Here is a 230,686-nt window from a genome sequence, read left to right as displayed (position 1 = left end):
ACCTGCGGGATCTCTCGTTCGTCGCGCAGCGCACAGGGATTGCGGCGGCCTTTGCCTTCGAACTGAGCGATGCGGGCAATCCGCTCTGCCGCCAGCTCAATGTCGAAAACATCTATATCACATCGCCTAAGCACACCTCGCCGAACTATTTCACCTGCGGATTCAGCGTGGTCAACGCCTGGGAACCGCGTTTCTGCAATATCGATATCCGCAAGCAGGGTGAATACGCCGATCCGACCATCTACCCCGTCTACGGGATCCATCTCGAAGACTGCGTGGGCCCGCTGGTCGAGGACAGCCACATCAACAAGGTTCAGACCGGCATCTACCACGGCCGCCGCGAGTCCCGCGCCGGTGGCGGGATGATCGTCAACACCTATCTCGTCGGCTGCAACCGGTCGCTCGAGCTGCAGTGGGTCAACGTCGGCGACGGCTGGGAAAAACCGCAGTTCCACGTCGACAACTGCCACTTCAACTACTACGAGTACGGCGTCCACGCCGTCGGCGTGCGCCAGATGCACCTGAGCCACATCCTCTTTTACTGCAGCGAGCGCGACGGCAGCCAATGGTTCGATGACGGTTCGACCCCCGCCCCCGGCCATCCCACCGATGTGAATCTCGAATACGCCTCCAACATCACCATCGACCACTGTCAGTTCGTCGAACCGTCGAGTCCGAACCGCCGGGCCATTGCGATCTCGCCGAACAGCGCCTATGTGCTGATCGACGGCAACCACTTCAACATGGAGGGCACGGCCGTCTTCAACGAAAGCGACGAAGGCATCGCCTGCATCAACAGCATGTTCGGGGGCACGCACGACTTCACCGGGGGCGGGGCGTGGCTGACCCGGTACACCAACGCCGGGGACGGATCGATGACCACCGACGATCTGAACTGATCATGAAACCTTTGCTCCATCGTGCGGTGTTCGCGGCGGCGCTGATTTTCTGGGGCGCGGCAGCCGCCGATGCCGCGCTGCGGCTGGGGGGAGACTGGGAAGACGCCCGCTTCGTCCTCGACTGGAATTCGACGCCGAGCACCCCCTACCTGATTTATCACTCCTCGGATCTGACCGGGGGCTGGCAACTGTACAGCTATGCGTTCGGGGACGCGGACACCAACCGTACGGTGCGCTCCTTCGCCCCAGTCGGCCCGGGGGCCCGGCCGATGTTCCTCCGGGTCATGCAGGGAGGCGATCTGCTGGCCGTGGACAATTTTTCTCGTGCCGACAGCGCCGTCGTCGAGGCGGGTCATCACGTCAACCGCTACACGGCGAACCCCTACACGGAATACGATGACGACACGGGATCGGAGATGCGGGTCGAGGGGGCCGATCTCATCTTTGATCTGGCGGGGCTGGATGCGAATTCGGCAACGCTCGTCTCCGAGGGCGGCCCCCTGACGAACATGGCGTTCGCACGGCGGATCGACCTCACCGCCATCCTCAAACCCTGGGATCCCACTCCACCGGCGGGTGCCTTCTGGGGCGTCGGGCTCACGTACGGCGGCGAGGACGCCTGGCCGGCCGCGCCGGTCGCGCTCGAACTCGAAGGGGACGGGACCGCGCGATTCTTCGTCAACGGAACCCTCACGGCCTCGAACCGGCTGGCCGGAGCCGACCCCCGGTTCGTGACGCTTTCTTTTGACGGGGCGTCGCGCGAGGCTTCGATCTTCGTCGACGGCCGCCGGATCTTTCACGCCGACGGCCTCGCATTCGATCCCGCCCAACCCCCGCAGCTCGTCATGCACGCCTTCAAACCCGACGGCGCCGAATCGGCCTCGTTCGTGGTGGACCGCTATCTCACCTCGTCACATCTCACCGGCGAACAGCGTGTCGTCGCACGCATGTCGGTATTCAATCCGATCTATTACGGCGCCGATCCCTCCGGGGTTCAAAACTGCGTGCCCGCCTTTCGTGATATGCTCGACCGGCTCGGCACCCTGCGCCACGCCTCGATCTGGATTCCGCCCGGGTCCTATCGGCTCGCCGAGCCGCTGATCGTGCCCGCCTCCGGCAACACCTCGCAATACGGGCTGATGATCCGCGGCGCCGGACCCGGCGTCACGCGCTTTCTGGTCGACAACCCCGACGGCGGATTGAAGTTCGAGGGCACTTCGATTTCATGGATGCAGCTCACGGTGCGCGATTTTTCCATCGTCGCCCGACGCCCGGGCATTGCGTACGGGTTTGAAATGTGGATTCCGAACACGGGGGTCACGCAAAACCGAAACCTCAACGTGATCAACGTCCATGCCGGGCCGGAAGAACCCGGCGACGGAACCTATTTCGATACGGCCTTCCAGGCGGTGCACTGCTGGTATCCGAAGTTCGAAAACATCATGGTGTGGGGAAACGGGAATGCGTCGAACGACACCTGGGACTGCGGGACGGGGTTGAAGATGGTCGACTGCTACAACCCGCTGGTGGAGAGTTCGACTTTTCACGGGGTGCAGACCGGGATCGTCTACGCCGCGATCAACAAGCATCCCGAAGACGGCAAGGTGCGCGCCTCGCGGATGACCCACTGCCGGACGGGCGTCCTGATCGACATTGCCGATGTGGAGGACGGCGGGTGGGAAGAGCCGGCGTTTCATATAAACAATAACGACTTCCTCACGCGCGATTACGGGATCTACGTCAACGGCATGCGCCAGCTCTTCTTCAGTCACAACGTCTTTCACTGCGCCGACGCGCAGGGCAGCGCCTACCTCGGCACGGGGACGGCGCGGGCGTTTCGTCCGACCGACATCCATCTCGAATACGGATCCACGGCGATCATCGATCACAACTTCTTCGCGGGTCCCGCGAACACCAACCGCATCGGCGTTCGCGTCCGTCCCGACTTCGAGTACGTGAGTATCCTCGGCAACCAGTTCGCGATGGAGGGCACCGCGGTAAAGGACGACGCGCCCGGGACGGTATTCCCGAAGGACAACCTCTACGGCGACCGATTCGGGATCAGCGATGATCTCGTGCGTTACGAGGGTCCGGATGGGATCGGCGACCTTCAGGACGGAGGATTCGAGGCGGACTTCCCCGACCCCGACGGCAACCGGTTCGAATACGGGCCTTCCGGCGTACCGTGGCATTTCAGCGGCGGGGCGGGGTATTCCGAAAAAAACACGGCCTTCACCTCGGGCAACCCCGATCCTCCGCAGGGCGACCAGGTCCTGTTCCTGCAGAACACGAGTGAGGCCTCGCAGTACGTTCTTCTCGAAGCGGGAACCTGTACCGTTTCCCTGTACGCCGCCCAGCGCACGAATCACGGCGATCCGACCCAGCAGGTCTCCGTGTTGCTTGGGGCCCTGAATGGAGGGACCTTCCAGCCCGGTGCGAGCGGGGGCTACGAATCCTTTGAGGCCGAGTTCGATCTTCCCGCCCCCGGCGTCTACGAACTGATCGTTCGGGGCATCGACGGGGCGGGCGATTCGACCGTGTTCGTCGACGACGTCCGTGTGGTTCAACCCTGAATCCTGAATCCGGATCGACGTCGACGCGATCCCCCGGGCCTATTCCCCCGCCACGCGGCGCCGGTTGGCGGGCATTCCCGATGGGGCTTGAGGTTCATGGGCTCCGCCTACCTGACCGGGAGGCCAGCCGGACGCGGGTCATGCGCTCACGCAGGCCGCCCTCTTTAATGAAGTCCTGTTCAAGGCGCTGGATCTGGCGACCCAACAGATAACTCGTGACCTTGATGAGCCCCATGATGGCATTGGCGCGAATGGCGGGATCGGCATGTTCAACCGCCCTCCGAAAGGTCTCGTAGTCGGCCCCGGGGGTCCGGTTCAACTCCTGCAACCGCTTCACATAAGGGTGGTCTTTCGGCCACTCCTCAAGTCCACGTGTCCGCAGAAAATCGCGATAATCGGTCAGCAGTTCTTCGAGGCTTGCCCGCGCCACATTGGTCAGCTTCACCTCCATTTCCTTCGAGGTTCCGGAGGCCATACTGGCTTCGACGATATTCTGCTTTCCCGAGCGGGCGGCCTGCACCATCTGATCGATGGTGCGGTCGCGGCGGTCGAAGTACACTGCGCAGAACTTGACGGTGGCGTCATAGACAATTTCGGACTTCTGGAAGGTCAGGAGATCTTTGTAGCCGCCATGCGAGGGAATGAAGTGCTCGTTCATGTAGCCACCTCCAGAAAAGGGACTCAAGGGGCCAAAGGGACATCAGGCCTTTGTCGCCGGCGTCCCTTTTGTGCCTTGAAACGGCCCGGCCTCTCACAAGGTGTCATAGGTTGACGTCTTCGTACAGCGCACGAGGACAGGAGCCCTGGTTTTTTTGAGGCGGACGGCCGCCGACCCTGACGTCGCACTGCCTTTAGTCGGTCGGATCAAAGAGACCGAAGGCCCGACGCCGGATCCACTCCGTGGTGACGCCGCGAAAATCCTCGATGTGCGCCAGGGCGCCCTGCGCGTGGACCAGCTCGTGAGGGTTCGCGGCACCGGTGACGGCGACATAGGGCACTCCGGCCGCTTCGGCGCTGCGGAATCCGGATACGGAATCCTCGAACGCCACGCACTGCCCGGGAGGAAGTTCGAGCCGCCGCGCCGCCTCGAGATAGAGATCGGGGGCCGGTTTACCTTCGGGCACCCGGGTATAGTCGAGGCAGCCCCGGAAGGTCTCCTCGATCTCCAGCGCCTGCAACACAAACGCCGCGTTGGCGGGCGGTGAATTGGTGACCGCCATTACGGGAACATCCTCCCGCGCGAGATCGGCGATCAGGTCGAGCAATCCGGGCAGCGGCGCGACATGCGGCCGGTAGAGTTCGCGATAGAGCGCCTCCTTCTCCTCGACCACGGCGTCGATCGCCTCGCGGGAGGTGCGTTCGGGAAAGAGCTGCGGCACGAGGACCTCGTTGCTGCGCGAGTGCATGTGATGACGATAGTACTCCGCCGTAATCGGCACCCCGTGGCGGCGGCCCAGCTCGATCCACGCCGCCTCGTGATAGGCGGCGTTGTCGACCATGGTGCCGTCCACATCGAAAACCGCGGCCCAGTTCTTCGGTGTTTTATCCGGCGCGTTCATTACGCGGTCGCCCTCCGGTAGGGTATATAGAGCAGTATTAACACCACCGCGGCGAGCGCCGCACACGATTTTCCAAACCACGGCCCGTGCTCCAGGTAGAGCGTCGAAGGCGGATCCGTCACCGGTAGCACCGCAGTCGTCAGAAATCCGGGACGGTCTTCCTCGCCCTCCGGCGACCGCAGCAGCGCGTGGATACGCCCGAAGCGGTCGATCGCTCCCGTCACGCCGGTGTTCGAGCAGCGCACCAGCGGGACGCGCGTCTCCACGGCCCGGAAGACGCTGTGGGCGAGGTGCTGGCGTGAAGCGGCGGTGCCTTCGAACCAGCCGTCGTTGGTCTGATTCACGAGCCAGCGCGCCCCGGCCCGCACCGCGGCGCGCGACAGATCCGGAAAGACGTCCTCGAAGCAGATGAGCACGGAAAACGGCGGTACCTCGCCGGCCCCGCGAAAGACCACGGTCTTCGAACCGGGACTGAAATCCGACTCGTTGGGACTCAGGGCGCGCAGGAACGGCAGGTACTTCTCCAGCGGGACATATTCCCCGAACACGACCAGGTGTTTCTTGTCGTACTTCGCCCGTTCAGCCCCGGTACGGTCAAAGAGGATCGAGCTGTTGTAATAGACCGGTCTGCCGCCCTTCCATTCGAGGTCCATGCTGCCGGCGAGCAGCGGCACGCCGTTGGTCGTGATCTCCGAGATGAAGGATCGGCTGCGCGGGCTCCGGCGCGCGAAATCCGGCAGCGCGGTCTCCGGCCAGATCAGGAGATCGGGTTCGGCCCCGCGCAGCGCGGCGACCGAGAGACTCTTCAGCCGGCGGTAGATGGTCTCGACGTGCGGTGCCGTCCACTCCCGGACCTGCGGAATCGCCGGCTGGACGAGCGCGACCCGCACCGGGTCCCCGGACGGAGAGGCGCGCATCACGCCGCGCCATCCGAATCCGAACGCCGCGGCCATGAGCAGGAACCCGGCGGCGAGTTCCACGTGCGGACGCGTCCGCCGCGCGCCGTTCCGGGCGTAATGGAGCACGGTGGCGGCCACGCCGCCGTTCACCCACACCGCGAGGGCCGAGAGCGCGGGGACGCCGCCCCAGGCGGCGATCTGGATCAGGGGCACCTGCGCATACTGGCTTACGCCCAGCGCGTTCCAGGGAAAACCCGTGAACATCACGCCGCGCGCGTATTCCGCTCCCGCCCAGGCCGCAGCGCCGAGCGCCATCACCGCGAGATTGGCCGCCGCGGACGGGCGGGGACGCACCCTGTAGAACAGCGCGAGAACCGCCGTGAAGGGCAGCGTATAGAGGGCGCACACCGCGGACAGTATGATCGTCCCCGGCACCGTCACCCGGTTCAGCCACGACAGTGAAATGAGGAAGAACACCAGCGCGGAAATCCATCCGGCCCAGAGAATGCGCGCCGGGGTCTCCCGCGCGCAGACCAGCCAGAGCGGCACGAGCGCCACCCATGCGGCCGCGGGAAGCGCAAAGGGCGGGAAGGCGGCCGCGAGCAGAACGCCGCTGCCGACGGCACCGCCCCAGAAACACAGGCACCGGCCGAATCCGGCCGGCGCGACTCGCCTCCCGCTCATCGTCATCCGTTCCTTCAGACTCCCCGCGTGCCGCGGGTTAAAGATCCACGCCCCACACCACCGGCATGGCCCGCCAGCCCCGGCGGCACGACTCCCGGTGCAGCACGTCCCGCAGATACGTCAGCATCTCGCAGCGGAAGGCCTGCGTTCCGCGCCTGCCGTAGCCGAGGACCCGGGCCAGTTTCCTGAATCCGTCCACGCCCAGCATCAGCCTGCCGCGACGCGCACTCCAGAGCGGACCGGCGCGCTCGATGACCGCCCCCGCCGCGCGCCGGACCATCAGTTCGTGCGCTTCCTCCGGACGCACCCGCATGCGGCCGAGGTCAAGGACCCATCCCGCCTCACTGCCCCGGGACGTCCAGCGCGCGGGGCGAAGCATACCGGAGAGGAGCAGCGGCCACAGCGAAGCCGGACACTCCTCGGCATCCAGCAGTTCGATCCACAGGTCCACCGGCTCGCAGGCCCCGCTCTTCAACACGTCCAGCGCCTCGTCGCGACAGCCCACGCTATACAGGGCGCGGGCCGCGGGCAGGACCCGGCGGCCGCTCAGCGAAGCCTCCATACCGTAACGCCGACGGAAGGCGTCCAGCCCCGCCATCGCGTCACAGACGCGCCCGCAGCCGGGGTCCAGACCCAGACCGAGCGCCGTGTCTTCGCCCGGGATCGCGGGGGCCGGTTCCGATTGGGAGCGGGAATTCGTCATGATTATTCAAGCATGCGCTCGACTTCGCTCATGAACTGGTTCACATCTCGAAAACGCCGGTACACCGAAGCAAAACGCACATACGCCACGGCGTCAAGCCTGCCGAGGCGCATCATGACCTTCTCGCCCACCGCCGTGCTGGGCACTTCGTTTTCATACTCGGCTTCGATCTCGTTCAGGATGGCATCGACGATGCCGTTGATCCGGGGAACGCTGATATGCCTCTTCTGGCAGGCGACCTTGATGCTCTGAAACATCTTGTCGCGATCCAGCGCTTCGCGCCGTCCGTCGCGCTTGACGACCTGGAGCTTAGCCTTCAGCACTTCCTCGTACGTGGTGAAGCGGTGGCCGCAGCTCAGGCACTCCCGCCGGCGCCGGATCGCGGCGCCCTCGCGCGCCTCCCGGCTGTCGATCACCTTGTCGTCTTTTTCACTGCATCGGGGACAACGCATGACACCGCCCTCCTGCCCTTCCGGAACGAACGCGCAGACGCGCGCGGTCCCGGTTTCAATGCATCTCCGAATGCGGCTCCCATAAACAACCGTCCCGTCCGGCTGGCTTCACAGCCGCCGGACAGGACGGTACTCGCCGGTCGTACCGGCTTCAGGCATCCTCACACCCGATTATTTTCCGGAGGATGACTTTTTGCGGCTCGTCTTCTTGCGGGCCGGACTCTTCTTGCGGGAAGAAGTTTTTTTGGAGGAACTTTTCTTCCGGGAAGCCGGCTTCTTCTTCGCCGAAGATTTCTTTTTAGCCGCCGGCTTCTTCTTCGCCGAAGACTTCTTTTTCGCGGCCGGTTTTTTCTTCGCGGAAGACTTCTTCGCCGTCTTCTTGCTCGTGCTCTTCTTGCGCGAAGCGGACTTCTTCGCAGTCGGCTTCTTCCGGGAGGTCTTCTTCGCGGGGCTCTTCTTGCGAGCGGCGCTCTTCTTCCGGCTCGCCGACTTCTTGCTGGCCGCGGGCTTCTTGCTGCTGCTCTTCTTCGCGGTCTTCTTCCGCGAAGCGGGGCGCTTGCGCGCCGCGGACTTCTTCGTCGTCTTGCGGTTCGAGGCGCTTTTCTTGCGCGCCGTTCGCTTGGTTGCCATCCGTGCGTCTCCTCGTTGCGTTCCGGATTTCCGGCCTCGTCCCCTTGAACGTTCAGGGCCGGGCCCCTTTGTAAGACCGCCCACATAGGGCTGCGTCTGAATCGCTTATAGAATTAACGCCCCGGTTATGCAATCGTGATTATCAATTTTTTTATTGCATTTGCATCGTCATCACATTCCGCACCCGCGTTATCAGACCCGGCGCATCAACGGCTCAGCAATCCCTCGATGATCAGTTCGGTCGCCTGGTCCTCGGTCAAGCCGCGCGCGAGAAGCGTTTCGAGCTGCCGGGAATCCACGCTTCCGATGGCCGCCTCGTGCGTGATGTGTGCGCCGGGATGATGCACTTCCACGACGGGAACCGCGGACGCCACGGCGTGGTCCTGCACGATCTCTTTACAGTCGACATGACCCCTCGCACCGGGCGCGTGCGCGGTCAGCGTGTTTTCGATCCGGGCGCGCGCGTTCTCGCGCAGCGCCACATGCGAAGTGAGTGCGCCGGAGGCGTGCGCACCGCGCAGATGACCGACTTCGTTGATCCGCACACAGTCGTCGCCGCGCCCGCTGATGCGCGCGAGCATGTCGAGCACCGCATGCGCTTCGCATTCCGCCTCGTAGTCGATATCCATTTTCCCGACGCGACCGCGGATGAGTTCGAACTCGGTCTTGAAACTACCGCCTTCGCGCACGGCTACGCGCGCGTGCGGCACGACGTTCACCCCGCCCTCCGGCCCGTGCACGTGGCGCTCGAAGTAGGCGTACTCGGCCCCCGGCCCCACCTCGATGTCGGCTTCCATCAGGTGCTGCACGTTCACCGCGTTGGGGAAGGTGCAGTGCGCGAGGATGTTCACGGACGCGTCCGCACCGATCTTCATGTCGAGGTCGATCTTCTGCAGTCCCTCTTCGGGGAGCATGCCGAAACACATATGCACCGGCGGTTCGATACGCACACCTTCGTCGACGCGGATGACCGCCGCGATACCGTCGTCGCGCTCGTCCACGTCCACGTTCAAGCCCGCAATACGGTGCGCGCCGATCACGCGGTTCCCGTGCACTTCCAGCCGGGCCGTACCGGGACCGAATTCGGCGGGGTCGTGCCGTATCGACTGGTACAGCGCGGCGAGTACGTCGCGGTCACTCACGGCGCCCCCCTTCTCCGAGCGATGGGCGGTTGGGATGGTTGCAGGGAATGCATCGACCCTCGAAGTAGGGTCGGATTTTATCGACCGGCCCGCGGTCGATCAGCCGGCCGCAGCACATCAGCATCGCGTCCCCGGCGTGCTTGAGGACTTCGGCGCTGTGCGTGATCAGAATCACCGTGGCCCCGGCGCGCTTGAGGTTTTTCAGGGCCTTGAAGATGTAGTTCAGCGCTTCGACATCGATCCCCGAATCGGGTTCGTCCATCAGGACGATGCGCGGTTCCATGGCGAGGATCGAGGCGAGTTCGATCCGCTTGCGCTCGCCGCCGCTGAGCGACGGATCGACCGCGCGGTCGAGATAGCTGCGGGGGTCCAGGCCCACCTCTTCGAGCACGGCGCGCAGCCGTCCTTCGCCGGGGTCTTTCGCTCCGGCGGCAATAAAGCGTTCGACGCGCAATCCCTCGAAGCGGGCGGGTTCCTGCCAGGCGAGCGTCATCCCTCTGCGCGCGCGTTCATCCGGTCCGGTCCCGCGCAGCGAGGTACCGTCGAGCAGGATGTCGCCCTCGTGTCCACGATACCCCCGCAGCCCCATCAGCGTATTGGCAAGGGTCGTCTTGCCCGCACCGTTGGGGCCGACCAGAGCGTGAATGCAGCCCTCGTGGAAATCGACCGAGAGACCGTCGAGCAGACGGCTTTCGCCGAGCTGCAGCGACAGGTCTCTCGTCTCCAGAACGGGCGGCGTCATTGCGCGGACTCGATCGCCTGCTTCAGTTCGGCTTCCTGCTTCACGCCCACGAACTGCTGGGCGACCTCGCCGTCCTTGAAGACGATCAGCGTCGGGATGCTGCGCACGCCGTACCGCGCCGCAATCTCCGGGCCCTCATCGACGTTGACCTTGGCGAGGGTCACCTCGTCGCCGACCTTGTCCGCGAGCGACTCCAGAATCGGCGTCTGCATTTTGCAGGGGCCGCACCAGGGCGCCCAGAAATCCACGAGCGCAACCCCGCTGTTCACCGCCTGGTCGAAATTTTCCCCGTTGAGATCCTTGATGCCTTCGCTCATTGTATCCTCCTGTTCATGTCTTGCGGTTATCTTCCGTGTCTATCGGCGCAGAAACGCCGTAAATCCGTGTTCGTCTTCGGCCACGGGGCCGCCCATCACTTTGGCGATGGTACCACCGAACATGCGCCCCACCAAACCGACGTTCATCGCGGAAACGTACACCTCCCCGTCCGGCTGCTCGTACACGGCGATGCTGCAGGGCATCATGACCGCCACGCGCCTCGCCTCCGGTTCGCTGAGGATCTCCGCGGCATAGTCGGGCCGGCAGGCCTTGATGACCCGCACGGGACGCACGCCCGTCTTGCCCTGTTTTTCGAGCGACTGCTCGATGTTCATGATCCGCTGCACGGTCCATCCGCCCTTCTCGTAGTTCGAGACCAGCGTCTCGACCGTCTTCTCGAGGCCGTAGGGGCTGCGGTGTGTCAGGATCATCATCCCCGGCATCATCATCCAGCCGAGCGCCGCCGTGGCCGCCGCTCCGGCGATCAAACCGATCAACAGACTCTTCCAGTTCTTCATGGGGTCCTCCTTGTTTACGGGAACTCAGGGTTCATTCAGGGTTCAAACGCATCTCAGAAACTGTACCGCAGCGCGGCGTACAGGTTGCTGTTGCGCTCGAAGCGCCCGAAAAAGGTGTGGTCGTCTTCGCCGAGAAAGAGATTGCCGCCGGCTTCGATCTTCCACTGATCGGTCAGGTCCCAGCCCGCGTACGGCCGCGCGTAGAGGTCGTGGTCCGTGGGCGACCAGTAGGTGAACAGCGACAGTTCCACGGTCTGCCGCATCAGCAGTTTCGTGAGCCGTACGGTTGCGACGTGACGGTCCTCTTCGCGCGCGGCGGCGCCTGCGGGCAGCGCAGAGAGATAGTCCTCATGATCCTGCATCCACTCCACGTAATACTGCAGACCCACGGTGAAGTCGCTGGCGACGGATTTCAGGTCGCGTTCGTATCCCGCGAGCACGCGCCACTCGCTGTTATTGACCCGCGGGTCGTCGCCGCCGCGGTCCTCCTTCGAGTCGTAGTAGCCGGTTTCAAAGTTGCCGATCCCGCCCGCCAGGGGCCCGCGCACGCTCGCGCCCCACACCGCCAGCCGCGGGAAGGTCATCCGTCCGTCGGGTCGCTGCCCGCCGGGACTCTTCCAGTATCCGTCGTAGCCGTAGAGGGCCGTCTCGTACCTCCCGAACATGCGGTGCAGGCGGAAGGCGATCTCGTCGTTATCCAGCCACTCGTCCGGCGCCACGGCATCCATCACCGCGTCTTCGCCCGCGGGCGGATCGAGTACCGAAACGCGCTGTCCGTCGATGTAGCGGTCGTGGTCGAACTTCGGGGTGTAGACCAAATCCACGTTCACCACCGGGTTGAACCACGAGGCCTTGACCGCATCGGACGGGGCCTTGAGATACTCCTCGTCGCGTCCGATGAAATACGAACGCCAGTCCTTCGGGAAGTTGTCGTTGATGAACAGCATGTCGCCGGTGCCCCACGTCAGCACCTGCCGCCCGATCTTGAGGTCGAGGTCGGAGCGCGGCGACCAGAGCACGTTCGCCTCGCGCAGGTCGATCCATCCCTCGCCGCGGTCGAGTTCCACTCCGACTTCCTCCGCAGCCTCATCGTAGAGGAAGTCGGCGACGACATTGAATCCGACGTCGGGCAGGCGTTTCGAGGCCGCGAGCTGCAGGCGGGTCTCGCCGAGGATCAGGTCCTCCGCGGTGTGCGGATCGTTCTGCAGCCGGCTGCCGATGCGGGTCTCCCAGAACCCGTACCACTCGAACGGCAGCTTGAACGGTTTATCCGGCCCGCCCCCGTCTTCCGGCTCGGCTGCCGGGGCCGGCTGGCCGCCGCTACTCAGGCCGGAGGGCAGTGCGGGCTCTTCGGCACGGCCTTCGTTCCCTCCCCCCCCGAGGCCCGGGGGCAATGCGGGTTCCTCCGCCCGCGTGCAGAGCGCGAGCAGCATCCCGCCGAGGGCGGCCCGGGCCGCCACACGCAGGCCCGCGGACCGGTTCGACTTGCAGGTAGGGCTGTGTTTCATGGGAACCTGTACTGCTTTCGGGTTATCGCAGATACTCGATCGGCGCCTTCCGGAGGTAGCGCTCGGTGAAGATGTCGTCGGGCAGGCCGACGTCATACCGCACCCCGCTGTACTCGGCCGTGGTGTGTCCGCCGAGGCGCTCGTCGCTCATGCGCGCCCTGACGACCGTGGGGTGGCCGTCGATCGTCTCGACCGACTCCGCCGTGTACGTGCGGTAGACCTCGTCGCGGTCGTCGTAATACTTCGACTGCACCACGAGGAACGACTCCCGGTGAATCCACGTCTTGTAGTAGGCGAACTCGACCTGCTTCGGTTCTTTCGGATCGTGCCGGAGCACGTAGTAGTTCTCCGTCGTCTCCACCAGCTCATGCGTGTCTTCCGCAGCGGTGCGCCCGGAGACGTCCTCGTAGAAAAAGTGGGTGCCCACGAAGCTCGTGCGCTCTTCCGAGGACGCGATGCGCTTGACCAGATCGAGATCCGGCAGGTAGAGCCAGCGGTCGTCGTCGCGGTCGAGCGCGGTATGTTTCCACACCATGAAGACCGTCTTGCGGACGTCGGCGGGGCGGCGGAAGTAGGCGTAGTAACGCTGGTCGCCGAGAAACGAGTCGTCGGCGTCTTTCTCCCCTGCGGGCACCATGTCCTTGCGCAGGATGATCAGCTCGCGCAGCCGCTCCCTCCCCTGCTTGTCCACGATCGTCATCGACACCCGGGCGCGTCCGTCGTCGCCCTGGTAGTAGTTCGCGCGCTGCGCGCGTTCCACGATTTCATCCGCGCTCAGGTCGGCGGCCGCGGCCGCGGCCGCGAAACAGAACACCGCCGCCGTCATAATCAGGTTTGTTTTCATGGTTCCCTCTCCTCGTTTGTGGCCGACTGTTTCAGGTCGTCTTCCGTTCCCCCGTGCCCGGGAACCGGGACCTCTTCGGTACACCGTTCGGTCCGGCTGATCCAGTAACACGCCTGGGCCAGGATGAGCACGATCACCAGGCTCACCCACGTCGTCGCGGTCCATCCTCCTTTCAGGAAGCGGGCCAGGTTGATGACCACGACAGCGAGCACCGCCAGGCTGGTGACGAAGCAGGTGCCGCAGTGGCAAGCCATCATTGACTTCCGTGTACGCGGGAAGAGCAGCCGCTCGAGCAGCGTGATCAGCGCCGGCAGGATCAGCAGCGACGCGAGGCCCGCGGTCAGCAGGATCGCGGCGATGAACACACCGACGGTCTTATAGGGCACGAGCGGAGCCGCGAGCAGCGGCAGGAAGCCGACGCCGATCACGATGGCATTGCGCGTGATCGCCCGTGCGGGCTCTCCGAAGACCGGCCCCGCCGTATCCGCCCAGGATCCGTGTTCGAGATAGATTGCGCGGCTGCGCGAAAGAAAGTGGATCGCGTAGTCGACCGCCAGTCCGAGGCTGAGCGCGGAGAGCACCGCGACCGGCATGTCGTAGTCCTTGCCGATCAGCCCGATCGCCCCGTAGATGAGCGCGATGGTCACCGTCAGCGGCACCATCGAAAGCAGCCCCCACAGTGCGGAGCGGTAGAGGATGGTCATCATGAGGAACACGATCAGGAAGGACCCCAGGAAGGCCTGCAGCATGCCCGAGACCATCCGGTCCTGCCAGACGACGTTGATATGGGTAAGGCCGAACCAGCGGTGGCGGAGACGGACCGACCCGGGGCCGTCGTGTTCCTTCATGAAGGCGTCGACCGCGTGCACGACTTTTTCCATATCACGATTATCGCCGCTCCTGAGCTGCAGCCAGAGCACCGACGTCCGGTAGTCGGGGGTCACGAAGTGCCAGAGGTCCTGCGGACGGTGGCTGTTCTGATACTGCAGGAGCGTCTGGGCCACGCCGCCGGAGGAATCCGGAAGGCGGTAATCTTCTTCGCGGCCGGACTGCAGTTCGCGGTAGACGGTCTTGACGATGGTCGAGAGCGAATTGACTTCGCCGACGATACCCGTGTCCAGAAGGTGCGCCTTGAGCCGGTCTATGAACGCCAGCACCTCGGGCTGTTTGAAGACCTGGTCGCGGCCGCGCTCTTTGGCGAGAAACGAGAGGGCCGCGTCCCAGGCCTCCATCTGCGCTTCGGGTGCGCCGAAGAGCTGTTCGTCGGCGTGCTTTTCGAGGCGGTCCAGGAGCTGGGCGCGAGGCTGCGTCGCCTCCGGCCCGACGGACGCCCTGCGCGCGAGTTCCTCGAAGACCTTCTCCGACTGCGGAATGTCTTTCAGGGAGGCCCCCTTCTCGCGGAGCCGCTCCTGCAGACCGGCGGCGTAGTCGGCGGTCGTGCCGGCGGCCTCTCCGGGTTCGAGCGTGAGGTAGGCCATGTAGGTGCCGCCGAAATGCTCGTTGAGCACGCGGTCGGCGACGCGTATGGGGTGGGCACGATTAAACCAGCGGATCGGGTTGTCGTTGATCCGTATCTGCGAGATGCCGTAGACGGCCACGGCACTCAGCACGACGACGCCGGCGAGGACGGGTTTCGCGTAGCGGAACGTGGCCCGCCCGGTCTTCCGCAGTACGCGGGAGAGCGCGCCCTGATGCTCCTGCTCGCCGTGATGGACCGCGCCGAAGTTTTCCAGCGAGGAGGGCTTCAGGAACATGATGTAGGCCGGAATAAAGGTGATCGTCCAGAGCCAGGCCATCAGCACGCCGAACGAGACGAAGATGCCGAAGACCTGCACGGGCGGGATCGGGACCAGCGCCAGCGAGCCGAATCCGACCGCCGTGGTGATGGAGGTGTAGAGCATCGGCACGAACAGCGAATCCATGACGCGCGTGATGGTCGTCTCGCGGTCGCGTGTCTCCTGGTAGCGGTCGAAGAACTCGGAGAGGATATGCACCGCGTCGAGCACCGCGATCGGCATGATGAACACGGGAATCATCGAACTCATGATATGGACCGTGTTGCCCGTGGCCACCAGCAGTCCCATGGTCATGATCACGCAGACGACCGCGACGATCATCGGCGAGATGATCAGCGTGATTTTGCGGAAGAAAAACCACATCAGCAGAAAAATGATCAGCATGGCCAGCGGCGCGGAGATCGCCATCTGTTTGAACATCTCCACGCCGAAGACATCCTCGGCGACGGGCAGACCGGTGATGTGATACTGCTCCGGGCCGTCGAACGTCGCGATCTTCTCCTGCAGCGCGTCGTAGACCCGGCTGCTCATATCCTTCGAGGTCAGCGGCAGGTAGAGCGCCACGGCCTTACCGTCGGACGAGAGCAGCGTACCGTTGAGGAAAGGGATATCCTGCGCGCGCTCCCGGATCGCACGCGCCTCTTCGCGCGTGGCGGGCGGCTCCTGCATGAGCCACTCAAAGCGCACGACACCCGGCTGCTCACCCTGTTCGATGTTGTCGACCGTGGAGGGTGCGATGATATCGATCGGGACGACGCCGACGGTTTCGTTCGTGGCATCACCGGCGGGCCATCTCAGGCCTTTGGCGTACTCCGTCAGTTCGTACACGCGCCGGAGCGAATCCGGATTGAACACCCCGTCGGGATCCTGTTCGTTGACGACGCCGACCACGACCATATCGTTGAGCGACATGGTCTCCTTCATCCGGTCGTGGTAGACCCGCACCTCCGCGTCTTTCGGCAGCATGTTCTCCGGATCGGTATCGACCTTCAGCGGAGCAAGCCCCGTAAACTGTTCCGGCCACAGCGTCGGCAGCGCCGCCAGCAGGGCCAGCAGCAGCGCGAGCTTGACCATCAGGAGCGTCACCGCGCGCGGGTGACGGGTGCAGAACCGTGCGATGAGGCCTCCGGGATTATTCTTCATCTTCGTCCCTCCGCTTTCCCTTCATGGCAGCATGGCCTTCCGGCCGGCTGAACTGGAGGCAGATGCAGTCCAGGATCGACAGGACGCGCTCGTCCGCGATCAGGTACCACATCTCGCGCCCCCGCCGCTCGGATTCGACCAGCCCCAGCATCTTCATCTGGCGCAGGTGGTGCGAGATGACCGCCTGCGGGAACCCCGTTTCACGAACCAGCTGATACACCGGCGCCTCTTTATCCAGTTCGAGCACCCGCATGATTTTCAGGCGCTGAGGATGGGCGAGCATGCGCAGCATGCGCGCCGCCCGCTCCAGGCATTCGGGGGTCAGGTGCCCCGCTCCGATACATGTCTCGCCTCGTTTCATGGCGCCCTTATATATTTAGCTATCTACATATGTCAATACCAAGATAATAAAAATCTGCGGGATTTTTGGTCCTGCGCATATTTTTGGTTATTCGAGGATTTTTATGGTGAGCGGGGGCAAGTCCGCTCGCGTCACATCGTACTCGTACTCAGCGAAGCGGTACTCGTACTCGAATTCCTTGAATCGAGGGATGGGATCGCGCCTTCGGCGCTCCGAGTACGCGTACGAGTAAGAGTACGAATTATGTTCACCCCCTCAACCGACCTTCATGTGAAGGTAGGGACGGACCTCCGGGCCGTCCGCAAGACCGGCGCGCTCGGAGATCGCGCCCTACCCGGAAACCGCAAAGATGAATGAGAAGAGCACAGGCAAAAAGATCGTGCGCTCTCTCTTACGTTCGTAGTAGGCCCGCAGGTCCGCGCAGCGGACAAGGGCCGTTATCTTCACGCGCCTGGCCTGCCGGGGGCAGGCTTGCGGCGCTACTACGAACGTTTGGCGTCTCCCATCCCGACCCCGGCATCCTCTGTGACCGCTGTGGTGAATCCCATGCTCTCCCCACGATAGAGATGATTACGCAGTGTCGCGCTCCCTCTGACCTCCCGCATTCCACGTTCCACTCCGGCCGCGACGCCGGCAGCAGTTCTCATTATGGCCGCATTCCGACCGCGGACGGCGTGGCAGCCGTCCCTCCCGAGTCGATATCCGACGCATTTTCGGGCACTGGGAGGGTCGGGTGCCACCCCGACCGAAAAGGGTGAAGCCATAATGAGAATCGCTGCGACGCCGGTTTTCATCCTTCATGTCGCGCCCCGCACCCGCTAGTATACGGCGGTTATGATGTGCAGCCGGTTCATCTTTACGCTTGGTGCCGCCGCGGGGCTGGTGTTCTCGGCGTGTGCGGATCCGGACCCCGCTGTTCTTCGAGTGCAGACCAGCATCCCCCCGCTCAAGACTTTCGTGGAGCGGGTCGGCGGGGATGGCGTCGAGGCGGCGACGGTGCTGCGCGCCGGGGAGAGTCCGGCGGTCTACCGCCCGCGACCGCGCGAGGTGGCGGCCCTGCTCAAGGCCGATCTGTTTTTCCGGGTGGGTGTGCCGTTCGAAGACGCGCTGCTGCCGAGAATCCGCACCGCCCGCGGCGGCCCCGAGGTTGTGGATCTGCGGCGCGGACTGAAGCTCCGCCGCATGCCGGAGGCCCACCGGCACGACGGACACGATCAACACTCCCATGATCACGGCCGCTCCGATCCCCACGTCTGGCTCGACCCGGACCGTGTGCGGATCATGGCGCGGACCATACGCGACACTCTGATCCGGCGCGATCCCGGCCGCGAGAAGGAGTATCGCCGGCGGTGCGATCTCTTTATCGACGAGCTGGACCGGCTGGACGAGCGCATCGGGACGATGCTCGCCCCGTATGAGGGCCGCACGTTTTATGTGGTCCATCCGAGTTTCGGATACTTCGCCGAGGCCTACGAACTCGAACAGGCCGCGATTGAGCCCGGCGGCAAGGCACCCGGTCCCGCTCATCTGAGGTCCTGGATCCGGCGGGCGCGGGAGGAGCGCATCGGCGCCGTACTGGTCCAGCCCCAGTTCCCGCAGAACGCCGCACGCGCGATCGCGGAAGAGGCGGGAGCCCGCCTGATCGAGGTCGATCCGCTCGACCCCGACTACGGCCGGAACCTGCTCCGCATGGCGGAGAGCCTGAAAGAGGCGCTGGAATGAGCGATGCGGCTCCATCCGCACCCCCGGCCGTCAGCCTGAACGGCGTCGGCTTCGAATACGGAAACACGCCCGTGGTGCAGGACGCCACCTTCGACATCGAATCCGGCGCGTTCGTGTGCATGATCGGGCCCAACGGCGGCGGCAAGACTACGCTGCTCAGGCTGATGCTCGGGTTGAACCGTCCGGCCAGGGGAACGGTGCGCATCCTGGGCCGGCCGCCGGGACGGGTGCGGCGAAGCATCGGCTACATGCCGCAGCACCTTCAGTACGACCGCGCGTTTCCGGTGACCGTGCGGGACGTCGTGCGGATGGGGCTGATCGGCTGCCGCGGCCGCGGCGGCGCGCGTGTACGCGAGGCGCTGGAGACGGCCGGACTGTACGATCGTGCCGACACCCCCTTTCACCGGCTCTCCGGCGGGCAGCGTCAGCGTGTGCTGATCGCCCGCGCGCTGGTTTCCGGACCGCAGCTGCTGTTGCTCGACGAACCCACGGCCAACGTCGACCCCGCGGCGGAGGAGCATCTCTTTGATCTGCTCACGCGGCTGAACCGGCGCATGACGATCGTGGTCGTATCGCACGACCTGGGGTTCGTCTCCTCGGCGATCGACTACTGCATCTGCGTCAACCGCCGGGTCTTCACGCACCCGACCCGCGAGATCACCGGCGAAAAGATTGAAGAGCTTTACGGCGGGCGCCTCTCCGCCGTGCGCCACGAGCAAACCCGCACCTTTCCCGGAGGCGGATGATGGAGACGTGGATCGACATCCTCACCGCGCCGGACACCGCTTTTTTACGGCGGGCGCTCTGGGCCGGCCTGCTGGCCGCGCCGGCCTTCGGCGTCACCGGCTCGTACGTGGTCGCGCGCCGGCTGAGCGGCATGGCCGGTTCCATCGCCCACTGCATTCTCGGCGGCATCGGGCTCGCGCTCTTCCTGCAGGCCCGGGAGATCGCACCGTGGTTCACTCCCGCCGTCGGTTCACTCGTTTCAGCGCTGGCCGCGGCGCTGATCCTGGGGGTCGTCAGCCTGCGGTCGCGCGAGCGCGAGGACACGGTCATCGGCGCGCTGTGGGCGCTGGGGATGTCGGCCGGTCTGCTCTTCATCGCGCACACCCCCGGTTATATCGATCCGATGCGTTACCTCTTCGGCGACATCCTCATGGTCTCCCCGAACCAGCTGCGCGGCATCGCCGCGCTGGATGGGATCATCCTGCTCCCGGCCGTCCTGCTTTACCCGCGGTTTCTGGCCGTGTGTTTCGATGAGGAGTTCGCGCGGGTCAGGGGGCTGAAGGTGGAGGGATACTATCTGCTGCTGCTCGCGCTGGCGGCGCTGACGATCGTGCAGCTCGTGCAGGTGGTGGGCATCGTCATGGTGATCGCGCTGCTCACGGTCCCGGCCGCCACGGCGGGATTCTTCGTCACCCGCCTCTGGCAGATGATGCTCGGAGCGACGCTTTACTGCGGCGCGGCGGTGGTGGCGGGACTCCTGCTCGCGTACCGTCTGAACTGGCCGGCGGGCCCCGCCATCATTTTGACCGCGGGCACGGTCTACCTGGCTCTGCTCGCGGTACGATCTTTAACCGGAAATCAGAAATAAGGGAGTGCGAAGATGAGCGAACGGGACGTGGTCATCGGCTTTGACCTCGGGGCGACCAAGATGCGCGCCGTGGCGCTTGACCGGAAGTTCCAGCCGCTGGGAAAGAAGAAGCGCAAGACGAAGGCGCACCTCAGCGAGTCTGAAGGGCTGGAGCGGATGGAGGAGACGGTGAGGGATGCGCTCGACGACGCCGACTGCTCCTCCGGCGACCTCAGCGCGATCGGGTTCGGCATCCCCGGACCGGTGGACCTCGAGAAGGGCGCACTGCCCGAAGCGCCCAATATGGGCTGGAAATCGCTGCCCCTGCGGGATTATTTCAGCGAGCGCTTCGGCGTGGATGTCACCGTGCTCAACGACGTCGACGCGGGGCTGTTCGGGGAGGTCCGGTTCGGGGCGGCGCGCGGCGCCCGCTGCGCGCTGGGCATTTTTCCCGGCACCGGCATCGGCGGCGCCTGCGTGATGGAAGACCGGATCGTGCGCGGCGGACGCTTCTCCTGTTTCGAGATCGGCCATATGAAGGTAATGCCCGGCGGTCCGCTGTGCGGTTGCGGGGCCCGGGGATGCCTCGAAAGCGTGGCCAGCCGGCTGGTCATCTCGGCCCAGGCGGCGGCCGCGGCTCATCGCGGTGACGCGCCGTGGCTGGCGGAGGAGGTCGGAACCGACCTGGCGCAGATCCGCAGCGGCGCGCTGAGCCGATCGATCCAAAACGGCGACACCGCGGTGGAGGCTATCGTGCGCGACGCCGCGCGTCATATCGGCCGCGCCGCCGGCAACGTAATCAACCTGATCGCCCCGGACGTGGTCGTGCTCGGCGGCGGCCTGGTGGAAGCGATTCCTGAAATCTTCCGCGAAGAGATCGAGGAAACGGCGCGGCGGAACTGCATGCCGGCCTTCCGGGACAGCTTCGAGGTGAACGTCGCCGAACTCGGCGATGACGCGGCGGTGATGGGCGCCGCCGCGTGGGCGTGGGAGCGGGAGTGAGACCCGTTTCATCCGTTATGTTCACGGGGGTGTATTTCAAAAGAAGAGGTGAACATAATTCGTACTCGTACGCGTACTCGTACGCGTACTCGGAGCGCCGAAGGCGCGATCCCATCCGTGTCATCGGTAATCCGTGGTCGAAAACACAGGAAAGGTCTCTCGCAAAGGCGCCGGGATCGCAAAGATGAATGAGAAGAGCACAGGCAAAGAGATCGTGCGCGCTCTCTTACGTTCGTAGTAGGCCCGCAGACCCGCGAAGCGGGGCCAGGGCCGTTATCTTTCACGCGCCTGGCCTGCGGGGGCAGGCTTGCGGCGCTACTACGAACGATCGATTCCCGGGCGCTGATCCCGGCGTGGGCCAGGGCGCGGAACTGGATCCGCTCAGAAGCGGAGGTCTGCGCGGGCCAGCCTCGCGGCCAGCTCCTGCAGCACCCGCTCATCGTCCTGATCGCCGGCTGATTCGAACGTGGCGGAGAACCGCAGGTACGGTCCGGCCTCGTCCCAGGGCACGGTCGACACGGAATGCTCGCGCAGGAGGTGCAGCGAGGCCTCTTCGGCGTTGCTGAAGGTCACCTTCCCCGCCGCCTTCGGGGCCGGCACGTAGAGGTAGAAGGTTCCGCCGGGCATCCGGGCGTCGAAACCCGCGACGTTCAGCAGCTCCACCATGCGCCGGAGCCGTTTTTCGTAGTGGTCGCGTATGGACTCCGCGAGGCCGGGATCGGCCAGTCCCGCGCACCCGGCCTGCTGGATCGCCTTGAACTGGCCGGAATCGCTGTGATCTTTCACGGTCGCCAGCGCCCGGACCGCCCAGGAGGGTCCGGCGAAGAAACCCAGCCGCCAGCCGGTCATATTGTAGCTCTTGCTCAGCGAGTGCATTTCCAGGGCGCATTCCTTCCCGCCGGGGCGGGCGAGAATGGAGCGCGGGGCGCCGTCGTAGGTCAGCGTGGCGTAGGCCGCGTCCTGCACGATCAGGATGCCGTGCCTGTCCGCGAAGCGGATCAGCCGGTCGAAAAACTCGTCGGTGGCCGTGGCTCCGGTCGGATTATTGGGGTAGTTCACGTAGAACAGTTTGGCGCGGTCCGCGGTTTCCGGATCGATGGCGTCCAGGTCGGGGCAGAACCCCTGATCGCGGTGCAGCGGGAGCGCCACCGGTTCTCCGCCCATGTAGCGCGTATGGGTGGCGATGACGGGATAGCCCGGTACCGTGTGAAGCACCGCGTCGCCGGGATTCACGAACGCGAGCGGGAGCATGGCGAGGGCGGGTTTCAGGCCGACGCAATGATTCACCTCCGCCGCCGGATCGATCTCCGCTCCGAACACGGTCCGCATCCAGTCGGCGGCCGCCTGTTTGAACGGCTTGGGGCCGTTGTCCGCATACCCGCGGTTTTCCGGCAGGTCCACAGCGCGCTTGAGTTCCTCCCTGACGGGGGCGGGCGCCATGCGGTCGGGCTCGCCGACCCCGAAGTCGAGCAGCTCGGTGTCGGGCCGCCGTTCACGCGCCTCCGCCTTGGCCTGTTTGATCTTGCCGAACTTGTAGACCGCCCCCGGGCGGCCGAAATCGGCGCCGCCGATACGCCGGGCATAGAGCTGTTCCGGATTCAACATGATGGCGCACTCCTCTGGTTGGGAAAAAGCGAAGAGCGGAGTGTCGCGGGAGGTGCGGGGCGCTGTCAAGAAGAAGGAACCGACCTCAGTCCTCGATAATCTCGCCCTGGTGGCGAACGATTTCCGCGTCGACCATATAGATCACGTCTTCGGCGATATTGGTGGCGTGATCGCCGATCCGTTCGAGTCGGCGCACGACGGAGATGAGCTGGAGATAGACCTCGCGGTGCTCGAAATCGTCGTCCATCTTATCCGACAGTCGCCGCGACATCCGGCTGCGCATTTCGTCGATCCGGTCGTCATCGGACAGCACCTCGCGGGCGAGGTCGCTGTCGAGGTTGATGAGTGCGTCGAGGCTTTTCTTGAGGATCGCCTTCACGTGATCGCCCATCTCGGAGAGGTTGAGCGGCAGCTCGGTTTTCGGGAGGCTGCTGAGCCGTTTCCCGCTCTTGGCGATATTCACCGCCAGGTCGCCGATACGCTCCAGGTCGCTGTTCATTTTGAGCACGGCGATAATGTAGCGCAGGTCGATCGCCACGGGCTGGTAGAGCGCGAGCGCCTTCAGGCACTCTTCTTCGACCTCCACTTCCATCTCATCGATGCGGTGATCGCTGTCGATGACTTCGACCGCGACTTCGGCGTTGGTTTCCTCGACCGCCTTTACGGCCCGGCCCACGTTTTCATCGACGCGCGCGCTGAGCGTGAACACGAGCTTGCGCAGCCTGGAGAGTTCTTTATCGAAGTGAAGCGACATCGTCTCTTGTCTTTCCGCCGGCTCAACCGAATCGTCCCGTAATGTAATCTTCCGTCTGTTTCTCGCGCGGGTTGGTGAACATGGTCCGGGTCCGGCCGAATTCCACCAGCACACCCTCGTAGAGAAAAGCCGTACAGTCGGAGACGCGGCCGGCCTGCTGCATATTGTGCGTAACGATGGTGATAGTATACTGCCCCCGCAGCTCGCCGATCAAGTCCTCGATTTTCGTAGTCGCCTTGGGATCGAGTGCGGAGGTCGGTTCGTCCATCAGCAGGATCTCGGGGCGCACGGCGAGCGCGCGGGCGATGCAGAGGCGCTGCTGCTGCCCTCCGGAGAGTCCCATGGCGTTATCCTCCAGCCGGTCCTTGACTTCGTCCCACAGCGCGGCCTGCCGGAGACTGGTCTCCACGATCTCCTCCAGTTCGCGGCGTTTCTTCTGCCCCTGCAGGCGCGGGCCGTAGGCGACGTTGTCGAAGATGGATTTCGGGAACACGTTCGGCTTCTGGAACACCATGCCGATGCGGGTGCGCAGGACGACCACATCGATGCGCGGGTCGTAGATGTTCCGCCCGTCGAATTCGAGTTCCCCGCCGGTGGTGCAGCGGGGAATGAGATCGTTCATCCTGTTCATCGCGCGCAGCAGGGTGCTCTTGCCGCACCCGCTGGGGCCGATGATCGCGGTGACCAGTCCCTCGGGCACATCGAAGGTGACTTTTTTGACCGCCTCGAACGCGCCGTAATAGACCGAGAATTCACGGGCACGGATATGCGGACCGGGTGAAGCCATCCCCGCCGGCTCCCGGCGCCCCTCCTGCGGGGCGGTCGGCTGCGACGCCTGTGCGGACCCGGCCGATGAATGCGGACGGTTTTCCGCGGCGGGGGCCGCGGTCTCCCGCGGATCGTTCGTTTCGCTGTTCATAGTCATTCTGTTTCCGGTTTTCGGGCCGGGGCCCGGGTTAACCCTTCAGTCGGGACGAGATACGCGCGCGGATGGCGATCGCTGTAATGTTCAGAATCAGCACGATGGCGACAAGAGTAAAGACCATCCCGTACTGGACGTGCCGGATCTGGTCGACCGCTTCGTGTTCCGTGGCGAGGTTGTAGATATTCCACGGAAGCGCGGGCGTGGGCTGGGAAAAGGCGTCGAAAAGCTGGAGCGGCTCGCCCATGCTGACCGCCGCGGTAAAGATGATGGGCGCCGTTTCACCGGCCGCGCGCCCCATACTGATCACCACCCCGGTCAGGATCCCCGGCAGGGCGGCGGGAAGAATGACGGTGCAGATCGTGTGCCAGCGCCCGGCCCCCAGGCTCAGCGCGGCCTCCTTGTAGGCGGCGGGGACCGCCAGGATGGCCTCTTCCGAGGCGCGGATCACGGTGGGCAGGATCATCAGCGCCAGCGTGAGCGAACCGGCGAGCACGCTCTTGGTCTGGGTCACCTGCAGCGTGTTCAGGAAAAAGGCGAGACCGAAAAGGCCGAACACGATGCTCGGGACGCCGGCCAGCGTGCTTATGCAGGTGCGGATGAGGTTGATCACGCGGCCCGGGCGAGCGTATTCGCACAGATAAATCGCGGCGATGATTCCCATCGGCATGGCGAACAGCATGGCGCCGAGGGTGAGGTAGAGGGTGCCCAGCACTTCCGGCCCGATCCCCCCGAAGAAGTGGGAGTCGATGGAACGGTCGGTGAGAAACCGCCAGTAGAAGGTCCAGCCGGGCTGGAGCATCGCCTCGAAATGCTCCTCGAGATACGGGAAGAGCGGTTCCAGCCGGGTACCCGCGAAGTGTTCGCCCCGGGGCGTGTGGGTCCGGATCAGCGCGCCCCCGGGGTTATCGGGATCGGGGACCCAGCGCTCCTCGTGCATGGCCTCGAAAAGGTGAGTCCTGGCCTGGTCGAGGCGGGTGGCGCCGTACTTTTTGCGGACCAGCACGGGGGCCTTGTCCTCGGGATCCGGACCGATCAGGTGATGCACGGCCTCTTCCAGCTCGCGGAAGGAGCGACGGTACTCGCTGCGCAGCTCGCGCGATTCATCCATGGCGGCCTCGAATTCCCGGAGGTGCCGGAAGACCGGGCGCCTCGCCTCGCGCACGGCCTGCATCTCACGCTCGAAGCGCGAGGAATCGCCGCGCTCGAAATTTTCGAGCAGGAAGCGGCGGTGTTCGATCGTCCCGCGGAACACGTACGCGCTGATGCCGCGGCCGATGATCGGCCCGAGCACGAACAGCAGGAACAGGCCCATGACGAGGATCGAGAACAATCCCACGCCGGAAAAGGCCCGGTCCATGATGCGTCTGGAATCCCGCTTCATATTACGACCCGCTCAATTTTCGGCGTTGACGGTTGACGACCCACTGGCTGAGGAGATTCATCACGAACGAGATCACCAGCAGCGCCAGCGCGAGCGTGAAGAGCACATGAAAGCGCATCGTCCCCCGCGCGGCCTCGCCCATATCGCCGGCAATGCTGGCGGTGATCGTCCGCACCGGTTCGAGGAAGTCGTACCACGGGGCGGGGATTTTGGCCGTATTGCCCGAAGCCATCCACACGACCATCGTCTCCCCGATCACGCGCATGATCCCGAGGATCACGGCGGCCACGATGCCGCTCATCGCCGCGGGGATGATGGTGCGGCACAGCGTTTCCGCGCGCGTCGCCCCGAGTGCGTAGCTCCCTTCGCGCAACTCGCGCCCGGTCGCCTGCAGTGCGTCCTCGGCCACGCTCACGATCGTGGGCAGCGCCATCATGCCGAGAATGAACGACACGTTGAGCGCGTTGGTGCCGGAGGTGACCTCCAGGCCGGACAGGGCGGAACCGGCCCAGGCGAGGAGTCCCAGTCCGGCGACGCCGAAAATCGAGGTCAGCACGGTGCGCCGGGTGCCCCGGTTTTTACCCGGAACACGGTCCGCCAGCACATCGCCGAGCACCAGCGCGCCGAGCAGCGCCACAGGCAGAAACACGATCCAGCACAGGAGCGCGAGCAGGGGGCCGCCCTGTTCCTGGAGGATGGGGGCGAAGACCACGAGCGCGAAAAAACCGAAGGCCACGGAGGGGATGGCGGCCAGGATCTCGATGACCGGCTTGACGTACTGGCGGACGACGAAGGGAAGCACATCGCTCAGGCACACGGCGGCGGCGATCCCCAGCGGGACGGCCACCACGACCGAGCCGAGCGTGACCATCGCACTGCCGAAGAAAATCGCCTGCGCGCCGTAGCTGGGCTGCTCCTCGGAAGAGGGATACCATTCGCCCGAACCGAAAAATTCAGCGAGCCCCTGCTGGCGTATGAACGGCCACGCATCCCGGGCGATGTAGTAGAAGATGAACAGCACGGCCAGCATCGAGAGGGAGGTGACGAGAAAAAGGAATCCTTCTCCGACCGCCCGGCCGAGGCGCTGTATCCGGCTGGCCCGGCGGCTCATCGTCAGATCGCGCTGCGCACTTTTGTGTACTGCCATCCTCGATTCCCCATGCCCGTCGCGGGGGGCATACGCGAGGCGCGGCGCCGGAACGCCGCGCCTCTTTTTTTTCATAACTCCATCCCGCCCTTACGCCGGCGCATCAGTAGGAAGTCACCGGCACAAAGCCGAGATCCTCCACAATCTCCTGGCCTTCGGATGAGAGGTAGATGGTGACGAATCGGTAGAGCGCCGAGCCCAGTTCCGGATAGCCGTCCGTATACATGAACAGCGGGCGCGCCACCGGGTAATCGCCCGTCTTGATCGCCCGCGGCGTCGGTTCCACCCCGTCGATCGTCAGCGCGCGCACGCCCTCGACGAATCCGAGCCCCACGTAGCCGATCGCGGCAGGCGTCGATTCCACCCGCGAGCGCATCTGCCCGTTGGATCCGACCACCTCGGCGCCCGACATGATCTTCTTATCGCCCATGACCAGCTTTTCGAAACTCTCGAACGTGCCGCTGTTGGTATCGCGGGTAATCACCACGATCGGACGCGCCGGGCCGCCCAGTTCGCTCCAGTTGCGGATCCGGCCGAGATAGATGTCGCGGATCTGCTCCATCGAAAGCTCCTGCACGGGATTGCTCAGATGGGTGACCAGGGCGATGCCGTCGAGCGCCACCACATGCGGCACCGGCAGGACATCGTTTTCCACGGCATGTTTGAATTCTACGGGTTTCATGGCGCGCGACATATCGGCGATGTCGCAATTCCCGGCGACCATCGACTTGGCGCCGTTCCCGCTCCCGCTCTCGCTCACGGTGACGTTGATGTCGGGATTGGCCGCCATGAAATACGTCGCGAACGCTTTCGCAATCGGCCCCACCGTCGAAGACCCGTCGATGACCACCTTCTCCGTATCCTGACCGCACGCGAACATCGCAGAAGTGAGAACGGCGACCGCCAGCATCGTTTTTCTTGTCATTAAACTCATGAGGTGCTTTGTACTCCTGTTTTGTTAGTCCTGTGTTAGCGCTTGCACATAAACTGCGGGCGCCCCGGACCGGAGACCGAAACGTAGGGAAAAGCGGTGCGCGGTGCAACCCGTTTTGCCGGTTGCGCTCCGCCCCGGCTCAATTCACTGCGGCGTCACCTCCTTCCCTGCTCTGCAGGGGAAAGCGAAGCCTGAAGGTACTGCCCTCGCCGGGTGAACTCTCCACTTCCACATGCCCTTCGTGGACCTGCATAATATGTTTCACGATCGCGAGCCCCAGGCCCGTTCCGCCCATTTTGCGGCTCCGGTTCTTGTCCACCCGGTAAAACCGCTCGAACAGGCGGTCGAGATGATGCCGGTCTATACCCTGGCCCTGGTCGCTCACTTCGATCCTGGCCTCGCCGGAGTGTTGAGCGGCACGCACCCTGACCTGTCCGCCGGGCTCGCTGTATTTCACCGCGTTGTCGAGGAGATTGACGACCGCCTGCTCGATCAGGTGCGGATTGGCCACCGCCGAAAAATCGTGCGGGCAATCGATGACGATTTTCATCCGGCGGTCGCGCGCGCGCGTCTCGCACAGGTGGCGCGCATCTTCGAGCAGGGGCAGGATACGGCAGCTCTCGAAACTCAATTCGCCGCGCTCCGATGCGTCGTCCACTTGCGAAAGCGTCAGCAGGTCGGTGATGATCGCCTCCAGCCGCCGGGCCTGCCGGGCGATGATGTCCAGAAAACGCTTCTGTTCGCCATGGTCCCCCGCCCCGCTGTCGCTCAACATCTCGACGAACCCCTTGATGGAGGTGACCGGCGTCTTGAGTTCGTGGGATACGTTCGCCACGAAGTCCCGCCGTATCTGTTCGAGCAGACGCAGGCGGGTCACGTCGTGCAGCACGACGAGCACGCCGGCGTCGGGGACGTTGTGTTCGTTCGACAGCAGGCGCACGCCGTACACATGAAAGTGCCGGTCCCGCTCCCCGTACACGGTCATGTCGCCCTCGCGCGGCATGACGGATGCGAACATTTCGCTTATGAAATCCTGCAGATTGGCGTAGCGGATCGCCTCCTGCACACTGCGCCCCCTCGCCTCGCCCGGATGCACCCGCAGCATCTCGCCCGCCGCGCGATTCATCTTGATGATGCTCTCGTTCCGGTCGATGGCGATCACGCCCTCCGCCATATTGGACAGGACCGATTCGAGTTCGTGCTGCTGCTGGCGGATGGTGTTGAGGTTTTCATTCAGCCGTTCCGCCATCCAGTTCATCGACTGGGCCAGCTGTCCGATCTCTTCGATTTCGGGCACGGGGACCTTGCGCTCGAAATCGCCGCGCGCATACCGCTCGGCGGCCAGACGCATCGCCTCGAGCGGGCGGCTGATCCGGCGGGCCATGACGACGCCCACGACCATGGCCACGACGCCCACGGCCAGCCCCGCGAGCAGGATACGGCCGGCCATGGTATCGAGCGTGTTGCGGATGTCCGTGACGGGTCGCGCCACGCGCACCGCTCCGATCACCTCGCCGTTCGGGTTCGCCACCGGCACCGCCACGAAGAAGAGATTGCGGCCCTGGCGGTGATCGTAGCGGGTCTGCGCCCCGCGTTTGCCCTGCAGCGCCTCCCGCAGCTCCGGCCGGGCGCTGAGTCCCTCGCCGGAGGGCATTCCTCCCGTGGAACTCGCGACGAGCCGCCCCTCGGAATCCACCACCGTGATCCGGGCGCTCAGGAGTTCCGCGGTCGTCCGGCAGAGCGCGTCCAGTGCCTCCCGCTCGTCGCGTATCAGCTCGGTCCGCGCACGCTCGGCAACCGCCTCCGCGCGCGCCTCGAGCGTGGTTTTCAGTTCCCGGAAATAGACCGACTGTGCGGAGTAATACGTATAGCCGGTCAGGACCAGCAGCGAGCAGAGCAATACCAGCCAGTAACTCGGAACGAGTTTCCAGAAAAGCTTTCGGCGGGACATCGCGGAGGCGCCCCCTTCAGTCCGTGAAACGATAGCCGACGCCCCGCACCGTTTCAATGTATTTACCGGCCCGTCCCAGCTTCTTACGCAGGCCGACAATCTGGACATCCACCGAGCGTTCCGTCACCGGGTAGTCCTCCCCGTGCACCGCGTCCACGATCTGGTAGCGGGTGAACACCCAGCCGGGGCGCCGGGCGAGAAAATGAAGCACGCGGAATTCCGAATAGGTCAGTTCCACCGTATTTCCGTCCAGCGTGACCTCATGCCGGCCGGGATGTATGACGAGGTCGCGGACGCGGAGAACGTCCTCTTCCGAGGTCGTCTCTTCGAGTTCGCGTCTGCGCAGGACGGCCTTGATCCGGGCCATCAGCACCCGCGGGCTGAACGGCTTGGTGATGTAATCGTCGGCGCCGATTTCCAGACCGGTCACGATGTCCGATTCCTCCCCGCGGGCCGTCAGCATGACCACGGGGATGTCGGCGGTCTCGGAACCGGATTTGAGCTGCCGGCATACCTCGATCCCGTCCAGACCGGGCAGCATGAGATCCAGTATGATCAGGTCCGGCTTGCGCTTCCCGACCGACTTCAGCGCCTCTTCTCCCGTCGCGGCCGTCCCCACTTCATACCCGTTGCGCGCGAGATTGAACCTCACGAGTTCGAGTATGTCCTCCTCATCCTCTACCGCCAGCAGATACTCTTTCGCCATCGCACGCACCTCGATTCGCCTCGTCCCCATCGAACGTCGAACGCCAGATTGAATATTAAACGCTTCCGCTTTGTTAGTATATCATTTGTATAATGTTAGGAGCGGGACGGATAAGGCTCCCTTTCAGGGCGACGGCGGTCCGGAACCGGTACAGCGGGGACGGACGCAGGGTGTCCGGGGCGACCTGTGGCGCCCCGGTTTCGAGTTCGACGGCCACAACCACCGCGGAGGCTTCCTTCCCTGCGGCGCGGCGGCAGGAGAACCGCATTCCGGTTATCCCTCCGGCGAGTACCTGCTGCTCCCAGCCTTCGGCGCTCGGACACGCCGCCGCGCGGTCATAACAGCGCAGACCCCACGGGCGCTGCGCGGCTTTGTCCCAGGCGCAGGCGTCGGCGGCATCGCGCCGGACGGCGCGTTTGAGCACTCGCCTGCTTCCGCCGCCGCTGAGCGGCGACCGGCAGGTGTCCAGGTAGTAGCAGACCTCGGCGATTCCCCGCCTTGAGGGTCGGGCCGCGAAGGACGCCGTCGCGAGGTAGAGGCGGTCTCCCGTCATTCCGTCGCCGACCCGATCCGCGGCCCGGATCAGGCATGCGCCCGGGCGTCCCGGCGCGACCGCACACCGGAGGTCGCGGCGCAGGATATCGAGCGCCGCCCGGACCTCGGCGGTCCTTCTCGTCTCGGCCACCCCGCGATCCCAGACCTTCAGGGCCACGCCCGTAATCCTCGTTACGGCGGCCGCGAGTACGCCGAGCACCGCCATGGCGGTCAGCAGTTCGACCAGCGTGAATCCGCGCCGCACCCTGCCCTCTCTTCCTCCGCGTCTCATGATCTTCACGATCCCTCGCGCAACAGCGCCGTACGGAACCGGTACACGCGTCCGTCCCGCACCACCACGAGTTCGACATCCCTGACCGAGGCTCCCCGGGGCTGAAGAAACAGGTGGCAGCGGATTTCCGTCTGCGCGCCGGTCTGCGCCGGCCCGCCCGCCGGAACCGCGTCCCGGGGCGCGCGATAGCGCCGATCCGAGATCTCCGCTCCCGCCGGACTCCGCCAGCCCGCCTCCAGGCGATCCCACCCGCCCGCCATCGCCTCGGCACGCAGTGAAGCCAAGACCTCCTGCGCGAATCGCGTCGCCCGGAACGAATCCGAAGCCGTCCCGGCGGCGTTGATGCCGAAGACCAGCACGGAGAGCAGCGCCGTAAAACCGGTGCCCGTCACGAAAAGGGCCAGCGTCAGTTCGATCAGCGTGCACCCGGTCCCTCCGTTCGGGCGACCTCCGCCGCTGCAATGATTCCCGTACGCGGCGTTCACGTTTCGTCCTCCCGGGGGCGGTACACTTCCGCCGTTCCGGTCGCCCGGCGGATCCGTATAAAGCCGCGCCCCCTCCCTGCGGCGCGGCCGGCGCGGATATAGATCCGCGCGTCGAAATCCGGATGAGCAAGCCGACCGCGCCGGTCGAAGATCAGGCAGGGAACCCGCTCGCGGTCGAGTCCCGGGACCGCGCACCGCGCCGGATACCCGAACACCGAACCGGTCCGCGTCCGGCCCTCGGCATCGTCGGTCACATCAAAACGGACCCGGGGCGGCAGGGGCCGCCATCCGGTAACCGCCCTCTCCGCCGCGGATTCGGCCTCTCCTTTGAACACGCTCCACCGGTCCTCCCCGCGGTCGGAGCCGGGCGCGAGAACGAGAAAGGCGCAGCAGCGGCCGTTGATGGCGGTGCGCCGGGCCAGGTTCAGCCCGGCACGCAGTTCCGCCAGCGCGGCGCCCACGCTGCGCGAGGCGGTCCACGAGGGAAAAACCGGCAGCGCCATATACACCAGGACGCTCAGGATCAGCAGCACGCAGAGCACTTCCGGGAGCGTGAAGCCGAGAATCCGTTCCCCGGACTTCCCGGCAGGACCGGATCGCTGATGTACGCAGTCGATATGCGCGGATGACCTGCGGGTGTGGGTGTCCCGTACTGAATTCATGGATTTCCGACCCGGTTACGAAGTTTCCGGTGACTTCATGAAGGCGGACCTTCAGGAGAGGAAAACGCAGAGCACTTCCGGAAGCGCGGACGGAGTCGACCCTGCTCAGGCGCCCGCCGCGGCACTGCGGGTCTGCTGTCTGAGCCGCTTCAGTTTACCCGACAGCGCGGCGCGCTTGACCGGCGAAATGCGGTCGACCAGCAGCACGCCGTTGAGATGGTCGATCTCGTGCTGTGCCGCCCGGGCGACGAGTCCCTTCAGGGCGAGACTGCAGGGTTCACCGTCCGTATCCGCATAGCTCACGGTGACTTCGTACGCGCGGTCCACCGGGGCGTAGATCTCGGGAAAGCTCAGGCAACCCTCCTCCGCGCGCACCGTGTCCTCTCCCGAGCCGGTAATGACGGGATTGACCAGTACGAGCGGCATGGTCACGTCCGGGTTCTCGCGGCGGCCGTCGTCCGGGTTCCGGTCGGCTTCCGCGGGGACGTCGATCACGCACACCGCGCGCGTATCGCCGATCTGCTCCGCCGCCAGACCGACGCCGCTGCTGGCATGCATCGACTCGATGAGATCCTCGACCAGTCCGCGCAGCTCTTCGTCGAACCGCTCCACGTTCACGGCCTTGCACCTCAGCACCGGATCTCCGAATGTACGTATCCCGCGGGTCATTTCTTCCGTCCGTTTGGATCAAGCGCTTATTATGCCCTCCCGCATCGCCTCGCCCAATCTTTTTCTCGTTCATAATTTCCTTGTCCACACGTATGAGGTCTCTACGATGGACAATCTTTTGCATGCCAACCCCCAGCGGAGGACACCATACGATGAGCAACGGCGATCAACTCAATCTGGACGATCTTCAGGTAGATCGCGAAAATCTGTACCGCGAAGAGACCCTGACGGACCGCAAGGTGGCCCAGATACGGCGCATGGTGCCGGTTCGGGCTGACGGCAGCGACGACCCGGACCGCACGGTGATCTTTTCCGGGCAGACCCACATCATGCTGCCCGGCGGACCGATGCCGGTGCAGTTCGAACTCGACGCCGACAATCTTGAAGACGCGATCGCGAAGTTTCCGGAGGCGACCAAAAAGGCCGTGGACGACATGGTCGAACGCGTACAGCAGATGCAGCGCGAGGAATCTAAAAGGATTGTGACTCCCGGCGACCTCGGCGGAGGCGCGGGGGGGCCCGGCGGCATGCGCGGCGGCCAGGACAACAACCTGATCATGTAAGGATAAGGAATAAACGATGAAGATTACCGTGAACGGGGAGACCGTCGGCGACGAGGTCTTCCAGCGCGAGGTTCAGCAGGTCCGCCAGCAGAACCCCGACGAACAGGACGAGGCCGTCCGCGAACGGGCGAAGCAGAACATTGTCGAGTGGACCCTGATCCGACAGCAGGCGCGCGAAGAGGTCGAGTCCGTACCCGCGAAGGAAATCGATGCCGAGTTCGACAAGCTGGTCGAACGGCACGGCGGTCGCGACCAGTTCTTTCAGCGTTTCAATCTGACCGGCAGCGACGAGTCCCGGGTCAAGAGCGACCTTGAGCAGAATCTGAAGGTACAGAAATTCCTCGAGCAGCTCAGCGCGGATGTCGCGCAACCCGACGAGGATCAGATCCGCTCCTACTACGAGGAGCACAAGGACCGCTTCACGGCGCCGCCCGAAGTACACGCCGCTCACATCGTGTGTCAGCCGGACCGTGCGAACCCGGAAAAGACGTTCAACGAGATGCTGGACGTGCGCCGGCAGCTGCGCGAGGGCGCGGATTTCGCGTCGATGGCCGACACGCATTCCTCCTGCGAAGATGCGGGGGGCGATCTGGGTTATTTTGCACGCGGGAAAATGGTGCCGGAATTCGAGACCGTGGTTTTTTCCATGGAGGCGGGCGAGATTTCACCGATCTTTCAGACGCAGTTCGGCTGGCACATCGCCACGGTGCACGACCGGAAAGCGCCGCGTCAAATGGAGTTTGACGAAGTCCGCGACCGGATCACCGAGTCGCTGCTGCACGACCGCAAGAACGACGCGATCGGCGAATGGGTGGACGCCCGCAAAGGCGAAGCGGACATCCGGGTGGAAGAGGACGAAAAACCGGAAGACTGAAGCGGTTGCGTTCAGTCCAGCCGGACGTAGATATTATCGTTGTCGTACACGTTCCGCCCCCGGCCGTTCGGGCCCATCCATGTTCCTGACGCCTTCCCCTGCACCCGGCTCACCCCCGAACCCGCTTTACTCCCGGCCCCGCTCCCGCTCGAGGGCCTTCCTGCGGGTTTCGATTCGTTCGAGCTCTTGTTCGAGTTCCATATCCTCCTGCAGCCGCAGCAGTTCCTCCTCCGCCGCGTCTCTCCGGAACCGACGGTCGCGGCGTATCAGCTGGCGGCGTGTGAGCGTGGCGCTGTCGTGTATCCCCTGATACTCGCGGCCCGGTTCCGGCTCCTGGATCCCCACCTTGACGAAGATAATGTTTTCCGTCTGCGTCGTTTTCTTCTCGGTGCTGCGGAACAGGAATTTTCCGAGCACGGGTATATCCCCGAGAAGCGGGATTTTATTCACGGTATCATTGGCGAGTTCTTCCGTGAGTCCGCCGATGACCGCCGTCCGGCCGTTGCCGAGAATAAAGGTGGTCTCCACCTTCTTCTCCCGGATGACGGGAAATTCGTTGCCGATTTCCTCACCCACACTGATTACCCGCCGCTCGTCCACGAGTTCGCGGGAGATGGTCGGCACGATCTGGACGGTGATATTGCTCTCCGTATTGATCGTGGGCGTCACATCAAGCTCGATGCCGTAAATAAAGAATCCCTCGGGCGTGGCCTGGTTGAAGGCCATCTTGGTCGAAGTCGCCACCGGGTTGCCCTCATCGTCGAAGGTGGTCTCCACCTCGAGATTCGGCTCCTTGGTCACGACCCGGATATTGGCCTGTTGACCGTTCCCCACGACCAGGCGCGGACTGGAAACCTGCTTCACATCCGATCGCTGCCGCAGGGCGTTCAGCAGTACATTCAGATCTCCGGGCGCGAGCGTGGCAACCCGGGTCTGATCCAGATCGATAAACTCGTTCAGATCGCGCTGTTCGAACTGCGGGGACCCCAGATCGACATCGAGACCGGCCAGCCCGTCGTTGCCTTCGCCGGAGCCCTCCCAGTCGATGCCCAGCTGATCGCTGGAGACATCCTCGAGTTCAAAGATATTCGCCTCGACAAAAACCTGTTCGCGCGGACGGTCGACCGCCTTCACCACGGCCTCTATATCCTCCATGACCGTCGCATCACCCTGCACCACAATCGTGTTGCCTTCGGGATAGGTGTAGACTTTGTCCTTCCCGGCCAGGCCTTCGAGGACTTTCTTGACGCTTTCGGTGTTCGCGTGGCTCAGGCTGAAGACCCGAACCGGTTCGGGCTCGGGCGCATCCGCGGGACGCTGGCGGATGGTGTAGATCTCCGTACCCGGAACCTTCTGGTGCAGTTCGAGATTATAGGAGGAGAGGATGGTTTCCAGCGCGGGTTTCCAGGGCACCTCGTCAAGATTGACGGTCACCGGTTTGCGCACCTCCTCCAGTTCGGGAACAATAATGTTCACGCCGGAAAGGCGGCTGAAAATGTTGATCGCTTTCTCCAGTTCCACTTTCTCGAGCTGCACGCTGATCAGCTCCGAGGCTTCCGCGCCCAGGCCCGCCATGCGTAGGACGTCTTCGCCGTCAGGCGATATTTCCATCTCCGCAGCACTTCCCGGCGTCCCCTCCGCACTCGCCGCCGATGAGACCTTTTCCGCGGCGCCGACGCGCCCCGTCTCCTGCCGCGCATCTTTCCGGGCAGCCGACGCCTGGCCTCCGTCCGTCTCATCCTGAGCGGCCTCGACCCCTTTTTCGAGCGCGGTCGCCGATTCATCCACGGCAGCCCCGGTTGCGCACGCCAGACCCGCCGTCATGCTCAGCAGGATTATCCACCTTATTGTTTTCACGCCCGCAGCTCCTCCCGCGGCCGAAGCCGCTTATTCCTTACCCTTCTCCGATTCCCGTTTCTCCACCCGCTCGCGCACAAATCGTATCGATCCATCTTCGTCGATCTTCCCCAGCCTCCACACATAGCGCTTGGCGCCCATCGTTACGCTGACCTGTTCTCCGGGTTCCACGACCCTTCCCTCAATGATCGCCAGCATCCGGTCGCCGCGCCAGCTCACCCCGTCGATCCGCACCAGTTTGAGCGCCGATCGCCATCCGCGTGGCTCGCCCTGCCCGCCTTGCTCTCCCGCCTGCGGAGGGCGTGGCAGCGATTCCGGCCAGAAGCCTTTCGGCCAGAAGGGATCGCGCAGGACGGACCCGACCACCTCCGCCCCCCCTCCGCTCGCGGTGGGGTCGGCGAGCGCCGCTCCCACCACCGCCGCAGCCAGCACCAGACCATAAGGTTTCAGCGCGTTCATGATTTCTCTCTCTCGGGCGGCACGGCCCACTGCAGTTCCAACCGTATGCTGTGGTGGACAGGATCGTCCGCGTTTTTGATTTCGAGCACGGAACACCGGACCAGCGGATTCTCGTCCTGCATGAGCGCCAGCCAGTCCACAAGCCCGTGATATCCGGCCCTTGCGATAATGCGCACGCCATAGGGGACGAGCAGAGGATGTTCCGCATCATCGCCCCCGTTTTTACCTCTGTTCAGCCCCGGCGTGACCAGGGGGTCAACTGACGCAATCTCGACGGCGGCGGACCGGGCGTGACGGTGGACAAATGAGGTCACCCTTGAAAAACGCTCGTCGCGGGGCGGAATCATCTTTTCCGTTTTTCCGAATTGTTCACGCAGGTCGGAGAGGGTTTGTTTCATCGCGGGGAGTCGCGACATCTTGATTCTGGCGTCTTCGATCTTTTTTTCGAGTTCCTTGGCCTCGTGGGACACGTTCCGCAACGTGGTAATCCCGTGCTTGATGCCCGTAAACACGCCAAAGAGTATGCCCCCGGTCACCAGGCCGGCCAGGAAGACATATTGTTTCTGCTCTTTGGTCAGTTCGCCCCATCTCATGGCGGTGCCCCCTCCCCGGCCGGCGCGGCCGAAGTGATCCCGGCGGCGTCTTGCCCCTTCATGCCGCTTCCTTTACCGATCACAGCGAAACGGCGAACGGGGGGCGAGTCCGCTCCGCCGTCCGAACCCCGATGCATCGAGACCAGGCGAAGATCTTCGAAAAGGCGACCGAAGCAGTCCTGGGAGGAAAGCCGGGCGCGCCAGTCGATAACAGCTGACTCGGCCCCTTCCCCGTAGGCGAGCCCTTCCAGGGTAAAGGTCCATGATCCGAGCCCCGGCTCGAACGGTCCGCTTCGGGCAATTCCGAGTTTTGTAAATCGGATCGAGGCCGGTACGGTCCGCTGGATCTCAATCAGTATTTCGCTCGCGGGCGGTGCCATTTGCCTCCATCGCTCGGCCTCGGCCTCCCGCCTACGCAGGGTGGCGATCTCCTGCCGAACCCGCTCATATTTCTCCATATCCTTATGAATTTTCTCCGAATACGCCCGGTCCGGCCCGATGCCCCGCTTGACGACAATGAAAGACACCGCATGATATGTGAGGATCATCGCGAACAGCAGCAGCGGGGTGAGGATCGCAGCGACAATCAAGAACCTCGGGCTGACCGGCCCCTGATACCGTACCTCCCCCTTGTGTATGAAGTTGACCCGCATGGCACTCATAAGGCCTCCAGCACCCCGATAGCTGCACCGACCGCCGCGGCGAAACGGTTTTCCTGCCCCTGCAGCGTATCGTCCAGCGCCCCCCCGTCCACCGTCAGGGCCTCGAAGGGGTGCCATCCTTCGGGGGTGATGCCCATGGCGGACTGAAGCGCTTCATGCCAGCGAGGGAACGCCGAGCCCCCCCCCAGTATAAAGACCCGCCTCAGGCGGCATCGGTGCTGCCGCTCAAGGTAATCACGGGAGAGCGTGACCTGACGCAGCACAGGGGTGAACACTTGCTCCATGAGCCCCCCCACGTCTACCGACCCGCCCCGGAGGATGCTCCGGACCAGAGGTTCCTCGACTCCGAGTTCGGTGCGCACCAGTTCCCGAAGACGGGCCATGCCCGTATTTATCTTGCCCACCACCCGGAGAGAGCCCCCTTCAAAAAACGCGTACCACACACTGGACTCGCCCACCTCCACGTGCAACACCCCGCCGGCCTGATTCAACACATCCCCGCAGCAGAAACGAAAAGCCGTCAGCGTGGCGAGGCCCGAGATCTCCACGGCCAGCGGCGCAGGCGGCCCCGAGGGAAAACGGCACAGCACCCGCTGCACGTCCTCTTCGGCCATGGCCGCCGCGAGGTACGTCGATTCCTGCCGTCCGCGACCCTTATCTATCAGGGCCGATCCCACGCGGAAAGACTCGTCCACGCTCAGCATGGTGCGGATGCGATCTTCGGGCATGGCCTCTTCCGCACCGGCCATTCTCAGCACCCGCGCGCTCCCGCGAGCCGAGCTGCAGGCAAGTGCCGCGTAGTTGGAGCGCAGTGATTTCGGGATGTTCAGCTGCCGATCCTGCGCGGCAAATTCCGACTCGCTGCTCATCTCTGCGCGATCCAGCACGTATCCGCCGCGCAGGCGGTGCAACCGCACCATCTTGATGCCTGAAGAGGAGAAATCGACTCCAGCCGCCTCGGAAAGATGTCTGCCGCCCGATCCCTTTTTCCATTTCAGCTTCAAGCGGCCTTCCCCCCGTGTCTGCGTGCCCGCATCCAGCGAAGACCCCCCGCGATGATCGCGGCCAGCCCCGCCAGCAGGGCCATGATTCTCCATCCGCGTGCCGACGATCCATTCCCGGCGTCTTCCGCAGTCTGCGGGGAACGCGGCCCGCCCCCGTTGCGGGCGGCGGACGCCGATGCGTTCCACGGCGGACGGGAAAGCTGATCCAACTTCTTCTCTCTCTGCTCTCTCAGGAGGGTTTCCTCGTGTTCGCGGCGATAGCTGAAGTCCTCGATTTTCTTTTCCCTCCACTCCAGATGCGCCTCGGGGTCGTGTTGCCCCTCCCTGGGAGGGAGAAAGGCGCATGTCAGCAAGAGTACGGCACAGCCGGAGCCTATCACGATCACATTTCCGCGCAAGCCTGCGTTCACGGCGCCACCTCCCTCCAACTGACCAGTTCGGGGTAGTTAAGACCCCTCGGCAGGTACGAGTTGAAATCGGTCCCGTCGCGACTGGCGTGACCGAGGCGGATATCCCAGTTGATGTAGATTCGCCCGTTGGGAATCAGGCACTCGTCCCGGCAGGTCATGCTGCCGTTGAGTTCGCAGTTGCTGCTGAACCGGCCCGCCGTAAGATGGTTATTGAAAATGGCCGCATCCAACCGCCCGATATAGCGGTCGGGATTGAGCGACTTGAAATCGTCGTCCGAGAGACTCGACTCGAAATAGGCTCGCGGGACCCCGTTGCTGGGATTGTCCGAATCGAGTTTTTCGCCAAAATCCTCCGTGTAATCACCGTCGAACCAGTAGTTCGTGCCGTCGTACGACGTGCAGAATCCTATGTCCGCATCGGTAGCATCGGTAATGTAGGGCTGTGTGAAGGGGGGCCGCATGTACTGCTGGATCCAGCCGGCGCTGAAATCCGAGCGCGTGTAGTCCCCGTAAATTACGCATCCCTTGGCCGCCAGGCCGAGAAAATCCTTGCCCCGGTTGAGCACGGCCGTCGTCTCGGGGTCGGAGTCCGGCTTAACCCATTCCGGCGGGTCGGCATATTCGACTTCATTGATCACGTGGATGTTGCGACCCGCGTAAATGGTGCCCTGACCCGTGACCGTACCGCCGATAATCAGGTCGCCCTCCACGACGACGGCGCCATTGATCTCGATCGGATTGGAGGGTGTGCCCTGCAGCACAAGACAACCGTCGTCCGCGGTGGCGTAGTCGTTGGTATTGAATCCCGGCCCGTCGTAAACCGCGTCCACGAGCACGTTGGTCCCCTGTTCAATGGTCCCGCCCGAGAGTTGCGCGTAATTGGTGTATAGGCTCAGGTCACCCAGATACGGCATCGGGATCTCCTCCGCACCGCTGTAGATTGACTGATCCTGCGAGTCGTACCCCATGGGCCACGCATCCGTGGCGGACGAGGAAGGATACCGTGTAGGGCGCGCCTGGTCCGGCGCGTGGTTCCAGTAGTAGGCCTGGTCCCAGATCTGATAGTTTTGCTGGACATAGGTCTGGCCCACCGCGTAGCAGTCGCCGTTGAGGACAAGGCCCGTCGAGCGAAGTTCCATGTCCCGGTTCGAGCGCAGCCCCCCGTTCACCACGCAATTCACCCCGTAAAACCACCCGTGATTATTCAGGAAGTACGCGAAGTCGAAGATTCGGGATTTTGTCATCCCGTAGCGGAGGGTCTCCTGCACCGCACGCGTGACTCTGCCATTCGAGGCCTCCGCGCGCAGCGTGATCTCGACGTAGCGCGTGCCGTCGTCGGGCGTGGGCGTGACGACCGAGTAGGGTTCGTTCAGAAACTCGACCGATCCGGTATAGACCCCGTATCCCATGGGATTGGGTATGTCGTATTTGAACGCCGAAGGCGAGCCGATCCATTCATCGGATCCGGACGTAAACCAGTTAAAGGAGATCAGAACATGGTTCTGGTTGATATAGTAGTCGCGAAAATTCTCGTACACGCCTTCCTTCACCTCTTCGAGCATCGACTGAGCCGCCAGCAGGCACTGGTCGCTCTCCTGGAAGCGACGCGCAACCTGCACGCTGTTGATTCCGGAAACAGCGATCGCCGCCGCGGCAATCGAAATCACGAACAGCAGCAGCAGCACCGCCGCCAGTACGAATCCACCTTGTTCTGAAGACCGCTCAGTTTTCATTGATCAGCATCGTCCTGATTTCCTGCCGGTTTGAAAACCGCTTGCCGCCCTCGTCGTAATAGACTTCGTAGCGGAGCCTCACCTCACGGCCGTTCACGACCGTGTTGTCCATGCCGCTGACCCGCAGAGGCTGGTCGAGACCGTATATCCAGTCATCGTACCCGCCGACCCACCACGCCAGCGAACCGCTCTGGTCCAGCAGGTACAAAAAGCTGCCATCGTAGGAATAGATGCCGTAATGGTCGTTGTCCGGGGCGCGGTATCCAAGGTTGTACATGCTGCCACTGCCCTCGGTGACCGTAACGTTGGTCGTCGCCGATCTGAGGCCGTCGCCGCCGAAGGCGCGCCCCCGCAAAATGCGTTCGCGGGTAAATTTCGCCTGGCGCGCGAGGTGCCACGCGCCGGCGGCATCGCGCCACAATCGAAAGGAGTCGGCGAGCAGCACGGAGACCGTGGCCAACACCATGATTCCGATAGCAAAGGCAATCGTCACCTCCATCACGGTGAATCCGGCACGGCTTCCGCCGCGGCATCCGCTTTTACCTGCGTTCATAAATACCCCCGTCCCAGCGGGTCACTCCAGTCGCTCGCCGGGATAGCGGAGCACGCGAAACTCCGCCGCCGGCACCCCCGCAAGGGCCGAACGCCCCGCCATGTCGCGCGGGGCCCAGACCTGGACTACAATTTCGCGGTGATCCGTATGCGGCAGAATGCGCACGCGCACCCACCCGTTTGTCGAAAAACTGCTGTACTCCGGGGTGCGGATGTCCGAATCCTGCAGCGATTCGTAAGATTCCTGATAGACTTCCCACAGTCGGTCGAAGGCGATCCCCTGCGCGTCGAGGCGCCCGCGGGAAACGGTCAGTGAACGGTAGGCCGTAATCATGGCCCCCGCAAAGATGGCGACCACCGTGCCGATCAGCCCAATCGACACCATGACCTCCACCAGTGTAAAGCCGCCGTTTTTTCGTGTGCTCGGGTACATGGTGCCTGAATAGTGAGCAAATCCCGTTCCAGCTTCGAGAAAAATTCCCGGAACAGCATCCCGCCCGCGCTTGTCAAGACCTTCCGGCGCACCCATTATGGGCGCACCCGGACGAAAACCATGTATCGAACATTCTTTCAACTGGATGAAGAGCCTTTCAACGTGACGCCCGACCCGCGTTTTCTCTACGCCTCCGCCGCGCACCGCCGGGCGCTCGATCTGCTCCGGTACGGGATCGAGTCGCGCAAGGGATTCATGACGCTGACCGGCGAGGTCGGTTGCGGCAAGACCACGGTCTGCCGGGCCGTGCTCGACCGCCTGCCGGAGGGCACGCATTCGGCGCTGATCCTCAATCCCGCGCTCACCGAAACCCAGATCATCCGCGCCATCCTCTCCGACCTGGGCCTCCCTCCGCGCGGGCGCGACCGGCTGACCTGCATCGAGCAGCTCAACGGGTTTCTGCTCGAATGCCTCGACCGCGGCGAGAATGCGGCGGTGATCATCGATGAATCCCAGGACCTCTCCACGGCCGCGATGGAGCAGGTGCGCCTGCTCTCGAATCTGGAAACGGACCGGCACAAGCTGATGCAGATTATTCTCGCGGGCCAGCCGGAGCTGCGCGAACGCCTCCTGCAACCGGAACTGCGGCAGCTGCGGCAGCGCATCATGCTCGCCTGCGAGCTGACGACCCTCCCGCCGGGAGAGGTTCCCGCCTACATCAACCACCGCCTCCGCACGGCCGGAGCCCCTCCGGAGGTCCGCTTCCACCCGCAGGCGGAAGCGCTCGTCTCGGAGTACGGCGAAGGCGTGCCGCGCCGGATCAATACGCTGTGCGACCGCGCGATGCTGGCCGCCTACGTGCGCGGCGGACGCGAGGTGATCGAAGCCGACGCGCGCAAGGCGGTGGAGGAACTTGCGGAATGGCTGTAATCCGATTACCATGGCGTAGGACATGTAAGGAGCACGCATGAGCCTCATACAGGAAGCCCTGAAACGCAAATCCGAAGAGGGGGCCGCCGGAGAAGGTTCGGGGGAAGACGGATCCGCCACACCTCCGACCCCGCCACCCCTCCCGCCGGGAGGAGGCCGCTCCCGGAAAGGGCCGCGGGTCGCGCTGCTGATCGTCCTGCTGCTCCTGGCCGCGGGTGCGGGCGGTTACCTCTGGCTGCGGGGCCGGGTCCGCAATACGACCGAGGACTTTTCCTCCGCCATCTCGAAGCATGTGGCCCGTGACATCCGGCAGCCGCGTGCGGAACCGGACGCGGCCGGGGCAGAGCCGCAGGCTCCCGCTCCGGCCCCGCAGAAGGCGGAGCCGGCGGAAGAAACCGGAGAAGACGCCGAAGCCGGAGCTCCTGAAAAAGACGAGCCGCCATCGGCCATCGACAAGCTTCTTTCCCGCGCGGGCGGTGAATCCCGAAGCGGTGGGTGGCCGGCGCTGCGGGTCGAGGGGTTCGGTTCCGGCACGGAGGGCGGCTGGGCGATCATCAACGGAGATGTGCTCTCCGTGGGTGATACCGTCGACGGAGTCACGCTCCGCGCCGTCGAAAAGCGTGAGATCGTGGTCGAATATCGCAGCATGACCCGCCGGATCGGAACCGGCAAGCACTGAAGCCGGAACCCGACTTCGTCATGCCTCCGCTTTTGACTTCAAGCGTGCCACGGCTTCATCGTAGGCCTGCGGATCGACCAGAAAAGGATGACAGCGCCGTCCGGAGGCCACTTCGGCCTCCGCGAGCAGCTCCCCGTTAAAGGGGTTGAGCACCGCCACCATGAGTTCGTTTCCTTTCTCCGCAAATGGAAGGAGCCCGCGCCGGGCGGGGAACTCCTCCGGGATAAGACCGGTCAGCTCTTCAGGGATATCGAAGTTCGGGAGCGCGATGTAGGGAGTGCCGCTCTCCGAGACGAGATACTGCATGATCCGGTTCAACTGCGAGAAGCCGCGATCGCTGATGACGTGCAGCACCGTCGTGGGCACATCCACCTGGCGGTTGGCCATCTCGGCGAGGTCGTGGACGATGTCGGAGTACTCGGACTGGTCGATCTGCTCCGCGCGGTACAGGCGCCACGCGAGGTTCATTTCCGCGTCGAGGTGCGGGCTCGATCCGCGGGTTCGGGGCTGCGGCGCCCCGGGCGCGGTCTCCTGCCCCGCCGCCGCGCCGGTCTTCTCCTCGAGCCGGGACCAGAGCCTGCGACTCTCTTCGTCCATCACATCTTCAAAATGCGCGGCCTGTGACCGTACAAACTCCAGGAATTCGTCGTCGCCCGACTCCGTCAGGGCCGTTTCCGCGGCTCGTTTAAGGTACTCGAAAGCCTTTTCCCGATCGCCGCGGTTGAAGTGGGCGAGGTAGACCATCCGCAGCGCGAACTGATCGTGGGGCATGACTTCGAGAATCTGCTCGAAGATTTCCGTCGACTCGCGGGAGTCCTGTGCGTTCGGGTATTTTTCCGGTTCTTCAGCCATGGCGTTCTCCAGGTTGCGCGCCGTCCGCAGGCGGCGCACGCATCATTCCGTTCTCTCTCCAGCAGAAATCGTGCGCGGCGGCCACGGGGTGCCATCCGCCGCCCGGTTCGTTTCCCTTTCGCAGTCTGGAACGCATCCTGCTAATATTCCCTGTCAGGCGGAGCGGCGGACCCGGGTCAGCCGACGGGATATTTTTTTACCGCTTGCACCGCGGCGATATACTTCGCATAAGTGAGAGAAGGTTCCTTATGATATCACAGGGCAAAAGTCTCGCAAGAACACTTCAGGAACGGTGCCGTCTTGAAGACGCCGTGATTGAAGACGCCCGCCGGGCCGCCGACGAGCAGCACAAACCGCTGGAGCAGATCCTGGTCGAGCGCAATGTGCTCTCCTCCGCGGATCTCGTGCTCGCCTACGCCGACTATCTTCAGTCGCCGCCGATCTCGCTGGCCCAGTTCAGAGCCGACGAGACGCTGCTCAATCTTCTGCCCACGGAGATGTGGGGTCGACTGAAGATGCTCCCGCTCGCCAAGACCGGCAGGACGCTGACGGTGGCCGTCGCCGATCCCTTCAACGTGCTGCAGACCGAGAAGGTGGAGGCCGAGACGGAAATGAGCGTCGTACCCGTCGTGGCCGAGGAAGCCGAGATCATGCGGGCGCTCAACCAGCAGTCCGAGGAGGAGTCCGGGCAGGGGCTCGAGGACATTCTCAAGGACATGGCGGACGAGAGCGAGGTGGAGCTGGGCCAGAACCAGGCCGAGGACGTCAATCTCGACGAGATGCTGGAAATCGCCGAAGACGCGCCGGTGATCCGCATCGTGAACTCGATCCTGATCGAGGCGCTGCGCAAGGGCGTCAGCGATATCCACGTCGAGCCGATGGAAAAAGCGCTGCGGCTGCGGTACCGCATCGACGGCGTACTGCATCAGAATCCGAGCCCCCCGAAGAGTCTGCAGCCCGCGATCACCTCGCGGCTGAAGATCATGTCCAACCTGGACATCGCCGAGCGGCGTAAACCGCAGGACGGCCGGTTCAAGATCCGCGCACTGGGCAAGGAAGTGGACATGCGCATCAGCTTCCTGCCCACCGTGCACGGCGAAAAGATCGTGATGCGCATCCTCGACAAGAGCGCCCTCGCGCCCAGTCTGGAGTCGCTCGGCCTGGAGGAAAAGGCCTACGAGAACCTGTGTTACGCCATCAGTCAACCGCACGGGATGATCTGCATCACGGGACCGACCGGCAGCGGCAAGACCACCACCCTCTACTCCGCGCTGCAGGACCTCAACAACCAGGACGTCAATATCATCACGGTCGAGGACCCCGTCGAATACCAGCTCGGGGGGATCAACCAGGTCCAGGCCGACCCGAACGTGGGTCTCACCTTCGCCGCCGGTCTGCGCTCGATCCTGCGCCAGGATCCGGACATCGTGCTGATCGGCGAGATCCGCGACGCGGAGACGGCGGGGATCGCGGTGCAGGCCGCGCTGACCGGCCACCTGGTGCTGAGCACGCTTCACACCAACGACGCCCCCGGGGCGGTCGCGCGCCTGGCCTACATGGGCATCGAGCCGTTCATGCTCTCCTCCTCGCTGCTCATGACGCAGGCCCAGCGCCTCTTCCGCAAACTCTGTCCCGTGTGCAGAAAAAAGATCGCACTCCCCGAAGACATCCTCCGCCGCAACCACCTCGATCCGGACGAGTTTGCGGACTCCGACTTCTACACGGCCGTAGGCTGCCCCAAGTGCAACAACATCGGCTACAAGGGCCGCGGGGCGCTGATGGAAATCATGCTGCTGAACGAAGATCTCAAGAAACTGATCCTCCAGACCACCGAGGCCGGGGCGCTGCGCGAGGCGGCGGTCCGGAACGGCATGGTCACCCTGCGCGAAATGGGCCTGAACCGCGTGCGCGCAGGGGTGTCGACCGTGGAGGAAATCTTGAGGGTCACCTCGGAATGACACCCACGGAGCACACTCATGGCTGATCGCGGCGCATCGACTCAGGGGATCAAAACGCGCAAGGTGCCCAAGGCGGGCAAGATACGGATCAAGGAGCTGCCGGTCTTCACCCGTCAGCTCTCCGCCATGCTGGAATCCGGGATGCCGCTCGTGCAGGTGCTGGTCGCCCTGGAGGAACAGACGGATGAGCCCCATTTCAAGAAGGTGATCGGAACCGTGCGGATGAAGGTGGAGGGCGGTTCGATGTATTCGGACGCACTGAAGATGTACCCCTCCATATTCAGCGAACTCTACGTGAGCATGATGCGCGCGGGCGAGACGGGCGGCATCCTGGCGGACGTGGCCGCACGCGTAGCCGGATTTCTGGAATCGAGCAACAAGCTGCGGCGCAAGGTGAAGTCATCGATGATGTATCCGCTCGTCGTGATCTGCGTGGCCATCATCCTGGCAACCGCCCTGATCATGTTCGTGCTGCCGACGTTCGCGTCGATGTTCGCGGATTTCGGTCAGGGGCTTCCCGGTCCGACGCAGTTTCTGCTGGACCTGAGCGACTGGCTGCGGGCGAACGGGCTGATCGTGCTCGGTGCGCTCGTCGGGCTGGGGTTCGCCTTCCGCCGCTTCGCCGCCACCGAGCGCGGAGGGTACATCGTCGATCTCGCCAAGCTTCGCTTCCCCATCCTGGGCGAACTCGCCCGGAAGCTGTCCGTGAGCCGTTTCTCGTCGACCTTCGCCCAGCTGCTGCACAGCGGCGTGCCGATTCTGCAGGCGCTGGATATCGTCGGCGTCGCGACCGGCAACAAGGTGATCGGCCGTACCATCATCCACGCGCGCGGGGTCGTGGAGGGCGGCGACACCCTTTCTTCGGCCCTCGCTCAGAACCCCTATTTCCCGCGCATGGCGATTCACATGCTCTCCGCGGGAGAACAGACGGGCAAGATTGATGATATGATGGACCGTCTTTCGCGTTTTTACGAAGAGGAGGTCGAGGCGATGCTCGAGGGCTTGACTTCGATGATTGAACCCCTGTTAATGGTCTTTATCGGCACGGTGATCGGCGGTATCGTGATCTGCATGTTCCTGCCGATCTTCAAGATGAGCGAAGTGGTCTCGATGTAATGCGGAGCCGTTCGATGACCCCGAGAAAACTGCTGTTCTCCCTGAGCGCTCCCACCTCCTGGCCGGAACTGGTGCTGATCCTGCTGCTTCGGCTGGCCGCCCTGTGCGGATTCCTGATCATGCTCTCGCTCATCCTGCCCGGCGACAATATCGCCTTCTACGCGTTCATGGGGTTTGCGTTCATCATCACGATCCCCTACTCGCTCTGGCTGCGAAACCAGGAGCACGCCCTGCGCTTCGCGCCCCTCCAGTTCCTGGTGGACATCACCCTCGTCTCGGGGCTGGTCTACTTTACGGGCGGGATCGAGAGCGAACTGAATATGCTCTACCCGCTCGTCATCCTGTCGGCGGGGGTCGTGTCAACCCCGCGCCGCGCCCTGCAGATCACGCTGCTCAGTATCCTCGTCTATATCCTCCTGATCGTGCTGATGACCCACGGGGTACTGGTGCCCCCCGGCGGGGTCCCTCCCGGGTACGAACTCGCCTCCGTCGCGCCCTCGCTGACCCTGCGCGTCTTCGTATTCCTCTTCTTCGGCATCGCGAGCGCCTACGTCTCCGAACGCTGCAACTACATCACGCGCAAGAAGCGCCAGTTCCGCCAGCTCACCGAGCTGATCTTCCGCCACGTGCGCGCGGGGCTGCTGCTGCTCGATGAAAAAGACCGTGTCCTCCTCGCCAACGGACGCGCCGCGGAACTGCTCGGTACGCCGCCGCGCGACCTGCAGGGACGGAATCTCTCCGATCTCCAGAGGCCCGTCCCGAAAGACCGGACGATCTCGATCTCGCCGGCGGTCTACATGGAACGGCCCGACGGCACCGCCTTTCCCGCGACCTACGAGACCTCCAGCCTCGAGCTGCCCGCAGAGGCGGTGCCCGGCGTGCGGCTCCACTCGGAACCCCTCCACGGGCAGCTCATGATCTTCAACGACATCTCCAGACTGATCGAGATGCAGGACAAGGCCCAGCAGGTCGAGCGCATGCGCGCGGCCGCCGATATGGCCGCCGACGTCGCCCACGAGATCCGCACCCCCCTCACCGCGATCTCCGGCGCCGTCCAGATTCTGAACCGCATGGACAAAGAAACTTTTGACCCGCTTAACGATTCGGCGCGGGAAGAAAAGGAATTGCTCGAACAGATCTTCTCGCAATCGGCGAAAATCGATAGCATTATCCAGCGTTTTCTCGATTATGCGGAATTTTCGCGGGACGATCTGCAGCGGATCCTCGAGCTGGATCTCGATGTAAAGTCCTCGTAAGCGCACAGCCCACGGAGGGAACCCGGTCTTATGGCCAGAATACTTGTAGTCGACGATGAACCGGTGGTGCTGAATCTGCTGAACAAGATTCTCAGCGGGGAGGGATATGAGGTGACGCCGGTCGATAACGGAGAGGCGGCCCTCGCGGAACTGCAGCAGAACGCCTACGACCTGCTGGTCTCCGATATCCGCATGGAAGCAATCGACGGCATGGAAGTGCTCCGCCGCGCCCGCAACATGTCCCCGGACACCGGCGTCATCATGCTGACGGCCTACGGGTCGGTGAACAGCGCCGTGGAGGCGATGAAGGAGGGGGCCTTCGATTACATCACCAAGCCCTTCAAGCTGGACGAACTGCTGGTGACCGTGCAGCGCGCGCTCGAGTACTACTCGGTCCTCATCGAGAACAAGGGGCTCAAAAATCAGCTCGAAACCAAGACCCGCCTCACCAACATCATCGCCGAAAGCCCCGCGATGCGCAAGGTGTGCGACATGGTCGAGCGGGTGGCGCCGACCAGCACCACGGTGCTGATCTACGGCGAAAGCGGCACGGGCAAGGAACTGGTCGCCCGGGCGCTCCACAGTCACAGCCCCCGCGCGAATAATGAATTCATGCCGGTCAACTGCGCCGCGCTCCCCGAAAATCTCATGGAGTCGGAGATGTTCGGTCATGTGAAGGGAGCCTTCACCGGTGCGAGCTCCGATAAGACCGGCCTCTTCGAAGCCGCCAGCGGCGGCACGCTCTTCCTCGACGAAATCGGCGCGATGCCGCTCAATATCCAGTCGAAGCTCCTGCGCGCCCTGCAGGACAAGGTCGTGCGCAAGGTGGGCGGAACGAAAAACGTGGAGGTGGACGTCCGTCTGGTCGCGGCGTCGAACAGCCCGCTCGAGGATCTGATCCGCGAGGGACGGTTTCGGGAGGATCTCTACTACCGCCTCAGTGTAATCACGATCGAAATCCCGCCGTTGCGCGACCGCCCGGAAGATCTGCTGCCGCTCGCCAAGTACCTGATGCGACGCGAAATCGGGCCGGACCGGGAACTGCCTACGCTGGACCACGAAGCGCGGCATATCCTGGAGAACTACGGCTGGCCCGGCAATGTGCGCGAGCTGGAAAACGCGATCCGACACGCGCTCACTTTTGAGAAGGAGGGCGTGATCACCCGCGAGAGCCTTCCGGCCAAGATCGTCGAGTCCGTACAGCAGGAGGGCGTCGAGTCCCCCAGCCGTGCGGAGGAGTACAAGGGCAAGTCGCTCAAGGCCTTTCTCCGCTCCAAGGAGAAAGAATACCTCCAGAACGTGATCGACAGCACCGGCGGAAACAAGGAAGAGGCGGCCAGGGCCCTCGGCATCAGCCTCGCCACGCTCTACCGCAAGCTGTCGGATTGACCGGGCCGGTCCGACCTCTTCGACCCCTGAGTTCACCGCATTGGGACACTCAGGGAAATATCGTACTCGTACTCGTGCTCGTACTCAGCGAAGCGGTACTCGTACTCGAGTTCCTTGAATCGGGGGAGTGGGATCGCGCCTCCTGCGCTCCGAGTACGCGTACGAATCATGTTCTCTGTGGTGAAGCCCGATTTCGATAGCGACAGCGATTCCCACTCCCACTTACTCTGATTCCACTCAGCCCAGCTTGCCGATAATATTGATCATCGGGAGGAAGAGTGCGATGACGATCGTGCCCACGACCAGCGCGAGCATGACGATCAGCAGCGGCTCGATGATCGAAGTCAGCGCCGTCACGGCATTGTCGACTTCGTCGTCGTAGGCGTCCGCAATATTGATGAGCATATTGGGAAGCTCACCGGTTTCTTCGCCGACCTCGACCATACTCACCACGATGGGCGGGAACAGTCCGCAGGCCTCGATCGGAGGCGCCATGTTCTCCCCTTCTTTGACCGCGTCATGCACCTCGTTAATCGCGTTTTCGATCAGGATGTTGCCGGCCGTTTCACGCACGATGGTCAGGGCCTGCAGCACCGGCACGCCCGATGCCATCAGCGTGCCCAGCGTACGCGAAAAACGCGAAATCGAACTGAGACGACGCAGCTTGCCGAACAGCGGTATCTTCAGCTTGATGTAATCGACCGCATAACGCCCGGCACGCAGTTTGCCCAGCAGCTTGACGAGCACGACGATCCCCACGATCACTCCGATCGTCGGCAGCAGACCGGTGGTCAGCTTCTCGCTCAGATTCATCACGAACTGGGTCAGCGCAGGCAGCTTGGCTCCCTGCAGGAGATCGTTGAAGATCTGCTCGAACCGCGGCACGATATAGGTCATCAGGAAGCCGACGATACCGGCGGCCACGATCAGCACGACGACCGGGTAGACCATCGAACTGATGATCGTGCTCTTCAGTTTCTGCGCCTTCTCCATAAACAGCGCCAGACGGTCGAGCACCACGTCCAGCACACCGCCGAGTTCGCCGGCCTTGACCATGTTGACGTAGAGGCGGTCGAAGATCTTTCCGTGCTGGGCGAGTGATTCGGCAAACGTCTGGCCGCCCTGGATCGATTCGATGATTTCGCCGATCGCCTTCTTGAGCCGCGGGCTCCGCTCCTGCCGCTCCAGCACCTGCAGTCCCCTGACCAGCGGCATGCCGGCGTGAACCAGCGTGGCGAGCTGGCGCGTGAAGGTCATCAGCTGTTTCGGCTTCACGCGTCCGGCCGGCAGCGGGAGCTTGATCTCCGTCTTCATGCCGCCGCCGGATTTACCGTCCGACTCGCCCTTCTTCGGCTTGCTCTTCTTCTTGCCCCCGCCGCCTTCGCTCAGGGACACGTTCGAGGGGTACAGTCCCTTCTCGCGCACCTTGCTGATGGCCGCCGACTGGTTGTCGGCCGACACCGTTCCCTCCACCTCGTTGCCCTTGGCGTCGAGTGCGATGTAATGAAAATTAGGCATCGTTTATCCCCTCCTGCATGGAACACTCTACTTACGTATAACGCAAAACCTCGTCCGGTGTCGTATACCCGTCCAGAATGCACCGGATTCCGTCTTCGCGCAAGGTCCGCATACCCAGCTCGGTGGCCTTGTTGCGCAGTTTCACCGTCGCGCTGCGCTGATTCACCAGCTCGCGCAGCGGCTCATTCATTCGCAGGTATTCGAAAATCCCGCGCCGTCCCCGGTAGCCGGTGAAGTTGCACATGTTGCAGCCCTCCCCGAAATAGAACGGATTGTCGCCCACATCGGCGCGGCTGAGATTCAACTCCTCGAGCAGCGCGTCTTCGGGGGTGTACGGCTTCTTGCAGCCGGGACAGATCGTACGGATCAGCCGCTGCGCGATCACCCCTTCGAGCGTCGATGAGATCAGGAAGGGCTCGGCGCCCATATCGATCAGGCGCGTGATGGCTCCGGGCGCGTCGTTGGTGTGCAGCGTACTGAACACGAGGTGACCGGTCAGCGACGCCTGAATGGCGATCTGTGCGGTTTCGAGATCGCGGATCTCCCCCACGAGGATTATGTCGGGGTCCTGGCGCAGGAAGTTTCGGAGAATCCCGGCGAAGCTCAGCCCGATCCCCTCGTTGATGGGCACCTGAATGATCCCCTCCATATCGTATTCCACCGGATCCTCCGCCGTCAGCAGTTTGCGGTCGATGCTGTTGACGCGGCGCATCGCGGAATAGAGCGTGGTCGTCTTTCCGGACCCCGTCGGACCGGTGGCGATAATGATCCCGTTCGGCTTCTCGATGTCGTCGGTGAAACTGTCGTAGATGTCCTCCGGGAGCCCGATGTTGTCGAGATCGAGCGAGACGTTGGTCTTGTCCAGAATACGCAGCACCACGCTTTCGCCGAACTGGGTGGGAAGCGACGACACGCGGAAGTCGATGGTGGACCCGGCGACGTTGAGCTGGATGCGCCCGTCCTGCGGAAGCCGGTGCTCGGCGATGTTCAGTCCCGCGATCACCTTGACGCGGGAAATGATCGGCAGCGCCAGGTGTTTCGGAGGCGGCGACATCTCGTACAGCGCGCCGTCGACCCGGTAGCGGATCTTGAACTCGTCCTCGAACGGCTCGAAGTGGACGTCCGAGGCGCGGTCCTTCACCGCCTGGTAGAGCACCAGGTTGACGAAGCGGATGACCGGGGCCGAACTGGCGGCCTCCTGGAGGTCTTCGAGGTCGACCGTGTCTGCGTCGATGGAACGGTTTTCGACACGGTCGCCGGTCTCCTCCAGCTCCGATTCCAGCGCCGAGAGCAGGTCGTTGACGGACCCGCTCTCCTCGCCGTAGTAGCGGGTCATCGCGGCCTCGATGTCCTCGTGCGGAGCCACGACGAACGAGACGTCGCGGGAGAGCACGAAGAGCAGTTCATCCACCGCGGCGGGGCTGGGAACGTCGCAGACGGCCAGCGTCACGGTCTCGTCGTCGGCCCGGTACGGGATGACGTTGTACATGCGGGCCACGCCCACGGGGACGGACTTGATCAGCTTGGGATCGATCTCCTGGTCGACATGCGTCATCTCGCAGCCGAGGTGGTTCGCGACCGCTTTCAGATAGTCCTCTTCCTTGAGGGCCTCCATGTCGAGCACCACGTTGCGGATGGATTTCCCGGTCCGCTCGTGCTCGTCGAAAATCTCCTCGCACTGCTCCGGCCGCAGCTTGCCTTCGTCGTGGAGCTGCTGCAGAAGCGGGTCTTCAATCTGGAATGTCGAGTCCGGCATGTCGTTCACCTCGTGTAGGCCATGTTATTCGCCGATTTCCTGTTTCATGCTTCCCGCGCTCTGGGCAAAGGCGAGCAGGTCGTCCCGCGCGATGGCCCCCTCGCGGTAGAGCTTCAGCAGCGATGCATCCATCTCCACCATACCGTGTTTCGCCCCGGTCTGGATATCGGAAGTGATCCGGAAGGTCTTCTTCTCCCGGATCAATGCCTGGATGGAGGGCGTGCTGATCATCACCTCGAACGCCGCGACACGCCCCTCCGCGTCCGCGCGCCGCAGCAGCACCTGCGAAATCACCGCCGTCAGGCTGGAGGCGAGCTGGATCCTGATCTGCGACTGACGGTCGGAGGGGAATGCGTCCACGATCCGGTCCACAGTCCTCGCCGCACCGGTCGTGTGCAGTGTGGCGAGCACCAGGTGGCCGGTCTCGGCCGCCGTGAGGGCGGCGGCCATCGTCTCCAGATCCCGCATCTCGCCGAGCAGCACGACGTCGGGGTCCTGGCGTAGCCCCCGCCTCAACGCATCGCTGAAGGTCGGCACGTCCCGCCCCAGCTCACGCTGGTTCACGATGCTCCGCAGGTGTTCATGCCGGTATTCGATGGGGTCCTCGACGGTGAGAATGTGGCAGTCGCGCTCGCGGTTGATGATGTCGATCATGCTCGCGAGTGTCGTCGTCTTGCCCGACCCGGTGGGGCCCGTGACGAGGATCAGGCCCCGCGGTTTGAAAAGGAGGTCGCGGATCTGCGGCGGAAGGCCGATTTCCTCGAGCGTCATCTTACGGGAGGGAATCTGCCTCAATACCAGCGCCAGATCGCCGCGCTGGCGGAATACGCTGACCCGGAAACGGGCCTGGTCGCCGAAGGTGTAGCCGAAATCGGTGCCGCCCTCCTCGCGCACCACCCGGATCTCTTCGTCGCCGGCCAGCTCCCCGAAAAAAAACTCCGTGTCGCCGGCCTTCAGCACCGGGGTGTCCAACGGCCGCAGCGCGCCGTTGATCCGGAACACGGGCGGGGCGTCCACGGTCAGGTGAAGGTCCGAAGCGTACTGGTCCACTGCGAACTGCATCAGTTCGCGGAGCGGAGGAATGCCGGCCGTCGCCTCTGCCATCAGTCGAGATCTCCCATCGTCACACGGAACACCTCGTCCAGCGTCGTGTTCCCCGCCAGCGCCTTGCGAATGCCGTCCTCGCGCAGACTGCGCATGCCCAGCTCGCGGGCCTTGATCCGTAACTCGGAGGCGCTGATCTCCGTGTCGACCATTTCGCGCACTTCGTCGTTGATCTCGAAAATCTCGAAAATGCCGACGCGGCCGCGGTACCCGGTGTTGCTGCAGTGACTGCACCCGCGCCCGCGGTAGAGACTGGCCCCCTTCACCTGGCTCGCCGCCGGCCCGAGCATGTTCAGTTCGGTCTCGGTCGGCTCATACTCTTCCTTACAGGAATCGCACACCCGCCGCACCAGCCGCTGCGCCATGATCGCGCGCGTGGACGAGGCGACCAGAAACGGCTTCACGCCCATGTCGATCATACGCGGAATCGCGCTCGGCGCGTCGTTGGTATGCAGCGTGCTGAACACGAGGTGACCGGTCAGCGAGGCCCCCACGGCGATTTCGGCCGTCTCGTAGTCGCGGATCTCCCCGATCATGATGATGTTGGGCGCCTGGCGCAGGATCGAACGCAGCGCGCCTACGAACGTCAGCCCGATATCGCTGCGCACCTGGACCTGGTTGATCCCGGAAAGCTGGTATTCGACCGGGTCCTCCACGGTGATGATCTTGCGGTCCGGGCGGTTGACGTAGTTCAGGCAGGCGTAGAGCGTGGTGGTCTTCCCCGAACCCGTGGGACCCGTGACCAGGAGAATGCCGTCGGGCAGCGAGATGAGCCGCTCGAACCGCTGCTGGTCGTCCGAAAAGAATCCGAGTTTGGGCAGACCGAGCATCAGGCCTTCCTTGTCGAGGATACGCATGACGATGCTCTCGCCGTGGTTGGAGGGAATCGAGGACACGCGCAGGTCCAGCTCGCGACCCATGACGTTGATCGCGATACGGCCGTCCTGCGGGAGCCGCTTCTCGGATATCTTCATGTCGGCCATGATCTTGATCCGGCTGATCACCGTGGGATGCAGCCGGCGCGGAGGCCCCTCCACCTCCTGCAATACGCCGTCAATCCGGTAGCGCACGCGGAACTTGCGGCTCAGAGGCTCGAGGTGTATGTCGGAGGCGCGGTTCCGGAAGGCCTCCAGGATGATCAGGTTCACCAGCTTGATGATCGGCTCGTCGGACTCGGAAACCTCGGCCTCGTCGATGATGTTGCGCTGCGATTCGGAGGGCATCTGGATGGAGCCCTCGGTGATCTCCTCCATCATCGAATCCATGCCCGGCCCGGTATCCGGATAATACTGCGAAAGCGCGATCTCGATCTCCTCCGAGGTCGTGACCACGCCTTCGACATTGCGTTTGAGGATGTAACGCAGACTGTCCAGCGTCTCGATGTCGAGGGGATCGGCCAGCGCCACCGTCAGCGTGTCGCCGCTCAGCGAGACGGGAATGATCCGGTAACGGTGCGCCACCTCGCCGGAAACCATGTCCAGCGTCTCCTGCGGGATATCCTGCTCGCGGAGCGAGAGGGTCTCCATCCCGAACTGGTGCGCCAGCGTCTTCAGAATGTCCTCTTCGGAGAGGTCGGTGTCCCGGCAGAGCACATCGACGACATCCTTGTCCTGGCTGCGCGCGGTCTGAAGCGCCTCATCCCCCTTGCCCTGGTCGATCATCCCCACGTTCTGAAGGATTTCCACTATGTAGTCGTCGTTGTTGCTCAAGGCTGCGAACCCCCGTTAGAAAACGCTTTACGTGATGATTAACGAAACATCCATCTTATACCAATTCCTTTTTTCGTCAACGCACAATGCGAAATCGAGCCTGCCCTTATGGTTAATCTCATCCGTTCCCTCGAATCTGCCGCGCCGCACCGCAAGCGGCGGACGCGCACGCTTGACGCCGGGGGGGCGGGCCGGAAATAATGAGCATGCATGATGACATCCTCCCGCGGGGAGGATTCCCGGCGGAAGGGATTCGGTAATGAAACCTGTGGTGTCCTGGATAAAAGTGATCGTGGCCGTGTCCCTCTTGGCGCTCGCACTGACCGGCACAGCTTTCGTGCACAGCTTCCGGCAGGACCTCCGCCGCGAAGTCGAGAAGGACCTCACCGCGATCGCGGACCTCAAGGTGTTCGAGCTTTCCCTGTGGCTCAAGGAACGCGTCAGCGACGGGGGCGTGCTCATGGAAAACCCCTTCTTCACCGCACATGCCGAACGGTGGATCAGGGACCCGGACGGCGGCGGACGCGCGGAGCTGGAGACCTTATTCAGAAGCCTGTCCGAGCGATACGATTACTCCGAGGTACTGCTCGTGGACACCAATCTCCGGGTGCGCTTCCGCCTCGGCGAGTGGCCGGCGTCCAACCTGGAGGCCGCGCGCGATACGTTCCGGCTGGCCGCCCGCGAACGCAGGCCGGAAATCCTGGGCATGCACCGCGGCCAGCTCGTCGATACCCCCCACCTGAGCGTCGTGGCCCCGCTCTTCCCGGATCACGGCGAAGACGCCCCCCCGTTCGGCGCCGTGATCCTCATCTGCGACGCCCGCGATTACCTCTACCCGCTCATCCAGTCCTGGCCCACGCCGAGCGAGACCGCCGAGATCGTCCTGGTCAGGCGGCAAGGGGACCAGGTCCTGTTCCTGAACGAACTCCGCCACCGGGAAAATACCGCGCTGAACTTCCGGCTGCCGATGAGCCGCACCAACCTCCCGGCGACCCGGGCGCTGCAGGGATACTCGGGCGTGATGCGCGGAAAGGATTACCGCGGCGAGGATGTGCTCTCGGTGACGCGGACTATTCCTGACTCCCCCTGGGCCATGGTCGCCAAAATCGACACCGCCGAGGCCTTCGCCACCATGCGCCGCGAGACGCTGATGGTCTTTCTGCTGACGCTGGGGCTCGCCGCGGGGGTGGTCATCGGCGGCTACGTGGTCGTCCAGCGCTCACGGAAGCTCCACTACCGCGCGCGCTACGAGGCGGAGCGCGCGAGAAGGCGCAGCGAAACGCGCTACGGGACCACCCTGCGCAGTATCGGCGACGGGGTTATCGTGACGGACGCGGAAGGCCGCATCGAACTGGTGAATGCCGTGGCCGAGACCCTCACCGGCTGGACACAGGACGAGGTTCTGGGGCGGGATCTCCACGACATCTTTCAGATCGTCAACGAACATACGCGCGCGGAGGTCGAGAATCCCGTCGACCGCGTGCTGCGCGAGAATAAGGTGGCGGGGCTCGCGAACCATACCGTCCTGGTCGCCCGCGACGGCACCGAACGCCCGATCGCCGACTCCGGCGCGCCGATCTGTGATGACGCAGGAACCGTATCGGGCGTCGTGCTCGTCTTCCGCGACCAGACCGAGGAACGGCGCGCGCGCGAGGCGCTGGAGGAAAGCGAACAGCGATTCCGAACCCTCTTCGAGACGGCGCCGATCGGGATCTTTACCACCACCTCGGTCGGGAATGTCCTCGCCGCCAACCCGGCCATGGCCCGGATGCTTGGGTTTCACTCGGGGCGGCAGGCCGTCGAAGAACTCCGGGACCTGGGGGCCGAACTCTACGCCCGTCCCGAACGAAGGGCCGAATTCCTCCACCTGCTGAAAAAACACGGACACGTGGAAAACTTCGAATATGAGGCCCGCGGCGAAGGGGGGAAAGAGCTATGGCTCTCGATGAACGCACGCATCTCGGGTCGGCGCGAGGACGGCCCGTTCACGATCGACGGGTTCACTACGGACATCACCGCACGCCGGAAGCGCGAAATGGAACTGGAACGGCTGATGACCGCGATCGAGCATACCGAGGAAAGCATCGTCGTCACTGATGCGGACGCGCACTACCTCTATATGAATCCCGCGTTCGAACGGGTCACCGGCTACTCCCGCGACGAGGCCCTCGGGAAGACCCCCGCCATCCACAAGAGCGGGAAACACGACCGGGCCTTCTACGAGACCCTTTGGGCCACGATTACGGAAGGGCGGACGTGGCAGGGAAACTTCGTCAACCAGCGTAAAGACGGGACGCAGTATACGGAAGAGGCCACCATCTCGCCGGTACTGGACCCGCGCGGAAACATCGTCAATTACGTGGCCGTCAAGCGGGACATCACCAGCGAGATCGCACTGGAAAACCAGTACCGCCAGGCCCAGAAGATGGAGTCGATCGGCCGCCTGGCAGGTGGCGTCGCGCACGACTACAACAATAAGCTGCAGTCGATCATGGGGTACGCTGAACTGGCGCTGGCCGAGGCCGGCGACCATCTCGAGCTGCGCGAGCACCTCGAGGAACTGCGCCGCGCCGCGGAGCGGTCCGCGGACCTCACGCGCCAGCTCCTCGCCTTCGCGCGCCGCCAGACCATCGTCCCCAGAGTGATCAGCCTCAACGACACCATCACGGGGATGCTGAAGATGCTGCGCCACCTGATCGGCGAGGATATCGACCTCGCCTGGCAGCCGTCGGAGAAGCTGTGGCCCGTCAACCTCGATCCCACCCAGATCGACCAGATTCTGGCCAACCTCTGCGTGAACGCGCGCGATGCGATCGACGGGGTGGGCATGGTCACGATCGAGACGCGAAACGTCTCGTTTAACGAGACCTACTGCGACGAGCATCCCGGATTCAAACCGGGCGACTACGTGATGCTGGGGGTAAGCGATAACGGCTGCGGGATGAGCGAGGAGACCCGGGAACACATCTTCGATCCGTTCTACACCACCAAGGGCGTCGGCGAAGGCACCGGCCTGGGGCTGGCCACGGTATTCGGGATCGTGAAGCAGAACAACGGATTCATCAACGTCTACAGCGAACCCGAAGAGGGTACGACCTTCAGAATCTATCTCTCTCGTCACAAAGGCGACGCCGCCGAACACACCCCGTCGGAGGACGACCGGCAGGCCCCCCGCGGCGGCGAGACGATCCTGCTCGTCGAAGACGACACCTCCGTTTTACAGTTCGGATCGACGATGCTGGCTCAGCTCGGATACGAGGTACTCACGGCGCACGGCGGGGATGAAGCGCTGACCGTGCTCGCAGACCACAACGAACAGGTCGATCTGATGCTGACCGACGTGGTGATGCCCGGCATGAGCGGCAAGGACCTGGCCGGAAAAGTTCAGCGCCTGCACCCCGGGATCAAGGTGCTCTATATGTCCGGCTACACCGCCAACGCCATCGCCCACCACCACGTGCTGGACGAAGGCGTCCGCTTCATCCCCAAACCCTTCTCCATTCAGACCCTCGCCGAACGCGTCCGCGAAACGCTGGACGAATGAGCCGCGCCGGAATCAAAATGTTCTCTGCTCTTTCCGTGTTCTGTGATCTCTGCAGTGAAACTCGATTCCGATAGCTCTTATTCTCCACTCAAAAACTCAGACTTCTCACTCCCTCTTACTCTGACTCTGATTCTGATTCTGACTCTAACTTCTTACTCAGGTTTCAGGTCTCAGCCCTCCCACTCAAAAACTCAGGCTTCTCACTCCCTCTTACTCTTACTCTGACTCTGATTCTGACTCTGACTCTGATTCTGACTCTAACTTCTTACTCAGGTTTCAGGTTTCAGCCCTCCCACTCAAAACACCCTCCCACTCAAAAAACTCCCCCCTTCCGGGTTGCATCCTCCGAACGGAATCCTTACATTCTCGCGCGGATGCTTAGCTCAGTCGGTAGAGCAGCTGACTCTTAATCAGCGGGTCGGGGGTTCGAGCCCCCCAGCATCCATAACCCACCTCCGCCGCCAGCGATCAGTCGCGGAAGATGCGGGAGCGGTGATATTCCATTGCGGTCATATCCGGCGCGAATCGAGGGGGGCAGACAAAGAACTCCTCCCTCGATGCCGCGAAAGCACTTGGGCTGCAGATCTGGAACCTTTCCCCTTTTGACGCACCCACCGTGCACGTGTATTATACGTGTAAACACAAAAGAGGTGATGTTCAATGCGGAAAAAGCTGACTCTTACGATTGACGAGGAGGTGTACGATGGCCTGCGGCGGGTCGTTGGCCCGCGCAAGATAAGCCACTTCGTGGAGGATCTCGTGCGGCCGCATGTGCTGGAGAAAGACTTGTACGAGGGCTACCGCACCATGGGTGCAGACCGCGTCCGGGAATCTGAAGCTCTGGAGTGGGCAGAGTCGACCTGCGGGGACGTGAGTGATGAAGAGAGCTGAAGTCTGGTGGATCAACTTCGATCCCTCAGTCGGCGGGGAGATACGCAAGCAGCGTCCGGCCGTCATCGTCAGCAACGACGCGGCCAACAGATTTCTGAATCGTGTGCAAGTCGTGCCGCTGACAAGTTCAACCGGAAAGCTCTACCCAAGCGAAGCATACGTGACGTACCGCAGCAACCGATCCAAGGCGATGGCAGATCAGTTGACCACGGTCAGCAAGAAACGCCTGATCAAGAAATCAGGAGCACTATCGCCCGCCGATATGGAGCGTGTTGCGCAGGCAGTCGCGACGCAGCTGGACCTCTGACGGACGGCAGAACCATCAGGCGCACGAAAAGGCCGAAGTCATGCCGGTTTCAGAAACTCTGCTTCCGATCCCTTTCCATTTCCGTAGCCGCCTCCCCATACCGACAATAAACTAAACGGGATCGGACCCCTGTAAGTAAGACCTTTCTTGTGTTTTCGACCAGTAGAGTAGAGAGGGAGCCACGGGATGAGAGGCGTATAGCCAATGACCGCGGACTGCCCTCCCCCTCGTCGAACCGGACATGCGGATTTCCCGCATCCGGCTCTCGCGGAAGGCATTTGTTGGATGGTTTCACAGGTAGATCAGTCCCATGTTCTTGAAATGCGCGTAGTAGCTCATACCTTCAGGGGGCCAGTAGCCGCGCTGACTGCGTCGTTTCGCATGTCGCGTGAGACGCTGTCGCACGTATCCATTGACGTGGCGGAATGCCACACGCGGATAACCCAGCGAGAAGTAGTTTGCCCATCCTCGCATTTGCATGTTGAGTTCGTCGATCACCGTCGGCAGAGGTTTGAAGCATTGTTCCGGTCCGGTCATCTCCCGAAGCCGATCACGTTCCCGTTGGAGCGCTTTCCGCGACGGTGTCAGGTTCCAGTACCGGCACGGGCGTCCGCCGAGGTCCCGGTCATAGCGGAAGCTATATCCGAGAAAGTCCAGCGTCTGCCCCGGTTCCCGAGCATCGAGTATCCGGGTCTTGTCCCGGTTGATCTTCAGCCCGAGCCACCCTTCTATCTTGGCTTCGATGAACGCTTCGAGTTGCGGACCGATATACCGGGCGAGGACCACGAAGTCATCGGCGTACCTCACCAGTTTGGCCTTCGCCCACCGTGCCGGTCCGTCTTTGCGGTAAAACACCGCATCGAACCAGTGCAGATAGATGTTGGCCAGAAGCGGCGAAATGACCCCGCCTTGCGGCGTGCCCTTGTCGTTGCGCTTCACGGTCGGCGGTTTGCCTTTCTCCGTTTCCTCTACCGGCGCTTTCAGCCACATTCGGATCAGCTTCAGCACGGACCGGTCGGTGACACGCATCTGCACACAAGCGATGAGCTTGTCGTGTGGAATACTGTCGAAATAGCCGGCCAGATCCGCATCATACACCGCACACCGCCCTTGCCGGAGCTCCTGTCCAATCGCCTTCAACGCATCATGCGCCGAGCGCTCAGGCCGGAACCCATGGGAGCAATCCTTGAAGTCAGCTTCAAAGATCGGTTCCAATATCAGAACCGTAGCGGTCTGCACGACCCGATCCCGCACCGAGGGTATTCCCAAGGGACGGAGTTTCCCGTTCACCTTCTGGATGTAGACCCGCCGCACTTTTCCAGCACGGTAGGTTCGATCCTTCAGGCTGCGTTCAATATCCGCCAAGAAGGCTTCGACTCCTCCTTGACTCTGTTCGATGTCCTCGATGGTCACACCATCGGGGCCTTCTTTTCCGCCGTTGGCGCGTACATGTTTCCATGCCGCCAGCAGAGTGTCGGCCCGGCCAATGTGGCCATAGAGACTGTAGAAGCGAAACCGCTTCTCCTGTTTGGCCTTCTGACTCAGCTTCTGTCTCAGCGCGGCGAGTTTCGGCGGCAAGAGTCTGTCGTCAATGCGATAGTACTCCGTCGCTTCTTCTGTCATAGGTTTCACCAATCAGTCCCCCGCGCTTCTTACTCAGCTCGTCTTCCGCCGAGACCCCTTCGCTCCACGGGCATTACCCCGCTTCATCACTACTACGAGCCTCTCCGACTCCCGCACGCGATCACCCCCGAGGTTATTGATTCCCCCACGGGCTTGTCGGCTTACCCGACATCACGGCGGGCCTCCCAAGTTCCTGGCTGTTCTTTCTGCGCGCGCCGTCTCTTGTTACCCCGGAGGGCCTTGCCGGTGCTTATGACCGTTCCTTCCCGACAAGTGCTGGCTTCATCATATCCGATAGGCTGGCCGCCCTCGGCTTGTGTAACGAGGCTGAATCAAGTTCGCTTTCGCTACGGCTCACGCGTTCGCCTTCCCAGGCTTCGACGCCGGGGTTACCCCCGATCACCGCTGGGTCGGCTACATGTGCAACGATCAATTCACACGACTGACTCCTTTCATTCAGTTAGAAACAGCCAAGCTTTGCTTGGCGCACCGGATTACACCGAGGACACGGATGGGAACTCGAAATCGGGATTCAGAGAGAACATAATTCGTACTCGAGTTCCTTGAACACGGGGAGGGGGATCGCGCCTTCGGCGCTCCGAGTACGCGTACGAGTAAGAGTACGAATTGTGTTCACCCCTTCATGCTCTTCATGGCCTTCATGGTGAATCCCATTCTCTCCCCACGATCTCGATTCTACGCTTTCCCTGATCTTCCGCACCCCGCCCTTTTCCCCGAACGACTTTCTATTCGCGACCGCCTTCTCAAAAACTGAACATGAAAAACATCAACGATCCTTTCCAATCGCCAATAATGCATTAGGCGGACCCTTCTGTCCCGCCACAAGCTCTATGCCCCGATATGGGGCCCTATAGGATGCTACTGATTTATTTAATTTCTACTATTCACTATTATTTCATTTAAATATCTATTCCATTCACTTTTTTTCTGACTAACATAGTCCTCCCCTCGGCCATTTATACACTGTCCCCTGAACCGCTTCACCTCCGACACATTACGCATATTCCTCCGTCGCCGGAATTCCTGATCACGATAGTATTCCCGCCACTCTTCCGCCCAATCAGAATCCCCTGCATGATGTCCATCGCGATTGGATAGAGGCCGAGCCGGCTTCCCATATTTATAAAAAGAATAATCCGCAGATTCTACGTGATCAAGTTCCCGCCTGCATTCAGACCGCTTTTTGTTGGCCTTGAGAAGCATCGTCGCTAAAGTATAGGAAAGACCGGCTCTGTACTCGTCTTCCTCCCCTTTTCGCGTGGCACAATAGGATTTAAACCGCAGTAGAAGATCCTCATCAAAATCACCATTTTCAGGATTCATAATGATTCTATTGACTAAGTAATCACATACAGATCCATAAAATCTTTCATCACTGCAGTGCCTACTTAATCCGCATTATTCTAATATCATTTCTCTTTCCGACTTAGTAATTAAATCCCGCCAATCCATGCCACCACACCATTTACCGCTGAATAACCAGGATGATATTCCAAATGACACAAACACTAATAAGCTGAATAAGGCTGCTATGACGAAGTAACTAATAGGGCTTGTTTTTCTACAGTACATTTTACAACCTCCCCTGCTTACAGGATGGAAAGAGAATGTCATACCGCGAATCGCTGGCGGATCTCTGCGAAAACTTCCTCTCCCGGGACGGGCTTGACGCGGCCTGAACGGAGTTCATCAAGTCGCCGTTTGGCGACAGCCGCCCATTTCCGGTCGATCTCCGGGTCCGGGGGATTGAGGGAACGCAATAGAGAGTCGACCACGACCGCACGTTCCTCCACGGGCAGGGACTCCGCTTCGTGTATGATCTCGGCTGTGCTTGGCATAGTCACCTCACGCTTGATTACTTTGGAACTGAACCACGTCGGGCATGGTATTCAAGCTTATCTTTTGCCCAAATTCGGCTGTCAGGTCAGCGTATTCTATACTCGGCGGCCGAGGTGAGAGGCCCGCCCAGTTGCGTCATGTCTTCCCTGCATCTTCAGGGTTTTAGTGGGCGGGAAGCCTCACGGACCAGGGGGAGGGTGAGCGAAAAGGGACAAGGGTGAACACGAAAAGGCCGAAGTCATGCCGGTTTCAGAAACTCTGCTTCCGATCTCTTTCCATTTCCGTAGCCGCTTCGCCATACCGACAACCTGGGCTGCCCCTTTTTCCTTCTTATCATCATCCGTGCGATCGGTGTAATCGGTGGTTCTCTTCCGATACACCATTGAAGCAGGCGAGCCCGAAGGATGCGGTCAGTCGTCCAGCGTCCGGATGCGGATGTTCCGCCAGCGCACGCGCAACGGGTCTTTGCGGGCGCCTACGCCGTGGACCTGGAATCCGAGATAGCCGCTGCTCATTCCGGAACGGTCGTCGGGACCATCGCTGATCTTCGTGCCGTTGATCCATACGGCGACGCGCCGGCCGTCGGCCAGGATGCGGTACTCGTTCCAGCCATCCTTTTGGTACACCTCGTTCGCCAGCTCCGGCTTCGGCTTGAGCGTCCATCCGCCTACGCCCTCGAACCAGAGTCCGCCGGCGTTCCCGTTGGCGGCGATCTCCACCTGCGGTCCGCAGAGCGATCCGCTGCGCACGCGGCGGCGCGCCTTCTCGCGCACTACCGGCCCCAGGGCGTCCGGGATCATTTTCGGCTTGTCGGCGGACCGGATCTGAATACCGGAATTGAGTTGCGGGTCGCACTTGACCTCGAACCGCAGCTCGAAATCGGCGTATGACCTGTCGGGACAAAGAAAGGTGTTCGGGGTGTTCGGCTTCGTGGTCCCGACCAACATGCCGTCCACGACCTCGTAGCTCGCCTCGCCGCCCTTCGCGGTCCACCCCTCGAGGTCCCTGCCGTTGAACAGCTCAGTCCACTCTTCCGCGCACACCGGAAAAGCGACGAAAACAGCGCATAAGGCGATAACGATGCGATTCATGATCCGTCCTCCCTGACTGAAGATCCCTGTTTATCGCACAGCATCCCGAAACGCAAGCGACCATCTGTTTCTGACCCCGCTTCACCTCTTCTCCAGCAACGAATGCATGGCGCGCAGGAGATCTTCCTCGCAGCAGGGTTTGGACAGGATGCGCGTGGCGGAGTCGCGCTCGCGGAACCCGCTGAGATAATTGCGACTGTACCCGCTCAGAAAAACGACGGGGGCCTCCTCGCCATGCTTTTCGCGAAAACGGCGGGCCACTTCGCTTCCGTCGTAACGGGGCATGACGACATCGAGCACGGCCAGATCGATCTTTTCGCCGCCGGCGTCGATGAGCTCCAAAGCCGCGGCCCCGTCCTCGGCGGCGATCACGCGGTACCCCGCTCGCTCGAGTATGTGACGCAGCCAGGTCATCACGCCGGGGTCGTCCTCGCCCAGCAGCACGGTCGCGGTCCCGCCCGGTACCGGATCGCCTTCGAGGCGGGGCGCTTCGGGAGCTTCGCACGACTCTTCGCTCGCGGGCAGATAAAGCCGGAAGGTCGCGCCCCGGCCCGGCTCACTGTACAGGGATATGAATCCCTTGTGCTGCGACACGATGCCGTAGACCGAGGAGAGCCCCAAGCCCGTTCCCGCTCCCACTTCCTTGGTGGTGAAAAACGGGTCGAACGCCTTCTCGCAGGTGTCACGGTCCATCCCGCATCCCGTATCGCTGACATCGATCCGCACGTATTCTCCGGGCGAGGCTTCGCTGTGCCACGTACAGAACCATTCATCGAGATACTGGGTCGAGGTCTCGATGCGGAAGCTCCCGCCCTCGGGCATGGCATCGCGCGCGTTGGTCACCAGATTCAGCAGGGCCTGCTCGATCTGGCCGGGATCGGCGCTGACCGCGGGCAGGCCGTCGGTCAGGCGGGATTCGTAGCCCACGCGTTCACTGAGCGCGGTCCTGATCATGCCCTCCATGTTGGCAATGAGTTCATTGATGTTGACCGGCCGGCGTTCGGTGTCGTGCCGCCGCGTGAACGTCAACAGCTCGCGGGTCAGATCGCGCGCCCGCTTGCCGGCCTTGAGCACCTCGTCGAGCGAAGTCTGGAGCGAGGACCCCTCCTCGGCCTCCGTGCGCGCGATCTGCGCGTTGCCCATCATCACCTGCAGGATATTGTTGAAATCGTGCGCAATCCCCCCGGCGAGCTTGCCCACCCCCTCCAGCCGCTGGGCGTGCAGGTACTGCTCCTCGAGCAGGAGTTGTTCCGTGATGTCGCGCTTGACGGCGACATAGCTCACGATCGTCCCGTTCTGATCGAACACGGGCGAGATGGTGGCGGATTCCGTGTAGTGCTCGCCGTCCTTCTTCCGATTGACGAACCGACCGTGCCAGGTCCGGCCGCCGGAGATCGTCTCCCAGAGGTCGCGGTAGTAATCGTCCGACTGCTCCCCGCTCTTGAGAATGCGCGGGTTTTCACCCAGGACCTCGTCCCTGCCGTACCCGGTGATCCGCTCGAACGAGGAGTTCACGAACCGGATGGCGCCTTCGGTGTCGGTGACCACGACGATGTCGGCCACCTGCTCCACCGCGTGCAGCAGGTGTTCCCGCTCCCGTTCGGCCTGCCTGCGCTCGGTGACGTCGACATGCGTACCCAGCATCCGCCGCGGCGTTCCGTCGTCTTCGCGATAGATGACCGTACGAGCCTCCAGCCACCGGTACGATCCGTCGCGGTGGCGCAGTCTGAATTCAAACTCGTACTCGGTGTTCGCACTCTCCATGAACGCTTGCAGTTCCTCCAGCACGCGCGAAGCCTCATCCGGATGCAGCCGGCCGGTCCACTCCTCCAGCGCCCCGCCCACGTCGTCATCCGCATATCCGAGCTGGCGTTTCCACTCGGCGGAGTAGAATACGGTACCCGTCCTGAAGTCGCGCTCCCAGATCCCGATCCTTCCCGCGTGCACGGCGGCGTCCATCCGCGCCGAGGTCGCTTCAAGCTGTGCCAGCGCTTCTACGTAATGAGTGACGTCGTTCAGAACGGCGTAGTAGCCGTGGACGCGGCCGTGCTCGTCGCGTTCGGGCAGCAGGACGCCTTCGATGTGCCGCGACCCGTTGTGAAGGCAGGAGCACTGTTCACGGTAGTGAACCTTTTCGCCCTCGAGCACGCGCTCGACGTGCGGTCGCGCCCGCTCGAAGGCCTCTTCGCCGATAAACTCGGGCACGCTGCGCCCCAGGATCGCTTCGGCGTCCATCCCGAACACCTTCTCGTACGTCCGGTTGACGTAGCGGTAGCGGAGGTCGGTATCGGCAAACGCCACGAACTGCGGGAGGTGGTCGACGATCTTCCGGAACCGTTCTTCGCTCGCCTGAAGGGCGATTTCGGCCTGTTTTGCCGCGATCACCTGCCCCATGACCCCGGCGAGTGTCTCCAGCGACTCGCGATCGGATTCCTCGATCCGGTCCGCTTCGCGGGAGGCGACGTTGAGGCAGCCGATGGCCTCGTCGCCGTGCAGGATCGGGACGATCGCGACACTGCGGAGTCCCTCGCGGTCCCGTTCCGGAGGGCGCTCATAGGGCAGTTCGCTGTAGCGGGTATAGAGCGGGGTGCCTTCGCGGACGAGCCGGACGGGTTTTTCGTCGGGCCCGAGGCGTCGTACCGTGCGCAGGAAATCTTCCGACAGGCCCTGATGCGCGGCGATCGCCAGCTCGCCGGTGTCGGGTTGAAAGAGGTAGACGCCCCCCGCCTGCGTACCCGAAACCTCGAAGGCGCCTTCGAGACAGAGTTTCAGTGTCTCGTCGAGTCCCCGTTCCTGCGTCAGCGCCAGCGCCAGATCGCGCTGCACCCTGAGCTGCCGTTCCCTGCACGTCACACCGCACCCCCGTTCCCTTTGCGGTCCGTCTCCCCGAAACGACGAAGCGTCACTCCGCCATTCTTGGCCCGTCATTATGCAAAGAACGTGAGCGATTGCAAGGGCGGCTCATCCCACGCGTACGTCCTGCTGTTCGCGGAACGGATTATTGCGCGCTGCGAAGGAGAACAGGAAGGGATAGGCTTTGCGCAGATGACCCATGTACTCGGCCCACTGGCGCATGGCGCGGCCGTAGGCGCGGGCGAGGTCGCCGTTCAGGTGTTTACCTCAGTATTTCACCTGTTTACTATCCGCATCAGGAGATTCAGAATCAGCGTCAGCACGACACTGACCACGATACACGTCACCACCGGGAAATGGAATGTCGTGTTCCGGCCGTGGACGTGGATATCGCCGGGCAGCCGTCCGAAGGGGAACGGGAGCCGCGCGGCAAAAAACATCAGCAGACCCAGCACCAGCAGGACGCCGCCCGTCAGAATCATGGTGGTAGCGATCGACTTCATGCGGCCTCAGTATAGAACCCCAAGGGGCGGCGAGGCAAAAAAAAGAAGGGACTTCTCCCTTCCTGAGAAGTGTAATGTGAAATGCCGCAGGTATAGGAGAGAGCGTTCCATGCCGTGGTTCGCTATCCTTTGTGGTCTTACAACAGGACAACAGAGGAAGGAGACGGCATGGAACAGAATCAGAATAGCAGGAAGGGCAAGCACTTGACGAGGGTGGAGCGCATGGTGATTGAGCGGATGTCCCGTGGGGGGATCCCCCCACGGGACATCGCGGCCGCCTTGGAGCGTCACCCGCGTACGATCCAGCGTGAGCTCAAGCGCGGGACGGTGACCCACCGGGACTCGGAGTGGCGGGAATACCGGACCTACAGCAGCGATCGCGGCCAGGACCTCCATGATTACCACGCCACCGCAAGGGGGCCCGGTCTGAGGCTGGGCCGCAACTATGCGCTGGCCGAATTCATCCGTTGCCGCATTGTGGAACATAAGGAATCGCCCGATGTAGTCGCCTTTCGGATGCGTCAGGCCGGTCTGGAGGAGGTGGTGTGCACCAAGACGATCTATAACTACATCGATAAAGGCGTCATTTTCGGGCTCAGCAACGAGTCACTGTGGGAGAAGCGTAAGCGAGCCAAGCGGCGCAAACGCGGCGCTCGGCGGTTGGCGAAGCGGATTTCCAAAGGCAAAAGCATCGACCAGCGTCCCGAAGGAGCCGAGACGCGCGAGGAGTTCGGACACTGGGAGATGGACCTGGTGACCGGCCCCACGCGCGGGTCCAATGCCGCCCTATTGACCCTGGTGGAACGCAGACATCGGATCACGATCATTCGCAAGCTGCCTGATAAGAGCCAAGCCAGCGTGCTCAAAGTTCTCAGAGGGCTCGAGCGTGAACATGGCTCCCGCTGCTTCCGTCAGATCTTCAAGACCATCACGGTCGACAACGGCAGCGAGTTCCTGGACTTCGAAGCCTTAGAAGCCTCTTCCTTCTCGAAGCAACAGCGAACCCAGATCTTCTACGCCCACCCATACTCATCCTGGGAACGCGGATCGAACGAGAACGGCAACAGGATGATCAGACGGTTCGTGGCCAAGGGCCGGGATATCGCGCGCTTTACCAAGCAGAAAATCCGCGACATCGAGCTATGGATCAATAACTACCCGCGCCGGATCCTCGACTTCATGACCCCTCACGAACTCTTCACGAACGAACTCAAAACGATCTCATAAATGAAACAAGACCACTACATGCGGCATTTGGGTTTACAACCTACCGGACTTCTCCCTTCCTCCCCGCCGTTTCCTCTTGTGCGCGGAGCACCCGTTATTCTATCGTGACACGCTGTTCCCGCAGCGGCATATTCATGCGACAAGACAGGGAGAATGCATGGCCAAGCAGAAAGACGACATAGTCGAGGTGGAGGGCGTCGTAAAAGAGGTCCTTCCCGCCACGATGTACCGGGTCGAGCTGGAGAACGGTCACGTCGTGCTCGCACACATATCGGGAAAGATGCGCAAGCATTTCATCCGGATCGCCACCGGCGACAAGGTCCGCGTGGAGGTCTCGGCGTACGATCTGACCAAGGGGCGGATCACTTACCGCTATCGGGGCTGAGCGTCCCGTCGGACCGAACCGGGAGGCGGATACGATGGCAGCCGAGCGAGAACATTGGGGCAGCAACCTCGGATTCATCCTCGCCGCCGCGGGATCGGCGGTCGGACTCGGGAACATCTGGAAGTTCCCGTACATCACCGGCGAAAACGGGGGCGGGGCCTTCGTACTGGTCTATCTGCTCTGCATCGCGGTAATCGGCGTTCCGGTCATGATCTGCGAGATCGCGCTCGGCCGGCACACCCAGCGGAATCCCGTCGGGGCCTTCAAGCAGCTCAATCCCGTCTCCTGCACCATGGCCCATTTCATCGGGCTCTGCTTCATGCTGAGCGGCCTCTTCCTCTTCTGTTTCAGTCAGTGGGGCTGGGGCGCGACCGCGCTGGTGATCGGGGCACTCATCTTCCGCTATCGCTGGATCCTCGTGGGCGCCATGGGCGTCCTGGCCGGATTCGTGATCCTCTCGTTCTACAGCGTCGTCGCCGGCTGGACACTGGGGTACGTCCTTCAGGCCGTCGGGGGGCAGCTCACCTTCGCGAACGTGGCGGAGGCGCAGGAACACTTCGGGGTGTTCATCCGCGACGTCCGCTGGGCGATCGGGTGTCATTTCGCCTTCATCGTCATCTGCGTACTGATCGTCTACCACGGCATCAAATCCGGCATCGAGCGCTGGTCGAAGGTCCTGATGCCGGTCCTGTTCCTGCTCCTGCTCGCGCTGATCATCCGGGGCATCACGCTGCCCGGGGCGATGGCGGGGGTCCGTTTCTACCTGAGTCCCGACTTCAGCCGGATCGACGCGCAGAGCATCCTCGTGGCGCTCGGCCACGCCTTCTTCTCGCTCAGCCTCGGCATGGGGGCCATCATCACCTACGGGAGCTACCTGCGGCGCGACCAGAACATCTTCACCTCCACGCTCTCGATCGCGGCGCTCGACACGCTCGTCGCGCTGATGGCGGGACTGGCGATGTTTCCCGCCGTGTTCGCGCGCGGATTCGCGCCGGACACGGGGCCGGGACTGGTGTTCCAGGTCCTCCCCGCCGTATTCCACCAGATCCCGCTCGGCGCGTTGTGGGCGTTCCTCTTTTTCCTGCTCCTGCTGGTCGCCGCCGTGACCTCCGGGATCAGCCTGCTCGAGGTCGTGACGGCCTACTTCGTCGACGAGCGCCGCTGGCCGCGCCGGCGCGCGGTCGTGGTCTTCGGCGCGGTCATCTTCCTGCTGGGCAGCCTCTGCGCGGTGAGCGTGGCGGACTGGAGCCGGATCGAGCCGCTCCACCGCTTCCTCGTGGCCGCGTTCGGCACCACGGAGGCCTCCTTTTTCGACGTCATGGACCACATGGCCTCCAACTGGATGCTCCCGCTGGGCGGACTCTTCATCTCGCTGTTCGTGGGATGGGTCTGGGGTACGCGCCATGCGGTGGATGAGATCCGGCACGGCTCGCACAACTTCGCCGACGTGCACCTGATGAGCCTGCTGGCGGGACTGCGCGACGATCCCTCCCACAACTCGCCGGCCCACGTGATCACGCTCGCCTCGCTCTGGGGCATCTTTATCCGCTTCATCAGCCCCGTCGCCGTGCTGATCGCATTCCTGAACACGATCGGATGGCTGGACTTCACATGATCCGCGTAACCAACCTCGTCAAGCGCTACCCCGGCGGCGTCACCGCGGTGGACGATCTCTCCTTCGAGATCGGCGCCGGGGAGATCGTCGCGGTACTCGGCCCGAACGGGGCGGGCAAGACGACCACGCTGCGGGTGCTGACCGGATTCCTGGAGGCAACCTCCGGCTCGGTGGAAATCGGCGGCACGGAGGTCGGGGTCCACCCGGCCGAGGTGAAACGGAACATCGGCTACCTGCCCGAGAACTGTCCGCTCTATCCGGATATGCGCGTGGACGAATATCTTCAGTTCCGCGCCGCGATCAAGGGCGTGCCGCGCCGCGACCGGAAACGCCGCCTGGGTGAAGTGCGCGCCCAATGCGGACTCGCCGACCGCGGGCGTGCCGTGATCGGACGCCTGTCCAAGGGCTACCGCCAGCGGGTGGGCCTGGCCGACGCCCTGATCGCCGATCCGGAGCTGCTCGTGCTCGACGAACCCTCGGTGGGCCTGGATCCGGCCCAGATGCGCGAGCTGCGCCACCTGATCTCCGGTCTGGCCTCCCGCCACACGGTTCTGCTGTCCACCCACCTGCTCCCGGAAGCGGAAGCGGTCTGCGAGCGGGTGCTCATCCTGCAGTCCGGACGCCTCCTCCTGTCCGAAAAGACGGCCGATCTGCGCCGGCGCCTGGGAACCGGCACCCGCATCACGGCGGAACTGCGCGCGGAAACCGCGGCGGTGCGCGAGGCCTGTGCCACGATCGAGCACGTGACCGCCGCCGAGGTCCGGATGCGGGAGGACGGCTGGGTCCGCTGTGAACTGCATGCGGCCGGGGAAGAGGCGCGGCTCGCGGTGTACCGCATGGCGGCGGCGCGCGACTGGGACCTCCGCGAACTGCACCGCGAGCCGCTGTCGCTGGAAGAGATCTTCGTCGATGTCACCCGCCGCGCGGCGGGCGAGACCGCGGGAGGTGTGACATGAACCGCGTCGGGGCATTCCGCAGCCTGTGGTGGAAGGAGTTCGCGGGCTACTTCCGCTCGCCGATCGCCGGGGTCGCCGCGTTCGTGTTTCTCGTGCTGATGGCGCTCAGCTTCTGGAAGCTGGTGTCCATGCTGAGTACCGGCGAGGAACTGGCGCGCATCCTGCCCTGGTTCTTCGGGTCGCCGCTCATCTGGTTCAGCATGCCGCTGCTCGCCCCCCTGCTGACCATGCGCCTCTTCGCGGAGGAACGCCGCAGCGGGACGCTGGAGACGCTGCTGACCGCGCCCGTCTCGGAGGGGACCGCGGTGGCGGCCAAGTTCGCCGGGGCGTGGGCGTTCCTGGCCCTGCTCTGGCTCCCGGCGTTCGCCTACCTGGCCGTGCTCGACCACATGGTCGCGGGCGCGCAGCTCATGGATCCGGCCGCCTCCGCCGTCGGCTACCTGGGCGCCGTGCTGGGGGGATCGGTCTACCTGGCGGCGGGACTGCTCTTCTCCGCCGCCAGCGCCAGCCAGATCGCAGCGGCCATCGGCGCCTTCTGCGTACTGACCGCCGGCTCGCTGCTCGCCCTCTTCGGGGCCTACAGCACCGCCGCGCCCGCGCTGCGGCGTACGGGTGAGTATATCTGCCCCTACCTGCACATGCTCGAGTTCTCGCGCGGAGTCCTCGATACCCGCCCGATGATCTTCTACCTCAGCGTGAGCGCCCTGCTCCTGTTCGCGTCCGCCCGCATACTCGAAGCCCGCAAATGGAGGACGCCCTGATGACCGCGGACGCCAGACAGAGACGGCGGGGCATGCGGATCGACCGCGCGCTCGCGCTCTGCGCGGCCGCGCTCCTGGTCGTGTTCGTCAACCTCCTCGCGGAGCGCTTCTTCTTGCGCGCCGACGTCAGCCGCGGCCGTTATTACGAACTCGGCGAGCGTACGCGCGAGACCCTGCACGCCGTCACGGGGCGCGTCGACGCCGCGGTGCTTTTCAGCCGCGACCACCCCATCTCCGAACACCTGGGCAACCTGCTGCGTGAATACCGCGCCCTCGCACCCGAACTGCGGGTCGAGTGGGTCGATCCCGAACGCGACATCTCGCGCGCCGAGGAAATCGCGGAGAAGTACGGCATCGACCGCTCGGGCGTCGTCGTTCTCTCTTCCGGCGAGCGCCACCGGGTGGTCGACCGCGAAGACCTGGCGGTGTACGACTACTCGGGCGTGCGGCGCGGGGGCGAACCTCAGCTCAAGGCGTTTACCGGCGAGCGCGCCGTCACTTCGGCGCTGGCGCACCTGCAGACGACCGAGAAACCGGTCGTGTGCGTCCTGCAGGGCCACGGCGAGCGGGACTTCAGGGATTTCGACCGCCGCAGCGGGTACTCCACCGTCGCGCGCATCATGCGGCGCGACAACATGAAGCTCCGCCCGCTCACCTTCGGCAGGGAAAACCGGGTTCCGGAAGAATGCGCCGTCCTGCTCGTGCCCGGCCCGACGCGCCGCCTCTCGGACGCGGAAATCGAACGGATCTCCGACTACCTCGAGGACGGCGGCCGGATGTTTCTGCTGCTCGACGCCCTGGTGGAGACGGGGCTGGCGCCGCTGATGGAGCGCTGGGGCATCGAACTGCGCCACGACGTGGTCATGGACCCCTCCCGTTCGCTGGAGGGGCGCGGCATCCTGCTCTCGAACTACGCGGACCATCCCGTGACCGCGGCCCGCCGCGGGTACAGCGCGCTGTTCTTCCGTCCGCGCAGCGTCCGCCCCACCCTCGTGGCCCGGATGCTCGACTCCCCCGACCGCCCCCGCGTCACCCCGCTGTTCACCTGTTCTAAAAACGGCTGGGCGGAGGCGCAGCCGGAGTCGTCGCCCGCCTCGTACGATCCGGACACGCCGGACCTCAAGGGGCCCGTGCCCGTGGCCGCGGCCGTCGAGAAAGGCGGGGGCGGCGGGCTCGACGTCCAGATCCGGCCGACCCGGATCGTCGTCTACGGGGATGCGGATTTCATTTCCAACGCGGCCATCACGGGCGGCGACCGCGATCTGTTCATGGGGGCCATGCACTGGCTGCTCGACCGTGAAACGCCGGTCGACGTCCCGCCCCGTGCGCTGCGCCGGGTCCGGCTCAGCATGGGCGGCCACGCCCGCCAGGTATGGTTCTGGGGCGCCGTGGCGGGAGGCCCCGCGCTGGCCGCGCTGCTGGGTCTGGCCGTAGCCTGGCGCCGGAGGGTGTGAGGTCCGGAATGCTCAGAACGACGACATGGATCATGGTGGCCGGCGCGCTGGGAGCGGCGGCCCTGGTCTGGTGGACCGGGATCGGGGGCGGGGAGGCCCGTCTTCCCGCGGCCGGCGACCGCGCGATGCGCTTTTCGCTCGAGACGATGAGCGCGGTGCGCTTCGAGCGCGGCGATACGACCCTGGAGTGCGCCCGGCGGCACGGGGCGTGGCAGATGCTCCGACCCTCGCTCTCACGGGTGGATCACAGCGAACTGGACCGCATTACGTCCTCGCTGCACACGCTCGAAGTCCTCGACCGTATCGATCTCGACGAAACCGCCACGCTGAAGGAGTACGGACTCGAAAACCCGCGCGCCCGGGTCGCCGTCCGCGACAACCGCGGCGAACACGTCTGGCTGGTGGGCCGCTCGGCGCCGCTCTCGGAGGGGGTCTATCTTCGTCCGCAGGGCGAAGCCTATGTGCTGCGCACCGAGGACCGGGTGCTGGAACTGATTCCGGAGAGCGCCGCCCGGCTCAGAGACCGCAGCCTGTTTCATCTCGCCGACGAACGGGTCCGCCGCATTGACGTCCGTCGCGACGCGGGAGCGCTGCAGCTCGTCCGCCACGAAAGCGGCTGGAGTATACGCCAGCCCGTATCCTCCGCGGCGCGCGACCACGTCGTCGAAGACTGGCTGAACAGCCTCTACGGACAGAAAATCCATGCCTTCATCGCCGACGAGGTCTCAGACCTGGCCGGATACGGGCTGCAGGCCTCCTCTCGGCGCATCTCGCTTGGCGCCGGGGAGGACGAGGGAGAGTCGCTGGTGCTGGGCGATTCGCTCCCGGAGCAGCCCGGAATGATGTACGCGAAATACGGGGACGATTATTCGATCTTTGCCGTTTCGAACCGCCTGGCGGAACTGCTGGATATCCCGCTCCGCGAACTCCGCGATCCGCGCCTCGTGCCCGCCTCCCCGGCGGAACTCGACCGTATCGAACTGCGGCGCGGCAGTGACCGCGTCCTCCTCCGGCGCCGTGACCCGGAGGGATGGGCCGTGAGCGAACCGCCCTCGTTCGCCGCTGAGTCTTCCACGGTGGATCGGCTGCTGAAGCTGTGGACCTCGGCGGAGGTGGACCGCTACCTCCAGCCCGAAGAATGGCCGGCGGGCGAAACCGGGGAAACCTGCTGGCACGTCGAATTCTCCGGGCAGGATGAGCGCGTCTACCGTTTTACGGTGGCGGCGGAGACCCATCCGGATGGCGGCCACCTCCTGCGGTCGGAGGACTCGGAGATGCCGGCCCTGGTGTCCGATCCGCTGCTCCCGGCCGTCTCGTCAGACCCGCTTTTCTACCGCCGACTTACCGTGCTCGAACTCCCGCGCGAAAAGATACGGCGGGTCGAACTGCGCGGATCGGGCCGTACGATCGAATATGATTTCGAAGCGGATGAGTCCGGGGATGCGCCGGACTGGGTCCGCAGACTGATTGAAACCGGAGACGGGCTGCGCGCCGTGCGCTACGTGCAGTCCGCGCCCGGCCAACCGGAACGCTTCGGTCTCGACGCCCCTCCCGTGCGCATCACGTTCCTCTTCCGGGGCGCGGAAGACCTCGGACGGGTGCTGCTGCTGGGGAAGGAAATCGAAAGCGGCTACTACGCCCGCTTCCAGGGCCGCGACCCGGTCTTTGTTCTGCCCCGCGACGCCGTGGAATCATTGACCCGGAGCCTGCGGACTACGGAGGGTGCAGCGGAGGCGGACGGGGCATCGCCCGCCCGGAGCGCGCAGGAACGTGAATGAACCGCGCCCATCGAACGCTTCGGTCCGCCGTCGGCATCCTCGCGCCCGGCCCTGGATCCTTGCCCTGCTGCTGATCCTGATCCTGCTCGCCTGGCTGGCGTCGCGCCCCTGGCCCGACGCCGTGCAGCGCGCCGTACTCGAACGCGTCGCCCCGGAGGGAGTCCGCCTGCAGGCCGGAGCGATGCACTGGAACTTCTTTGAAGGTTTCGTGATCGAAGACGTCCATGCGGTGCTCGCCGAACAACCCCGCTGCGTACTGCGGGCAGACTGGCTGACGTGCTGGTGGACGAGGCCCCGCGACCCGCTGACGCGGGAGGATATGGATCGGGTGTGGCGGATACGGACGGAATCGGGCTCGCTGACGGCGCCCGCGCCCCCGGCACTCGGGAAGACGGTTGCGCCCGGCATGCGTGAACAGGCGCGGGTCGAGCGGCTGAGCGCCCTGGTGGAGGCGGACGGCGACACCCTCAGAATCCTGCACGCGGAGGGGCGCCTCGATGATGTGATTCTTCACCTTTCAGGGACGATCCGGAACCTCTCGCACCCGGAAGCTCAACCTCCCGGGAAAGCCGGAGCCGCCCCCGTAATGCCGCTGCCGATGGAGGCGGGGAAGTGGCTCGGAGCCCTGGATCAGGTGAGGATCGCAGGCGGCGCGGACCTGAAGATCAGCTTCGACGTCGAGCGCGGCCGTCCCGGCAGCGCCGATGTGCTCTGCGAACTCCGGGGCGACGCACTGGAAATCAGGGAACGCCATTTCTCCCCCTGGCGGGTCCGCCTTCACTACCGGGACCGCGATATCTATGTGCCCGCCCTGGTGCTCGGCACCGATCAGGGCCGGATCAACGCCTCGGCCACCTTTCGCGATACGGGCCGCCTGGGTGTCGAGATCAAGGGCTCGGCGAGGCCGGAGTACTGGATGGCGCTGCTGCCCGCCGGACTCCGTCCGGATCTCGAAACTCCCGGCATCCGGCCGGAAGGACCCGTCAGCGTCAAGCTGCGGCTGGGGCCCGCCCGACCGGACCAGTTGCTCCGCGACTGGACGGGCTCGCTCTCCGCCCCCGCGATCCGGTATGCCGATACCGCCTGGCAGGGACCGCGCGTGGAACTCGAGTCTCTTCCGGGACAGGGAATCCGCTTCAATTTTCATGCGGAGGACGAGGCGCTTTTCGTGCGGGGCCACGTGCAGGACGACCGAACAGAGATCCGGGCAAGCAGCGGCCTGCCGTTTGAACGGCTGAAAATACTGATGCCGGACGGGTTCCGAAGCCGGCTGGAGCAGGCGGAAGTGCGCGTCCATGATCCGGTCCGCCTTGAGGTGAAAGCGGGGCCCGCCCCGCTCGAATCCCTGTCGCGCGCCTGGTCCGCGACCCTCCGCGCGGGAGGCGTGCACTGGCGCGGCGTGACCCTCGCCGATGCCGACGCTGAAATGCGCCGCTCGGGCACGGACTGGACCCTGGATTCCTGCACGGGCCTCGTCCAGGCCGCGACGGGACGGGTCCACCATACCGCGACGCGCATGGAGGGCGGCGCTTTTTCACTGAACGGACGCTTTTCCGAAACCTCCGGCCAGTGGCGGGCGTCGTGCACGACCGCCTCCGACCCGCGCCAGTGGAGGGCCTTCGTCGATCCCGGCACCGCACGCACGCTCTCCCGTTTCGATTTCCCCGGCGGCGATCACCGCCTGCAGATGGAGGCCCGCGGGCAGACCGGCGAAAAAGGCCTCGATCTCTCCGCGCAGTTCGAGGCCCGCGACGCGGCCTACCGCGGGGTCACCAACGATCTGATCCGGTTCCACTTCGATTACTCGCCCGGAAAGCTGCAGATCGATCCTCTCGATGTCCGGCGCGGAGACGGCGCATGCCGGGCCCGGATCGGTCTCGATTTCACTGAAAAGCTGGTCACGTTCGCGGGCACGAATACCGCCCATCCGCACGCCTTCTGCCGGATGATCTCGGATGAATTCTACGCCGCGTTCCGCGATATCCCCTTCGAGCCCCCGTACCGCATGGCTGCGACGGGAACCTTCGACTGGAGACCGGGCGGGGAGCGGACTTCGATCAAAGGCACCGCGAGCGCGGGAGCCACGGTGACCCCGGGAGGCCGATTCGAGTCCGTCTCGACCGCCTTCAGCGCGACGGGCGCGGTGGTCTATGTGAACGGGCTGAGCGCGAAGTACTACGGGGGCGATTTCCGCGGCTCGGGAACGTTCGAGGCGCTGGGAGCGCAACCGGGCGACTACTCGGCCGCCATCTACTGCGAACGCGCGGATCTCGATGAGGTGATCGACGACATCGCGCCGGAACACCGGGCCGCCGAACTCGGCGAACTCCACGGCGGCGTGTTCCTGCGCGGACCACTCGGTGCGCCGTTCTGGGACGCGGTCAGTGGCACGGGCTGGGTCAGGATCGAGGACGGCCGCCTGCTCGAGCTGCCCGTGCTCCGCGGCGCCACGCGGCTGATCCGCGTCCTCTATCCCGCGTTCTCTTCACTGTCCCAGACCGACCTCCGCGGGGCGTTCGACCTCGAAGACGGCGCGCTTCATTCCGGCCGCATCGAGCTGGAAGGCGACCTGCTCAGTCTCCAGGCCGAAGGACGCTATATCTTCGACGACGGGTTCCGGATGACGGTCAGGATGAAACCGCTGCGCGAAAACCAGTTGACCCGGATGGTCCGTTTCGCCAGCCAGCCGCTTTCGAAACTGCTGGAGTTCCGCCTGCGCGGGGATCTGGGCGATCCGAAATGGTCCTTCGAAAACCTGCCCCTCCGCTGGCCGGGCTGGTTCGACCTCTCCGCCACGGACGAATAGGTCCGCTCAGCGAGCGGTCCGGGAGGTGAACCGGTAGAGGGTGGTCGACCGGTATACCTGCCCGGGACGCAGCGTGGTCGACGGAAAGTGCGGGCGGTTCGGGGAATCGGGAAAGTGCTGAGTCTCCAGACATATCCCGCTCCGGCGCGGGTAACAGGCACCGCCCTTCCCTTCCACCCCCTCGAGAGCATTGCCCGTGTAAAGCTGGATCCCCGGCTCGCTCGTCACCACGTCCATCACCCGCCCGCTGCCCGGGTGAACCAGCCGCGCGGCGGGGACCTGTTCGCCGGCGTAATGCCTGCGCAGCACGAAGTTCTGATCGTACCCGCCTGCATATTCGAGTTGCGGATCCGGCGCCTCGATGTCGCGCCCGATCGTCTTCATCGCGCGAAAATCCATCGGCGTGCCCTCCACGGGGCGCACCTCGCCGGTCGGAATCGAATCCGCATCCGTAGGCGTGAAAAAATCGGCGCAGAGCATCAGCTCATGATCGAGCACCGACCCGGCGCCGTGGCCGGCGAGGTTGAAGTAGCTGTGATGGGTCAGGTTGCAGACGGTGGGGCGGTCGCTCTCCGCCTCGCAGTCGATCCGCAGCTCATTGCGGTCGTTCAGGGTATAGTCGACGGTGACCGAGAGCCTGCCGGGATAGCCTTCGTCGCCGTCGGGACTGCGATGCCGCAGCCGCAGGCCGTCATACCCGTCGCCGCTCCGCGGCTCGGCGTGCCACACGGCCCGGTCGAACCCGCAGCGGCCGCCGTGAATATGATGGGGGCCCTCGTTCGCAGGCAGCGTGTACGTGCGTCCGTCGAGCGTGAACGCCGCCCCGCCGATCCGGTTCGCGTAGCGACCGACCATCGCACCGAAGTACGGACTCTTCGCCTCGTACTCGGCGAGCGTGTCAAATCCGAGCGCGATATCCGCCGCGGCGCCCTCCGCATCGGGCACCCGCAGCGTCCGCACGATCCCCCCGTAGTCGAGAATCCCCGCCTCAATCCCGTTCCCGTTGCGCAGGAGATACTCGCGCACCTCGCGCCCGTCTCCCGTGATGCCGAATAGATTCATGCCCGCGATCATCTTCGCCCGCCCATTCCGCGTCAATCCCCCCTTTTTTTCTCCCAGCGATTCTCATTATGGCTTCACCCTTTTCGGTCGGGGTGGCACCCGACCCTCCCAGTGCCCGAAAATGCGTCGGATATCGACTCGGGAGGGACGGCTGCCACGCCGTCCGCGGTCGGAATGCGGCCATAATGAGAACTGCTGTTTTTCTCCTGTGCTTCCGCCGGGCATTGATCCTATGCTGAACCCGTGAGCGACGGAGCGATATTTATTTTCCGACGCGACCTGCGGATCGACGACAACCCCGGCCTGCGCGCGGCGGCGGAAACCGGGACGGTGCTGCCCGTCTTTCTCGTCGACGACCCGTACAGCTCTCCGGAGGGTCGGGCGGGGGCGTGGTGGCTTCCGCGCTCACTCGAGTCGCTGCGCGGCGCCTTGCGGCAGCGGCATTCCGACCTCTTTATCCTGGAGGGCGATCCCGCCGAGGCCCTGATCCGCGCCGCACAAACCACCGGTTTGACGCGGGTCTTCCGTAACCGGAGCTACGACCCCGGGTCGGAGGCGTTCGATGGCAGGATGGAGGAGGCGCTGCGGCCGGCCGGACTCGAAGTACGCGCGTTCCCCGGTGATCTCATCTACGAACCCTGGCGGCCTTCCACGAAACAGGGCAACCCGTACCAGGTCTTCACTCCGTTCTGGAGACACTGCGAACGTGAACTGGAACCCGCCCCCGCCTGCGATGCCGCGCATACGGGCTGGCGGCTCCCGGAAAAGCGCCCCTCCTCCGCGGAACCCGGGGCGACCGGTGATCCCGGCGCGCCGTCCGAATACTGGACGCCGGGAGAACGCGGCGCGCAGGCGCGGGTCGATACGCTGCTCGACGACGTCCTCGCCGTCTATGCGGAGGACCGTGACCGTCCCGACCGCGCCGGGACCTCGCGCCTGTCCCCCCATCTCCACTTCGGCGAGATCAGCCCGCGCCGCGTGCGCGAATCGGTACTGGACGCCATGCAGGGGCATGCTCAAAAGGGCGTGATCCGCGGGGCCGAAGCCTTTCTCCGCGAGCTGGGCTGGCGCGAATTCGGGTATCACCTGATCTACCACTTCCCGCATACCGCCGGGAAACCGCTCAAGGAGAAATACGCGGACTTCCCCTGGCGCCGCGATAAACGGGCGCTGCAGGCGTGGAAAGAAGGGCGGACCGGGGTTCCCATCGTCGACGCCGGGATGCGCGAACTGCTCGCCACCGGCTGGATGCACAACCGCCTGCGCATGATAGTCGCTTCGTTCCTCGTCAAGGATCTCCTGCTCCCGTGGCAGGAAGGCGCGGCCTGGTTCCGGGACCGGCTGGTCGACGCCGATCCGGCCAGCAATACGCTGGGATGGCAATGGGCGGCGGGGTGCGGCGCCGATGCCGCGCCGTATTTCCGGATCTTCAACCCGGCGCGGCAGGCGGAACGCTTCGATCCCGACGGGCGCTACGTGCGCCGCTGGCTTGGGGGAGTCGAAGACTATCCCTCGTCGCCGATCGTGGATCACGCCGCCGCACGCGACCGCGCGCTGGAGGCGTTCAACGCCATCAAGGGCTGAAACGGCCCGGCGGGAATCAGACCGCCCGAAAGGCGAGCGTTCCGTTGTGGCCGCCGAAGCCGAGCGAGTTGCTCAGCGCGGCGCGGATCTTCTTCTCGCGCGCCTCGTTGGGCACGTAGTCGAGGTCGCACTCCGGGTCGGGGTTCTCGTAATTGATCGTGGGGTGGACGACGCCGGTCTGGAGCGATTTGGCGACGGCGATCGCCTCCATGCCGCCCGCCGCCCCGAGCAGGTGTCCGGTCATCGACTTCGTCGAACTGATCATGACCTTACGGGCCGCCTCTTCGCCGAACGCCTTTTTGACGGCGAGCGTCTCGGTCTTATCATTGAGCGGTGTGCTCGTGCCGTGGGCGTTGATGTAGTCGATCCCGTCAGGCGTGAGCCCGGCGTCGCGGACCGCGATCTCCATCGCGCGGGCGGCCTCCTCGCCTTCGGCGTTCGGGGCGGTGATATGGTAGGCGTCGCAGGAGGCGCCGTAGCCCGCGATTTCGCAGTAGATGCGGGCTCCGCGCGCCTTCGCTCGTTCGTATTCCTCGAGCACCAGCATGCCGGCGCCTTCGCCCACGACGAATCCGTCGCGCTCGGCGTCGAACGGCCGCGAGGCGCGCTCGGGCTCATCGTTGCGCGTACTCAGCGCCTTCATCGCGCAGAACCCGCCCACACCGAGGGTACAGATCGGCGCTTCGGTTCCCCCGGAGAGTACGACGTCGGCCTCGCCGTACTGGATCTTGCGCATCGCCTCGCCCAGCGAATGGGTCCCGGAGGCGCAGGCGGAAGTCACGCAGAAATTCGGTCCCTTGAAGCCCAGACGGATCGCGATCTCGCCGGCAATGATATTGGTGATCATCTTCGGGATCATGAACGGGGAATAGCGGCGCGGACCCTTTTCCATGTACGTGCGGTACTGGGCCTCCAGCTCCTGCAGTCCTCCGACGCCCGAACTGGCGATCACGCCCATCCGGCGCGGGTCTTCCCGGTCCATCTCCAGCCCCGAATCGCGCAGCGCCATCATCGCCGCGGCCAGGCCGTAGCGGACGAACGGATCCATTTTCCGCAGTTCCTTTTTTGCGAAAAAGGACTCCCCGTCGAACCCCTGAACCTGGCCGGCGATCTGCGAGTCGTAATCCTCCAGACCCGGCAGCGAGGTGATGGTGGACACGCCTGACGTTCCCGCGACGAGCGCATCCCAGACCGTATCCAGTTCGCATCCGAGGGGCGAGACCGTGCCCATTCCGGTGATTACCACTTTTCGGCGATCCATCGCATCCACTCCCGGCTTTAATTGGCCTGTGCTTACGAAATCGTACACGGCGCGCGGGGCGCCGGTCAGGTATTTTTACTTCGCTTCCCCGTTTTCCGATTCAAAAGAAACGAAACCGGGAGACGCGTCCCCGCGGCCTCCCGGTTTACCCCGTTCAGCGCTTTATTCGCTGTCGAATCCCTTTTCCTTCAGGTATTCGATGACCGCGCCCACGGTTTCAAGCTTTTCGGCGTCCTCGTCCGGGATCTCCGCCCCGAATTCCTCTTCGAACGCCATCACGAGTTCGACCGTATCGAGCGAGTCCGCGCCCAGATCGGACATGAACGACGCCTCGGGCGTGACCTGGTCGGCGTTGACGCCGAGCTGTTCGACCACGATATCCTTGACCTTGTCTTCCAATGCCATGGTTGTCTCCTTGTTGGCTGGGTTCACTTACATAACCATTCCGCCGCACACCGAAACGACCTGTCCGGTTACATATGCGGAGGAGTCACTTCCCAGAAAAAGCACCACATCGGCCACGTCGTCCGCTTCGCCGAATCGGTCGAGCGGGATGTGCTCGAGCATCTTCTGCCGCGTTTCCTCCGGCAGCGCCTCCGTCATCGCGGTACGGATGAAGCCGGGCGCGACCGCGTTCACGCGTATATTCCGCGGTGCGAGTTCCTTGGCGAGAGTTTTCGTCAGCGAGATCACCCCGCCCTTCGATGCCGCGTAGTTGGCCTGGCCGGCATTGCCGATCACGCCGATGATCGAGGCGATGTTGACGATGCTTCCGGCGCGGCGTTTCATCATCCCGCGCATGACGGCGCGGCTGCAGAGAAAGGCGCCCTTGAGATTCACGTTCAGCACGGCGTCCCAGTCCTCTTCGGACATCCGCATCACGAGGTTGTCGCGGGTGATGCCGGCATTGTTGACCAGCACATCGATGCCGTCCATGTCCTTTTCGATCTGCTTAACCGTCGAGGTCACGGAGTCGCTCTCGGCGACGTTCATCGTGAAAGTTTCCGCCCGCACGCCGTGGCCGGAGACCGCTTCGCAGGTCTCGCGCAGGCCGTCCTCGTTCAGGTCGCACAGAGCCACGTCCGCGCCCTGTTGCGCCAGTTTGAGCGCGATAGCGCGGCCGATCCCCTGCGCCGCGCCCGTCACCATCGCCGTTTTACCTTCCAATGGTCCCATCGTGCCGCCTGTCACCCTTCTTCATCCAATTGTTTCAAATCCGTTACGGCGCTCATGGTAAGCAGTCGCGGTGTCTTGTCAATCCGCTTTACCAGCCCGGAAAGCACGCGTCCGGGTCCGCATTCGACCATGGTATCGACGCCCTGCGCCGTCATCCAGCACACGTCATCAATCCAGCGCACCGGCGAGACGATCTGGGCGGTCATGTGTTCGCGGATGGAATCGGCGTCCCCGTGCGGTTTTCCCGTGACATTGGAGAGCACCGGGAACGCGGGTTGGCCGAACTCGATCCCGTCGAGCAGCGGGCGCAGTTTCTGCGCGGCGGGCTCCATGAGCGGCGAATGGAAGGCGCCGGCGACTTCGAGGCGGACGACGCGTTTGGCTCCGGCGGCGCGGGCCTGTTCCTCCGCCGCCTCCAGGCGGTCGATCGATCCGGAGAACACGGTCTGTCCGGGGGCGTTACGGTTGGCGGCGGTCGCGCCGGTCGCTTCGGCGATCTCCGCGATCTGTTCCTCCTCGAGACCGATCACGGCGCTCATCCCGCCGGGGTGGGCGAGGCAGGCCTCCTGGATGAATTCGCCGCGCGCCTTGAGCACGCGTACGGCATCGCGGAATCCGAGCACGCCGGCGGCGTAGAGCGCGGTCCATTCGCCGAGGCTGTGTCCGGCCGCGGCCGCGAAGGTCCAGCCGGGACGTTCTTCCCGGAGTGCATTCCACACCGCGGCGCTGACCGTAAAGACGGCGGGCTGCGTGTAGCGCGAGTCGGCCAGCTTTTCGTCCGGCCCTTCAAAGCACACGGCGGCCAGATCCAGACCGAGCACCTCGCCGGCCTGATCGAAGAGGGCGCGGCAGGAGGGACGCTCCTCCGCCCAGTCGCGCCCCATCCCGACTTTCTGCGATCCCTGTCCGGGAAACAGTGCTGCACGGGTCGTCATAAGGTACACTCCACGATGTTGGCGCCCCAGGTGAACCCGCCCCCGAAGGCGACCAGGACCATCAGTTCACCGCGGCTTACGGTTCCGCTTTTTACGGCCTCGTGCAGCGCGATCGCCAGCGCCGCCGCCGAGGTGTTGCCGTAGCGTTCGACATCCATAAACATCCGCTCTTCCACATCGAGGCGCGCGCCCACCGCCTGAATGATCCGTGCGTTGGCCTGGTGGGGAATGAAGCAGGCGATCTCGTCGGGATCGAGTTCGTGCCGGCGGAGCACGTCGTAGACCGACTCCACCATGTGGCTGACCGCGTGCTTGTAGACCTCGCGGCCCTCCATGCGCAGACAGTGCAGACGCCGGCGGAGCGTGTCCTCGCTGGCGGGCATCCGGCTCCCGCCCGCGGGCACACAGAGCAGCTCGGCGAGCGAGCCGTCGGCGCCCAGGACCGCCTCGCCGACGCCGATCCGGTCGCCGCGGGCGCGCAGCACGGCGGCGCCGGCCCCGTCGCCGAACAGCACGCAGGTGGAGCGGTCCTCCCAGTCGAGGAAGGCGCTCATCTTTTCCGCACCGATGACCAGTACCGTATCGGCGGCACCGGAGGCGATCGAGCAACGGGCCTGCTCCAGCGCGTAGAGGAATCCGGAGCAGGCCGCGCCGAGATCGAAACAGGCGGCGCGGTCCGCGCCGATCCTGTGCTGGACCAGGCAGGCCGTACTCGGGAAGATCATGTCGGGCGAGAGGGTGGCGGTGATAAGCTGATCGACCTCCGCCGCCGCGACGCCCGCGTCGGCCAGCGCCGCCTTCGCCGCCTCCGCCGCAAGATCGGAGGTCGCCTGATCCTCCGCCGCGATCCGCCGCTCGCGCATCCCGGTGCGGCTGAAGATCCATTCGTCGGAGGTGTCCACGATCTCTTCCAGATCGCGGTTGGTCACTACGCGCTCGGGAACGTACATGCCGGTGCCGACAATCGACGCCGTACGCGCGGCGGCACCGGCGTGCTCTGTTTCCGTTCCCGCGCTCATTCGGGCTGCTCTTTCAGTTCGTCTTCGATCAGGTGATTGACCTCGTGCCGGATCGCTTCCTGCGCCACGCGGATCCCGTTGTATACGGCTCGCGCGTTGGACGACCCGTGGCCGATAATACAGATATTGCGCACGCCGAGCAACGGTGCGCCGCCGTAAGCATCGGAACTGAGCCGCTTCTTCATGGTCACGAACGCACCGCGCGCCAACAGCGCGCCGGCCTTGCGCAGCCAGTTCCGGCTCAGCTCGTCCCGAATCCACCGGGCGAAAAAGTGCGCCACGCTCTCGCTCGTCTTGAGCACCACGTTCCCGACAAAGCCGTCGGATACCGCCACATCGACCCGCCCTTCATAGAGGTCGCGGCTTTCCACGTTGCCGACGAAATTCATCGGACTGTCCTTGAGGATCCGGTGCGCGGTCCGGGTGGTCTCGTTGCCTTTCGCCTCCTCCTCGCCGATGCTCACGAGACCGACGCGGGGATCGGGCCGCCCGAGAATCTCGCGCGAGTAGATGCGTCCCATCACCGCGAACTGGTAGAGCATGCGGGGCGTGCAGTCCGTGTTCGCCCCTGCGTCGATCAGCACGAACGGCCGGTCGCGGCTCGGGATGACGGTGGCGATGGCGGGGCGGTCGACCCCCGCGAGGCGGCGCCATTTGAGGCTGGCGGCGGCCACGGCGGCCCCGGTGTTCCCCGCGGTGAAGAGGGCATCGGCCTCGCCCTGCTTGACGAGATCGGCGGCGCGGGAGATCGAGGAGTCTTTCTTGCGGCGCACCGCGCCGGCGGGCGCCTCACCCATCTCGACCACTTCGGAGGCGTGATGGACGGTGAGTTTATCCGGAAGCCCTTTAAAGCCTTCGAGTTCACCGCGGACGGCGTGTTCGTCGCCCACCAGGACGAGACTCGTCACGTCCTTCATGTCGCGGGCGGCCCTCACGCTGCCCGCGACCACTTCACGGGGCGCGAAATCGCCGCCCATGGCGTCGACCGCAATCCGCATGGCGCTCAGTCTTCGTCGCTGACGGTGACGACCTGGCGCCCGCGGTAGTAACCGCAGCTCGGGCACACGCGATGCGCGAGCTTGTCCGCGCCACACTGTTCGCAACTCTGCGCCCGGGCGCAGGGCTTGCGGATCGCCGCCTTGCGCATGCGCTTCTTGCTCTTGGACTTCTTAGTCTTCGGTACAGCCATGATACGCTCCCTCAGCGGCGCCGACCGGCGCTCACAGGTTCAGGTTGTCGAGTTCATCCCACGGCCCGGGGCCTTCTTCCGGACGGCAACCGCAGGGGCCTTCATTCAGATTTTTACCGCACTGTGGGCAGATCCCCCGGCACTCCGGCCGGCAGAGCGAATAGGCCTCCAGGTTGAGCAGGAGCGCCTCCCTCAGATCCGGCGTAATGTCCACTTCCGCGATTCCCTCATCTACGGGGTAACCGCGAAGAAAAGAAGAATCTTGCAGGGTTGTCGAGAAAAAATCCCCGCAACGTGCGCAGCGGAGCCGCACGCCTGCGGAGACCGACCCGCGCACCACCAGTTCGCGGCTTACCAGCTGCAGCTCCAGCTCCCAGCGCACGGGACTCTCCTCGCGCGCGATCGGGTCTTCTTCCAGCTCGAGCACGCCCGGAGGCTCCTCGCCCTCCACACGCACGCCTCGCTCGGGTATTCTGGTCAATACTGCAATCATGACTGCCGGGCGTTACCTTCCGCCCTCTTACTCTTACTCTGATTCTGATTCTAACTCTAACTCTGACTCTGATTCTGATTCTGATTCTTACTCTGCCCCTACCCCTGCCCCTGCCTCACTTTCAACCCCTTGTCTCCCCCGCTTTCTCAAGGGCGTGCCTGGCGAGCATGGGGCCGATGATTTCGAAAATTACGGAGGTCGCGGTCACGGTCGTCAGCACCATCGCGCCGATACGTTCGGCGTGGTCCCCGCCCACGGAGGCGAGTTCCTGTTTGACGATCATGGCCAGGCCGATCGCGACCCCGGCCTGCGAGAGGATGCCCATGCCCACGTACTTCTGTACCACGCCTCTGACCCCGCCGAGGAAGGCGCCGATCCGTGCGCCGCCGACCAGCCCCAGGGAGCGTGCGAGCATGTAAACCGCGCCGGTGAGTCCGAGCTGCGGGAGCAGTCCCAGCCGGAGGTGGGCGCCCGCAAGGCCGAAGAAAAGGATGAACATGAGCGGCATCAGGGTGTACAGCTCGCGCGTCACCTGCTGGACGTCGCGTTCGCGGTAGAAGTTCACCAACACAAACCCCACGAACATGTTGGTCAGGATCAGCGAGGCGTGCGCCATCTGGGAGAGCCCGATCGCCGCGAACAGCGCGCCGAAGATATGGATGAGCGAGGCGGAGGCGCTCTTGACCCGGCGCATCAGCAGACAGAAGACGAATCCGACCCCGCAGCCGATACCGGCGCTGAAGAGCAGCTCGCGAATCGGCCTCCACAGCTCGCCCCAGACGCCGTTGACCTCGCCGCCGTCGGCGCTGACGAGCAGGTAGCGCGCCGCAGCGGCGGCGATGCCGAAGATCACGATCGCCAGACCGTCGTCGAATCCGACCACGGCGTACAGTGCACGGGTCAGGGGGCCTTTCGCCTTCGTCTCATGTATCACCGCCACCGTGCCCGCCGGCGCGCTCGCGGGCGCCATCGCGCCGAAGAACAGCGACATCGGCAGATCGCCGGTCACGAGGTAGACCGCGAGGGTCACCAGGCCGAAGGCCAGCAGACTCTCGGTGAGGATGATCGAGATGATGCCCCAGCCCTGCTGTTTCAGCGAAGCGATGCTGAGTTCGGCACCGATGCTGAACGCGACGAAGCCAAGGATGATCTCCGTGATGAACGACAGGCCGTCGAGCGTTTCGCGGTCGAACCACCCCAGAAGCGAGGGTCCCAGCACGATGCCCAGCAGCATGTAGCCGATCAGCGAGGGGACGCGCAGGGGACGGACCGCCTGTCCCACATAGTAGCCGCCGATGATCAGCACGCCCAGCAGCGCCAGGATGGAAACCTCAACCGTCAAGCCGCGCCCCCGTTCATGCCGAAAGCGATCCGCCGGTGTAGGCGATCTCCTGGACCGTCAGCAGCACGCCGCAGTCGGGACCCAGTCCGCCGCAGGCCTCGTCGACCGAGCGGATGACCTCGTTGCTCAGTTTCCGGTCGCCGACGGCGATGATGCAGCGCAGATTCTCCATCTCTACGTCGCCGGAAAAAGCGGCGAAAATGGGAATCCGGGTCAGGTACTGCTGGGCGCTTTTGACGTCGATCACCGTCACGGAGCAGTTCTCCATGCCCGCCAGCACTTCCATCACGCGATCGAAAACCTCTTCGGTCTCGATGAAGATGTGGAACATGTTCTGTGCGCCCGAGGCCGCCGTTTCGCCCCGTCCGGGGGCCATCGAAATAAACGTCTCCCGCAGCGCGGCCTCGTCGCCGGCCTCCAGACAGCGCTCCAGCGCAGGCTCCGCCAGCAGCGCGCGGGAGACCGCGGAGAGCAGCTTGATGTGTTCGTTGGAGCGCTCCTCGGGCGCGATGATGAACACCATCAGCCTGACCGGCGAATCGTCCTTCCCGCCGCCGAAATCCACGCCGTCCGGAACCGTGATCACGCCGGCGACGAAATCGGAGATGTCCCTGATCCGGCAGTGCGGGATCGCACGGCCCGAATCGACCGTAGTCGGCTGAAGTTCCTCCCGCTCGCGGAGCAGACGGTAGATCTCGTCTTCCCCAATGCGGTGGAGGACAGGGGACGCTTTCGCCGCCTGTGCAACGAGCCTGAGTGCTGCGTCACGGTCGCCGGGATGCGCGCCGGCCCGGCAGCATTCCGGTTTCATTGCCTGCGCCAGCCTTGTCATGGGGGGGGCTCCTCTTTGTGAGTGTGAGACCTTTTTGAGTGTGAGACCTGAAACTTGAGACCTGAGTAAGAGCAGGCGGTCCGGAACTTCCGGTAGTTCCCTGAGTAGTTCCAGAATTATTCGCGTAGATTTGCGTCCATTAGCGGTCGGTATTGATTCCTGTTGATCCTTCTCTCCGGCGTGCCAGCCGAAGCTCCGAAGGAGCGTAGGCTGGTGGGCGATACTGGATTCGAACCAGTGACTTCCACCGTGTGAAGGTGGCACTCTAGCCGCTGAGTTAATCGCCCGTCGTGAATGGCGACGGTGAAGGGTAGCGATCCCGGCGCGGATGTCAAGAATCGGCGCGGCGGCTCAGGTCCTTTGAGAAGTGCCCGGCCAGCCATGAGCGCACGGCGTCGAGCCCCTCGCCGGCAGCGGCGGACAACGGCAGGACGGATTCGTCGGTCCCGGCACGGAACCGCTTCAGATTATCGTCCGCCTCCGGCAGGTCCATCTTGTTGGCCAGGATCAGCCGCGGCCGCTCGTCCAGGTCTTCCCGGTAGCAACGCAATTCCCCGCGCAGGCGCTGGTAGTCCTCGACCGGATCGCGACCCTCGCTTCCGGCCATGTCCAGCACAAATAGAAGGACCTCGGTCCGCTCGATATGGCGCAGAAAATCGAACCCCAGGCCCACGCCTTCGTGCGCGCCGTCGATCAGCCCCGGGATGTCCGCCACGCGGACGGAAGTGTAATCGTCGAACTTCACCGTACCGATGATGGGATTAAGGGTGGTAAACGGATAGCCCGCAACCTTCGGCTTCGCCGCGGAGATCCGCGAGAGCAGCGTGGACTTCCCTGCGTTCGGGTAGCCCACCAGGCCGGCATGCGCGACGATCTTGAGTTCAATCGTCAGCCGGCGCTCGTCGCCCGGCCCGCCCGGGGTGAACCGTCGCGGAGCGCGATTGGTGGAACTGGTGAAGTGGCAGTTTCCGAGTCCGCCGCGACCGCCGCGCGCCACGACCCGTTCGTCGCCCGCCTCGACCAGTTCGCCTTCGACCTCCCCCGATTCCCCGTCGCGGATTACGGTTCCGCAGGGCACGCGCAAACGGCACTCCGCCCCGTCTTTTCCGTGCATTTTCTTTCCGCGTCCGCGGCCCCCGTGCTGCGCACGGGCATGGGGACGAAAGTAGAGATCGACCAGCGAATCCACCTGGGGATCCGCCTCCAGAACGACGTTCCCGCCGTTTCCGCCGTCGCCGCCGTCCGGGCCGCCGCGGGGGACAAATTTCTCGCGGCGGAAGGAGGCCGCACCGTCGCCGCCGTCACCCGCCCTCGCGTAGAGCACGACCCTGTCTTTGAACATGCGGATGTCAGGCGGGTTCGGGAACGCGCACGTTGACACGCCGGCCGGCCTTGTCGAACTCGACCACGCCGTCCTTGAGCGCGAAGAGCGTATAATCACGGGCGAGCTTGACGTTTTTTCCGGGCCGGTACCGTGTGCCGAGCTGGCGTACGAGAATGCTGCCGGCACGCACCTGCTGACCGCCGAACCGCTTGATGCCCCTCCGCTGGGCATTGCTGTCGCGGCCGTTGCTCGAAGATCCCTGTCCTTTTTTATGCGCCATGATCGACCTCCCGCGGTCGCGCCCTCCGGAGGGCGCCTAACACTCGATGCCGTCCACTTTGACCCGCGTCAGTTCCTGGCGGTGACCCACCTTGCGGCGGTAGCCTTTGCGGCGCTTCTTCTTGAACGCCACCACTTTCGGGCCGCGCTTCTGTTCCTGCACCGTGGCCCTGACCTTCGCGCCCTCCACGACGGGGCTGCCCACCTTGAGTTCGCCCCCGTCGGAGGCCGCCAGCACCCGCTCGAATTCCAGCGCGTCGCCGGCCGCGCCGTCGAGGCGCTCGAGATCAACCACGTCGCCGGGCTGGACGAGATACTGTTTGCCGCCCGTCTCGATAACTGCGTAGGAGTCCATGTTCCGGTTCCTTAGAATTCCTGCTGTTTCACTGAAACGAAGCGAGGAATGTAGAGGGTGGAACGGAGGGTGTCAACCCCGCAGCAGCGTAAAGTTGTCCTTCCCGGAGCCGCACTCCGGACAGTTCCAGTCCTCGTCCACCCGATCGAACGGGAAGCCGGGAGGAATATTGCACTCGGGAACCCCTTCGGAGGGATCGTAAAGAAAACCGCAAATCTCGCAGACGTATCTCATGCTGTTGCTCCCCGGATTTCCGCGCGAACCCCTTGCCCGCGCGGCGAAATCAAGGCCCGCCTCCGGGCGGGCCTGCAGAATGTCATGACCCAAGGCGCGACCGGAATGAACCGGTTCGCGGATCGTGACGACCCGCTGCGCGACTCCTGACGAAACCAACGCCGTTAAAATAGGACAAATCCGGTCTTAATTAAAGCAAAATCCCGCGGCGTGTCGCGGGTTGCGTCGACTTGAAGCCTTGGGGTATCATCCCGGCGTTTGCGGTTTCTCATACGATCTCCCGAATACGCCGACCATGACGAAAAACAAGCACAAGAAGACGTTGCCGGGTTCCGACGCGGTTCTTCCGGATCCATTGCCGCAGTGGCTTGAGGCCCTTCCCGCGGTGAGGGAAACCCTCATGGCGAACCTGGTCATGATCGGCGAGATTCCCGCCCCGACGTTCGATGAGCGCGAACGGATCGAATTTCTCGTACAGCGCTTCAGCGAATGCGGCCTTCAGAACACCTCGATCGATGAGATCGGGAACGGTGTCGGCATCCTTCCGGGACAGGAATCAAACCGCAACATTCTGGTGGTCGCGCATGCGGACACGGTGTTCCCGCGGTCGGTCGATCATTCGCTGACGGTAGGGCATGACGCCGTCGTCGGCCCCGGCGTCGCCGACAACAGCCTCGGGATGGCGATGCTCGCCTCGCTGCCCACGATCCTCGAGCGGCTGGACATACGGCTGCAGTGCCATCTCGTACTGATGGGCGCGGTCCGCGGCCTGGGCCGGGGCAACCTGGAGGGACTCAACTTCTTCCTCGATAACAATACGCTGCCCCTGGAGGCCGGGCTCTGCGTAGAGGGCGCCCAGCTCGGCAGGCTCAGTTACATCTCCGCCGGAATGCTGCGCGGCGAGATCCGCTGCCGGGTGCCGGAAGAATTCGACTGGATCCAGCGCGGCGCGACCAATGCGCTGCTCACGCTCAACGAGGTCATCAACCGCATCCTCGCCATTCCCCTCCCCCGCCGGCCGCGCACCTCGATCGTGCTCGGCTCGATCGAAGGGGGCAAGGGGTACAATGTGATCCCGACGGAGGGCCTCCTTCGTTTCGAAGTCCGCAGCGAATCCGAGGAACAGGTCCACGACATCCATGAACGCCTCGAGGAGATCGCCGCCGAGGTGGCCGCACTCACCGACAGCGAGGTCGAGCTGCAGACGGTCGCCCGGCGCCATCCCGGCGGACTCACCATGCGCCACCCGCTCGTCCGCACCAGCCGCCGCATCATCGAAACGCTGGACATGGAACCCCGCATCACACCCAGCATCTCCGAGCTTTCCTCGCTGATCGAGCATGGGATCCCCGGAGTTACGATCGGCCTGACCGAGGCGGAGCACCTGCACACTCCGGAGGAGCGGATCGCGCTGCAGCCGCTCTACAACGGGATGGCCCAGTTCCTCGCACTCCTGGCCGCCATCGACGGAGGAATCTGCCATGACGCCGAATGAGTGGATCGAAAAGAACACGTTCCATCACGCGCAGTTCTGGGACCTCTGCCGGATGGTCGAGGAGAAGGAACGGCAAGACCTTCGCATATCGCTCTGTCTGCCCACGCTCAACGAGGAAAAGACGATCGGCAAGGAGATCGTCCTGTTCAAGTCGGAACTGATGGACCGCTACCCGCTGATCGACGAGATCGCGGTCATCGATTCGGGGTCGTCGGACGACACGCGCCGGATCGCATCGGAGTTCGGCGCGGACGTCTATCTCTCGCGCGATATCCTCGCGGACTACGGCGAGAAGAAGGGCAAGGGCGAAAACCTCTGGAAGGCGGTCTACCAGCTCTCCGGAGACATCATCGTCTACGTCGACGCGGATATCCGCAACATCCACCCCCGCTTCGGCTACGGCATCATCGGCCCGCTGATCTATCGTCCCGAGATCCACTATGTGAAGGCGTTCTACGACCGCCCGCTCGCCGTGTCCCCCGGCGTCCGCTCCTCGGGCGGCGGCCGCGTGACGGAGATCCTCGTCCGCCCGCTCTTCTCGCTGTTCTTTCCGGAGCTGACCGCCCTCCTCCAGCCGCTCTCCGGCGAGTACGCCGTGCGCCGGTCCGTGCTGGAGCACATTCCCTTCCCGATCGGCTACGGGGTGGAGACGTCGCACCTGATCGACGTCTACTGCACGTGGGGCATGGAGGCCCTCGCCCAGACCGACCTGGACCAGCGCGTCCACCGCAACCAGTCCACCCGCGACCTGGGCAAGATGTCCTTCGGCATCCTGCGCACGTTCCTCTCGCGCATGGAATCGCTCGGCATCCTGCACGGGCTCCCGGAACTGGGCCCCGTGCTGCGCCAGTTCCAGGCGCGCGAGCAGACCTATGAGCAGATCGAACACACGATCGCCTCCGAGGAGCGCCCCCCGATGATCGGGCTGCCGGAATACCGCGAAAAATTCGGACGAGAGGAATGAGCCCCGACGGCCCGCGCATCGCAGTCGTGCACTACCACGCCCGCCCCGGCGGCGTGAGCCGCGTGATCCGGCAGACGATGGAGGTTCTCTCCGCGGAGGCGGAACTCACCGTCCTTCTGGGCGAACCACCGCCGGAACACGATCCGCTCGCCGCCCGCTGCACGGTCATCCCCGAACTGGCCTACAGCGCGGAGGACGCCTCCGCGCCGCAACCGGGGCTCGCCGACCGCCTGCGCGCCGCCGCACAGGACGCCCTGGGCGCCGCCCCGGACCTCTGGCACATCCACAACCACTCACTCGGCAAGTCCCCGGCCCTGACCCGCGCAGTCGCGGAACTGGCCCGGCGCGGCGAGCGGCTGCTGCTCCAGATCCATGATTTCGCGGAGGACGGACGGCCCGCCGACTACCGGCGGCTCTCCCGCGCGCTCGGCGTCGATGCGCTCCGACGCACGCTCTATCCCGATGCCCCCCACGTCCACTACGCCCTGCTCAACAACCGCGACCGGAACCTGCTCGCCGCGGCCGGACTCGACCCTGCACGCCTCCACCTCCTCCCCAATCCCGTCCGCACCCCGGCGTCCTCGAGCGGCGCGGAAGGCGCGTCTCGCGGGGCCGACGACCGCCCGGCGACGGTCGTCTATCCCGTACGCGCCATCCGACGCAAGAATATCGGGGAATTTCTGCTCTGGTCCCTTCTGAGGCCGGAACGGCGCTTCGCGATCACACTGGCCCCGCGCAACCCGCGTGCCCGGCCCGTATACGAGGACTGGGTCCGCTACGCGGCCGACCGCGGCCTCCCTCTCGAATTCGAGGCCGCCGGCCCCGGCGGGGAGGACTTCCCCGCCCTGATCGAACGGGCCGCGGCGCTGGCCACCACCAGCGTCGCCGAGGGATTCGGCCTCGCCTTCCTCGAACCGTGGCTCGCCGGCAAACCGCTGACCGGTCGCGACCTGCCGGAGATCACCGCCGATTTCAAGGCGTGCGGGATCGACCTCTCCGCGCTCTACGACCGTCTCGCCGTACCCGCGGAATGGATCGACTCCGCGGAGCTGCGACGCCGGATCGGGCAGACCCTCCGCGCCACGCGCGAGTCTTATGGCCTGCCTTTCCGGGAGGAGCACGCCGGACGCGTGCTGGAAATCGCGCGGTCCGAGGGACCGATCGACTTCGGCGTGCTCGACGAGGACCTCCAGCGCGTTGTCCTCGACCGCCTGAGCGAAGATCCGGGGGCACGCAGGGAACTGGACATTCCGGACGCGTTCCCCGCCGCCGACGTCATCACGCACAACCGCGGCATCGTGCAGCGCGAATACGCCCCGGACCGTTTCGCGGCACGGCTGCTCGAACTCTACCGCGCCACGGCGGGATCGGCGGCCGCCGCACCGGACCATGCCGCCGACCCGGCCCGGCTGATCGACGCCTTTCTCGCGCCGAAACGGTTTACGCTGCTGAGGACCTGAGAGACCGGGAGCCGATCGTCATGGCCGCAAACACGCAAAGACAGGAAGAAGAAGGGGGATGCCGTCGCGATCTGATCGCGATGGTGCGCGATCAGTCGAAACCGATGGCCCCCGAACCGACGGGGATGGAGCCGCGCCTCGATCCGCTCGACGACATCCGCGCGGTGTTGTTCGACGTCTACGGCACGCTGTTCATCTCCGGGGCGGGCGAGGTCGGGAGCGCGGCGGCCGTCGATCGCGACGAATTGCGGGAACGGATACGACGGGCCCACCGGGAGGCCCGCGCACGGGGCGTCGCCCATCCCGAGGTCGATATCCGCGAGCTGTGGTCGACCCCGGACCGGGACTGCGCGAACGTCGAACGAGCGGTCGTCGAATACGAATGCCGCGTCAATCCCGCCTGGCCGATGCCCGGCGCGAAAAGCGTCGTCGACACCCTGCGGACGGCGGGGTACCCGCTGGGGATCGTGTCGAACGCGCAGTTCTACACGCCGATCCTCTTCGCCGCGCTCTGGGGCGCATCGCCGCGCGAGGCGGGGTTCGATCCCGGACTCTGCGCCTGGTCGTGGAAGATCGGCGAGGCCAAGCCCTCGCTGCGCATGTTCCGCGACGTCCTGACCCGGCTGGCGGAACGCGGCATCGAACCGCAGCAGACCCTCTATGTCGGCAACGACATGCGCAACGACGTCCTCACCGCCGCGCGGTCCGGATGCCGGACCGCGCTGTTCGCCGGCGACCGCCGTTCGCTGCGGCTGCGCGGGGACGATCCGGACTGCCGCGGGCTGCGGCCGGATCTCGTCATCACCGAATGGACTCAGCTCCCCGGTGCGCTGCCCGCGCGCGGGCGCCGGTAGCGTCGACGGTAGGCACGCGGGGTCATGCCCTTGCAGTTCTTGAACATGCGCGCGACGTTGCTGTCCTCCGGAAACTCGAGGGCGGCGGCGATCTCGGCGATCGTCAGATCCGACTCCAGCAGGTACTTCGCGAACCGGTCCATGCGCACCTCGCGAATACAGGCGTAGATCGTGCGTCCGGTCAGTCGCTGAAACCGTGTGTACAGAGCGCGCCGCGACAGGGGCACGGCGCGGACCACCTCGTCGACATGCAGGGGGCGGTACGCATGATCGTGGATATAGCGCACCGCGTGGGCGACCACTTCATCCTCGTAGTCGAGACGGTCCGTCGACCGTCGCGCCAAGACCTCTCCCGGAGCAATCACGATCGATCGAGGGCTGCGCCGCCGCCCGCGCATGAGCAGGTCGAGATGTTTGGCCGCCTCGTACCCTCCGCCTTCGGTGTTCAGTGTGACGCTGGACAGGGGGGTCATCGTGAGTTCGCACACCGCCGCATCGTTTCCCACGCCCAGCACCGCGAATTCGTCGGGCACGGACCGTCCGACGGTCTTGACGGCCTCGAGGACGAACAGCGCGAAGTCGTCGTTGCACGCCAGCACCCCGCAGGGCGTCGGCTGCGCGCGCAGCCAGTCGCTCAGCGCCGGCAGATCGCGGCTCCAGTCGAGATGTTCGCCCGGTGCGGGGGGCGCGTACACGGCGCACGGGTATCCGGCTTCTTCGAGGGCTGCGCGAAACCCGTCCCGGCGGCGGCGGGAGAAGAAGAAGAGTTCGTCCATCCCGCAGAAGGCGAAGTGCCGCGGTCCGCATTGCAGCAGATGCTCCGCGGCCCTGCGGCCCACGGCGGCATCGTCGACGAGGATATTGGACACGCCTTCGACGGGGTCGCTGTAGGGTGAGAACACGGCGGGAACGCCCATATCGAGCAGCGGCCCGGCCTCCGCGCCCTCCCGCACCACCATGCCGTCGGGCTTCCAGTGGCGGAGGTGTTCGAGTGCGATCGCGCCGCCGCCCGACACGTAGGGGATGCGGCGAATGAACTGCCACCGCTCGTGCAGCCCCGCGTAGGCGGCGATGCCGCGCATGATCCCGCGCTCGTAGTGCCGGCCCGCCTCCATCAGCAGGGCCACGCGGCGCGTCGCCGGTTTGTTCCGGACCGTCATTCCGCGATCTCCCTTAAAACGCAGATCACTCCGCGTCCCGGGCGCGCTTGAGATGCGGGCGGCCGACGACCAGGATGAGCAGGCCGAACACGGCGAAAATGATATAGCCCCACGGCGCCCCGAGTTTCCCGTTCAGGTTAAACACGCTGAGCGCCCCGGAGGCCAGCACGGCCGCCGCCATCAGCACGTTCCAGATCGCCCGCGCGGGATCGGTCGGCATCCGGTCGCCCATCAGCCGCCGCTGGTTGATCAGCAGGAGAAAGGCGAGATAGGCGATGGGCAGCAGCGTCGCGCAGAAGACCGACGTCGGCACGGCCAGCCACATCATCGCCCCCCTCCAGCGAAGCAGAACCAGCACGGCGAGCGCGGGCATCAGACTGCCCGCGAGCTGTGTCTTCCCGCGGGCAGGCCGTCCGAGCAGCTCGCACAGGCACAGCCCGTTGATCAGCATGAGCATCGTCGCGGCATTGAGGGCCATGGCCACGATTCCGAATCCGAAGATCACCTTGGAGGGGCCTTCGCCGAGCAGGGGGGCGAGGGCCTCGGCCAGGTTGAACGAATCGCGGTCGACGATGGTCGCCGCGTAGACCCGGTCCGCGCGCTCCAGGCGTCCCGCGTAGAGACCGTTGACCCGGTCGAGTGCGGAGCCGACCGCCGCGGCTCCGGCCTCGCCCCGTTCACGGGCCCGCGTGAGATCGACCAGCTCGGCACGCGCCGCCTGAAGCCCGGCTGTCGCCGACTCGCCCGCCTCCCACTGAATCCGTCGATCCAGCAGTGTCCAGTAACGCCCGGCCAGTCGCTGGTAGGCCGGACTTTCCACATAGCGCTCGACGTCGACCCCTTCAACCAGGCCCCGTTCCGTTTCGCCGTGAAACTGGCTGGCCGAAGCGATGACGATGCAACCGGTGGCGAGGGCGAAAGGGATCACCAGCCCCGTTGCGAGGTCGAACACCGCCAGGTGGCGGAACTCATGGTTCCAGCCCTTGCGGAGCATCGAATACGGCAGGAGAAACGTCATATTGATGCCTACGGCGGTCGCGGCGGCGCCGGTCATGGTGTCGCGCTGCTTGGCCACCGTGAACTCGCTCCAGAACGCCCGAACGGCCGGGTCCACCCTTTCGATTAACGCCGCCAGCCGGTCGCTCGGCTCGAACAGGAGGCTGAAGTCGGGAATGAGACCGGCGCCCACCGCCGGCCACGTCACCGCTCCGCCCAGAAAAAGTTTAAAAACGACGCCGACAAAACAGAGTACGATCGAGCCGATGAGCAGTTTGATGATGGTCTCGAAGATCTTCACCCCGGCCCCGCCGTGGTTGTAGAGCATCACGTTACCTATCGCGACGGCCATGACGATGAGTGCGGCGCCGAGCGTCCCGCCGAACCCCGGCCCGAAAAAGCCGGGAAACAGGTTCTGCTGCAGCGCGCCGGCGGCCAGCGCGTACTGCGGCATCGACCACACCATGTTGGCCGCGATCGAGGCGAGCACCCAGCTCCAGCCCAGTACGGGGCTCACGTGCTCATTGATCGCCTTCAGCGGCCGTTCGCCCGTGGAGAGCGCGACGTAGGAGATCGCCGCCAGCATCGCCACCCCGAGGATCATCGCCACCGGCTGCACCCATAGGAAGGCGAAACCGACCAGCACCCCGAGGTAGAGCGAGTTGGAGAGCGACCCGCCCCCGATGGTGATCGCGCTCTGCAGCCAGCCCGGGCCGGAAAGCTTAAGCCAGGCCCCGAAGGTTGCGATCCGCCCTCTGCCGGCGGCCTCCCGCAGAACACGACGTTCGTGTTCGACCCGCGAACTACCTTTATCCGCCGAACTCATGGCTCCCTCCTCCGGATGGTAAGCTTAAGACCCGGGCTTCGCGGCCGGGACCTCGTCTTCGCCGTTGAGCACCTTCACCCGCAGATCGCGCCAGAGAATCGTTCCACGCTTCCCCACATGAACCTGCAGGGCGAAGAATCCCTCGCGCAACCCGTCGTCGAACAGTTCCGCACACGGGACGCCGTTCATCCAGGTGCGCAGGTGATCTCCGCGTGCGTGGATCACCACCCGGTTCCAGTGGTCCGGACGAAAGGCCGCCTGCGCCTCCGGCCGCTCCTTGAGATTCACCATCCAGCCGCGCCAGGCCTCGCCGTAGATGCCGGCCGACCACCGGCGCGGCGAGGGGTCGAGTTCGTACTGATACCCGTACACCCGCCCGTCGCCGTCGCGCTGCTGCGAGCGGAACTGGATACCCGAGTTGCCCGGCACCTCCATGCGCACCTCGCAGGTGAAGATGAAGTCGCGGTACGCATCCCGAGTGCGCAGAAAGGTGTTGGCGGACGCCTCCGGATCGCAGACCCCCACGATGGCCCCGTCCTCGACGCGGTACGAGGCCGTTCCGTTGACCCGCTCCCAGCCGGTGAGATCCTCGCCGTTGAACAGCGCATCCCACCCCGGCCCCGTCACCACCGGGACTTCTGTACCGCCCTTCCACCCGTCCGCGGCGGCGCAGGAGGCGCTCAGCGCGAGGATCAAGACCGTCCGACCGATTCTTCCGGGCTTCATGACGACCGCTCCACGGCCACTTCGGCGCCGCCGCGCTCATCCGACACGTAGGCCGTGTAGATGGTGGCGATCGCGTCCGCCCCCAGCTCGATGCCGGACTCGGGCGCCTCCCCGGCGGCCGCGGCGCGGTAAAAGGCCTCGATCTCCTGCGGATAACCGGTGAACCAGTCCTCATCCGGCGAGGGATTGCTCCACCCCTGCTTGGTGCCGGTCTTTTCGACGACGTAGATATCGTTGAAGTTGGATTCGACCGGATTGTACGTCTCCATGGCCGTATTCGGATTGATGTTGCACATGGTGCGGTGGTTGTTGGCCGCGACCTCCAGCCAGTTGTGAATCCCGCCCATGATGATATCGGACGAGAAGATGTCCGCGACCGTGCCGTCGTCGAACACGATGTGCACCATGGAGAAATCGTCGATATCATGATACCCGGTCCGCAGGTGCCCCTCGTCGCGGTATCCCGGCAGGCGGGTGATGGCATGGGTGCGCGAGGTCACCGCCGCAGGCCGGATGGGCCGGCCGTCCCGGGCCAGGCCCTCCTTGCGCTTGAGGTAGAGGGCGGCGGTGAGCGGATGACACCCCTTGCTGATGGTGACCCCGCCTCCGGAGTGCTTCCAGAACCCGTAGGTGTCGGCGTGCGATCCGGAATGGGCCTCTTCGCCGTAAATCCACAGGCACTGCGCGCCGGTCTTTTCGATGACCTCGCGCTCTTTCTGGATCGAGGGGGCGTAGACCCAGTTCTCGGCGTAAAGGATGCGGCCCTCGCTCGCCTGCTCCGCCTCGCGCATCCGCTGTACGCTGGCCATGGCCTCCCTGAGGGCGGTCTCTTTCGATGCGGTCTCGCCGTTGAAGTTTCCGCTCCCGTCGCCGAAATAGCCGGTCAGCGGTTTTTCCACGATAGGACTCACCCCGCGTGCGAGGGCGGCCAGGGCGACCGCCTCGTGCGAGCTGGCCACGGTACAGACGTGGACGACATCGACGTCGTCGAGCATCGCTTCGAGTGAATCATAGGCGTGCACGCCGCGTTCCCCGGCCCATGCCGCGCATTTTTCCGCGTCACGGTCGTACACGCCGCGAAAATCCACCCCGGTTCCGTACACGCGCCGGATATTCTCGTAGTGAAATGAGCCCGAAAAACCCAGTCCCGCAATTCCGCTCCGCACGGTTTTCTTATCCACGTTAACTGCTCCTTTCGATGGCGGTTTACTCAATTGGTTTTATTCGGCCCCGTTTTCGTCCGCGTACTTCAGGACCACCGTATACATCGCTTCGACACCCGGGGCGGCGGGTCCGCCCAGCACCACGGCACCGGGGTCGAACCGCTTCGCGTACAGGGCGATGGGAAGTCCCCCGGCATCGAGCGGCTCCGACATCTCCGGCCGGGACCAGCCCTCCAGCCAGTCGGGAAGATCGGTACATCTCCGGTCGAATCCCACGTAAACGGTCACCGGCCGTTTCACTCTGAACTTCAGGAATGCCTCGCCGGTGCGTCTTTTGTCGCCCATCGCCGTGAGAATATAGGTCGCCCCGGCCAGTTCCGGCGGGACGGATTTGAAGATGTACTCCCGGTCGACCGCCAGCGGGACGCCCTGCCAGAGTCCCCCGCGCGAGACTTTGTATTCCGCGGGAGACTTGGTCTCCAGATCGGAAATCTCAGGCGCTACGTTTTCGTAGCTCAGCAGTGCGCGTTCCTCGTCCCGCCGCGCAGCCTCATACCCCTGCGCGTAGAGTTCTTCGATCTCGGCGGGCGGAAGTTCGCCGCGCAGGCCGGTCAGGATCTGCGCGTACCCGCGCAACGCCAGCACGTTGTGTTTCAAACCGTCGGCCTGCCGGGCGGCCTTTAACAGTACGGGCAGTGCGGCACGCGAACGCCAGTTTGCCAGCACCCGCACCGCCGCATCGCGCACGGCTTCGTGATCGGAGTCGAGCGCGCCTTCCAGCGCGGACAACGACGCGTCCTCGCGAAGCATGCCCAGCACGCGGATCAGCGCGGGCCGCGCGGACGGGTCGGCGCGGCGCCAGGCCGCCAGCAGCGGGTCGGATGCGCGTCCTTCGGGCATCAGCCTCTTCGCCAGCCGCGCCGCGGCGTCGGCCGCCACATCCCCGCCCTGTCCCCTCATCAGGATCCGGAGCACCTCCTGCAGCGTGTCCTTATCGCCCAGGGCGGCCACCGCATCCGCCGCCGCTCTGCGCACATCCCGGTCTTCCGAGGCGAGCCAGCCGATCATCGCCGGGAGCGCGGACGGATCGGCGCGTCCGGCGAGCACGTCGATCAGCCTCGCCCGTCCCGCGGGTTCGGAAGAGCGCGCGACGTCAAGCAGCCGCGAGGTGACGGCCGCGCCGGGGATCCGCGCCAGCGCGGTCTCCGCCGCGTCGGAGGGTAGCATCGCCAGCAGCGGGTCGATGTCGTCCGTTCCGCCGGCACGACCGGCGACGCGCGCGGCGGCTTCCCGCACGGCGGGATCGTCGGAAGCGAGCAGCGCACGGGCGGCGGGCAGCGCCGCTTCGGCATGCCGGTCCGCGAGTACGGTCAGGGCGGCAGCCTGCTCGCCGGGACGCAGATCGGGAAGGGCCTTCACCGCGCTTGCGATCATGGTGTCGTTCGCGGGCGAGCGCAGCAGCCTTACCGCCTGCCGACGCAGGTCCGGATCCTCTCCGGTCAGCGCATCCACGAGCAGAGATTCACCGCGACCGGGGTCGAGACGCAACAGGGCGTTCAGCGCCGCGATCCGCGCGTGCGGCCGATCGCTCCCCGCAAACAGGGCGGCGGCCGCGTCGGCGTACTTTCTTTCTTCACCGTGCGCGGCGGAAACCTCGTTCAGCGCCTGAAGCAGGGCTTCTCTGAAGGCGGGGTGGTCATCGCCGTGCCGTTTCCAGTGCGGGCCCAGGACGCGCACCGCGGCGCGGGGATCGATCCGGGCGAGCGCGGACGCCGCGGCGGCCGCCGTTTCCGGATCGCTCCCGGAGATATACCCCTCGAGGGCCGACACGGCGCGCGGTTCGGCGCGGTCGGCGAGCGCCGCGATCAGCATCCGGCGCACGGGGGGGGCGACGCGTTCGAGTGCATCGATCATGGCCCGGCCCGCCTCCGGCGAGGGATGGAGGGTCAGGGCGCGCCCCGCCGCGCGGGCGCGCACGGCATCGTCGTCTGAGAGTATGCGGTGGAGCGCGGGAACGGACTCCGCGCCGCCGATACGGCCGAGCTGGCGACCGATAAACTGGGTCGCCGCGACGGTGGTTTCAGGACGCCCGAGCCAATCGAGCAGGTACGACTCGAGCAGCGCGCGGCGGTCCGGATCGGCCGAGCCGCGGTCGACCATCCCGCGCACCTCCAGCAGCGGGTCGCGGCTGTCGCCCATCTCGTACGCCACGACCTCTGCCGCGAGGTCCTCGAGCGCGGTCTTCATCCAGGCGGAGGAAAACAGGGGACGCGACCGGGCGAACTCACCCCAGAGGCGGTCGATCTCCGCCTCCTTCTCGTCGCCGGCGTGCACCACGACGCGGTAGGCGAGTTTCACCGCCTCGCCCTTCTCCAGCGTCATCTCCCCGCCCTCCAGCCAGAGCATCGGCGTGGGCGAGAAGAAACCGTAGTCGCGGGTGAGCCACGGCGAGGGGTGCCAGCGGTTTTCGGGGTGCGTCAGGATCGCCGCACCCTCGATTCCGCCTTCGCGGGCGCCGTGGTAGTCCATCCAGGGCGAGTTCTTCTTCAGGGTTTGCGCCTGTCCCGCGTCGCCCGCGGCGTTAACGAGGGTGCCGCCCTGCTGCACGGAGAGTTCCGGATGGATGCGGAGCGCGAACAGCGAGTGGTTGGTCTTTCGGATCCGTACGTCCTCGAGGGCGACCCAGACCACGGCGAAATCCAGAAAACGGGTTTCCGCGTCGGGTGCGGATACGGTGATCCGCCGGTAGTCGCGCATCACGGGATCGCCTTCGTGGGGCTGCCAGTCGCAGATGTCCTCGATGACCACCCGGTCGCCCGCGGACTTCCTGATCTCGGGACCGCGGGAGATCTGCCGGCTCTCCGGCTGATTCTGGTGGTGCCAGAAATCGTAGCCGTTGATGTGGTCGCAGCCGAACCAGGCCGAATTGTGGTGCGGGTAGGGTTCGGAGGACTCGGTGGTGACCGATTTCCCCGAGAGCGGTCCCGCCAGGGGCCACAGGTAGGGTTTCTTATTGAAGCGATTGACGAAGCGATACTCCGTGAAGCGCTCGCCGTCGACGTCCACCACGACCGCCTCTGATTCCATGCGGGCGGTGACCGGAAGGGGGTCGGACTGCGCCGGGATCGCGGCCGCCAGGATTGCCATCCATATAAAAAAGATCTTCTTGCTCATGCCGGACTCCATAGGTTGAACGCGGGCGTTACACGTGCCAGGGGTTGCGCATCGGACGCCAGAGCATCCGGTTGGCCGTCTCGTCGTTTACGAACTGCTCGGCCTCCGCATCCCACTGCAGCGGGCGGCCCAGCCGGGCGGCGATATCCGAGATCACGCAGGTGGTGTTCGAACGGTGCCCCACTTCGACGGGTGCGACCGGGGCCCGGCGGCTGCGGATGCAGTCGACGAAATTGCCCATGTGGTTCGCGCTCCGGTACAGGTGTATTTCACCGGCCCCGAGGGTCTCCTGCAGCAGCGAGGCCGGTTCGGCCTCGAGCGCGCCTCGGCTCACGAACACGCGGCCGGTTTCCCCGTAAAACGTGACGCCCTGCCGGTAGCGGCGGTGGTCGCCGAAAAAGACCGGGACGCCGTTCGGGTAGACCAGTTTCACGTTGTACTCCTGGTGGACGTCCCAGGGCCCGTCCTCGTAAGCCGCCCATGCGGAGATCGTGCGCGGCCCCGAGTGTTCCATCCCCAGCGCCCACTGGGTAATATCGATGTGATGAGACCCCCAGCCGGTCATGTTTCCCACCGTGTAGTCACGCACGCGCAGCCACCCCGGCCGTGAATATCCTTCGGCGGGATGGACCCGAAGCTCGTTGTAGGGTTTGTACGGGGCGGGCCCCAGCCACAGGTCGTAGTCCAGCTCGGGCGGAGCGGGCGTCGGCGCGACCGGCGCCGTGTGGGGGTCCAGGGGACACCCGACCTCCACGCGCCGGATCTTCCCGATCCGGCCGTTGCGGACCAGTTCACAGGCGAACCGGAAGCGCGGGTCCGAGCGCTGCTGACTGCCGACCTGCAGGACGCGACCGTAGCGACGCACGGTATCGCTCAAAACCCGGCCCTCGTGCACCGTATAGGTGAGCGGCTTCTGCAGGTAGATATCCTTGCCCGCCCGCGCGGCCTCGATGGCGTTCAGCCCGTGCCAGTGGTCGGGGGTCACGATCAGTACAGCGTCGATGTCGGGGCGGGCAAGGACGTCGCGAAAATCGCGATATTCGCGGCAGCCGCGGTATTCGCCCGACGCCTTTCGGGAGGCATATCTCTTCTCGACCTGGAGCCGCGCGTCGCGGCAGCGGTCGGCGTCAACGTCGCAGACGGCGACGACCTCCACCTCGTCATAGCCGAGCAGCGATCCGAGATTGCCCCGGCCCATGCGCCCGGTTCCGATCGCCGCCGCGGTGATGCGGTCATTCGCCGGAACCGCACCCTTCACCCTTCCCGTCCACAGAAACGGCGCGATCGTGCCCGCCGCACCGGCCCGAAGAAAACTTCGCCTGTCCGTTCGCTGCTTCATGCCGTCCATCCCCCTCGCGGAAGCCCGCTTTTATCGTGGAGAAACAAGTTTTCATCCTACGAGCCCCGCACCGTTCGGGCAAGGCGCTCACGTGCATAAATATCGTCATTTCGTGCAGCAATTCTGCCTGAAAAAGCCCCGGCGGTGTGCCGGGGCTTTTCGGTTCTGATGGCTGTAATTCGAAGGTCAGCTTCGTTTCACTACTCTCCGCAGGCGGAAGACGGCCAGACCGAGAATGAGCATGGTGAAAGCCGCCGGCTCAGGGATGGTCCACACAAGATCGACATTGTCGCCGTTGCGCTCGGTCGTGAAATCGCCGAGTACGGATCCGTCGTAGTAGACGTCGACGTTATCGAAGTTGCCCTCGCTCGTCCCTGCACCGGTGTAGGAAGCTACCGTCCAGACGTGCTGCGTATCATCCGTCCAGAATGTATCGTCGAAGTCGACGGTACTTTCTGTGCTGTTGAGGATCAACCGCAGCTCGCCGTCGAGCTGCATGTCGCCGCCGGTCACGTCGATCCCGTCGAAGTTCGTTCCGCGGCCGGATTCGGTGTTGTCGATCAGCTCCCATTCCGTGTAGGTGCCATCCTGCATCGTCAACCCGTCTTCCGCCGTCAGAATGCCCGGAGAGATGCCGGGCCGCAGAAAGCCGCCGGTTTCGACCGTAATCTGTCCGCCGACCGAAGCCGAACCCGCAAGGCGCGCACCGTCCTGCACGGTGACCGCCGCATTGGCGAGGTTGGTGTTCAGCATCAGATTCCCGTCCGCGAGCGTCAGGTTCCCGGTAAACCCGCTGTTCTCCGCGCCGAAACGCAGTTCGGATCCGCCGGTCTTGGTGAGGTTCGCCGAACCCGTCAGCGTGCCGTTGATCGTCGAGATACCGTCCACCTGGATCGTGCTTTCCGAGGCGGCCGTGATCGTGCTGTTGGAGTAGATGCTCAGTTCATGTCCGAACGAGGGATTGAACGTCCCGCCGTCGAGCGTGAAGTCCGTTGCACTCCAGTTGGAGAGGCTGCGCGTGAGCTTGAGCGTACCCTGTTGCACCGTAATCTCCGGGGCCGTGTTGTTGATCCCGTCGATCTCGACCGTGTTCGAACCGGCCTTGATGAAGCTCTCCTGGACCTGGTTGTTCAGCACGATATCGCCCGCGCTGCCGCCGATGTAATTGTTGTCGTCGGCATCGCCATCTGCGCGAATCTGCCCGTTCATCGTCGCGGTCGTGGCGGACGCATTGGTCAGGTAGGCCGCGCTCGTGCCGCTGGGATCAAAGACGATGTCCCGCGACAGCGTTTTACCGTTGAGATCGACCGTGCCGCCGGAGCTGCCGTTGATGAACACCCGTCCGCCTGCATCGGACACGGCCTGTTCACTGCCGAGCACCAGTATGGAGTCGTCCTGCACCTGGATATTCCCTACGCCCGGAGGCGTGTAGGTATTGGTTCCGCTCAGCGTCACCGAGCCGCCGCCCGTTACAAGGACGCTGGCATAGCCGTCGAGATCCGAAGCGACGTTCAGGTCCCCGAAGGCCCCCGTAAACCGGTAGACGCCGTTCGAGTCCACACTGATGTCGCCGCCGTAGGTGTGGGCGCCGTCGGAACCCAGCGAGATGTTCAGCGATCCCATGTCGAGTGTCTCATTGTTGTCGCCGGGGATGAGCACTGCGCCGGCCGAACTGCCGCCGTCAATATGCGTCAGCAGATTCGAGGTTCCCCATCCGCTGGCGACCACCGCCGCTTCGGAGGAGTTCAGGTTGACGTCTGTCGCGACGGCGTCCTCGCGGTTGAACTGAAGGATACCCTCATTGACCGTGGTTGTGCCGGTATAGGTATTCGTGCCTGTGAGCGTCTGCCGCCCGCTGCCGGTTTTCACAAAGTTCAGCGTGCCGACATCGTCATACAGCTGACCGGCGAACGAACCGTCCGCGTCGTTCGCACCGACCGTGAGCGTATCCCCGCCGAAACGCGCCCCCGCTTTGGCGCCGGAGTCCTCCCCGTTCAGTGCGCCGATCGTCTCGTTGGCGTAGATTCTCATGCTGGCCAGTCCCTCGACATACACATCCGAAGTATCCGGGATCGCGCTGCCGTTGCGGATATAGGCCTCCATGGCGATCCCGTTGGTGCCGATATAGGTGTCGCCCGCATAGGTATTGGCGCCGGCGACATTGATGTTCCCCGCCGTGCCTCCGCGCGGATCGGCGTTCAGCACGAGATCGCCCGTGCCGGAGATGCCACCGTCAAGGTTGAGGTTCCTGTGGCCGGACGCCTGCCAGATCCGGATTTCGAGGTCGGCGTTATCCAGCACGATATCGGCGTCGTAAGAGGTGTCGCCGTTCAGACCGTTGGCACTGGTGATGACGTTGTGTCCCTCGCCCTTGACCGTCACGGTCTGGGTGTCCGCGAACACGCCGGAGCCGCGTGCGGTTTCAAGGGTCGCATTCGCCGAACTGCCGTCCTCGCCGAGAATAAAATCTGAGCCCTGGGTCATCTGCGTGCCGTCGACCCCCGAACCGAAACTGAAGGTACCGCGCCTGACCACCGTATCGCCGGTGTACGTCGCGGCCTGGCTCAACGAGACCTGCCCGCCGTAATCGGCAATTATTCCGCCGTCGTTCGCCCCGCCGGAGACCACCCCTTTGAGCCGGATGTCGCCTGAGCCCGTGCCGCCGACGACGACTCCCCCGGCGTCGTTCAGCTCGACATCGCTTTCTATAATAAAGAGGTCAGAGGTATCGTTTTCGATCGACGCCTGCGCGCTGCCCCTGGAGAAGCGAAAGGAATTGCTGTGAATCGTGTGGCCCTGTGTGCCGTTCATTACGAGCGAATTAAGTTCGAACGGGTCGGCTAGATCATGGTAGGAGGTCGCACGGCCGTTTTCGATGATCACCACCGTGTTCGTCCCCGCCTGGGCGACGTTTCCACCTTTCCATACGGAGTTGCTGCTCCAGAACACCGGGCTGTCCGGCCATGCCTCGTTCGTGTAGGTCACCGCGCCCGCCGTGGCGGCGGTGCCGATGATTACGGCGCATGCAATTAAAGCGATCATGCTTTTTGCCGCTTTCATAATGGTCTCCCTCCTTTTTCTATTTCAACTTGCGTACTTTGCTACCCCTTCCTCCCGACAAAATCAAGAACTAATTTGACAATATGGGATAAGACTTATTTTCCTTTCGTCCTGATAATCCGGCAGGGGGACGTGACGGTCCACCCTGTCCGTCGTGAACAATGACGATCCTACACAGAAAAAGGCCGCTCCGTTTTCTTGCGTTGCGCGTCTGAACGCGATCCGGCATAGTGTGTCGATTTCAAACAAAGGACGGGAAGGTTTATGCGTAATCTGCTCACATCCATATGTCTGCTCTCCCTCGTGGCCGTCTGCACGGCGGCTCCGGAGCGGCCGGCGGCCGATCGTTATGCGGCGGCGGTCAACGACCGCGTCATCACGGAAGGCGAGGTCAAGGCCTACATCGCGCCGCAGATTCAACGCATCCGGCGGAGATTTCAGGGTAGCGAGCGGATCGAGCGGATGAACGAGGTCTACCGGGAAGGGCTGCAGGCCCTGATCGATCACGCCCTGATCCTCGAGGAATTCGACAGCAGCCAGTACCAGCTCCCGCAGGAAGTGGTGAACGAGGAGATAAACCGTTTCATCCGCGAGAATTACGGCGGGGACCGCACGACGTTTCTGCGGGCGCTGAAAAAGCAGAACGAGACCCTCGAGGAGTGGCGGCAGGATTTCCGCGAACGGATCAAGGTCCGGATGATGATGCACGTGCACGTCTACGCCAACGCCGACGTGTCGCTGGGAGACCTGCGCAGGGCTTACGTGAGTAAAAAAGACGAGTTTCGTACACCGGCGCAGGTGAAGTTCCGGCTGATCCGCATTCAGCGCGGCGAGTCCGAAGAAGACCGGGCGGCCAAGCGGGAGGAGATTGAGACGATCCGCCGCAGGATCGTCGAGGACGGCGAACCCTTTGCGGCGGTGGCGCGCGAGATGTCGGAGGGGAACCGGGCCGAAGAGGGCGGAGCTTACCCCTGGCTGGAACCCGAGGATCTCGCGCCCGAACTGGCCGCCGCGCTCGGAGATCTCTCCACGGGCGAGGTGAGCGGGGTCATCGAGGCCGAAGACAGCTATTACCTGGCCACGGTCGAGGGCCGGCGCGAACCCTCGGTACAGCCCTTCGGCGAGGTCCGCGAAGAGCTGGAAGAGCGGACCCTGGCGCGGAAGCGGGCGCAGGTCCGCGAGCGCTGGCTGGACCGACTGCGCCAGAAGCACGTGGTACAGATTTTCGACCGCCCCGAATCGGAGTCCGCAGGCTGAATCAGGATCCTCCCCTCTCGCGCAGACTGACCCGGCCCTCCGAGGTCCGGCGTCTCATCCGGGAACTCGACCTCCGTCCTTCGCGCGGGCGCGGGCAGAACTTTCTGATCGACGCCAACATTCTCCGCTGCGTGATCGACTCCGCGGGTCTGGAGGATGGGGACGGCGTACTCGAGATCGGTCCGGGGCTCGGCGCGCTCACGGCTGGCCTTCTCGAACGCGGCGGCCGGGTGACCGCGATCGAGAAAGACGGACGGCTCGCGGACCATCTCCGCCGCCTGATGCCGGATCGACGCGCCTTGCACGTGCGCACGGAAGACGCGCTCGAGACCGATTTCGGCGAACTCTTCCGCGCGAGCGTGTGCCGGGTGGCCGCCAACCTGCCCTACTCCGTGGGCACGCGCATCCTCGTGCGGATCGTCGACGCAGAACCCCGGCCGGAGACCGTGGCCGTCATGCTTCAGCTCGAGACCGCCCGGCGCATCGCCGCCGCGCCGGGTTCTTCCGATTACGGTCCGCTGGCGGTGCGCACGACCGCCTTTTTCGAATCCGCGCTCGTCAAAACCGTAAGCGCCACCTGTTTCTATCCGCGGCCCGAGGTCCGTTCGGCGGTATTACGGCTCGTCCGCCGCGACACCCCCGCGATCCGGAGCGACGCCTATCCCCGGCTCGTCGAAATCCTGCGGAGCGCCTTTTCGCAGCGCCGCAAAAAGCTGAGCAACACGCTCCCGGACCTTGATTTGCGTGCCGTCGGCATCGATCCGGAACTGCGTCCGCACCGTGTACCTCCGGGTGACTGGTACCGTCTGGCCGAACGCGCGCTGCACGCGTGATAAGCAATCCTCCCGCGATCCCGTCCCTTTCCCCTTCCTGACTTCAACATTGCCCGGAAACCTACGCAACGGGTGGAAGGAAAAATCGTACCCCTGAGCTCTCATAAAATCCACATCCGCGTCATTCGCCACAGCACTTCTCATTATGGCCGCTTTCCGACCGCGGACGGCGTGGCAGCCGTCCCTCCCGAGTCGATATCCGACGCATTTTCGGGCACTGGGAGGGTCGGGTGCCACCCCGACCGAAAAGGGTGAAGCCATAATGAGAATCGCTGCATTCGCCATCCGTGGTCATCCCCGCCCGGAACCCATCCGGTCCGCGCGGGAGGCGATGATCTCCGCCACGCGGTCGATCATGGGATCCCGGACGGATAGATTCTCGCGCAATCTACAGGCGGCCTCGCCGATCTCCGTCGCGAAACGGGCCACGCGCTCCCGGAGCATCGGCCAGGCGAGTCCGGTTTCTTCGGCCATCCGTCGCCAGTGATCCGGCCTGATTTCCGTGAGTGTGCGGCACCCCCCGATATTCATCGCGAGCCGAGTGGAGATTTCGGGCCAGGCCAGGGTGCAGACGAGGTCGTAGGCGGGGGCGAGTCTCCGTTCATGTCCGCGATAGAGGAGGGAGAAATTCTTCCCGTGGGCGTCCGCGTTGCCGATCACCGCATTGAAGATCATCGTATCGACCAGTTCCAGGACATCCAGCACGGGTGCCGTGGACCAGTCCCGCAGGAGTTCGAAGCCATGTCGGAGCAGCGGACCGCCCTCCTGCTGATACTTGTGTTCCGGCGGATACCCCAGCGCCTGGCAGAAATCCTCCTGATGTATGCGACGCACGCGGCCGCTTTTATCCTCATCTCGATCGAAGCGTTCGATCACGAGATAAGGAAGACCGTTCGTGTTCCTCATTTCAACGGGCGGGACGTTCAATCCGGCCTCCCCCGCCAGTCTCATGCAGAATGATTCATTCGCCGCTAATCCGCGGAAACTTTCAGGTTCCGGTTTCAGGATATGCGTGCTCGCGGTGTTGTTCAGAGGAAGGCAGATCGATCCGCCACGCACGACGACCGGGAGTTTCCCCTGAGCCCCCGCCAGCGAAAGCCTCACACCCTCTTTTCCCGCCATGAGGGGACGCTGCGGCAGTTCCGCAAAAACACGCTTCAGTTCGTCTTCGCCGAATTTATGCAGCGCCTCTGCATCCTCGGTCCGGGCGGCGGCATCGTCGGGAAGCAGCCTGACCGCCCCCGCGCACTCGCCGCCAATCCGTTCGAGCATGGCGAAGTCGTTGCGCTCACTGATCCCGAGGATCGAGGCGATACGCCTGCGCGGAGTCTCGTCGGGAAGCACGCCCGCAAAAAAGGGTCGTGCATATTTCCCGCGGAATGGTTCCTCGCGCAGCGGAAGACTGCGGGAGAGCGGTATCGCATCCGGCCGATTCAGCCACGACGGAGCGTAACGGAAAAGCAACAATCCGCTGTCGTCCTGATCCAGCGCCCCAACGTGCTCGTCGTTCAAGTAAACGAAAAGACGACGCATCACACCCCTCCGAGGTTATCACCGGGATTCGACGTCGACGCCCATTCCAAGCGCCTTGAGCACCTGAAGCGCCTTCCCGGTCTGACAGGTGGGCTTGCCCTTCTCCAGGTCCACGATGAATCGCAAACCCGTCCCGCAAACCATGGCGAGATCCTTCTGCGTGATCCCCATTCGTTTGCGCCGACGCCGCACCGCCGCACCCAACTGCTCTGTGTTTTCTATCTTCATAGTTACCGTTCGGGAATATAAACACAAAAGAGAGTTAAATAAAACAAAATATTCCTGATCGGGAATATAAAGGAAACCAGGCGCCAACAGAAGATTTGTGTTACCGTTCGGGAAAGAGCCGGATGGGGATTCACCACAGCGGTCACAGAGGATGCCGGGGTCGGGATGGGAGACGACAAACGTTCGTAGTAGCGCCGCAAGCGCCCGAAGGGCCAAGGCGCGTGAAAGATCACGGCCCTGGCCCTGCTTCGCAGGCCTACGGGCCTACTACGAACGTAAGAGAGCGCGCACGATCTATTTGCCTGTGCTCTTCATGTCCTTCATGGTGAATCCCATTCTCTTTCCCCGCGACCGCGATTCTACGCTTCCCCTGATCTTCCGCACCCCGCCCTTTCTCCCCGAGCGACTTTCCATAAAAATCCACAAACAACCCTTTTCCTCTTTCCTCTTGAGTGGCCGCCTCCGTTGACCTAACGTGGTTGGACCTGTTTGACTCGGGGAGGCGCTGGTGCAGGACTACAAAGACTACTTATCGAAATATCCCGACGAGGAAGGCCGGTTCGGGGGATACGGCGGGGCCTATCTGCCCCCGGAACTGGAGAAGCCCTTCCGCGAGATCACGGAGGCCTATTTCTCGCTGCGCTGGTCCGACAAATTTCTGACCGAGCTGCGCCACATCCGGCGTCATTACCAGGGCCGTCCGACCCCCGTCTACCATGCCGCGCGGCTCTCGGAATACGCGGGCGGCGCGCAGATCTATCTCAAGCGCGAGGACCTCAATCACACCGGCGCGCACAAGCTCAATCACTGCATGGGCGAAGCCCTGCTGGCGCGCCACATGGGCAAGCGCAAACTCATCGCCGAGACCGGGGCGGGCCAGCACGGCGTGGCCCTGGCCACGGCCGCGGCGTGTTTCGGGCTCGAATGCGAGATCCACATGGGCGAAGTCGACATCGAAAAAGAGGCGCCCAATGTCAGCCGGATGAAGCTGCTCGGGGCCGCCGTCGTCCCCGTGAGCTTCGGGCTCAGGACGCTGAAAGAGGCGGTCGACTCCGCCTTCCAGGCCTATCTCGCCGATTACGAAAACTCCATCTACTGCATCGGCTCCGTGGTCGGGCCGCACCCCTTCCCGCTCATGGTCCGCGACTTCCAGCACGTCGTCGGCGTGGAGTCCCGCGAGCAGTTCCGCGAGATGACGGGCACCGATCCCCACGCCGTCTGCGCCTGCGTCGGCGGGGGGAGCAACGCGATGGGCATCTTCTCGGGATTTCTCGACACTGCGGCCGAGCTTTACGGGGTCGAACCGCTTGGACGGGGCGAGAAGACGGGCGAACACGCGGCGACGATGAGCTACGGCCGGGAGGGCATCATCCACGGGTTCAAGTGTTATCTGCTCCAGGACGGCGAGGGCAATCCGGCGCCGGTGTATTCCTGCGCCAGCGGACTCGACTACCCCGGCGTCGGCCCCGAACACAGCTTCCTCAAAGACGAGGGACGGGTTCGCTACGTGACCGCCGACGACCGCCAGGCCATCGACGCCTTCCATCGGCTGTGCCGTCTCGAGGGCATCATCCCCGCACTGGAGAGCGCCCACGCCGTATCCTACGCCCTCGAACTGGCGCGCGAGAAACCGCACGGGGCGATTCTCGTCAATCTGAGCGGCCGCGGCGACAAGGATCTGGACTACGTGCTGGACCATTACGGCTGCGGGGACGGATGAACACGGAATCTCAGCAGAACCGCGACGCCGGCCCCGAGACCGTGGCCGGCCCCGAGTCGGATCCCATGCCCGCGGCGTCGCGCGAGATCGACATCAAGCGCCTGCGCCGGAACTACACGGGCCTGCTCCGCTCCCGGGAGATCTACTACCCCCTCGCCTACCGCTTTACGCGCGAACTCGGCCGGGGGCGGCAGGGCGTGGTCTTCCAGGCGCTGCGCCAGGGGGCCCGCGGCTGCACCACGCAGCACGCAATCAAGCTCCACGACCCCTCGATCTATCCGAGCACCGAGAAGTACTGGACCGACATGGGCCGGATCGCCTCCCAGATCAGCAAGCTTCAGAAGGTCAACAGCCCCAATCTCGTCTCCCGCGACATCTACGAGGAGATCGACGGGATCGGATACACCCAGATGGAGGTCGTCGAGGGCATCGATACGCACCACCTCGTCCACGGCAACCACTTCGAAGCGGCGCGCGCGCGGAGCACCCCGGAGGAATGGGAGCACTTCACCGACGCGGTGTTCAACGTCAAGGACGAGATCAAGCGCATCCAGCCCGGCGTGGCAATGTTCATCATGCGCCAGGTCCTGCGCGGACTCGAGGAGCTGCACAACGCCGGCTTTCTGCACAGCGACATCAAGCCCGCCAACATCATGATCGACCGGCTCGGGATCATAAAAATCATCGATTACGGCCGCGCGGTCACCGTGGACGAGAAGCACACCTTCCTGATGGGCACCCCGCTGTTCATGGCGCCCGAGGTCCACTGCGGCGAGAGCGCCATGATCCAGTCCGACCTCTACAGCGTCGGGCTGGTGGGTCTCGAACTGCTCAGAGGGCGCCCGCTGGTCGACACCGAAACCCTGAACGAAGACGAACTGCTGCGGTTCAAGATGCGGCTCCCCGAGCTGCTGCCGGAGATCCTGCCGACCCGGGTGCGGCGCAACGACTACATCATCGGCATGCTGCGCCGGATGCTCCATCCGGACCCGAAGCAGCGTTATGCCGACGCCATGGAGGCCGAATCCGGCCCCGAGGGACTGGTCCTCGTGCACAAGCAGCTCGCGCAGGCGGGCAAGGACACCGAGTACGACCGGGAACTCGAATTCTACATCGAGAAGCTGCTCGGCCGACGCAATGAACCGAGGCGGGAGATGGACGAAATACTTGCGTGATGGAATTTAGCGGCGTTTACGTTTGTACTCGGGCCGATGTTATGTCATTTCATTCCCCCGAAAGCCGCCCCGCACGCGGGGTTGTGAATCTCAAGTGTTAAGGAGAGCCCAGTGAAGTTTCTGCATGTGTGTGCCAATCCGAAGCCCACGGAGGAGTCGGCGTCGAAACAACTCGCCACCGCCTTTTTCGCCAGGCTCATGGAACTCAACCCGGAGGTGGAGATCGACAACATCGACCTCTACGAAGAAAAGCCGCCCTACTACACCTACAGCCTGTTCAAGCGCTTCTGGTATCCCGTCCTGCAGGGCGGCGAGTACGAGCCCACACGCGAGGAGGACGCCGCGCTGCATTACGCGAACAAGCAGAAAGAGCACCTCGACGACGCGGACGTGCTGGTGCTGACCACTCCGATGTGGAACTTCTCCGTTCCCTCCATCCTGAAGGCCTGGATGGATCAGGTGCTGTCTCCCGGCATCATGTTCGAATTCGAGGGACGCGAAGTGAGGCCGCTGCACCGCATCCGCAGTATCGTGCTGCTCGTCGCGTCCGGCGGGATCTACAAGGAGGACGACGAACGGGACGCTCTGTCGTCCGATGTACGGGCGGCGTTCGGTTTCGTGGGTATTACGGACGTGCGGATCGCGTGGGCGGACGGGCAGAACCCGGTTTTCAGCAGCGACTGCACCGAACGGCGCGCCCTGGCGGTCGAATCCGCGGAAGAACTGGCGGAAGACATTCTGGCCGATCTGGCCCCCGCCACGGCCTGACCCGGCCCGGTCCCTCATGAGCGTGTTCGTCAAGATCTGCGGAATCTGCAGGAAGGCGGACCTCGATACGGTTCTGGCGGCAAAACCCGACGCCGTCGGCTTCGTCTTCTGGCCCCGGTCTCCGCGGGCGGTCGACCCCGAAACCGTGGCCCGCTGGTCTGAATCCGTGCCCGCTTCGGTGCTGCGCGTCGCCGTGATGGTGGATCCGGATGAGACGCAGCTCCGCGAGGTGCTCGATCGCTGCGCCCCCGATGCCGTGCAGCTGCACCGCCTGGCCGTCTCGCCCCGCGATACGGCGGATCGGTGCGAGCGCGTGCTGGGCGCAAGCGCGCAGGCTCCGGAACGATGGGCCGCCTGCACGCCGACCGAGGCCCTCACCGACGAGAGCTTCCGGCGGTTCGACCGCATACTGCTGGACGCCTTCGACCGGGCCCGTGTCGGCGGCACGGGGCGCTGCTGTGACTGGACGGCCGCCCGGCGAGCCGCCGGGGAACTGGAGCCGCCCGTCATTCTGGCGGGGGGGCTCAGCCCCGCCAACCTGACGGACGCCCTCGCGGCCGTGCGGCCGGCGGGCGTGGACGTGAGTTCCGGCGTTGAAAGCGCGCCGGGTGAAAAGGATCCTGACAAAGTGAAACGGTTCATAGAACTATGTCGAACCCCAAGCTAGGACAGCCCGATCGCGGCGGTCATTTCGGGGCCTACGGTGGCGTGTACGTCCCCGAGACCCTGATGGAACCGCTGCGCGAACTCGACGAGACCTACCGCGCGGCGCGGCGGGACGCGTCATTCCGGCGCGAACTCAGGTACTACCTGCGCGAATACGTCGGGCGCCCCACCCCGCTCTACTACGCCGACCGCATGACGCGCGAGCTGGACGGAGCAAAGATCTATCTCAAGCGCGAGGACCTGTGCCACACCGGGGCCCACAAGATCAACAACTGCATCGGACAGATCCTGCTGGCCCGCCGCATGGGCAAAAAACGCATCATCGCCGAAACCGGCGCCGGCCAGCACGGAGTCGCCACGGCCACGGTCGCCGCGATGTTCGGACTGGAATGCGTCATCTATATGGGCAAAGTCGATATGGAGCGCCAGGCGCTCAACGTCTTCCGCATGGAGAGCCTGGGCGCGGAGGTCGTCCCGGTCGCCGCGGGGCAGCAGACCCTGAAGGAGGCCATCAGCGAGGCGATGCGCGACTGGGTCACGAACGTGCGCACCACCCATTACGTGCTCGGTTCCGTGCTGGGAGCCCATCCCTACCCGCGTATGGTGCGCGATTTCCAGAGTGTGATCGGGCGCGAGACGCGCACCCAGATCCGCCGGCACGAAGGCCGGCTTCCCGACGCCCTGATCGCCTGCGTGGGGGGCGGGAGTAATGCCCTGGGCCTGTTCCACCCGTTCGTGAAGGATACGGACGTCCGTCTGATCGGCGTGGAGGCGGGGGGAACGGGGATCGAGAGCGGCAAGCATGCCGCGCGCTTCGCCGACGCGCGCACCGGTATCCTGCAGGGCACCCGTACGTACGTGCTGCAGGACGACGAGGGGCAGATCCAGCTCACCCACTCCGTCAGCGCCGGTCTCGATTACGCCGCCGTGGGCCCGGAGCACAGCCTTCTCCACGACACCGGCCGGGCGGAATATTCCTGGGTCACGGACGAGGACGCCGTCATGGGCTTCGATAAACTGGCGCAGTGGGAAGGAATTTTACCCGCCCTCGAGAGCGCGCACGCCGTGGCCTGGATCATCCGTAACGCCGGGCGCTTCGCCCCCGGACAGCTCGTCGTGATCAATGTGTCCGGACGCGGGGACAAGGACGTCCAGCAGATCGCGGAATGGAAATCGCAGCGCAAATCCCTGTAACGAAAGCCGGACATCATGGCGCTGAAAAGTATGACGGGCTACGGGCGCGGGGAAGGCGTACGCGGCGGGGTGCGTGCGACGGTGGAGCTGTCTTCAGTCAACCGCAAGCAGTGCGATATCGCCCTGCAGCTGCCCCGGCCCTATGCGGCGCTCGAGCCGGACCTGCGTCGCCTGGCCCGCGAGGTGATCGAACGGGGCCGCGTGACGGGGGCGGTGAGTTTCCGGTGGTCGTCCGGTCCCTCGCGCCGGGTGGAGATCGATCGCGACCGGGCCGCGGAGACCGCCCGCGAACTCCGCGCCGCGGCGGAGGAGCTGGGGCTGAACGACGACCTCAGCGCCTCAACCCTGCTGCGTGTGCCCGACCTGGTGCACCTCAGCGAGGCACCCTCGGACCCCGAGGTCTGCCGCGCCTCCGCGGAACTGGCGCTGCGGCGCGCTCTTCGCGAACTCGACCGCATGCGGCGGCGCGAGGGACGCGAACTCGAGCGCGACATCCGCGCCCGGCTGCGGACGATGGAGCAGCATCTCACGGGGATCGACCGCTGTTCCGGGAATGCCGCGGTCCGCTACCGGCAACGCCTCCGGGAGGAGCTGCGCGCGGCGGGGGTCGCGGAAAACCACGAGGGGGAACAGTGGCTCGTCAGGGAGGTCGCGGCCTTCCTGGACCGGGTCGACATCACCGAAGAACGCACGCGCCTGCGCAGCCATATACGCCAGTTCCGTCAGAGCATGACGGGGCACGATGCGTCGGGCCGCACCCTGGATTTTCTCGCGCAGGAGATGCTGCGCGAGATCAACACGATCGGGGCAAAGTGCGGCGATCTCGACATCGCCCGCAGCGGCGTGATCATCAAGACCGAACTCGAGCGGATCCGCGAACAGATCCAGAACGTGGAGTGAGCCGATGAATACCACCCCGCACGAACCGTTCCCCGACCCCCGCACCCCGCAGCGCCCGCTGCTGCTGGCGGTCTCCGCGCCCTCGGGCACCGGCAAGAGCACCCTCTGCCGGAGGCTCCTCGCGGACTTCCCTTCGCTGACCTTTTCCGTCTCCTGCACGACCCGGCCTCCGCGTCCGGGTGAACGCGACGGACGCGAATATCATTTCGTCAGCGACGAGGAGTTCTCGCGGCGCATAGAAGAGGGGGCTTTTCTGGAACACGCCCTGGTCCATGGACGGCGCTACGGGACGCTCCGTCAGTCGGTGCGCACGGCCATGGCCGCGGGCCGGGACGTGCTGCTCGACATCGATCCCCAGGGCGTCGAACAGGTACGGAACAATCTCCGCCAAACCCCCGCGGACGACCCTCTGCCGCGGGGATGGGTCGATATCTTTATCGCGCCGCCCTCGCGGGAGGAACTCTGCCGGCGCCTCGAATCGCGGGGCACCGAAACCCCCGAAGACCTCGCCCGCCGCATCTCCAATGCCGCGGAGGAGATGCGACAGCGCACGAGCTACGCCTACACGGTCATCAACGACGACCTTGAAGAGGCCTGCGACCGTCTCCGCGCGATCGTCCTGGCCGAACACTGCCGCAACCTCCGGGAGGGCGATTGCGGGTAAATAAGCTTTGCCAGAGATACCCCCTGTTGGTATAAACCCCGGCAAGGAGGCGATATGTCCCCCCTCAGATTCAGCGAGTTACGTCGACGGGCGGCGGGACAGAAGTCCCCCGCACCGGAAGACCAGGCGGAAGAAACCGAAGCAAAATCCGCCCCGTCCCCCTCCCCGGAACCCGAGTCCTCTCCCCGGTCGGGCGGGGTCGGAATCGACAGCGCCATGGAGGAACTCGGCATTTCCTCGGAGGCGCTGGACGAAAGCGCCCTGATGAAGGCACGCCGCGACGCCGCCGAGCTGCTCGGCCAGCTCCGGTCGGACGAGGGGCTGAACCTCGGCTGGCGTGATATCGCGGGGGTTATCGAACAGCTCGATTCCGCGATGGAAACGGAACTGGGCGCCTTCTGGGCCGAGGTCCTGCGGATGCCGGAGCACGGCGAGGCGGCCCGCGAAAGGCACGCACTCAACACGGCGGTCGTCATCCTCCACCTGGCGCGCGCGCTCAAGATGAATCGCCGCGACCAGCTCGGGCTGGGCGCGACCGCGCTGATACACGACGTCGGCGCGCCGGAAGGCAAAGACATCGGTGAGCTGGAGGGGAGCGAAGAGCGCAACGCGCTTGAGAAAACCGCGCATGTCGCCCGGCGGCTGGGCGCGCCCGAGCGGATGTTGCGCGCGCTCACCGAGTGCAAGGAACGAGCCGACGGGTCGGGCACGCCGAACCACCTCCGTGGAAGCCAGATCAGTTCCGAAGGACAGCTCCTCGGCCTCGCCTGCGAATTCGAGCGCGTGTACCGCGAACAGTGGGATAACTTCGAGTCGCGCGGCGAGCCGTTCGCGCCCGTCATGGTTATGCTTAAGCGGAATCGTGACCGTTTTGCTCCCGATGTTCTCAAGGCACTGCTGCTCGCCGGCGGTTTTTACCAGGTGGGGGCGATCGTCGAGCTGAACAGCGGGGCGCTGGCCCGCGTGGTCTCCCAGAACCGGGGAGCCCCCCTCCGCCCGCTCGTCGAAGTCGTACTGGACCGCCACGGAAACCACCCGGACCGGCGCCAGATGCTGGATCTGCGCGAGCACCCGGCCCTTTCGATCGTGCGTACGGTGACGAGGGGAGGTTGAGACCGGAATGAAGCGGACGATTATGATGCTGGCCGCCCCGCTCCTGCTGACCGCCCTTTTCTCGGGGGCCGGATGCGTGGCGCGTCCGCCCGCCGGCGAAAAGGAATACGATGTGGCCGAGGAGCGCCAGCTCCTCGAGATCCAGAAGTCGCGCATCGTGGATCAGCTCAACGAGATGCGGCGCAGGGAGCAGGAGGAGGTCCGTCAGCGCATCGAATCGGTGGCCAGCCGCGGTCCGCAGACGATCACCCTGCGGGTGGACGACGAGATCGTCGTCGAGGTATGGCTCCGGGACATGCTCCAGCAGCAGGACGGATATCCGCGCGAAATCACGATTCCCCCGGACGGCCGCGTCGTCATGCCCAGTATAGGCGAGATGAACATCCTCGGAAGGTCGCCGGAAGAGCTACAGAACGATATCCGGGAGCGGCTTGATCTTCTGCTGAACCACCCGACGGTCAAGGTGCGCGTCGAGAAACACGTCGGCGCAAAGGTCTCCATCCTCGGGGAAGTCAAGATGAACCCCAACCGCGACACCGGCCCCGGAACGTATGAGATCGAAGGCGAGACCCTGTTGTCCTCGTTCATCAGCGAGGCGGGCGGATACACGGAAAACGCGGACATCCGCAACATACGCGTCACGCACGCCAACGGCGAATCCGAGATCATGGATCTGCAGCGGGTGCTCGACGGCCATATCGAGGAAAACATTTTCCTCAACGGCGGCGAAACCGTGTACATACCTGAAATGACGAGGCTCAGCCACGTCATCGTGTGCGGCCACATCGCCGGCCCCGGCATCTACCCGCTCGACGAGGGGATGATGCTGAGCGAGCTGATCGCCGATGCCGGCGGAGTGGCCAGACGGGGCACCGAGCGCCGCGTCATCACCGTCCGCGGCGACCGCTATCATCCCAAGGTCATCAAGTCGAACATCCACCGCGTCTACACCCGCGGCGAGCGGGAAGAAGACCTTCTGCTGAAGCCCGGCGACACCGTGTACGTGCCGAAATCGTATATCTCGCTCTACGAGGATACGCTCCGCCTGATCCTGCTTCCGGTGACCACCGTGCGTGACATGTATTTCCTGGAGGACACCATCAACGATGACTGATTCTGAACGGCGATTCATAACCGCGAAGGCGCGTCTGTGCATGCGCCGGAGCGGCAGGCCGCATCGCCCGGAGCATATGTATGGCGTTTGAAGAACTCAGCCTTAAGGACTACCTGCAGATCCTCTACCGCCGGCGGAGGGTCATCCTGGTCGTGTTTCTCGCCAGCCTCGTCTTCACGGTGCTGATCGCGTTCAACCAGGAGAACATCTTCCGCGCCGAATCCCGGATCAAGATCCAGCGGCAGCGCACGCTGGCCGATTTCATGTCGCGGCTTCAGCAGGCCCGCCCCGTGGATACCATCGAGAACTATCTCAAGGAGATCACCAGCTACCGAGTCATGCAGCGCGTCGCCCGTTCGATGTATCCGGAGGACCCCGACGTCGACCGCCGCGCCGCGAACCTGCAGGAGATGATCCAGGTCGAGCGCCTCGGAAACACCGACCTGATCGACATCCGGGTGGAGTCGACGTCCGGGCAGGAGGCCATGGAGATCGCCAACGCGGTCTCGACGACTTTTATCCAGTACCACCAGGAGAACATCACCCGCAATGCCCGGCAGGTGAAAGAGCAGATCGAAGAGTGGCGCAACCAGATCATGACGCAGCTTTACTCGGACGAGCGCGCCCTCAAGGATTTTCGCGAGAAATACGGCGTGGTGGATCTCGAGGCGGAGGGCGATAACCTCACGACGCAGATCTCGAACCTCCGCTCGCAGAAGATCCGCATCGAAAACGAACTCAGCCAGCTCGAGGGCCGCATCCGCAAGTGGAAGGTGATGACGGATCTTTACACCGGCAAGACGCAACCCGAAGGCGGGCAACTGCCGATGGAAGCGGCCGGCATGGTTCCCGACAGCCGCTACCTGACCGGGGTCAAAACCCGCATCTTCGACCTGCACATGACCCGCACCGAAGTGATGGGCACGGGTAACTACACCACCAATCACCCTCGCATGGAACTCTTCGATATCATGCTCCAGAGCGCGCGCAAAGAGGCCGAAGAGGAACGGCGACGCATCGTGATGACGCGCATGGAGGAACTCGAGAACGAGCGGGCGGGCCTTCAGGCCAAACGGCAGAAGATCGAACAGCAGATCGACGCGTTCAAGGAACAGCTCCAGCAGATCCCCGAACTCGAACGTGAATCGCGCAAGTACGTTCGGCGCAAGGATGTCTCGGAAACGCTGTACACGTTCCTCAGTCAGAAGCTGGAAGAGGCCAAAATCTCCGAGCTGGAACGCGCGGAGATCGCATACGTCGTGAGCCCGGCAATGACCGCCGACGAGATCCGCGCGGGCCAGCTTCGCACCACGGTAGCGGGTCTTCTCCTCGGTCTGGTGCTCGGGGTCGCCATGGCCTTCGTCGCCGAAAACCTGGACACGACCATCGCCACGCTCGAAAACGTGGAACAGCTCTTCAAGATCCCCGTCATGGGCGTGATCCCGCACATCGAACGCGAACCGGAACCGGGGCAGGAGACCGAGCAGGAAACCGCGCCGAAATCGCGGCTCCTGCGCGCGGGCCGCGCGCTGCTGGGCATGTCCCGAAACGCCGCCGATTACATCATGGCGACGCATTCCAATGTGCGCAGCCCGCACGGCATCGAGATGATCACCCAGTTCGATCCGAAATCGCCCGGCGCGGAGGCCTTCCGCACCATCCGCACCAACCTCGAATATTACAGCCGGAATACGGGCGCCAAGGTCTTCCTGCTCTCGAGCGCGGCCCCGGCCGAAGGCAAGACCGTCACCCTCACCAACACCGCCGTCGCGCTGGCCCAGCTCGGCCGCCGCGTGCTGGTCGTAGGCGCAAACCTGCGGCGCCCGAGCTTCGGGCGACTGCTGGGCATCAGCGAAGAACGCGGGCTCTCCGATTTCCTACTCGGGGACGAACAGTGGACGGACGTGGTCAAGGACATGACCGATTTTGCGGTGGGCGACATGAACCTTGAGGACCTGGTCGGGATGCCCGGGCTGGACAACCTGAACGTCATCACCTCCGGGGGCGTGGCCGCCCAGCCCTCGGAATGGCTGGCAAACGAGAAGATGGTCGGGTTTCTCAACGATGCGCGCGAGCAGTACGATTACATCCTGATCGACTCCCCCCCCGTCCTGCCCGTACCCGACAGCGTGATTCTGGGAAGGCTCGCGGACGCCGTCATACTCGTCTACCAGCTCGGTCAGACGACGCGCGAATCGATGCGGCGCGCCATCGTGAGCTTCCGCCAGACGGATGCGCATCTGGCGGGTCTGGTCCTGAACGACCTGCAGGCGGACTGGGCGGCGGGCGGAGAGTTCTTCCAGTACCGTTTCTATTACGGGCGCGACGGGCAGTCACGGATGCCGTGGGAACGCAACCATGCCAGCCATACCTGAACTCTCCAACCGCCGCGACCGAAACTATTTCCTGGCCTTCGTCCTGACGCTGGCCGCGATCGCGCTGGCCATCTGGGGCGCCATGGGCGAAACGGGCCTGATCGTCATCGCCGGCACCTTCGCCATCATCTTCTTCGTACTCTCGTTCGTGAACCCGCAGGTCGCCCTGTACGTGATCGTGGTCATGATCATCTGGAGCCCGGAGTTCGGCACGGCGGGCGAATGGCGCACGGAGGCGGAACGGGCGCTGATGATCCGCGTGGAGGATATCGCCCTGGTGATTCTCGTGCTCGGCTGGCTGATGCGTTCGTTCATCACCGGACGCCACCCGATCATCCACACCCCGGCCAACGGACCGATCGCGGCCTACGTGGCGGCGTTCACCGTCGCCACCCTGCTCGGCATCCTCCGCGGCAACGTAGTGCCGCGCTCCGGTTTCTTCTACTCGCTTAAATACTTCCAGTACTTCCTGCTCTTCTTCATGGTGCTGGCCTCCGTGCGGGACATCGGGGACGCGAAAAAACTCTTCTTTCTCTCGATCCTGGTGTACTTCTCCGCCGTCCTGTACGGATGGTCGCAGCTCGGCGCGGAAGAACGCCTGTTCGCACCGTTCGACGTGGGGGAGCCGAATACGTTCGGCGGCTATCTGCTGCTCATGATGTGCCTGACCACCGGGGTCGCGCTGTGGACCCCCAGCCAGCCGCTCCGCCTCACTCTGCTGGGACTGGTCGCCCTCACCTTCGTCCCCTTTCTCTATACGAAGTCCCGCGCGTCCTACCTGGGCTTCATCGCGGCTTATTTCGCCTTCGCCGCCTTCTCCCACCGGCGCGGGTTCCTGGTCACGGTGGGGCTCATCCTCCTGGCGCTGATGATCGGCGGCTACGCGATCCTGCCCGAGGACATCCAGGAGCGCATCGGAGGGACATTCGAAGGCGACCCCAAACCGTGGACCGCACGTGTGGAAATGCTGGGGGTCGAACTCGACCCCTCCGCCTCGGAACGCATCATCTCCTACCGGAAAGGAGTGCGGGAGTGGCTGCGCAACCCGATCTTCGGCCGCGGCGTGACGGGGACGCATTTCATCGACGGACAGTTCGTCCGGGTGCTCGCGGAGACGGGCGCCCTCGGCTTCACCGCCTTCGTGATCATCTTTTTCCGGCTCTTCACCGCCCTGCGGGATGTCTATACGCGGGCGGAAGACCGATTACTCAAAGGCGCGGCCCTCGGCATCCTCTGCGGGACGGTCGCGATGATCGCCCACGGCCTGACTGCCAACACGTTCATCATCATCCGCATCTCGGAGACGTTCTGGCTCCTGGCCGGACTGGTGCTCCTCATTCCGAGGTTCGAAGGGGAACCGGAACCCTCCGGAGAGATGCCCGATGAGTACGGCTTCGGTGCACCCCTGTAACGACACGGCTACACCCCGGACGGCATGCGAAACGGAACGGCCTCATGAATATCCTCCTCGCCTCGGACGTCTCCATGAACACGGTGGCCAGCGGCGCGGAACGCGTGATCCGCGAGCAGCTCGACCGGCTGTGCGCACGCGGTCACCATGTCGTGCATCTAACCCGCCGCCTTCCGGAACACGACACGGACTGCGCCGATATCGGGGCCTTTCGCGAGCACCGCTACGAAGTCGACCGCCGCAGCGCCGCCCGCTTCCTGGTCAGTTCAATCCGCCGCGGGCGCGCGCTGTTCCGCCGCCTCCACCGGGAAACCCCGTTCGACGCCCTCGTGTTTCACCAGCCCTTCGCGGCCGCCGCGGTGCTCTCCGCACCGGAAAGCCGCGACCTCCGCAACCTCTACGTCTGCCACTCGCTCGCCTTCGAAGAATACGCCATGCTCCACAATCGGCCGGCCGGCCCGCGAGCCCTCGTACGGTCCGCCCATATCGAGGCGCTGCGGCGCCTCGAACGGTACGCCCTCCGCCGTGCGGAACGGATCTGCGTCCTCAGCGACTACACGCGCTCGAAACTGCGCGAACGGCACAGGGTGCCGCCCGAACGCGTCGAGATTATCCCCGGCGGCGTCGATACCGGAACGTTCACGCCGTCCCCGAACCCCGCCGGACTGAGACACAGGCTCGGGCTGCCGGCCGACCGCACCGTCCTGTTCACGGTACGCAATCTCGAACCGCGCATGGGGCTGGAAAACCTGCTCCGGGCCGTGGCCGAAGCCCGCGCCGCCGTGCCGGACCTGTTCCTCGTCGTCGGCGGCTCCGGCCCGCTCGCCTCCGAACTCGCCGCCCTCTCCGCGCGACTCGGACTGGACGACGGACTCCGCTTCACGGGCTTTATCTCCGAAGACCTTCTGCCCGATTACTACCGCGCGGCCGACCTGTTCGTCCTGCCCACGCTCGACATGGAGGGGTTCGGGCTGGTGACCGTGGAGTCGCTTTCATGCGGCGTGCCGGTGCTGGGCACACCGGTGGGAGGGACCCGCGAGATCCTCGCAGGACTGGACCCCGACCTGCTCTTCCGTAACCGCACGCCGGCGGCCATGGCGGAGAAGATCGCCGGGACCTGCCGCGAGATGCGCCGCGACCCGGAGCGCTGGACCGAACTGAAACGCCGCTGCCGGGACTACGCCGCAACGCACTACGACTGGGAGATTCACGCGAAAAAGATCGAGACGCTGCTGGCATCTCGTTTTTGAAGAGAAACGTGAGGGGAGCCACCACGAAACACGAAATAGGCGCAAAGATCGCCAAGAGGAATGTGAATAGCACAGGCAAAGTGGCTCTACGGGATTTTTAGTGGTCCGATGCGGACGGCCCGGAGGTCCGTCCCTACCTTCACGCACGGGTTCAGTACGAGTACGATATCAGGGCGAGGCCCCTTCCGTGTCGATCCGTCCCGTCTTCAGGTGGATCACCCCCGATAGAAAGGCCCCGGTGGCGACCTGGATGCCGAGCGAAAACATGGAGACGCCCGGGATGACCAGTCGCATCATCCACGTGTAATTCAAATCGCCGAACGAGGCCATCCCCCACCGGCAGACGGCGTATGCCATCACGACCGCGCCCGCCGCGGCGAGCAGGAGTCCGCACAAAAGGACCTGTTCCCAGTCCGGTCGCAGACGGCTGCGCCGCGGCCGCGCGGTCAGCAGTCCCACCCTGGTCATGTACTGCCTCGCCAGCCAGAAGAAGATCAGGACCTCGCTTCCGGCGAGCAGCGCCCCCATGCCTATCACCAGCGTGTGGACGTCGAACATGACGTCCCCCACCACGAGGGGTGCGGGCAGCACCAGTGCAAAGATCAGGAGTCCCGCAACGCACAGCAGGGAGCCCGGGACCAGAAACAGCCAGTTGGGGGCGAACATCAGCAGAAAACGCAGATGGCGCCAGCCGTCGCGCCAGCTTCGCAGGTGCGGCCTCCCGGAGCGCCCGTCCCGCGACAGGGTCGTGGGCACCTCGGCGATGGACAGGCCGGCCAGAGCAGCCTTCACGATCAGTTCCGACGCGAACTCCATCCCGGTGGTCTGGAGATCGAGACGATCGACCGCATCGCGCCGGAAGCCCCGCAGGCCGCAGTGAAAGTCGCGGATCCGGCACCTGAAGAACAGCCGGCCGAGAAACGAGAGTACGGGGTTGCCCAGATACCGGTGGAGCAGAGGCATGGCCCGCCGCTCGATCCCGCCCCGGAAACGGTTGCCGACGACGACGTCGTACCCGGCGCGGAGTTGGTGCACAAAGGCGTCCAGCGCCGAGAAATCGTAACTGTCGTCCGCGTCGCCCATGATGATAAACCGTCCGCGGGCCGCGAGGATGCCGGCGCGCAGCGCGTAGCCGTACCCGCGCCGGTCCGCCCGGATCACCCGCGCCCCGGCCTCCGCGGCCTGTTCCGGACTGCCGTCCCCGCTCCCGTTGTCCGACACGAGCACCTCGCCCTTCAGGCCCGACTCCCGGAGGTACCGCACCGCTTTGCGGACGCAGGTCCCGATCGTCTCGGCCTCGTTGAGACAAGGCATGAGGATGGTCAGTTCGAGATCCTTCTTTTCGGCTTCCGTCATTGGCTCACTCCCGCGTTATGCGGTGATCCCTCTCCGTTCCGCGAGGTCAGCAGCCGGTAGCCGCCGCCCCGGAACCATACACGGAAGCCCTCGAGCGCCGCGGCCTCCCGCTCCGGGACCACCAGTGCACAGGGATGCGCGTTCAGAACCTCCCGCTCCGGCACCTCCCGTGTATTGCCGTAGTACGGCACGTCGAGCTGAAAGGCAAGGTAGAGCGCCACGGCCAGGGGATCGTCTACGCCCGCCACCGCCTCGACGTCCAGTCCCCGCTCCCTCACGCCCGCGGCCAGTTTCCGGGCCGCGAGATATTCCGGATGCTCGACGCCCGCCTGCTCCGCGAGGAAATCCGCGGCGGGCACCGCGAAATTCAGCAGGAGCAGCACGAGCACGCCGAGGCGCACTCGGGGAGCGATGGAAGGCAGACGCACCGCCACCGCCGGCCCCGCCGCGAACAGGACCGCGTGGGTCACGAGGTAATAGCGGAGGTCCGCGGCGTACACGGGGAGATAGAACACGCTGTTCGCCGCCGCGGCGATCAGACTCACGCACACCACCTCCCGCATCTCCGGCCGGCCCGCCGCAAAGACGCACAGGGCGATCAGCAGGATGCCCGGCGTCAGATACAGCCAGTCGAAAGCCGTCCAGTTATGGAGGATATGGTTCGCGTTCCAGTACGGGATCTTGAGCTGGTGCCGGAGATAGTCCATCCGCTCCAGCGGGCTCCATCGCGGATACGACATCGCCGTCGGATCCTCCCAGGAGGTGATCCGCCCCTCTTCGGGGACGTGGAACTCGCGGAACGTGGGATGATAGCGCTCCACGTCGGGAGGACCGGCGATCGCGTGATTGATCCCCCCGCTGGCGGAGAACGAGATCTGGCCGGCGTCGGCGGAGACGGCCGCGATCCATGGCAGCGAAACGGACGCCGTGAGCGCCGCGGCCGCCGCACCGCGCAGGACGGGTTCACGCCACCGCCCGCGGGAGGCCCATACGCGATACGCCCCGTGCAGCAGCACCCACAGGGCCGCGGCGGGCAGGGCCACGGCCTTCGCCATGTAGGCCAGTCCGAAGAAAACTCCGGCGAAGGCCGCGTGGAGCATCTTTCCCGTCCGCGCCGCCCGCACATCGAGACCGGCGCCCGCCAGGAAGAGCGCGGCCATCAGGGGGTCGGGCGTGATCAGCCTGACCGACCACGCGCCGCAGAATATCGCCAGCGGCCAGGCGGCCGCCGCGCGTACGCCCGCGGGCAGCTCCATGACCCGCATCCAGAACAGACCCGCCCCGTAGAGCAGTGCGGCCGAAACCGCCAGGGCCATACGCGCCGAGACGAGCGGCGACCCCGTCCAGGCCATCCACGGGACCATCAGCCAGCTCAGCAGCGGACCCCAGTAGCCGTTGACGGCCAGACCGGTGCGGCCTTCCAGCCAGTACCGCGCGATGCGCATGTACGAGACGGCGTCGGGATTGACCTCGAACAGGTTGGCGCGGCCCAGCAGGAAGAGCAGCGCAGCGAGAAGGAGAGCGGCCCCGGCATGCGATGCCCGCAAAAGACGCCCGGTACCCGTGGGTTCAGGGTTCATCATCGTACCGCCTCCGTTGCGGAGTCTCCGCACATCTCCGCGTAGAGATCCATCACGCGGCGGGCGTGCGCCTCCGCGCTGAACTGTTGCGCGCATTTGTTCCACGCGTTCGCGGCCAGCCGGCTTCGCATGGACCGGTCATGCCGGAGGCGCTCCAGCGCGGCCGCCAGCGCACCGGGCTCGGGTTCCACCAGCATCCCGTCCTTCTCAGGGTCGATCACCTCCCGCGCCCCCCCGCGCGCGGTGGCGACCACCGCCGCGCCGGAGGCCATCGCCTCGATCAGCGTGCGGCCGAACGGCTCGGGGCGGATCGACGGGTTGACCACCGCATCGCACTGCCGCATCAACGCGGGAACGTCCTCGCGATGCCCGAGAAACCGGACCCGGTCCGTCAGTCCGTGCCGCCGAACCGTGTCTTCGAGTCGCGCCCGATAGCGGGGATCGCCCTCCCCCGCGATCCAGACCTCGACCGGCGGCCCCGCCTCGCCCAGCTTCAGCAGGGCGTCGAGGAACAATTCATGCCCTTTCCACGGGTCCAGCCGCGAAAATACCCCGATGCGGAACCCCCGTTCCGCGCCACCCTCCTCCGCCGCGTATTCCGCCTCGACCCGCGCGAAGCGCTCCATGTCCACGCCGTTATAGATCCTGACCGTTTTGTCCCGCTCGGCCGCGAATCGCGCGCGTACCGCCTCCGAAATCACGACAATACGGTCGGCCAGACGCGCCATCCAGCGGTCTTTCCACCCCGCGGAATCGATGATGCGCACGTGCCACACAAACGGCACACCGGCCAGACGGGCGCTCAGGGCGAGGATCCACGCACGGCGCGAGGTGGCGATATTGCAGTGCACCAGGTCCGGGCGACGGCGAAACAGGTAAAACACGCTCTTCAGCAGCCCCGTCCTGCGGGCTTCGATCCCCTCACGCGCGAGCAGTGCCCGGAACGAGGGACCGCCGAACAGGTGGACCTCGGGGCGGTAACGATCCCGGTCGAGGTGGGTGAGGAGGGTCAGCAGACTGAACTGCCCCCCGCCGGGCGGGTCGAGCGGGTCATCCCAGAACGCGATCGTGCGCGGCGTGTGCATAGCCATCTCTCAGATCACCAGGCATCGGTAACGGATACTGGTCTTTATTCTGGCCGCCGTGACGGCGCCGGATTTCAGCAGCAGCAGTCCCGCGATTACGGGGATCGTGCGCGGGGCGACGAGGATATCCCGCACCTCCATTTTGCGCAGGACAAAGCGGCACAGCCACATGAAATAGACGAAGGGGAGAAACCAGAGCGGGGGCAGGAGGACGGCCGCGAGCACCGCCCCCAGCATCTTCTTGTCCGCCTGCCGCAGATCGATCCACACGTGCAGCGGGACGCGCAGATGCAGCGTCCGGCCAACCGGAGGTTCCACGAGCACACCCGGCGGGAGGAGGTTTCTGACGATGTACGGGTGCGACTCCCCGTAGGCTTCGGCCTGTTTCACAAAAGAACGCAGGTCTTCGCGGTGTACGTGTTCCACCGCCGCCCCGGCGTGGGCGCGGATGGCATACCCCGCCCGGTAGAGGCGGGCGCACAGCAGCGTATCCTCGCCCACCCGTACGGGATGATCGTAGTCGAACCCCCCGACCTCCTCGAACACCGCGCGGCGGACGGCGAGGTTGGCCGTGGGGAAGCCCCCGGAATGGAGCGTCAGCTCCCGGAAAGTTTCATCCTTCATCACCGGCGGAAGCGTGAACAGCGCCGAACAGAGCTGTACGGGGTTCTCGGGAACGGCGGAAACGATCGTACCGGCCACGGCGCCGGTCCCGCCGTCCAGCGACGCCGTGATGCGGTCGAGTTCGTGCAGCCAGTGGGGCGCCGGCACGCAGTCGGCATCGGTGAACGCGAGCCACTCGCCGCGCGCAGCCGCCGCGCCCGTATTGCGCGCCGCCGGCGCGCCGCGCCGCGGTTCGTGCAGGACCCTGACCTCGAACGGATGCGTCCGTCCGGCGAAATCGCGCGCGATCACCGCGGAATGATCATCGGAATTATTGTCGACCAGACAGACCTCGAACTCCTTAAAAATCTGCCGGTCGAGCGCCCGCAGGCACCGTTCGAGCGTATTCTGTGCGTTGTAAAACGGAATGATCACGGAAAACTTCATGCGCCGGCCGTCCCTTCGCCGAGACGCCCGCGGTAGAAATCGATCAGCGGCTGCGCGCAGCGGGGCCAGACAAACCGTTCGCGGACCGCGGCCCTCGCGTGTCGGCCGGCCTCCTCCGCCGCATCGCGGTCCGCGGCCCACGCCTCGATCGCCGCGGCCATGGCGGACGGCGAATCCGCGATACGCGCCTCGCGCCCGTCTTCGATCCCCAGCCCCTCGGCACCCACCGCCGTGGAGATGCAGGCCATCCCGTGGGCCATCGCCTCGAGCATCTTGAGCCGGGTGCCGGCCCCCGAGCGCATCGGATTGATCATCATCGTATACCGTTCGTAACACGCATGAATATCGGGCACGCGACCGGGCGCATCGAACGCCTCGTCCCGTTCGGCGCGCGCGCGGAGGTCGTCCGGCGGATGGGCGCCGGCGGCCACCAGCGGCACCCGGCATCCGCGCCGGTCCAGTTCCGGCCGCACACGGCGCAGGAACCAGCGCACCGCATCCGCATTCGGAGCGTAACGGTAATCCCCGCAGAAAAAAAGCCCCGTCTCCCGTCGGCTGAACGGGGCGGGCGCGCGCTCAAAGAGGCGCTCGTCGACCCCGTTGGGCACTTCGATCACCGTCGCCGAGGGCGCCAGCGCGCGCAGGTGCTCTGCCTCGCCCGGGCTGACGGCGGTCACGGCGTCGACCTCCCGAACCGCGCGCGCCTCGTACCGCCTCAGCCGGGCGGCGCGCAGGGCGGCGCGCGCGGTCGCCGCGAATCCGCGGGCGCGCGCCGCCTCGCGCCGGTAGCCGAGATGATGCACGCCGCCCTCGTCGAGCAGCACGGGCATGTCCGCGTTCCGCAGCGTCCGCACCCCGCACTGGGCGAAGGCGAAGGTCTTCTCGATCTGGACGGCCTCGGGATGCCACGCATCGAGCGCCCGGTACACTGCCGCGCGGAACTCGCGGTAGGCCGGCACCACCGCCCCCGGCGGACTCAGACGCGGGCCGGGATCGCACACCGCCTCGAAATGCTCCAGAAAGTCCGGGGCGGAAGGTTCCGAACCGGCGGGGGATTCCCCGTCGAGCGCCAGCATCGAGACCTCCATACCCGCGTCCGCCATGCAGCGCGCCAGGTGATAGAAACGCAGCCGGCTGCCCGTATCGGCGGGCAGCGGCAGCAGGGGCGTGATGATCAGTATGCGGGGCATGTCACGGCTCCATGTTCACGTTCCGGGATCCCGGGTTCTCATCCCTCCCGCCATCCGGAATCCCTCCAGAAAGGCCCTCTGCCGCATGAGCACGGTTTCCCATCCCTGAGTGAGCACGGCACGGTTCATCGCCTGTTCGCGCCACACCGCGAACGCCGCGGGAATCCTCCGCCGCCGACCGTGCCACTTGCGCAGAAAATAAAAGGTGTTGGCGAAAAACACCACCAGCCATTCGCGGCTTTCGGGGGTGAGGCGGGTGAGGTGGACGTTCCCCGCCCCACCCGGAGAGCCGTAGCGATGCACCAGCGAGGCCCCGGGGACGAACCGGATGCGTCTGCCGGTTTTCCGCAGGGCGAAACTGAAGTCGGTTTCGAAACGGAACCCGTGCCCGCGATAGTTCGGGTCGAATCCCCCCGCTTCCTCGTAGACCTCGCGACGGAAAGACATATTGGCGGCGGCCAGCGAAGGCATCGCGTCGACCGGCTCTTCGTAGTCGAACCGCACGAACCGCCATCCGTCGGGACGCGCGATCCTCGGGTCGGGCCGCGAGGGCGGCCGCGGGCGCTCGGGCACGATCCGCCCGCAGACCGCGCCGGTGCCGGGCGTTTCATGCGCGTCGACGTGCCGGCGTATAAATCCGGGATCGTCGATGAGGACATCGTCGTCGACAAACACCAGCAGATCCCCGGAGGCGCGGGACGCGCACGCCCGGTAGGCCGCCACCAGGCCGCGCGGCTCCCCGCGCTCCACGCGCAGCCGTCCGCCATGCTCCTCCAGGAAGCGGCGGACAGAATCGGGATGCGACTCGTTCTGGTCGTACACGAGAATCTCAAGCGGCCCGTACTCCTGGTTCAACAGCCCCCGAAGGGTGTCCACCAGAAGCTCGTGCCGCCCGTACGTGGGCACGCATACGCTGACCCGCGGACTCACGGTTCACCTCCCCGCCCGCGCAGCCAGTCCGCGATCCACCGGCGGTCCTCCCGCCTCAGAAACACCAGGGCCGCGACGGCGGCGAACACGAGCGCCGTCAGCGCCGCCCCGAGCAGAAAGCCCGCGAAGGTGGAAGGCGGGACGAGGCGGAAAAAGACGCGCTGGCTCACGGCGAGGACGGCGGCCAGCAGCACCGGCCCCATCAGATTGCCGAGCACGTAACGCCCCCAGGGGATTCTGAGCTGCCGGCAGACGTAGGCGGGCTGAACCAGGAGCTTTGTAACCGTCATCGGCACCGCCGTGCCCCAGGCGACTCCGACGAGCCCGAACGGACCCGCCAGCACCAGGCTGAGGGCCAGGTTGGCCAGCCCCTCCGCGGTCGTCTGCATGCTCAGGTACGGGTGCTTGCCCACCCCGTAGAGGTAGCACACCGAAATGGTCTGCATGACATCGAGCAGCACGGGCAGCACGAGGATCGACAGGACGGCCGACGCCGCGGCGAGCGCCTCCGGGCCGATTTCGCCCCCCACCCAGAACCGGAGGAAGAGCGGGCCGGATCCTCCCAGCCCTCCGGCCAGCAGCAGCGCCAGGAACCCCTGCACCCGGCTGCCCCGGAGAAAGGCCCGCCGCAGTCCCTCCTCGTCGCCCGCCCCTTCGTAGCGGCTGAAGACGGGGAAAAAGGGCATCCCGAACTGGCCCGCGATATCGCTGAAGTAGCGGATGAGCGTGTGCGCCACGCTGTACACCGTGATCGCCGCGGGTGCGAGGGCGTACCCGATGACGAGCGGGTCGGTATGATAGCGGAAACGATCGGCCAGCGAGGTGAGCAGGGCCCAGACCCCATACCGGCCGACGGTCCCGTACATTCGGCCGCGCGGACGGGCGGGAAGGTTCAGCGGCTTCAACAACCTGTGAGCGGCCACCGCCTGCGCCGCGCCGGAGAGGACGTTGAAGGCGGCGAAGATGAGTCCGAGGCGCACGATTGAGCCGTGCATGAGGAAGATGATCGCCAGCACGCGGCCGATCGTGGCGCCGATGGTGATCAGGTGCTCGAGATCGTACCGCTCGAGCGCCCGCAGTGCGCAGCTGTAGACCCGCAGCGCAAACGAAACGGCGACCCCGGCGCCGAGCAGCCACAGGAGAAGGACGAAATCGTCCGAGAGTTCCACCGGAACCTGAAACGGTCCTCCGTCCCGCACCTGCGCGAAGCCCCAGCCCAGCAGGGCGGTCAGCAGCAGCACCGCGGCCGCGATCCAGCGGAACGTGACGGCGCTGGTGCGGAGCAGGACGGCGGCACGGTCGCGGTCTCCGCTGCCGAGGGCGCGCGACAGGTAACGGACGGCGGAGCTGTCGATCCCCAGGTTCAGCAGTCCGTAGTAGCCGAGGATCGAACCGATCAGCACCCAGACGCCGTAGGCCGTGTCGCCCAGCCGGTCGATCAGCAGAGGGGTCAGGATGAGGGCCGCCAGCGCATTCACGATCAGGCGCAGCCAGGCCCAGGATACATTGGTAAAGATGTGCCGGGGTTTCATGAACATTCCAACCCGTCGCGTTTCCCGCTCCGCTCATCCGGCATCCAGATCACGTCCTCGATATCCCGGCACTCCGCCAGCGACTTCGCCCGGGACCACCGCTTCCCCGCCGTACGGCGGTAGACCCCGTATCCGTCCGGCAGCAGCGGCGGGATCGCCTCGTCCGGGTCGATTTCCCGCACCCTGTAATACGGCCGGTTGATCTCCATGAAAATGACGGGGCGGTCGCGGAGGATCGTGCGTTGAGCACCGCGCAGAAAATGGTCCTCGTGTCCTTCGATGTCCACCTTGATCACATCGATCCTGCAATCGGGAATCGCGCCGCTCTCGCGCAGGGCGTCGAAGGGCTCCAGCCGGACGGGGACGGTCGCGAATCCGCGGTCGAACCGGTGATCGAGCGCGATGGAGGCGTTTCCGGTCTCGCCGCCCTCCAGGAAGTCCTCGCGCAGCACCATATCCTCCGTACGCGAGGCGTCGGACAACCCCGAACGATGCACGTCGCAGAACGCGTCGAGCCCGTTCAGGCGGATATTCTGCAGGAGCCGTTCAAAATTACCGGCGTACGGCTCGAACGACAGCACGCACCCGGACGGGCCGCACTGACGAAGATAGCGGGCCACCGGCACCGTATAGAAGCCGATGTTGGCGCCGACATCCAGAAAGCATCCGCCGACGGGCAGGTAATGCCGGATGAGCGGAATCACGTCGCCGTCGTACCAACCCCGGTAGAACGCGTACCATTCGGTCCGGGTGCGGAGGTCCACCCACATCAGCGAGCCGTCGATCATTCTCGCCCTGACCACCGGCTGCGCGCCGGCCTTCAGCATCCACGCATTGAGTTTCTCCGCAAACGTGCCCATGCCCCGAAGGTAGGGCAGCCGCCGCATCACGGCCGCGCAGGTGTGCAGCACCGCATCCGCCGCCCTGTTCCTTTTCGGCTCCATGGGCTCCGCTTTCACCGTCCGCCCTCCTGCGCCCGCCGCCGAAGGGCGCGGGCTCCCAGTTCCCTCCAGGCCCCCGCATCAAATCCCAGATCCATGGTCGTCCTGACCACCGGGAGGAGGGCCCGCGTCCCCGCGCCCATGCCGAAGCCGCGCGCCCAGCGGAAACGGTGCAGAATGACCCCCGCGTACGCCAGCGCGGCGGCGGGCAGCAGCAGCCACCCGCCGGGGCCGGGCAGCGCGGCGGAGAGGAGCACCAGCGCGAGCAGTCTCAGTACGGGTGAAGTAACCGCTTTGTGCAGGACGAAAGCTCCCGCATGCTCCGCCCCGGCGGCCGCGGCGCGGCCGCGGCGGTAGAACCAGCGCAGCACCTTGAGCAGCCCGTCGCGGGGTCGGTGCCGGACCACGGCGTGCGGCGTATAAAGCACGGGTCTGCGCGCCGCGATCCGCCGGCTGAGGTCTTCGTCCTCGCCCCCCATCGTCCTCGCTTCGTCAAACCCTCCCGCCTCTTCAAGCGCCTCCCTCCGGATCGCGCAGTTGCAGGTCGAAAAGGTGGGGCGCCGGATGACGCGGCCGCGGGCCTCGTGTATATAGCGCAGGCCGCCCGCCGGAAATCCCAGGATGTTTTCACAGCGTCCCACCGGACCGCAGGGAGGGACCCGGACGGCGCCGCCGACCGCGCCCGCGTCGGGATTCTCTTCGAGCGGCTCGAGCAGCCGGAGCAGCCAGTCCTCCTCCGCCTCGCAGTCGTCGTCGATGAACACGATCAGGTCATGGCGCGCACGGCGGACGGCCTGGTTGCGCGCGGCCCCGAAACCGCCCCCTGCGCGGTCGAGGACGTAATGCTCCACGCCGCCGGGCAGTCCTTCCGCGGCGGCTCCCCGGCCCTCTTCGACGACCGCGATCTGGCGCGGACCGGGGTACGCCGAGGCGAGCACGGAGCGGGCGGCGGCCACGGCATACCCGGGACGGCCTTTGGTGTTAATCAAAACCGACACGGGGGGGAACGCCGCGATTTTTTGCGCTGGCTCGCTCACTTCGACATCCCTTCCGGATTTTCCGCGGCGGACGCCCGCCCTCTTCCGGAGCGGGGCCCAGACGAACCGCCGCCGCCATTGTTCTACTTCAGCGGGCGACTCCGCAAGAGGTCTTCCTGTTTATCTGACATCAATCCGGCGGTCCGGGGCGGAGGGCGTTCTACCCGTCAGGGTTCGGCGCGACGGAGAATGATGGTTCGTTCCGCGGGACGTTCGAACCGCTGCGCGGCATTCTGGAGAAGCAGATATTCACCGGCGGGCACCACACACGGCCGGAGGTCGGCTTCGTGCACGACGGTCAACATCCGTTCCTTCGCGTCGTACCGCCTCCGGAGTATGATTTCGCCGCCGTCGGCCGGCAGACGCAGCCGCGTCTCATCCCGGTCCTGTACGGGGACGTACCCCGCGGGAACCCGGATGCGGCAGATCGTCCGCTCGCGCAGATAACGGTCCCGGTGCAGCGGCATGGTCCGCTCGTCGGACTCGTACGGCTGAAGACCGGCCAGTCCTTCGGGCAGCCTGAAGTAGAGCAGATCGCCGTCGCGGACCGCATACGGGTCGGCCTCCACGCGGCAGCGCTGCTCTCCGGGATACGACTCGTGTTCAACCTCGAGGCCGCCCGCGGGCACGGCGGACTGGGCGATCGAACTGACGAGCCGTTCGAAATGCCTCCGCCGCTCTTCGGGAATCATCTCGGCGAACTCGCGGTGGAAGGCCGTATAGTCCGACCCGAAATAGCGCCGGCTCCAGTCGATGGACGCCGATCCGTCTTCATCCAGATCGAGCACGTACTCGGCTTCCCGCCGGTCGCGGTACTCGGGCAGGGATTCAATCCTCGTGATCGAACCGTCGTCGAGCCGGAGTGCACGGCGCCGGTCATGGGTCGTGCTCCCCAGCGGGGCGTACTGGTCGGTGTCGTTGAGATAGACGTCATGGCCGCCCAGCCGGATGCGCACCAGCGGCGCGCGGAAGATATCGCGCTGGGGCCGGTCGAGGAGCGGCTGCGCGAGGTCGTCCGGCCGGGGCAGGTTGGAGGCGAGCACGAAACCGGGCTCGAATCCCGCGGCTTCGAGCATGGCATAGAGCAGGATCGCCTGGTCGGCCTTATGCCCGTAGCCGGAGCCCAGGGTCGCGTCCGCATCGCTCAACGCTTCAAGCGGCAACCCGGTGAATCCCGGGCCGGCCGTGCGGATCTGTTCGGCGACGTAGTCGCGGATCGCGCGTGCCTTTTCCCTGCGCGTCCCGTGTGGAGCGACGAGTTCGCGCGCCTTTTCGGCCGCGCGCGTCCCCGCCGCCGCGCACTCCCTGAAACGCTCGTTCAGTGCCGAAGCATAGACCGGCCATTCGCCGGTCGAGGCGAGCAGCGTGGGGGCGAGCGTCCACAACGGCGGGAGGTCGGACTCGCGCTTCAGCCCGCGAACGCGCCGCGCCTCCCAGCGCCGGATGACGCGCCCGTTTTTCCCGGTACTCGATGCCGCAACCCCCTCTCCGCCTTCGAGCCCGGCGGCCACGTCCAGTCCCTGCGGAGCATCGATCTCCACCGCCGCGTACACGACGGGATTGAAATTGCGCAGATAGGCGCGCAGGTGAAAGAAGGGATGGTTTCGCGTCCGGCGAACGACCCGGTATTCGATGACGCTGCCCGGCGCCACGCCCGGCAGGCTGGCCACCAGGATGCGGCCCGCGGGGTAACGCGGAGCGGAGGCCACCCAGCCGGCGTCCATCAGGTTCGTCTCGTTGTCGCGGATCTCACGGACCTCGCCCGAAGGCGCAATCACCCGCGCGTACTCGAGTTCGACGTCCTCCCAGGCGGGGTTGAAATGAATCTTGAGTTCCGCGTGCTCCTTCTTCCCCGCGTAGGTCAGCACCTTTTTTCTCACCGTGCGGGTCGAAGTCCAGTTCCGCGCGTCGTCCAGTTCGTGACGCGCGCGGTTCTCGAGATAGACGACATCGGCGTCGGGATCCTCCTCCAGGGGGGCCGGGAAGACGACCCGATGCCGGTCGGCGTGCTCCAGGTCCTCCAGTACCGCCTTCAGTTCGCGGTACTGGTCGGGCGAGAGTTCGATGGTTTTCATCCTTGTGCTGACCCTGCCGGTCAGCACCCCGCTCCCCGCCCCCAGGGACCGGTTCCACGAAAAGAAATCGCGTTCGATGGCTTCCGCGGCCGGGAGGTTTCGCGGCGCCTCCAGTCCCGGCGCCAGCTCGAGGCGGAAGGACTCCTCGAGGCCCGAGGGGAACCGGATCCGGAGCGGGTATTCGCGTTCTTCCAGTCCCGTATGACTGAGCGCCGAACGCGTGACGCCGAAGATCCGACCCCACTCCGGCGGCCGGAAGAGGCGGCGGTCGTCCTGCTCCGCGAACAGTCCGTCCGCCGTCCAGGAGAAGACGGCCTTCAGGGGACGGGAGGTGTCCCGCACGGGCTGCGGTTCGATCTCCAGGTCGCGCAGTTTCGCCCCCGGCACCAGGGCCTCGATCCGGCCCTCGAAAAAGTCCTCGCGCTCCCCGGGACGCAGGCGCGCGAAATGCCCGCGGTAGGCGCTGTCGTTGATCCCTTCGAAGATAATGCGCGTCTCGGCCCGCAGGCGCCCGTCCGCTTCCAGCCGCCCCTCGGTCTCGATGCGCGCCAGGTTCTCCTCCGCGGGATAGACCGGGGAGGTCATCAGCGGGACGCCTTCCGGCGTGGCGGCGAGATAACTCATGTCGCACAGATAACGGGGAAGCAGGTTGCGCGTGTTTTCATCGGTGGGATCCATCAGCCGGAACGAGCCGTCCGGTTCGCGCACACCGACGATCGCGTGGTTGAACCAGGGCTGCGGAACCGTCTCGTCCTTCTTCGGCCCCACCATCATCAGCACCGGGTAGGCGTCGAATCCGGCGAGGCGCAGCATGGCGACCAGCAGGGCGGCCTTATCGCGGCACACGCCGTAGCCGCGGTCGAAGGTGAGATCGACGTCATGCGGCTCGTAGCCGGGGGCCTCTTCCTCGAGGGTGATTCCCATGTAGCGGATATTCTGCGAGACCCAGGTGAAGAGGGCGCGGATGTTCTCCTCGCGCGTGGCGTCTTCGGCGGTCAGTTCGGCCACTTTTTCCTTCATGGCCGGCGTGACGGCGTCGAGGTGCGGTTTGCTGAGGTTCCAGTACCAGCGCGAGAGTTCCTCCCATTCGGGGATCGTGCTGACCAGTACCCGCTGAACCACGCTCGCCTGCGAGGGCATCGACGGCTCCGGAAACATGCGGGGTATGTCCCGTCCCGTCCATCGGTACAGGATGCGGTTGCCGTGGGTGGTGACCGCATGGTCGACGGTGTCCCCGACGGAATCGCTGAGCGATATCTTTTCGAGCGGGCGCGCCGCGGGCGCGTCGATTTCGAATTCGGCGTACAGCACCGGATCGGTGCCCTCAAACAGGAAGCGGTCGCTCCACGTGTCCGGAACGCGGGTCTTGAACACCTCGCGGCGCGCGCGGTAACGGAGGATGTCCCCGATCTCGAGTCCCGGGACGCTGAGCTGGAGCCGGCGGATGTTCGGGTTGTAGATGTTCGATCGCATCTGGCCCGGCGAGGCCATTTCGCGGGTATTCTCGTCCAGGTCTACCTCCCGCACACGGCCGTCGGGTTGGATGACCTCGACCCGTTCGAAGTACGCGCGGCTGTAGGCGCGGTCGAACCCGAGCGACTGGGTGCGGTGGGTGCGCTTGCCTTTCTCGGTGAGGATCCGGTAGGCCACATCCATCCGGGATGTGTAGACGCCCGAGGCATCGTAGCACACCGTGGCCAGGTCGCTCAGCATCACCGCGTCGGCGTTGGGGAAGCGCTCCAGGTCCGCCCTCCTGCCGCGTTCGCGAAGCTCGTCGGCAGAGGGGAATTCGAGGGCGAGCACCCCCGGGACATACAGCAGGGCGGCAAGGATCATAAAGGCGTAACGTCGGACAACCATGGTCAGTCTCTCCTCTCAAGGCCCGGAAACGGCAACGGCACCGAAGCCGGACGATAATCGATTCCCGCCGTTTGGAAAAGCGCGGGGCCGAAACATTCAAAATTCGTACGGGTTCACTTCCATCGACCGGCGGCGCGGGAGGCGGCGGCACTGTAGGGATACTCGTCGATGATGCGGCGGGCGGTCTCGCGGGCCCGGTCCTCGCGGCCCATTCGATCGTAGACGTCGGCGAGGGCGTAGAGCAGTTCGGAGCGTTCGCGGTCGGAGACGGCCAGGGGGAGGCTGGAGGCGCACAGGACGCGCGCGCGGAGGAGGTCTCCGCTCCTGAGATAGATGCGCCGCAGGAGGTCGATGCGGTCGAGATCGAGCCGTTCGCGCGGATCCTCGAGCATCAGACCCCGCATCCTGTCGAGCGCCTCTTCCGTCAGGCCCTCGTCGAGCGCGGCCGCCGCTTCCTGCGCCGTCGCGCGGCGGCGCAGCACGGAACGGGAATCCATGCGTGTTCCGGCGGCCAGCCGCTCGAAGGCCTCGCGCGCCCGGCCCGTATCCCCCGCGATCAGCAGCCGTTCCGCGTCCAGGAACCGGAGCCGCCGCTGAAGCCGGTTCGAGAGGTGCGGGGGTCTGACGGCCTTCAACACCTGCTGAGCCTCCTGCGGCTTGCCGTAGGCCTTCAGCAGCAGCGCGCCCAGTTCGAGCCGGGCGCGATCCTTCAGCGGCGCGGGCGCCGAGTCGAGGCCGATCACCGTCCGGAACCATTGTTCGGCCTCCTCGTACTCGTGCTTGCGGGCGCGGGCGTAATACGCGCCGATCCGCAGCAGCGCCTCCGGCGCGTCACGTTTGAGACCGTCCGCGCGCCGGCGCGCCTCGTCGACGCTCCGGCCCAGCAGCTCGAGGTCGTGGGCCGACGACGCCCATTCCATGAAATAAGTGAAATCCTCCACCGGCAGCGAAGCCAGGTCGCGTTCCATGAGGTGCGGTCTGAGGGCGTCGAATATCTCTTCGTTCCAGCGGAAGCGTTCTTCCCAGCGACGATGCACGCGCACGGTGCCCTTCCACTCCTGTTCGGTCCAGCGTCCGTCCAGTCCCTGCAGACGGAAGCGGCGCCGGCCGGGCCGCAGAAAGATATGGGTCACCGCCGCGCCGTCGACCACCGTGCCGTCATCGAATGTCCACCGGTAGCGGAGATCCTCGTCCTCCGGCCGGACGCGGAACTCCGCCCGCACGACGGCCCGGTCGTCGAGTTCGAGCGAATCGACGATGCGCCAGGTGACCAGTCCCGGCTGCCGGTCCGGGTCCGCCGCCATCCACGCCGAGGGGTCGAAATGCGCAACGGGGCGATAGACCCCGTCCTGCATCAGGTGGAAGCGGTCCGCTCCCTTCTTGCGCCAGGCGGTCATGGCCACGCTGCGGTGGTGCTGTTGGAGGTGCAGGTACTCGATCTCGTGCACCCCCTTGTCGAGTTCCACCTCCGCGTGCACTTCACCGCTGCGGTGGCGCCACAAGTTCTTCCCGCGCGGCCACTCGACCACGGTGCGTCCGTCGATCAGCACGAACGCGAGGTCGTCGGCCACGGTCGCGATTTCGTACGCGCCCTTCTCCTTCAGCTCGAACCAGCCCCGATAGCGGGACATGAACTCCGTGGACGGGCCGAACCGGTTGATGCCGTCGAAAATCTTCGGGACGACCGACCTTCCGTAGGGTTCGCCGGCCGCCTCCCAGACCTTGCGGAACTGATCGACCGAACCGATCCGGAAGGCGTGGGCGGGGCGCGTTTCGAGGATGACCCCGCTTTGAGGTTCGAAAGACTTCTCCTCCAGCCGGTCCTTCGGACCGATGTAGAGGTAATAGCTCCGCTCACCCGACGAGGTGTCGAACATGAGTTTGACCGGCTCGCCGTCGCGGACCCACAGGCGGCGGGTGCCCACCGGGACCCCGTCCAGCCTGCGCACCGTGAACGCGGACGTTTCGGGCCGGTACGGGGAGGTGCAGAACGAGACGAATCCCGCCTTCGCGGGCCAGCGGGTATTCCCGCGGAGCACCAGCAGCAGCCGGAACTCCGCTTCGGGTTCGCTCCAGGTCACCGGCACGGCCCGCGCGGCGGTCGTCGCCGTCAGCATGGAAAGCAGGACGATCACGAAAAAAGCGGATGAAACGCGCCGCGCGCGGTCCCTCCGCTTTTTGAACGGTCGGTGCTTCGTCATGAGTCCCGGCATATCTCCGGCCTGCAGGGTGCCTCCGCGACGCCGGCCGCCGCATTCCGGATTCTTCGCGTCCTGAACCCCGTTCGCACCGGAATGCTGTTCGAGGCCCTTCCTACTGCGCCGCCTTCGCATCGCCGGTCTCGTTCAGAAAGCGGAGATATTCCGAATCGGCGTCGAGGAACAGTACGGTCTTGTCGGTCACCGTCTCGCGATAGCTTTTCAGGGTCCGGTAGAAGGTGTAGAACTCCGGATCGCTGCTGTAGGCCTCGTTGTAGATCCGGGTCGCCTCGGCCTCCGCCTCGCCGCGGATGACCTGTGCCTCGCGCTCCGCTTCGGAGACGATCTCCTGCACTTCGCGCCGCGTCTGCCCCTGGATCTCCTGGCTCTTCCCTTCGCCTTCGGCGCGGAATCCCTCGGCGATCCGCTGCCGCTCGGAGATCATGCGGTCGAAGACCTGTTTCTGGACCGAGCTGATGTAATTGATGCGCTTGATCCTGAAGTCACGCAGCTCGATCCCGTAGCTGGGCATGACCTTGCCCGCCTCCTTGAGGATGTCCTGCGTCAGTTTTTCGCGGCCGACGCGGACCTTCTTCTTCAGCTCCTCCTTCTTCTTCTCGACGGGCACGGCGAGTTCCTCGATCTTCTCCTCCTCCACCGCCCAGTCGCGGGAGCGGATGATATCGGTGAGTTCCGTGCTCGAGATGCTGTCGCGCACGACGGAGTCGATGATGTCGTCGAGCCGCGACTGCGCCCCCGTCTCGTTGCGGACGCTCTTGAGGAATTTGAGCGGATCGACGATCTTCCAGCGCGCGGTGGTGTCGACCGAAATAAATTCCCGCCCGCGGGTCGGGATCTGGTTCGGGTCGCCGTCCCAGGCCAGGACGCGCTTGTCGAACCGGCGGACCTCCTGGATGAACGGTTTCTTGAAATGGAGCCCGGGAGTGGTGACCGGTTCTCCGATCGGCGCGCCGAACTGCAGGATCACCGCCTGCTCGGTCTCGTCGAGGGTATAGGCCGCGGAGAGGAGGGTTACGAGCGCGGCGGCCGCCACGACGATCACGGCGGCCAGAACGACATTCCCCTTTGCTGCTTCCTTCCTCATCACTTCGCCTCCTTCATTTGGCGTGACAGCGCATCGCGGAGGGGCAGAATCGGGAGGGGCGAGGGGCCTTCGTCACGCGTCACGTAGAGGCCGCCCGCCGCGGGCAGCACCTCCTCCATGGTCTCCACGAACAGGCGCCGACGCGTCACGGACGGGGCCTGCTTATATTCCTTCAGCACCGCCAGAAAACGCGCCGTATCGCCTTTCGCGCGATTGACCCGCTCCGCGGCAAACCCTTCCGCCTCCGACACGATCCGCTCGGCCTCCCCGCGGGCGCGCGGGATCTCGCGATTGCGTTTCTTTTCCGCCTCGTTGACCAGCTGCTCCTTCTGCTGGCGCGATTCGTTGACTTCGTTGAAGGCGGGTTTCACCGGATCGGGCGGGGTGACGTCCTGGAGTTCCACGGTACGGATATGGACGCCGAGATTGTACTTGTCGAGGATCTGCTGCATCTCCTCGCGCACCCTTCCGGCGATCTCGACGCGGCCCACGGTGAGCACATCGGCGCCGAGCCGGTTGCCGACCACGCGCCGCATGACCGCCTCGGAGACATCGCGGATGCTCTCCTGCTGATTGCGCACGTTATGCAGAAACTGGTCGGGGTCGCGGATCATGAACTGCACGACCCACTCCATGTCGACGACGCTCAGGTCGCCGGCGAGCATGAGCGACTCTTCCTTCTCGGCGGCGCCCTGACGGTAGCGCGTCTGCTGTCCGGCCTCCACGGTCCGGAAACCGAACTCCTCCTTGAGCACGCGTTCGGTCGGCACGAAGATCGCGGTCTCGATCCCGAAGGGAAGTTTCAGATGCAGGCCGGGATCCTTGATCGCCACGACCTTGCCGAGACGCTTGACCACCGCCTTGCCCTCGGTGTCCACCGTGTAGATGGAGCTGAGTACGGCGGCGACGATCAGCACGAGAATCACCACCGGCAGGATGTAGGACCGGTACTGCCTCCAGAGGTCGGCGAGATCGATCTCGCGCTCCGGGTTGACGTCATATCCGTTCATAATCTCGCTCCTTGCTGATTACGCAGGACAGCATACGGACAACCCGCGGGGAATGCAAAGGTTCAGCACCGTCTCGTCCTCTTCTGCTCCAACACGGCACCAACGCGTTCCGTTCAGTCCGCGGCGGCGGGTTCGGTGCGGCAACCGGTTCGCTGCTGCTTCAAGGCGTGCCCTTTCCGGCCCGCTTCACAGCCGGTCGGCCACGTCGTCGGCGCTGCAGCCGCGCAGGTCGCCGAAATCGCGACCGGATTCGATGGCTTCGCGCACGTTCTCGGAAAGGGCGGTGTCGCCGAGCAGGACGCAGCCCGCGAGGTGGCGGTCGCGGAACACGAACCGCCGATAGGGCCGTTCGGCGCCGTCCTCGATCACCAGGTCGCCCTCCTCCGCCTCGAAGCGGCCGACGCTCATCATCGGGCAGCCCAGCACCTTGAGCACGTGTTGACGCGGGATGCCGCCGAACTGCGTGTCGACGCCGGCCGCGTTAAGCCCCGCGATGTGGCCCTGGTAGCGCGCGGGGTCCCAGGCCTCGTACTTCACGCCCCGGTGCTCGCAGGCGTCGCCGACGGCGTACACGCCGTCCAGCCCGGCGCGCAGACGGTCGTCCACGGTGACCCCCCGCCCGCATGCCATGCCCTGTTCCGCGGCCAGCCCCGTGCGAGAGCGAATGCCGATATTGATCAGCACCAGCCCGGTGTCCAGTTTTTCCCCGCTGTTCAGTTCGACCCCGCGAACGGCGCCTTCGCCGGCAAAGCGTTTTGCGCTCACGCCGGTGCGGATGTCGATACCCCGGGCCCGGCAGAAATCCGCCATCAGGTCGCCGGCGGTCGCATTGAGCTGGCGGGGCATCAGGTGGTCGTGCATTTCGAGCAGGGTGACATCGGCACCCTGACGGTTGAGTGCGCCGGCGATTTCGAGTCCGAGGATGCCCCCTCCGACGCAGATACATTTGAGCCCCTCGCCGACCGCGGCGCGGATCGCGCGGGCGTCGTCCGCCGAACGCAGCGTATGAATCCCGTCGAGGCCGGTGCCCTCGACCGGCGGCACGGCGGGCGCGGCGCCGGTGGCGAGGATCACACGATCCCAGCCGAACGTTTCGCCGTCTTCGGTCCGCACTTCTTTTTTCTCCGCGTCCAGCTCCGACGCGCGCGTTTCGAGGCGGAGATCGATCTTTTTCTCGTCGTACCAGGCAGCGGGGTGGATGGGGAGATTCTCTTCGGGGCAGTCGCCCGCCAGAAAGCGGGTGAGGTTGAGCCGGTAGTACGGGAGTTCGCGCTCGTCGGAGAGCAGTGTGATTTCGGCGTCGGGATCGCGATCGCGGATCATCTCCGCCGCGGTCAGCCCCGCCACGCCGGCGCCGATGACCACCACGCGTCCGGCGCTTCCGCCCTGCCCGGCGTCGCGATCCGCCGCCTCTTCCTCCAGCGGTTCAAACTGCTCGGCCGGCGCGCCACAGACCGGACACTCCTCCGGCGGCTCGTCGCCCTCGTGAACATACCCGCATACCGTGCATCGCCATTTCATCGTCGTCCTCCGTGTTCAGCTATGGAGTCAGCATGAAGGACGAATGCGCCGCAGAGAAGATAAAAGGGTTATTCGTGGAATTCTATGGAGCCGCGGATATTTACGTACCCGCCCGCGCACTCAGCGAAGAACGAGCGTGCGCGCCTCGCGCACAAAAAAGGCCTTGCACTCCTCCCAGTCGAACGGAACCAGCATGCGCGGCATCGGTTCGGACTCGGCATCCTCAAAATAGGTGAGACTCTTGAGTATATGGTATGTGTTGATCCGGGCGGGGTCGTACTTCCTGGGCAGCATGGCAAAGTATTCCTTTAGCGCGGGCGGTTTCCGCAGAATGACGTGCAGATCGATAAAATCCTTGCGGCTTCCCCGCCCCGAAACGGCAGCGAGTTTCATGAGCGCGATATCCCGCGTGTCGGCCACGGGAAAGAAACGTCCCTGTTCAGGTTCAAACAGGAACGGGTCGCGGACGGAGAAAAAAGATAGCTTCGTGCCCCTCAGGAGCACAGTCAGCGTGTGCCCCTCCTTCTCCTGCCATGTCTCGTATCCCCCGTACGCGGACAAGACCCCGTGCATCTCTTCCACGCTGAATGGTTCGTTGCGGAACAGATCGAGATCTTCAGAGATGCGGTGGCCGTAACGAAGGGCCAGTCCTGTCCCCCCTGCCAGCCGCCAGCCGGCCATCAGCGCCGAAGAATCCCCGGCCAGTTCGCTCAAGAGTTCCAGGCTGTGCTTCGGGAGGACTCGTTCGTGCACGGCACACCCTCCATCATCAGTATTTGTTTCCAGAAATTGCGGGTTACGTTCGACACCCTGTGCGCGCGGGCCGCCGCCCTGACAAAGGACTCCCTGCCGAGCAGCGCGCGCAGCATCCGGACGTCCTCAAGATTTCCGTAGTCCAGCACGCGCTCCGCCACCCACACCGGATAACGCTCCAGATCGCTCTTGCTCAACGTTCGATCCCAGAAAAGACGCGCGAGACGCTGTACGGCTTCATCGATCCCGGGCGCAGGGCGATCTTCACCTGCTTCTTCCGGCTCCAGGGTAATGCGCAGTTCGCAGTCAAGCGCCCGGGCCAGCTTATTCAGGGTATACGTCTCAAATCTGGACCATCCGTGCTCATAACGCGAGAGGGTAGCAGCCGACGTACCCGCACGGCGCGCGGCATCCGCCAGCGTCAACCCCAGCTCGATGCGCCGAGCCCTCAGTTGTTCGGATACGGATTTCATGGCTTAATATTATCATTCATGATAATAAAAACAACATTGAACGTCCCCGGATTCTATCGTGTTGCAGCCATAATCCTGCTCGTCCCCGTAAGCGGCCCCTGCCTTTGAATTCAAAATTGAAGTTCCTTCTTTGGCCGACCCGCGACCGGATGGCATAGTTACGGTCCGGCACACGCGCGGGGCTGACGCGGTCCTTGCGCGCGGGGGACGTGCCTCCGGCGGGCGGGGCTGAACCCTCGGGCATGGAAGAACACGGAGCGATATTATGAGCATGGAAAAAGTGCAGCGTACGGGTCCCTCCTACAATCAGGCCTTCCACGTCATGGTCAAACCGGCGGGGCCGAACTGCAACCTGCGCTGCGGCTACTGTTTCTACCTGGAGAAACACGCGATCTTCGGTCAGCAGCGCTTTGTCCTGTCCGGCGACGTGCTGGAGAAGTTTATCGCCGAGTATCTCCGCGCGCAGACCGTGGAGGAAGTGACCTTCGCGTGGCAGGGCGGAGAACCGACCCTGCTCGGCGTGGACTACTTCCGCAACGTGTGCGAGCTGCAGCGCAAGTACGCCGACGGGCACAAGGTGCAGAACACGCTGCAGACCAACGGCACGCTGCTCGACGACGAGTGGTGCGAGTTTCTCGCGAAGGAGCAGTTTCTCGTCGGGCTGAGTCTCGACGGACCGCGCGACATCCACGACCGCTACCGTTTTTACGCCGACGGGCGCGGATCGCACGAGGAGGTCATGCGCGGCCTCCGTCTGCTCAAAAAGCACGGGGTCGAGTTCAACGCGCTCGCCTGCGTCCCCCGCGAAAACGCGAGGGAGGGCGTGCGCATCTACCGGTTCATGCGCGAGGCCGGCGTGCGTTATATCCAGTTCATCCCGATCATCGAGCGCAAACCGGACCCCCGCGCGCAGGAACTCGGTCTGGATCACGGCACCCCGCCCAGCGCCGAAAACCGCGGGGAGCCGGACGTCGAACCGTTCACGGTCGATGCCGCCGAATACGGCGCGTTCCTGAACGCGATCTACGACGACTGGATCCGGCGCGACGTGGGCAGGATGTTCGTCAACCATTTCGACATCGCCCTCAACGCCTGGGTCGGCATGCCGCCCCCGCTTTGCTGCAACGCCAAGGTCTGCGGCAGCAACGTGGCGATGGAACATGACGGCACGGTGTACACCTGCGATCACTACGTCTATCCCGAGTACGCGCTCGGGAACATCGCGGAGCTGACCTGGGAACAGATCATCCACCAGCCGAAACAGCAGGAGTTCGGGGCGGCGAAGTTTCTCGACCTCCCGCAGTACTGCCGCGACTGCCCCTGGATGTTCGTCTGTCACGGCGGGTGCCCCAAGCACCGCTTCATCCGCACGCCGGACGGCGAAGCCGGGCTGAACTACCTCTGCGAAGGCTTCCGCGCGTTCTATGAGCACATCGATCCTACCATGCGCCGGATGGCCGAGCTGTTGCGCGCAAAGCGCTCCCCGGCCGAGATCATGAGGGAACTTTAAGGCCGTCCACGGCGTGTACACGCCTCAGGCCCCGGGCATGCGGATTTAAAATCGCCCTCGGGACCGCTATCCTGAGCTATTTATGAAGAACCCTTTCTATCCGGCCTTCACATCTTCGGCGATCTCGCCCAGCGGCCGCGGCATTCCCGTTGTCTCGAATTCATCGAGCCAGATCGAGAGCAGCCGATAGAGCGCCGCCTTGTCGCGGATCCCGGCGGAGCGGAGCTTCTCCAGCGTCGTACCGGCCGCGTCGGCGTCCACAGCGCGTTCCCCGACCAGCAGATCTTCCACGGCCTCACGAATCTCCGGACGCGAATGGATATCCCCCGCCAGGGCCGAGGGTGCAGAATCGTCCAGTTCCGTCAGGGCATTGAAATGCTCTTCATACACATTAAACGCTGAAGACGAGCGATCCATGAACCTGGAGGCCACGCCCATGAGCATACGGTAACGCATGCGATGTGCGTAGAGACGCAGGTCGCGCGGAGTGAAGGCATCGTCCAGCAGGCGCCCGGTCAATTCGATTTCCGCGTCCCCCGAGGGCAGCGCTGCCATTTCAAACCGACCCCCGCCGGTCAACCGGGAAACGGCGGACGAGGGAAGCTCAGCCTCAACCCAGAAGGTTATCGCCGGATTACACGCGGAGAGGATCGTCCCAGACAACCCCCGGTAACGCGCGTGAACCAGCCCTTCGGCGCGGTTCGGCGAACCGACGGCGGTGCCGCTGTCCAAGGCCTGAAGATCCCGATCGCGTCGGATGCGCGCGAGCAGTTCGGCCGTATCGGCATCGTCGCTATCCCAGCGACTTTTCTGTTTCTCCAGGGAAGCCGTAAATTCGTACGGCGCCGCAATGTAAAAACGGTCGAGCATGATCGGCCGATTCGTGTCATTCAGCCGCAAAACCATCTTCTCCTTGAACCCGGTCAGACGGGGAATCGTTGTGACATGCCGGTGGGTGTCGGTTTCAAAGGTCGAGGTAATCACGTCCGAGATCATCTCCCAGGTGCGTTCCGGCATCGCTTCGCCGGAGGCCAAGAGATTGAGCACCGCCTGCTCCGGATCGCGGGTCTGCCCTCCCCCGGTCAGGCCGTAATCAACGGAAAAGGTTTCGGTGGCGGCAAAGAGTTCGCTCAGCAGCAGGCGTGCGAGGTCCGGGATATCGCAGCCGAAGGTCTCGGCCGGGTAAAGGGCCTCCCATGCAGCTTCATCCAGGGAGACCTCCCGGCCCAGATAGGCCCAGACCTCTCTCTGCATGTGCTGTTTCGCCGTCTCGATATAACGCAGGGCCAGGCGATCGAAGTCGAGGTCGCGCAATTCCGCATATTCCGACTCGCCCAGCCGCTTCACATTCGCGGGTTCTGCGACGGAGGGCTCCAATGCGACGAGCTGCTCTGCAATGCCGATGAGATTCCCCGAGTCCAGCGCCTGCACCAGTTCGGCCGAAGGAGTGAAGCGTTCCAGGTAGGCGCTGTAATCGTGCTGCGCCTTGATATTCAGCGCGATATTTGCGCCGTAGACCGCTGCCAGCAAAACAGCCGTCGCGGCAAGCATGCGGGTTCGAATAGACATCGTGGTTCAATCCTTTCTTACCGGCCGCATTAGCGGGGCCTTTGTTATGATTTTCGGACTCGACCTTCGTGAATAGATCCGGTCAGGCCTGGCTGAAGGCGCAGCCGCAATAGGGGCATGCGGGCACCTCGAATCCGATCCGGCGGTTGCAGCCGGGGCAGAATCCGCAGCGTCCGCCGCCCACGCGGGCATTCCAGAGGACGAGAAAAACGATCATGCCGAGCGGCGCGAGAAGCAGTCCGAAAACGGCACCGAGGCCCCAGGCCGCGGGCGTGCGCGCCCCTCGCGCCCTTGCGGACGAGGCGAACCCGAACCCGACCCAGAGCAGTGCCGTCAGGAGCAGTGCGATGGCCGTCGCCCCCATCGCCGCGGGAATCTCCAGTGCGAGGGCCAGGATAAGAATCATCGCCAGCGCCGCGACCAACGGAACAAATATCTTCGTGACCGGTCCGATGGTGCTCATGAACGCGCCCTGTCGTTTACGTTGAACCGTTTTGACTTCCGTCTCTGTCATTTCCGAACTCCTTTCGTTCTATTCCATGTCTCGACCCATTGTTCCAGCATGGCGCGTTCGCGAGGCGCCAGTGGCCGTACCGCCACGGCATACCGCTTCCCCCCCGCACCCCGTTCCACGGACAGCATACGTTCGTTCAACTGCAGGTTGTGAATCTGTTCGGGCGGAATCGTCCACCCCTTCCCGATCAGCGGCAGGCAGTGGAGCCCGGCGGCATCGAATCGCAGGTAAGGCTCCTTTTTCAGCTTGCCCGCGCGGATCACGCGCGCGATGCCAAAGACGATACCGAGGCTCAGCCCCACGCCGATGGGGCGCGCGAGATCCTCTTCGATCCGGACGGGCAAAAAGAACAATACGGCGCATACCACGATCACGACCCACTCGCCGGCCGGATTCGATTTGATGTAGAGATTCAACTCAGTCCTTCCGGGTTCATCGCGCATTCACTCTTCATGCTTTACTCCCGTGCTCCCGTGTTTTTCGGTGTCCAGCTTATACGAAGCTCGGAACCGGGGCCTTTATAATTGTACCCGTTTTTCGGAATCAGCGGCGGCGGGCGTCTTCTGAATAGCCGCCAGCGGGGCGACCACCCGCAGCCGCACGTCGGCCAGGTGGTATTCCAGGAATGGCATGAACGCTTCGGATCCGATAACCTGCATGTAGAGTTCTTCCGCACGCGTGTAGTCGCCCTCCGTCTCCGCGCGCAGGGCACGGCAGGTGATCAGCAGGCAACTGGCGTTGGCATTGTTTGCCAGCATCGCGAGGGATGCGTCATAGCGCTGCGGATTCTCGATCGCCCCGGCGACGAGGCGCCAGGCCGGGGTGAGATCGCGGGCTTTCAGGGCAGCGAGCGCGGCCCGATACTCGGCCTGCTCGTTGCGCATCAGGTGAATCATCGGGAGGTAGGCCCGCAGGCAGAGCATGTTATTCGTATCCCAGAGAGTCTGTTCGAGCGCATGATCCGCTTCGCGCTTCGCCTCCGCCCAGCGCCCCTGGAGCATAAGAACGATGGCGCGAGTTGCGCGGCGAGAGGCGCATGACCTCGTCGAGCCGACGCAGCAGCCGCGGCCAGTCGCTATCGATATAGGCCTCGATATAGGCGTTATAGGCCTTCGACTGTTTTCGCCAGCGCGGATCGTCCAGTCCGGGTTTCAGGTGGGGGCCAATCGATTCGCCTTCGGGCAGGCACAGGGCGAGCAGGGTCTGCGGGATACCGGCGGTGGCGGGATTGGCCTCGCGCACCGCACGGGTCATGCGCCTCATGCCGCGCTGCGTGCGTCCATCAAGCCAATCCTGGAATCCCGCGCAGGCGCGGAGCAGCGTGATCTCATCATGCGTCGCCGCGGAGGTGACCCAGGACTCGAGATTGTCGGGAACCTCCATGGCGGGAATTACGCGACGCGCATAGAGCTCGCCTTCCGGCTTGCCGTGATAGGGTTGCGAAAACCAGCGGGCGCGCACGGCTTCCGCCTCGCGAATCTGGCCGCGATACTGCAAAAGACAGTACTGAAGGAAGAGCAGCGGACGATTCTCATACCCGGCGGAGCGTTTGATGTCGCGCAGCGCCTCATCGACCCGCTTCGATGCGGCGAGGGCCTGAATCTCACACTGCCAGAGAGCCCAGGAGTAAACTTCGAACCCCATCTCCTCCTCTTTTTCGTAAGCCGCCGGCAAAAGCGGGATCATCGCGTCGTCCTCCGCCGCAGCGATCACCGCTTCAAAGTCGCCGGTGACGAAGCAGGCGGCGGCGTACTGGTAGCGAAGGATGGCGTCATCCGGAAAGGCTTCGCGCAGCGGACGACCCAGCTCGACGGCGCGTTCAAACGCCCCCCCCTCGAATTGCTCCTTGAAGGCCGTCACGCGGTGATCTTGCGTCTGTGCGCACGCGGACCCGGCTGCGCCGGGCAGCAGCAGGGCCAGCACGGGAATCCATGCCGCCAGGCGCCGGAACGAACGTGGCATCATGCTCACCATGTTTCATACACCTTCGGCATGCGCTGACGCAGATGCTGGCGGTCGGCCTCGTGGATCATTCCCGCCGCGCCGTAGTTGCTCATGCCGGTCAGATCGAGCAGGAGCATATCGACGCCGCGGTGCCTGAGCACCGTGTCCTGCGGCAATCTCTTGTGCCAGCCGAACAGGCCGTTAAAGGCGTGGCCGGGGATGACGACGACGGCGGGGCGCGTATCCTTGAAGTGGCGCGCGATCGCGCAGAAGAGCGCCGCTTTGGAGTCGCAGTCCCCGCTCCCCCGGCACAGCAGGTCGAGCGGCGGCCGGAGCCCCTGGATATAGCGACCGTGTTCCGTGATCGGCGGAATCTCGTACCGGATAAAGTGCACCAGTGACATGAGCTTGTGGGTCAGCGCGTTCCAGGTCATTCCGTCGTTCGCGCCCTCGCGGATCATGGCCCGGGCCGTTTCCTCGAGCAGCGGCGACTGCCGTTCGACCATGCGACTGTAGTCGGGTGCCAGCCGGCCCTCGACACCGCGGCCGAACCCCTGACGCGCCAGGTAGCGTTTCTCCGCATCCTCGAGCCAGGCGAACAGGCGCGCCCTCTCTACTTCCGTCAGAATCCCGTAGGCCGGGAGGTGGACCGGTCCCCGCCGCTCGCGCACCGCCGCGGCAAGCTCCCGCCATTCGGGGTCGCCCGCCGGGATTCGGGAAGCGAAGAATGCTGCGCGCTGCGCGGGGGCGAGGCCGAAAGCTTCGATAGCACGCGCGCGTTCACGATGCGACCACGTCTCCTGCAGCGACCGGGCCTCGCCGAAGTAATCGTTCCAGACGTATTGCACCGTCACGCCGCTGTCGGTTGACCGGGCCGAGAACGACCCGGCGGCGTTCGTCCAGGCCGCGGGGCAGAGCAGCGGCGATGCCGGATTGGCGGGCGCGCGCGGGACGCTGAAGCGGACCGGGAGCTGCGCGGCGGGCGGCGGGGACCGGTGCGGGGCGGAAGCGCAGGCGAGGAAGGCCAGCGCGACCGCGCCGGCCAGGTAGAGAAGCCGGGATGCCGTGAGCGCTGTCGAGTTCGTCCTCATCCCGGTCCTTTCCGGTGGGCGGCGATCAGGCCTGGAAAGAGATTTTCGTTCCGCCGAACGGAGGGATCAGCGTATTGAGCAGATCGCCCAGTCCCGACTGGACCATGAAGGCTATGGTGACGATGACCATGCCGAATACGATGGCGGCGGCGAGATTGCCCGCCCGGATCTCCGCGTTTTCGTCGAGATCGCGGGAGAGCAGTTTGAACAGCTGCGCGGCGAGGGCGACGGTGAGTACGGAGAGTGCGTAGCCGAGCACGATGTAGCCGATCAGAACCAGCACGGATTTGAGGGCGCCGAGGCCGCTGCCGAGGAAGAGGTTCTGCAGCACCGCGGAAACCGGATAGAGGCAGCGGGTCATCAGAATGCCGAACGCCAGCAGCTCCGCGCCCAGCAGTACCGCCGCGGCACTGTTCCCCGCGCGGATCTGCTCCAGTTTCGCAGTGCCGAGCCGCGAGAAAAGAGCCCATGTGGCAAACACCACGAGTACGGCAACCAGCACCGAACTCAAAAAACAGGAAATACCCAGCAACAGGTGCATCAGTTCTCCCCGGTTGACGGTGATTTTTTCGCCTCGCACGCACGGACAAATCCCTCGCCCACGCGCTTCAGATCCTCCCACTCCCGGCGGATGCGCTCCGCTTCGCACGGAGAGACCGTGCCGTCCTCGTCGAGACTCTTGGTGATCGCATCGAACAACTGGGAGAATTCGCGCACAATCCGGCGCGTCTCATCGAGCATCATCAGGTCCGGCGGCGCCTCTCCGGGATCCGGGTTGCGGACGAAGTACCCACCGCACTGTTCGCACAGCCACATCACCGGCGAGGCGTCGCCGGTGAAGGCACAGAAATGGCGCACGCGGTCGAGCGGGTTCGCCGCACCGCTGGCGTCGGGCGTATCGCTGGGCTGACACCACTTGTAGAGCAGCGAGGTCGAGAGGCGCAGGTGTCCCGCAATGGTCTTGATCCCGGTCCGGTTCATCGCCTCCCGGAATATCTCGTGCGATTCCATACGTTCCGCCCCTTTCGTTTCATGAACGCATATCTTAAACAAGACAACCGCACGCCAACGTTATAATTCGATTAAAAAATCGGAACCACTGATTCCTGGTTATCGGAGAAAGTGTGCGGCCCCTGCAGGGCCACGGGTTAGGGAAGCTCTGTGCCCCGATACGGGGCCTTATGGGATGCTACTGTTTTTCGACGACTTTTTATGCCGTCAGCGTCTCGAATTCTGCGGGGATTTTACTGAGAATGATCTCCCGTAAGTCGATCTTCCGGCTGGCATTGTCGATGTCGATGCCGGCGATGTTGCCGTCGGCATCATAATCCAGGGCGATACCCTCTGAGATCTCTCTGGTATCGGCACTCGGCTTGGACGACAGGTCAATATACAGGGAGTCGGTGTCTTTGTAGTAGTTCAGTTTCATTTCTTGAATCTCCTGTCGGGAAATGCGTTGTGTATCGTCTTCTGGTCCTCCAGCGTAACAACACGAAGGACACGTCCCTCCAACTCCAGTATCTCACCCCAGAAGCGGAAGCGGTTGTGCTCCTGCCGCTCCACCTTCAGCGGTGCGTCGCATACACGGGCGCACCACTCTTTCTTCAGGTCAGGTACGGTCGCTTCCGCAACACCTCATTCTCGAAGTAGTCAGTGAACGCGCAGTTGCGCATGCCCGACATAATAGACGATGGGACTCGCCATGGGATTCATTTCCTCTTCTCTTGTGGTTCCTCGTAGATTTTTGTGGCGGAGCCGTTCGGGGAAGAGGCGGGATAGGGATTCACCACAGCGGTCACAGAGGAGGCCGGGGTCGGGATGGGAGACGACAAACGTTCGTAGTAGCGCCTACTCGTACTCGTACGCGTACGCGTACTCGGACCGCCGCAGGCGCGATCCCACTCCCCCTGTTCAAGGAACTCGAGTACGAGTACGAATTATGTTCTCTCTGAATCCCGATTTCGACCTCGATCCGGATTTCGAGATCCCATCCGTGTGATCGGTGTAATCCGTGGTCGAAAACACAAGCAATGACTCTCGCAAAGGCGCCGGGACCGCAAAAAAGAATGAGAAGAGCGCAGGCAAAGAAAGGGTGCGTTCTCTATTACGTTCGTAGTAGGCCCGCAGGTCCGCGCAGCGGACAAGGGCCGTTATCTTTCACGCGCCTGGCCTGCCGGGGGCAGGCGTGCGGCGCTACTACGAACGTTTGTCGTCTCCCATCCCGCCTCTTCCCCGAACGGCTCCACCACAAGAATCTGCGAAGAACCACAATTTCCCATTTTCCCGTTGTCCCTCGGACTCATTTTTCCCTATGGTGGATCGTTTTTCGCCTCGAAGTGAACGCATTAAGGACGAAGAGGGACACGGAATGGCTTCAAACAAACTGGTACTGGGTCTTCCCAAGGGCAGCCTGCAGGAGAGCACCTTCGAGCTCTTCCGCCGCGCGGGCTTCAAGATCAAGGGCACGAGCCGGTCGTATTTCCCGTCGTCCGACGACGAGGAACTCGACATCCGGCTGATCCGCGCGCAGGAGATGAGCCGTTATGTCGAACACGGCATGCTGGACGCCGGTCTGACGGGGCTGGACTGGGTCCGTGAAAACGGATCGGACGTCGTGGCCGTGGCGGACCTGGTCTACGCCAAGCAGGGTATGCGCCCCGTGCGCTGGGTGCTGGCGGTGCCGAACGACTCGCCGGTCCGCTCGGTCGCGGACCTGCAGGGCAAACGGATCGCGACCGAGGCGGTCGGGCTTACGCGCAAGTATTTCGAGGCGAACGGCGTCGAGGCGGACATCGAGTTCTCCTGGGGCGCCACAGAAGCGAAGGTGCCGGAGCTGGTCGACGCGATCGTCGACGTGACGGAGACGGGCAGCTCGCTGCGCGCGAACAACCTCCGGATCGTGGACACGCTGCTCGAGTCGCACACGCAGCTTATCGCCGGCCGGGACGCGTGGGCGGACGAATGGAAAAAGGCGAAGATCGGGCGCATCGCGCTGCTGCTCAAGGCCGCGCTGGCCGCGGACTCGAAAGTGCTCCTCAAGCTGAACGCCCCCGGCGACCGGTTGACGCAGATCACGGAGAATATTCCCTCGCTCCACGCACCCACCATCAACAACCTCGCCGATGAGGCCTGGTACTCGGTCGAGACCGTGGTCGATGAATCGGTGGTGCGCGAAATCATCCCCGACCTGAAGGAAGCGGGCGCGGAGGGGATTATTGAACTGAGCCTGAATAAAATAGTCGAATGACGCAGATATCTGCATTACAGAAGAGCGTGAAAAAACGGGAGCACCCATGGGCAGTGTAAAGAAATGGCGCAGAAAAAAGATGTCGAAGCACAAAAGGCGGAAACAGCTTCGCGCCGACCGGCACAAGAAGAAGTAATCCGTACGCGTTCCCCGCACGGAACGCCTTCCCTGAGACGGCGCCGCGCCCTGTTCACCGGGAGCGCGGCGGTTCTTTCGGGGGCGGCGCTCCTGCTGGCCGCGGGCTGCCGCACCCCCGCTCCGGAGACGGACCGGACCGGAGCGGTCGGCTTTTTCGGTGAGGCTCTGCTGCACGACTGGCAGGGCGAGACCGACGCGGCCCTCCAGGCCTACCGGCGTACGGTGGACCGTGATCCGACGGCGGCCGAGGCCTGGGAACGCATGTTCGCCCTCCACCTACGGGCCGGCGATCTCGAACAGGCGGCGGACACGGCCCGCGAATACCTGCGCCACACCTCCGATTCGCCCCGCCCCCGCATCCTGCTGGCGGAAGCGCTTGAGGCCGGCGGCGAACGAGAAGAGGCGCTTGCTTCGCTCCGCGAGGCCGTACACCAGTTCCCCTCCGACCCCGCCCCCTTCCGGCGCCTGATCGCGATGCACGCCGCGGCCGGGAACTGGGAGCGGGCCACGCGCTGGATCGATCTCGCCTTCGAATCCCTGGACTCCCCGCCCGCCGACTTCTACGAACTGCGCTCCACGGCCCGGATCGGCGGCGCGGCTGAGGAAGAGGACGCCGCGATTAAAAAGGCGGCGCGGGCCTCCCTCGAAGATCTGGCCGAAGGGCTCGAACGGTACCCCCGCAACCCCGGACTCCACATACGCAGGGGCGAAACCCTGCTGCTCCTCCAGTCCCGGGAGGAAGCCGCCGCGGCGTTCGAGCGCGCCCTCGAGTACGGCGACGAGCGCCCCGAAATCCGCGCCCGGCTGATCTCGATCCACCTCGGCATGAAACGCTGGGATGCGGCGGCGGAGGCCGCCCGCCCGCTGGCCGAACGGGGCGACACCCGCGCGGCGGACTGGTGGGTGCTCGCGGGACTGGGCGCTTTGCAGGAGGGGGCTGCGGAACAGGCCGCGGAGATTCTACGCGACGCGCTCGCGCTGGACCCGGAGCATATCAACGCCCATGTAGCACTCGGACACGCCGAAGCGGCGCGCGAACGTTTCGCCGAGGCGGAACGGAATTTCGCGGCCGCCCGGCGCGCCCTGACCTCCCGCGATCCCGGCCAAGCCACTCCCGAGCTGGACCGCGTCTACGCCTTCGCGCTGATGATGCAGGACAAGACGGAGCGCGCCGCGGACGTGCTCGCGGATATCATCCGCCGCGACCGGGCTTCCGAACTCGGGGCGCTGCTCGACTACTGCCTCGCGCGCAACGAAACGCCGTGCCGGAAACAGCTCGGGATCCTGCTGGACACTCTCGAGGAACGATTTCCGGACAACCCCTATCCGCCTTTTTATCGCGGATACTTCCGCTACCGGATCGAAGATTTCGAGACGGCAGCCTCGGCGTTCGAGCGCGTGACGAAACTGACGCGGGACAAGGAGACGGAGGACACGCTCCTCACCGCGTTTTTCCACTATCTTTACGGTTCGGCCCGCGAGCGCACCGGGGAGGCCGACGCCGCGGCGCGGCTCCTCCGGCGCGCCATCGATCAGGATCCCGAATTCGCGGAGGCGTACAACTACCTCGCCTACATGTGGGCGGAAGACGGGGTCCACCTCGACCGCGCGCTGGAACTGGCTCAGAAGGCCCTGAAACTCGAGAAGGACAACGGAGCCTACATCGATACGCTGGGCTGGATCTACTACCGACAGGGCCGCTATGAGCGCGCGCGGGAGCAGCTCGAACGCGCCGCGAGGCTGATGCCGGACGATCCCACCATCCTCGAACATCTGGGAGATGCCCTGCTCAAGCTGGACGAACCTCAACTCGCCGTGGAATACTACCTGCAGGCGCACCGGATCGACCCCGGAAATGCCTCGCTTCTGGAGAAGCTGCGCGCGCAGGGCATCGACCCCTGAAATCCGGGGGGCTCGCCCCCGGCGACGGACTGCGGAGATGAAAGGGAAACCATGGAACCTTTCCTGAACATCACGGGCTTCATGCTCATCATGCTGAACCCGTTTCTGGTCGTCATCTACCTGCTCGACCTGATCGAGAAAATGAGTTTTTCGACCTTCTGGCGTGAACTGCGGAAGGCCGCCTACATCAGCGCCGGGGTGTTCGCCGTGTTCGCGCTGCTGGGGGACGCGATCTTCTCGGCCGACTTCAAGCAGCACTTCGCGTCGTTCCAGATCTTCGGCGGGATCGTGTTCCTGCTGATCGGCATCCAGTTCATGTTCCGCGGCAATATGGCCATCGAGTCGCTGCGCGGCGAATCCGAGTACGCCGCGGGCAGCATCGCCATGCCCATCCTGATCGGACCCGGCACCATCAGCGCCAGCGTCCTCGCGGGAGAACGGCTGGATATGCCCCTGTCCGTGCTCGCCGTGGTGACCGCGGTCGTCATTTCCGCGCTGACGATCGCGCTGCTGAAAAAGCTCCACGACTACGTACGCCCGCGCAACGAGATCCTCATCCAGCGCTATATCGAAGTCGCGGGCCGCGTGGTCTCGCTGTTCGTGGGCAGCGTTTCGGTCGAGATGATCATGCAGGGTGCGCAGACCTGGATCAGTGTGATCCGCAACGGCTGATCCGTGCTCTATCCCCACCTCTCGCCGGGGGGCACTTCGTGACCGTTGATGAAATCACCGCCGCTCATCGGCCGCTTTCCGGGCGGCTGTACACGGGTCAGGCACAGGGCGCCCGAGCCGCAGGCGACCTGCGGCCCGCGGCCTGAAACGCGGAGGACCTCGCCGGGACAGCCGCATCCCTGCTCGCGTTCGGCGCGGAGGATCTTCAGGGGCTCCCCTTCCAGACACGGCGGAAAGCAGAAACATGCCGGCCAGGGATTAAAGGCCCGGATGCGGTTGCGGATCTCCTCTGCGCCCAGGGTCCAGTCGATGCGCCCATCCTCCTTGCGGAGCTTGCGGACCGAGGTGGCGGCCGACTCCTCCTGCGGGCGCGGCGCGGCCGTGCCGCAAGCGAGCGCGCGAACCGCGTCTTCCAGCATGCGCGCCCCCAGCACGCCCAGCCTGTCCTCCAGCGAGGCCGTCGTGTCCTCCGGGTCCACGGGGAGACGCTCCTGAAGGAGGATATCGCCCGCGTCCATCTTTTCGGCGACTTCGATGATCGTGACGCCGGTCTCTTCATCACCGTTCACCAGCGTCCACGGAATGGGCGCGGCGCCCCGGTAGCGGGGAAGCAGAGAGGGGTGCATATTGATCCCCCCGTGCGGTGCGAGATCGAGAACCCGGCGCGGCAGGTACTGGCCGTAGGCGGCGACGGCGAACACGTCGGGGGCGACGGAACGGAACATCTCCATCGATGCGGGATGGCCGGGTTTTTCGGGCGTCCAGACCGCGCATTCGAGTTCCAACGCGCGCGCCTTGACGGGACAGGGCCGGAGCCGGCGTTTACGCCCGCCTGGACGATCCGGGGCGGTCACGACCAGGGGGACCCGGAGTCCTTCCGCCTTCAACAGCCGCTCCAGCGAGGGGACCGCGATCCGGCCCGACCCCATGAAGACGACCTTCATTCGCCCCCCTCTTCCTCCATCTGCCCGGCCCAGCGCGGATAATCGGTGAGGAACATCTGATCGTGCTTATTGAGGTTGAATCCCTCCTGCAGCGGGAACCCTTCCGGCGTGCGGCCGTTCATCAGCGGCAGCCACGACTGTTCTTTACGGATCAGTTCGCGCGCGAAGCCCTTGTTCTTGGTGATCGTCGTGAAGTAGAGCGCATTCATGTTCCGCCGGTAATCGTTGATCTCGTAATACTGGTTGACGTCCTCGGGCAGCAGCACCGAAACGCGGTTTCCGTACCAGGCCGTCGCCCACGGCATGTCGGTGCAGATGACCTCCTGCGGCTGCATCCATCCGCACAGGCGCTGGATCTGCGGCCAGAAATAGGGCGGATAGGCGTCCTCGGCCCGCGGCGGCAGGATGCGGAAGAGGAAGGGCAGCACGCACAGCACGACGACCACACCGGTGACGAGGTTGTTCAGGAGCGGAATCACCAGTCCGCGCTGGTCGAGCAGCACGTGGAAGTAGGCCCACCCGAATACGAGGATCAGGGGCCAGAAGGCGTGATAGCCGCGGAGCGCCTCCGATCCGAACGCCGCGGCCCCCGTAATGAATACGATCAGCGCCGCGAGCACGCCGTAGCGCAGGAGCTGGATATAACGCCGTTCGAATTTATACAGGAAGGATATCAGGAAGAGACCGACCAGGATCCCGCCGCCGAGGGCGAAAAATTCCCCGCCGTAGAATTCGGCCATGGAGGCCACCCAGCGGCTGCGGACGGCCTCGACGGCCTCGCCCGCGCTGAAGGCGGGCGTCAGGTCGCGCATGAGCGACTGCCCCTCGAACATAGGACTCCCCGAAAGCGCCAGCCAGGGGGTCATCCCCAGCAGATCGCCGGAGATCAGCACGTTCCGCACCAGCCAGGGGGAAAGAGCGAGCACGAATACCGCGGTGAAGATGAGCGGGGGCAGCCATCCCCGATGCCGCGACCATCCGGACGCCAGCAGGAATATGAACAATCCCGCCGCGATCGCCCCGCCGGCGTAGCGGGTGAGAAAGGCGAAGGCGGCCGCCACGGCCGAGAGAACCAGAGGTCCCATCCATTCGGCGGCGGAACTCATCTGCTGCCAGCGTCGTTCCGCGACCACCGCCCCGTAGGTCGCCGCGACGATGAAAAACGAGAGCAGAGGAAGGCCCCCGCCCGCGATACTGTCCGCCCAGACCGCGTCGGTGAGAAAATACACGAGCACGGAGAGCATCGCGATCCGCGGGGCGAACAGCCGCCGCGCCAGCAGGAAGAGAAAGACGCCGGTGAGGATGAGAAAGAGATGGTTCAGCGGCACGACCAGCCACTGTTCGAGAGGATACCGCGGCGGCGGCCTCGATCCCGGGGCCGGTTTCGCTTCGAGATCCGCGCCGAGGGCGTTCATGAGTTTCATCGGGGCGGCGAGCACGGCGGGATACATGGGGGGGTGCAGGACGTCCGGGTGGAACATGATGCGCGGGTTGGCCTCAGGTGTGTTTTCCGTCAGGTAATGGATCGTCGCCGGCCGGACCGTGTACGTAATCAGCCGGTTATGCACCGCGAGGTTGCGGCCGAGCTGGGCGTATTCCATCGACGAGGAGTCCTTGAACCCCCGGTACTGGGTACCCGTGTAAAGCAGGGCCAGGAAGAGCACGGCAAATGCAGCCAGAACAAGCCTCAGGAGGCGCAGGCCCAGCCCCGCGTCCACACTGTACACCAGATCCTGTACACTCGGTTCGAATCCCTTTTTCGCCATCGGAATCCACGCCTCCAGGTCGCCGCGTTCAAAATGCAGACTCTACGGTTCGGGCCGCCCGACCGCAAACCCAAAGCGCAGGGTTCTGGCGGCCGGGCGGCCGGAAGGACGCCGCGCTGGTCTTCCGCCTTATATTATGTTACCGGGTAGGCCGTTCATCATTCACCGGCAACCAGCATGCAGATACTTATCGACGCCCTGTTGCACCTGCGGGACACGTTCAACGACCACATCGTGTTCAGCATGGGGGTGCTGCTGGTGATCGGATATTTTGCGGGCAAGCTGGCCGAAAGGGTCCGGCTCCCGGCCATCACCGGCTATATCGTCGCCGGGCTTCTTCTGGGCGACGCCGTCACCGGCGTGATCCATGCGGAGATGACGAAGACGCTGCGGACGGTGACGGAGGTGGCGCTCGGCATTATCGCCATCACGATCGGCAGCGAATTCGCGCTGCCGAAGATCCGCCGGCTCGGTCCCGGCATCCTGACCATCACCCTCGTCCAGCTCTTCGGCACGTTCTTTATCGTCGCCCTGGCGCTCTTCGCCGCCGGTCTCGCGTGGTCCTACTCCATGCTGCTGGGGGCCATCGCCAGCGCCACCGCACCGGCCGCCACGGTGGTCATCATCCAGAACCTCCGCGCGCGGGGCGACTTCGTCGATACGCTCTACGGAGTGGTGGCGCTGGACGACGCGGGATGCGTACTGCTCTTTTCCGCGGTCTACGCGTTCGTGTTCACGTTTATCGGGCCCGCCGCGGCGCAGGCAACCGGGGGCATGACGGTAGTCGTGCATGCGGTGACCGAGATCGTTTCCGCGATCGGGCTGGGCGCGGCGCAGGGGCTTCTCATGCGTCTGTTCACGTGGCGCGTGAAACGCGATAACGAGCGGCTGATCATCGCGCTGGGTTCGATCTTCCTGTTCACCGCGGTGGCCATCTCGCTGGAACTCTCGCCGCTGCTGACGAACATGATGGCGGGAGCGGTGCTCGCAAACATCTCCAACCACCGCCACGCGCTCTTCAGGGTCATCACCCCCCTCACGCCGCCGCTCTACGCCGCCTTTTTCGCGATCGCGGGCACCGAACTGGATATCGCCGTGCTCGGCGACCCCTGGGTCCTCGCGCTGGGATCGATCTACGTGATCGCGCGCGCGACCGGCAAGTACGCAGGAGTCTGGGCGGGAGCCCGCGCCTGCCGGGCGCCCGCCTCGGTTCGCAACTACCTCGGGCTCTCCATGCTGCCGCAGGCGGGCGTGGCGATCGGCCTGGTCCTCTTCCTCCAGGCTTCCCCCCTGGCCGCACGCGGATCCCCGGAGGTCCAGCAGTGGCTGATGAGGATCGCCAATATCGTGCTCTTCGCCGTGTTCGTGAACGAACTCGCCGGCCCCCCGCTCTCCCGGTTCGCAATCGTCAGGGGAATGGAGAAGAACTCGTGACCATGGCCGCGTAAGAAGGAGTGGGAACTCGACTAAGATCGGGATCACCTCAAAAAATTACGTGGAACCTGAAATCGTGCTTGGGACGCGGATCAAAAACAGGCCTTATTGAATCATGAACCTGAGCGACATCTTAAACCGCGATCTCTGCCGCGTGCGGCTGCACGCCCGCAGAAAAGAAGACATGCTCAACGAGATTGCGGAGATCCTGAAGGAACATGACGCGCTGAGCGGATTCACGCAGGAACAGATCGCGGCGGCGCTGCGCGAGCGCGAACAGCTCGGCTCGACGGGATTCGGCGACGGCCTCGCGCTGCCGCACTGCCGCCTGCCCGGGCTGAAACAGTTTGTGCTCGGCATCGGACTGTCGCCGCGGGGCGCGGCGTTCGATGCGCTGGACGGGAAGAAAGCCCACCTGTTCTGTTTCCTCGCGGGACCGGAGGAGAAGCCGAATGAGTACGTGAAAGTTCTGGCGGAAATCTCCGGCGTCCTGCGCAACGAGTCGGCCCGGCGCGAACTGCGCAAAGCTCCCACCGCGACGGCGCTCTACGAGAGCTTCATGCGTCATGCCTCTCCGGAGAGCGCGGAAGGGGGCGCGCGCCGCCGCAAACTGCTGATGCTGGTGCTGCAGGAAGAGGACCTCGTGACGGAGGTGATGGAACTTTTCGTGGAAATGGGGATCCGCGGCGCGTCGGTGCTGGAATCGCGCGGCATGGGCAACATTCTCACCCGGGTTCCGCTCTTTGCGAGCTTCATGAACTTTCTCGGAACGCGCGAAGAGTTCCACCGCACCGTCTTCGCACTCGTGCCCGATGAACAGCTCCCGCGCCTGATCCAGTCGATCGAGGAGATCACCGGCGACATGGAAAGCCATTCCGGCGCAATGGCCCTCGCCCTCGATATCTCCATGCTCAAGGGCAGCCTGGAGTCGATCTAGCCCGAAGATTTTTGTGAAAACGCCGCTTCAGAAACCCTCCCTGTCGCCCCGGGACCGGCAGACCCTCGCCTTCGTCTTTGCCGCCGATTCGCCGCAGCGGCTGGCGGAGCTTCCGGTGACGGCCCAGGCGCTGATCGCCCTGGAGCTGGCCGAAACACAGACCGAACCGCAGTGCTGGGTCACGGAAGGCCCGGAGGCGCTCGCGCGACTGGAGGCGACCGTCGGCGCGCTGTCCGGCGGGTCGCCCGAAAACGTGCGGGTGTTCCCCTCCCGCGAATCCGCGGAGGCCGGAGACGACGAGACGGAGGCGGGACGGGCCGCCGCGCGGCTCCGTACGCTGCAGGCCTGCCGCGGCGACGAACCGCCGCGGATCATCCTGACGTGCGTCCAGGCGCTGCTCCAGCCGGTGCCGCCTCCGGGACGGCTCACGGCCCGCCGGTTCCCCGTGCGGCGCGGGGATACCCTCCCGCCGGAAGAGCTGCTCGGGCGACTGGGCGAGGGCGGCTACCGTTTCGAGGGGGAAATCTTCCGGCGCGGAGAGGCGGCGCGGCGCGGAGGGATCGTCGATGTCTGGCCCCCCGGCGAGGACCGGCCCGTGCGTATCGAGTGGTTCGGCGACGAGGTCGAATCGATACGCCGCTTCGATCCCGACTCTCAGCGATCCTTCGACCGGCTGGAGTCCGTGGCGGTGACCCCCGCGGATCTGAGTATCGACCTCGAGACGGAAGACCTCGTCTCGCCGCTCGAACATCTCGAGGCCGGGATGCGCTGGTTCATGGTCCGGCCGGAATCGATCCGCGAACACCTCGAACTCTACGAGCGTATCCCCGAGGCGCTTCCGCGACTGGCCTCGCGGCTCGAGGCCGAGTGCTTCGGCGACCGCCCGCCCCGCCGGCGCATCGAGATCGGACCGCTGGCGGACACCGGGGTGCGGCCGCTCGACCTGCGCGGCTGGGCGCCCGACTACACGGCCGGGGAGCGGAGCGGCCGCCCCGACCTGGCCGAACAGGGCCGGCGCCGCGTGGTCGAGCGGCTGTTCGGCGAGGCGCGCGACGGAAGATACGTGGAGTTCTTCTTCGAAACCGCGGGCAGCCGCAACCGCTTCGCCGAACTCTACGGCAACCTCCCCGGGGCGGAGCGGGTCCGGCTCTGCGACGGCGTACTCTCGGACAGCTGCCGGAGCGACGCCGCGGGGTTCCATATCATCGCCGAGTGCGATTTCTACGACTACCGTACGCGCCGCCCCGTCGAGGCGCGCCGACGGAAGGCCGGCCGGCGGGCGCGCGAGGGTCGCCGCTACGAAGAAGCCTTCGACATCCAGCCCGGCGACCTTGTGGTGCATGTCGAACACGGCATCGGCCGCTACCTGGGCCTGTTCGAGACGGAGAGCGAAGAAGGCCGGCGGGAATCGCTGGTGGTGGAGTACGCCGACCGCGCCCGGCTCTACCTCCCCGTCGATCAGGCCCACCTGCTGAGCCGCTACGTCGGCGCGGGCCGTTCCGCCCCGCGCCTCCACAAGCTCGGAGGTCGGCGCTGGTCGCGCGAACGCGACACCGTGGAGCACGGGGTGCGCGATCTCGCCGCCCGCATGCTCGAGACCCAGGCCGCGCGCGAACTCGAGGGCGGACGGGCCTTTTCGGCCGATACCGCGTGGCAGGCCGAGTTCGAGGCGTCCTTCCCGTACACGGAGACCGACGATCAGCTCGAAGCAATCCGGGAGGTCAAGCGCGACCTGGAATCGCCGCGTCCCATGGACCGGCTGATCTGCGGCGACGCCGGATACGGGAAGACCGAGGTGGCCATGCGCGCCGCGTTCAAGGCCGTCATGGACGGCGCGCAGGCCGCCGTGCTCGTGCCCACCACCGTCCTGGCCCAGCAGCATTACGACAATTTCAGCGAGCGGATGGCCGCGTTTCCCGTGCGCGTGGACATGCTCAGCCGTTTCCGGAGCCCGAAAGAACAGCGCCGGATCGTCGGCGAACTGGCCGACGGGGCGCTCGATATCGTCATCGGCACCCACCGCATGCTCTCGAAGGACATCCGTTTCCACGACCTGGGACTGGTGGTCATCGACGAGGAACAGCGATTCGGAGTCGACGCCAAGGAAAAGCTGAAGCGCCTGAGGCAGCACATCGATGTGCTCACCATGACGGCAACGCCCATTCCCCGCACGCTTTACATGAGTCTGACGGGTGTGCGGGATATGAGTACGATCCAGACGCCGCCGCGCGAACGGCAGGCGATCGACACGGAGGTGAGGGAGTACGACGAGGCGCTGATCCGCGAGGCCGCGCTCCGCGAACTGAACCGCGACGGGCAGATCTTCTATCTGCACAACCGGGTGGAGACCATCGAAAAGAAGCGCGGGGAACTCGAGCGCCTGCTACCGGAAGCCCGGATCGGAGTCGCGCACGGGAGGATGGACGAGCGCAGCCTGTCGGAGGTCATGCACCGCTTCAGCCGCGGGGAGATCGATCTGCTGCTCTGCACGACCATCATCGAGAGCGGACTCGATCTGCCCCGCGTGAACACGATGTTCATCGAGCGGGCCGACCGCTTCGGACTCGCGGAACTCTATCAGCTACGGGGACGGGTGGGGCGGTCGCGCCACCGGGCTTACGCCTGTCTTCTGATCCCGCGGCACGGCGCGCTGTTCGCCGACGCCCGCAAGCGGATCCGCGCACTCCGCCGTCATTCGGGACTCGGATCGGGGTTTCAGCTCGCCCTGCGCGACCTCGAAATCCGCGGCGCGGGCAACCTGCTCGGCGCGAAGCAGAGCGGTCACATCGCATCCGTCGGGTTCGAACTGTACTGCCGCCTGCTGCGCCGCACGGTGGCCCGGCTCAGGAATGAGCCCGTGCCGCCGCTCGCGGAGGTGCGCATCGACCTCGAATTCATCCGGCCCGGCCCGCCGTCCGCCGGTGCCGGGGAGGAAAATGCGGCCTATATCCCCCATGACTACATGGAGGATGAAACGGCGCGCATCCGTTTCTACCGCCGGATTACGGCCGCGGCCGGCGGGCGCGAACTGCGCGCGACCGTCCGGGAGCTGCGGGACCGTTTCGGCCCGCTGCCCCCGCCGGTCCGCCGCCTGGCCCGGCTGACGCTGATCCGGCTCGACGCTGCGGCGCTGGAACTCGTGCTCGTGCGTGTGCATGAACAGAAGGTGATGCTGCAGAAGGACGACGGCTCGTGGCTGCGGACGGGATCCCGATTCCCGCGCCTGTGTGCCGAAACGCCGGACGGCAGACTCAGGGAGCTGGGGGTTGTCTTGAGGAACTGCTGAGTTCAACATGGGGACACTCGGGGGAATATCGTACTCGTACTCAGCGAAGCGGTACTCGTACTCGAGTTCCTTGAACGGGGGGAGTGGGATCGCGCCTTCGGCGCTCCGAGTACGCGTACGAGTAAGAGTACGAAAACGGCGGACGGCCTTCTGCTGTCCAGCAGAATCCCTACCTTCACGCACGGGTTCGGCCTGCGCCTCCCGGGTAGGGCGTGATCTTCGGGTTCTTTGTGGATTTTTGTGGAACTACTGAAGTCGTAGCGGCTGGATTAGAAACCCGCTCGCGTCACAACGTACGCGTACTCGTACTCAGCGAAGCGGTACTCGTACTCGAGTTCCTTGAACAGGGGAAGTGGAATCGCGCCTTCGGCGCTCCGAGTACGCGTACGAGTACGAGTACGAGTAAGAGTACGAAAACGGCGGACGGCCTTCTGCTGTCCAGCAGAATCCCTACCCTCACGCACGGGTTCGGCCTGCGGGTTATTCCTCCAGCGTGTGGACGAAGAGGCCGGAGAGGAGTTTCGGCTCGAACCAGGTGCTCTTCGGCGGCATGAGTCTTCCGGCCTCGGCCACGGCCATCAGGTCGTCCATCGTGGTCGGATGCAGCGAAAAGCCCAGCGCGGCCTCGCCGCCGTCGACCATCGCTTTAATCTTTTCAGGACTGCCCTTGCCGCCGACGAAGTCGATATTCTCGTCCGTGCGCGGGTCCTCAACCCCGAGCAGCGGAGCCAGGATGGCGTCCTGCAGCCGGCTGACGTCCAGCCGCGCCACGGGGTCGTCCTCCGGCGCTTCCGTGCGGGGGGTAAGCCGGTGCCAGCTGCCGTCGATATAGCAGAGAAACCGGCCGTGTTCCGGCGTGCGCTGCGCGTCGAGCGGTTCGATCGCGCACACCTCGTTCAGTTTGTCGAGAAAGGCTGCGGAGTCCGCGGGGAGGCGCCGCACGATCCGGTTGTACGGAAGGATGCAGAGCTGTTCGGCGGGAAAGAGCACCGCCATCATATACTGGTCCGGCGCGAAGGGTTGTTCGCCCCCGCGGGCCTCGAGACGGCGGGCCGCCACGGCCGAGGCGGCCGCGGCGCGGTGGTGGCCGTCGGCCACGAAGACCTCCGGGATATCGGCAAAGGCTTCAACCCAGGCGTCGGGATCGGGAATGGCCCAGGCGCGGTGCGTGACCCCCTCCGGGGTTTCGAGCGTAAAGATCGGCTCGTGCGTCTTGAGTTCCGCGGCGCGGCGGTTCAGGTCCTCCCGCCCGCGGTAGGCGAGAAAGACCGGGCCGGTCTGCGCGTTCTGGGTATCGATGCAGCGCACCCGGTCCGCCTCTTTCGCCGCGCGCGTCTTCTCATGGATCCGGATGCGGCCTTCGACGTAATCGCGAACGTGGCACGCCGCCACCAGCCCGTTCTGCTCGTGCGTCTCATCGCTCTGGCTGTAGAGGTAGAGTGACGGCTCCGCGTCCCGTTCGAGCACGTGTTCGCGTTTCATCCGGTCCAGATTGTCGCGGCCGCGCAAGTACACCTCGTCGCTGTAGGGCTCGATATTCGCCGGCAGATCGATCTCCGCGCGCGTGACATGCAGAAAACAGTGCGGGTTGTCGCCCGCCAGCTCGCGGGCCTCATCCGCCGTCACCACGTCGTAGGGCGGAGCCGCCACGCGATGTTCCTGTCCCGCTTTCGGCCGCCATGCATGAAAAGGCTGTATATCCATGAGTCTCCCGTCGCTGGTTGGTGGGTTATCGGTTCCGCTCTTCCGCTCCCGCCCCGGCGCACGGAGTCCGGGGCGCATCAAACGGAGTCGGTCATTATGAAGATTGAGGACGCCGGACGCAAGGCATGTCGCGCGATCGACAGCAGTTCTCATTATGGCCGCATTCCGACCGCGGACGGCGTGGCAGCCGTCCCTCCCGAGTCGATATCCGACGCATTTTCGGGCACTGGGAGGGTCGGGTGCCACCCCGACCGAAAAGGGTGAAGCCATAATGAGAATCGCTGCGCGATCGATACGCCGGCCGGACATTTCGCTACGAACCGTCGGTGCAGTCAGAAGGATCCAGGCTTCCTCCCCTTGTTCCACCCCGGATTAAACAAACGCGAAGTAATGCGAAAATAGTACGTTCTCGCTATGCCGGGCACCCGCCCCCTCGCACGGAATCGGGAGCTTTTACGATTTATAATAAAAACCAAAAGAAACGTTGCTTGAGCGAAACTTAAAGATATTTATTTTGAGCACGGATGTTTTTATGTATCTTTGGATTTCACAGAAGCAAATAAAGCTGGCGCACGAGCCTATTATTTAATTCGCAAGGCGATATATTATCATTTTATTTGATCCGGCAATGACTTCTGTGGTCTAATTACACACTGTGAATTATACGGAAGCATATACTGACCCTGCGGGGCGACGGTCCGGCATCGCACTGGTTCTGGTGTTGGGGATGCTGGCGGTGCTGATGATCATGGCCGTGGGTTTTGCGGTATCGATGCGCACGGAACGTCTCGTATTTGATTCCGAGCTCGAATCGGCGAAGACCCGTCATCTGGTGGATGCCGCCCTGAACCGGGCGTTGAACGAGATCGATCTGCAGGTCGGCACTAACCACTACCCTCTTCAGGACTGGATTGTTTCCGATGGAGCCGGGACGGTGGACACGATCGACCTGAACCGCTCCAATCTCTGGACGCATCTTCCGAAGGGTGTCGGCAATCCCGCCTCCCCCACCCCGGCGCGGTGGATTACCCTTACGGAAAAGGACACGGGTCGCGCCGTGGGGAGAATCGGGTTCGCGGCGGTGGACTGCGCCGGTTTTTTTGATGCGAACACGCTTTTCGACGAAGAGCGCAAAGCTGAAGATGCGCAGTACGATCTGGAATTGAACAACGCGCTTCTCCGCGAATTCGCAGACGGGGTCACGGCTAGGGATGTTGATGACCGTCGCACCAATGCGGTCATGTACGCCTCGAATCCCGAGTTTTATTCCTTCAACCAGGACCTGCTCGAAGAACGTCCCGTCCACCTCTTCACCCATTCCTACTATCCCACCAACGGAAGTGTCCCGCACTCAGACGGAAACCGCCGTGAAATTGTGCGGTGGATGGGCAGCAACAGAGTGGAGCGGACCCTGATCAACCAGACACGAGACTTCAACTGGAACGGCCGCGGAAACAGCACAGCCGCGAAATGGACGTATATCTCCGAGCATTGCAGGGAGGTCTACGACCAGATCCGGGAGATGGTGTACGACTATCATGAAAACGTCGAGTCCCTGACCGATCCGGAGTTCACGGCGATCTCCATCGCGGAACAGCTCTACAACCACTCGACCGGTGCGGCGTCCTTTACCCATATCTCAGCGTTCAACGACATCGTATGGGAGGGGTCGGGATACGAGAGCGAAACCGACCGGTGGGATACGGGACTGAATTCGCTGGGGTTCAAGCTGGCGCCGTTTCTCAATGAAATCGTCATCGACACGACCTATTACAAAGACGAAACAGTTCCCGGGGAAACGAATTACGTATACCGTCTGCGCGCGGATATCGAACTCTGGCATCCTTTCCCGCGCATGAATTTCGCGGGCGGATGGAGCGGTGACTTCTGCACCACGCCGTACGTCGAATTCGATTTCAAATTCGACCCGGACACTCTTGACTTTTCAGAAGACCCCGGAGTTTCCAATCTCCCCTCGGACCGCAACGGGTGGCGCTATTTCACGCCTAAATCGATAGAAACCAGTTTTTTCCATCTCAACACGCTCGACAACGGCTCCTTCATGCACCGCACCTCGCGGGAACACCAGACGTTCATGCCGAACGAATTTGAGACGGGTTACGTGGAGTGCGAGGTCAGTCAGCTCAATGAACCCTTCGACATTCCCACTGATTTCGTGCTCGGCCGCATCCGCGCGCAGTGGCGCAACAATGCTACCAACATGTCCGATGGCTGGTTCCTCTTCGACCAGGTGATCGCCCCGGGAGATCCGGACAATATCCTGTATATGCCGTTCGATCAGGCTTGCGTAACGACTCCGGGAACGCTCGACAACCCCAATTCAAAGCGTGTTTCATTCCAGGTGGATGACCCGCGAATCAACTGGGATTTCGAAGATCACTGGCACTGGGGTGTGCCTGAAACACTCGGCAACGGGATAGGCGCCGGGATGAATTCAGTCCTGACCTACGATGACCCCGAAAAGGACGGGACGTTCTGGATGTATCAGCCGGGCAAGGACTTTGTCGTCTATGAGGGATGGACCAACCGTCTGCTGAGGTCGGTGGCGGACTTCGGGACGTTTCTCTACGACGAGAACAAGCCCTGGACGACCATGAAGCTTGCCGGTCCCGAAGCCTGGCCGGTGTTCGAGTATTTCGGCTTCAAGGACGAGTCACGCACCAACGGGCTGCCGCGCGAGATCACCCGCGGGCTGGTCAACCCGAACACCCTGCAGACGAATGTCCTGGCTTCGCTTCTTTACAGGGCGCCCGTGCACAAGTGGCATCACCGTCGTCCCGATTGGCGGTACATGGAGAGTTTTATTCCCACCAACTATATTGAGGATGCCGGAACCGCCCGGGACCTCGCGAGCAGACTGATACTGGACGATCCGGTCCGAACCCCGTACGAGGCTTATTCAAAATACGATTACGATGAACTCATGGATGTACTCAAAGGCGGGACTTTCACCTATCCGCTCTCTGAGATCGATGACGATCACGGAGACTGGGGATACGAGGGGATGGTAACCAAGTGGGACGTCGACAACCTGCTCGGCCACCTCCGCCCCTATCTTTCCACGAGGCAGAATCTCTTTTTGGTCTATCTCGCGGCGCAGTCGATTGATGATGCGGATGGCGATGGTACTATCGATAATGGTGAGGTCAGCTCAGACAGACTTGCGCTGGCTGTGTGCTGGCGCGATCCGGAGCGCGAGCAGGCACCCCGCGTGCTGGCCTTCCGGTGGCTTTGAGGGGGAACCATGAAATGCGGATTCAAAATCCTGATGATTGCAGCTGCTTGCCTGACGTATGCGGGGCATGCGGATCCGAATGTGGATGCCCCCCCCTCCGTGGAGGAAATCAGGTCCATCAACCAACGCAAAAACACGATCAAGACCATGCTTCCTGAATTTCCGAGGCGATTTCTCAAGCCCCTGTTTCTCGACCGGGACGGTCTTGAAATCCGCGGGGTCTCCATACCGGAATCGCGCCTCCGGAGCGCGCTGGATGTCCTGCCCGGAGAAAACATCATCGGAACGCTCAGATTCCGCTCAGGTCACGCCATTTTCACCACACATTCGGTATATCTCGTCGGCGATAATACACTCCGCAGCCTTCTCGGTATGCGTGTGGTCGAATACGATATCACATCCAACTACGCCGGATTCAAACCGCTGTTTGATTTCCTGAACGATTTTTACTACTGCATCACGTATAGAGAACTGAGTCGTTTTGAAAAGCTCGATGAAGAGTACGAGATCGACATGGACCCGCCCAAATCGTTCCATTGCGTCAAGGTGGCCGGCGAGGTAATCCCGAGCAACAACATGAGACTCAACACATTTTTCGAAAGAATCTACCGGTTCCACGAATACGGCACGAATATGGCGCCCGCCACGGCCGCATCTACGGGGAGCGCAAACGGAACGAATGCCGGCGCGGGGCTGACGACCAACAGGGTTCCCGGAAATGCGGGCGGGTACAGCCCCTGAATATTGCGGGCCGCAGTCACTGAAACTGCTTTCGGGCGATGCTCATCAGTTCGCAGGCATGGCCCTGAGGCGGGTCCGGGTGGAAAACACCTGCTCATGACGATTCAGATAGCTGTCGCGGTCCCCGCCCGACATCCTGGCGGCACGCTCCGCGTGATCTTCGCTCAAAACCCCGAGCGTTAGGTCAATGTAGGCGGGGCGGTTCGTGTTTCCGGCGCCCCAGATATAACGGTTCGTGGTGGTGCCGCTCCGCAGGGTGACCGCGACTTCGAAACGGGTCACGTTACGCGAAGCGATGTCCTCATTCACAGGCGTAAACAGCGAAGGATTCCAAGACTGGCCCAGCATCGCGGAAATCGGGGTGAAGTTGGCGGGATCGACATAGGCGCGTACGAGGTCGTTGCTGGTATTGATCGCATATTCGACGGGATAAATGCTGCGATGCACGCCGGTGGGGGGGGCGAAGATGTCCGAAGTGGAAAAAAACCGGAGCACATTGTCGCCGGCACCATCCACACGCACCTCGAAGGGCGTGTTCGTATGGAGCAGCGCGGCGGAAAGTTCCTCCTTGATCAGCGACAGGGCACTCTGACCGTGAAGAAGCCGCTCGCTCTTGCGGCTCCCCTGCTCCATGGCGCGCTGCGCGTTCGAGAAAACGTTGCCCATGGCCAGCACGAGCAGCATCAGCACACCCATGGCGAGCAGAAGTTCGACGAGCGTGAAGCCGTGTTTAGTCTGCGGGTGTGATGTTTTCATAGCTTTCTCAGTTATGTCTGAAAAACTCCGTGTAGAATATCTCCGCTTCCCGTCGCGACGGCTCGTCGGCGTAGTAATCGGGCCAGAGGTAGAGGGTGGCCGAGGCCGGGTTAGTCGCGGTCATAGTCTGCATATCCAGGGAGTACTGCAACGAGTACCCGCCTCCCCCCGCGCTGCTGCAGCGAAACTGATACGGTCCGCCGCTGCTCGTGTTGATCTGACCGTAATTCGCGCCGGTGCACTCGCTGTTGGTCCAGACCGTCGACGATCCCCCGCTCTGAAACCCGGGCGCGGGAACGGAACCGGGAAAGTTGCCGCTGAGGGAATATTCAGCCCGTACGGATTCGAGCAGGCTTTCCGCGAAATCGGCCATGTAGGCATCCTTCTCCGAACCCCGGGTCATCCTGATGCCCTCGCCGAAAAGACCGAGCAGGCTCAGCAGTCCGATACCGACGATCAGCAGGGCCAGGGTGACCTCGACCAGTGAGAACCCCCCGGACCGGCCGGAGACCCGATGACTAGTCTTCTTCATAATTACGCACCTCGGAAATGCCGGTGAGACGATTGATGACCACCGTAGCCCGCGCATACTTTCGCGCATCGTCTTCAGGAGATCCGTCCACGGACCCGCTTTCATCCGTCCGCCCGGGATAGACCTCGATTTCGGGCGTAGTCACTGCCAGGCCCTTCATCCGCCCGTTCGGGCGCCAGACCAGACATTTGACGGAAGCGTAATTGTCAGTGCCCAGCGCAAAATTCTTCTCCGCAGTACTCGGCGGCGGATAGACCACCACGCCCTCCTGGTAGGCCTTCCAGCCCCGGATGAACTCGCCCTCCGGGGCGGTATCATCGCAGGTCGTCTCGTTGGTGCAGGCGTAGATGGCGTAGTGCGTGAAGGATTTGTCCTTATCGCTGCAGTTATCGTCCGGAAGCAGCAGGTACGTATGCTGGCGTTTGGTGATGGCCCACTGGCGCGCGAGCGAGACGGCGCCCTGCAGTTCGCGCGCGGCGGCATCGACGCGCGCCGCCCGGCTCTGACTGCCCTGAAAGGCGGGAATCGCGATCGTCGCGATGATCCCCATCACGAGGATCACCATCATCAGCTCAATCAGGGTAAATCCGCCCCGGCCCGCATTCCGATGTCCACCCATGTTCCGTTCCCCCGCCACATTTTTTCTGCGGCTGCAATGATGGAGTATAGTAGCGCATGCATGCATGCCCTGCAAACAATTAGATCATCCGGAGCAGCGATTCTCATTATGGCTTCACCCTTTTCGGTCGGGGTGGCACCCGACCCTCCCAGTGCCCGAAAATGCGTCGGATATCGACTCGGGAGGGACGGCTGACACGCCGTCCGCGGTCGGAATGCGGCCATAATGAGAACTGCTGCATCCGGAGTCCGCGCTGACCCGCTCTGTCTGTACAGGGCGGGCTCGAGGCACCGGTGAATCATTCGGTCTGAAAGTCGCACGGCATGCGGTCGAGAACGGGCTGGAGTCGCCGACGGGCCTGCAGTGCCGACGTGTCGCCCTCGCCCGGCCGGACCGGGTTCTGCTCGTGCGGGTCATTGTGCAGATCAAACAACCGCCCGTCGCCGAACAGCTTCCACCGCTTCCCGCGCACGAACCGGGCCGGCGTGACCTTGTCGTTGAGACGCGGGTTGTAGTGGACGAAAACCCAGTCGCGCGGGTTCCCCTCCCGACCGAGACACTGCGGAAGAAAACTGCGGCCGTCCACATCGTCCGGCACCGGTGCTCCACCCGCTTCCGCCAGTGTGGGCAGGAAATCGGACAGATCCACCAGATCCCCGCATACGGTGCCGGGGGGCGTCGAGCCCGGGCAGCGCGCGATCAGCGGCACGTTCGTGCCCTGCTCGGTCGGCTTGCCCTTGCCGCCCCTGACCGTCTCGCCGTGCTGCACGATTTCGAGCGGAACCGTGCCGTTGTCGCCAACGAACAGCACCAGCGTCTCCGCGCTGACGCCCGCGTCGTCGACCGTGTCCAGCACGTAACCGACGAGCCGGTCCATGTGCTCGACCATCGTTTTGAAGTACGCCAGGCGCCCCTCGGGGTCGTTCGGCTCCTGTCCCTCCGCCCGGTACCCCGGCGGAAGATGAAACGGACGATGCACCAGCGCCATCGAGAAATACGCGAGGAAGGGCTGTCCCTCCCTTGCCTTCCTCAGGATGAAATCGTTGATGAAGTCGCAGAACAGATCGGGCCCGTACGGCTGTTTTTCCGGATCGAGCCAGGTGCCGTTGCGTTCCACCAGCGGCTCGTAGAAGCGACTGCCGCGCTTGTCGTCGATCTGCCACAGGCAGTGCTCGTCAAAGCCGAAGCGGTCCGGAATCTTCAGGTCGCCGCCAAGCTGCCACTTGCCGGCCATGGCCGTGGCGTACCCCTCTTCGCGCAGGAGATTGGCAAACGTGGTCTCCTTCGGATCGAGATAATCCCACGCGGTGTAATTGAAACAGTTGTAGCGTCCGGTCATGATCTTGACGCGCGACGGTGCGCAGAGCGGGTTGGCATAGGCATGCGTGAACCGTACGCCCTCATCGGCCATCTGATCGAGCCGCGGGGTCGTCCACGACTCACACCCGTAACAGCTCAGGGCCTCCTCGCCCAGATCGTCGGCCAGAATCAAAACCAGGTTGGGCTTCCTCCTCTTCGCCCCCTTCGCAGACAGAGCCGGTATCGCACCCGCCGCTGCCGCCGCCGCCATGAAATCACGTCGCCGCATCATAAACGCTCCCGATGTTTCGTGGACTTATGTTTATAATACGACTAATATACTTAGCAATAAGTTTTTTTGTTCTTGAGCGTACGGAACCGGGGAGTGGCGACATGAGTGATAACGGCTCGATGACACGGCGTGCGATGATGGGCGCGGGGGCGGCGGGTTTTTTCGGGGCGACGGCGCGCGCGGCGGCCGCGGAGGGTTCGGCGCCGCTGGCCCCGAGGCAGGCGTTTTCGGTGCGCGATTTCGGAGCGAAGGGAGACGGGGCCTCCGACGACAGCGGAGCGTTCCAGAAGGCGCTCGACCGGGCGGTTCACGCCGGCAACGGCGCGATCTATGTCCCGGCCGGCCATTACCGGATCGGGAGGCGCGTGTCCGCGGAGGCCACGCTCGAAGGACTCGCGCTGCTCGGCGACGGCCAGAATGTCTCCAGCCTGATCTGCGACCACGAGGAGGGCGTCTTCCGCCTGCATGACCATCGCTGCCTGACGGCGGTGACGGTGCGCGACCTGTCGTTCTTCGCCGATCGCCCCGCCGCGGGCACGGCGCTCGAAATCTCGTCGCCGCCGCGCGGCGCGCGCAACTACCGCACACTGCTCGTGGAAAACGTCGACATCCGCGGATTCGGCGTGCCGTCCCGCAGCTATTTCACGCGGGGCATCGACGCCACCGGCCAGTGGCGTCCGCTTTTCATGAACGTGATCGTTTCCGGGATCAGCGACCCGGGGTACAAGCGCGGGGACCGTTCCGACGACGCGCCGTCGTATGCGGCGGAAGTGGGGATCGTCGCCGACTGGTGCTACGCGCCGAGCTTCCAGCACTGCTACGTCTGGTCGCAGCGCACCGGCTACAGAATCGTGAACCGCGGCCGCGAGCAGGGTCCCGAGGACAGCGCCTTCTACCGCAGCAACGCCGTCGGCTGCGTGATCGGGATGGACATCGAGACGCCGATCTTCGAGCCGCAACTCGTGATCGAGTCGTGCCACATCAACTGCCGCGATGTCGGCGTATGGCTCAAGAACCGCAAGTTTTTCCAGCTCACCAACAATCTGATGTACGGTCAGGACGGCACGGATTTTCCCTACGTCGACTTTCTGCTCCACAACGCCTATTCCGGCACGATCATCGGCAACGTGTTCCAGTCGCCGGAAATTACCAACTACCGGGAAGATCCGCCCGCCGATCACACGATGATCGAGCTGCGCGGGCGCACGCGCCACCTGCTCATCTCCCACAACGTCCTCAACGCCAAGGGCCGCATGCTCAAGCGATCCGGTGACATGGAGGGGCTGATCGTAAAGGACAACCTGGCGTCGAACCCGCACGTGGAGATGGACGGGCACGAATAAGGTCCACCCTGTTGCAGCCGTTCTCATGAAGGCCGCACTTCGACCGCGGACGGCGTGGCAGCCGTCCCTCCCGAGTCGATATCCGACGCATTTTCGGGCGTTGGGAGGGTCGGGTGCCACCCCGACCGAAAAGGGTGAAGCCATCATGAGAATCGCTGACCCTGTTCCCTGTTCCTCCCGCATTGACTCCGCACGCGGAAGACACCACACTGGACCCGGCGAAAGGAAGCCGGAAAGTCCTGCCCTTTATGAATCGCGCAGAACAGGTTATAAGGTCTCTGGGACGTCCCATGGCCCGCGTAATCCGGGACCTCGGCCGGCTTGCACTTTTTCTGGCGCATACGTTTTTTCACCTCGTGAGCAGGAAGCTCAAGTTCCTCACCACGGTCGAACAGCTGCAGTTCGTCGGGTACCAGTCCCTGCTGATCGTGGGGCTCACGGGCGCGTTCACCGGCATGGTGCTGTCCTTCCAGGGCTACTACACGCTCAACCAGGTCGGGACGACGGCCCTGCTCGGCCCGCTCGTCGCGCTCTCGCTGCTGCGTGAACTGGGGCCGGTGATCAGCGCGCTGATGGTCACCGGCCGCGCGGGTTCGGCGGTCACCGCCGAAATCGGGATCATGCGCATCGGCGAGCAGCTCGACGCGCTGGAGGTGATGGGGCTGAACCCCTACCGCCACGTGGTGGTGCCCCGCTTCCTCGCGCTCATCATCGCCGTCCCGCTGCTCGCCTCTTTTTTCAACGCAGTCGGCATTCTCGGAGGATACGGCGTGGGCGTGCACCTGCTCGGCGTGCCCGCCGGGACGTATTTCGGCGAAATGACCGATTACGTGCATCTGAAAGACATCACCAGCGGTCTCTACAAGTCGTGCAGTTTCGGCGTGCTGATCGCGTGGATATGCTGTTTCAAGGGGTACACCACGGGGCTCGGCGCGAAGGGTGTGAGCCGCGCCACCACCGAGGCCGTCGTGATGGCCTCGGTCGTCATTCTCGCCTGGGACTATTTCATGACCTCCATACTGTTCTGATGAACCCGATCCTTAAAATCGACGACGTGCATAAGACGCTCCGGGGACTGAAGGTCCTCCGCGGTGCCACGCTCGAGGTGATGCCGCACGAGGTGGTCGGGCTGATCGGCGGGAGCGGCGAGGGCAAGAGCGTGCTGCTGAAGCATGCGGCGGGGCTGATGCGCCCCGACCACGGCCATGTCTATGTCGACGGCGACGACCTGTGCTGCCTGAGCCGCCGCCACAAGCAGTCCTTTTACGACCGGCTCGGGTTCCTCTTCCAGAACGGGGCGCTGTTCGACTCGCTGAGCGTCTACGAGAACATCACCTTCCCGCTCCGCGAGCAGGGCCTCGGCGAACAGGAGATCCGCGAACGCATCCGAACCGTCCTCGGCCACGTGGGGCTGGAAGGCTCGGAGGAAAAACTGCCCGGACAGCTCAGCGGAGGAATGCTCAAGCGCGCCGCGCTCGCGCGGGCGCTGATCAAGTTCCCCGAGATCATGCTCTTCGACGAACCCACCACGGGGCTCGACCCGCTCATCGTGCGCACCATCCACAACCTGATCCACAGCTGCCAGCGCGAACTGAACTACGCGGGGATCATCGTCACGCACGAGATCCCGGCCATCTTCGGGCTGGTTCAGAAGGTGGCCTTCCTTTATGAGGGGCGTATCCGCTTCTACGGAACGCCGGAGGAAGTGCACCAGACCAACGACCCGGTGCTGCGGGAGTTCATTGACAGTGCGACCATGACGGAAGATCCTGTCACCTGGCACGGATGCCTGGGGACGAACAACGGCGGAGCGTAATCATGAAAAAGTTCGATCTCGAATTCACCGTGGGACTGTTCATCCTGATCGGCATCGGCTGTCTCGTCGTGCTCTCGATCAAAATGGGCCGCCAGGAGGTGATCGGCGGCCGCGGCTACACGGTGAACGCCACGTTCACCGACGTCGGCGGACTGCGCGACGGTGCCACGGTCAGCATCGCCGGCGTCTCCGTGGGTCAGGTGGAAAAGGTATCCATGCAGAATTTCGCGGCCGAGGTGCGGCTGCGTCTCGGAGAGGAGATCGAGCTTCCGCGCGATACGATCGCCTCGATCAAGACCCGCGGCGTCATCGGCGAGAAATACGTCGAACTCAGCCCCGGAGGCGCCCCGGACACCCTCGGTCCGGGCGAAACGATCACGCAGACCGAACCGGCCATAGACCTGATCGAGATGGTTTCGAAATACGCGATAGGACAGATCGAACAGAAACAGAAGTAAGGAGACCGCCATGACCGCGCGACGACTGCTCCGGACCCTGATCGTGCCGGCCCTGCTGGCTGCGCCGACCGCCGCCCCGGCGGGCGAGGCGCTGGATGAGCTGCGCGGGGCCACGGACGAGGTGCTCAGGATTCTTCGGAACGAAGAACTCGGCGAGGAGGACAGGGAGGAGAAGATCCGCTCCATCGCCCTGAAGGAATTCGACTGGCGGGTCATGACCCGCAGCGCGGCGGGGCGGCACTGGAGGACGCTCAATGATGCACAGCGGGACCGGCTCGTCCCGCTCTTCCGCGACCTGATCACCCGTACCTATCTTGAGAAACTGGAACACTACTCCGGCGAAGAGATCGAGTTCACCGGCGATTCGGTGCAGGAGAAGTACGGTACGGTGAACGCCCGGGTGCTGAGGACCGACGGCAAGGAAATCTCACTCGTGTGGCGCGTCATCCGGCACGACGCCGGATGGAAGGTCTACGACGTCGTCGCCGACGGCGTAAGCATCGTCCGCAACTACCGCGACCAGATCAACGAGATCCTGACAAGCGGGAGTTTCGAGGAACTGGTGTCAAAACTGGAACAGAAGAAGCAACAGGAACAGAAGAAAGGGAAAGAATCATGAAGATTACCTCCGGATTCGCCGCACTCGCCGTCGTTCTCGCAACCCTCGTTTCCGCATCCTACGCCGCCGATACGGGGGCGGGCGATGAGACCCTCCCGCCCGGCCTGGAAATGGACGGCGCACAGGCCGGCCCGCAGGTTCCCGACCCGCTCGAACCGTTCAACCGCGCCATGTTTCAGTTCAACGACAAGCTCTACTTCTGGGTGCTCAAGCCCGTGGCGCAGGGATACTCGAAGATCCTCCCCGAAATGACCCGCAAGGGGGTCGGGAATTTCTTCTCCAACCTCGAATCGCCCGTGCGGGTCGTCAATTCGGCACTGCAGGGCAAGTTCGAGGATTCGGGCGCGGCGCTGGCGCGGTTTCTCGTGAATACCACGGCGGGCGGGCTCGGGTTCACCGATCCCGCGGCGAAAAAATTCGACGTGCCGCCGCCGAACGAGGATCTCGGCCAGACGCTCGGCTCCTACGGCATGGGCGAGATGTTTTATATCGTCTGGCCGGTGCTCGGTCCGTCCAACGTCCGCGACACGATCGGCATGGTCGGCGACGGTTTTCTCGATCCGCTCTACTACGCCGAGATGAAGACGTGGGAAGAGGTGGCCCTGAAAGCCGGCGACCGCATCAACGCACTCAGCATGCGCCTGGGCGAATACGAGCAGTTCAAACAGGATGCGCTCGACCCCTACGTCTCCATGCGCGACGGCTATCTGCAGCGGCGCCGACACCTGGTTGAGGACCGGGAACCGGGGGCGCCCGGACCCGAAGGCTCGGAAAAATAGCGGGTCCGATGACCGGCTGTCCGCAATCTGCGGGGGAGGGGATCAGGGGAGAGTCAGAGTCAGAATCAGAGTAAGAATCAGAGTAAGAGGGAGTGGGAAACCTGAGACCTGAGTAAGATCTCTCCACAGAGAATATGATTCGCACGTGTACCGTTGAGCTGTGTTCTCTCTGAAGAACTGCTCGGGGCGGGACTCGAACCCGCACGACCTTAAATCGGTCACAAGGCCCTCAACCTTGCGCGTCTACCAATTCCGCCACCCGAGCGCAGAAAATGGAACGCGAGGATATACCCCGCAAACGGTGCGGAGTTCAAGGTAATTCGCACCCTACCCGAAGTACGGCGGCTCGTTGCCCGGCTTCCACTTGATGTTGCAGCCGGTGGAACCTGACTTCAACATTGCCCGAAGAAGCGCTCGAATCCCCCTGTGAACATTGAAGTGAGTTTTGAATCGGGGTGTCCCGGCGGAAAAAAGGGTTATTCGTGGATTTTTATGGAAGGGTTCCCGGGAAAGGTGGGATGCGGCAGATCGGAGGAGAGAGAGAGAACGATGAAGGACATGAAGAGCATGAAGGTTGGTTGAGGGGGGGGACATATACTCGTACTCGTACGCGTACTCGGAGCGCCGAAGGCGCGATCCCATCCCCCGATTCAAGGAATTCGAGTACGAGTACCGCTTCGCTGAGTACGAGTACGAGTACGATATTCCACCGGGTGTCCCCATGTTGAACTCAGGAGATGCCCTGAAAGCGGATCCGAACGGGATCTGTTTTTCTCTCGCCAGGCCGCCAGGGTCGCCAGCAATTTTCCTCATTCGGGGAGCACGATCCCTTTGCCTATCCTATTCTCATTCCGCTTTGCGATCCTTGCGCCTTTGCGAGAGTCATGGCTTGCGTTTTCGAACAGATGGGGTCAGATGACTCCGAACTGGCCCGCGAGGCTGTAGAGGATCAGCAGAATGCCCAGGCTCAGGACGCCGGCGAAGTAGCGCCGCAGGCGCCGCCCCGCGAGCCGGTGCGAGAGCCGTACACCCAGCTGGACACCGGTGATCGACCCGACGAGCAGAAAGCCCACCAGCGGCAGCGAAACATGGCCCTCGCTGAAGTGCGCCATGGCTCCCGCCCCGGTGGCGAATACAATCTGAAACGCACCCGTGCCGACGGCGGCCACCGTCGAAACGCCGAGCACGTAGACGAGCAGCGGGAACATGATGAACCCTCCGCCGACGCCCATCAGGCCGGTGAGCATGCCCACGACCAGGGCCACGCCCACGGGGACCCACAGGCTGAACGAGGTTCCGCTGGTCTCAAAGGACATCCGGGGCGGGAGGGCAAGCTTACGCAGGCGTTGCGAGAAGACGGTGTCCACGCGGTCGGTGTCCCCGCCCTCCTGTGTCTTTTCACGAATAATCGACACCGCCACGGCCGCCATGAGCGCGAGAAAGAGGAGGTTCATCACCACATCCAGCATCGGCTGGCTCCGCCCCGCGATCCGGAGGCTTCCCGCCTCCTGCTGCAGAACGGACATGATCTCCTTGCCCAGGAAACTTCCCGTCGCCGCCCCCGCGGCGAGCAGTACGCCGAGTTTGACATCGACATCCCCCCGCCGCCAGTGCTTGAACGCCGAGACTGAACCCGTGCAGAAGATCTGGACGAGATCGCTTCCCACCGCCACAGGATAGGGAACGCCGAACAGGATGCGCAGGCAGGGTGTAAGCAGAAATCCCCCGCCGACTCCGAACAGGCCCGTCAAGAACCCGATCAGTAAGCCGAGCCCCACCAGGGCAGGCCAGAATACCTGCACCCCGCCGATCGTTACTTCCAGCACCTGCGCCCCCGTTCCTTTGGAAAATTAAAGGAGCCCGCCTTATAGCACGGCGGAGGGGTCACGCCAAGTGCGCGAAACATGGCGAACGGAAAAAATCAGGGCGAAACCGGAATCCAGCCCAGCGATTCCAGAAAGTCCACGGCAGCCCGTGTGGTGCGCGTCGTGAAGGGTTCGCGGTTGAAAAAGCCGTGTCCGGCGTCCTCGTAGATCCTGACTTCGCAGCGCCCGCCCGCGGCCTCAATTTTCTCCCGGAAACTCCGTGCCGTCGAAACTGGGATCGTGTCATCGCGGTCGCCGAGCATGAAAAGCGCAGGGGGTATATCCGGACCGATATTGTGCAGCGGCGAAAACCGCGGCCATGCCTCTCCGATCCGGTCGTAACCATAGCCCTCGGGGCTGTTGTCGACTACCGGGTTGAAGAGCAGCAGCGCGTCGGGGCGGCAGCTCACCTCCGGGTCCGACGGATCGTTCCAGTCTTCCAGGGTGGCCGTGGCGGCGGCCAGGTGGCCGCCCGCGGAGCCGCCTCCGGCGGCGATACGCTCCGGATCCACGCCCCAGTCCTCCGCGTGGGCCCGGACCCAGCGCAACGCCGATTTCGCATCCTTAAGCGATTCAAAGGGTGTGGTTCCGTGCCTTTCTTCGACCCGGTAATCGGGACAGAACGCCACCATCCCGCGCGAGGCCAGGGCGCGGGCCTGCCGTGAAAAGTGCAGGGGATTGCCGCCCTTCCAACCCCCTCCAAAGAAGAATACTGCGGCCGGCCGACGGTCGCGGGCGTCCCACCCTTCCGGGAGGTAGATGTGCACGGCGAGATCCTGCTGCGGGGTCTCCCTGTAGACGGGTCTGCGGTCCGGGGCGACCTCCGCGGCGCGGGCGGAGGTCGCCAGCAGCGCAATGAAAAGGATACGCACGGCCTTCGGTGTCATCGGCATTCTCCCGGCTAAGGCGTTCAGTCGCGCCGGATCATAGCACAGAATCCGGCGGGATATACAAGTCTGCGCCCTTTCATTCCAGCAGTTCTCATTATGGCCGCATTCCGACCGCGGACGGCGTGGCAGCCGTCCCTCCCGAGTCGATATCCGACGCATTTTCGGGCACTGGGAGGGTCGGGTGCCACCCCGACCGAAAAGGGTGAAGCCATAATGAGAATCGCTGCTTTCACTCACCGTCAATGAATTGCTGGAATTCGCGCAGGGATCGTATTAGAATCAAACCGCAGCAGCCCGATGCGACGACCGGGCAGGTTAAAGAATGAAAAGGAAAGGAGTGTTCCCGTGAAAAGAAAAGCTGTTGTATTTACGGTTATGATGATGACGGCGGGGTTAAGCGCCTCGGCGGCGGAACCCGTTCAGCTCAGCCTGACGCCCGATGTGGCGATCCATGACCGGGGTGTCATGATTCGCGGAATCGCTCTGAACATCTGGGGGGAAAATCCGCAGGAAGCCCTGGCACTGGGTATCGTCAACGGCTCCACAGGACAAAGCCTCGGGTTCAGCTGGTCGCTTCTGCTCAACTACGCCGAAAGCTACCGCGGGGTTCAGTGGGCGGCGGTCAATTACGCCACGGCGGAATTCACGGGCTGGCAGGGCGGATGCATCAATTACTCCGGCGGCTCGACCTACGGACTGCAGACCGCGTTCGTGAATTACTCGGCCCATCTTCGCGGGCTGCAGCTCGGATTGTTCAATGTGGCTGAAAGCACCGATGAGGCACTGCAGGTCGGGGTGATCAATCTTCTCCCTGAAAACGAGACCTGGTTCGGGAATCTCCCCGAAGAGCTGGCTCCGGGCATGGTTCTGGTGAACTGGAGCTTCTAGCGATGACCCTGAAACGGTGAAGACGCCCATCACACATCGTGCCGGCGGCTGGGCGTTCCGGGGTGCGGGGGTGGCGCTGGCGGCCGCCCTGATGATACCGGCGTGGGCGGAAGTGGACCGTGCGGGCACACTGGCTTTGTATGCCGCGACGTGGATCCTTCTGGCTCATCTTGTACTCGGGGTATACGTTCTTCTGCGATTTCTCGATGCGAAGGACGACACGCACAATGCCATGGACGCCATGGGAGCGGTTTTCCTCTATGGGGCCGTACTCTCCGTGGGTAACACCTCTCTGTGGTGCGCGTTCTGGGGGGGCGTGTTCGCCATAGCCGTGATGAAATACCTCATTCTGCTGAAGCATTGGCCGAACACTGAGTTGCGTGATTATATCCGGGAGAAGCTGCGCATCGAGGCGCCGGCGGTCCCGCTCGCCGCGGTGTTCGCCGTGGTGAGCGAGCGGATCCCCGCGGACGATCCGGTGCGGCTCGCTCTTGAGGTATTCCTGCTGGCCGCCGCAATCGGCACCGCGGTATGGATGATCGCCATCCGCCGCCTGTACGGAAAAGCGGTGCGGGGGGCACGGGAGCAGCGGTGAACCGGGTTCCCGTGCCGCGTACTATACGGACTGCAGTCCCGAGGCAAGGCGGTGAGCGGCACGGGTGGTTTCCGGAAGGCGATAGCGAGGGGTGCAGCGCAGCACGAAGTCGACCGCGGTCTCGAGGTCGATGCGATGCCCTGCGGAGATAAACAGCGGCTTCACGCCGGTTCGAGTCCGGAGCACCGTCCCAATCCGTTCCCTTCCGTCATAGAGCGGCGCTCGGCAACCGCGTTCCCGCCCGGGAGCTTCAAAGGTGCCGCACAGGCGGCTCTTTGCAACCCCGATGGTAGCATAGCCGGTACGGACGCCCAGATGACACGCGATGCCCATGCGCCGGGGGTGGGCACGCCCCTGTCCGTCGCACAGGATCAGGTCCGGCTTCTCCCGGAGCTTCTCCAACGCACGCTCGACCGCCGGAAGCTCACGGAAGGAAAGCAGGCCGGGAACATACGGGAAGGAGGTGTCGAGGGTGACCTGGGCGGAATCAACCGGTTCAAGGTCGGGATAGCGGAGCACGGCGATGGCGGCGCGAGTGCGTCCTTCCGGAAAACCGACGTCAACCCCGGCCACGTGGCGCACGGAGCCGAAACGGTTTTCGGTCACAACCTCGGGCGCCAGCGCCTCCTGAACGGCGCGGGCCCCGGCCGGAGTCAGGTCCCAGGAATGGCGTTTCGGATCCATAAACGGCTCAGTCAGGCAGCTGCGGCAAGGGAACCGTCCTGACCCGGGTTATGCACCAGCACACCGTGTCTGACCTGTAACACACGCGGAATCAGAGAGACTCCGGAGCCGGCCCGGCCGGTTTGCTCCCGCCCTATTGCCTTTTGTACCGGCCCATCAGCTCGGCTTTCGCAATCACATGGCCTTCGATGGCCTCGAGCAGTTCATCCCTGCTCGCGCCGGGTTCGAGGCCGAGTTCCGTATCCAGCGCGAACAGCCGGAAAAAGTAGCGGTGTGTCCCGTCGGGCGGACAGGGGCCCCCGTAGCCGATGCGGCGGAAGTCGTTGAGACCCTGAACGGCGCCGTTTTCCGTTTGGGGGTCGGCGGGGATATTCTCCGGCAGGGCGCGCACATCCGCCGGGATATTGTACATGACCCAGTGCACCCAGGTTCCCACCGGCGCGTCGGGATCGTCGACGATCAGGGCGAAACTGCGGACTCCTTCAGGCGCGTTCGTCCAGGAAAGGGGAATCGAGACGTCAGCCCCGTCACAGGTATATTGCGACGGAATCATCTCCCCGGACTCGAACGCGGATGAACTCAGCTGCATCGGGCTCTCTCCTTCTTTCTTTCGGTTCGGGGCGGCCTGGACGGCCATGGCGAAAGAGACCGCCAGGAAGAGGAACACCGGAATCGTGTGTGACCGGATGACCATACACCGCCTCCTTGCCTGTTCACACGCATGGTACACCCGCGCCCGCCGGGTCGTCAAACAGGCGGCAGGGCCGGGAATCGTCCGCGCCCACCGTGATCCGGAGCACGGCCCCTCAGCCGGGCCACACCCAGTCCCGGATTTCGGGCACGTCCTCTCCGTAACGCTGTACGTACTCGCGGTGTTCGATAAGCCTGTCCCGCAGCATCTGCTTGGTATACGCCGCCGCGTAGCCGAGTTTCTCCACGCGATCGATCACGTCGCCGACCAGATGAAAACGGTCCAGATCGTTGCGCACCACCATGTCGAACGGTGTGGTGGTCGTGCCTTCCTCCTTGTATCCCCGAACGTGAAGATTGCGATGGTTCGTGCGGCGGTACGTGAGCCGGTGGATCAGCCAAGGGTATCCGTGGTAGGCGAAGATGATCGGCTTGTCCGTCGTGAACATCGCATCGAAGTCCTTGTCCGGCAGTCCGTGCGGGTGTTCCGACTCGGGCTGCAGGGTCATGAGATCGACCACGTTCACCACCCGCACCCTGAGTTCGGGGAAGCGTCGCCTGAGGATGTCCACGGCGGCCAGGGTCTCCAGTGTGGGGACGTCGCCCGCGCAGGCCATGACCACGTCGGGTTCGCCGCCGCGGTCGTTGCTGGCCCACTCCCAGATGCCGAGGCCCGCGGTGCAGTGCTTGATCGCCGACTCCATGTCCAGGTACTGCGGTTCGGGCTGCTTGCCGGCGACGATTACATTGATGTAATCGCGGCTGCGCAGACAGTGGTCGGCCACGGAGAGCAGCGTGTTGGCGTCCGGCGGCAGGTAGACGCGGATGATATCCGCCTTCTTGTTGACCACATGGTCGATGAAGCCGGGGTCCTGGTGCGAGAACCCATTGTGGTCCTGACGCCAGACGTGCGAGGTCAGCAGGTAGTTGAACGAGGCGATCGACTGGCGCCAGGGTATTTCATCACGCGTGACCTTCAGCCATTTCGCATGCTGATTGAACATGGAGTCGATGATGTGGATGAATGCTTCGTAGCAGGCGAAAAAGCCGTGACGGCCCGTGAGCAGATAACCCTCGAGCCACCCCTGACAGGTGTGTTCGCTCAGCACCTCCATCACGCGGCCTTCGGGCGAGAGCGTTTCGTCGGTTTCCATCCTTTCGCAGTTCCAGGTGCGGCCGGTGGCCTCGAAAAGAGCGCCCAGCCGGTTCGATTCGGTCTCGTCCGGGCCGAAGACGCGGAAGTTGTCCGGATTGCGCCGGATCACGTCGCGCAGGAAACACCCGAGGATGCGCGTGGCCTCGGCGCATTCGGTCCCGGGCGACTCGACCTTTACGGCGTAGTCGCGGAAATCGGGCATGCACAGCGACCGCAGCAGAACGCCGCCGTTGGCGTGGGGATTGGCCCCCATCCGCCGCGGACCGGCGGGCGAGAGCGCGCCGACTTCGGGGCGAAGCGTTCCTTCGTCGTCGAACAACTCTTCCGGGCGATAGCTCTTCATCCACCGCTCGAGCTGAAGCGTCTGCTCGGGGTCGGTGCGGGGACGGGTCAACGGCACCTGGTGCGATCGCCATGTCCCCTCCACCTGCCTGCCGTCGACCTGCTCCGGACCCGTCCAGCCCTTGGGCGTGCGCAGGATGAGCATCGGCCACCGCGGGCGATAACCGTCGTCGCGCCCGGCGGCCTCGCCGCGGATGGCGGCGATCGACTCGAAAATCTCTTCGAGCGCCCCGGCCATCGCACGGTGTGCCTCCGCCGGGTCGTCTCCGACCACCGTGAAGGGCCGGTATCCATAGCCCTCCATGAGGCGGTAGAGTTCGTCCTCCGGCATCCGCGCCAGGAACGAGGGGTTGGCGATCTTGTATCCGTTGAGGTGCAGGATGGGAAGCACCGTGCCGTCGCGCCCGGGATTCAGAAACTTGTTTCCGTGCCATCCCGCGGCCAGAGGCCCGGTCTCGGCCTCGCCGTCGCCGATCACGCACGCGGCGATGAGGTCCGGATTGTCGAAGACAGCACCGAAGGCGTGGGCGAGAGAGTAGCCAAGTTCGCCGCCCTCGTGAATCGAGCCGGGTGTCTCGGGCGCCACGTGGCTCGGTACGCCGCCGGGGAAAGAAAACTGCTTGAAGAGCATCTGCATGCCCTCGGCGTCCCGCGTGACCTCCGGGTACAGCTCGCTGTACGTCCCCTCAAGATAGGTATTGGCCACCATGGCCGGACCGCCGTGCCCCGGGCCGCAGATCATGATCATGTTAAGGTCCCGCGCGAGGATCGCGCGGTTGAGATGGGCATAGATGAAATTCAGCCCGGGCGTGGTGCCCCAGTGACCGAGCAGCCGCGGCTTGACGTGCTCCTTCCGGAGCTTTTCACGCAGCAGCGGATTGGCGAAGAGATAGATCTGGCCCACCGAAAGATAGTTGGCGGCGCGCCACCACGCGTCAATCCGCCGGAGTTCTTCGTCGCTAATGGTCGCGTCTGCATGCATCACCGCACCCCCTCTTACTCTGGCGCACCGGCGCCGGACATCGACCCGGCGATCTGTCGGCAGTCTACCGCTTCGAGATCCGTTTTTCAAACGACGCGCACGAATCACGTTCACTCTTGCCCCTTTTCGCTTACCTGGCCTCCTGATCCATGAGATGGGTCACCCGATATAAATCCTGCAGATCCCAATATTATGCAGGCGATAGTACGAGAATAGGTACACAGGATGGCATAGATAGTCTGTGCACATAGTGCACGGAATAATTGAATATAGTTCTAGCCTGTATCGAATATAACGGTAACGTACATATCCCATAAAGGGCGCTCTTCACTCACACCCGCCGGGAGGTAGATGTTATGAAACCCCTTTCACTTTTCGCTGCCGTCGCCGGTCCGTGGCTCGTGGGGGGCGTCGCGCAGGGAGCCGGCTGCGAAGCGGTCACGAAGCTCGCGATCGAGGTTTATCCACGCGCGGACGGCAGCGTCCGGACGGTTCTGCGTTCCCCGGCGCCGGACCTCGAACCCTGCGACCTCTTTGTGAGCCGGGATCTCCAGAGCTGGTGCCTGGACGGCGAAAGGCTGCCGCTGGGGGGTACGGCGCGCATCGCCCGCGTCCACTTCGCCGACCCCGGCGAAGCCGTATTCTACGCGGCGGCGTTATGGGATGCCGATGCGGATGCCGACCTCGTTCCCGACGGCCGGGAGGTTTATCTTTACGGGACGGCGGCTTCCCGGACGGATACGGACGGAGACGGGCTCGACGACGGCGAGGAACTCTACGGGCGGCGGACGGACCCCTGTAATGCGGACGCCGTCTCCCCGCTTGTTACGATTCATGCCCCGGCAGACAACGCCGTCTATATCCGCCAACCATGAAGGGGAGTAAGGATTATGATGAAGCGAAAATACGTTCCGGTGAAACCCGTGGCCCTGATGGTGGAATGCGCGCTTCTCAATACGCCGTGCCCGGAATCGGCCCCGGCAAGAAACTATACGGACCCCTATCGTGACGCGCCGTATTACGGAAACCGGAATATTTACGGGTACCGCGACAGCAGTCTCTGTCATTACCTCGGCTCGGATACGGTTACCCTCCATTTCACGGTGGACTTCCACCACTGTCCCACCAACCGCCTGGATCTTTGGCTGCCGAATCACGGGAACAACGCACGCGGCGGGGAGCTTGTAGAGGGGGTCGAAGACGGCTACCGCTACACGCACACCGCATCGAACAACCGGGGTAACAATCATCGCTGGGAGCTTCCGGATAACAACGTGCACCGCGGAGTTCCCTCCCTGCCGGACTGGGACGGCGGGAATCCGACGACCGGCATCCCGGGGTACACCGGCCGGACCAGCGGTTACCTCACGGTGACGGAACGTAATCCGCTGCCCTGCCCACCCCATAAGGGGCCGAAGCACTGCGAATACGAGATTACCCTGCAGCTCTCCGGCGACGGCACGTTCGACCTCCCGCCGCCGGCGGAGCCGGAGATTACGCTGGGCGATCCGAAGGGCTTTTCGGAGGAGCCGATCAGCGGCACCACGGGCGATCTGTTCTTTAAGGAACGGGACCTCTCCGCGCCGCTGCCCGGCCTGCCGCTGGAATTCACCCGGCACTACCATAGCACGCTCGCGGAGACGGGCGCGCTGGGCCGGTGCTGGACGCACCGCTACGACTGGTCGGCGGATAGGGCTCAGACCGTGCACGGCAGTGTGACCGCGGAGGTGATGCGGGTTCGCACCGGCACGGGCAAAATCCATACGTTTCACCCCGACGGCAGCGGCGGATTCGAACCCGCGAAAGGACTGAACTGGACACTCTGCGGCAACGCAACGAACGGCTATACGCTCAGCGTCCCCCCGGACCTGGAGTACGCCTTTAACGGGGAAGGGCGACTGGACCATATCCGGCGGCTCTCGGGCCCGCAGATCGATCTGAGCTATACGAATCTGCCCGCGGGGGAGCGGCTGATCGAGGTGAGCCATCCGGCGGGGAAGAGCCTGAATCTGAGTTATTCGAACGGCCTGTTGCGCAGCGCGACGCTTTCGACGAATCTCGCGGTCTCCTGCGAATACACCGCCTCAGGGCAGCTCCGTCGCAGCGAACGCACCGGGGAGGGCGCGGCCCTGACACGAACCTACGACTGCGCGGCGGACGGCGCGGGTGTGATCACGCAGCGCGTGGACGGACTCGGCCATGTCTATCGCTACGGCTATACCACCAACCTTCCGCCGGCCAGAGGTACGTCCCTCTCGATCAACGATCAGTGGTACGCCCACCAGGTCGACTACGAGGCGGGCGCGCGACCGGAGGATCCGGTCACGGCGATCGCCTACAACCTGGGCGACGTGACCGTCACCAATCTGTATTACTACGAGCCGTTCTTCGGGCAGATCATCGAACAGCACGGGCCCTTTGCCGACCCGGCGGAGGGAGGACCCTCGGTCCGCTTTGATCACGACCTCGCGGGCAACACGACCAACGAGACCCGGTACGCGGCGGACACCAACCTCTTCATCCGCACCTGGTCGCAGTACGACGCGCGGAACAACCGCACCCTGCGCGGAACCGGCTACGGCACAGACCCGCGCTGTTTCGAGTCGATGACGTACGATACCCATAACCTCCTGCAGGTCCTCACCGATGCCTCGGGCCTGCGCACGGAGTTCGATTACACGAACGGCCTGGTCGCGGCGATCCGTACGTTCCCCGCCACCAACCGAACCACAGAGACGCGCCTGGCGTACACCACCCACGGTCTGCTGGCGGCGGTGACCAACGCCAACGGGCACTGGACGCGGCATTACTACGACGCGAGCGGCTTTCGCACCTCGTCGGTGCCGCAGGCGGGACCGGCGCTGAGCTTCGCCTATAACGAGCTGGGCCATCTCGTGCGCACCGAACGCGGCGGCGTGTGTCTGGCGAGCAACCGGGTGGATGCGCTCGGCCGCGTGCTGGAGGTGCGCTATCCCGACGGGACCGGCGAGCAGTTCGCCCGCGACGCGCACGGACGGGTGACGAATCATGTGGACCGCGCGGGGCGGGTGACGACGACCCGCTGGTACCCGACCGGGAAGGTTCGCGAGATCGGCCGGGTGTGCAACGGGACGAATCTCACCATCCGCTACGCCTATGACCCGCTCTTTCATACGCTCTCGATCACCGACCGGCTGGACCGGGCGGTGGAGACCTACCGGCTCGATCTGCAGGGACGCGTGGAAGAGGTCACCAACCTGGAAGGCCAGCAGATGAGCGTCTCAAACGGGGTGGGCGACTACGTCCTGGCGATCACCCGTTTCGACGGTACGGAGGTCGGCTACGATTATGACCGGGACGGGCGGCGTTCGGAGGCGCGCTACCCGGACGCGACGAATATCTACACCTATGCCTCGAACGGCCTCCTGCGCACGGCCGGCGATGCGACGGGCTCGGTGTCGAACCGCTACGACGGCGCGGGGCGGCTCATCGGACGCGAGGTCGACCGGCCGGGCGAGGACTGGAGTCTCGCGTACGGGTACGATCCTGCGGGAAACCGGACGAACGCGCAGGTGAGCTGCGCGGGAACGAACCTCCTCTACTCCTGGGGCATTGACGCGGCGGAGCGGGTGGACGCGCTCTCCGGACCGGGATCGGACTGGACGCTGGCCTACGACCCGACCCACGGCCGACTCGCGTCGATCAGCGCGACGAACGCGGGCGTCTGGATGAGTCGGCACTGCGACGTGATGGATCGCGTGACAAATCTGCTCTGGCACGCCGGGAGCACCGTTGCGCTCGAGATCAAGTACGGCTATGATGCCGCAGGCATGATCACCTCGCGCGTCATCCGGACTGCGGCGACGACGAACCGCGCGTCGTATGCCTACGACGCGCTCGAGCGGCTCCGGACCGGGACGCGCGGCGAAAACACCATGACCTACCGCTACGACGCCGCCGGGAACCGCACCTCGAAGCGCGGCGGGGACTGGACCGTGGACTATACCCGCGGCGCGGGCAATCGGCTCGCGGCGTGGACGGCGACGTCTTCCAATGACTTCGCCTCGCTGCGCACGTTCGACGTGCTCGGGAGTTCCTCCGAACCGATCGGTACGAACGGCGCGTTCGGGTATCTTCAGATCAGCAACGCCGTCTCGTGCGTCACACCGGAGGTCAGCGGGGCGGTATTTCGCGCCGAGGACTTCGTGGTGGGCTGGTCGACGCAGGAGGTCACGGCGGCGATCCGCGACGCGGCGGGGAACATGGGCTACGCGACCCATACGCTGGTGCTGGGGGTGGTGACCAACGCGCAGTACGGGTACGACGCCGCGGGCTGCGTGACGAACATCACCTGCCGCGGCCACGCGGCCGATTGGGATGCGGAACTTCGGTGGGACGGCCGCTACCGGCTCACCTCCGTCACGCTCGGCGGGCTGGAGATCGAACACGAGTACGATCTCGACGGGCGCCGGACCCGCCGCGAGGTGAGAACTTCCGGGGCGACCAACACGGTTCATTACATCTACGACGGCGAACAGGTCGTCGCCGAGATCGACGAGAGCGGGACGCTGCGCCGCACGTATGTATGGGCCCCGGAAATCGACCGGCTGCTCTCGTTCACCGACTACGAGTCCGGGGCGACAAACACGTACTACGCGCTCACCGACCCGCAGGGCACCGTCCACGCGCTGCTCGACGAGACCGGCGCGGTGGCCGAGTCGTACGAGTACAACGCCTGGGGGCGGGTCGAGGCCGTGCGCCAGGCCGACGGCGAGGAGCTGACCCGCTCCGCGCTCGCGAACCGCTACCTCTGGCAGGGGCGCGAGTACGACTGGGCTCTGCACGAAACCACCGGCGGCTACGGCCTCTATCAATTCCGCGCGCGGTGGTATGACCCCGTCACAGGGAGATTCCTCAGTAAAGATCCCATCGGGATCAACGGCGGGTTGAACCAGTATGTGTTCTGCGGGAATGATCCGGTGAATGGTACTGACCCGTTCGGGCTGTGCGATTCAGGACAAGATACGCCAAGATGGTGGGAATACTTCATCCCCAGTCGTATTTGGTATGGTCCCTATGGGGGCGCCAATATGGTCGGCTACTACCGGCGTGCCGGCCAAAGCGGAATGCGCCCCGAGAACATTGGGCCTGATGCCATTGGCTATCCACAGGGCGCGCCGGTCAGGAACTGGCTCGATGTTACGTATCTGATGCATGACAGGGAGCTTGCCGGAGCTAAAAGCCCTCAAAATGTGAGGAGGGCCGACGCCAGATTGATACTACGATCCTTCGTTGCTCCTTTGCGCAGTCCAGGACCTGATTTCTCTGAACGTCCCCCTCTCTTCCGTGCGTGGGCAGCAATACCGGCTTTTCTGGTGGCGCATCCTGGAAGCCGGTTTGGCGTAATGCAGGGCGCAGGCGCAGACGGTAGTGACCAGGGGGTATTCTATCTCTTCGATATTGACTTTTAGTCGGAGGTCCTCGGATTTTCGCATGCGTTCTGGAATTGTCAGACTTCTTGCCTTCGTGCTGGGGGTTCACGCGCTTCTGGCAGCGGGTTGTGTGGTCGCACCGGTGCGTCAAGAACGCTACCTGGGCGGCAATCCTGAGGTAGCCATTGGCGCTTGGTATGTCCGATGGGTTTCGGAGAAGACGCTCGGCTGTAGCGTCGCACTAGAATCGCGGAATACAAGGGTTGACGCAGGTGGTTCGTATATTATTGGACCGGGAGGCCGTCGCTATGATCATGACCAGTTCCAGATAGAGAGAATCCGACAGCGACAGGGCTGGTTTATGTTCGATATCACTCGATCAGAGAAGTCGGGCCTAGTCTTCAAGGCAGGGACGTACTACATCCATGTTACTGTACTCGCCGACGGTGAAATGCACACCTACTCCGGGAAGTGGGAATTCAAGCACGTATTGGGGACTCCGCTTTAGTGGGGCACTTAACAGGCCGGCAGGTGGTTGTAAGACCCGGAGCAGGACGAGATCAAACCGACACGGCTGTCTTTGTCTTCTTTGAATCGGAATTCTAGCTGAGGGTACCATTCTGGAGCATGATGAAATCGAGACGCCTCATATTAGCGATGATGCTGCCTGTCGTTCTCCTTTCAGGATGTGTCGTGGCCCCGGTGCGATTTCAGGAACACATCGCCGGAACCCCGACGGGTCCCCGGGGCGCTGGTATATCAATTGGGTCTCGAGAAATGAGCTGTGGTGCAGCGTCGCGGTGAATGCGCCCTTTGAATCTTCTATAATCGACATCAAGAAGTCCTTCATCATAGACCCACAAGGAACGGCTCACCCCGTAGTGATCACACATTTCCGGAAAATGCCGATCGATATGGCGATCCCCGAGAAGTATAGATTTAGATATACTTTCTATATATGTCCACCGCCGGGTTCCGAACTGAGGTTCACGCAGGGAACTTACGACATTCATATAGAGATGTTGTGTGACGGAGAACGACGAGTATTCTCCGGAAGATGGGAACTGCGCTGGGTGCTCGGGACTCCATTATGAGAGAAATATAAAGGCCGCACATTGCGTCATTGTGACTGACGAACTGTCTTTCGTTCCGAACAAAGAAACAAAGAGTCACTTATTGACGCTCGCATATCAGGTGATGATCCAGGGGCAGCCATCTTTATACTGCACGACTATAGTTTCTAGCAACGGGAGTACGACATGTTGTTCTGGTCAAGTTTATCCGGGGGTTTCCCGCGTTCGATCCTTTTGACGGTTTGCCTGATGGCATCTTGCGGGTGTTCTGTCGCTCCTGTCAGATTCGCACGCCCTGTCAGCGGCACCCCTCATATCGGCAGGACGACGCGAAACGGGTGGTCTGTCAACTGGTCTGCGAGAACTAAAGGTGCCGGGGTGGATCTGACGGTTTTTGCTGTTGATCATTCGCCCTGCCGTGTTGATCTTGAAAACTCCTATATCGTGGATCCGAGCGGGGAAAAAAGAAGATCAGGGTGATTGAGAAGAAGTCGTGGATCAGGGAATGGGATCCCCGTGTAAAGTACATTAGAATGCATATAGACTTTCTGGATCGTGCTATATGCTTTAATCCGGGAATGTACATATTTCACATCGAGCTTATGGAATACGAAAGAAGGCATATCTACCATGGAAAATGGGAATTTATAAAGAGTTGGGGAACGCCGCTGTAACAAACAAAGGCCGCACATTGCGTCATTGTGACTAAAGATATGTCTTTCGTTCCGTTGATAGATATCTCCCATGCCAAGAGCGATTCGTCATGAGTATGCAGGTGCGGTGTATCATGTGATGTGCCGGGGGAATAACGGGCAATCGATATTTGAACCGGTTCGTCCGACGGCGTGGTCAAAGGAGCGATCGATAGTCGGCAAAAAAGGAGATGGACAGAGATTGTTTCTTTCAACGCTGGAAGAGGCCTGCCAACAAACCGGCTGGCGGGTTCATGCCTATGTGCTGATGAGCAATCATTACCACGTGCTGCTGGAAACACCGGAGGCGAATCTGGTGGCGGGAATGAAGTGGTTTCAGGGAACCTACACGCAACGGTTCAATGCGATGTTCAGATGCCGCGGGCATTTGATTAAGCGGAGAAACAGGCTGTGGCCTGGGTACTGAAGAGTCACACGACGGTGAGCGGGGTTTTGCCTTGCAGATCGCTTAAGAATGGGAAGCCGGGCGAATGTGTCGCGGGCATTGACGGCCATATCGCGCGGGGCGAATGCACAACATAAAGCTTTAAAGGAGAAAATGACGCAATGTGCGGGCATTAGCTTGGGTGACCCTTTAGCAAGGTGGCGGCATCAATGACCTGCGCCGCGGCGCTTCTCCCACTGCTTCCGGTAGTCGAGTCCCTTCCGATCCTGTTCCTCCCGTTCAGCGGGATCGAGGAAGGGGTCGTCGGTGAGTCGGCGCCAGTCGTCGATGGCGGTGAGCATGTTTTCCCGCACACCCTGGAGGTCTGCGCGAGAGGCGAGGTTGGTGAACTCGTAAGGGTCGCTGCGCAGGTCGTACAGTTCGACGCGCGGGGGGTGTTCGACCCGTTCGTAGACATCGCGGATCGGCATCTCCCGGTACTTCGGCTTCTGCGCCTCCCACCACGCGTTGCAGTAGTTGCGCGGATCGAGCGGGTTTTCGCGCTCGCCGCCGTAGATATTCAGGATCAGCTTATAGCGGTGATCGCGTGCCGTGTAGCGGGGGTAGAAATGCCATGGCACATGGGTGATGTACTCCGTAAAGAGGTAGCGCCGCCAGGCGGGGGCCGGCCCCTCCCGTAACAGCCCCAGAAGCGAGCGGCCCTGATGCGGGGCGGATTCTCCGGCCGATGCGGCATCGATGAACGTCGGAAAGAGGTCGATCGACGAGACCAGTTCCTCGCGCACCAGGCCCTCCGGGGCGCCGGGGGCGTTGACGATGAACGGCACGCGCGTCGCCCATTCGTAGACGGCCATCTTGCCCCTGGTCACGTCGGGCCCGTGATCACCGATAAAGAGTATCAGCGAGTCGTCCCACACCCCGCGCGCTTCCAGTTTTTCGCGCAGATCACCCACGCCGATGTCCAGCCGCGCCACCGCGCCGTAGAAGTCGGCGAGTTCCTCACGGATTTCGGGCGAATCGAGTCCGTAGAACGGGAAGGGCTCGATGTCTTCGGGTTTCGGGGGATCGGCGGGCAGGCCCTGTTTGACGCGCGGGAAGCGGATGTTGCGGCCGGGGCCGTAGGGGCCCTTGACGTCGGAAGCCCCGCGATGCGGGTCGATGTAACTGACGATGAGGAAGAACGGCGTGTCTTCGGGGACGGCGTCGAGGAAATCCGCCGCACGCTCGTTCTGCCACAGCACATCGCGGTCCCGGTTGATGTGGCCCATATCCTCGTTGTAGTAGTCGAACGTGAACTGATCGCGCGGCTGGAAGTGCGATTTCCCGATCAGGGCCGTGCGGTAGCCGAGTTTTTTGAGCTGATTGGGCAGTTTCGGCACGTCGTCGTGCATACGCTCCGTCCCGAAGTGGGAGAGGCCCATCATCCCGTGCTGATGCGGGTAGAGGCCGGTCATGATGCTGCCGCGCGAGGGACTGCACGACGCAGCCGTGACATGGGCGTTGCGGAACATCACGCCCTCCGCCGCCATGCGATCGAGGTTGGGAGTGTCGGCGTTCGGGTCGCCGTAACATCCGATCTGCTGGCCGAGATCGTCGGCGATAATCAGGATCAGGTCGGGCCGTTCGGGTTTCGCCAGCGCCAGGAGCGGGAACAGCGCCGCCGCGAACAACGCTGCGCGAATGCTCTTTCTGTATTCTTTGAATCCAACCATCTCTTTTTACCCCCTTCTACTCGCGCAGCGGCGCAGTTACATCCATTCAGTATCGACCGTGAGTTCGCACCGCCTCGTACATCGCGACCACGTTTTCCGTCGGGGAGTTGTCCTGCAGGGCGTGGGTGGGAGCGAAGCAGTACCCGCCCCCCGGCATCAGGACCTCCAGTTTCGCGCGGCAGTCGGCGACGGTATCTTCGACCGTACCCGAGGCCACGGGACCGGCGGTGGAGATGCAGCCGTGAAATGCGAGCCGACTGCCAAAATTCTGCTTGAGATACGCGGGATCCATGTTCGCCGCCTCGGGCTGGAGGGTATCGACCACCCGGATGCCCATGTCGACGAAGTCCTCGAACGCCCAGCTGCTCGATCCGCAGCTGTGGATCATGACCGGCAACCCGTGGGCGTGACCGAGATCGATGATCTTATGATGGCGCGGACGCAGCAGGTCGCGGTACATGTCCAGACTGATCATCGGACCGAGCTGAGTTCCGAGGTCTTCGCCCATCCAGATCATATCGAGGTGGCCGTCGCAGCGGTCGATGGCCCGTTCAAGCATGCCGAGCTGCACCTCGAGCCGCCGGTCCCAGAAGTCCATAAACGCCTCGTCGCCCTCCGCCATACGGATCAGCACGTCCTCGGTGCCCATCAGCATGCCGCTCGAATTTATGAAGTCGCCCACCCCGGGGCTGCCGACCATCCAGAACTTGTCGGGGTACTGCGCACAGAGCGCCGCGCCCTCGTCGTAGTTGAAGTCGTCGGGATCGGGCATCGGCCATTCGGCGAGCCGCTCCGCCTCTGCTTCCCTGAGCGGGAAATCGCAGTAGTCCCAGTAGCCGCCCGACCCGTGTTCAACCCAGCGCGTATGCATGCCCCATTCATTGATTTGGCGGTCGGGGACGGGATCGAACAGCGGAGCGCCCGTGTACATCGGGCAGAACGTATAGAGGTCCACTCCGAGCGCGGCGAGCAGGCCGTAGTTGTCCTCCGGGGCGAGCCCAAAGTGTCGCTTCAGGCGCTCATTGATCCCCGGGTTGCACATGTAATTGACCGGCACCCGGTCCGGCTCCTCGAAATGAATCGCCCTTAACGTCCGTTCCTTTGAAGTCACCTCACCCTCCGCCTCTCTTTTCCGGGGAACGTGCTCATTTCGTGTACCCGCCCTGTCTCCCGTAACGGTTGTCGATTTCATGCCACTCGAGAACCAGTTCCCGCAGTTTTTCGAAGTGACTGCTGCGCAGGTTATGCATCTCCGTGCGGTCCTCCGCGAGATGGTACAGCTCCCATTCATTTTCATCTATCGCCGCCGAAACGACCTTCCACTCGCCCTTGATCAGCGCGCGGTTGCCGGCGTGTTTGAAATAGAGCACCTCGTGACCTATGGGTTCGCCGCGGAAGGCGGGAAGCATGCTCCTGCCGGGGAACGGGGGGGCCGCCTCTGCAGGCGGGCGAACCGCGCCGCCGGCGAGTTCGAGGAAGGTCGGCATAAAGTCGATCACATGGCCTCGAGCATGGACGAACGACCCGGCTTCGACTTCGAGCCCCTCCGGCCAGCGTACGATCAGCGGCGTGGCGATGCCGCCCTCGTGCGTCCAGATCTTGTGGCGGCGAAAGGGAGTGTTGCACGCCGAAGACCACGCGGGGCCGAGCGCGAGCACGGTGTATTCGCTGCCCCAGCGCGCCTCGGGGTCGTGGTAGTAGAGCTGTTCCGCTTTCATCTGCTGATCGGGATACATCTGAGTGCTGTCGGCACCGTTATCGGAGAGGAACATTACGAGCGTGTTGTCGAGCGCATCGTTCTGCTCAAGCAGAGTAAGGACGCGGCCGATCTGGTGGTCGAGGTGATCGACCATCGCGGCGTGAATCTCCATCTTGTCCGCCTGCTGCCGCTGACGCTCCGGACTGAGCGAATCCCACGGCGTGTAGCGGTAGACGTCTTCGAAACCGAGCTTCTCGTTCTGCTCCCCGCGCGCGGCATCCGTCTGGGGCGAGTGCTCGGAGATCACATGCGGTTCCGGCGCAGCCGGCTCCCAGTCCGACGGGAACCCGAGTTCCCGCTGGCGCTCGAAGCGGCGGCGACGGATGGCGTCCCATCCTTCGTCGTAGACGCCTTCGTACTTGTCGACAAACTCCTCCGGCGCCTTGAGCGGATAGTGCGGGCCGAGGAACGACAGATAGGCGAAAAACGGGCGGTCGCTGTGTTCGTCGAAGTGCTGCTCGAGAAACTCGACCATGCGGGTACCGATCGCCCGGTCCATGAAGTAGTCGTCCTCGAGCGACGGCTGCGGGAGCATCTCACCGTCGAGTGCGTGGTAGAACGGCGTATAGTAGAGCCACCCCTGCGCCTCGTCGTAGGCGCGGTCGAATCCCGCGGAGTGTGCGGAGAGGCAGCCGGTCGCCTGGACATGCCATTTGCCGGAGTGGTAGGTGCGATAACCGTGCGGCTCGAGCATCTGCGGCAGGGGCGTGGTCCAGTCGACGTAGTTCCCGTTCCCCAAATTCGGGTCCGCGCCCGTCTGGGTCGCATAGTATCCCGTCATGATCGAGGTCCGCGTCGGCCAGCAGCGCGCACAGTTATAGAAACGGGTGAACCGTGTGCCCTCCGCCGCAAGCCGGTCGAGGTTCGGCGTATGAATTTCGCTCCCGTAGCAGCCGGGATCCGAGAAGCCGAGGTCGTCGGCGATGATCAGCAATATGTTCGGCCGTTTATCCGCCGCCCGCAGCGGGCCGGCCAACAGCCACAGCGTCAGCATGACGACCAGCGCAAAATGCTTCTTCATAACCACTCCTTATTCCGGCCGTTCCGGCCGGAGGAAAATCGCCTTCCACTGCCGGTTTCAAATCCGTCTTTTTTCGTGGCACGGGTTTTTCGTGGCACGGGGCACGGTACACGTTGCACGACTTCCTCGTGCCATGTTTCACGATCCCCACCGATCCCCCGTTCCGCGATTTTCACGTGTCACGATTTTTACGTTGCACGATTTCCCCGTTCCACGATTTCCTCGTGCCACGTTTCACGATCCCCACCGATCCCCCGTTCCGCGATTTTCACGTGTCACGATTTCCTCGTTGCACGACTTCCTCGTGCCACGTTTCACGATCCCCACCGATCCCCCCGTTCCACGATCTTCCCTTTCCGCTCTTCACGCATCCGGGCCAATCACTTCCGGAGGCTCCCAGCCTTCGGGCTTATCCCCGTCGCCCGTCTGCCAGAGGGCGGGCGGCGCCTCCTTTTTCAGGTGATCAAGCCGGCGGCTGAGGCGGTCGACGATCTCCGGGTGCGCCCGCGCCTTTTCGTAGGCGTTGTCCTTTTCATAAGGGTCTTCCCTGATGTTGAACAGCTCGTAGACCCACGGGCCGTTTTTCTTCGCAGTGCGGCGCAGTTTCCAGGGCCAGTCAATGATCGCGCCGCGGCGCAACCGTTCGGAATCCTCAAGGATAAAGACGATCTCCTCTCGGCCGGTCGACTCTGCCCCCTCGAACAAAACGGGCGCGAGGTCGCGGCCGTCGATCGGCTTGTCGGGCAGCTCCGCACCGACGAGATTCGCGAGCGTAGGCATGATGTCGACCGCATGCGCCAAGGCGTCGCTCGTCCGGCCGCCCTCGATCTTTCCGAGCCAGTAGGCGAAGGCAGGCACGCGCACCCCGCCCTCGTAGTAGGAACCCTTGCCCGCGCGCAGCGGCCCGTTCTCGCCCGCCTGCCGCTCGCAGCCCCCATTGTCGGAGAGGAAGAACACCAGTGTATTCTGGAGCTGGCCACGCGCCTCCAGGGCGTCGACGATCCGCCCGAACTGATTGTCCATCGCCGCGATCAGGCCGAGCAGCCCGCGGCGCTTGGGGTCTTTGACGTCCGAGTACGGCGCCATGTATTCCTCGGTCGACTGGTTCCAGGCGTGCACGGCGAACATGGGGTGGTAGAGAAACATCGGCTCCTCATCGAATTCGTGCTCCTCTATGATCCGTACGCAGTCATCGCCGAGCAGGTCCGTCGCGTAGCCCTCCTCGCGGAGCGGCTCACGGTTGCGGTGCCAGTCGAGTGCGCCGTTCCACTTGTGCGTGAAGTGATCGATCGCCGTGTAGAGACCATAGTGGTAATCGAACCCGCGTTCGGTCGGGAGATATTCCGGAGTGACATGGCCGAGATGCCATTTGCCGACGCAATACGTCCCGTAGCCCGCGCTCTTCATGACCTCGCCGAGCGTGACCTCGTCGAGCGGCAGTCCGTAGTCCAGATGATTGAGCACCACGCCCGAAGCCATGCCCGAGCGCCATGCGTAGCGCCCGGTCATCAGCGCCGCCCGCGTGGGCGAACAGATAGGTTGCGCGTAGAAACGCGAGAAGCGGACCCCCTGCGAGCTGATCCGGTCAATGTTCGGCGTCGCCGCCTCGCCGCCGTGATACCCCACATCGCCCCAGCCGAGATCATCCGCCATCACGAGCACAACGTTCGGCTGCCGTGACGCCGCCCCGAACGCAACCGTCGCCCCGAGCCACACGACCGCCGCCAACGCCACTTTTCGCACAATGTTCATTCGCCCTTTCCTCCACACCTCTTTTCAGGTCGTAATAGTTAATGCTCCGGGGTGTTAATTAGCATATAGTTCAGAGCGTGCAAAAGCGTTTATGGAGAAAATGAGATAAATGAGAAGTGTAATGTGAAATGCCGCAGGTATAGGAGAGAGCGTTCCATGCCGTGGTTCGCTATCCTTTGTGGTCTTACAACAGGACAACAGAGGAAGGAGACGGCATGGAACAGAATCAGAATAGCAGGAAGGGCAAGCACTTGACGAGGGTGGAGCGCATGGTGATTGAGCGGATGTCCCGTGGGGGGATCCCCCCACGGGACATCGCGGCCGCCTTGGAGCGTCACCCGCGTACGATCCAGCGTGAGCTCAAGCGCGGGACGGTGACCCACCGGGACTCGGAGTGGCGGGAATACCGGACCTACAGCAGCGATCGCGGCCAGGACCTCCATGATTACCACGCCACCGCAAGGGGGCCCGGTCTGAGGCTGGGCCGCAACTATGCGCTGGCCGAATTCATCCGTTGCCGCATTGTGGAACATAAGGAATCGCCCGATGTAGTCGCCTTTCGGATGCGTCAGGCCGGTCTGGAGGAGGTGGTGTGCACCAAGACGATCTATAACTACATCGATAAAGGCGTCATTTTCGGGCTCAGCAACGAGTCACTGTGGGAGAAGCGTAAGCGAGCCAAGCGGCGCAAACGCGGCGCTCGGCGGTTGGCGAAGCGGATTTCCAAAGGCAAAAGCATCGACCAGCGTCCCGAAGGAGCCGAGACGCGCGAGGAGTTCGGACACTGGGAGATGGACCTGGTGACCGGCCCCACGCGCGGGTCCAATGCCGCCCTATTGACCCTGGTGGAACGCAGACATCGGATCACGATCATTCGCAAGCTGCCTGATAAGAGCCAAGCCAGCGTGCTCAAAGTTCTCAGAGGGCTCGAGCGTGAACATGGCTCCCGCTGCTTCCGTCAGATCTTCAAGACCATCACGGTCGACAACGGCAGCGAGTTCCTGGACTTCGAAGCCTTAGAAGCCTCTTCCTTCTCGAAGCAACAGCGAACCCAGATCTTCTACGCCCACCCATACTCATCCTGGGAACGCGGATCGAACGAGAACGGCAACAGGATGATCAGACGGTTCGTGGCCAAGGGCCGGGATATCGCGCGCTTTACCAAGCAGAAAATCCGCGACATCGAGCTATGGATCAATAACTACCCGCGCCGGATCCTCGACTTCATGACCCCTCACGAACTCTTCACGAACGAACTCAAAACGATCTCATAAATGAAACAAGACCACTACATGCGGCATTTGGGTTTACAACCTACCAGAAAATGAGATAAAAAAAAGGGGTGGGGAATCGGGGAGACAGGATTCGAACCTGCGACATCCAGCTCCCAAAGCTGGCGCTCTGCCAGGCTGAGCTACTCCCCGTAAAGCGCAACACTGTATACCGTCGCGCGCGGGATGACAATACCGCCCCGTTGCGCGCCAGCGATTCTCATTATGGCTTCACCCTTTTCGGTCGGGGTGGCACCCGACCCTCCCAGTGCCCGAAAATGCGTCGGATATCGACTCGAGAGGGACGGCTGCCGCGCCGTCCGCGGTCGGAATGCGGCCATAATGAGAACTGCTGGTTGCGCGCGGCACTATGGCGCGGGGAATTAAGGGTCGCGCGGATGAACGCGGATACGGTTTTTTGCGCCGCAATAAACGTCCTGTAGATCCCCTTTTTTCCCGCCGGGACACCCTGATTCAATACTCACTTCAATGTTCACAGGGGGGGCGAGCGCGTTTTCGTGCCATGTTGAAGTCAAAAAAATTCCTGCAGCCCCCTCTGACATGCCTTCCATCGTCCATTCCGATCCTCCTTGTTCCGCACCCCCCGCGGTGTTAGATACTTACCGCTACACTGCAAAGGAGGCGGGATGAAGGAACGGGCCGGCGGAAATATGCTGTATGTGGCGCTGATCGCGATGGTGGCGGCGCTGGGCGGACTGCTGTTCGGGTACGACACAGCGGTCATATCGGGTGCGGTGGGATTCCTGCGCGATTTCTTTGATCTCTCCCCGGCGATGACCGGCTGGGCGGCGTCGAGCGCCTTGATCGGCTGCATTTTCGGTGCCGCGCTGGCAGGTACGCTCAGCGACCGGCTGGGTCGGAAAAAGACGCTGATCTTCGCCGCGGTGTGTTTCTTCATCTCCGCCGTCGGGTCGGCGATGCCCCGCTCGCTTACGGAATTCGTCCTTTTCCGTATTCTCGGTGGGGTCGGCGTGGGCGCGGCCTCGCTCACCTCGCCGATGTACATCGCGGAGGTCTCCCCGGCACGGATTCGCGGGCGCATGGTGACCGTTAACCAGTTCGCCATCGTGCTGGGAATGGTCGTCGTCTACTTCGTCAACTTCTTCATCGAACGGCACGGGGCGGGCATCAGCGAAACCTGGAACCTGAACTTCGGCTGGCGCTGGATGTTCGCGTCCGAGTCCGTGCCGGCCCTGCTTCTGTTCCTGCTTTTATTTCTGGTTCCCGAGAGTCCGCGCTGGCTGGTGAAGATGGGCCGGGAAAAGATCGCGAACGGGGTCCTTACGCGCGTCGACGGTCCGGCTCACGCCGAGCACGAGCTGCGCGAGATCCGGACCAACCTGGCACACGAGGGCGGTTCGCTGGCCCAGCTCTTCCAGCCGCGTATGCGTATCCTGCTCATCATCGGGATCAGCCTCGCGATCCTGCAGCAGGTCACCGGGATTAACGTGGTGCTCTACTACGCCCCGGAAATTTTTAAAGACCTCGGCGCGGACATGAATGCAGCGCTGCTCCAGACGGTCGCGGTGGGACTGGTGAACATGACGTTCACCGTGATCGCGCTGTATACGGTGGACCGCTTCGGGCGCAAGCCGCTCATGGTCATCGGATCGGCGGGCATGGGCCTCTCGCTGCTGACGCTGGGATTCGGTTTTTTCTTCCGCGCCACCGGGGCGTGGGCGCTGATCTTCGTGCTGATCTACATCGCCTGCTTCGCGATGTCACTCGGGCCGGTGGTCTGGGTCGTGCTCTCGGAAATCTTCCCCACGCGCATCCGAGGGCGTGCGATGGCGCTGTCCACGGTCGTGCTCTGGATCTCCTGCTACGCGGTGTCGCAGACCTTTCCGATCATGAACGATCATCCCGTGCTCGTGGATACGTTCAACCACGCCTTCCCGTTCTGGGTCTACGCGGCCTTCTGCGCCGTCACGATCTTTGTCGTGCTTCGCTACGTGCCGGAGACCAAAGGCAAATCGCTCGAGGAAATCGAACGGATGTGGATTGAATAAGCCGCCGGAACCCGCGTGAGACTTCGCCGTCCGCGCTTTCACCGGCACCGCTCGCGCGCCGCGCGCAGCAGCGGGAGCGAATCGGGCGGGGGATTGAGCAGGACGAAGACGCGCGCTCCGGATGCGGTTGCCAGTACAGGCCCGGCATACGGATGGTCGGCGCGCAGACCGGTCCGGTCCGCTTCATCCCATGGCTGCGGCGCCGCGTCGTATTCTCGCAGTTGTGTTTCGAGCGCGGCGAGCCCGGCTTCGGCCTGCGCGGCACCGGCCGTCGGAACGATCCACAGCGTGCTTTCTTCATCGCCGCAGCGATAGCGGGCCTTCCAGGCGGGCGCCAGCGCCTCGACCCCCAGCGGGGGTTCCACGGTGTAACTGAGCGAATGGGGGACGCGACCCTTCTCCGGGAACCAGGTCGTCGCGGAGGGCAGCACCGCCCTGCCGGGCAGGCGTGCATCGATCGCCTTCGCGGCGCGCACCAGCAGCGGGACCGTATCCTCTCCGGCATCGGCGTAGAGTTTGACGTAGTAACGTCCGCGGAAGAACCGCAGCACGTCGCCCCAGCGGTAACCTTCGGCTCCGGTTTCCACAAAGGTCGCCTCCGCGTCTCGCTCGGCGGCGTAGATGCCGAATGCGCGGGTCGGGTCCGGCATGGCGTAGAGGTCCGCCGTGAGCGATCCCTTCTCAAACCGGTAGACCCGGTGCGCCAGCCGCTCGAAGCCGTAGTCGAGGTAGAGCGGGGCGGCGCCGTTGATGTACTCGAACAGTTCCTCAGGGCCGAAACATTCCGTTTCGGAGGCCGCGACGGCTCCAAGGGAGTGCGGCGACGGAAGCAGCGCGGCGGGGCCGGGGTCGCGCGGCCGCGCGCCCGCCTGAGCATACACGGCGAGGGCGAGCGTTAACGCCGGGATAAGTCGGTATTTCATGCCAGGGCCTTTCGCGCGGCTTCGAGGCGGGCGACGATCCCGATCCCGTTCGGGCAGGCCGCTTCACAGCGGCGGCACGAGGTGCAGTCCGCCGACCAGCGGTACTGCGGCGCCACGGCATGATATTGCTCGAAGGCGTATTCCGGATCGCGCTCCTGCTCCAGGTAATAGTCTTTGCAGCGCAGCACGGTCGAGATCTCGATCCCCTCCGGGCAGGCCCGCTTGCAGGCGTCGCACATCATGCAGTTTTCAGCCCGCTGCCGCTGCGCCGTGCGGTAGAGCCGCTCGTCCTCCGCCGCGGTCAGTTCCGTGCGCGCCGCCGCGAGGTACTCGTCAAACATCTGCGGCGAATCCATGCCTTTTAAAATGGTGGTCAGGGCCGGATTGCGCAACAGCTTCTTGAGAAAGGCCAGCTCATCGGCGCGGCTTTTCTGCCCTTTCATGGTCTTCATGGCCATCACGCCCAGCTGCCGCTCATGCGCGTCGCGAAGTTCCTCCTCCAGCGCTTCGAGATTCGGCTGGTTGAGCGCGGGATTGAGCAGATGAAAAGTACCGCTCTCGATCCCGTTGCGCAGACAGTTTTTGATGTCGCCGTGGGTGGTGAGGCCGGCAAACCGCACCTTTCCCTGCTCCCGCAGAATCTCCAGGGACTCGCGCATATACGCTTCGGCCGCCTGGTCCCCCTTGTGGCGATTGAACATCAGGAAATCGACATGATCGGTGTTCAGCACCTTCAGCCACTGGTCGATCTTACTGAAATCGCGCTTCCGGTAGTCTTCACGGCTCAGGAAGTTGTCCTTGAGCGCGATGTAGACCCGGTCACGCTTCGTCTTCATGACCTTCCCCAGCCGCCGGATGCAGACCCCGCCCCGGTACCCGTTGGAGATGTGGACGAGATTGCAGCCCCGGTCGATCGCGTGATGGTGGGTGATCCCCTGCTCGTCGATCTTGATCCCGCCGAGCGAAAGGACGGAGAGACGGATATCCGTGTTCCCGAGCCGGCGATACGGCATGCCGGGTTCGTGGTTGAGTATCGCGGCTTCGTCGGATTCAGCGGCCCGCGCCCCGCCCCCGGCGGCGGCCAGGGCGGCGAGGCCGGTTCCCTGCAAAAGATGGCGTCGATTCAGTCGCGCGCTCATGGCCGTCACTCCTTCGTGTGCAGTGTCCCAAATGCCCGGTCGTATATTCACGTTAAGCCAAAACAGAGACGTGGTCAAATCAGGAGTATTTTAGTCGGTATTGTCGGCGGCCGGCTATTCGCGGATTTTCGCGGACAGTCGTCCGAAAAAAAAAGGGGGCGTAACACCTGAATCGCCATCGTGGGGAGAGAATGGGATTCACCATGAAGGACATGAAGGGGTGAACATAATTCGTACTCTTACTCGTACTCGTACGCGTACTCGGAGCGCCGAAGGCGCGATCCCATCCGTGTGATCGGTGTAATCCGTGGTCGAAAACACAAGAAAGGTCTCTCGCCAAGACGCAGAGATCGCAAAGATGAATGGGAGGAGCACAGGCAAAGAAATGGTGCGTTCTCTCTTACGTTCGTAGTAGGCCCGCAGGCCTGCGAAGCAGGGCCAGGGCCGTTATCTTTCACGCGCCTGGCCTGCCGGGGGGCAGACTTGCGGCGCTACTACGAACGATATCACGCGCCTTGGCCCTTCGGGCGCGTGCGGCGCTACTACGAACGTTCGTCGTCTCCCATCCCGCCTCTTCCCCGAACGGCTCCACCGCAAAAATCCGCGAGGGGCCGGATTTTTGTAGCGTTTTCGGGCCATGTTGAAGTCAGGACGTCATTCTTCGTGGGTCATGTCGGCGGGCTGTCGAGTGGCCTGAAGCACCGACTGCCAGGTCCAGCCGTTGGGGTCCACCCGTTTGCGCTCGCCGATCATCGGCATGGGAAGGTTGACCAGCACGCCACAGTGCAGCCCGACGATGCAGTTCGTCTTGCCGGCCATTGCCGCATGAACCGCGTTGTGCCCCAGCCGCAGGCAGTACTCCGAATCGTTCGCGTTCGCCGGCGTGCTCCGGATGAGATAGCTCGGATCGAAATACTTCAGATTGATCTCCGTGTTCTGCTCCGCGAAAAATCGCTCTATTTGCTCCTGAAGAAGTACGCCGATGTCGTGCAGCCGCTTGTTCCCCGACTTGTCGCGCTCGTATTCGCCTTCGAACAGGTTCTGTCCCGCACCCTCCGCGACCACGATCACCGCGTGGGCGCGCCGCATAAGACGACGGCGCAGGTGTTCCAGGAACCCGTTCGGGGGCTCGAGATCGAACGGCACTTCGGGAATCAGGCAGAAATTGACGTTGCTGTTCGCGAGTGCGGTGGAGGCCGCGATCCAGCCTGAGTCGCGGCCCATGAGTTTCACCAGTCCGATTCCGTTCCGGTAGCCCTTGGCCTCCGCGTGGGCGGACGTGATGGTGCTCCAGGCCGACTCCACCGCGGTCTCGTACCCGAAGGTCCGCTCCACGAGACTGATGTCGTTGTCGATCGTCTTCGGCACGCCGATGACCGAGATCCTGAGACCGCGCCGGGCGATCTCGTCGTGGATATCACGCACGCCGCGCATCGTTCCGTCGCCGCCGATGGCAAACAGGATGTCGACGCAATAGTGCTGGAGGGTATCGACGATTTCCCCCGTGTCCTGGGGCCCCCGCGAGGACTTGAGGATCGATCCGCCCTTCTCGTGGATGTCGTCGGTATTGTCGGGATTGAGTTCGATCGGCCGGTGGTAGTACTTGGCGACCAGCCCCTCGTAGCCGTACTGGAAGCCGAGGACCTGTTTCACACCGTAGCCCTCCGCCGCCGCGAAGGTGATCGCGCGGATGACGTCGTTGATGCCCGGGCAGAGTCCGCCGCAGGTGACGATGCCGACCGTGGTGTCCTGCGGGCGGAAGTAGAGCTTCTCCCTTGCGCCCGATCGCTCGAAGCACTCGAAGGGGGGACCTTCGAGTTCCTCGAACTCGTGGCTGCGCGTCCGGCGGATCACCCATTCCCCGTCGGTATAAAACCGCTGGCGCATTGCGCCCAGGGGCGAATCGTAGCGGCACGGCCCGAGCGTCTCGGTCGGCACGATGCGGAACATGGACTCGTCAGGATTCATGGCGTCTCTCTCCTGGTCAATGGTCAGGGCTTGTACAGGGTAAAGGGAGCCGCGATCGACTTCAATCGACTTTCGGCCGAAGTCTTACGGGAGGTCGTAGAGGTAGCGTTTGATCTTCCGGGTCGCGGTCTTTTCGAACTCCCCGGCGCGGACCCGCACGCGTCGCGGCCGCTTGTAGGCCGAAAGTTCAGCCGTCATGCGGGCGACCTCCTCGCGCACCAGCGATCCGATGCCCTCCTCATCGAGCGTCGTGCCCTTCGCCGCTTCGCGCCGGTCGAGGGCCTCGCGGTCGGGTACCACGATCGCGCCCACCCGCTCGCCCTTCGCGCCTTCCTCCCGGATCCCCAGCACGAGCGACTCCAGGATCAGCGGACTGCGGTTGATCGCCTCCTCGACCTCCTCCGGGTAGATGTTCTTCCCTTCGCGGTTGACGATCATGTTCTTGCGGCGGCCGGCGATGACAACGTAGCCGTCTTCGTCGATCCGCGCGAGATCGCCGGTCAGAAACCAGCCGCCCTCCATGACCTCCGCGGTGTCGTCGGGATTGCGGTAGTACTCGCGCATGACGCCGGGTCCTCGCACCGCCAGTTCGCCGATCCCTTCACGGTTCGGACGGCGTACCTCAACCTCGACTCCGGGCAGCGGCGTCCCCGCCGTGCCGGGGCGGGGGTCGTCGGGCGGATTGACGCTGACCACCGGGGCGGTCTCGGTGAGCCCGTACCCTTCGAGGATGGGGATGCCGAGGCTCATGAAGTTCTTCAACATGTACACGGGCGCCGGTGCGCCGCCCGAAACCACCATACGCAGGCGGCCGCCCAGCTTGCGGCGTACCTTGCGGCCGACCGCCCTTTTCAGGCCCGCGCGCCAGGCGAGATGCGCCAGCGGCTGTTCGCGGATGCCGCGGAATATGCGGTCATGCAGTTTCTCCAGCAGCAGCGGCACCGCGATCAGCGCCGTGGGTTGCAGCTCGCGCAGATCGTCGGCCACCGTGCGGATGCTGCGCACCAGCGAGATGCCGGCGCCCGCGCGGATCGGAAGCAGAAGGTCGGTGGTGAAGGCGAAGACGTGGTGCAGGGGCAGCACGAGCAGAAAGACGTCGTCGTCCCGCACCCCGATGACGTCCAGGCAGGCCTCGACGTTGCTGACGAAGTTGCGGTGCGTGAGTACGGCGCCCTTGGGGCGGCCCGTGGTGCCCGAGGTGAAGATGATCGAGGCCGGTGTGTCGGGGTCGGGGTGGACCTGCTCGAAGGCCGACCCGGAGCTGTACGCGCGGTCCGCCAGGGCCGCGGAACCGGATGCGAAGTCGACCACTTTGACCGTACCGGCGAAATCTTCCTTTACCCGCTCCCCGGCGAGCACGACGGTGTCCAGCCCGGGGAGGTCCGGGGCGATCTCACGCACGAGCGGGAGCGAGCCCGCGGCGGTGATCAGCGTCCGGCATTCCCCGTGCCGGATCAGGTGGGCCACCTCGCCGGCCTCAAACCGGGGATCGACGGGCACGGCGGTCACCCCGATCGACACGAGACCGAAGTAGAGCACCGCCCACAGGGGATCGTTCTCCAGGTGCAGGGCCACATGATCGCCGCGATTCATGCCGAGGGAAACGAACAGCTCGCTCGCCGCGCGAACTTCGTCGAGAAACTCACCGTACGTCATGGTGCGCCAGCCCTCCGGGCCGGCGTAGCGGAACAGCACCGCGTCGGGGCGGCGTTCCGCCGACGCGATCAGCAGGCTTTTCAGCGTGTCGCTCATGTCTTCCGCCTGTGAAAATGGTCGTGGAGGCGTTGCGTCCACTGGCGCACGCGCGGGAACCGGCGGTAGAAACGCTCCCGCATGCGGGCCAGGTGCGGGTTGCCGGGGGCGAGCAGCGCCGAGCCGATCACCAGGAAGAGCAGCCCCTGGAGCAGCGGCAGGAAAAGGCCGAGTACACCCAGCACGAGAAAGATCCACCCGAAGGCAAGTCTCAGCGCATGGCGCAGCGTTTGATGTACCGGGGGCAGCGGCATAATCGTACCTCTCAGCAGGACCGGCCGAACGCAGCCATTGTGGGGGACCCGGGCGGCTTCTTCAATGGTTTATCTGACCGCCGGGTTCTTCGCAGATTTTTGCGGTGGAGCCGTTCGGGGAAGAGGCGGGATGGGAGACGACAAACGTTCGTAGTAGCGCCGCACGCGTCCGAAGGGCCAAGGCGCGTGATATCGTTCGTAGTAGCGCCGCAAGCCTGCCTCCGGCAGGCCAGGCGCGTGAAGATCACGGCCCTGGCCCTGCTTCGCAGGCCTGCGGCGCTACTACGAACGTAAGAGAGAACGCACCATTTCTTTGCCTGTGCTCTTCTCATTCATCTTTGCGATCCCGGCGCCTTTGCGAGAGACCTTTCTTGTGTTTTCGACCGATGACACGGAGGGGATCTCGAAATTCGGATCGAGGTCGAAATCGGGATTCAGAGAGAACATAATTCGTACTCGAGTTCCTTGAACCGGGGGAGTGGGATCGCGCCTTCGGCGGTCCGAGTACGTGTACCGAGTACGAGTACGAATACGGATTACGTCCCCCCCGGCTCGCGATGTCCGCGTCAGCCCAACCGCCTCAGGATGAGCGATCCGCATCCTCTCCCAGCCAGCGACGGCACTCCGCCCGCATACGCCCGACATACCCCGGCACGAGTTCGATGACTTTCACACCCTCCATCAGCACCGGGTGGTGGGTCGCGGCGATGACCTGTCCTCCCCTCGCACAAAGGACATCGAAAGCCTCCCGTATCCTCTTCACGCCTTCCAGGTCCTGACCGGCCTCCGGTTCGTCGACGAGCAGGGTCTCACCCTCTCTCAGCGGGACGGCGGCGAGGGCCGATCTCATAATCTCGCCATGCGAGGTAAAGACGCCGCGCACCCGCAGGATCATCTCCTGCATATCCCCGGCGGGCCCCGTCGGGTGATGCGGGTTCATCGTCTCCGCGCTGAAATACCTGACCGGGGCACCGCCGGCGCGTCGGATTTCGCAGCGTTCGCAGGTGTTGAGGGCGCGGAGAAGCGTGCTCTTCCCGGACCCGTTGGGTCCGGCCACGACATTCATTCCGCCCGAAAATTCAATCGTGCGCGCGCCCTTCACCTGCAGCGAATGAGCAAAACAGAGTCTCACGGATCGTATCATGTTTTCTGTGGTCTGTGGTGAATCCCGATTAACCCCTTTCCCCCGAAATCGCCGCAAACCCTCCCTCCCCGTATCCTTCACGGATCGAATCGGGACCGGCGAGTTCTGCCGGCATGCTGAAGAGGGTCTGCCGGAACCGGAACTCCCGCATCCCGGCATCCTTCATAAAATCGACGACCTCCGCCGCGCTGAAGAAGCGCGCGTCACGGTAGAACACGCTTTCCTTTCTTCGAGCCTCGTAGGACTCGCCGAGAAAACTGTCGCGGTCGACCAGACCGACGATGAACCGTCCTCCGGGATGCAAGACCCTCGCCGCCTCCCGGCAGCTCTGCGCGGCATCGTCCACGAAACAGATCGTCGTCACCATAAGGACAAGATCGAACCGGGCGTCGTCGAACGGGAGCGCTTCCGCGACGCCGTCGATCGCGTGCAGGCCGCGCGCGGCGGACCTTCGTCGCATGGCCGGCGAGGGCTCCACGCCTTCCCGGATACCCAGCGGGAGTGCAAAGCGTCCGGTCCCGCTTCCGATCTCCAGCGCCCGTCCCGGGCGCGGCGGAAGGAGTTCCCGGATCGCGGCCAGCTCGGAGCGGTAGGCGGCGTCGTGATCATCGAACCACCGGTCATACCGCCGGGGTTCCCGTTCGAAAGGGAGTATCTTTGGCATCGCGCGAGGTTCGTTCCCGTCTGTTTTCCGTGGCCGGAGGATCCGGACTTTAAAATCACGCGCGTTTTATTATAATGCGTATCGTCAACCCCCGCAAGACCGACGGCACGAGAAGGAATCCCGGCACCATGAACATCGTCATCACCGCACTGGGCGAACGCCCCGAATCGCCCCTCGACCCCCGTTTCGGGCGGGCGCGGTTTCTTCTGCTGTATGACACGGAGACGGATACGTGGTCGGCCCACGACAACAGCCGCAATCTCGAAGCCGGGCGGGGCGCCGGCATTCAGACCGCGCAGCGCGTCATCGATCTGAACGCGGAGGCGGTGATCACGGGACACTGCGGACCCAATGCGTACGCCGTGCTGGAGGCGGGAAAAGTGGCGGTCGTCCGGGACGCCGGGGGGTCGGCGCGGGAGGTCGTCGAGGCCTGGCGGGCCGGGACGCTCGCAGCCTCGAATCGCCCCGACGTATCCCGCGGCTACGGGCGGGACGGGACGCGTTCGCGACCGGACCCGGGGGGTACGGGATGACCTCCGACTCGCGCCTCCAGAATAAGCATGCCGACATGAAGCAGCTCGAGGCGATGCTCGACTGTATTGCGGAGGGCGTGTTTACGGTCGACCGCGAGAAGCGGATCACCTTCTTCAACCGCGCCGCGGAGCGGATCACCGGCTTCGACGCCACCGATGCGATCGGTCGGCCCTGCAGCGAGATCTTCCGCTCCGACGTCTGCGGCGAGCGCTGTATCGTCGACGAGGTCACGCAGACCGAAGCGAGCGTAACGGACCGGCGGGTGACCATCATCGATCACTACGGCCGCCCGTTCACGGTCTGCGTCAACGCCGCCCCGCTGCGCGACGCCCGCGGAACATGCATCGGCGGCATCGAGACTTTCCGCGACGTGAGCGGCGAGGAGGACCTGCGGCGGCGCGTTGAACAGAACTACACCTTTCAGGATATCGTCAGCCGCCATCCCGACATGCACGACATCTTCGCGATCCTCCCCGACGTCGCCGCCTCCGAAGTCCCGGTGCTCATCGAGGGCGAAAGCGGCACCGGCAAGGAACTGCTGGCCCGCGCCATCCACAATCTCAGCGACCGGAGCGAGGGCCCCTTCATCGCCGTCAACTGCGGCGCGCTCCCCGACACGCTGCTGGAATCCGAACTCTTCGGCCACCGCAAAGGCGCGTTCACCGATGCCAGGTCCGACCGCCCCGGGCGGTTCGATGCCGCACGCGGCGGAACCCTGTTCCTCGACGAGATCGGCAACATCTCCGCGGCCATGCAGGTCCGCCTCCTGCGCGTGCTCCAGGAGAAGACCTATGAGCCCCTCGGCTCCAGCGAGCCGGTGCGAAGCGACGCGCGGATCCTGGCGGCCACCAACCGCAGACTGGCGGACCTGCTCAGCGAGGGCACCTTCCGGCAGGACCTGTACTACCGCCTCAACGTGCTGCGGCTGGAACTCCCGCCGCTGCGCGAGCGGCGATGCGATATCCCGCTGCTCGCCGAACACTTCCGGCGGCGGTTCAACGCCGAGACCGGCAAAGAGATCGAACGCCTCGACCCCGCCGTCTACGAGATCCTCATGCGCCACGACTTCCCCGGTAATATCCGCGAACTCGAGAATGTTATCCAACACGCCTTCGTCCTCTGCCGCGGCAACGCCGTGCAGCCGCAGCACCTGCCCGCCGAACTCCGCGAGAGTACGGAGGACCAGACCTCCCCGCCGCTGACCCTCAAGGGCCTCGAACAGAAGGCCATCCGCAGCGCCCTGCGCGATCAGGCCGGGAACCGCGCGGCCGCCGCCCGCCAGCTCGGTATCAACCCCAGTACCCTCTACCGTAAGATGCACCGCTACGGAATCGACTGAGACCCGGAACCGAAAGCCATGAGCCGTTGCATTCTGCAAGGCTCGCCTCGACGGCACTCGCAACATGCCACATGGCCCCGGGTCGCACCGCCGCGCGTATATTTTTTTTATCCCTTCGCGTTCATATCGTTACAGATATCGTAATCCTGTAATGGCACGACACATGCATACACGGTCAGGCATGAAAGCGGCACTGGTGACCCGTGGAGGAAGGATGGCGCCCTGTTTTGCGGGGACGCGGCTGCTGGTGGTTGATACGGGCGCGTCGCCGGACGCGGGCGCGGAGGTATCGACCCGCGGGTGGCATCCGCTTGCCTGGGGCCGCGAGCTGATGCGGCGCGACGTGGGGACCCTGCTCTGCGCGGGGATCGATCCGGCCACGTGGAGTGCGATCCGGGGACACGGCATCGACGTGGTCCCTCATGCCGCGGGCACACCGGAGGGCGTGCTGGAGGCATGGAGAACCGGGGCGCTGCACCCGGCCGAGCCCTGGCCGGAGCCGGTCTTCGGCGGCAGGCGGGGCCGGGGCCGCGGAGGCGGCCGCAGGCGGCGCTTTCGCGGAGGAAGCGTTTAGGAGAAGCGGGATCGCGTCGTCCGTCGGGGCGCGCGATTCGAGGAAGATACACAGCACAGGGAGGTGCATTATGCCAGGTGGAGATGGAACAGGACCGGCAGGAATGGGACCGATGACGGGACGCGCTGCGGGATACTGCGCCGGGTACGGAGTGCCCGGATACGCCAACCCGGTTCCCGGCCGCGGATTCGGGTTCGGGCGCGGACGCGGCGGATTCGGTCGCGGGCTCGGATTCGGCTTTCGCGGAGGACGCGGGCGGGGAGGATACGGGCCTCAGCCGTACGCCGCCCCGGCTTATCCGCCCGCGGGCGCTCCCTATCCCTACGGCGCGGCTCCGGCTCCGGAGCAGGAGCTGGAGGCGTTGAAGGGACAGGCGGGATCTTTGCAGGAAGCGCTGGAGGATATCCGCAAGCGCATCGCGGATCTGGAATCGGACGGGAAGTAAGCGGACAGAGAACGGGTGCGCCGGAATGCTCCGGCGCATCCGTCGTCCTCGACTGCAGGGAGGTGGATGATGCCGCGAGGAGATGGAACCGGACCGATGGGCGACGGCCGCGGCCGCGGAAAAGGCCGGGGCATGGGACGTCAGGGCGGTGCCGGCTTCGGCGCCGGAGGGTCCTGCGTCTGCCCCGCATGCGGGAAACGCGTGGCCCACGGGCGCGGGACGCCGTGCAATCAGCGCCAATGTCCCGCCTGCGGCGCGACCATGACGCGCTCGGAATAGAAGACCGGAAAGGGAACGGAAATTTATGATTATCACGATCGCCAGCGGAAAAGGCGGTACGGGCAAGACGACCTTTGCGGTCAATCTGGCCTCGTCGCTCGCGCAACGCGGTGAACCCGTCCGGCTGCTCGACTGCGATGTCGAGGAGCCGAACGATCACCTCTTCGTCAAACCCTCTTTCACCGACGGACGGGAGGTGCTTGCGCCGAAACCCGTATGGGACAGCGAACGATGCACCGCCTGCGGGAAATGCGCCGAGGCGTGCAACTACAACGCCATCGCGGTGGTCAACGACAAGGTGCTCGTGTTTAATGAGCTGTGCCATTCCTGCGGAGTCTGCTCCTACGTCTGCCCCGAGAAGGCGTTTACGGAGGTCGACACCGCGATCGGGAAGGTCCAGGTCGCGGAGCCGGCCGACGATCCCGCCAATCCGTTCTTTTTCGCGCACGGGCTGCTGAACATCGGCGAGGCCCTGGCGCCGAACGTGGTGCGCGACGTCAAAACATATATCGACCCGGATGCGGTCAATATCATCGACGCCTCGCCGGGTACCGCCTGCCCCGTCGTCGAGGCCGTCGAGGGATCGGACGTCGCCCTGCTGGTGACCGAGCCGACCCCGTTCGGCCTGAACGACCTCAAGCTGGCCGTGGGGCTGACTCTCAAGCTCGGGGTCCCGACGGGGATCGTGATCAACCGCTCCAACGGCGAAGACCGGATCATTGCGGACTATGCCCAGCGGGTCGGAATCCCCATTGCGGGGCGCATCCCGTTCAGGCGCACGTATGCGGAGGCCTATTCGCGCGGGGACTTCCTGGCGGAGGCCTTCCCGGAGCTGCGGGAGAATCTGCTGGGCATCTACGATCACCTGTACGCCGCGGCCCCGCCCTGCCCTGAAGAGGAGATCTTCGAGCTCGCGGAGGACGAACCGGCCGCCTTTGAGGAGGGCGATGCGGACGAGTGCCGCGAGGTCACCGTGATCAGCGGCAAGGGCGGCACCGGCAAGACGACGGTGGTCAGTTCGCTGGCGCACCTGGCGCGGAACAAGGTGCTGGCGGACAACGACGTGGATGCCGCGGACCTGCACCTGCTCCTCGCCCCCGCGGTGAGGGAGGGGCACGATTTCGCGGGGGGCATCAAGGCGGAGATCGATCCCATGCGCTGCGTGGGCTGCGGCCGATGCGCGCAGGCCTGTCACTTCAACGCCATACGGTTCGACGGCCCGCCGGGAGACGGCGTCGCTAAAACGTACCGCGTGGAGCCGCTGGCCTGCGAGGGCTGCGGGCTCTGCCCGCTGGTCTGTCCCGTCGGGGCGATCGGCAGCGAACGCAACATCACCGGACGCTGGTACGTTTCGGAAACCGCCTTCGGGCCCATGGCCCATGCCCGGCTCGGCATCGCCGAAGAGAATTCGGGGCGGCTCGTGACCCAGGTGCGCAACCGCGCCGCCGAACTGGCGCAGGAGCTGAGGCGCGAATGTATCCTCGGCGACGGCCCCCCGGTACCGGCTGCCCCGTGATCGCCTCGGTCTCGGGGGTCGACCTCGTGCTGATCGTGACCGAACCCACGGTCTCCGGCGTGCACGACATGGAGCGGGTGATGGATCTCGCGAAGCATTTCGGGGTCCCGGCCCTGGTGGTGATCAACAAGGCCGACCTCAACCGGGATCAGTCCGACCGCATCGAATCGCTCGCGGCGCGATACGGCTCGCGGGTCATCGGCCGCATCCCCTTCGACCGGGAGGTCAACGACTCGCTGATGGCGGGCAAGACCGTGATCGAGTATGGTCGGGGACCGGCCTGCGCGGCCATTGAACAGACCTGGGAGCAGTTGTCCGCCGCGCTTGCGGATATCGGGTGAAACACTATCGAGTCAGCCGGAATGGATCGGAACGAAAGGATTGAGGCATGGGCATGATGGAAACGCTGGAGGAGCGCTGGAATCGTCACGAAGGGCCGGCGGTGTTCAGCACCGTCGATCCCGACGGGACGCCGAATGCGATTTACGTGGGCGAACTGCGCCTGGACGCAGGGCGCGGATTCGTGATCGCGGATCATTACTTCGACAAGACCCGCCGGAACATCGACGGGGGGAGCCGGGGGTCGCTCCTATTTATCGATGGCGACGGAAAAGCCTTTCAGGCGAAGGGCTCGCTGAGTTATCACACCGAAGGGCCGGTATTCCACGAGATGAAGGGCTGGCAGAACCCGAAACATCCGGGCAATGCCGCCGTCGTACTGGAGGTTGAGGAACTCTATTCGGGCGCCGAGAAACTCGCCGGCGTTTCGTAGAGACTCACCCCCCCGAATGCACACCACACCGTCACCGGACTCAAAAGGAGAAAACCGATGAAAGTAGCCGTTACCGCCAGAGGACCGGGACTCGACGACGCCGTCGATCCCCGCTTCGGACGCTGTCCGTATTTTGTAATCGTCGAGACGGACACCATGACCGCTGAGACCGTCGAAAACCCGAACGCCGCACTGGGCGGCGGCGCGGGCATCCAGTCGGCGCAGGCCATGGCGGACCAAGGTGCCCGCGCGGTGCTCACGGGCAATTGCGGCCCGAACGCGCACCGCACCCTGCAGGCCGCAGAGATCGAGGTCTTTGTCGGCGCGAGCGGGACCGTGCGCGAGGCCGTCGAGTCGTACAGGAACGGGACGCTCAACGCAGCCACCTCGCCGAACGTCGGCAGCCACTTCGGCTCCGGAGGCGGGGGCGGCATGGGCCGGGGACGCGGCCGCGGCGGCATGTGACCACCCGCGGCCGGAAACGCTCGAAACCGGCCGCTTCCCGTGATAGGGGTGAGAGGTTCGGTGACCGGCCCGCAGCGCGGGGACGTGAACGCGAACGGTCGTCCGGGGAATCCTCCCACAACAGGAATATAATATGGGAGCCAATCATTACGGCGATCCGCTGACCCCCTACGGGAATCGTCCGATGGTCACGCCGATCGTTCACTGCCCCCTCACGACCATGCTCTACATGCCCGAGGAGCGGCGGAACGGCTTCGGCGTCGAACGCAACACCGTGCGCCTCTCGGCCGGGATCGAGGATACGGCTCTTCTGCTGGAAGACCTGGACCAGGCGCTGGATGCGATCTGACGCCCCCGCGCGGGGCCAAATCATCGGAAAGGACAAAGGAAACACCGTTATGGCCCTGATAACCGGCTCGCTGCTCGACGGGGTTCATGCCTGTTTCCGTCGCTACGCGGACACCTTTCGTGACGGCGACGGCCGCCTGCCCGGCCCGCTGCAACTCAAGCTCGACCACAGCCGCCGCGTCGCGGAGGAGATGGCCTCGCTGGCGGCCGAGATGGACTGGCCGATCCAGGATCGCCGGGCCGCGGAGGTGCTCGGTCTGCTGCACGACACGGGACGGTTTGTGCAGTACCGTGAACAGGGCCATTTTGCCGACTCCGCCGCCTGCGATCACGGAAAACTCGGACGGAGGCGAGTCGCCGCGGAGGGATGGCTGGAGGAGTGGCCGGAGGAAACCGGCGAGGCGATCCTCGAAGGCATACGCCTGCATCACGAGCGGCGGATGCCGCCGGAGCTCACGGGCCGCCCTCGGGACTACACCGCGCTGATTCGCGACGCCGACAAGCTGGACATCATGGGAATCGTGGCCGGGGCGGTGGAGCGGGACGGATTCCGCGAACTGCCCGTCATGCTGCCGGGGCTTACGCTCGATCGCGCGCCGACCGCGGCGTTCCTCGACGGGCTCTTTCACGGCGACGGCGCGGACCTGAAACGGGCGGCGTCGCTGGGCGACTTCCTGATGATGCAGGTCTCCTGGGTGCGGGGATAGCGGATCCTTCAGAACGTCCACGCCGCGCCCATGCCGCCCCAGGTCAGGTCTTTGCCCCCGTCGCGATCGACGTCGCCCTGCCCCCAGGAATGGGCGAGGTAGGCGCTCAATTCCACGTCATCGGAGACCGGCACGATTGCCGTGAGCCGTGCTTCCAGATGATTCGGCCCGTCATACTCCGGACTGGCGTATCCGAAGTCGACCCCCTCGACGAGGGCGGGCACGAGGACGACCCGTTCTTCCAGCAGCGGGAAGGCCCCCTCCAGACCGGCCTCGACGAACGCACCGTCGGCCTCGGTGGAGTAGACGTAATCTACGCCCAAGGTCCACGGCCCCCAGGACGGGCTCGCGACGCCGGCGCCGAATTCGTGGTCGAAGGCGTCATCGATGATGAACTCGAGCCGCGTGTAGCCCGCGTAAAACTCGAACCCCTTCCATGCGACGCCGTATTCCGCGTACAGGTTCAGCTCGTCGTAGGCGTCCCGCGTCCCCTGCGCGTACCACGCCCCCAGCGTCACCGGGGAAGTGTCCCGTTGACTGTTGAAACTTGAAGGCGGTCTCCTGAGCGTCCATGTTGGACGCTCGGGGCAAACCAACCCGAAAGGAGACCGCCATGAGTGACAATAGCGTCCTTGAAGCCCTTGGACAAGTTGAACCGTCTGCAGCAGGAGATGTTTTCCGTGACTGGCTGCGTGGTGAAATGCGAACCCTGATCGCCGATATTCTGGCTGAAGAGGTCACAGAACTGTGTGGTCCGGCCTACAAGCCGGCAGGAGACAGAGGCTGCCGACGTGCCGGCGGAACCCGCGTAGGACTTCGAATTGACGGTATTGATGAGGAGATCCGCAAGCCGCGTGTACGTCGCCATGAGGCAGACACATCGAAGGAGGTCAGGCTTAAAAGTTACGACGCGGTCAACAGGGCCGACGACCTTCGTGGCCGTATCTTGCGTGCCACAGCTGCCGGAGTCAGTTCACGTGATCAGAAAACCTTGTATCCCGATTCAGCGCCCGGACGCAGCAGGGTTTCCCGCGCCTGGATTGTCGAGGGCCGACAGCGCATACAGAAGCTCCGTGACCGCGACCTGAAGTCCGAGAGGTTCTTCTGCATGCTGCTGGACGGCATTGTACTGTCCGAGGATCTCAGCGCCATTGTGGGGCTGGGCATTACGCTGGACGGCCGCAAAGTTATGCTGGATTTTGAAATAGGCGCACAGGAATCGACAGAAGTGTGTGACGCATTGCTCGACCGCAGCAGTTCTCATTATGGCCGCATTCCGACCGCGGACGGCGTGGCAGCCGTCCCTCCCGAGTCGATATCCGACGCATTTTCGGGCACTGGGAGGGTCGGGTGCCACCCCGACCGAAAAGGGTGAAGCCATAATGAGAATCGCTGGCTCGACCGGCTTGTCCACCGCGGTCTTGAGTTCGAGGGCGATCCGTTGGCGGTTCTCGACGGTTCTCGGGCACTTCATAACAGCGTCTTGAAGCATTTTCCGCGAGCGCGCATTCAACGATGCCTGGTGCATAAGGAACGAAATATTAAGCGTTGTCTCTCCAGGCGTCATCACGGCAGCGTGAGCGACCTTTTCAAGCGTCTCCGCTCCGTGGAAGGCGAAGAAGCCGGACGTGAAGCACTCGCCGATCTGGAACGCTTTCTGAGCCGGCACAGCCACAAGGCCCTGGAATCCCTGCACGAGGCCGGTGAGGAGCTCATTACGGTTCACAAGCTGAATGCGCCGTCCACTCTACACACCACGTTGACGAACACAAACTGCATCGAGAACCCGTTCCGAAACACACGCGCAAAAATCGGGCGGGTGAAGCGTTGGCGCGCAGAGACGGATCAGGCGGAACGCTGGCTGGCCTATTCGCTTCTGAGGGCCGAGAAAGGGTTCCGTCGAATCAAAGGCTATCGTCAGATCCCGGTGCTTTTGAAATCCCTGGGCTGGCCATCGGAAGCTGTTGAGGCGTCGCTCCGCTCCGCCCTTGGCCCTCCGGGCCATCCCGCCTCCGGCGGGAACGGGCTCCACTCCACGACGCCTCACCCCCAGGCAGAGAGCGAAGCGAACTGCCGAACAGGGACTGGACAAGTGAATGACAAGGAACTACATCGAAATGAAGACCGAGACCGCCAACGAGTTTCAACAGGATTCGGGACATCCCCAAAACACGGATGGGATCTCGAACTCCGGACCGAAGTCGAAATCGGGATTCACAGAGAACGTAATTCGTACTCGTACTCAGCGAAGCGGTACTCGTACTCGAGTTCCTCGAATCGGGGGAGGGGGATCGCGCCTTCGGCGCTCCGAGTACGCGTACGAGTACGAGTACGAGTACGATGTGACGCGAGCGGACTTGCCGCCGCTCACCATAAAAATCTACGAAGAACTTTTTTCATCTTCATCCCCTCTGCGTTCTCCGCGCCTCCGCGAGAGACCTCTTCTGAATTCCGTCTTTACGAGGCGGAAAGAGTCGCGACGTTTGCCTGCGGTACGCCGTGCGTCCCTGGACAGGGTCGAGTGGAACAAGCTCGACACGATTCCGCGTAACTCACCTCGGCGTGAACTCGCGCAGTGCGGCGGGGAGTTCCTCGATCAGGTCCGGGGCAGTCGCGGAGATCTCGCCCTGTCCGGCCGCCGCGAGATCTCCCGCCCGGCCGTGGAGAAAAACCCCCGCGCGCGCGGCGTCCCAGGGGTCGAGTCCCTGTCCGAGCAGCGCCGCGAGCAGACCGGCCAGCACGTCGCCGCTCCCGCCCGTCGCCATGCCGGGATTGCCGTTCATGTTCACGGCCAGGGCGCCGTCGGGGCGCGCGATGAGGGTGCCGGCGCCCTTGAGAATGCACACCGCCCCGCTGCGTCCGGCCAGCTCGCGCGCGGCGGCGCGGCGGTCCTGCTGGATGTCAGCCGGCGCGCATCCGAGCAGCTTCGCGGCCTCGCCGGGGTGGGGGGTGATCACGGTCGCCGCGCGGGTCCCGTCGATGCGCTCCGGCTCGCCGGCCAGGACGTGAAGCGCGTCGGCATCGACCACGGCCGTCCCCGTCCGCTCCGCGAGCAGGTGATGAACCTGCAGCCGGGATTCTTCGGACCGACCCAGCCCGGGACCGATCAGCAGCACGTCGTAGAGGCCCAGCCCCCAGTCGCCGCCTTCGGGAGAGGGATGAATCATCAATTCCGGCGCCGCGGCTGCGGCGGCCGTGTAGGCCTCCGGCGGCACGCGCAGCGTGACGAGCCCCGCCCCGCCGCGCAGCGCCGCGCGTCCGGCCATCACCAGCGCCCCGCTCATGCCCACCGCGCCCCCGACCAGCAGCAGCTTACCGAAATCCCCCTTCTGGGCCGCCCGCGGCCGGGGCGGGGGAAACACGGACGCGATATCTTCGCGCCCGACAAATTCCAGACCCTCCTCGCCCGCGGCCTCGTCGACATACGACGCGGGGATGCCGATATCGACCACGTCGAGCCGGCCCGTGTGCGCCGCCGCCCGCGGACGCAGAAGCCCCGCCTTGGGCAGGGCCATGGTCACGGTGAGGTCCGCGACCACGGCGACGCCCTCCGCCTCCCCCGTATCGCCGTTCATGCCGGAGGGGATGTCGATGGCGAGGACCATGGTGGTGCGGCGCTGCGCGTTGAGGTAGCGGATCGCGCGGGCGGGGAGTCCGCGCGCCGCGCCTTTAGTGCCTGTCCCCAGCAATCCGTCGATCAGCAGATCGACCGGTTCCGCCGTTCGTTCCGCCTCGTCCCAGTCCTCCTCGCGGGTCAGTTCCCGCAGCGGGACGCCGGCGTCGAGCATCCGCCGGAGGTGGGCGGCCGTCTCACCGCCGTAGTCGCCCGCGGGTCTGGTGGCCCAGACCTCGACCTCCCAGTCCATTCCCCGCAACACTCGCGCGGCGACGAAGGCATCGCCCCCGTTGTTGCCGCCGCCGGCCAGCAGCCGGGCGCTCATGGCGGAGAGGCCGCCGAGGATACGCCACTCCTCCGCGACGCGCGCGATACCCGTTCCCGCCCGTTCCATGAGTTCCTCTCCGGAAACGCCCGCCTCCTCGATGGTCCGGCGGTCGAGTTCCTTCATGGTGGCGGTGTTTACGATTTTCATGGCAGCGCTCCGGTCTCGTGTTGTGAAAAGTCTCTCCATGCTACACAAACTTCACCGCGAAGAACACCGCGGACATGAAGAGCCTGGAAATGGGTTGAGGGAACACGATTCGTACTGGACGACTCGATGAATAGCTTTGTGCCCTGGCGCCTTTGTGAGAGAACATCAGAGCCGGTCGCTTCCGGGCAACGCCGCGGACGCGCCGCGCCGGAGATCCACGTTCATACCGGGAGTCTGTGATGAATGAACAAACCCGATCGCTACGCACGGTCTACGAGGGCCGCATCCTGAATCTCGAGGTACACGACGTCGAGCTGCCCGGCGGCCGGACGGCGGTGCGGGAGGTCGTCCGGCACGGCCCCGCGGCCGCCGTCCTCACGCGGGTTCCGGACGGACGCTTTCTGTTTGTACGCCAGTACCGCAAAGCGGTGGAGCAGATCATGCTCGAAATCCCCGCGGGCAACTGCGAACCCGGCGAATCCCCGTCCGCGGCCGTGGAGCGCGAGCTGCACGAAGAGACCGGATACCGGGCCCGAACCGCGCGTCGTCTCGGTGCGATGTATCCCTCGTGCGGATACAGCAGCGAGCGGATCGAGCTTTTCTATGCCGAGGCGGAGCGGGAGGACGGAGGCGCGCCGGACGAGGATGAGACCATCGAGCCGGTCCTGCTGACCCTGGACGAGGTGCGGGCTGCCGTGCGCAAGGGCGGGCTCACCGACGCCAAATCCCTGGCCGCGTGGGGCATCTGGATCACGGACGGCGGCGCGTAGCGGCGGAGGACGCGGTCTTCACCACCAGGTCTTCTGATCGTTCCGAAGCGACAGGGCGCCGCGGATGTGTCTTATCTCGGGCCTCCGAGTGCCGCGGGGGCCGATGACCTCTATCACGTCGAAGCGAAAATACCGGGGAGGGGGCCGCATTCGTTTCAGGTAGGAGAGTGCGGCGCGGCGCAGCGTGCGCCGCTTGCGCCGGTTCACGGAGGCGGCCGGCCGGGCCGGGCCGCGGGAACGTC

201 protein-coding genes, 4 tRNA genes and 1 pseudogene (2 of these 206 only partly in view) are annotated in these 230,686 nt (G+C 64.2%); 84 read left to right on the top strand and 122 right to left on the bottom strand.

What is annotated here, in order from left to right; all coding sequences use genetic code 11:
* Positions 1–899: the 3' portion of a hypothetical protein gene (locus L21SP4_RS01550; protein ID WP_052881011.1), read on the top strand. Its footprint begins 385 nt before the window's first position; 899 of the gene's 1,284 nt are visible here — the last part of the coding sequence; its start codon lies beyond the left edge, outside the window; it ends in the stop codon at positions 897–899.
* Positions 900–901: 2 nt separating this feature from the next.
* Entirely contained in the window at positions 902–3,472 is a 2,571-nt protein-coding gene (locus L21SP4_RS01545; RefSeq protein ID WP_052881010.1) for a right-handed parallel beta-helix repeat-containing protein, read from the top strand.
* A 94-nt stretch (positions 3,473–3,566) separates the two neighbouring features.
* Here L21SP4_RS01545 and L21SP4_RS01540 read toward each other — a convergent pair whose 3' ends face one another.
* From L21SP4_RS01540 to nrdR, 5 genes are all read right to left on the bottom strand, one after another.
* Positions 3,567–4,130 carry a four helix bundle suffix domain-containing protein gene (locus tag L21SP4_RS01540; RefSeq protein WP_052881009.1) on the bottom strand — a complete coding sequence of 188 codons (564 nt, stop codon included), beginning with the start codon at positions 4,128–4,130 and terminating at the stop codon, positions 3,567–3,569.
* Between the two features lie 193 nt (positions 4,131–4,323).
* Positions 4,324–5,031 carry an HAD family hydrolase gene (locus L21SP4_RS01535; protein WP_052881008.1) on the bottom strand — a complete coding sequence of 236 codons (708 nt, stop codon included), beginning with the start codon at positions 5,029–5,031 and terminating at the stop codon, positions 4,324–4,326.
* Positions 5,031–6,614, bottom strand: a complete 1,584-nt coding sequence (gene lnt / locus L21SP4_RS01530; protein ID WP_160300616.1) for an apolipoprotein N-acyltransferase — start codon at positions 6,612–6,614, stop codon at positions 5,031–5,033. The genes L21SP4_RS01535 and lnt overlap by 1 nt, the downstream gene beginning before the upstream one ends.
* A gap of 37 nt (positions 6,615–6,651) precedes the next feature.
* Positions 6,652–7,317, bottom strand: a complete 666-nt coding sequence (locus L21SP4_RS01525; RefSeq protein ID WP_052881006.1) for a hypothetical protein — start codon at positions 7,315–7,317, stop codon at positions 6,652–6,654.
* 2 nt (positions 7,318–7,319) lie between these two features.
* A complete protein-coding gene (nrdR, locus tag L21SP4_RS01520) occupies positions 7,320–7,769 on the bottom strand; it encodes a transcriptional regulator NrdR (protein WP_052881005.1) in 450 nt (149 codons plus the stop codon).
* A 193-nt stretch (positions 7,770–7,962) separates the two neighbouring features.
* On the opposite strand from nrdR, the gene L21SP4_RS12860 reads away from it, so the two are divergent.
* Positions 7,963–8,487, top strand: coding sequence for a hypothetical protein (locus L21SP4_RS12860; protein WP_052881004.1), 525 nt, complete (start codon positions 7,963–7,965; stop codon positions 8,485–8,487).
* 118 nt (positions 8,488–8,605) lie between these two features.
* Here the strand turns inward: L21SP4_RS12860 and L21SP4_RS01510 are convergent, their stop codons facing one another.
* Genes L21SP4_RS01510 through L21SP4_RS01475 form a run of 8 tightly spaced genes read right to left on the bottom strand, consistent with a single transcriptional unit; the run spans position 8,606 to position 16,771 of the window.
* Entirely contained in the window at positions 8,606–9,541 is a 936-nt protein-coding gene (locus L21SP4_RS01510) for a SufD family Fe-S cluster assembly protein (protein WP_052881003.1), read from the bottom strand.
* A complete protein-coding gene (locus tag L21SP4_RS01505; protein WP_052881002.1) occupies positions 9,534–10,283 on the bottom strand; it encodes an ATP-binding cassette domain-containing protein in 750 nt (249 codons plus the stop codon). Before L21SP4_RS01505 ends, L21SP4_RS01510 begins: the two co-directional genes overlap by 8 nt.
* Positions 10,280–10,600, bottom strand: a complete 321-nt coding sequence (gene trxA / locus L21SP4_RS01500; protein WP_052881001.1) for a thioredoxin — start codon at positions 10,598–10,600, stop codon at positions 10,280–10,282. The genes L21SP4_RS01505 and trxA overlap by 4 nt, the downstream gene beginning before the upstream one ends.
* Before the next feature lie 39 nt (positions 10,601–10,639).
* Positions 10,640–11,119, bottom strand: coding sequence for a DUF302 domain-containing protein (locus L21SP4_RS01495; protein ID WP_052881000.1), 480 nt, complete (start codon positions 11,117–11,119; stop codon positions 10,640–10,642).
* A 53-nt stretch (positions 11,120–11,172) separates the two neighbouring features.
* Positions 11,173–12,627, bottom strand: a complete 1,455-nt coding sequence (locus L21SP4_RS01490) for a hypothetical protein (RefSeq protein ID WP_201774658.1) — start codon at positions 12,625–12,627, stop codon at positions 11,173–11,175.
* A gap of 22 nt (positions 12,628–12,649) precedes the next feature.
* Positions 12,650–13,471: an outer membrane lipoprotein-sorting protein gene (locus L21SP4_RS01485; RefSeq protein WP_052880999.1), complete on the bottom strand. Its 822-nt coding sequence runs from the start codon at positions 13,469–13,471 to the stop codon at positions 12,650–12,652.
* On the bottom strand, positions 13,468–16,410 hold the full coding sequence (locus L21SP4_RS01480) for an efflux RND transporter permease subunit (protein WP_074041329.1): 2,943 nt from the start codon (positions 16,408–16,410) through the stop codon (positions 13,468–13,470). Before L21SP4_RS01480 ends, L21SP4_RS01485 begins: the two co-directional genes overlap by 4 nt.
* Positions 16,400–16,771 carry an ArsR/SmtB family transcription factor gene (locus tag L21SP4_RS01475; protein ID WP_052880998.1) on the bottom strand — a complete coding sequence of 124 codons (372 nt, stop codon included), beginning with the start codon at positions 16,769–16,771 and terminating at the stop codon, positions 16,400–16,402. Before L21SP4_RS01475 ends, L21SP4_RS01480 begins: the two co-directional genes overlap by 11 nt.
* Positions 16,772–17,605: 834 nt before the next feature.
* Between L21SP4_RS01475 and L21SP4_RS01470 the strand changes: the two genes are divergently transcribed.
* Genes L21SP4_RS01470 through L21SP4_RS01455 form a run of 4 tightly spaced genes read left to right on the top strand, consistent with a single transcriptional unit; the run spans position 17,606 to position 21,068 of the window.
* Positions 17,606–18,493, top strand: a complete 888-nt coding sequence (locus L21SP4_RS01470) for a metal ABC transporter solute-binding protein, Zn/Mn family (protein WP_082116432.1) — start codon at positions 17,606–17,608, stop codon at positions 18,491–18,493.
* Positions 18,490–19,239: a metal ABC transporter ATP-binding protein gene (locus L21SP4_RS01465; protein ID WP_052880996.1), complete on the top strand. Its 750-nt coding sequence runs from the start codon at positions 18,490–18,492 to the stop codon at positions 19,237–19,239. The genes L21SP4_RS01470 and L21SP4_RS01465 overlap by 4 nt, the downstream gene beginning before the upstream one ends.
* Positions 19,236–20,087, top strand: a complete 852-nt coding sequence (locus L21SP4_RS01460; RefSeq protein ID WP_201774657.1) for a metal ABC transporter permease — start codon at positions 19,236–19,238, stop codon at positions 20,085–20,087. The genes L21SP4_RS01465 and L21SP4_RS01460 overlap by 4 nt, the downstream gene beginning before the upstream one ends.
* 12 nt (positions 20,088–20,099) lie before the next feature.
* Positions 20,100–21,068, top strand: a complete 969-nt coding sequence (locus tag L21SP4_RS01455; RefSeq protein WP_052880994.1) for an ROK family protein — start codon at positions 20,100–20,102, stop codon at positions 21,066–21,068.
* Between the two features lie 381 nt (positions 21,069–21,449).
* On the opposite strand, the gene L21SP4_RS01450 is transcribed toward L21SP4_RS01455, so the two are convergent.
* From L21SP4_RS01450 to def, 12 genes are all read right to left on the bottom strand, one after another.
* Complete coding sequence (locus tag L21SP4_RS01450) at positions 21,450–22,673, bottom strand: aminotransferase class I/II-fold pyridoxal phosphate-dependent enzyme (RefSeq protein ID WP_052880993.1); 1,224 nt, start codon at positions 22,671–22,673, stop codon at positions 21,450–21,452.
* Positions 22,674–22,758: 85 nt separating this feature from the next.
* Complete coding sequence (phoU, locus tag L21SP4_RS01445; RefSeq protein WP_052880992.1) at positions 22,759–23,427, bottom strand: phosphate signaling complex protein PhoU; 669 nt, start codon at positions 23,425–23,427, stop codon at positions 22,759–22,761.
* Positions 23,428–23,449: 22 nt separating this feature from the next.
* Positions 23,450–24,214, bottom strand: a complete 765-nt coding sequence (gene pstB / locus L21SP4_RS01440; RefSeq protein WP_052882927.1) for a phosphate ABC transporter ATP-binding protein PstB — start codon at positions 24,212–24,214, stop codon at positions 23,450–23,452.
* 169 nt (positions 24,215–24,383) lie between these two features.
* Complete coding sequence (gene pstA, locus L21SP4_RS01435) at positions 24,384–25,733, bottom strand: phosphate ABC transporter permease PstA (protein ID WP_052880991.1); 1,350 nt, start codon at positions 25,731–25,733, stop codon at positions 24,384–24,386.
* Position 25,734: 1 nt separating this feature from the next.
* Positions 25,735–26,880, bottom strand: coding sequence for a PstC family ABC transporter permease (locus L21SP4_RS01430; protein WP_052882926.1), 1,146 nt, complete (start codon positions 26,878–26,880; stop codon positions 25,735–25,737).
* Between the two features lie 103 nt (positions 26,881–26,983).
* On the bottom strand, positions 26,984–27,805 hold the full coding sequence (locus L21SP4_RS01425) for a PstS family phosphate ABC transporter substrate-binding protein (protein WP_201774656.1): 822 nt from the start codon (positions 27,803–27,805) through the stop codon (positions 26,984–26,986).
* A gap of 148 nt (positions 27,806–27,953) precedes the next feature.
* Entirely contained in the window at positions 27,954–29,765 is a 1,812-nt protein-coding gene (locus L21SP4_RS01420) for an ATP-binding protein (protein ID WP_052880989.1), read from the bottom strand.
* Between the two features lie 16 nt (positions 29,766–29,781).
* The gene (locus L21SP4_RS01415; protein ID WP_052882925.1) at positions 29,782–30,471 is read right to left on the bottom strand and encodes a response regulator; all 690 of its coding nucleotides are present in this window, start codon (positions 30,469–30,471) and stop codon (positions 29,782–29,784) included.
* Between the two features lie 73 nt (positions 30,472–30,544).
* The gene (locus L21SP4_RS01410) at positions 30,545–31,297 is read right to left on the bottom strand and encodes a PulJ/GspJ family protein (RefSeq protein WP_160300614.1); all 753 of its coding nucleotides are present in this window, start codon (positions 31,295–31,297) and stop codon (positions 30,545–30,547) included.
* A 5-nt stretch (positions 31,298–31,302) separates the two neighbouring features.
* On the bottom strand, positions 31,303–31,782 hold the full coding sequence (locus tag L21SP4_RS01405) for a hypothetical protein (protein ID WP_052880987.1): 480 nt from the start codon (positions 31,780–31,782) through the stop codon (positions 31,303–31,305).
* Entirely contained in the window at positions 31,779–32,444 is a 666-nt protein-coding gene (locus L21SP4_RS01400) for a pilus assembly FimT family protein (protein ID WP_052880986.1), read from the bottom strand. Before L21SP4_RS01400 ends, L21SP4_RS01405 begins: the two co-directional genes overlap by 4 nt.
* Before the next feature lie 105 nt (positions 32,445–32,549).
* Positions 32,550–33,113, bottom strand: a complete 564-nt coding sequence (def, locus tag L21SP4_RS01395) for a peptide deformylase (protein WP_052880985.1) — start codon at positions 33,111–33,113, stop codon at positions 32,550–32,552.
* A 152-nt stretch (positions 33,114–33,265) separates the two neighbouring features.
* Between def and L21SP4_RS01390 the strand changes: the two genes are divergently transcribed.
* Positions 33,266–33,676 (top strand): hypothetical protein, encoded by a 411-nt coding sequence (locus L21SP4_RS01390; RefSeq protein ID WP_074041327.1) that lies wholly within the window; start codon positions 33,266–33,268, stop codon positions 33,674–33,676.
* 16 nt (positions 33,677–33,692) lie between these two features.
* Positions 33,693–34,550 carry a peptidylprolyl isomerase gene (locus L21SP4_RS01385; RefSeq protein ID WP_052880984.1) on the top strand — a complete coding sequence of 286 codons (858 nt, stop codon included), beginning with the start codon at positions 33,693–33,695 and terminating at the stop codon, positions 34,548–34,550.
* Between the two features lie 126 nt (positions 34,551–34,676).
* Here the strand turns inward: L21SP4_RS01385 and L21SP4_RS01380 are convergent, their stop codons facing one another.
* The 9 genes from L21SP4_RS01380 to L21SP4_RS13040 are packed head-to-tail and all read right to left on the bottom strand — an operon-like array spanning position 34,677 to position 42,253.
* On the bottom strand, positions 34,677–36,407 hold the full coding sequence (locus tag L21SP4_RS01380; RefSeq protein WP_144413707.1) for a type II secretion system protein GspD: 1,731 nt from the start codon (positions 36,405–36,407) through the stop codon (positions 34,677–34,679).
* Between the two features lie 30 nt (positions 36,408–36,437).
* Positions 36,438–36,866 carry a hypothetical protein gene (locus tag L21SP4_RS01375; RefSeq protein WP_052880982.1) on the bottom strand — a complete coding sequence of 143 codons (429 nt, stop codon included), beginning with the start codon at positions 36,864–36,866 and terminating at the stop codon, positions 36,438–36,440.
* Positions 36,863–37,459, bottom strand: coding sequence for a hypothetical protein (locus tag L21SP4_RS01370; protein ID WP_052880981.1), 597 nt, complete (start codon positions 37,457–37,459; stop codon positions 36,863–36,865). The genes L21SP4_RS01375 and L21SP4_RS01370 overlap by 4 nt, the downstream gene beginning before the upstream one ends.
* Positions 37,456–38,121 carry a hypothetical protein gene (locus L21SP4_RS01365; RefSeq protein WP_052880980.1) on the bottom strand — a complete coding sequence of 222 codons (666 nt, stop codon included), beginning with the start codon at positions 38,119–38,121 and terminating at the stop codon, positions 37,456–37,458. Before L21SP4_RS01365 ends, L21SP4_RS01370 begins: the two co-directional genes overlap by 4 nt.
* A complete protein-coding gene (locus L21SP4_RS01360; protein WP_052880979.1) occupies positions 38,118–39,125 on the bottom strand; it encodes a type IV pilus biogenesis protein PilM in 1,008 nt (335 codons plus the stop codon). The genes L21SP4_RS01365 and L21SP4_RS01360 overlap by 4 nt, the downstream gene beginning before the upstream one ends.
* Positions 39,122–39,535 carry a hypothetical protein gene (locus L21SP4_RS01355; protein ID WP_052880978.1) on the bottom strand — a complete coding sequence of 138 codons (414 nt, stop codon included), beginning with the start codon at positions 39,533–39,535 and terminating at the stop codon, positions 39,122–39,124. The genes L21SP4_RS01360 and L21SP4_RS01355 overlap by 4 nt, the downstream gene beginning before the upstream one ends.
* Positions 39,532–41,268: a hypothetical protein gene (locus L21SP4_RS01350; RefSeq protein ID WP_052880977.1), complete on the bottom strand. Its 1,737-nt coding sequence runs from the start codon at positions 41,266–41,268 to the stop codon at positions 39,532–39,534. The genes L21SP4_RS01355 and L21SP4_RS01350 overlap by 4 nt, the downstream gene beginning before the upstream one ends.
* A complete protein-coding gene (locus L21SP4_RS01345; protein WP_052880976.1) occupies positions 41,258–41,821 on the bottom strand; it encodes a hypothetical protein in 564 nt (187 codons plus the stop codon). Before L21SP4_RS01345 ends, L21SP4_RS01350 begins: the two co-directional genes overlap by 11 nt.
* Positions 41,822–41,842: 21 nt before the next feature.
* The gene (locus L21SP4_RS13040; protein ID WP_052880975.1) at positions 41,843–42,253 is read right to left on the bottom strand and encodes a type II secretion system protein; all 411 of its coding nucleotides are present in this window, start codon (positions 42,251–42,253) and stop codon (positions 41,843–41,845) included.
* A 120-nt stretch (positions 42,254–42,373) separates the two neighbouring features.
* Here L21SP4_RS13040 and L21SP4_RS01335 point away from each other — a divergent pair, with 120 nt between their 5' ends.
* Both L21SP4_RS01335 and L21SP4_RS01330 read left to right on the top strand, forming a co-directional pair.
* Positions 42,374–43,183, top strand: coding sequence for an ExeA family protein (locus tag L21SP4_RS01335; RefSeq protein ID WP_074041512.1), 810 nt, complete (start codon positions 42,374–42,376; stop codon positions 43,181–43,183).
* A gap of 37 nt (positions 43,184–43,220) precedes the next feature.
* Complete coding sequence (locus L21SP4_RS01330; protein WP_052880973.1) at positions 43,221–43,862, top strand: hypothetical protein; 642 nt, start codon at positions 43,221–43,223, stop codon at positions 43,860–43,862.
* An 18-nt stretch (positions 43,863–43,880) separates the two neighbouring features.
* Here the strand turns inward: L21SP4_RS01330 and L21SP4_RS01325 are convergent, their stop codons facing one another.
* Positions 43,881–44,714, bottom strand: coding sequence for a GspE/PulE/PilB domain-containing protein (locus tag L21SP4_RS01325; protein WP_144413706.1), 834 nt, complete (start codon positions 44,712–44,714; stop codon positions 43,881–43,883).
* 311 nt (positions 44,715–45,025) lie between these two features.
* Between L21SP4_RS01325 and L21SP4_RS01320 the strand changes: the two genes are divergently transcribed.
* Genes L21SP4_RS01320 through L21SP4_RS01305 form a run of 4 tightly spaced genes read left to right on the top strand, consistent with a single transcriptional unit; the run spans position 45,026 to position 50,433 of the window.
* Complete coding sequence (locus L21SP4_RS01320) at positions 45,026–46,672, top strand: GspE/PulE family protein (protein WP_160300612.1); 1,647 nt, start codon at positions 45,026–45,028, stop codon at positions 46,670–46,672.
* Between the two features lie 18 nt (positions 46,673–46,690).
* Positions 46,691–47,788, top strand: coding sequence for a type II secretion system F family protein (locus L21SP4_RS01315; RefSeq protein WP_052880970.1), 1,098 nt, complete (start codon positions 46,691–46,693; stop codon positions 47,786–47,788).
* A 14-nt stretch (positions 47,789–47,802) separates the two neighbouring features.
* Positions 47,803–49,044 (top strand): histidine kinase dimerization/phospho-acceptor domain-containing protein, encoded by a 1,242-nt coding sequence (locus tag L21SP4_RS01310; protein WP_052880969.1) that lies wholly within the window; start codon positions 47,803–47,805, stop codon positions 49,042–49,044.
* A 30-nt stretch (positions 49,045–49,074) separates the two neighbouring features.
* Positions 49,075–50,433: a sigma-54-dependent transcriptional regulator gene (locus tag L21SP4_RS01305; RefSeq protein WP_052880968.1), complete on the top strand. Its 1,359-nt coding sequence runs from the start codon at positions 49,075–49,077 to the stop codon at positions 50,431–50,433.
* Positions 50,434–50,670: 237 nt separating this feature from the next.
* Here the strand turns inward: L21SP4_RS01305 and L21SP4_RS01300 are convergent, their stop codons facing one another.
* Genes L21SP4_RS01300 through gspE form a run of 4 tightly spaced genes read right to left on the bottom strand, consistent with a single transcriptional unit; the run spans position 50,671 to position 56,520 of the window.
* A complete protein-coding gene (locus tag L21SP4_RS01300) occupies positions 50,671–51,951 on the bottom strand; it encodes a type II secretion system F family protein (RefSeq protein WP_052880967.1) in 1,281 nt (426 codons plus the stop codon).
* A gap of 31 nt (positions 51,952–51,982) precedes the next feature.
* Positions 51,983–53,707 (bottom strand): GspE/PulE family protein, encoded by a 1,725-nt coding sequence (locus tag L21SP4_RS01295; RefSeq protein WP_052882924.1) that lies wholly within the window; start codon positions 53,705–53,707, stop codon positions 51,983–51,985.
* Between the two features lie 24 nt (positions 53,708–53,731).
* Positions 53,732–54,811, bottom strand: coding sequence for a type IV pilus twitching motility protein PilT (locus L21SP4_RS01290; protein ID WP_052880966.1), 1,080 nt, complete (start codon positions 54,809–54,811; stop codon positions 53,732–53,734).
* Positions 54,811–56,520 (bottom strand): type II secretion system ATPase GspE, encoded by a 1,710-nt coding sequence (gspE, locus tag L21SP4_RS01285; RefSeq protein WP_052880965.1) that lies wholly within the window; start codon positions 56,518–56,520, stop codon positions 54,811–54,813. Before gspE ends, L21SP4_RS01290 begins: the two co-directional genes overlap by 1 nt.
* 259 nt (positions 56,521–56,779) lie before the next feature.
* On the opposite strand from gspE, the gene L21SP4_RS01280 reads away from it, so the two are divergent.
* The 4 genes from L21SP4_RS01280 to L21SP4_RS01265 all read left to right on the top strand — a co-directional run bounded on the left by L21SP4_RS01280 (position 56,780) and on the right by L21SP4_RS01265 (position 61,262).
* Positions 56,780–60,064 (top strand): PAS domain S-box protein, encoded by a 3,285-nt coding sequence (locus tag L21SP4_RS01280; RefSeq protein ID WP_052880964.1) that lies wholly within the window; start codon positions 56,780–56,782, stop codon positions 60,062–60,064.
* A gap of 372 nt (positions 60,065–60,436) precedes the next feature.
* A tRNA-Lys gene (locus L21SP4_RS01275) sits at positions 60,437–60,509 on the top strand.
* Positions 60,510–60,724: 215 nt separating this feature from the next.
* Positions 60,725–60,955: a hypothetical protein gene (locus L21SP4_RS01270; RefSeq protein ID WP_052880963.1), complete on the top strand. Its 231-nt coding sequence runs from the start codon at positions 60,725–60,727 to the stop codon at positions 60,953–60,955.
* Complete coding sequence (locus L21SP4_RS01265) at positions 60,942–61,262, top strand: type II toxin-antitoxin system PemK/MazF family toxin (protein WP_052880962.1); 321 nt, start codon at positions 60,942–60,944, stop codon at positions 61,260–61,262. Before L21SP4_RS01270 ends, L21SP4_RS01265 begins: the two co-directional genes overlap by 14 nt.
* A gap of 291 nt (positions 61,263–61,553) precedes the next feature.
* Here L21SP4_RS01265 and ltrA read toward each other — a convergent pair whose 3' ends face one another.
* The 5 genes from ltrA to L21SP4_RS01240 all read right to left on the bottom strand — a co-directional run bounded on the left by ltrA (position 61,554) and on the right by L21SP4_RS01240 (position 69,192).
* Entirely contained in the window at positions 61,554–62,885 is a 1,332-nt protein-coding gene (ltrA, locus tag L21SP4_RS01260) for a group II intron reverse transcriptase/maturase (protein ID WP_052880802.1), read from the bottom strand.
* Between the two features lie 1,631 nt (positions 62,886–64,516).
* On the bottom strand, positions 64,517–64,744 hold the full coding sequence (locus L21SP4_RS01255) for an addiction module protein (protein ID WP_052880961.1): 228 nt from the start codon (positions 64,742–64,744) through the stop codon (positions 64,517–64,519).
* 411 nt (positions 64,745–65,155) lie between these two features.
* Positions 65,156–65,836, bottom strand: a complete 681-nt coding sequence (locus L21SP4_RS01250) for a 3-keto-disaccharide hydrolase (RefSeq protein ID WP_052880960.1) — start codon at positions 65,834–65,836, stop codon at positions 65,156–65,158.
* An 81-nt stretch (positions 65,837–65,917) separates the two neighbouring features.
* On the bottom strand, positions 65,918–68,689 hold the full coding sequence (locus L21SP4_RS01245) for a PAS domain S-box protein (RefSeq protein ID WP_160300610.1): 2,772 nt from the start codon (positions 68,687–68,689) through the stop codon (positions 65,918–65,920).
* A gap of 275 nt (positions 68,690–68,964) precedes the next feature.
* A complete protein-coding gene (locus L21SP4_RS01240) occupies positions 68,965–69,192 on the bottom strand; it encodes a DUF2905 domain-containing protein (RefSeq protein WP_052880958.1) in 228 nt (75 codons plus the stop codon).
* A gap of 168 nt (positions 69,193–69,360) precedes the next feature.
* Between L21SP4_RS01240 and L21SP4_RS01235 the strand changes: the two genes are divergently transcribed.
* The 8 genes from L21SP4_RS01235 to L21SP4_RS01200 all read left to right on the top strand — a co-directional run bounded on the left by L21SP4_RS01235 (position 69,361) and on the right by L21SP4_RS01200 (position 80,174).
* Positions 69,361–70,419, top strand: coding sequence for an IS30 family transposase (locus L21SP4_RS01235; protein WP_052880849.1), 1,059 nt, complete (start codon positions 69,361–69,363; stop codon positions 70,417–70,419).
* 157 nt (positions 70,420–70,576) lie between these two features.
* Positions 70,577–70,804 carry a translation initiation factor IF-1 gene (infA, locus tag L21SP4_RS01230; protein ID WP_052880957.1) on the top strand — a complete coding sequence of 76 codons (228 nt, stop codon included), beginning with the start codon at positions 70,577–70,579 and terminating at the stop codon, positions 70,802–70,804.
* Positions 70,805–70,838: 34 nt separating this feature from the next.
* A complete protein-coding gene (locus tag L21SP4_RS01225) occupies positions 70,839–72,419 on the top strand; it encodes a sodium-dependent transporter (protein ID WP_052880956.1) in 1,581 nt (526 codons plus the stop codon).
* Positions 72,401–73,375, top strand: coding sequence for an ABC transporter ATP-binding protein (locus tag L21SP4_RS01220; RefSeq protein ID WP_082116426.1), 975 nt, complete (start codon positions 72,401–72,403; stop codon positions 73,373–73,375). Before L21SP4_RS01225 ends, L21SP4_RS01220 begins: the two co-directional genes overlap by 19 nt.
* Positions 73,372–74,136, top strand: a complete 765-nt coding sequence (locus tag L21SP4_RS01215) for an ABC transporter permease (protein WP_052880954.1) — start codon at positions 73,372–73,374, stop codon at positions 74,134–74,136. Before L21SP4_RS01220 ends, L21SP4_RS01215 begins: the two co-directional genes overlap by 4 nt.
* A complete protein-coding gene (locus L21SP4_RS01210; RefSeq protein ID WP_160300608.1) occupies positions 74,136–75,590 on the top strand; it encodes a GldG family protein in 1,455 nt (484 codons plus the stop codon). Before L21SP4_RS01215 ends, L21SP4_RS01210 begins: the two co-directional genes overlap by 1 nt.
* 8 nt (positions 75,591–75,598) lie before the next feature.
* Positions 75,599–77,368, top strand: a complete 1,770-nt coding sequence (locus L21SP4_RS01205) for a DUF4340 domain-containing protein (RefSeq protein ID WP_160300605.1) — start codon at positions 75,599–75,601, stop codon at positions 77,366–77,368.
* Complete coding sequence (locus L21SP4_RS01200) at positions 77,361–80,174, top strand: hypothetical protein (protein WP_052880951.1); 2,814 nt, start codon at positions 77,361–77,363, stop codon at positions 80,172–80,174. Before L21SP4_RS01205 ends, L21SP4_RS01200 begins: the two co-directional genes overlap by 8 nt.
* Before the next feature lie 6 nt (positions 80,175–80,180).
* Here the strand turns inward: L21SP4_RS01200 and L21SP4_RS01195 are convergent, their stop codons facing one another.
* A complete protein-coding gene (locus L21SP4_RS01195; RefSeq protein ID WP_201774655.1) occupies positions 80,181–81,248 on the bottom strand; it encodes an aldose epimerase family protein in 1,068 nt (355 codons plus the stop codon).
* Between the two features lie 231 nt (positions 81,249–81,479).
* Between L21SP4_RS01195 and L21SP4_RS01190 the strand changes: the two genes are divergently transcribed.
* A complete protein-coding gene (locus L21SP4_RS01190) occupies positions 81,480–82,820 on the top strand; it encodes a cryptochrome/photolyase family protein (RefSeq protein ID WP_052880950.1) in 1,341 nt (446 codons plus the stop codon).
* A 16-nt stretch (positions 82,821–82,836) separates the two neighbouring features.
* Here the strand turns inward: L21SP4_RS01190 and fabF are convergent, their stop codons facing one another.
* The 15 genes from fabF to L21SP4_RS12230 all read right to left on the bottom strand — a co-directional run bounded on the left by fabF (position 82,837) and on the right by L21SP4_RS12230 (position 93,259).
* On the bottom strand, positions 82,837–84,081 hold the full coding sequence (gene fabF / locus L21SP4_RS01185; protein WP_052880949.1) for a beta-ketoacyl-ACP synthase II: 1,245 nt from the start codon (positions 84,079–84,081) through the stop codon (positions 82,837–82,839).
* Between the two features lie 162 nt (positions 84,082–84,243).
* Complete coding sequence (gene acpP, locus L21SP4_RS01180) at positions 84,244–84,486, bottom strand: acyl carrier protein (RefSeq protein ID WP_052880948.1); 243 nt, start codon at positions 84,484–84,486, stop codon at positions 84,244–84,246.
* 27 nt (positions 84,487–84,513) lie between these two features.
* Positions 84,514–85,257 carry a 3-oxoacyl-[acyl-carrier-protein] reductase gene (gene fabG, locus L21SP4_RS01175; protein ID WP_052880947.1) on the bottom strand — a complete coding sequence of 248 codons (744 nt, stop codon included), beginning with the start codon at positions 85,255–85,257 and terminating at the stop codon, positions 84,514–84,516.
* A gap of 11 nt (positions 85,258–85,268) precedes the next feature.
* Positions 85,269–86,192 (bottom strand): ACP S-malonyltransferase, encoded by a 924-nt coding sequence (gene fabD / locus L21SP4_RS01170; protein ID WP_052880946.1) that lies wholly within the window; start codon positions 86,190–86,192, stop codon positions 85,269–85,271.
* Positions 86,189–87,211, bottom strand: a complete 1,023-nt coding sequence (locus tag L21SP4_RS01165) for a beta-ketoacyl-ACP synthase III (RefSeq protein ID WP_052880945.1) — start codon at positions 87,209–87,211, stop codon at positions 86,189–86,191. Before L21SP4_RS01165 ends, fabD begins: the two co-directional genes overlap by 4 nt.
* Positions 87,208–88,209: a phosphate acyltransferase PlsX gene (gene plsX, locus L21SP4_RS01160; RefSeq protein ID WP_052880944.1), complete on the bottom strand. Its 1,002-nt coding sequence runs from the start codon at positions 88,207–88,209 to the stop codon at positions 87,208–87,210. Before plsX ends, L21SP4_RS01165 begins: the two co-directional genes overlap by 4 nt.
* A 5-nt stretch (positions 88,210–88,214) precedes the next feature.
* Positions 88,215–88,400 carry a 50S ribosomal protein L32 gene (rpmF, locus tag L21SP4_RS01155; protein ID WP_052880943.1) on the bottom strand — a complete coding sequence of 62 codons (186 nt, stop codon included), beginning with the start codon at positions 88,398–88,400 and terminating at the stop codon, positions 88,215–88,217.
* 31 nt (positions 88,401–88,431) lie between these two features.
* Positions 88,432–88,881: a YceD family protein gene (locus L21SP4_RS01150; RefSeq protein ID WP_201774654.1), complete on the bottom strand. Its 450-nt coding sequence runs from the start codon at positions 88,879–88,881 to the stop codon at positions 88,432–88,434.
* A gap of 133 nt (positions 88,882–89,014) precedes the next feature.
* Positions 89,015–90,235, bottom strand: a complete 1,221-nt coding sequence (locus L21SP4_RS01145) for a cation:proton antiporter (RefSeq protein WP_052880941.1) — start codon at positions 90,233–90,235, stop codon at positions 89,015–89,017.
* 13 nt (positions 90,236–90,248) lie between these two features.
* Positions 90,249–91,067 carry a PTS sugar transporter subunit IIA gene (locus tag L21SP4_RS01140; RefSeq protein ID WP_082116423.1) on the bottom strand — a complete coding sequence of 273 codons (819 nt, stop codon included), beginning with the start codon at positions 91,065–91,067 and terminating at the stop codon, positions 90,249–90,251.
* Positions 91,068–91,278: 211 nt separating this feature from the next.
* Positions 91,279–91,354 (bottom strand) — tRNA-Val (locus L21SP4_RS01135).
* 44 nt (positions 91,355–91,398) lie between these two features.
* Positions 91,399–92,409 carry a GTPase ObgE gene (gene obgE / locus L21SP4_RS01130; protein ID WP_052880939.1) on the bottom strand — a complete coding sequence of 337 codons (1,011 nt, stop codon included), beginning with the start codon at positions 92,407–92,409 and terminating at the stop codon, positions 91,399–91,401.
* A gap of 7 nt (positions 92,410–92,416) precedes the next feature.
* Positions 92,417–92,671, bottom strand: a complete 255-nt coding sequence (rpmA, locus tag L21SP4_RS01125) for a 50S ribosomal protein L27 (protein ID WP_052880938.1) — start codon at positions 92,669–92,671, stop codon at positions 92,417–92,419.
* A gap of 36 nt (positions 92,672–92,707) precedes the next feature.
* A complete protein-coding gene (gene rplU, locus L21SP4_RS01120) occupies positions 92,708–93,025 on the bottom strand; it encodes a 50S ribosomal protein L21 (RefSeq protein ID WP_052880937.1) in 318 nt (105 codons plus the stop codon).
* Positions 93,026–93,097: 72 nt separating this feature from the next.
* On the bottom strand, positions 93,098–93,259 hold the full coding sequence (locus L21SP4_RS12230; protein ID WP_074041511.1) for a rubredoxin: 162 nt from the start codon (positions 93,257–93,259) through the stop codon (positions 93,098–93,100).
* A gap of 295 nt (positions 93,260–93,554) precedes the next feature.
* Between L21SP4_RS12230 and L21SP4_RS01110 the strand changes: the two genes are divergently transcribed.
* The 4 genes from L21SP4_RS01110 to L21SP4_RS01095 are packed head-to-tail and all read left to right on the top strand — an operon-like array spanning position 93,555 to position 98,032.
* Positions 93,555–94,754 (top strand): M20 family metallopeptidase, encoded by a 1,200-nt coding sequence (locus tag L21SP4_RS01110; RefSeq protein WP_052880935.1) that lies wholly within the window; start codon positions 93,555–93,557, stop codon positions 94,752–94,754.
* Positions 94,741–95,718 (top strand): glucosyl-3-phosphoglycerate synthase, encoded by a 978-nt coding sequence (locus L21SP4_RS01105; RefSeq protein WP_052880934.1) that lies wholly within the window; start codon positions 94,741–94,743, stop codon positions 95,716–95,718. Before L21SP4_RS01110 ends, L21SP4_RS01105 begins: the two co-directional genes overlap by 14 nt.
* Positions 95,715–97,178, top strand: a complete 1,464-nt coding sequence (locus L21SP4_RS01100; RefSeq protein WP_052880933.1) for a glycosyltransferase family 4 protein — start codon at positions 95,715–95,717, stop codon at positions 97,176–97,178. Before L21SP4_RS01105 ends, L21SP4_RS01100 begins: the two co-directional genes overlap by 4 nt.
* A gap of 20 nt (positions 97,179–97,198) precedes the next feature.
* Positions 97,199–98,032 carry an HAD family hydrolase gene (locus tag L21SP4_RS01095; RefSeq protein ID WP_052880932.1) on the top strand — a complete coding sequence of 278 codons (834 nt, stop codon included), beginning with the start codon at positions 97,199–97,201 and terminating at the stop codon, positions 98,030–98,032.
* Here L21SP4_RS01095 and L21SP4_RS01090 read toward each other — a convergent pair.
* From L21SP4_RS01090 to L21SP4_RS01060, 7 genes are all read right to left on the bottom strand, one after another.
* A complete protein-coding gene (locus tag L21SP4_RS01090) occupies positions 97,993–99,192 on the bottom strand; it encodes a XylR family transcriptional regulator (protein ID WP_052880931.1) in 1,200 nt (399 codons plus the stop codon). The two genes, L21SP4_RS01095 and L21SP4_RS01090, sit on opposite strands and share 40 nt — an antisense overlap.
* 25 nt (positions 99,193–99,217) lie before the next feature.
* On the bottom strand, positions 99,218–101,014 hold the full coding sequence (locus L21SP4_RS01085) for a divalent metal cation transporter (RefSeq protein ID WP_052880930.1): 1,797 nt from the start codon (positions 101,012–101,014) through the stop codon (positions 99,218–99,220).
* A 24-nt stretch (positions 101,015–101,038) separates the two neighbouring features.
* A complete protein-coding gene (locus L21SP4_RS01080; RefSeq protein WP_082116422.1) occupies positions 101,039–101,740 on the bottom strand; it encodes a 3-keto-disaccharide hydrolase in 702 nt (233 codons plus the stop codon).
* On the bottom strand, positions 101,737–102,921 hold the full coding sequence (locus tag L21SP4_RS01075) for a Gfo/Idh/MocA family protein (protein ID WP_052880928.1): 1,185 nt from the start codon (positions 102,919–102,921) through the stop codon (positions 101,737–101,739). The genes L21SP4_RS01080 and L21SP4_RS01075 overlap by 4 nt, the downstream gene beginning before the upstream one ends.
* Before the next feature lie 39 nt (positions 102,922–102,960).
* Positions 102,961–106,077 (bottom strand): DUF6807 family protein, encoded by a 3,117-nt coding sequence (locus L21SP4_RS01070; RefSeq protein WP_052880927.1) that lies wholly within the window; start codon positions 106,075–106,077, stop codon positions 102,961–102,963.
* Positions 106,078–106,105: 28 nt separating this feature from the next.
* Positions 106,106–107,416, bottom strand: a complete 1,311-nt coding sequence (locus tag L21SP4_RS01065) for a Gfo/Idh/MocA family protein (RefSeq protein WP_074041510.1) — start codon at positions 107,414–107,416, stop codon at positions 106,106–106,108.
* Between the two features lie 186 nt (positions 107,417–107,602).
* Complete coding sequence (locus L21SP4_RS01060) at positions 107,603–110,476, bottom strand: beta strand repeat-containing protein (RefSeq protein ID WP_052880925.1); 2,874 nt, start codon at positions 110,474–110,476, stop codon at positions 107,603–107,605.
* 264 nt (positions 110,477–110,740) lie between these two features.
* Here L21SP4_RS01060 and L21SP4_RS01055 point away from each other — a divergent pair, with 264 nt between their 5' ends.
* Positions 110,741–111,733 carry a peptidylprolyl isomerase gene (locus L21SP4_RS01055; protein WP_052880924.1) on the top strand — a complete coding sequence of 331 codons (993 nt, stop codon included), beginning with the start codon at positions 110,741–110,743 and terminating at the stop codon, positions 111,731–111,733.
* Positions 111,661–112,566: a 16S rRNA (adenine(1518)-N(6)/adenine(1519)-N(6))-dimethyltransferase RsmA gene (gene rsmA / locus L21SP4_RS01050; RefSeq protein ID WP_082116420.1), complete on the top strand. Its 906-nt coding sequence runs from the start codon at positions 111,661–111,663 to the stop codon at positions 112,564–112,566. The genes L21SP4_RS01055 and rsmA overlap by 73 nt, the downstream gene beginning before the upstream one ends.
* Before the next feature lie 291 nt (positions 112,567–112,857).
* Here rsmA and L21SP4_RS01045 read toward each other — a convergent pair whose 3' ends face one another.
* On the bottom strand, positions 112,858–114,099 hold the full coding sequence (locus L21SP4_RS01045; RefSeq protein WP_052880922.1) for a type II toxin-antitoxin system HipA family toxin: 1,242 nt from the start codon (positions 114,097–114,099) through the stop codon (positions 112,858–112,860).
* Positions 114,100–114,117: 18 nt separating this feature from the next.
* Positions 114,118–114,327 carry a helix-turn-helix transcriptional regulator gene (locus L21SP4_RS01040; RefSeq protein WP_052880921.1) on the bottom strand — a complete coding sequence of 70 codons (210 nt, stop codon included), beginning with the start codon at positions 114,325–114,327 and terminating at the stop codon, positions 114,118–114,120.
* Between the two features lie 508 nt (positions 114,328–114,835).
* On the opposite strand from L21SP4_RS01040, the gene trpB (L21SP4_RS01035) reads away from it, so the two are divergent.
* From trpB (L21SP4_RS01035) to L21SP4_RS00980, 12 genes are all read left to right on the top strand, one after another.
* A complete protein-coding gene (trpB, locus tag L21SP4_RS01035; protein WP_052880920.1) occupies positions 114,836–116,047 on the top strand; it encodes a tryptophan synthase subunit beta in 1,212 nt (403 codons plus the stop codon).
* A complete protein-coding gene (locus L21SP4_RS01030) occupies positions 116,044–117,222 on the top strand; it encodes a serine/threonine protein kinase (RefSeq protein WP_052880919.1) in 1,179 nt (392 codons plus the stop codon). The genes trpB (L21SP4_RS01035) and L21SP4_RS01030 overlap by 4 nt, the downstream gene beginning before the upstream one ends.
* 111 nt (positions 117,223–117,333) lie before the next feature.
* On the top strand, positions 117,334–117,990 hold the full coding sequence (locus L21SP4_RS01025; protein WP_052880918.1) for an FMN-dependent NADH-azoreductase: 657 nt from the start codon (positions 117,334–117,336) through the stop codon (positions 117,988–117,990).
* A gap of 16 nt (positions 117,991–118,006) precedes the next feature.
* Positions 118,007–118,657 carry a phosphoribosylanthranilate isomerase gene (locus tag L21SP4_RS01020; RefSeq protein ID WP_074041325.1) on the top strand — a complete coding sequence of 217 codons (651 nt, stop codon included), beginning with the start codon at positions 118,007–118,009 and terminating at the stop codon, positions 118,655–118,657.
* Positions 118,639–119,850 (top strand): tryptophan synthase subunit beta, encoded by a 1,212-nt coding sequence (gene trpB / locus L21SP4_RS01015; protein WP_052880916.1) that lies wholly within the window; start codon positions 118,639–118,641, stop codon positions 119,848–119,850. Before L21SP4_RS01020 ends, trpB (L21SP4_RS01015) begins: the two co-directional genes overlap by 19 nt.
* 15 nt (positions 119,851–119,865) lie before the next feature.
* Complete coding sequence (locus L21SP4_RS01010; RefSeq protein WP_052880915.1) at positions 119,866–120,750, top strand: YicC/YloC family endoribonuclease; 885 nt, start codon at positions 119,866–119,868, stop codon at positions 120,748–120,750.
* Positions 120,751–120,754: 4 nt separating this feature from the next.
* Positions 120,755–121,414: a guanylate kinase gene (gene gmk / locus L21SP4_RS01005; protein WP_052880914.1), complete on the top strand. Its 660-nt coding sequence runs from the start codon at positions 120,755–120,757 to the stop codon at positions 121,412–121,414.
* 54 nt (positions 121,415–121,468) lie between these two features.
* Positions 121,469–122,527: an HD-GYP domain-containing protein gene (locus L21SP4_RS01000; RefSeq protein WP_052880913.1), complete on the top strand. Its 1,059-nt coding sequence runs from the start codon at positions 121,469–121,471 to the stop codon at positions 122,525–122,527.
* Positions 122,528–122,534: 7 nt separating this feature from the next.
* Complete coding sequence (locus L21SP4_RS00995) at positions 122,535–123,641, top strand: SLBB domain-containing protein (protein ID WP_082116417.1); 1,107 nt, start codon at positions 122,535–122,537, stop codon at positions 123,639–123,641.
* An 80-nt stretch (positions 123,642–123,721) separates the two neighbouring features.
* On the top strand, positions 123,722–126,016 hold the full coding sequence (locus tag L21SP4_RS00990) for a GumC family protein (protein WP_052880911.1): 2,295 nt from the start codon (positions 123,722–123,724) through the stop codon (positions 126,014–126,016).
* The gene (locus L21SP4_RS00985) at positions 126,000–127,427 is read left to right on the top strand and encodes an O-antigen ligase family protein (RefSeq protein WP_052880910.1); all 1,428 of its coding nucleotides are present in this window, start codon (positions 126,000–126,002) and stop codon (positions 127,425–127,427) included. Before L21SP4_RS00990 ends, L21SP4_RS00985 begins: the two co-directional genes overlap by 17 nt.
* Positions 127,428–127,471: 44 nt before the next feature.
* Entirely contained in the window at positions 127,472–128,677 is a 1,206-nt protein-coding gene (locus tag L21SP4_RS00980; protein WP_052880909.1) for a glycosyltransferase family 4 protein, read from the top strand.
* A 168-nt stretch (positions 128,678–128,845) separates the two neighbouring features.
* Here the strand turns inward: L21SP4_RS00980 and L21SP4_RS00975 are convergent, their stop codons facing one another.
* The 16 genes from L21SP4_RS00975 to L21SP4_RS00900 form a co-directional block, all read right to left on the bottom strand.
* Entirely contained in the window at positions 128,846–130,033 is a 1,188-nt protein-coding gene (locus tag L21SP4_RS00975; protein WP_052880908.1) for a glycosyltransferase family 2 protein, read from the bottom strand.
* The gene (locus tag L21SP4_RS00970) at positions 130,030–131,616 is read right to left on the bottom strand and encodes a hypothetical protein (RefSeq protein ID WP_052880907.1); all 1,587 of its coding nucleotides are present in this window, start codon (positions 131,614–131,616) and stop codon (positions 130,030–130,032) included. Before L21SP4_RS00970 ends, L21SP4_RS00975 begins: the two co-directional genes overlap by 4 nt.
* Positions 131,613–132,704 carry a glycosyltransferase family 4 protein gene (locus L21SP4_RS00965; RefSeq protein WP_082116416.1) on the bottom strand — a complete coding sequence of 364 codons (1,092 nt, stop codon included), beginning with the start codon at positions 132,702–132,704 and terminating at the stop codon, positions 131,613–131,615. Before L21SP4_RS00965 ends, L21SP4_RS00970 begins: the two co-directional genes overlap by 4 nt.
* 3 nt (positions 132,705–132,707) lie before the next feature.
* Positions 132,708–133,748 carry a glycosyltransferase family 2 protein gene (locus L21SP4_RS00960; RefSeq protein ID WP_052880905.1) on the bottom strand — a complete coding sequence of 347 codons (1,041 nt, stop codon included), beginning with the start codon at positions 133,746–133,748 and terminating at the stop codon, positions 132,708–132,710.
* Positions 133,745–134,938, bottom strand: coding sequence for a glycosyltransferase (locus L21SP4_RS00955; protein WP_052880904.1), 1,194 nt, complete (start codon positions 134,936–134,938; stop codon positions 133,745–133,747). Before L21SP4_RS00955 ends, L21SP4_RS00960 begins: the two co-directional genes overlap by 4 nt.
* A 15-nt stretch (positions 134,939–134,953) precedes the next feature.
* Positions 134,954–135,868: a glycosyltransferase family 2 protein gene (locus tag L21SP4_RS00950; protein WP_052880903.1), complete on the bottom strand. Its 915-nt coding sequence runs from the start codon at positions 135,866–135,868 to the stop codon at positions 134,954–134,956.
* Entirely contained in the window at positions 135,865–137,400 is a 1,536-nt protein-coding gene (locus L21SP4_RS00945) for a lipopolysaccharide biosynthesis protein (protein ID WP_160300603.1), read from the bottom strand. Before L21SP4_RS00945 ends, L21SP4_RS00950 begins: the two co-directional genes overlap by 4 nt.
* Complete coding sequence (locus L21SP4_RS00940; RefSeq protein ID WP_052880901.1) at positions 137,397–138,359, bottom strand: FkbM family methyltransferase; 963 nt, start codon at positions 138,357–138,359, stop codon at positions 137,397–137,399. The genes L21SP4_RS00945 and L21SP4_RS00940 overlap by 4 nt, the downstream gene beginning before the upstream one ends.
* The gene (locus L21SP4_RS00935; RefSeq protein ID WP_052880900.1) at positions 138,356–139,378 is read right to left on the bottom strand and encodes a glycosyltransferase family 2 protein; all 1,023 of its coding nucleotides are present in this window, start codon (positions 139,376–139,378) and stop codon (positions 138,356–138,358) included. The genes L21SP4_RS00940 and L21SP4_RS00935 overlap by 4 nt, the downstream gene beginning before the upstream one ends.
* Before the next feature lie 167 nt (positions 139,379–139,545).
* Positions 139,546–143,313, bottom strand: a complete 3,768-nt coding sequence (locus tag L21SP4_RS00930; protein ID WP_052880899.1) for a DUF3857 domain-containing protein — start codon at positions 143,311–143,313, stop codon at positions 139,546–139,548.
* Positions 143,314–143,426: 113 nt separating this feature from the next.
* Complete coding sequence (locus L21SP4_RS00925) at positions 143,427–145,514, bottom strand: PKD domain-containing protein (protein WP_144413705.1); 2,088 nt, start codon at positions 145,512–145,514, stop codon at positions 143,427–143,429.
* 112 nt (positions 145,515–145,626) lie between these two features.
* Positions 145,627–146,616, bottom strand: coding sequence for a protease modulator HflC (hflC, locus tag L21SP4_RS00920; protein ID WP_052880897.1), 990 nt, complete (start codon positions 146,614–146,616; stop codon positions 145,627–145,629).
* On the bottom strand, positions 146,616–147,626 hold the full coding sequence (hflK, locus tag L21SP4_RS00915; protein ID WP_074041323.1) for an FtsH protease activity modulator HflK: 1,011 nt from the start codon (positions 147,624–147,626) through the stop codon (positions 146,616–146,618). Before hflK ends, hflC begins: the two co-directional genes overlap by 1 nt.
* A 186-nt stretch (positions 147,627–147,812) precedes the next feature.
* A complete protein-coding gene (locus L21SP4_RS00910) occupies positions 147,813–149,147 on the bottom strand; it encodes an FAD-dependent oxidoreductase (RefSeq protein ID WP_052880896.1) in 1,335 nt (444 codons plus the stop codon).
* A 120-nt stretch (positions 149,148–149,267) separates the two neighbouring features.
* The gene (locus tag L21SP4_RS00905; RefSeq protein ID WP_144413704.1) at positions 149,268–149,900 is read right to left on the bottom strand and encodes a nucleotidyl transferase AbiEii/AbiGii toxin family protein; all 633 of its coding nucleotides are present in this window, start codon (positions 149,898–149,900) and stop codon (positions 149,268–149,270) included.
* Entirely contained in the window at positions 149,858–150,373 is a 516-nt protein-coding gene (locus L21SP4_RS00900) for a helix-turn-helix domain-containing protein (protein ID WP_052880894.1), read from the bottom strand. The genes L21SP4_RS00905 and L21SP4_RS00900 overlap by 43 nt, the downstream gene beginning before the upstream one ends.
* A 265-nt stretch (positions 150,374–150,638) precedes the next feature.
* Between L21SP4_RS00900 and L21SP4_RS00895 the strand changes: the two genes are divergently transcribed.
* Complete coding sequence (locus L21SP4_RS00895; protein ID WP_201774653.1) at positions 150,639–151,883, top strand: anaerobic sulfatase maturase; 1,245 nt, start codon at positions 150,639–150,641, stop codon at positions 151,881–151,883.
* Between the two features lie 96 nt (positions 151,884–151,979).
* Here L21SP4_RS00895 and L21SP4_RS00890 read toward each other — a convergent pair whose 3' ends face one another.
* The 9 genes from L21SP4_RS00890 to L21SP4_RS00850 form a co-directional block, all read right to left on the bottom strand.
* Entirely contained in the window at positions 151,980–153,452 is a 1,473-nt protein-coding gene (locus tag L21SP4_RS00890) for a hypothetical protein (protein WP_144413703.1), read from the bottom strand.
* An 82-nt stretch (positions 153,453–153,534) separates the two neighbouring features.
* A complete protein-coding gene (locus tag L21SP4_RS00885) occupies positions 153,535–153,966 on the bottom strand; it encodes a hypothetical protein (protein ID WP_052880892.1) in 432 nt (143 codons plus the stop codon).
* Positions 153,963–154,409, bottom strand: a complete 447-nt coding sequence (locus L21SP4_RS00880; RefSeq protein ID WP_052880891.1) for a hypothetical protein — start codon at positions 154,407–154,409, stop codon at positions 153,963–153,965. Before L21SP4_RS00880 ends, L21SP4_RS00885 begins: the two co-directional genes overlap by 4 nt.
* A 75-nt stretch (positions 154,410–154,484) precedes the next feature.
* Complete coding sequence (locus L21SP4_RS00875; protein WP_052880890.1) at positions 154,485–154,889, bottom strand: hypothetical protein; 405 nt, start codon at positions 154,887–154,889, stop codon at positions 154,485–154,487.
* A gap of 1 nt (position 154,890) precedes the next feature.
* A complete protein-coding gene (locus L21SP4_RS00870) occupies positions 154,891–155,940 on the bottom strand; it encodes a hypothetical protein (RefSeq protein WP_052880889.1) in 1,050 nt (349 codons plus the stop codon).
* Positions 155,934–157,001 (bottom strand): transglutaminase-like domain-containing protein, encoded by a 1,068-nt coding sequence (locus L21SP4_RS00865; protein ID WP_052880888.1) that lies wholly within the window; start codon positions 156,999–157,001, stop codon positions 155,934–155,936. Before L21SP4_RS00865 ends, L21SP4_RS00870 begins: the two co-directional genes overlap by 7 nt.
* 25 nt (positions 157,002–157,026) lie before the next feature.
* A complete protein-coding gene (locus L21SP4_RS00860) occupies positions 157,027–157,542 on the bottom strand; it encodes a DUF350 domain-containing protein (RefSeq protein ID WP_052880887.1) in 516 nt (171 codons plus the stop codon).
* Entirely contained in the window at positions 157,542–158,012 is a 471-nt protein-coding gene (locus tag L21SP4_RS00855; protein ID WP_052880886.1) for a phage regulatory CII family protein, read from the bottom strand. Before L21SP4_RS00855 ends, L21SP4_RS00860 begins: the two co-directional genes overlap by 1 nt.
* Before the next feature lie 199 nt (positions 158,013–158,211).
* Complete coding sequence (locus L21SP4_RS00850) at positions 158,212–158,430, bottom strand: DUF2283 domain-containing protein (RefSeq protein ID WP_052880885.1); 219 nt, start codon at positions 158,428–158,430, stop codon at positions 158,212–158,214.
* 939 nt (positions 158,431–159,369) lie between these two features.
* On the opposite strand from L21SP4_RS00850, the gene hisG reads away from it, so the two are divergent.
* The 4 genes from hisG to L21SP4_RS00830 are packed head-to-tail and all read left to right on the top strand — an operon-like array spanning position 159,370 to position 162,960.
* The gene (gene hisG, locus L21SP4_RS00840) at positions 159,370–160,248 is read left to right on the top strand and encodes an ATP phosphoribosyltransferase (RefSeq protein ID WP_052880883.1); all 879 of its coding nucleotides are present in this window, start codon (positions 159,370–159,372) and stop codon (positions 160,246–160,248) included.
* A 46-nt stretch (positions 160,249–160,294) separates the two neighbouring features.
* Entirely contained in the window at positions 160,295–160,384 is a 90-nt protein-coding gene (locus tag L21SP4_RS13440) for an AURKAIP1/COX24 domain-containing protein (protein WP_417999891.1), read from the top strand.
* Positions 160,384–162,288: a tetratricopeptide repeat protein gene (locus L21SP4_RS00835; protein WP_417999902.1), complete on the top strand. Its 1,905-nt coding sequence runs from the start codon at positions 160,384–160,386 to the stop codon at positions 162,286–162,288. Before L21SP4_RS13440 ends, L21SP4_RS00835 begins: the two co-directional genes overlap by 1 nt.
* Positions 162,289–162,339: 51 nt before the next feature.
* A complete protein-coding gene (locus L21SP4_RS00830; protein WP_052880881.1) occupies positions 162,340–162,960 on the top strand; it encodes a MarC family protein in 621 nt (206 codons plus the stop codon).
* Between the two features lie 8 nt (positions 162,961–162,968).
* On the opposite strand, the gene fmt is transcribed toward L21SP4_RS00830, so the two are convergent.
* Both fmt and L21SP4_RS00820 read right to left on the bottom strand, forming a co-directional pair.
* Complete coding sequence (fmt, locus tag L21SP4_RS00825; RefSeq protein WP_052880880.1) at positions 162,969–163,904, bottom strand: methionyl-tRNA formyltransferase; 936 nt, start codon at positions 163,902–163,904, stop codon at positions 162,969–162,971.
* Positions 163,901–165,670: an ArnT family glycosyltransferase gene (locus L21SP4_RS00820; RefSeq protein ID WP_052880879.1), complete on the bottom strand. Its 1,770-nt coding sequence runs from the start codon at positions 165,668–165,670 to the stop codon at positions 163,901–163,903. The genes fmt and L21SP4_RS00820 overlap by 4 nt, the downstream gene beginning before the upstream one ends.
* Positions 165,671–165,847: 177 nt before the next feature.
* Between L21SP4_RS00820 and L21SP4_RS00815 the strand changes: the two genes are divergently transcribed.
* The 3 genes from L21SP4_RS00815 (at position 165,848) to mfd (ending at position 171,327) form a co-directional block, all read left to right on the top strand.
* Complete coding sequence (locus tag L21SP4_RS00815; RefSeq protein WP_052880878.1) at positions 165,848–167,104, top strand: cation:proton antiporter; 1,257 nt, start codon at positions 165,848–165,850, stop codon at positions 167,102–167,104.
* Between the two features lie 115 nt (positions 167,105–167,219).
* Positions 167,220–168,041 (top strand): PTS sugar transporter subunit IIA, encoded by an 822-nt coding sequence (locus L21SP4_RS00810; RefSeq protein WP_052880877.1) that lies wholly within the window; start codon positions 167,220–167,222, stop codon positions 168,039–168,041.
* A gap of 13 nt (positions 168,042–168,054) precedes the next feature.
* A complete protein-coding gene (mfd, locus tag L21SP4_RS00805) occupies positions 168,055–171,327 on the top strand; it encodes a transcription-repair coupling factor (protein WP_052880876.1) in 3,273 nt (1,090 codons plus the stop codon).
* Positions 171,328–171,807: 480 nt separating this feature from the next.
* On the opposite strand, the gene L21SP4_RS00800 is transcribed toward mfd, so the two are convergent.
* The gene (locus tag L21SP4_RS00800; protein WP_052880875.1) at positions 171,808–173,031 is read right to left on the bottom strand and encodes a DUF1015 domain-containing protein; all 1,224 of its coding nucleotides are present in this window, start codon (positions 173,029–173,031) and stop codon (positions 171,808–171,810) included.
* Between the two features lie 96 nt (positions 173,032–173,127).
* Between L21SP4_RS00800 and L21SP4_RS13035 the strand changes: the two genes are divergently transcribed.
* The 3 genes from L21SP4_RS13035 to L21SP4_RS00790 all read left to right on the top strand — a co-directional run bounded on the left by L21SP4_RS13035 (position 173,128) and on the right by L21SP4_RS00790 (position 177,028).
* A complete protein-coding gene (locus tag L21SP4_RS13035; RefSeq protein ID WP_160300600.1) occupies positions 173,128–173,295 on the top strand; it encodes a hypothetical protein in 168 nt (55 codons plus the stop codon).
* A 463-nt stretch (positions 173,296–173,758) separates the two neighbouring features.
* The gene (locus L21SP4_RS00795; protein WP_052880874.1) at positions 173,759–176,287 is read left to right on the top strand and encodes a MerR family transcriptional regulator; all 2,529 of its coding nucleotides are present in this window, start codon (positions 173,759–173,761) and stop codon (positions 176,285–176,287) included.
* Between the two features lie 9 nt (positions 176,288–176,296).
* On the top strand, positions 176,297–177,028 hold the full coding sequence (locus tag L21SP4_RS00790) for a hypothetical protein (RefSeq protein ID WP_052880873.1): 732 nt from the start codon (positions 176,297–176,299) through the stop codon (positions 177,026–177,028).
* A gap of 45 nt (positions 177,029–177,073) precedes the next feature.
* Here L21SP4_RS00790 and L21SP4_RS00785 read toward each other — a convergent pair whose 3' ends face one another.
* From L21SP4_RS00785 to L21SP4_RS00770, 4 genes are all read right to left on the bottom strand, one after another.
* Positions 177,074–177,784 (bottom strand): PulJ/GspJ family protein, encoded by a 711-nt coding sequence (locus tag L21SP4_RS00785; protein ID WP_052880872.1) that lies wholly within the window; start codon positions 177,782–177,784, stop codon positions 177,074–177,076.
* A gap of 7 nt (positions 177,785–177,791) precedes the next feature.
* Positions 177,792–178,316, bottom strand: a complete 525-nt coding sequence (locus L21SP4_RS00780) for a type IV pilus modification PilV family protein (RefSeq protein ID WP_052880871.1) — start codon at positions 178,314–178,316, stop codon at positions 177,792–177,794.
* On the bottom strand, positions 178,303–178,935 hold the full coding sequence (locus tag L21SP4_RS13380) for a pilus assembly FimT family protein (RefSeq protein ID WP_052880870.1): 633 nt from the start codon (positions 178,933–178,935) through the stop codon (positions 178,303–178,305). The genes L21SP4_RS00780 and L21SP4_RS13380 overlap by 14 nt, the downstream gene beginning before the upstream one ends.
* A 298-nt stretch (positions 178,936–179,233) precedes the next feature.
* Entirely contained in the window at positions 179,234–180,526 is a 1,293-nt protein-coding gene (locus L21SP4_RS00770; RefSeq protein ID WP_074041321.1) for a sulfatase family protein, read from the bottom strand.
* A 101-nt stretch (positions 180,527–180,627) separates the two neighbouring features.
* On the opposite strand from L21SP4_RS00770, the gene L21SP4_RS00765 reads away from it, so the two are divergent.
* The 6 genes from L21SP4_RS00765 to L21SP4_RS00740 all read left to right on the top strand — a co-directional run bounded on the left by L21SP4_RS00765 (position 180,628) and on the right by L21SP4_RS00740 (position 185,541).
* Complete coding sequence (locus L21SP4_RS00765) at positions 180,628–181,869, top strand: glycosyl hydrolase family 28-related protein (protein ID WP_052880868.1); 1,242 nt, start codon at positions 180,628–180,630, stop codon at positions 181,867–181,869.
* Positions 181,870–182,117: 248 nt separating this feature from the next.
* Positions 182,118–182,897, top strand: coding sequence for an MlaE family ABC transporter permease (locus L21SP4_RS00760; protein ID WP_052880867.1), 780 nt, complete (start codon positions 182,118–182,120; stop codon positions 182,895–182,897).
* Positions 182,897–183,685: an ABC transporter ATP-binding protein gene (locus L21SP4_RS00755; protein ID WP_201774651.1), complete on the top strand. Its 789-nt coding sequence runs from the start codon at positions 182,897–182,899 to the stop codon at positions 183,683–183,685. Before L21SP4_RS00760 ends, L21SP4_RS00755 begins: the two co-directional genes overlap by 1 nt.
* Positions 183,686–183,687: 2 nt before the next feature.
* Positions 183,688–184,143 carry an outer membrane lipid asymmetry maintenance protein MlaD gene (mlaD, locus tag L21SP4_RS00750; RefSeq protein WP_052880866.1) on the top strand — a complete coding sequence of 152 codons (456 nt, stop codon included), beginning with the start codon at positions 183,688–183,690 and terminating at the stop codon, positions 184,141–184,143.
* A 10-nt stretch (positions 184,144–184,153) separates the two neighbouring features.
* On the top strand, positions 184,154–184,762 hold the full coding sequence (locus tag L21SP4_RS00745; RefSeq protein WP_052880865.1) for an MlaC/ttg2D family ABC transporter substrate-binding protein: 609 nt from the start codon (positions 184,154–184,156) through the stop codon (positions 184,760–184,762).
* Complete coding sequence (locus tag L21SP4_RS00740; protein WP_052880864.1) at positions 184,759–185,541, top strand: MlaA family lipoprotein; 783 nt, start codon at positions 184,759–184,761, stop codon at positions 185,539–185,541. The genes L21SP4_RS00745 and L21SP4_RS00740 overlap by 4 nt, the downstream gene beginning before the upstream one ends.
* Before the next feature lie 178 nt (positions 185,542–185,719).
* Here the strand turns inward: L21SP4_RS00740 and L21SP4_RS00735 are convergent.
* From L21SP4_RS00735 to L21SP4_RS00725, 3 genes are all read right to left on the bottom strand, one after another.
* Positions 185,720–185,806: transfer RNA gene (locus L21SP4_RS00735), tRNA-Leu, on the bottom strand.
* Positions 185,807–186,452: 646 nt separating this feature from the next.
* A complete protein-coding gene (locus tag L21SP4_RS00730; protein ID WP_052880863.1) occupies positions 186,453–187,367 on the bottom strand; it encodes a sulfite exporter TauE/SafE family protein in 915 nt (304 codons plus the stop codon).
* Between the two features lie 95 nt (positions 187,368–187,462).
* Positions 187,463–188,293 carry an alpha/beta hydrolase gene (locus tag L21SP4_RS00725; RefSeq protein ID WP_052880862.1) on the bottom strand — a complete coding sequence of 277 codons (831 nt, stop codon included), beginning with the start codon at positions 188,291–188,293 and terminating at the stop codon, positions 187,463–187,465.
* A 348-nt stretch (positions 188,294–188,641) separates the two neighbouring features.
* Between L21SP4_RS00725 and L21SP4_RS00720 the strand changes: the two genes are divergently transcribed.
* The gene (locus tag L21SP4_RS00720; protein ID WP_144413700.1) at positions 188,642–189,184 is read left to right on the top strand and encodes an LA_2272 family surface repeat-containing protein; all 543 of its coding nucleotides are present in this window, start codon (positions 188,642–188,644) and stop codon (positions 189,182–189,184) included.
* 16 nt (positions 189,185–189,200) lie between these two features.
* Positions 189,201–189,779 (top strand): hypothetical protein, encoded by a 579-nt coding sequence (locus L21SP4_RS00715; protein WP_052880860.1) that lies wholly within the window; start codon positions 189,201–189,203, stop codon positions 189,777–189,779.
* Positions 189,780–189,800: 21 nt separating this feature from the next.
* Here L21SP4_RS00715 and nfi read toward each other — a convergent pair whose 3' ends face one another.
* The 3 genes from nfi to L21SP4_RS00700 all read right to left on the bottom strand — a co-directional run bounded on the left by nfi (position 189,801) and on the right by L21SP4_RS00700 (position 193,633).
* Positions 189,801–190,463, bottom strand: a complete 663-nt coding sequence (gene nfi, locus L21SP4_RS00710) for a deoxyribonuclease V (RefSeq protein WP_052880859.1) — start codon at positions 190,461–190,463, stop codon at positions 189,801–189,803.
* 133 nt (positions 190,464–190,596) lie between these two features.
* Positions 190,597–191,157: a YbhB/YbcL family Raf kinase inhibitor-like protein gene (locus tag L21SP4_RS00705; protein WP_052880858.1), complete on the bottom strand. Its 561-nt coding sequence runs from the start codon at positions 191,155–191,157 to the stop codon at positions 190,597–190,599.
* Between the two features lie 112 nt (positions 191,158–191,269).
* Complete coding sequence (locus L21SP4_RS00700; protein WP_052880857.1) at positions 191,270–193,633, bottom strand: phosphoketolase family protein; 2,364 nt, start codon at positions 193,631–193,633, stop codon at positions 191,270–191,272.
* A gap of 356 nt (positions 193,634–193,989) precedes the next feature.
* Here L21SP4_RS00700 and L21SP4_RS00695 point away from each other — a divergent pair, with 356 nt between their 5' ends.
* The 3 genes from L21SP4_RS00695 to L21SP4_RS12660 all read left to right on the top strand — a co-directional run bounded on the left by L21SP4_RS00695 (position 193,990) and on the right by L21SP4_RS12660 (position 201,236).
* A complete protein-coding gene (locus L21SP4_RS00695; protein ID WP_052880856.1) occupies positions 193,990–194,508 on the top strand; it encodes a hypothetical protein in 519 nt (172 codons plus the stop codon).
* 15 nt (positions 194,509–194,523) lie between these two features.
* Positions 194,524–199,083: an RHS repeat-associated core domain-containing protein gene (locus L21SP4_RS00690; protein ID WP_052880855.1), complete on the top strand. Its 4,560-nt coding sequence runs from the start codon at positions 194,524–194,526 to the stop codon at positions 199,081–199,083.
* A 1,778-nt stretch (positions 199,084–200,861) separates the two neighbouring features.
* Positions 200,862–201,236, top strand: coding sequence for a transposase (locus tag L21SP4_RS12660; protein ID WP_082116413.1), 375 nt, complete (start codon positions 200,862–200,864; stop codon positions 201,234–201,236).
* Between the two features lie 185 nt (positions 201,237–201,421).
* Here the strand turns inward: L21SP4_RS12660 and L21SP4_RS00680 are convergent, their stop codons facing one another.
* From L21SP4_RS00680 to L21SP4_RS00665, 4 genes are all read right to left on the bottom strand, one after another.
* Positions 201,422–202,927, bottom strand: coding sequence for a sulfatase family protein (locus L21SP4_RS00680; protein WP_052880853.1), 1,506 nt, complete (start codon positions 202,925–202,927; stop codon positions 201,422–201,424).
* Between the two features lie 46 nt (positions 202,928–202,973).
* Positions 202,974–204,038, bottom strand: coding sequence for a uroporphyrinogen decarboxylase family protein (locus L21SP4_RS00675; RefSeq protein ID WP_052880852.1), 1,065 nt, complete (start codon positions 204,036–204,038; stop codon positions 202,974–202,976).
* Positions 204,039–204,072: 34 nt separating this feature from the next.
* The gene (locus L21SP4_RS00670) at positions 204,073–205,707 is read right to left on the bottom strand and encodes an arylsulfatase (RefSeq protein WP_052880851.1); all 1,635 of its coding nucleotides are present in this window, start codon (positions 205,705–205,707) and stop codon (positions 204,073–204,075) included.
* A gap of 363 nt (positions 205,708–206,070) precedes the next feature.
* Complete coding sequence (locus L21SP4_RS00665) at positions 206,071–207,459, bottom strand: arylsulfatase B (protein WP_052880850.1); 1,389 nt, start codon at positions 207,457–207,459, stop codon at positions 206,071–206,073.
* A gap of 215 nt (positions 207,460–207,674) precedes the next feature.
* Here L21SP4_RS00665 and L21SP4_RS00660 point away from each other — a divergent pair, with 215 nt between their 5' ends.
* Positions 207,675–208,733: an IS30 family transposase gene (locus tag L21SP4_RS00660; RefSeq protein WP_052880849.1), complete on the top strand. Its 1,059-nt coding sequence runs from the start codon at positions 207,675–207,677 to the stop codon at positions 208,731–208,733.
* Positions 208,734–208,809: 76 nt separating this feature from the next.
* On the opposite strand, the gene L21SP4_RS00655 is transcribed toward L21SP4_RS00660, so the two are convergent.
* Positions 208,810–208,883, bottom strand: a tRNA-Pro gene (locus L21SP4_RS00655).
* Positions 208,884–209,377: 494 nt separating this feature from the next.
* Here L21SP4_RS00655 and L21SP4_RS00650 point away from each other — a divergent pair.
* Positions 209,378–210,760 (top strand): sugar porter family MFS transporter, encoded by a 1,383-nt coding sequence (locus tag L21SP4_RS00650; protein WP_074041317.1) that lies wholly within the window; start codon positions 209,378–209,380, stop codon positions 210,758–210,760.
* 38 nt (positions 210,761–210,798) lie between these two features.
* On the opposite strand, the gene L21SP4_RS00645 is transcribed toward L21SP4_RS00650, so the two are convergent.
* The 7 genes from L21SP4_RS00645 to L21SP4_RS00615 all read right to left on the bottom strand — a co-directional run bounded on the left by L21SP4_RS00645 (position 210,799) and on the right by L21SP4_RS00615 (position 218,604).
* A complete protein-coding gene (locus L21SP4_RS00645; protein ID WP_052880848.1) occupies positions 210,799–211,683 on the bottom strand; it encodes a DUF6599 family protein in 885 nt (294 codons plus the stop codon).
* Positions 211,680–212,822, bottom strand: coding sequence for an aldo/keto reductase (locus tag L21SP4_RS00640; protein WP_052880847.1), 1,143 nt, complete (start codon positions 212,820–212,822; stop codon positions 211,680–211,682). The genes L21SP4_RS00645 and L21SP4_RS00640 overlap by 4 nt, the downstream gene beginning before the upstream one ends.
* 654 nt (positions 212,823–213,476) lie before the next feature.
* Entirely contained in the window at positions 213,477–214,790 is a 1,314-nt protein-coding gene (locus L21SP4_RS00635) for an ATP-dependent 6-phosphofructokinase (protein ID WP_082116411.1), read from the bottom strand.
* A gap of 84 nt (positions 214,791–214,874) precedes the next feature.
* A complete protein-coding gene (locus tag L21SP4_RS00630; protein ID WP_052880846.1) occupies positions 214,875–216,542 on the bottom strand; it encodes an AMP-dependent synthetase/ligase in 1,668 nt (555 codons plus the stop codon).
* Complete coding sequence (locus L21SP4_RS00625) at positions 216,539–216,796, bottom strand: hypothetical protein (protein WP_052880845.1); 258 nt, start codon at positions 216,794–216,796, stop codon at positions 216,539–216,541. Before L21SP4_RS00625 ends, L21SP4_RS00630 begins: the two co-directional genes overlap by 4 nt.
* A gap of 580 nt (positions 216,797–217,376) precedes the next feature.
* Positions 217,377–217,928 carry an ATP-binding cassette domain-containing protein gene (locus L21SP4_RS00620; protein ID WP_160300598.1) on the bottom strand — a complete coding sequence of 184 codons (552 nt, stop codon included), beginning with the start codon at positions 217,926–217,928 and terminating at the stop codon, positions 217,377–217,379.
* Positions 217,929–217,968: 40 nt separating this feature from the next.
* A complete protein-coding gene (locus L21SP4_RS00615; RefSeq protein ID WP_052880843.1) occupies positions 217,969–218,604 on the bottom strand; it encodes a class I SAM-dependent methyltransferase in 636 nt (211 codons plus the stop codon).
* 128 nt (positions 218,605–218,732) lie between these two features.
* Here L21SP4_RS00615 and L21SP4_RS00610 point away from each other — a divergent pair, with 128 nt between their 5' ends.
* The 11 genes from L21SP4_RS00610 (at position 218,733) to L21SP4_RS00560 (ending at position 225,583) form a co-directional block, all read left to right on the top strand.
* The gene (locus L21SP4_RS00610) at positions 218,733–219,137 is read left to right on the top strand and encodes a NifB/NifX family molybdenum-iron cluster-binding protein (RefSeq protein WP_074041505.1); all 405 of its coding nucleotides are present in this window, start codon (positions 218,733–218,735) and stop codon (positions 219,135–219,137) included.
* Positions 219,134–220,477: a sigma-54 interaction domain-containing protein gene (locus L21SP4_RS00605; protein WP_201774650.1), complete on the top strand. Its 1,344-nt coding sequence runs from the start codon at positions 219,134–219,136 to the stop codon at positions 220,475–220,477. The genes L21SP4_RS00610 and L21SP4_RS00605 overlap by 4 nt, the downstream gene beginning before the upstream one ends.
* Before the next feature lie 214 nt (positions 220,478–220,691).
* Positions 220,692–221,051 (top strand): NifB/NifX family molybdenum-iron cluster-binding protein, encoded by a 360-nt coding sequence (locus L21SP4_RS00600; RefSeq protein WP_052880841.1) that lies wholly within the window; start codon positions 220,692–220,694, stop codon positions 221,049–221,051.
* Positions 221,052–221,121: 70 nt separating this feature from the next.
* Positions 221,122–221,496 (top strand): DUF5320 domain-containing protein, encoded by a 375-nt coding sequence (locus tag L21SP4_RS00595; protein ID WP_052880840.1) that lies wholly within the window; start codon positions 221,122–221,124, stop codon positions 221,494–221,496.
* A 66-nt stretch (positions 221,497–221,562) separates the two neighbouring features.
* Positions 221,563–221,775 (top strand): hypothetical protein, encoded by a 213-nt coding sequence (locus L21SP4_RS00590; RefSeq protein ID WP_201774648.1) that lies wholly within the window; start codon positions 221,563–221,565, stop codon positions 221,773–221,775.
* A 25-nt stretch (positions 221,776–221,800) separates the two neighbouring features.
* Positions 221,801–223,291, top strand: coding sequence for a nucleotide-binding protein (locus tag L21SP4_RS13195; RefSeq protein ID WP_201774647.1), 1,491 nt, complete (start codon positions 221,801–221,803; stop codon positions 223,289–223,291).
* The gene (locus tag L21SP4_RS13190) at positions 223,249–223,632 is read left to right on the top strand and encodes a P-loop NTPase family protein (protein ID WP_201774646.1); all 384 of its coding nucleotides are present in this window, start codon (positions 223,249–223,251) and stop codon (positions 223,630–223,632) included. Before L21SP4_RS13195 ends, L21SP4_RS13190 begins: the two co-directional genes overlap by 43 nt.
* A gap of 47 nt (positions 223,633–223,679) precedes the next feature.
* A complete protein-coding gene (locus tag L21SP4_RS00575) occupies positions 223,680–224,063 on the top strand; it encodes a pyridoxamine 5'-phosphate oxidase family protein (RefSeq protein WP_052880839.1) in 384 nt (127 codons plus the stop codon).
* A 57-nt stretch (positions 224,064–224,120) separates the two neighbouring features.
* Entirely contained in the window at positions 224,121–224,528 is a 408-nt protein-coding gene (locus tag L21SP4_RS00570; RefSeq protein WP_052880838.1) for a NifB/NifX family molybdenum-iron cluster-binding protein, read from the top strand.
* A gap of 133 nt (positions 224,529–224,661) precedes the next feature.
* A complete protein-coding gene (locus L21SP4_RS00565; RefSeq protein ID WP_052880837.1) occupies positions 224,662–224,877 on the top strand; it encodes a PLP-dependent transferase in 216 nt (71 codons plus the stop codon).
* 49 nt (positions 224,878–224,926) lie between these two features.
* Positions 224,927–225,583 (top strand): HD domain-containing protein, encoded by a 657-nt coding sequence (locus L21SP4_RS00560; protein ID WP_052880836.1) that lies wholly within the window; start codon positions 224,927–224,929, stop codon positions 225,581–225,583.
* Between the two features lie 8 nt (positions 225,584–225,591).
* Here the strand turns inward: L21SP4_RS00560 and L21SP4_RS00555 are convergent, their stop codons facing one another.
* A complete protein-coding gene (locus L21SP4_RS00555) occupies positions 225,592–226,101 on the bottom strand; it encodes a hypothetical protein (RefSeq protein WP_052880835.1) in 510 nt (169 codons plus the stop codon).
* Positions 226,102–226,196: 95 nt separating this feature from the next.
* On the opposite strand from L21SP4_RS00555, the gene L21SP4_RS12215 reads away from it, so the two are divergent.
* Together L21SP4_RS12215 and L21SP4_RS13435 are read left to right on the top strand one after the other, a co-directional pair.
* Positions 226,197–226,958, top strand: a complete 762-nt coding sequence (locus L21SP4_RS12215; protein WP_074041315.1) for a transposase — start codon at positions 226,197–226,199, stop codon at positions 226,956–226,958.
* A 39-nt stretch (positions 226,959–226,997) separates the two neighbouring features.
* Positions 226,998–228,134 (top strand): annotated as a pseudogene (locus tag L21SP4_RS13435) (transposase); the annotation flags it as partial.
* A 1-nt stretch (position 228,135) separates the two neighbouring features.
* Here L21SP4_RS13435 and L21SP4_RS00545 read toward each other — a convergent pair.
* The gene (locus tag L21SP4_RS00545; RefSeq protein ID WP_052880833.1) at positions 228,136–229,674 is read right to left on the bottom strand and encodes a bifunctional ADP-dependent NAD(P)H-hydrate dehydratase/NAD(P)H-hydrate epimerase; all 1,539 of its coding nucleotides are present in this window, start codon (positions 229,672–229,674) and stop codon (positions 228,136–228,138) included.
* Positions 229,675–229,913: 239 nt separating this feature from the next.
* On the opposite strand from L21SP4_RS00545, the gene L21SP4_RS00540 reads away from it, so the two are divergent.
* Positions 229,914–230,444, top strand: a complete 531-nt coding sequence (locus L21SP4_RS00540) for an NUDIX hydrolase (RefSeq protein WP_052880832.1) — start codon at positions 229,914–229,916, stop codon at positions 230,442–230,444.
* 18 nt (positions 230,445–230,462) lie between these two features.
* Here the strand turns inward: L21SP4_RS00540 and L21SP4_RS00535 are convergent, their stop codons facing one another.
* A protein-coding gene (locus L21SP4_RS00535) for a YraN family protein (RefSeq protein WP_052880831.1) crosses the window boundary here: on the bottom strand, positions 230,463–230,686 show its 3' portion. Its footprint extends 184 nt past the window's final position; the window shows 224 of its 408 coding nt (coding positions 185–408); the start codon falls outside the window, past its right edge — the gene reads right to left on this strand; its stop codon occupies positions 230,463–230,465.

Origin of the sequence: Kiritimatiella glycovorans (genome assembly GCF_001017655.1) — a bacterium.
In the GTDB taxonomy this organism is placed as follows: Bacteria; Verrucomicrobiota; Kiritimatiellia; order Kiritimatiellales; family Kiritimatiellaceae; genus Kiritimatiella; species Kiritimatiella glycovorans.
Note: the sequence above shows the minus strand (reverse complement) of the source record. Positions and strands in the feature narration are given on the sequence as shown.

Coding starts and splice junctions, on each gene's coding strand:
- L21SP4_RS00865 (WP_052880888.1), bottom strand. CDS start 157,001: ATGAGGACGAACTCGACAGCGCTCACGGCATCCCGGCTTCTCTACCTG.
- L21SP4_RS00610 (WP_074041505.1), top strand. CDS start 218,733: ATGAACATCGTCATCACCGCACTGGGCGAACGCCCCGAATCGCCCCTC.
- L21SP4_RS00650 (WP_074041317.1), top strand. CDS start 209,378: ATGAAGGAACGGGCCGGCGGAAATATGCTGTATGTGGCGCTGATCGCG.
- L21SP4_RS00760 (WP_052880867.1), top strand. CDS start 182,118: ATGAATCGCGCAGAACAGGTTATAAGGTCTCTGGGACGTCCCATGGCC.
- L21SP4_RS13380 (WP_052880870.1), bottom strand. CDS start 178,935: ATGGGTGGACATCGGAATGCGGGCCGGGGCGGATTTACCCTGATTGAG.
- L21SP4_RS00765 (WP_052880868.1), top strand. CDS start 180,628: ATGAGTGATAACGGCTCGATGACACGGCGTGCGATGATGGGCGCGGGG.
- L21SP4_RS01350 (WP_052880977.1), bottom strand. CDS start 41,268: ATGAAAACTGAGCGGTCTTCAGAACAAGGTGGATTCGTACTGGCGGCG.
- L21SP4_RS00895 (WP_201774653.1), top strand. CDS start 150,639: ATGAGCATGGAAAAAGTGCAGCGTACGGGTCCCTCCTACAATCAGGCC.
- L21SP4_RS00875 (WP_052880890.1), bottom strand. CDS start 154,889: ATGCTCTGCCTGCGGGCCTACCTCCCGATGATTCACCTGATGCGCAAC.
- rpmA (WP_052880938.1), bottom strand. CDS start 92,671: ATGGCGCATAAAAAAGGACAGGGATCTTCGAGCAACGGCCGCGACAGC.
- L21SP4_RS01060 (WP_052880925.1), bottom strand. CDS start 110,476: ATGAAAGCGGCAAAAAGCATGATCGCTTTAATTGCATGCGCCGTAATC.
- L21SP4_RS01485 (WP_052880999.1), bottom strand. CDS start 13,471: ATGAAAACAAACCTGATTATGACGGCGGCGGTGTTCTGTTTCGCGGCC.
- L21SP4_RS00870 (WP_052880889.1), bottom strand. CDS start 155,940: ATGGTGAGCATGATGCCACGTTCGTTCCGGCGCCTGGCGGCATGGATT.
- L21SP4_RS01470 (WP_082116432.1), top strand. CDS start 17,606: ATGATGTGCAGCCGGTTCATCTTTACGCTTGGTGCCGCCGCGGGGCTG.
- L21SP4_RS00925 (WP_144413705.1), bottom strand. CDS start 145,514: ATGACGAAGCACCGACCGTTCAAAAAGCGGAGGGACCGCGCGCGGCGC.
- L21SP4_RS01235 (WP_052880849.1), top strand. CDS start 69,361: ATGGAACAGAATCAGAATAGCAGGAAGGGCAAGCACTTGACGAGGGTG.
- L21SP4_RS01525 (WP_052881006.1), bottom strand. CDS start 7,317: ATGACGAATTCCCGCTCCCAATCGGAACCGGCCCCCGCGATCCCGGGC.
- L21SP4_RS01045 (WP_052880922.1), bottom strand. CDS start 114,099: ATGCGTCGTCTTTTCGTTTACTTGAACGACGAGCACGTTGGGGCGCTG.
- L21SP4_RS01195 (WP_201774655.1), bottom strand. CDS start 81,248: ATGATCGCGGGCATGAATCTATTCGGCATCACGGGAGACGGGCGCGAG.
- L21SP4_RS00575 (WP_052880839.1), top strand. CDS start 223,680: ATGGGCATGATGGAAACGCTGGAGGAGCGCTGGAATCGTCACGAAGGG.
- L21SP4_RS00790 (WP_052880873.1), top strand. CDS start 176,297: ATGAAATGCGGATTCAAAATCCTGATGATTGCAGCTGCTTGCCTGACG.
- L21SP4_RS01325 (WP_144413706.1), bottom strand. CDS start 44,714: ATGGCTGAAGAACCGGAAAAATACCCGAACGCACAGGACTCCCGCGAG.
- L21SP4_RS01295 (WP_052882924.1), bottom strand. CDS start 53,707: ATGCCGGACTCGACATTCCAGATTGAAGACCCGCTTCTGCAGCAGCTC.
- L21SP4_RS00900 (WP_052880894.1), bottom strand. CDS start 150,373: ATGAAATCCGTATCCGAACAACTGAGGGCTCGGCGCATCGAGCTGGGG.
- L21SP4_RS00540 (WP_052880832.1), top strand. CDS start 229,914: ATGAATGAACAAACCCGATCGCTACGCACGGTCTACGAGGGCCGCATC.
- L21SP4_RS00670 (WP_052880851.1), bottom strand. CDS start 205,707: ATGAAGAAGCATTTTGCGCTGGTCGTCATGCTGACGCTGTGGCTGTTG.
- L21SP4_RS01290 (WP_052880966.1), bottom strand. CDS start 54,811: ATGGCAGAGGCGACGGCCGGCATTCCTCCGCTCCGCGAACTGATGCAG.
- L21SP4_RS00830 (WP_052880881.1), top strand. CDS start 162,340: ATGGAACCTTTCCTGAACATCACGGGCTTCATGCTCATCATGCTGAAC.
- L21SP4_RS00955 (WP_052880904.1), bottom strand. CDS start 134,938: ATGCCCCGCATACTGATCATCACGCCCCTGCTGCCGCTGCCCGCCGAT.
- trpB (WP_052880916.1), top strand. CDS start 118,639: ATGTCGAACCCCAAGCTAGGACAGCCCGATCGCGGCGGTCATTTCGGG.
- L21SP4_RS00640 (WP_052880847.1), bottom strand. CDS start 212,822: ATGAGCGCGCGACTGAATCGACGCCATCTTTTGCAGGGAACCGGCCTC.
- L21SP4_RS00930 (WP_052880899.1), bottom strand. CDS start 143,313: ATGGTTGTCCGACGTTACGCCTTTATGATCCTTGCCGCCCTGCTGTAT.
- gmk (WP_052880914.1), top strand. CDS start 120,755: ATGAATACCACCCCGCACGAACCGTTCCCCGACCCCCGCACCCCGCAG.
- L21SP4_RS01265 (WP_052880962.1), top strand. CDS start 60,942: ATGAAGAGAGCTGAAGTCTGGTGGATCAACTTCGATCCCTCAGTCGGC.
- rplU (WP_052880937.1), bottom strand. CDS start 93,025: ATGGACTCCTACGCAGTTATCGAGACGGGCGGCAAACAGTATCTCGTC.
- L21SP4_RS01100 (WP_052880933.1), top strand. CDS start 95,715: ATGAGCCCCGACGGCCCGCGCATCGCAGTCGTGCACTACCACGCCCGC.
- L21SP4_RS01505 (WP_052881002.1), bottom strand. CDS start 10,283: ATGACGCCGCCCGTTCTGGAGACGAGAGACCTGTCGCTGCAGCTCGGC.
- fabG (WP_052880947.1), bottom strand. CDS start 85,257: ATGGGACCATTGGAAGGTAAAACGGCGATGGTGACGGGCGCGGCGCAG.
- mlaD (WP_052880866.1), top strand. CDS start 183,688: ATGAAAAAGTTCGATCTCGAATTCACCGTGGGACTGTTCATCCTGATC.
- pstB (WP_052882927.1), bottom strand. CDS start 24,214: ATGGCTTCACCCGGTCCGCATATCCGTGCCCGTGAATTCTCGGTCTAT.
- L21SP4_RS01140 (WP_082116423.1), bottom strand. CDS start 91,067: ATGACAAGGCTGGCGCAGGCAATGAAACCGGAATGCTGCCGGGCCGGC.
- L21SP4_RS00985 (WP_052880910.1), top strand. CDS start 126,000: ATGCCAGCCATACCTGAACTCTCCAACCGCCGCGACCGAAACTATTTC.
- L21SP4_RS00970 (WP_052880907.1), bottom strand. CDS start 131,616: ATGATGAACCCTGAACCCACGGGTACCGGGCGTCTTTTGCGGGCATCG.
- L21SP4_RS01535 (WP_052881008.1), bottom strand. CDS start 5,031: ATGAACGCGCCGGATAAAACACCGAAGAACTGGGCCGCGGTTTTCGAT.
- L21SP4_RS01390 (WP_074041327.1), top strand. CDS start 33,266: ATGAGCAACGGCGATCAACTCAATCTGGACGATCTTCAGGTAGATCGC.
- L21SP4_RS00740 (WP_052880864.1), top strand. CDS start 184,759: ATGAAGATTACCTCCGGATTCGCCGCACTCGCCGTCGTTCTCGCAACC.
- L21SP4_RS00995 (WP_082116417.1), top strand. CDS start 122,535: ATGAAGCGGACGATTATGATGCTGGCCGCCCCGCTCCTGCTGACCGCC.
- L21SP4_RS01205 (WP_160300605.1), top strand. CDS start 75,599: ATGCTCAGAACGACGACATGGATCATGGTGGCCGGCGCGCTGGGAGCG.
- hflK (WP_074041323.1), bottom strand. CDS start 147,626: ATGAACGGATATGACGTCAACCCGGAGCGCGAGATCGATCTCGCCGAC.
- def (WP_052880985.1), bottom strand. CDS start 33,113: ATGACCCGCGGGATACGTACATTCGGAGATCCGGTGCTGAGGTGCAAG.
- L21SP4_RS00880 (WP_052880891.1), bottom strand. CDS start 154,409: ATGCGCGATGAACCCGGAAGGACTGAGTTGAATCTCTACATCAAATCG.
- L21SP4_RS01095 (WP_052880932.1), top strand. CDS start 97,199: ATGGCCGCAAACACGCAAAGACAGGAAGAAGAAGGGGGATGCCGTCGC.
- rpmF (WP_052880943.1), bottom strand. CDS start 88,400: ATGGCTGTACCGAAGACTAAGAAGTCCAAGAGCAAGAAGCGCATGCGC.
- L21SP4_RS01545 (WP_052881010.1), top strand. CDS start 902: ATGAAACCTTTGCTCCATCGTGCGGTGTTCGCGGCGGCGCTGATTTTC.
- L21SP4_RS00860 (WP_052880887.1), bottom strand. CDS start 157,542: ATGCACCTGTTGCTGGGTATTTCCTGTTTTTTGAGTTCGGTGCTGGTT.
- L21SP4_RS00770 (WP_074041321.1), bottom strand. CDS start 180,526: ATGATGCGGCGACGTGATTTCATGGCGGCGGCGGCAGCGGCGGGTGCG.
- L21SP4_RS00755 (WP_201774651.1), top strand. CDS start 182,897: ATGAACCCGATCCTTAAAATCGACGACGTGCATAAGACGCTCCGGGGA.
- L21SP4_RS01065 (WP_074041510.1), bottom strand. CDS start 107,416: ATGAAGCAGCGAACGGACAGGCGAAGTTTTCTTCGGGCCGGTGCGGCG.
- L21SP4_RS00635 (WP_082116411.1), bottom strand. CDS start 214,790: ATGAATCCTGACGAGTCCATGTTCCGCATCGTGCCGACCGAGACGCTC.
- lnt (WP_160300616.1), bottom strand. CDS start 6,614: ATGAGCGGGAGGCGAGTCGCGCCGGCCGGATTCGGCCGGTGCCTGTGT.
- L21SP4_RS01010 (WP_052880915.1), top strand. CDS start 119,866: ATGGCGCTGAAAAGTATGACGGGCTACGGGCGCGGGGAAGGCGTACGC.
- L21SP4_RS01090 (WP_052880931.1), bottom strand. CDS start 99,192: ATGACGGTCCGGAACAAACCGGCGACGCGCCGCGTGGCCCTGCTGATG.
- L21SP4_RS01080 (WP_082116422.1), bottom strand. CDS start 101,740: ATGAAGCCCGGAAGAATCGGTCGGACGGTCTTGATCCTCGCGCTGAGC.
- L21SP4_RS00965 (WP_082116416.1), bottom strand. CDS start 132,704: ATGGCTATGCACACGCCGCGCACGATCGCGTTCTGGGATGACCCGCTC.
- L21SP4_RS01220 (WP_082116426.1), top strand. CDS start 72,401: ATGGCTGGACTTCACATGATCCGCGTAACCAACCTCGTCAAGCGCTAC.
- L21SP4_RS01000 (WP_052880913.1), top strand. CDS start 121,469: ATGTCCCCCCTCAGATTCAGCGAGTTACGTCGACGGGCGGCGGGACAG.
- pstA (WP_052880991.1), bottom strand. CDS start 25,733: ATGAAGCGGGATTCCAGACGCATCATGGACCGGGCCTTTTCCGGCGTG.
- L21SP4_RS01250 (WP_052880960.1), bottom strand. CDS start 65,836: ATGAATCGCATCGTTATCGCCTTATGCGCTGTTTTCGTCGCTTTTCCG.
- L21SP4_RS01040 (WP_052880921.1), bottom strand. CDS start 114,327: ATGAAGATAGAAAACACAGAGCAGTTGGGTGCGGCGGTGCGGCGTCGG.
- nfi (WP_052880859.1), bottom strand. CDS start 190,463: ATGGATCCGAAACGCCATTCCTGGGACCTGACTCCGGCCGGGGCCCGC.
- L21SP4_RS01280 (WP_052880964.1), top strand. CDS start 56,780: ATGAAACCTGTGGTGTCCTGGATAAAAGTGATCGTGGCCGTGTCCCTC.
- L21SP4_RS00745 (WP_052880865.1), top strand. CDS start 184,154: ATGACCGCGCGACGACTGCTCCGGACCCTGATCGTGCCGGCCCTGCTG.
- L21SP4_RS00700 (WP_052880857.1), bottom strand. CDS start 193,633: ATGCATGCAGACGCGACCATTAGCGACGAAGAACTCCGGCGGATTGAC.
- L21SP4_RS00605 (WP_201774650.1), top strand. CDS start 219,134: ATGACCTCCGACTCGCGCCTCCAGAATAAGCATGCCGACATGAAGCAG.
- L21SP4_RS01225 (WP_052880956.1), top strand. CDS start 70,839: ATGGCAGCCGAGCGAGAACATTGGGGCAGCAACCTCGGATTCATCCTC.
- L21SP4_RS00810 (WP_052880877.1), top strand. CDS start 167,220: ATGAACCTGAGCGACATCTTAAACCGCGATCTCTGCCGCGTGCGGCTG.
- L21SP4_RS01105 (WP_052880934.1), top strand. CDS start 94,741: ATGACGCCGAATGAGTGGATCGAAAAGAACACGTTCCATCACGCGCAG.
- L21SP4_RS00885 (WP_052880892.1), bottom strand. CDS start 153,966: ATGACAGAGACGGAAGTCAAAACGGTTCAACGTAAACGACAGGGCGCG.
- L21SP4_RS00705 (WP_052880858.1), bottom strand. CDS start 191,157: ATGGTCATCCGGTCACACACGATTCCGGTGTTCCTCTTCCTGGCGGTC.
- L21SP4_RS00595 (WP_052880840.1), top strand. CDS start 221,122: ATGCCAGGTGGAGATGGAACAGGACCGGCAGGAATGGGACCGATGACG.
- L21SP4_RS00600 (WP_052880841.1), top strand. CDS start 220,692: ATGGCGCCCTGTTTTGCGGGGACGCGGCTGCTGGTGGTTGATACGGGC.
- L21SP4_RS00560 (WP_052880836.1), top strand. CDS start 224,927: ATGGCCCTGATAACCGGCTCGCTGCTCGACGGGGTTCATGCCTGTTTC.
- L21SP4_RS00565 (WP_052880837.1), top strand. CDS start 224,662: ATGGGAGCCAATCATTACGGCGATCCGCTGACCCCCTACGGGAATCGT.
- L21SP4_RS00625 (WP_052880845.1), bottom strand. CDS start 216,796: ATGCCGCTGCCCCCGGTACATCAAACGCTGCGCCATGCGCTGAGACTT.
- L21SP4_RS00785 (WP_052880872.1), bottom strand. CDS start 177,784: ATGAAAACATCACACCCGCAGACTAAACACGGCTTCACGCTCGTCGAA.
- L21SP4_RS01455 (WP_052880994.1), top strand. CDS start 20,100: ATGAGCGAACGGGACGTGGTCATCGGCTTTGACCTCGGGGCGACCAAG.
- L21SP4_RS01385 (WP_052880984.1), top strand. CDS start 33,693: ATGAAGATTACCGTGAACGGGGAGACCGTCGGCGACGAGGTCTTCCAG.
- phoU (WP_052880992.1), bottom strand. CDS start 23,427: ATGTCGCTTCACTTCGATAAAGAACTCTCCAGGCTGCGCAAGCTCGTG.
- L21SP4_RS00815 (WP_052880878.1), top strand. CDS start 165,848: ATGCAGATACTTATCGACGCCCTGTTGCACCTGCGGGACACGTTCAAC.
- L21SP4_RS01020 (WP_074041325.1), top strand. CDS start 118,007: ATGAGCGTGTTCGTCAAGATCTGCGGAATCTGCAGGAAGGCGGACCTC.
- L21SP4_RS01495 (WP_052881000.1), bottom strand. CDS start 11,119: ATGAAGAACTGGAAGAGTCTGTTGATCGGTTTGATCGCCGGAGCGGCG.
- L21SP4_RS01480 (WP_074041329.1), bottom strand. CDS start 16,410: ATGAAGAATAATCCCGGAGGCCTCATCGCACGGTTCTGCACCCGTCAC.
- L21SP4_RS01085 (WP_052880930.1), bottom strand. CDS start 101,014: ATGAGTTCGGCGGATAAAGGTAGTTCGCGGGTCGAACACGAACGTCGT.
- L21SP4_RS01420 (WP_052880989.1), bottom strand. CDS start 29,765: ATGTCCCGCCGAAAGCTTTTCTGGAAACTCGTTCCGAGTTACTGGCTG.
- L21SP4_RS00975 (WP_052880908.1), bottom strand. CDS start 130,033: ATGACGGAAGCCGAAAAGAAGGATCTCGAACTGACCATCCTCATGCCT.
- L21SP4_RS00800 (WP_052880875.1), bottom strand. CDS start 173,031: ATGGATATACAGCCTTTTCATGCATGGCGGCCGAAAGCGGGACAGGAA.
- L21SP4_RS00570 (WP_052880838.1), top strand. CDS start 224,121: ATGAAAGTAGCCGTTACCGCCAGAGGACCGGGACTCGACGACGCCGTC.
- L21SP4_RS00795 (WP_052880874.1), top strand. CDS start 173,759: ATGCTGGCGGTGCTGATGATCATGGCCGTGGGTTTTGCGGTATCGATG.
- L21SP4_RS01210 (WP_160300608.1), top strand. CDS start 74,136: ATGACCGCGGACGCCAGACAGAGACGGCGGGGCATGCGGATCGACCGC.
- hisG (WP_052880883.1), top strand. CDS start 159,370: ATGGCTTCAAACAAACTGGTACTGGGTCTTCCCAAGGGCAGCCTGCAG.
- L21SP4_RS00695 (WP_052880856.1), top strand. CDS start 193,990: ATGAAACCCCTTTCACTTTTCGCTGCCGTCGCCGGTCCGTGGCTCGTG.
- L21SP4_RS00615 (WP_052880843.1), bottom strand. CDS start 218,604: ATGCCAAAGATACTCCCTTTCGAACGGGAACCCCGGCGGTATGACCGG.
- plsX (WP_052880944.1), bottom strand. CDS start 88,209: ATGCGGATTGCGGTCGACGCCATGGGCGGCGATTTCGCGCCCCGTGAA.
- L21SP4_RS12215 (WP_074041315.1), top strand. CDS start 226,197: ATGAGTGACAATAGCGTCCTTGAAGCCCTTGGACAAGTTGAACCGTCT.
- fmt (WP_052880880.1), bottom strand. CDS start 163,904: ATGAAGGTCGTCTTCATGGGGTCGGGCCGGATCGCGGTCCCCTCGCTG.
- L21SP4_RS01240 (WP_052880958.1), bottom strand. CDS start 69,192: ATGAAGTCGATCGCTACCACCATGATTCTGACGGGCGGCGTCCTGCTG.
- L21SP4_RS00545 (WP_052880833.1), bottom strand. CDS start 229,674: ATGAAAATCGTAAACACCGCCACCATGAAGGAACTCGACCGCCGGACC.
- L21SP4_RS00780 (WP_052880871.1), bottom strand. CDS start 178,316: ATGAAGAAGACTAGTCATCGGGTCTCCGGCCGGTCCGGGGGGTTCTCA.
- L21SP4_RS00665 (WP_052880850.1), bottom strand. CDS start 207,459: ATGAACATTGTGCGAAAAGTGGCGTTGGCGGCGGTCGTGTGGCTCGGG.
- L21SP4_RS01330 (WP_052880973.1), top strand. CDS start 43,221: ATGAGCCTCATACAGGAAGCCCTGAAACGCAAATCCGAAGAGGGGGCC.
- L21SP4_RS00590 (WP_201774648.1), top strand. CDS start 221,563: ATGATGCCGCGAGGAGATGGAACCGGACCGATGGGCGACGGCCGCGGC.
- L21SP4_RS00960 (WP_052880905.1), bottom strand. CDS start 133,748: ATGAAGTTTTCCGTGATCATTCCGTTTTACAACGCACAGAATACGCTC.
- L21SP4_RS01300 (WP_052880967.1), bottom strand. CDS start 51,951: ATGCCTAATTTTCATTACATCGCACTCGACGCCAAGGGCAACGAGGTG.
- L21SP4_RS13040 (WP_052880975.1), bottom strand. CDS start 42,253: ATGTACCCGAGCACACGAAAAAACGGCGGCTTTACACTGGTGGAGGTC.
- L21SP4_RS00910 (WP_052880896.1), bottom strand. CDS start 149,147: ATGAAATGGCGATGCACGGTATGCGGGTATGTTCACGAGGGCGACGAG.
- L21SP4_RS00630 (WP_052880846.1), bottom strand. CDS start 216,542: ATGAGCGACACGCTGAAAAGCCTGCTGATCGCGTCGGCGGAACGCCGC.
- L21SP4_RS00660 (WP_052880849.1), top strand. CDS start 207,675: ATGGAACAGAATCAGAATAGCAGGAAGGGCAAGCACTTGACGAGGGTG.
- L21SP4_RS01345 (WP_052880976.1), bottom strand. CDS start 41,821: ATGAACGCAGGTAAAAGCGGATGCCGCGGCGGAAGCCGTGCCGGATTC.
- L21SP4_RS00855 (WP_052880886.1), bottom strand. CDS start 158,012: ATGGAATCGCACGAGATATTCCGGGAGGCGATGAACCGGACCGGGATC.
- L21SP4_RS01270 (WP_052880963.1), top strand. CDS start 60,725: ATGCGGAAAAAGCTGACTCTTACGATTGACGAGGAGGTGTACGATGGC.
- L21SP4_RS00680 (WP_052880853.1), bottom strand. CDS start 202,927: ATGGTTGGATTCAAAGAATACAGAAAGAGCATTCGCGCAGCGTTGTTC.
- L21SP4_RS00890 (WP_144413703.1), bottom strand. CDS start 153,452: ATGTCTATTCGAACCCGCATGCTTGCCGCGACGGCTGTTTTGCTGGCA.
- L21SP4_RS01215 (WP_052880954.1), top strand. CDS start 73,372: ATGAACCGCGTCGGGGCATTCCGCAGCCTGTGGTGGAAGGAGTTCGCG.
- obgE (WP_052880939.1), bottom strand. CDS start 92,409: ATGTTCAAAGACAGGGTCGTGCTCTACGCGAGGGCGGGTGACGGCGGC.
- L21SP4_RS01540 (WP_052881009.1), bottom strand. CDS start 4,130: ATGAACGAGCACTTCATTCCCTCGCATGGCGGCTACAAAGATCTCCTG.
- L21SP4_RS00980 (WP_052880909.1), top strand. CDS start 127,472: ATGAATATCCTCCTCGCCTCGGACGTCTCCATGAACACGGTGGCCAGC.
- L21SP4_RS01425 (WP_201774656.1), bottom strand. CDS start 27,805: ATGACAAGAAAAACGATGCTGGCGGTCGCCGTTCTCACTTCTGCGATG.
- L21SP4_RS01415 (WP_052882925.1), bottom strand. CDS start 30,471: ATGGCGAAAGAGTATCTGCTGGCGGTAGAGGATGAGGAGGACATACTC.
- L21SP4_RS01475 (WP_052880998.1), bottom strand. CDS start 16,771: ATGAAACGAGGCGAGACATGTATCGGAGCGGGGCACCTGACCCCCGAA.
- L21SP4_RS01450 (WP_052880993.1), bottom strand. CDS start 22,673: ATGTTGAATCCGGAACAGCTCTATGCCCGGCGTATCGGCGGCGCCGAT.
- L21SP4_RS01055 (WP_052880924.1), top strand. CDS start 110,741: ATGCGTAATCTGCTCACATCCATATGTCTGCTCTCCCTCGTGGCCGTC.
- L21SP4_RS01165 (WP_052880945.1), bottom strand. CDS start 87,211: ATGAGCGCGGGAACGGAAACAGAGCACGCCGGTGCCGCCGCGCGTACG.
- L21SP4_RS01365 (WP_052880980.1), bottom strand. CDS start 38,121: ATGAGTGCCATGCGGGTCAACTTCATACACAAGGGGGAGGTACGGTAT.
- L21SP4_RS13190 (WP_201774646.1), top strand. CDS start 223,249: ATGTATCCTCGGCGACGGCCCCCCGGTACCGGCTGCCCCGTGATCGCC.
- L21SP4_RS00945 (WP_160300603.1), bottom strand. CDS start 137,400: ATGAAACCCCGGCACATCTTTACCAATGTATCCTGGGCCTGGCTGCGC.
- L21SP4_RS01070 (WP_052880927.1), bottom strand. CDS start 106,077: ATGAGCAAGAAGATCTTTTTTATATGGATGGCAATCCTGGCGGCCGCG.
- L21SP4_RS01430 (WP_052882926.1), bottom strand. CDS start 26,880: ATGGCAGTACACAAAAGTGCGCAGCGCGATCTGACGATGAGCCGCCGG.
- L21SP4_RS01400 (WP_052880986.1), bottom strand. CDS start 32,444: ATGAATTCAGTACGGGACACCCACACCCGCAGGTCATCCGCGCATATC.
- L21SP4_RS00820 (WP_052880879.1), bottom strand. CDS start 165,670: ATGGCGAAAAAGGGATTCGAACCGAGTGTACAGGATCTGGTGTACAGT.
- hflC (WP_052880897.1), bottom strand. CDS start 146,616: ATGAGGAAGGAAGCAGCAAAGGGGAATGTCGTTCTGGCCGCCGTGATC.
- L21SP4_RS00725 (WP_052880862.1), bottom strand. CDS start 188,293: ATGACACCGAAGGCCGTGCGTATCCTTTTCATTGCGCTGCTGGCGACC.
- L21SP4_RS00850 (WP_052880885.1), bottom strand. CDS start 158,430: ATGAAACTGAACTACTACAAAGACACCGACTCCCTGTATATTGACCTG.
- nrdR (WP_052881005.1), bottom strand. CDS start 7,769: ATGCGTTGTCCCCGATGCAGTGAAAAAGACGACAAGGTGATCGACAGC.
- L21SP4_RS01030 (WP_052880919.1), top strand. CDS start 116,044: ATGAACACGGAATCTCAGCAGAACCGCGACGCCGGCCCCGAGACCGTG.
- L21SP4_RS01490 (WP_201774658.1), bottom strand. CDS start 12,627: ATGAAACACAGCCCTACCTGCAAGTCGAACCGGTCCGCGGGCCTGCGT.
- L21SP4_RS00690 (WP_052880855.1), top strand. CDS start 194,524: ATGATGAAGCGAAAATACGTTCCGGTGAAACCCGTGGCCCTGATGGTG.
- ltrA (WP_052880802.1), bottom strand. CDS start 62,885: ATGACAGAAGAAGCGACGGAGTACTATCGCATTGACGACAGACTCTTG.
- L21SP4_RS00990 (WP_052880911.1), top strand. CDS start 123,722: ATGGCGTTTGAAGAACTCAGCCTTAAGGACTACCTGCAGATCCTCTAC.
- L21SP4_RS01315 (WP_052880970.1), top strand. CDS start 46,691: ATGGCTGATCGCGGCGCATCGACTCAGGGGATCAAAACGCGCAAGGTG.
- L21SP4_RS13195 (WP_201774647.1), top strand. CDS start 221,801: ATGATTATCACGATCGCCAGCGGAAAAGGCGGTACGGGCAAGACGACC.
- L21SP4_RS01375 (WP_052880982.1), bottom strand. CDS start 36,866: ATGAACGCGCTGAAACCTTATGGTCTGGTGCTGGCTGCGGCGGTGGTG.
- fabD (WP_052880946.1), bottom strand. CDS start 86,192: ATGACGACCCGTGCAGCACTGTTTCCCGGACAGGGATCGCAGAAAGTC.
- L21SP4_RS12660 (WP_082116413.1), top strand. CDS start 200,862: ATGCCAAGAGCGATTCGTCATGAGTATGCAGGTGCGGTGTATCATGTG.
- trxA (WP_052881001.1), bottom strand. CDS start 10,600: ATGAGCGAAGGCATCAAGGATCTCAACGGGGAAAATTTCGACCAGGCG.
- L21SP4_RS00645 (WP_052880848.1), bottom strand. CDS start 211,683: ATGAAATACCGACTTATCCCGGCGTTAACGCTCGCCCTCGCCGTGTAT.
- L21SP4_RS13440 (WP_417999891.1), top strand. CDS start 160,295: ATGGGCAGTGTAAAGAAATGGCGCAGAAAAAAGATGTCGAAGCACAAA.
- L21SP4_RS01460 (WP_201774657.1), top strand. CDS start 19,236: ATGATGGAGACGTGGATCGACATCCTCACCGCGCCGGACACCGCTTTT.
- L21SP4_RS01465 (WP_052880996.1), top strand. CDS start 18,490: ATGAGCGATGCGGCTCCATCCGCACCCCCGGCCGTCAGCCTGAACGGC.
- L21SP4_RS01255 (WP_052880961.1), bottom strand. CDS start 64,744: ATGCCAAGCACAGCCGAGATCATACACGAAGCGGAGTCCCTGCCCGTG.
- acpP (WP_052880948.1), bottom strand. CDS start 84,486: ATGGCATTGGAAGACAAGGTCAAGGATATCGTGGTCGAACAGCTCGGC.
- L21SP4_RS01305 (WP_052880968.1), top strand. CDS start 49,075: ATGGCCAGAATACTTGTAGTCGACGATGAACCGGTGGTGCTGAATCTG.
- L21SP4_RS13035 (WP_160300600.1), top strand. CDS start 173,128: ATGAAGATTGAGGACGCCGGACGCAAGGCATGTCGCGCGATCGACAGC.
- L21SP4_RS01370 (WP_052880981.1), bottom strand. CDS start 37,459: ATGAGATGGGGCGAACTGACCAAAGAGCAGAAACAATATGTCTTCCTG.
- L21SP4_RS01335 (WP_074041512.1), top strand. CDS start 42,374: ATGTATCGAACATTCTTTCAACTGGATGAAGAGCCTTTCAACGTGACG.
- L21SP4_RS01110 (WP_052880935.1), top strand. CDS start 93,555: ATGACGAAAAACAAGCACAAGAAGACGTTGCCGGGTTCCGACGCGGTT.
- L21SP4_RS01410 (WP_160300614.1), bottom strand. CDS start 31,297: ATGAGACGCGGAGGAAGAGAGGGCAGGGTGCGGCGCGGATTCACGCTG.
- fabF (WP_052880949.1), bottom strand. CDS start 84,081: ATGGATCGCCGAAAAGTGGTAATCACCGGAATGGGCACGGTCTCGCCC.
- L21SP4_RS01310 (WP_052880969.1), top strand. CDS start 47,803: ATGACCCCGAGAAAACTGCTGTTCTCCCTGAGCGCTCCCACCTCCTGG.
- infA (WP_052880957.1), top strand. CDS start 70,577: ATGGCCAAGCAGAAAGACGACATAGTCGAGGTGGAGGGCGTCGTAAAA.
- L21SP4_RS12230 (WP_074041511.1), bottom strand. CDS start 93,259: ATGAGATACGTCTGCGAGATTTGCGGTTTTCTTTACGATCCCTCCGAA.